The following is a 226,102-nucleotide window of genomic DNA, read 5'->3' on the forward strand; positions in this document are numbered from 1 at the left end:
TGGCCCCTGTGCAATACAGGACCCAGCCCTTAAACCTACCAACTCAATGAACCGTCCAACTTTATGGGGTCAGTTCACGAGACGGGGTTTTTCGGGCAGTGTCCACGCCGAAACAGGGCCCACCGAGGCGGCCTGACCTGAGACGGTATCAAGGTGGCGTGAAGCAAGCACGCCCGCCCCGCCCTGAACGCCCGGCGCGGCGCCGCCAACCGCGAGCCAGACGAAGCCAACCGGACGGCTCGCGGCGTGGGGTGCCGGAGATTGGTCGTTGCAGGGCGAGAGAAGGTTCACTCGCGGAGAGGAAAATCAGGCCGAGTAACGCTCGGCGAATTCGGAAATGCGCTGCACGACCGCCCTGGACGTGGTGATGCCGCGCGCCTTTGCCTTCTCGGCGGCCTCGGCGCGGGAGCGGCCGGGGATATGCACGCCATAGCGCCGCCGCAGCCGGTCGAACTGGTCCTTCATGCGCTGCTCGAATTCCGGGTCGAGCAGCTTGGGTTCGATGGCGAGAACGAAAAGGCCGGTGCCGGGGCTGTCCGGCCCGCCGGTGAACCAGGGCGCGTCGAGCGACCAGTTGGCGCCCGAAATGCCGGCCGCCAGCACCTCGACCATCAAGGCGATGTTGGCGCCGCGCTGGCCGCCGAAGGCAAGCATGGCGCCCTTCATCGCCGCCGCCGGATCGGTGGTCGGGTTGCCGCTGGCATCCAGCGCCCAGCCTTCGGGGATCGTCTTGCCGTCCTCGGCCGCCTTGCGGATGTTGACGAAGGCGGTCGCGCTCGACGACTGGTCGATAACCAGCGGCGGCCCGTCGGCGGCGGGCGATGCAAAGGACATCGGATTGGTGCAATAGACCGGCTTGACCGAACCTGAACCGGCAAGCACCGCCGGCCCGTTGGTGGCGGCGAAGGACACCAGCCCCTGTTCGGCGAGCCGCCCGGTGAAATAGCCGAGCGCGCCGCATGTATAGGCATTCTTTTGCGAGAAGATCGAGACGCCGAACAGTTTTGCTGCCTTGACCAGATCGTCGATCGTGCGGTCGAAGCCGGTATGGGCAAGTCCGCCGCGCGCATCCGAAAGATAGACGGCGAGCGCCGGTCGGGTGATCGCCGGATCGGCGTTGCCGTCGATGCGGCCGGCTTCGAGCGCTTCCAGATAATCGATGAAATGCGACAGCCCCACCGTCGACAGGCCTTCGGCCTCCGCGGCGATGATCGAGGCGGTGAGCGACTGCGCCGCTTCTTCGTTGGCGCCGGCGCCGAGCGCCGCCATCCGGCATAGGCCTGTTGCCTGGTCGAGAGTGAGTTGCATCAGGGCTGCTCCTGAGTGAGTAGGAAAGTAGGGAGTAGTCAGTAGGGGAAAACCAGCAAGCAGCCCACTGCTCACCACTCACTATTCACGACTCACTTACCCGATCTTGACCGGAATCCGAGCCTCGATCCGACTGAAGACGAAGACCAGGATGCCGGTGATCGTCATATAGATCAGCGCCAAGAGCAGCAAAGGCTCATAGGTCAGGTAGGTGTCCTGGCGCACCTTGGAGGAGACGGCGAAGATATCGATGACGCTGATCGTCGCCACCAGCGGGGTCGACTTCAGCTGCAGCACGGTCTCTCCGGTCAGCGTCGGCAGCGCCCGGTAGAAGGCCTGCGGCAACCAGATGCGCCGGAAGATTTTCCAACGGCTCATGCCGAACGCGCGGGCGGCCTCCAACTGTCCGCGCGGCACGCCGGCGAAGGCGCCGCGCATCACTTCACCCTCATAGCCGGCGAAAGACAAGGTCAGCGCCACCACGCCATACGGCCAGGCCTGCCGGAGATACGGCCAAAGCCAAGATTCACGGATCCACGGATATTGCGGAAAGATCGAGCCGAGGCCGTAATAGAGCAGCCAGAGCTGCAGGAGCAGCGGCGTTCCCCGGACGATGGTGCAGAAGACCTTCGCCGGTGCCGAGAACCAGATCGGTCCGCCTGCCTGGGCGAGCCCGAGCGGCACGGCCAGCGCAAAGCCCAGCGCGCAGGTGACGGCGAGGATCCAAAGCGCCCGCCATATGCCCATCAGGCCCATTTCCCAATATTGCGGCAGCCAGTCCCAGCGCATGAAGAAGGCGGCGCAAAGCACCAGCGCCAGCGCGATCAGGATCAGCACGATGCGGTGCGGTTTGAGCCAGATCGAGGCGCGCGCCGCCATGTTGATCGCGGAGGCTTCGGCCGACATCAGCGCGCCTCCCTGACGGAGGGCATGCCGCGCCGCGACCAGGCCTCGACGCGGCCGATGATCAGGTTGGAGAACAGCGAGAGCGCGAGATAGAGCGCGCCGGCCGCAAGGTAGAAAAGAAGGTAGGCCTTGGTTACGCCGGCCGCCTGGCGCGTTGCAAGGGTGAGTTCGAAGAAACCGACGACGGCAAGCAGCGCGGTGTCCTTGGTGGCGATGAGCCACAGATTCGCCAGGCCGGGGATGGCGAAGGGCAGCATCGCCGGCAGCGTGATGCGTCGCAGCATCAGGCCTGGCGACATGCCGTAGGCGCGGGCGGCCTCGATCTGGCCTTGCGGGATGGCGAGGATGGCGCCGCGGATGACTTCGGTCGAATAGGCGCCCTGGACGAAACCCAGCACGAAAATGCCGGCCGCGAGCCCGCTGATGTCGACACGGCTGTAGCCCATCGCCGTCAGCACCTGGTTGATGAGGTCGGTGCCGGCGTAATAGAGCAGCAGGATCAGCACCAGTTCCGGCACGGCGCGCACGACGGTCGTGTAGACCGCGAGCAGATCGCGCGTCACCGGGCCGCCATAGAGCTTGCCGAAGGCGCCGGCGGTGCCGATCATGAGGCCGAGGCAGGTGGCGCCGATGGCGATCTCGACCGAATGCAGCAGGCCGACCAGCAGCGTGCCGCCCCAGCCGGGCGCCACGGGCGACAGGAGTTCCATGAAGCCGGCCGCGGAGGCCGGAAGAAAGACGTCGATCAGCTTCGCCCCCGGATTGCTGGCAAGCCACCGAGGGCAAGGTCGGCGGCGCGCATGCGTGGCAAGGTCGGGCATGGCGCGGACGCCATGCCCTCACTCATTGCAAGAGGACTCAGTTCGACTGCGTGGCGCCGCCATAGATGTCGAAGTCGAAATACTTCTTCGAGATCTCGTCATATTTGCCGTTGGCGCGGATCGCCTTGATGCCGGCGTTGAATTTTTCCTTGAGCGCGGTGTCTTCCTTGCGGATACCGGCGCCGACGCCCGGTCCAAGCACCTCATCGTCCGGGGCCACCATGCCCTTCAGGTCGCAGCAGGCCTTGCCCTGGTCCGACTTCAGGAACTCGCCGAGCGCGATCGAGTCGGCCTGCACCGCGTCGATACGGCCGGCGGCCAGATCCTGGTTGGCTTCGTCCTGGGTCTGGTATTCCTTGATCTCCTGTGCGCCGGTGAAATGCTTCTTGGCGTACACGGCATGCACGGTCGAGACCTGGACGCCGATCACCTTGCCCTTGAGATCGTCCGGCGTGGAGCCGAACTTCTGGTCCTTCGGTCCGATGATCGCGGTCGGGGTGTTGTAGTACTTGTCCGAGAAGTCGATCGTCTTCTTGCGCTCGTCGGTGATCGACATGGAAGAGACGATGGCGTCGATCTTCTTGGTGGTCAGCGCCGGGATGATGCCATCCCAGGCAACCGGCGTGATGACGCAGTCGAGTTTCTCTTCGGCGCAGACGGCGTCGACGAAGTCGATCTCCCAGCCAACCCATTTGCCCGAGGCGTCGGGCGAGGTGAAGGGCGGGTAGGGTTCGGCGGCGACGCCGATCTTGACCTGCTCGGCCTTGGCCACGCCACCCATCGCCGCGACGCCGAGAAGCAGTGCGGCGGCGAATGTCTTGACAACAGTCTTCATTTCAGGACTCCCAGTTTGTTGTTGTTCCCGGTTTTTCGCTCCGCTTGATGCCGGCACCTAGCCGACATTGCGGAGGAATTGCTTGAGCCTTTCGGATTTTGGCGCGCCGAACAATTGTTCCGGCGGACCCTCTTCCTCGACCAGCCCGTTGTAGAGATAGACGACATGCGTCGCGACCTCGCGGGCGAACTTCATTTCATGCGTCACCAGCACCATGGTGCGCCCCTCGCGCGCCAGGTCGCCGATGACTTTCAGCACCTCGCCGACCAGTTCGGGATCGAGCGCGGACGTCGGTTCGTCGAACAGCATGACGCGCGGATTGATCGCCAGCGCGCGGGCGATCGCGGCCCGCTGCTGCTGGCCGCCGGACAGGAAGGCCGGATAGACGTCGCGCTTTTCCGCCAGCCCGACTCGGGCAAGCAGCTTCTCGGCCTGGGCGATCGCTTCGTCGCGCTTGACGCCTAGCACATGCACCGGAACCTCGATGACGTTCTCGATCAGCGTCATATGGCTCCACAGGTTGAAATTCTGGAAGACCATGCCGAGCCTCGAGCGGATACGCTCGATCTGCCTGCGGTCGGCCGGAACGGTATGGCCGTGGCTGTCCGCCTTGAGCCTGATCTCCTCGCCATTGACCCGGATGATGCCGCTGGTCGGGTTCTCCAGGCAGTTGATGCAGCGCAGCAGGGTCGACTTGCCGGAACCGGAGCCGCCGATGATGGCAACCACCTCGCCGTCGCGCGCCGACAGCGAAACGCCCTTCAGCACGTGCAACTGGCCGAATTTCTTATGCAGGTTTTCGACATGGATGGCTTCGGCGGCGCCGTTCTGCGCCTTGCCGGACTGGACTGCGGCAGCGTCCGCCACGCTCACCGGGCGACCTTTCCATGGCCGAAGGTAGGTCGTCGAACGTCCATCCGGCTAATCAACATACGCTGTCCTGCCCGCTCCAGATTTCAGCATGGACCCGACAGCGCGAGCCCGTCAATCCCGCTCATTACGGCACTTGCGGCCTTGTTGCGCAAGTGTATAAATAGCCTTTCATGAAATTTTCACGATTTTTTTCATCTTAAAAGGGCATCGATGAGCGCTTTCGGATCACAGTCCATGGCAGCGCCGCTGCGGCGCGTGCTGATGCGGTCGGCGGCCAACGCCATGCGCGACGCCGACAGGGCTGCCTGGCACTATGGCCCGGGATTCAACCCGGCGAAGGCCGCTTCGCAGCATGCGCTCCTTGCCGAGCTGGTGGCGGCTTCCGGCGCCGAAATCGAATGGATCGAGGACACGGCCGATGGCCTTTCGGATTCGGTGTTCACGCATGACCCGTCGCTGATGACCGACCGCGGCGCGCTGATCCTGTCCATGGGCAAGCCATTGCGCGCCCGGGAGCCCTCGCTGCATGAGGAAACCTACAAGCGACTGGGCATTCCGGTCCTCGGCCGGGTCGAGGCGCCTGGTCAGGTCGAAGGCGGTGACTGCGTATGGGTGGATGCCCGCACGCTGGCGATCGGGCGCGGTGTGCGCTCCAACCAGGAAGGTATCCAGCAGGTTTCCAACCTGCTGACGCCGCTGGGCGTTTCCGTCTACGGCTTCGATCTGCCGCTGTGGCAGGGCGAAGAGGCGTGCCTGCATCTGATGTCGGTGATCAGCCCGCTGGCCGACGACCTTGCCCTGGTCTATTCACCGCTTCTGCCAGCCCCATTCTATCAGATGCTGAAGGCGCGCGGCATCCGGCTGGTCGAAGGCGACGCCGAAGAGTTCGCCGCTTCCAACGGCCTCAGCCTGAACGTGCTGCCGACCAGCCCGCACAAGGTCATCGCCGTTGCAGGTTTTCCCAAGACCAAGGCCGCGATGGAAGCCGCCGGCTGCACGGTTGAGATATTCGAGGCGGACGCGCTCTGCATCGCCTGCGAAGGCGGGCCGACATGCTTGACGCGGCCGATCCTGCGCCAATGAATGCGCGCCGCAAGTTCCGCCGCGAGGGCGAGGAGCGGCGGCGGCAGGACCTGATCGATGCGACGCTCGACAGCGTGGCGGAACATGGCCTTCAGGGCGCCACCTTGCGTACCATCGCCTTGCGCGCCGGCGTCACCGCCGGACTGATCCGGCACTATTTCCCCGGCAAGGAAGAATTGCTGCAGGAAGCCTATACGGCGCTGGTCGGCCGTATGACCGAACAGGCGAAAGCGGCATTGGTCATGGAAGACGCCTCGCCGCGCCAACGCCTCGCGGCTTTCGTCACCGCCAACCTCAATGCGCCGATCATCGACCAGCGGGTGTTTTCGCTCTGGGCAACCTTCCTTGGCCGCGCCAATGCGGATCCGACGCTCGCCCGTGCCCACCGCGAAGGCTACCTTGGCTTTCGCAACGAGGTGGAAGCGGTCGTGGCCGAAGTGCTCGCCGCCGACCGGCGCAAGCCGGATGCAGGCAAGCTGCGCCACCATGCCATTGCGATCAATGCGATCATCGACGGGCTCTGGATCGAAGGCTGCCTGGCCGGCGAGATGTTCTCGCCCGGTGAGTTGGCGGCGATCGGCATCAAGGCCGTCGAGGCCGAACTCGGCCTCGCGGCGCTGGAGCAATTCCAGGAAAAATGAGAAGCGGTTGGGTTCGGCCACTTCGCCGTAACTTTCCGTCCGTAATTGCGTAAGAAACAAAAGGAAGGAAATGCGATGACTACCATCGGCGAAGCGCTCATCACCCTGCTCGAAGCGCATGGCGTCGACACCGTCTTCGGCATTCCAGGCGTGCATACGGTCGAGCTCTATCGCGGCCTGGCGCGCTCGAGGATCCGCCACGTCACGCCGCGCCACGAGCAGGGGGCTGGCTTCATGGCCGATGGTTATGCGCGCGCCGGCGGCCGGCCGGGCGTCGCCTTCGTCATCACCGGACCAGGGCTGACCAACACCATCACCGCCATGGGCCAGGCGCGCGCCGATTCGGTGCCGATGCTGGTGATCTCCGGCGTCAACGCAACCGATACGCTGGGCAAGGGGTTGGGCTTCCTGCATGAGCTGCCGGATCAGCGCGGCATGATGGAAAAGGTCGCGCTGTTTTCCGAGCGTGTCACCGAGGCCGGGCAACTGCCGGGCGCTCTCGCCCGCGCCTTCACCGTTTTCTCCTCCTCACGTCCGGGTCCGGTCCATATCGAGATCCCCACCGACGTCATGGTGAAGCCCGCCGACGATATCGCGGCAGCGCTGAGCAACGCGGCGCCGCCCGCCCCGGACGCGGCGGCGGTCGCCGAAGCGGCAAAGCTCATCAAGGCGGCGCGCCGGCCGCTGATCCTCGCCGGTGGCGGGGCAAGGAAGGCCGACGCTGGGCTGCGGCGCCTGGCCGAGACGCTTGGCGCGCCGGTCGTCGAGACCGCCAATGCGCGTGGCCTGCTGCATGGTCATCCGCTCTGCGTGCCGGCCAGCCCAAGTCTGAAGGCAGTGCGCGCGCTGATGGCGGATGCCGACCTGGTGATCGCCGCCGGTACCGAATTCGGCCCGACCGACTATGATGGCTATGGCGACGGCGGCTTCGTGCTGCCGAAGAACCTGATCCGTATCGATATCGGTGCCGACCAGATCGCGCGCCGGCCGGTGACGGTCGGCATCCAGGCGGATTGCGCCGAAGGGATCGAGGCTCTGCTTGCGGCGATCGGGCCGGGTCATCCTCAGGCGAAGGATGGCGAAGCTCGCGCGGCCGCCGCGCGGAAGGCAGCGCTAGCCGAACTGAAGCCCGAGTATCTGGCGCAGGTTCACGCCGTGGAAACGATCCGCGACGCGCTGCCGGGCGCCATCATCGTCGGCGACTCGACCCAGCCGATCTATGCCGCAAACCTCTATTACGACCACGATCGTCCGGGCGGCTGGTTCAACGCAGCGACGGGCTTCGGCGCGCTGGGCTACGGTCCGCCGGCGGCGATCGGCGCGGCACTTGCGGTGCCCGAGGCGCCGGTGGTGTGCCTCACCGGCGACGGCGGCTTCCAGTTCACCTTGCCGGAGATCGGCGCCGCGCTCGATGCTGAAACGCCCGTGATCTTCGTCGTCTGGAACAACCGCGGCTATCGCGAGATCGAGACCTCGATGCTCGATGTCGGCGTCGAGCCGGTCGGCGTCTCACCGGCTCCGCCGGATTTCTGCAAGCTCGCCGAGGCCTACGGCATCGAGGCCGAGCGGCTGGCCGGGACCGGTGGTCTTGCCGAGGCGCTGAGGCGCGCCCGGGCGGCAGGCGAGCCGCGCGTCATCGAAATCACCGTCGACTGAAGACTCGCGCGTCTGCCGGTAGGCCCATTCCGGCGCCGGCAGATTGATGTCGCCTGCCAAGTTCCGACGCATGCAAAGACGCTGCGCCTGCCATGTCGATATTTCAATTGAGTGACGACGCGAAAGGCGCGACGTTCGAGCCTGGGGCGGCATAACCCAAGATATAATCAAAAAAATGACAGGAGCGGTCGAAGGATGACGGAAACGCTTAATGGCAGGCATGTCGTGGTGACGGGCGGTACTGGGGCGCTCGGCGGCGCGGTTGTCGGCAGATTGCTGGAGCAAGGCGCGATCTGCCACGTGCCCAATGCCCACGCGGCAGCCCCGCCGCATTTTCCTTACGCAGCCCATGCCAGCGTGCATCTGGCGCATAATGTCGACCTGTCGGATTCGGCCAAGGTCGAGGCTTTCTACCACCAGGTGCCCGCGCTCTGGGCCTCGATCCACCTTGCCGGCGGCTTCACCATGGCGCCGGTGGAAAAGATCGAGTCGGCCTCCTTTGCCGAGATGATGGAGACCAACGCCCGCACGGCCTTCCTGTGCAGCCGCGCCGCGGTGCGCTCGATGCTGGAGTCCAATACGGCCGGCCGCATCGTCAATGTCACCGCGCGCGCCGGTCTCGACCCGAGGCGCGGCTCCGGCATGGTCGCCTATGCCGCGAGCAAGGCGGCGGTCGCGGCGATGACGGTGGCCATGGCCGAAGAGCTGAAGCACAAGAGCATCCTGGTCAACGCCGTGGCGCCCTCGACGCTCGACACGCCCGCCAATCGCGCCGACATGCCCGATGCCGATTTCGCCAAATGGGTCAGTCTCGAAGCCGCGGCGGAAGCGATCGCCTATCTCGCCTCGCCCGCCAACCAGGCCATGAGCGGCACGCTGGTTCCGCTGTACGGCCGCGCCTGAACTCGATATCCCGACAAAAGAAAAACCCGCCGGATCGCTCCGGCGGGTTTTTGCAGTTCGTCAGTTGAAGAGGCCTGGCTTAGTTGCCCTGCTTCTTCAGCGCCGCGCCCAGGATATCGCCCAGCGAGGCGCCGGAGTCGGTCGAGCCGTACTGGGCGACCGCTTCCTTCTCCTCGGCGATTTCCAGCGCCTTGATCGAGACCTGCAGCTTGCGGGTCTTCTTGTCGAAGGCGATGACGCGGGCATCGACCTTCTGGCCGACGGTGAAGCGCTCGGGGCGCTGCTCGTCGCGGTCGCGCGAAAGGTCCGAACGCTTGATGAAGGTCTCGATGCCGCTGTCGACCAGCCGCACGTCCAGACCGCCATCCTTCACGCCGATGACCTCGCAGGTGACGACGGCGTTCTTGCGCAGTTCGCCGCTGTTGGCCGCTTCGCCGACAGTGTCACGGGCCAGCTGCTTGATGCCGAGCGAGATGCGCTCCTTCTCGATGTCGACGTCGAGCACCTGCGCCTTGACCATGTCGCCGCGATTGTACTCTTCGATGACCTGCTCGCCCGGACGGGTCCAGTCGAGGTCGGAAAGGTGCACCATGCCGTCCACGTCGCCTTCCAGGCCGATGAACAGGCCGAACTCGGTCTTGTTCTTGACCTCGCCCTCGACCTGGCTGCCGACCGGATGGCTCGAGGCGAAAGCCTGCCACGGGTTTTCCAGCGTCTGCTTGAGGCCGAGCGAGATGCGGCGCTTGGCCGGATCGACCTCGAGCACCACCACGTCGACTTCCTGCGTCGTCGACAGGATCTTGCCGGGGTGCACGTTCTTTTTCGTCCACGACATTTCCGAAACGTGGATGAGGCCCTCGATGCCCGGCTCCAGCTCGACGAACGCGCCGTAGTCGGTGATGTTGGTGACGGTGCCCTTGATCTTCTTGCCGATCGGGAACTTGGTGCCGATATCCGACCACGGATCCGACTCGAGCTGCTTCATGCCGAGCGAGATGCGGTGGGTTTCCTGGTTGATGCGGATGATCTGCACCTTGACCGTCTGGCCGATGTTGAGGATCTCGGTCGGATGGTTGACGCGGCGCCATGCCATGTCGGTGACATGCAGCAGGCCGTCGATGCCGCCGAGGTCGACGAACGCACCGTAGTCGGTGATGTTCTTGACCACGCCTTCGACCACCTGGCCTTCCTCGAGATTCTGCACGATTTCCGAACGCTGTTCGGCGCGGCTCTCCTCGAGCACGGTGCGGCGCGACACCACGATGTTGCCGCGGCGGCGATCCATCTTGAGGATCTCGAAGGGCTGCGGGTTGTGCATCAGCGGGGTGACGTCGCGGATCGGGCGGATATCGACCTGGCTGCGCGGCAGGAACGCCACGGCGCCGTCGAGGTCGACGGTGAAGCCGCCCTTGACCTGGTTGAAGATGACGCCTTCGACGCGCTCACCCTTGGTGAACTTCTCTTCGAGACGCACCCAGCTCTCCTCGCGGCGAGCCTTCTCGCGCGACAGCATGGCTTCGCCAAGCGCGTTTTCGATGCGCTCGACATAGACTTCGACGGTGTCGCCGACCTTGAGGGAGGACTCCTTGCCCTTGGCGCCGAATTCCTTCAGCGGCACGCGGCCTTCGACCTTGAGGCCGACATCGATGATGGCCATGTCCTTTTCGATCGCGGTGATCGTGCCCCGGACAACCTGGCCCTCGCCGGAATGGCCGGCGGTGAATGATTCTTCGAGCATGCTCGCGAAATCGTCGCGAGACGGATTAGCAGCTGACATTGTTTCTCCTGGAATGCTCCGCGCGCTGGCGGAGCGGGCGCCGTAGGTTAGCGTTGCGTGAGCCTGCCGGCGTTCCGGGCTGAAGAGCCCTTGGCCGCTGTTCAGGCGGCAAGTCCGGCGCATGAAGAATGCTGGCAGGCTGGTTCGTGCCCGATATGGGTATTTTCGCCGCCAACGGCAATCGAAAAACCTGATCAAGCCTTGTTTCTCTTGGCAAGGACGTCGTCAACGATCGCCATCGCCGCCAGAAACGCGGCTTCTATAGCCATTTCGCTGGTATCAAGCAAGTGCGCGTCTCCCGCCGGCTTCAGCGGCGAGTCGGCGCGGCCCATGTCGCGCTCGTCGCGGCGCTCGATATCGGCAAGGATGGTGGCGAAATCGGCGCTGCCGCCCATGCTTTCGATCTCGGCCAGCCGGCGCTTCGCCCGCACCTCGGCGCTCGCCGTGACATAGAGCTTGATATCGGCGTCCGGGCACACGACGGTGCCGATGTCTCGGCCGTCGAGCACCGCGCCCGGCGGCGCCTTGGCGAAGGCCCGCTGCTTCTCGACCAGGATGCGCCGCACCGTGGGAATGACAGCGACCTTGGAGGCGGCTTCGCCCACCGCATGCGCGGACAGCACGGCGCGGTCGAGGTTCGACAGGTTGACCTGCCGGGCTGCGGTTTCGGCCGCCGAGACATTGTCGAGCGGCAGGCCGAGTTCCAGCAGCTTGTGGGCCACCGCGCGATAGGTGAGGCCGGTGTCGAGCAGGTTCAGCCGATAGTGGTCGGCAAGGCGGCGAGCGAGCGTGCCCTTGCCGGCGCCCGCAGGGCCGTCGATGGCGATGGTGAAGGTGTGGGTCATTGGCTGCTCGCCATGAATAGAGGGCGCAAGGAACAAGGCGATCGCCGTCCCGCCAGCATTTCTGTTTGGCCCCAACCCATCGACAATCACTCGATCTCCGCGCCCAGCCCCTTCATCAATCCCATGAACTCCGGAAAGCTCGTCGCGATCATGTTCGCGTCGTCGATCGTCACCGGCTTCTCGGTCGCCAGTCCCATCACAAGAAAGCTCATGGCGATGCGGTGGTCGAGATCGGTCTTCACCGCCGTATCCTGGCCGTTCGGATGCGCGCCGAGCCCCTTGCCGCCCGGCTTGCCGCGCACGGCGAGCGAAGCCTCGTCCTCGGTGCAGTCGACGCCGTTGAGCTTCAGCCCATTGGCCACCGCCGACAGCCGGTCGGATTCCTTGACGCGCAATTCCTCCAGCCCCTGCATCAGCGTCTCGCCCTCGGCGAAGCTCGCGGCCACGGCCAGCACCGGATATTCGTCGATCATCGACGGCGCCCGCTCCGGCGGCACGGTGACGCCTTTCAGTTCGGAATAGCGCACGCGCAGGTCCGCCACGTCCTCGCCGCCGGCATTGCGCGGGTTGAGGATGTCGATCTTGCCGCCCATCTCCTGCAGGGTCAGAAGCAGACCGGTGCGGGTCGGGTTCATCAGCACGTTCTCGATCGTGATGTCGGAGCCCGGCACGATGAGCGCGGCGACCAGCGGGAAGCCGGCCGAGGACGGGTCGCCCGGCACCGCGATGGTCTGCCCGGTGAGCTTGCCCTGGCCTTCGATGAAGATATGGCGCACGCCGCGCTCGTCGGTCTCGACGCTCAAATTGGCGCCGAAGCCCTTCAGCATCTTTTCGGTGTGGTCGCGCGTCATCACCGGTTCGATCACCGTGGTGATGCCGGGCGTGTTCAAGCCGGCAAGCAGCACCGCCGACTTCACCTGCGCGGACGCCATCGGCACGCGATAGGTGATGGGCGCGGCGTGTTTCGGGCCGCGCAGCGCGATCGGCATGCGGTCGCCAGGCGCTGCCTTCAGCACCTGCACGCCCATCTGGCGCAGCGGGTCGAGCACGCGGCCCATCGGCCGGCCGGAAAGCGAGGCGTCGCCGATGAAGGTGGTCTCCATGTCATAGGTGCCGACCAGCCCCATGGTGAGGCGCGAGCCGGTGCCGGCATTGCCGAAATCGAGCGGGCCTTCCGGCTGCAGCAGCGCGCCGTTGCCGGTGCCGCGGATCACCCATTCGGCGCCCTTCTTTTCGACATGCGCGCCCATTGCCTTCATGGCGGCGCCCGTGCGCATCACGTCCTCGCCTTCGAGCAGGCCGGTGATGCGGGTCTCGCCGGAGGCGAGGCCGCCGAACATGAAGGAGCGGTGCGAAATAGATTTGTCGCCCGGCACGCGCGCTGTGCCGGCAAGGGCAGGGGATTTGCGGGCCGTGGCTGGCTTAGCGGCGGCGGAGTGAGACATCCTTGTCTTCCAAATGAAATGCCGGCTGGCCGGCTCGGTTCGTCATGGTGCGGCGGTCTCGTATCACGGTGCGTTGCAATGGTCATCCCCTTGTGCGAGGCCTTCGAATACGAGCATTTTACAATGCCGGCTTTTGGCTTTGACAGCGCTCAAAACTGCGGTTATGGGGACCACTCTTTTATTGACGAGGCCTACTGTGGCAAAAGCTGAACTTGGCACCAAGCGTGTCGACCCCGAAACGGGTCGGAAATTCTACGATCTCAACAAGGACCCGATCGTCTCGCCCTATACCGGCAAGAGCTATCCACGCTCCTATTTCGACGAAGGCAAGATTTCCGCGGTCGAGGAAGATGAGGAAGTCGCCGAGAAGGAAGTGGACGCCGACGAAGAGGAAGGCGCCGAAGTCGTCTCGCTCGAGGAGGCCGATGACGAGGCCAAGGGTGGCGGCGACGATCTTCCCGATCTTGGCGATGATGAAGAAGATGTCGATCTCGGCGACGATGAGGACGACACCTTCCTTGCCGACGAAGAGGAAGAGGACGATGACGTCGCCGATATGATCGGCGTCGGCGACGACGATGACGAAGTCTGATTTCGTTTGCCGGCCATTTTGGCCTGTGACGAAAAAGCGGCTTTTCAAGGCTTGATCTTGACCGAAGGCGGCGCTAGAAGCCGCCAGTACTACACGACGGCGCGGTTCCCGACCGCGCCGGATCTCTTCGCCGGAAACGGCGCCGGCTGACTGCCGGGAGTGGGGCCATAGCTCAGTTGGGAGAGCGCTTGAATGGCATTCAAGAGGTCGTCGGTTCGATTCCGATTGGCTCCACCAAACAGTCCTCTAAGCACCTGTATCGCTTAGATATTAGCAAATTCAACGTCTTACGTCTCCCGCGTGCATCACTTTGGTGATACAGTTTGGAGCATGAAAGACGTGTCCGACGCTCGCCTCCTAAACCGCAACGGCGTTTGGTATTACAGACGCTCAGTGCCCAAGCATCTTGTGGCCGCGATGGGCAAATCGGTAATTGTCCACTCGCTGCACACGACCGAGAAAAAGAAAGCCAAGAAGCTACGCGAAATCGAGGACGTGACATGGAGCGCCAAATTCGCGTCGCTTGAAGCGGGGACAACGCAGCCTGCCCTTCAGTCTCCGAAGGCGTCGCTCGGCGAGCAGGAATTGCTTGAACTCGTTCGAGACTATGTTGCGAAAAATTCGAGCCAATTCGAAGAGCGACAGACCGCGATCCCCGCCTCCAGTGCAGAGCGGAAAAATGCGGTCGAAAGCATCGAACGCGATATCTCGAGCTTGCGCGACCCTGACGATCTCCGTGCCGATGAATGGATCGGTGCGATTGGCAGCAAATTGCTTGCTGAGGCCGGGCAGGAACCCAAGTCCGTGTCCAGCACGACCAACACCCGTTTTGCTGAGGTGGTACGGCGCGGGCTGCTCGAATTGAGCCGTCGTAAGTTGGCACACTACCAGGATGATTTCGGCGAGAGCTTTTTTGACAAAGCGTTCGATCCTGCCCGGTCCAAGCCGCTTCGTTTCGAAGAACTGGCTGACCAATATCAAACGTTGCAGCTCGATGAGGCGGAAGCCAATGGCATGTCGGCCAAATGGCAGGACAAAGTTCGAGCCCAAGTCGCACTCGTCCGGGCGCTGATCGGGGACGATACGCCCGTCTCCGCCATCGACTATGATTGTTGCCTCCGCGCCCGGAGTCTGTTGGCACGGACGCCGAGCAACCGCACCAAGCATTACCCTGGCCTCCCACTCGAAGCTGCGATTAAGAAGGGTGCCGATGAGGGGAAGCCATTGATGGCACCTGTTACGCAAGCGACGTACTTGGACACGTTGCGGAATATCCTGCGGTTGGCCGAACTAAAGCGGCTTTTGCCGCATAATCCTGCCGAGACCTTGCGCCCGCTGAAACGCGATGCCGAAAGGGCGGAAGACAAGCGAGCGCCTCTTACGCCGGATCAGATTAAAACGTTCTTCGCTAGTTCTTTCTACAAAAGCTGCGCCCCGAATGCTCCAGTCCCATATGCCAAGTCAGATCGCGAATGGCGCTACTGGCTGCCATTACTCTCTCTCTTCACAGGCGCGAGACCGAACGAAATTTGCCAAATGCTGCCGGGCGACGTGAAATGCTCGGGTAAAGGGACTTGGTATCTCGACCTGATTGTCTCATCCGATGACGAGGATGAGGGGATCGAGCAGCCCGCAAAGACCTTGAAAACTCCCACAAGCCGGCGGAAAATTCCGCTTCATTCAGAACTGGTCGCCCTGGGTTTTGTCGAGTTCGCCAAAGGCAAACAGAAGACCAAGGCTAAGCGCCTCCTCAACGACCTAAAAAAAGATAAATACGGAAACTGGGCGTCCTATTCACTGAAGCGCTTCCGAGACACCTTCCTTAAGGAAGCGATCACTCTTGGTCCAAAGCAAACATTCTACAGTTTCCGGCACTCATTCCGCGATGCTTTACGCCGAAGCCACGCTGGCCCCGATGCGCTGAAGGCGCTTGGTGGATGGAGCCAAGGCACCGTGACAAGCGATAACTACGGCGACAAATCCGATCCCGATCTGCATGTCGAGGCGATGGGCAAAGTTTCTTATCCTGGCCTTGACCTGAGCTATCTGCGCCCGACAAACGAAATTACGGAATAACTTCAGGCAATTAGCGAGCCTGCCAAATTCGAGCGCCTTCTCGGCCTCGGACGTAAACTCCGACCAGTTTGAGACCGCATTGTTGCAGGGCGAAGGATCGCGCCTTACGGTTCCGGGAACAGCAACAAGACCCCCAGGACGATCAATGGAAACCCTGCCTCAGATCCTGAGGACGGCCGACGCCGCACGTTATGTCGGCATTTCGCCCTCGACACTTTCCAAAATGCGGATGCGCGGCGAGGGGCCCCCTTATGCCAAGATCGGCAAGCGCATCGTCGTTTATGACAAGGGCGATCTTGCTCATTGGCTGGCCTCAATGCGCCGCTTGTCGACGGTTCGTTGAAGACAATTACACAACTGTGACAGGCGCGAATAGGCACTAACAATGAGCGCAAATCAGACGCCTCTCGGTGATAGCCGTCAGCGCTGGGTTCCTCTCGGCCGACCGGATCTGGTTTCCATCGAGGAATTGGCAGCGATCCTCGGCGTGTCGGTTCGCACGGTCCGGCGTTACCAGACGGCCGGATTGACCCCCGCGCGCATTCGGCGGTCTCGGCAAATGATGTATCGCCGATTGGACATTGAGAACTGGATCGAGACGATTGGTAGGAGCCGCTCGTGACGAGCTCAAACGACCTTGCCAGTCGGGGGAAGGCGAAGGTTCACTGTCACGCTCTAATTCAGCGTATCCGTGCGGCGCATTCAGCGGGCAAACGCAAGAAGGCCGCGTACCTTTCTGGCATCTACCTTAGGTCCTTGGACGCCCGTTATCTGGCAACCCTGCGGGCAAACGCTGCTCTCAAGAAAAACCGTCGAGTAGCCCCCGAAAAATTGCTGTCCATTGCACAATCGCTGGATGCTTGGGCGGGGACCCAGGAAAAGGTCATTCTCCGACTGAAGCCAAAGGACAACGGGCATGCGCGCAAACTGATGGACTATGGTATCGAGAACAGAGCCCTCCAATATCTAGTACGCCCGCTAATCGGGGCCCAATCCGATCTTCATCCTCGCCAATATGGAACACGGGGAAGCCACGCGTCGATCAAGCGCGTCGCGGCGCTTCTCGAACAAGGTTACGTCTGGGCAATAGAAACAGACATCAAAGATTGCTATCCGAGCTTCTATGGGGAGAAACTACACAGCTTCCTTCCCATACCGAAGAGGGTGACAGAGAACGTGGTCTGCTCTGCCTCCCATAACCTCTCTCTTGACCAACATTCCACCTTTGGTCCTGCAACCGGCCCTTGCGAGGACAAAATCCTCATTGAGACGCTGTTTGCAGATGCCCAGCTGGGCATTCCACAAGGGTCGGCCACATCCGCCCTCATCCTTGACCATGTTCTTGCGCCCGTCTTTCACCAGCTTCCGAAGCCGGGAGAGATAGTCGGCTATGCGGACAATATTTTGGTCATGGGAAAAAGCGAAAGTGATGTGGTGTCGATGACGTTAGCCTTGTGGGCGGCTCTCGAAGCCAACCCGGCTGGGCATTTCCGACCAAAGGAGCCGAAGTGCTTTGAGCCTGGGCAAGCGATAGACTTCCTCGGTCATCGCCTCACACTTATCGACGGCATAGCGCGAATTGAGCCAACGCCTAGAAATCTGGAAAGGTTCGACGCATTTCTGAAACACGAACTGTCAAAAATCGTTCAGACATCGTCGGAGACCCTCCGCACCCAACGAATAAAGAAACTCCGCAGGCGTGTCGGTTCTTGGACAGCGGCGTTCAAACTCTGGGATCAGGCAGCGCAGAACGCGAAAGCCTCCTTAGTCAAGATTGCGAAGCTGTCCTGAGACCAGGCGAGGGACAGGCCAGAGGACACCGCAAGGGCGAAGCTTCAACGGGGGTTCCCTATCGTGGTCGAATGCTGAAAGCTGGCCGATTTCATTGAGTTAATCCGTGCCTCACTTTCAGACATTTGACGTGCGTCTAACGGCGTAAGAACATTGCTATCTGGAAATCGGCAAATGCTACAAGTGTGCTGTCGCCGAAGTCTCTGCCGGAGACATTTTGTCCCTCGCTCCTTCGGGGTGAACTCCCCAGCCATGACGTGATCCGATGATCTCTTGCCAGCCGTCAGATAGTTGCACCGGGAAAATGGCGAGGGTTCTTGGCTCTGAGCACCAGGCCTGGTTCTCGAAATGATCATCGACTAGGGCATCACAATTTAGGCAGCCGTTGCTCAAACGGTTCCGTCCGATACCAGGTATAAATCGAGACTTGACCGCCCCCACTGGTTCATTCGGAGGAAGCTTCTGAACGATTTCCATAACAATTTCATCTGGCAAGTCGAGAAGCGTTCGTTGAGACGAGTATGGCCCTACGGTTAATTCAATTGACTTGATTGCCCAGGTTGGCGCACGGCACCACCGGCACCAGAGTTTCCGTGACTGAACGGTGACTGTTGCCGGCATGTCAGCCTCGATCCCGTAGCGAAAGCGGCGCTCGAATGCGGCCTGCAGAAACGATGCAATCGGCATCTGCTGGCGCCAGTTCTTCGGATGATCGATGTTTCGATTGCTCTGCCAAGTTCCGTCAGGGATCCTGGCTTCAAAGCCGGCCTGCTTGTCGCCGGCAATAAAGACAGCTGGGAGATCCTTAGAGATCGGAAAGCCCAGTTTCCGGAAAAGCCATAGACCGCGAACTCCGGACCGCCTGTAGCGCTCCTGTCGCCGCATTGTTTCCTCAACGCTCTGTCCCGACCACTGGATTTCGAGTGCGACCTGATGGCTGCCCTTTGTCGCAAGCACATCAGCGATCCACTCCTCGCCAGCCGCGGACGCCCCTCGAACTTCAGTTGAGCAATTCCAACCCGCCTTCTGAGGCGCTTCCACAGCGAGCTTTTTGAGGAGAAGATGCTCTTCCGTCTCCGGGGCACCGCTGCATTGTCCAAGCGCAGCCCTATGCGCGAAGAAGTTCAAACCGAGAGACGATGTTTTCAAAATGACGGAAGCGCCGCAGCAGGCCATTCGCAAGTGACGCGATGTCCTGTTTTCCAACCTTAGCTCGGCCCACTCCTTGCCACCGAAGTCAAAGGCATGGATGCTCTCCCCTTCAGTCACAAGGCAACGGAGCGGCATGGCGCGCGTCAGCTCTGCCTGATCTTGGTCGGCCGCTTCTGTGCGATGACATCTCTTCGCAACTGCTCGATTTCGTCGAGGGTGTTGGCGAGTTTGCTCCAATTCTCCTTCGCAAGCCCAGAAACCGTTGGGGCATGAGATACGCCGCTATAGGCGCAGTTCCTCAAGGCAAGATATTCGTATTGGTTTTCAGCCAGCCATTGACCGTCCTTGGGTTCGGAAAACTCGACTTTCTGGATTGGCTGGACGCGATAGTTAGGTGCAGCTCCGCTGCCTTTGAGGCCAACGCGAACACACGATGGGCCAAAGCGCTTTTCGCAATCGCGCATGTGGACCCACACTTGGCGAAGAAACTCCTCATCCCCCTTCAGTCGCCCGCTCTCCCACAACTCCCTTAACGTTGTCTGGTCAGACATCATGACTTGGGTCCATCTGGTGACGTGAAACTCGTCGCAGAGCGCGTCCGAGCGCTCTCCAGTCGGCTTCGATTTCCGCTACTGGGTCGAGCTTCACCGCGCCTTGCACACGGTTATTAATGCCGCGCTGTCCGGGGTGCGCAAGGGCGAAAATAAGCAAGTTTTTGTAACGTACTGGCTTCCGAGCATCGATCTGAGCACGCCATGTGTTTGGTAGTTCCAACCAACTCATGGCTCCATCGAAAGCACATTTCCCAAGACAGCCAATGGCTTTCAGCCGTGGCATTTTCGATATAACGAACTCAAACACCGGCTTCGAGGCTGCCGCACCCCGATCCGGCGATCCGTTTCCTTCCTGCAGGAAGAAGCAGGCGTTACCGTACAGGACACCGCATTCTTCTGAGCCTTTTCCATCCAATGAAACCCGGCGACCAATCATTGCAAGAAATCGGCATAGATTGGCGTTCGTTCTCAAGCCGATAGTGTAGGGACTATCACCATCGTTGTGACGCCAAGCGGCTTTGGGACCGTGAGTAGCCAAGGCAGCGCGTACCTTCGACGCTGGAGCGAAATCTTGCGCTAGTAGGAGCAAGTCTCCAGTCCAATCTCCGCACAAGGTCTCCGTTGCGAAAAGATGTGGACTACGAATTCCCATCGCGAACGGATTTTCGAAGCCCGAAGGTGGCGGCAATCTACGCAGCCTCTGCGGGATTACTGGTCGCCTGGACATAACTGTTCCCCTCACATCGTGCAAAGCAGAATTGTAGGAGGGGTTTACCAGTAAACAAAGAAAATAATCGCGTAAAAAACTTGAAATAGATCAACAAATTCAATACGTTAATAGCGGGACCTTTGTTTTCCGGCCCTCCCGAAACCAAAGGAGGAAGCCAATGAACGGTCCCGAAACCCTCTCCATCCTGCGGCACGAGCTGGCACAGCAACTGCTTCACCATGAGCCGCCCGTGTCTGATCCCCTCGATATTTCACCCTGGTTGGCCATGGCCCTGCTTCAGAAAGCTATCCGGCGCGGGCACGGGCAGTTCGCATTGCAGGCCGCCGCCACACTTATTCGACAGTCCCACGATGGGTTCTGGCGGCGTTGTGCAGTCATCGCCTTCGAAGACATCGGCGTGGCCGATCTCAATACCGTGAGCCTTGCGGTCGCTGCCCTTGCTGGCAAGACCTTCCGGTCGAAGGTTGGCGGAGAATGGGCGGTCGGAAGTTTCGTCGTGGAGTGCTTAGTGAAGGCGCGGAAATGCCGGAGCGCCGACGATCTGCTCATGCTCGCCGAACGGCACCCAGCGTATGAGCATCTTCGGCTCGGCCTCACGTACGGCACGATCCCGGAACTGCTCGCCTTCGTGAGGAGCAATGCTCCGCTGCCAAAGCGTGCACTGGCCCTATGGTACGCGCTCGGCACAGATCGTTGCCCGTCGCCGCAACTGCGGTCTCGCAAGGGCTTGCCCCAGACCGTCTTCGATGATTTTTGCGAAACGGGCCATCCCCACACGCTGGTTGAGGTCGCGCGGGAAGGATTTCGAAGAACCGGCCAAGTCCTGTGTCCGCTTGTCGTTCTGCTCGCATCACTGAAGCCGGTACAGCCAACCTTGATCGGGGACGATGACTTTCCTGCCGAAACCTTATGCGGCTCCGTCCCGAGTTGGGCGCTTGACCGCTATTCGAGGGAAGGACGACGTGCATTGCAAGGTTTGCTTCGTCGCGACTGCCAGACCACACGCTGGGTCCGTCGTCGCGTTCCGCCGTCGCAGCAGGTCAACTTCCTCGGTGAAATTCTGTTCGCCGTCGAAGGCGGGTGCCTGCGGAACCACTATCGCTGGCCCCTAGCGGACGACCTGCGCCGATCCTGGGAAATTGAGTGTCAGGGACCATTCTGCCTCGACGCGACCGAAATCATCTCACTGGTTCGCGCCGACATCCCGCTTCTGAACGAGGAGCGCCAACATGTCTAACAACGGTCTAACTCGTGATAATCCCCTCTTATCACGACCCAAGATTGATCTCACGGAAGGCCAACAGTTGGATGCGGAGAAACGTCCAGATTGTTGTGTAATTAACTTCACAAGCGAGCTGTCGGAAAAGCTGGCCGGATACGTCGAGCAGGGATTGGCAGAAAACACAAAGCGGGCCTACGCAACCGACTTGGCACATTTCCAAGCGTGGGGCGGCGGCATCCCGGCCAGCGATGCCTCAGTGGCAAATTATTTGGCGGAACATGCAGAAGTCCTGTCGGTCGCCACGCTCTGTCGCCGCCTGGCAACGATCTCAAAGGCGCACACTACGAAGGGGTTACCTAGTCCAACATCGTCCGAAATAGTTAAGGCGACGATTAAGGGCATCAAACGCAGTCGAGGAACGGCTCAAGCAGAAGCCAGGCCACTCCTTCGAGACGAGTTGTTCGCGGTGTTGGAGCATACCGGCGACGACGTAAAGAGTGTTCGAGATCGGGCCTTGCTCTTGATCGGCTTTGCTGGCGGGTTTCGGCGATCCGAATTGGTCGGTCTTGATGTCGAGGACATCGAGCATGCCCGACAGGGCATCGTCGTCTTGTTGCGCCGATCCAAGACGGATCAGGAAGGCAACGGGCGTAAGATCGCCATCCCATTCGGACGAACGCGCTGGTGCCCGGTCACCGCTCTCAATCAATGGCTTTCTGCCGCCGTTACCAATGTTGGGCCAATTTTTCTGGGTATCAATCGCCACGGCCGCATCAGTCGACGGCGACTTTCCCCTGAGGCTGTTTCGCTTGTTGTAAAAGAGCGGGTAGTCCACGCAAACCTCGATCCGTCCAACTACTCTGGCCATTCTCTTCGAGCTGGATTTGTCACCAGCGCGGCCATGGCGGGTGCGAAAACCTATAAGATCAGGCTACAGACCGGGCATGCAAGCGATGCGATGCTTGCTCGTTACATTCGAGACGGTGACCTGTTTAACGACAATGCCGCTTCGCAAGTGCTGTGACAGTTCAGATTTCGGTTTGTGACGGTTCCATTAGGTTGGCCGCGCGGTCGGAAACCGTGAGAATCATCGTTCGCTCGTGTACAGTCAATGACAGACTGATTCCTGTCGGACTTCCGCATGACCTTCAAATCGAACAACCAAAACCCGCTCGGACAACTTGTCGAATTGAAAACCAAGCTGGTACCTGACGACGATCAGGGGTCGGCAAATACCTTGTTGGTAGAATTACGTGCAAATCCGGAAGAGATAGAAGACAAGATTGGAACCATCTCGGTTTCGATCAAAGAGGCGACTTTGGTGCTCACCCTGCATGGGCTGGATATCGTTTCCAAATCCCGCCTCGGACAGCCGACGACAGGCGCTCCGGTGCATCGGGAGCTTCAGCGTGAAACAACGATCACTACCGCCCATTCTACGGCGGACGAGGGCAAGGCGGGGCTGAGTGTCGGCATCTCCACCGAGGGCCCGAAGGCCGAGCTGAAGGTTGGCATCGGATCGTCGGAAAATATGTCCGCCTCCCTGATCCGGCGTGAAACTGAAATCATCAGGGAGGAATTTCACCCAGTACGAGCCATCAGTGGCGACAGGTGGAAAGTCACCATGAAGGATGGTGGCGCCCTGGATGCTACATTCCTTGACGGCGATCCGCTGTGCAGGACGACGTCCGTCAAGGGCGCGAATCTTCTGGGTGTGGAGTCAGAAGTGATTGTGAAGCAGAAACACCTCGATGTGAAACTGGATCGCGATCCCTCATGGCTATCACTCCGATTCCCTCGCACGACGAATCAACAAAAGATCATGAAGGTTCTCATCGCCAAGTCCCTCCACGAGAAATCTGGCACGGGCGATTTTGACGGCGAATTGACTTTCTCGAGATCCTCGGTGTTCGATGAGGAATAGCGACACGTTCCTTACGCAAATCCTGCCCGCGTCAACTTCCGAGGCGCTGGCTCGGATAGCCAAGGCCACCGACGCGAGTTTCAGCGAACAAGTTCAGCTTGCGGGAATTGATCGGCTTAAGGACCTAAAACAGGCCGATCTCAGAAACGTGGATATAAGCTATTCCGATTTGCGCGGCTTCAACCTGACGGGAGCGGACCTCCGAGGGGTTACCGGAATATACTTCCAGAAGGACAACTCAACGATCCTGGACGGGGCCGATCTTGAAGGATCGGTTTTTGCAGCCAAGGCAAGATTGGCCGCCTTGTTCGAGACCGATGAGCGCGCACGGAACGTCCTTAAAAGCGTTAATCGTGCGAGCGTCTCAGGTCAACTTGAATGGGCTGTTAAAAACCTTCAGGCGACCGGCAAATACCACGACATAGCGATCCCCGTGACGGAGGCGCTGCTGTATCGCTCCAGCAATGATTTTTTGCGGGCGGAATTCATGCGGTATCTCGCACCCCGCATTGAGTCGCGGGAGGCATTGAAAGAGATGTTGCTAACGGCCATCTCCGACCACCCCGAAAGTTCGACTATCGTCGGCGGTGCTGTCCAGCTCTTTCGGCGGCATGGCATGTCCCAGGATAGCGGTATTCGACAGACAGCAATTGCGCTTTTAGACAGCTCTGCCGCTGCCATAAAAGCGGCTGCGCTTAGGTTTCTCATGCGAACTCAGCCGACTCTCCACGAATACGAGACGATCAAGGCCAAAGCCATATCTGGAGACGAACAGCTTGGGCCATTGTTCGTCGCAGAAGTAGCCTCTGATATTGGGGAGACCTGCGATTTGGCCACTCGGGATCCGATCACCAATGGCACATTTGCACCAAATGCTATCATCTCTGCCCAAACCCGCTTGTTGATCGCACGCCGTTGGCTCCGAACTGAAGCAGGTCCTGATAAAAACAACCTAGACATACCTATGATCAGGAAGCGGCTGGCAAACCACGAGTTTAGCAACCGGCAGATCGAGCAGCGCGCCGAAAAACTGGATGAGATTTGGAAAGAGCTTTCTGGTTTGGGAATTGAGTTCGTTTGGGCACCCGCATCCGCGGTTTAGCGCTCTACGCGCCCCCCATTCGGGATTAGAAAACGCGGTAGGTTGGGCTACGTCGCAGAGCTATCGCAAGTAGCGCAACTCTGGTCGGAGCGGCGCAGAGAGGGGCAATGGGTATCTACGTTGCGAAGATCAATCCACAAAATTGCCCGAACAGGGTGGCGCAACCGCTTTCCTTGAGCCGGTGGAGACCAAGCTGGTTCCTGGTCCCTAAACCGCGTTTGCCTGTCAGCCAAACTGCCAAAGCCAAGGAATTCGAAAAAGGCGATCTTATCTACGTTTGGGTGCACGAGAACAGTGGTGGGGCAGGTGTGACCGGCCGTGGTCGCATCGCGGAATTTGCAGCTTTGGAAGGCGGGTTCAAAGTTCGGTTGGCCTCGCTCGAACTCGCAATACCGCCCACAGGTTGGAGTGCTCTGAGTTATCACATGGAGGACCTGCCGGCGCTCCAATCATTATTCCGGTACACCTTAAGCCAGACGCTTTGGCTCGATGAGGAAGACGCACGGCCATTTGAAGACCTCCTGCCTTTCAATGGCGATGGCCCCGGAAGGAACCCTGCGTGGACACGGGACGAGCTTATCTTAGCGCTCGATCTCTATTTGAAGAGCCGGCCTTCGCCCCCTGGAAAGGACAGTGCTGAGATCGCCCAACTATCCGAACTGCTCCGGCGTATCGGCCTCACACTCGGGGCATCAGACAGTACGACTTATCGCAACGCGAATGGCGTTTACATGAAGCTCATGAATTTTCGCAGCCTTGATCCGGACTACACTAACGGGGGTCGCGTCGGATTGAAGGCGGCTGGCAAAGGAGACGTTGAGGTCTGGAATGAATTCTCGGGTGACGCAGGCCGGCTTTCTGGGACCGCCGCTGCAATTCGAGCTGCAATCCAGGACGATGAACTTTCCATCACTATCGCCGGCGAGCCCGAGATTGTGGAGGCCATAGAGGGACGAGTTCTAACACGCCTTCATCGATCACGAGAAAGGCGACCAGAATTAGTGGCTGCTAAGAAGAAGTCGGTGATAAGAGAAACAGGTGGCCTTCGTTGCGAGGCTTGCGACACTGACCTTCTAAATACCTACGCCGGCTTTGGGAGCGCTGCGGCTGAAGTTCATCACCTTCGTCCACTACACACCCTTACCCATGCAGCAAAAACGACGCTGAAGGATTTGGCCCTGCTCTGCGCCAATTGCCACAAAGTTGTTCATTCCTCGCGCGAATGGCTGTCAGTCGATCAGGTTAGGGCACTCGTCCGCCCAGGGACTTCAAGCGAGGTCAGCTGAACAATCGATGCGTAATATCTATCTACCAAGCCAAGGTGCAGAAGATTGGCGGCGATTGCTTGCCGACCCCATTAAACACTGGCGTGAAGGCTACTCGGCCATGTGCCTCGCCCATTGCTGGGAGAGTGCAAGCGGACTTCCACACGAAATCGCTCGGCTGTTGACGTGTATAGGTCCATTGCCAGAGCTTCTGGTCGCGCTTCCCGAGCATAAGGTTCCCCTGCCTGGTTCACGGCGAGGCGACAGCCAGAATGATCTGTTCGCTTTGGTAAGAGCCGGAGATCAAACGGTTGCCGTCACTATCGAGGGAAAAGTAGATGAGCCATTCGATCAACCACTGGGGACGTGGTTGGCGAACGCCTCGGACGGGAAGCGGAAGCGGCTTGCTTTCATCTGCGACTTGTTGGGCCTGACGCCGCCTTTGCCCACCAACATCCGCTATCAATTGCTTCACCGTACGGCCTCCGCCGTCATCGAAGCGCGGCGGTTCAAGACTGACGCAGCTGCGATGATTGTCCACTCGTTCTCGCCGACGCGAAAATGGTTCGAAGACTATGCGGCCTTCGTCGCCTTGTTCGGCGCGATTGCGGCACCCGATCAGCTTGTGTGCAGCCATTTCGAAGGCCCGCCACGGCTGTATGTGGGCTGGGCCTCAGGCGAGATCCACCATCTGCCCCAAAACGGTCTGATACCCGCCGTCTAGTCCGCCAGCGCCGTTACGCTGCCCTTCGTCGGTCCTCATTATACCTTTCAACGGCACCGCCCTCAGTGCATCCTTGGCGCAAGCTTGACTTCGGTTTTCTAAGGGCGCTTCAATTCTTGTCGGGGATGATAAGGAGCTGCTCGAAAGTGCGACCAGCTCCCGTTCGATTGGGAGGGGTGGTGACCGATCTAATTGAAGACTTGGCACCTGTTATCACGGGTAAGCTGAAGGAAGTCCTTCGCGCTGATGAAGGGGTTCTCGTATCCTTGCCGGGAGCCTTTAAAGAGGGGCTAATCTGTACGATGTCGCGCTGCCTTATCATCAAGGCAGGCTTCATGACCGGGAATACATTCGGCTCCAACGTGTTTCAGCTGCCATATGCGGCCATTACGAGCGCCGAAGTAAAATTCGGGCTGATGAGCGGTTATTTTGAGATTTCCGCAGGGGGCATGCAGAATACAGCGAAAAGCTATTGGGACAACAGTAAGGGAAGTGGCAACGCAAAGGCTGCGCCGAACAGTATATCTCTTGTTGACAGAAAAATGGCGGCTAAGTTTCGGAGTGCATCCGATTTCATTCTGAGCCGCGCGGCGCAGGCCAGATCGTCGCCGTCAATGGCAGCGGGATCGGTTGCCGACGAAATCCAGAAACTCGTCGCCCTGGTCGATAAGGGCTATCTCACAAGGGAGGAGTTCGATCAACAAAAGCGCACATTGCTGGCTCGAAGTGTATTCGACGCGGAATGAAGAGACGGTGGAGCGCCGCTCCCTATCCGCTTTCGAGAAGGCGAACAGCTGGCGCGCGAAGTCGGATGGGTTAAAAAGGCCCGAAGGAGGGGGCATCCATGAGACCACTAACGTTAGACGTCATCGCACTATCATTCGCCTTGGTAACTCCAGCTTCGGCACAATCGGAGGCGTCTATAGTGGGCGGTATGCGATCTATTGGGGCGAGCTGGAGCCGGATAGTGGAAAATGGAGAAACGTTTGTCACTCAGTGTGTAGAAGGTGGATTCGCTGAAATGCGGCTTGCCCCCGGAACAGCCATCAGGATTGACCTGCAGAAGACTAACTCGGTGCTCAGTCCATATCTTGGGATTGTAAGCATAGTTGGGGAATTTCAGGAAAATACGAGAGACCTTCAAGAGCAGGCGGCAGGACAGGCCCGTTGCTATCCATCGGTTAGCGAAGCTCAGTCAATTTCTCGCTTCTGGGGCAATGGTATGACATATTCCTTCGCGCTAAATTATCAGGTCAACGGGCTGAACCTCCAGCTGACTAACGCTGATTTCCGCTTCATGAACAATGGCGGCAAGGACCTTTTTAGGCGAGTGATCGAAGCGACGGATGCCGACTGGAACGCGGTGCTTAGCGCTCCGCTTCAATAGTCGTTGAAGCCGTGGGACGCGGCCCTGAAATCGGCAAGCATTCTCCTTGCGGGGATTTGCACTGCATGCTGTTACCGCCATATGGGGGGGACAAATAGAATGTCGGTACTTGTAGGGGTCCTAATCATTCTTCTTGGACTGGGCGAGATGGTCATGGGCATCGACGTGATGGCCCAAGCTCAATCATCAATTCACGAGATCCTTGCTGTTGCAGCCTTCGGCTTCGGCTCGGTAACACTTGCTCTAGGGGTGATAAGTTTGCAGCTTCGCAGGCAATGGTAGGCATGATTTTGGTCCCCTTCCGCGAAAACTAAGCGCTTCGTAAGGCCAGACCCGACCGACGTCATGACCTGCTTGACAGCCAGGAGATTGAGATGAGTGGAATACCGCTAGGAGAGTGGAGTGGTGGCAATGCAACTCGCGAACTTCACGAAACAATCAAGCAGTTCACGGAAAGCTCTGACAAACAGGCGAGGGCTATGATTAGGCTCACGTGGGCCATTCTGCTTCTAACAGCGCTCATGTTCGGAGGTCTCATCGTTCAGATTGGTCTCGCTGTGTCGCATTCGCAAGCAGCGGGCTGACGGCCCGGTATGGCACATTGGTGCGAGGTCAAACCCCACGCCAAAGGCCGGCAAAGGCACGCCACCCGCCGATTTTGACCAGCATCCAATCCATCAGCTCACCTTGACCAAGGCCGCCCAGAACGAAATCCCCTCGGTGTATTCGATATCTGGGGCGATTGGCATTATTGAGCTGGAGGGATACCGACGCGCCGAGGTTTCTACCGTCTCCTGCCCAACTGGCACTAGTCACGGCGAGCAGATCAGGGAATGTGACCCCGGATGTCCGGCACCATACCCCAGGCCTTGAAAGCCTGATCGCCGAGATTGAATTCCGGGTCGAAATCGCAAGTGACGAAGTCTGTCAACAGTTCCAGAACCGGACGGGGTTCTGGACGTGTTTGAGCTTAGGATTGGTCACCCGCTTCCCGCGCTCGCCAACATAGAGCATCCAGATATCGTTGGGCGCTTCCTCTCCAACAAAGCCGATACGGTGGCTCTCTGAGCCATCGGCGTATGGAATATCGGGGAAGTTCTCGGGGGTCGCATGCATCCAATCGTGCGGACGAAACGCGCCAACGACGACACCCCGAACAACTGCAAGAACGTAGTCCGCCTTCCGCGCCCGATTTTCCGATGTCCGCCAGCAGTAGCGGACTTGATTGTAGATGGCGTTTCTGTCGGACCGGTCATCAAGCTTGTTGATGTTGATCAGCATGAGCACATGATGAGGGTCGACAGGAAACTCGGGGAGCCCGTATTTGTCGATGAGTTCGATGTGGTTCATCGGGCCGCGATCACTGCTCGCGTGACCGCCCTGGATGTTGGTCAGACCTGGATAGGCGTCAATAATCGCTGCCTCGACTTCGAACACCGCATCGTTAGGAATTTCATGCCTGTGGATGATGTGAATCACCGAGAGGCCGGCATTCTTGATCGCTCGAATGCGATCTAATTTTGCGCCAAGCGTCTCGTCGATATCGTCCGCCACATTGGGATCGCCCGCTGCATGCTCAAAGACGCGATTGTTCCGACCTTTCCCGACATAGAAGGTTTCGCCATTGCGGGGATCGATAAGCCTGTAAACGTAGTTGCCGATCTTCTCGCAGACTTCTTCTGGAAAACGCTGATGCTGTGCCATGATCCCTCCACCAGCTTGCTGTGTGCCAAGACCTCAGCCGTCACGCAAGGGGGAAAGGCCATTGAGGGGATCTTCTGCTGCCAGCCATCACCAGCGGCGGTTGCGAATTGGTCTTTCCCCCGACCGGTGAGCCACTGCCTTTCCTCAATAAGGGAGCGTGCAGCGCCTTGGGCCGCATCGGCTCCCAATCCTTCCGAGAAAGTGGGAATGCCGCTGTATGGCCGCCAAAATGGCCACAAAGGTCTTGGCTGAATTTCGGGCTCATTTCGAAATGGGCGGAGGACAAAGCCGCTCTATCGCCTGAAAAATTGGTGGGGAATTTTGATGGCGACCTTCTTATCGAAACCTGATTTTCACTCTGGATCATGATACATTTCGGTGCTACAAAAACAGCGCGCTGGGAAGAATTAAGACATTGATTTTGCTTTTGTTTTGGGGAGGCTTGTTATTTTCCGATTGGCTCCACCAAACAGTCTGTTGCTCACGCTTGGCGTCGCGCTATTCGCGCTTGCTGCTTGCCAATCGACTCCAGACACACAGCCTGTTGCCGACCCGCAACCCGCTCCGGCCGCTGCTCCCGCTCCGGCCTCGCTGAATTCGGCCGTGCTGGATCAGACAGTCGCGGTCGTTCCGCCTGGTAAGGGCGTTCCGGCCAGATACGCCGCATTCTCCGGCATATGGGCCGGGCAGCTCAACGGCATGTATGACGGCAAGCTGGCGGTGCTGACCGTATCCTCGGGCGGGCAGGTGACGGCCAGCTACGCATGGGGCGACTTGGCCGACAACAAGCCGGGCGTCGCCGACGGCTCCGGCAGGATTTCCGGCAACACGTTGAAGCTCGGGCGGCTGCCGAACGGCGCCGACATCACGGCCACGATGCCGTCGCCAGGAACACTCAACGTTACCTACGCGCTTGCCGGCCAGACCTATACCGGCTCGTTCGCCCGGGTCGGCCAGTGAGCCAAGTCAGCCGCTAAAGCGCGTCGCGCTGAAACGGATTTAGACGACGCGCTTTAGGTCTTTTTTTGATGCATGTCGTTGTCCCAGAACCGCTGCGCACTTCTGGGCGACATGCATTAGGATCAAAGCGGGTCCCGCGTGATCCGCACGCACATCGGCGTTCCGATTTCGATGGCGTGGCCGGTGTCGGTCAGCCGGCCGCTCGTCTCGTCGCGAGCGAAGATCGAGATGCGGTCGGCGTTCTGGTTGGCCGAAAACAGATGCCTGCCCGATGGCGTCAGCGCGAGGTTGCGCGGTGTCGCGCCGCCGCAAGGCGCGAAGTCGACCAGCTCCAATTTCCCAGACAACTGGTCGACGGCGAAGATGGCGACGCTGTCATGGCCTCTGTTGGAGCCGTAGAGAAAGCGGCCGTCGGGCGAGATCTGGATGTCGGCGCAGTGATTATGCGCGCGCGCCTCTCCGGGAACCGCCGGCTTGGTGTCGATGAGTTCAAGCCTGCCTGAAGACGGCTCAAGCGCCAGCGACACCACCGTCGAGTCCAGCTCGTTCATGACGAAGACGAAGCGGCCGTTAGGATGCAGCGCGATGTGACGCGGCCCGGCGCCGGGCGCCAGCGCCGAGGAAGCGAGCTTCATCAGCGTGCCGTCCGGCTCTATCCGGTAGGAGACCAGCTGGTCGATGCCGAGATCGGCGACGATGGCAACGCCGCCCTCAACGGTTTCGGTGACGCTGTGGGCGTGCGATCGCTCCTGCCGGTCGGCGTTGGGGCCGGTGCCGGAATGCGCCACGCTCGCCAGCGGCGCGGTCAGGCCGCCGTCGGCCGCGAAGCCGAACACGACGACCGCCTTGTCGGGGCCGCCGCTTCCCATGCCGTAATTCGCGGCCAGCAGCTTGCCGCCGTCGCGGGTGATCGTGTTGTGCGCGGTGATGCTGCCAAGCGACGGCTGCTTGTTGATATAGGCGAGTGAATTGGTCGCGCGCTCGAAGCGATAGGCCGTGACCGTTCCCTCGCGCCAGGCGAAGACTTCCGAATTGGCATAGATGCGCGCCCCGTCCGGCGTCACCGACAGGAAGGTCGGGTTGTCGACCTCGTCGGTCTCGGCAAGCTTTTGCGCGGCAAGCGTCGCCTCGTCGAAGGCGTAGACACCGAGGCCGACGCCGCGCGCCCCCTGGAAATAAGGAGCCTCGCGGTTGAGGCTGCCGACAAAGACAAGACACGCGCTTTGCATCGATCTTCCTCCCATCGCCGACGCTGCTGCGCTCGTGCCGGCTTTCCAAAAATTTCGCCGATCGTCGCTTGCAAGGCAATCCCATATGTGAAAATATTATTCACAAAAGAAAATTGACGGGAGGAAAAGCGACATGCGTCTCGCCATCCGGCATCGTGCCCGGAACCGCCTTGCAGACCGCGCCGGAAGGTTCCGGAGAGGATCATGAGCGCATTTGCGCCGACCATCGGCGTCGCCTCGACGCATCCTGCCGACATGCCTGAGGCGCATGCCGAAATCCCCGTCTGGAATTCGGAAAACTGGTTCTACGAGGACTGGCAGGCCGGCCACAAAATCCGTTCGCTCCGCCGCACCCTCGCCGAGGGCGAAAGCCATATGTTCAATGCGCTGGTGCTGGACATCCATCCTTACGTGCAGGACCAGATGTTCGCCGAGAAGGAAGGCATTTTCGGCCGGCGGCTGGTGGCGGGCGCCTTCGTCTTTTCGGCCGGGCTCGGCCTGGTCGCCACCAATTGCATCAACGCCTTTTCCTACGGCTATGACAAGCTCAGATTCATCAAGCCGGTCTTCATCGGCGACACCATCTATTCGATCCGAACCAACCTCGACAAAAAGCCGCGCTACCAGGACATGGGCCTGATCCGCGCCAGCTATGAAGTCTTCAAGGGTGAAGGAGAGCTGGTGCTCTACTGCGAGCATCTGCAGACGGTGAAATACAAGAACCCGGCCGATTTCGTCGGCAAGACAGAGAAGTGAACCGTGGCCGCTGAAAACGAACTTCCGCTGACCGGCCTCGTCGTCGTCGACATGAGCCAGTTCCTGTCGGGACCCTATTGCTCGCTGCGCCTGCTCGACCTCGGCGCGCGCGTCATCAAGATCGAGCGGCCCGATAGCGGCGACCTGTCGCGCCGGCTCTATCTCAGCGACACCGAGATCGGTGGCGATTCCACCATTTTCCACGCCATCAACCGTGGCAAGGAGAGCCTGGCCGTCGACCTCAAGAACGAGGCCGATCTTGCGATGTTGCGCGCGCTGATCGCCAGGGCCGACGTGCTCATCCAGAATTTCCGGCCGGGTGTTATCGAGCGGCTCGGCCTCGACTATGAGCATGTGAGAACGATCAACCCCCGGCTCGTCTACGCCTCGATCAGCGGCTATGGCGAGGACGGTCCCTGGGTCAAGCGCCCGGGGCAGGACCTGCTCGCTCAGGCTCGTTCCGGCGTGATGTGGCTGAACGGCGACGAGGAGCAGGGACCGGTGCCGTTCGGCCTGGCGATCGCCGACATGCTGGCGGGCGCTGCCTGCGCGCAAGGCATCCTCGCCAAGCTGGTGCGGCGCGGCATCACCGGTGAGGGTGGCCATGTCGAGACCAGCCTCCTCGAGGCGCTGATCGATTTCCAGTTCGAGGTGCTGACCACGCATCTCAACGACGGCCGCCGTCTGCCGAAGCGCTCGTCCTTCCGCAGCGCCCACGCCTATCTGTCGGCGCCCTACGGCGTCTATCCGGCCAAGGACGGCTATCTGGCGATTGCCATGACGCCGATCCCGAAGATTGCCGACCTGCTCGAACTGCCCGAGCTCGACCCGTTCCGCGACAAACCTGCGACCTGGTTCACCGCCCGCGACGAGATCAAGGCGATCATCGCCAGGCGCATCGCGGAAAAAACCATCGACGAATGGCTGGCCGTGCTGGAGCCCGCCGATGTCTGGTGCGCCAAGGTGCTGACCTGGCCGGAACTGATGGAAAGCGACGGCTTCAAGACGCTCGACATGCTGCAGACCGTGACGCGCGAGGACAACGTCTCGATCCTAACCACCCGCACGCCGCTGCGCGTCGATGGGGCGCGCGCCAAGGTGGATCGCGCCGCCCCACGCATCGGCGAGCACAGCGACAGGATTCGCGCGGAGTTCGGCCTGTGATCCGGCTGAAAGGCATGACCTGGAGCCATCCGCGCGGTTACGATCCGATGGTGGCGTGCTCGGCGCTGTGGAAGGAAAAGACCAGCGTTTCGATCGAATGGGAAAAGCGCACGCTGCAGGATTTCGAATCCTTCCCGGTGGAAGAACTCGCCCGCGCCTATGATCTGATCGTCATCGACCATCCGCATGTCGGCCAGATCACCGCCGAAAAGTGTCTGGCGCCGCTCGATGTGCCGGGACGCGAGGCGGAACGCAAGGCACTCGCCGCCGGAAGCGTCGGCCAATCCTACCCGAGTTACATCTGGCAGGGTCGGCAATGGGCGTTTCCGATCGATGCCGCGACCCAGGTTCAGGCCTGGCGGCCGGATCTGATCGAAGCCGCGCCGGCGATCTGGACCGAAGTGCTGGCGCTTGCCGAGCAGGGCCGCGTTCTCTTGCCGCTCCGGCCGCCGCATTCGCTGATGTGCTTCTACACATTGGCCGCCGATCTTGGCCGGCCGTGCATCGTCGACGGTTCGGTCGACCTTATCGATGGCGAGACCGGCGAAACCGCCTTCGAGATGCTGCGCGAGATCGCGGCGCTCGTCGATCCCGCATGCCTGACCATGGACCCGATCGCGGTGTTTGAAAGGATGGCGGAAGCCAATTCCCGCATCGCCTGCGCGCCACTGATCTACGGTTATGTTCCCTATGCGGTGGCGGGTTTCCGACCGCACAGTCTTGCCTTCGCCGACATGCCGGTCGCCGGCGGCAACGGCCCGATCGGCTCGGCGCTTGGCGGAACCGGTATTGCCGTCTCGGCCTTTTCCGCCGCGCGCGAGGCGGCGATCGACTTCGCCTACTGGATCGCCAGCGGCGACGTGCAGCGCGGGCCTTACGCAGCCGCCGGCGGCCAGCCTGGCCATGCCGCGGCCTGGGAGGACGATGCCGTCAACGCCGCGACCGGCGACTTCTATCGCGACACGCGTGCGACGCTCGAAGGCGCCTGGGTCCGCCCGCGCCATGACGGCTACATGGCGTTCCAACAGCAGGGTTCAGACCGCCTCAATGAAGGCCTTGCCGGCGGGCAGGACGCCGGCCAAGTCGTCGCCGACATCAATCGCCTGTTCAGGGAAAGTTTCGCGCCGGCCGCCGCCGGCTAGTTTCTGGTGCACCAAGGGAGGAAAAAATGACCAGCCTGATACGCGGCCTGCTCGCTGCAACCGCCATAGTCTCGATCCCGTTCGCCGCCCATGCCGCCGACGTGAAGTCGGTGATCGACGGCCTGCCTGCCGATCTCAAGGCGCAATATGACGGCGCGCCGCAGAAAGTGCTGCCCTCGGCCTGGGATAATTTCACGCCGCCGGCCAAGCCGTGGAAATGGTGCCACTCGGAAAGCTACCAGGGCAATCCGTGGCGCGTGTCGGTCACCAAGGAGCTGAAGCGGCTGGTCGAGGGCCTGATCGCCGACGGCACGGTATCGAGCTTCGAAGTTTCGGATTCGAACAACGACCCGAGCCAGCAGATCAACCAGATCCGCGCCTTCATCGACAAGAAATGTTCGATCATCACCTCGATCCCGGGCTCGGCGACGGCGCTCGACGATGCCGTGGATGCCGCCGCCAAGGCTGGCATCCCCTTCATCACCGCGGCTGGCTCCATCACCAGCCCCAACGCCATCAATGTCGATTCCAACTATGCCCGCTGGGGCTATGACATGATGACGGCGATCGGCAAGGCAAAGCCCGACGCCAGCGTGCTGGTGGTGGAGGGCATCGCCGGTCATCCGATCGTGGTCCAGGAAAAGCAGGGCGCCGACAAGGCGCTTGGCGAGAACAAGGGCCTCAAGGTCGCGCGCACCGTCAACGGCAACTGGACGGCCAACGTCACCAAGACGGTGGTGCTGCAGGCCATCGCCACCAATCCGGCGCCGATCGACGCGGTGTGGACGACCGGCTCCGAAAGCCGCGTCGTGGCCGAAGCCTTCGCCGAAGCCGGCCGGCCGGCGCCGCTGATCACCGGCTCGATCACCGGCGACGCGCTCGGCTACTGGAAGGCCAATCCCGACAAATACCGCTTCGAGGGCCATGCCGTGCTGCCGGGCTGGACGGCGCAGACGCTGTTTCGCGTCGGCGAGCGCATGCTCGACGGGCAGAAGCCGAAGCTCAACACGCTGCTGATCCCGATCCCGCCGGTGCATGCCGCCGAACTCGACAAATGGTACAAGGACTGCATGACGCCGGATGCCGTTTCGGTCTTCCCGGTGCCGCCGACCGACCCGATGCCCGAGGACGTGCTCGACGCCTATTTCACCAATCCCGCGCCGACCAAGGGCTGGGATTATTCCAAGGTGCCGGACGCCTGCGCCAAGTGATGTTTTGCGAAGCCGGCTCTCGCTAGAGCAATTCCAGGAAAAGTGTGAAACGGTTTTCCGTCCGGAATTGCGTCAAAACGAAAAGATAGAGCGGTTTGCCGTTTCCATGAAACGGTGAAACGCTCTAAGGGCCGGCTTCTCTGTTTTTGGAAAGAGACATGCTCGAAGTCCAAGGCGTTTCCAAGCGCTATGGCGAAACCGTCGCGCTGGCCGAGGCGTCGATCGCCTTCCGTCCAGGTACGATCCATACGATCCTCGGCGAGAATGGCTCGGGCAAGAGCACGCTGGTGAAACTGTTGTCCGGCATCGTGCAGCCGGATAGGGGTGCGATCCTGCTAGACGGCAAGGCGTTTTCCGGCACACAGCCCGCCGTCTTCCAGGCCGCCGGCTTTGCTACCGTCTTCCAGGAGGTGCTGGTCGCGCCCGATCGTTCGGTGACCGACAACATCCTACTCGGCCTTGACGGCCTTTGGCGACGAGGCGTGCCGCGTGGCGACCGCCGCGCCCGGGCGCAAGCCGCGCTCGGCCGCTTCGCGGTGACGCCGATCGATCTCGACCGGCCATGCGGCGAGCTGCCGCTTGCCGCGCGACAGCTTGTCGTGCTTGCCCGCGCCGTCATCCGCAACCCGCATGTCCTGATCCTCGACGAGGTGACGGCGGCGCTCGACTTCGCCGACCGCGAGTCGGTCTTCGCGCTGATGCGCGCCGTGGCTGGGGCGGGCTCGCTGATCCTGTTCGTCACGCACCGCATGGACGAGGTGATGGCTTTGTCCGACCGCATATCGATCCTGCGCGCCGGCCGCGTGGTGAAGACTGAGGAGCGCGGTGTTTCGACGCCGGCCGAGCTTCTGGCGGCGATGGCGCCGCAGACGGCCGCGGAGCTGGCGCATGGCTGATGCAAAGGCCCTCCGTGTGCGGGAGCTCGTCATCGCTCCCGGTGTCGATCCGATCAGTCTGACGATCGCGGCGGGCGAGATTGTCGGTCTTGCCGGCCTCGACGGCCATGGCCAGGAACGCTTCCTGCGCGCGCTGGCCGGGCTCGAGCGGCCAGTCGCCGGCGAGATCGCAGTCGACGGCAAGGCGGGGTCGATCACCAGCTTCCGCAAAGCCGTCGCCGGCGGCATCGTCTATCTGCCGCGCGACCGCCGTTCGACCGGCATTTTCCCGACCCAGTCGGTGCTCGACAACTTCGCCATCTCCACCGTGTCGAACGACCGCCGCTTCGGCTTCTTGAACTTCGCGGCACGCCGTCGTCGCTATGAGACCTACAGGCAGAAACTCAGCATCGTCGCGCCGCGTCCGGATGCGGCCATAACGACGCTGTCCGGCGGCAACCAGCAGAAGGTGCTGCTCGCCCGCGCCTTGGCCCTGGAGCCGAACTTCCTTCTGCTCAACGATCCGACGCGTGGCGTCGATGTGGCGACCCGCCACGTTCTTTACGACGTCTTCCGCGGCCTCGCCGCCGAGGGCATGGCCCTGGTGATCCTGTCCAGCGAGATCGAGGAGATATTGCTTCTCTGCCACCGCGTGCTGGTGTTCCGCGAGCAGCGCGTGTCGGCCGAGTTCGCGGGCGCGGAGATGACCACCGACACCGTGATCGCCGCCATGTTCGGGCGCGCCGCATGAGCCGGGTCCTTCGCAAGCTCCGTGGCGTCGGCTTTGCCGTGGTGATGCTCGTCGTCCTGCTCGTGCTCAACGTCACGCTCAACCCGGCGCGCTTTCAGCCTTCGTCCTGGGGCACGCTGCTGGGGCTGGCCGCACCGCTGATCGGCGCGGCCGTCGCCTCCGCCCCGGTCATCCTGGCGGGACGCGGCGGCATCGATATCTCCGTCGGTCCGCTCATGGGCTTCGTCAATGCTTTGGTCATCCAGGTGCTGTTCCTCAATCTCGGCATCTCGTCACCGTGGATCATTGTTCCCGCGGCTCTGCTGGTTGGCGCGGCGGTCGGCGCCGCAAACGGTGTGCTCGCCACGATCCTGCGCATTCAACCGATCGTGGCGACGCTCGGCACCTATCTCATCCTCACCGGCGTCACGCTCACCATCCTGCCGGCGCCGATCGGCCCCGCGCCGGACTGGCTGAAGGCGATGGCCGGGCCGCTCTCGATCCTACCGCTGGCGCTGATCGGCCTGTGCTGGCTCCTGGTGCGCCGCACGCCCTATTACGACCTGCTGATGGCCGTCGGCAGCGACGACCGCGCCGCCTATACCGCCGGCGTGCCGGTGACCAAGGTGCGGCTCATCGCCTATGTCCTGACCGGGATCTTCGCCGCCGCGGCTGGGCTGATGCTCACCGCGCTGATCGGCTCGGCCGACCCCAATATCGGCCCGACCTACACACTGATTGCGATTGCCGCGGTGGCGCTCGGCGGCGTCAGCCTCGCCGGCGGGCGCGGCGGGCTTGGCGGTGCCGCGATCGGCGCCATCGACATCTTCCTGCTGCAGAGCCTGCTCACAACCTTCAACGTTTCAACCTATGTGCTGCAGATCGCCTATGGCCTGATCCTCGTTATCGCCGTGGTGTTGACGGCGGTGCAGGAACGGCTGTCGAGGCGGAAAGGCTGACCGGGATGATAAGCAACTGGTTCCAGTCCACCAATGCCCGCATCGCCGGTGCCTTCCTGATGGCGCTGCTGCTGCAGATCGTCGGCACGCTGCTCATCCCCGGCTATTCGGCGCCCTTCGCCATCCGCGCGCTGCTGGTCATCGCCTCGCTGCTGGCGGTGGCTTCGATCGGCCAGACGCTGGTCGTCATCCTCGGCGGCATCGATCTGTCCATCCCCTTCGTCATCGGCTTCGCCAATGTCGTGGCGGCGCAGCTTTACGGCCAGGGCTGGAACTTCGCCCTGGTCTGCGTTGTCGTCGGTGTCCTTGCCGTCGCCATCGGCGCGCTGAACGGGCTGATCTCGCGCGGGCTCAACATCCATCCGCTGATCGTCACGCTCGGCATCGGCATGATCGTCCAGGGCGCCGTGCTGTTGTGGACCGGCGGTTTTCCATCCGGCTCGGCGCCGCAGGCCGTGTCCAGCTTCGTCTCGATCGGCGGCTCGGTCGGTCCCTTGCCCGTGCCCTTGCTGGTGCCTTGCCTCGTGGTACTGACGGCGCTGATCGTGCTGGTGCTTGCCCGCACGCCCTACGGGCGCCGGCTCTACGCGGTCGGCAGCAACCCGGAGGCAGCGCCCCTGGCGCTGATCGATCCGTTGCGCATGTGGGTCGTCACCTATGCGGCCAGCGCCTTCTTCGCGGCTGTCGCCGGCGTGTTGCTGCTCGGCTTCACCGGCTCGGCCTATGGCGATGTCGGCCAGCCCTATCTCTTCCAAACGATCGCCGCCGTCGTGGTCGGCGGCGCGGCGCTTGTCGGCGGCCGCGGCAGCTATCTCGGCACCATCGCCGGCGTCCTGGTGCTGACCGAAATCAACACGCTGCTGATCGGTCTCGGCTTCCGGCCGTCGACGGTGCAGGCCGCGCTCGGCCTGGTCATCCTGCTTCTGGTCTCGCTCTACGGCCGCGAGCGCCACGTTCGCACGACGGTTTAGATCGAGCGGCAAGCTGTTTGATTCCTGGTCGCCCTCGTAAAATGTCGCACTTGGGCGACTTAGCGTACGACACCTTGGGGTTACAGAGGCTGGTCCAGCCGTCAGTTGATCGCAGAGAAGCATCGTTCTGGAATTGTCCAGCCCGATGCGCTATATGACTATCTACATGGTCAGGAGTGTGACATGAATGCGATCAATCTCGCCGATGCCAAGGCCCACCTCAGCGAACTGGTCGACCGGGTCGAGGCGGGCGATTCGATCGACATCACTCGTCGCGGCAAGCCGGTCGCACGACTCACTGCCGTAGTCGGGCCGCGCAAACCGATCGATATCGCGCTGCTTCGCTCGCTGACGGCAGCGATGTCGGCCCAGTCGCAGGGCGCCGCCGATCTCGTCCGGTCGATGCGGGATGGCGATCGCTACTGATGCTCTATCTCGACACGTCGCTTATCGTGGCGGCTCTCTCGAACGAAACGATGACGCCGCGTGTGCAGGCTTGGCTGACGGAACAGGAGCCGGCGCAGCTTCTCATTAGCGACTGGACCGTCACCGAGATGTCGTCCGCCATGGCGATCAAGCTACGCACAGGGCAAATCAGCCTGGAACAGCGCGCCGCCGCGCTTGCCGTGTTTAATAGGCTTGTCGCGGAGAGCTTTACCGTCCTGGGCGTGACGGGCGGGCAGTTCCGGGCGGCAGCGAGGTTTGCCGATCGGCACGATCTTGGACTTCGAGCAGGGGACGCGCTGCATCTCGCCATCGCATCGGAGCATGGCGCCACGATATATACGCTTGATCAGCGGCTCGCCGACGCCGGGCCAGAACTCGGTGTGCCGGCGCAAATGCTCGCTGACAGCGATTAGTTTGCAGGCGAGCTCTTTTTTTGCCTATCCAAGCCGCCACAACTGGCGCGCATTGCCCGAAAGCAGGCGGGCTCGCTCCGCCTCGCTCGTGCCGGCAAGCAGTGCATGGGTGGCGGCAACCCAGGTCGTCAGCCCGCCGCCCAGCGTGCAGACCGGCCAGTCGCTGCCCCAGATCACCCGATCCCAGCCGAAGCAATGGATCGTGTGCTCGACATAGGGCCGGAGCGTCTCGACCGTCCACGTCGCCGGGTCGGCATAGGCGACGACGCCGGAGATCTTGGCCGTGACGTTCGGCCGCTTGGCGATTGCTTCCATATGCTCGCGCCACGGATGCTCGGCATTGCCCTTGATGTCGGGCACGCCGCAATGGTCGAGGACGAACTGGACGTCGGGCGCGAGGTCGGCAAGCGCTAATGCCTTCGGGATCTGATGCGGCAGCACCACAAGGTCGAAGGTCAGGCCGGTGCCGGCCAGCCGCTTGATGTTCCGGCGAAACAGCGGCCCTTCCGAGAGATCGTCGAGCACGACGTGCAACACGCGGCGGAAACCCTTGACGAAGGGCTCGGCCTTGACCGTTTCCAGATAGGCCTCGAAACCGGCCTCCTCGGGCCGGCAGGAGGCAATCGCGCCCTTGAGTAGGCTATCCGCCTGGCCGGCGATCGACTTCACATAAGCTGTCTCGGCGGCGATGTCGGCAGGATTGACATCGACCTCCATATGCAGGACGCCTTCGATGCCTGAGCGCCGCGCGTCGGCGGCATATTCCTCATAGGAAAAATCGCGGTTGAGCGCCGGCGCGCCGGCCAGCCACGGATAGCGGAGCGCGCTCTGGTCGATGAGATGCAGATGCGTGTCGATGATCATGGCGATATATCCTCCGTGGCCCGGAGAATGATCCCGAAAAGTTGCAGACTTTTCGGATAAGATCATGCTCCAAAAAAACAAGGCGTTAGAGCGGGATGACCGGCTGCTTTTGAGTTCATCCCACTCTAAGACACTATCCCGCCGAAAAATCCATTATTCAAATAAGAAATTACTGCGACTGCGGCACATCGGATCCGGCGAGCTGCGAGAGCCTGGCGGCGGCGCCCTGCAGATGCCGAATCGTCAGCGTGATATCCGGCGCCGTCGGCGCGTTGACCAGGGTGATGTAGGGGATGGTCAGTGCCGCGATGGCTCTGCCGTCGGGGCCCAGTACCGGCGTCGAAAGATTATAGACGCCGGCGGTCTGCAGCGAGGCCATCATTTCGTAGCCGCGGTCGCGCACCTGATCGAGGCGGGCGAAGAACTCCGGCGTCAGGTTGAACTGTTCGGTGCTCTGCAGATGCTCGGCGATCATCATCTTGCGCTCTTCGGGTGAGCGGAAGGCGAGCAGCACATGGCCGGAACCGGTGTCGAACAGGCTGATATGCGAGCCGACGCGGATCGAAATGCCCCAATAGCGGGGCGCTTCCTGCTGCGCGATGACCACGGCCGCGCCGCGGTCGAACACCACCAATTGGTTGGCCTGCCATGAGGTTTCGGCCAGTTCCCGCATGATCGGCGTCGCGTAGGACACCAGCCTGCGCACAGGGGCGTGCAGCTGCGCCAGCCCGAACAGCTTGAGCGTCAGCGAATACCGGTCGCCGTCGATCTTGGTGACATAGCCGCGCCGCACCAGCCGGTCGAGCATCCGGTAGAACTCGTTCGGGCTGCGGTCGAGCCGCTTGGCGATCTCCGCCTGCGTCAGCCCGCCATCCACGCTCGACAAGAGCTCGAGGATGTCCAGGCCCTTGTCGAGCGCCGGCGCGCGGTAGCGGTCCCCATCTTCTTCCTCTGCCACCTGCCCCTCCAGTGAATTTCGATCTGCATATATGCATGAACTTCATTCCGCTGGAAGCATAATCATCTTGACCCGGGAATGAAAATGCTATTTGCATATGAATGAAGCTTAAGCGATCGGTCACGCACTCGGCGGGCCGTCGCTGCGAGCCCATGGGAGGAGAACATGACGAGACTGGTTCTAGGCATTTCCGCCGGCCTGGTTGGCCTGCTGCTGAGCGGCACGGCGTTTTCGGCCGATCTGCCCGGTAAATTTCCGGGCGTGACGATCGACGTGAAGCTGATCGGCGGCCAGCAATATGAAAAGCTCTACGAGCGCATCCCCGAATGGGAGAAGGCGACCGGCGCCAAGGTCAACATCCTGACCAAGAAGAACGGCTTCGACATCGACAAGGAATTGAAGTCCGACATCGCCTCGGGCAGCACCAACTGGTGCGTCGGCTGGAACCATTCGTCCTTCGCGCCGCAGTATACGGGCCTTTACACCGACCTCAGCAAGCTCTTGCCGAAGGAAGAGATCGACGCTTTCGTGCCGTCGACGATCAAGGCCGCGACCATCGACGGCAAGCTGGAAATGCTGCCGCGCGCGCAGTTCGACGTCTCGGCGCTCTACTACCAGAAGAGCCTCTACGAGAACGCCGACAACAAGACCAAGTTCAAGGCCAAATACGGCTATGACCTTGCGCCGCCGGACACCTGGAAGGAAGTCACCGACCAGGCCGAGTTCTTCGCCAACCCGCCCAATTTCTACGGCACGCAGTTCGCCGGCAAGGAAGAGGCGATCAACGGCCGCTTCTACGAGATGGTGGTCGCCGAGGGCGGCGAATATCTCGACAAGGACGGCAAGCCCGTCTTCAACTCCGAGGCCGGCATCCGCGCGCTCGACTGGTTCGTCAACCTTTACAAGGCCAAGGCCGTGCCGGCCGGCACGACCAACTATCTCTGGGACGATCTCGGCCAGGGCTTTGCCTCGGGCACCGTGGCGATCAACCTCGACTGGCCGGGCTGGGCCGGTTTCTTCAACGATCCGAAGTCCTCGAAGGTCGCCGGCAATGTCGGCGTGAAAGTCGCGCCCAAGGGGTCGTCCGGCAAGCGCACCGGCTGGTCCGGGTTCCACGGCTTCTCGGTGACCGAGAACTGCGCCAACAAGGAAGCCGCCGCCTCCCTGGTCTGGTGGCTGACCAACGAGGACAGCCAGAAGCTGGAAGCCGCCGCCGGCCCGCTGCCGACCCGCACCGCGGTTTGGGACTGGGACTTGAAGCAGGCTGAAAACGATCCTTACAAGAAGGAGGTTCTCTCCGCCTTCCAGGAGGAAGCCAAGCACGCCTTCGCCGTGCCGCAGACGCCGGAATGGATCGAGATCTCGAACGCCGTCTACCCCGAGTTGCAGGCGGCGATCCTCGGCGACAAGACGTCCAAGCAGGCCCTGGACGAGGCGGCCGCCAAGGCGACGCAGATCCTCCAGGACGCCGGCAAGCTCTAGGCATCGCGCTCGCAAATCGCCTCCCCGGCAAACCGGGGAGGCTGCAGCCTTTGTGGCTGCTCAAATCTCCCCCAGGCTTCGGCCGGGCTGGCTCAGTCGTTTCTTTCACAGGGTCCCGATGAAGGGCTTCAAGCCATCCGCGCCGTTCCTGTTGCTGCTCCCGGCCATCGTCGTGCTGGCGGCGGTCGTGGTGCTGCCGTTGATCCTATCGCTCTATTCCAGCTTCACGCCGTTCCGCCTGACGCGGCCCGAGACGTTCTTCGTCTTCGTCGGCCTTCGCAACTATCTCTCGATCCTGTCCAATGCGGATTTCTGGTGGGCTTTCGGCCGCACCGTGCTCCTGCTCACCATCGCGCTGAACCTTGAAATGCTGCTCGGCCTCGGCTTGGCGATGCTGGTGGAGAAGGCGACGCGCGGCCAGCGCATCCTGCGCACGCTGATGATGTTCCCCATGATGTTCTCGCCGATCCTGGTCGGCTTCCAGTTCAAATTCATGTTCAACGACAATATCGGGCTGGTGAACAACGCGCTGCAGTCGCTGGGCATCACGCAGGACGCCATCCCGTGGCTGATCGAAGGCCATCTCGCCTTCATCGCCATCTCGATCGCCGAGATCTGGTCGTCGACCTCGATCTTCGCCATCCTGATCCTGGCCGGCCTGCTCGCCATGCCCAAGGAACCGATCGAGGCGGCGCGCGTCGACGGTTGCACGCCCTGGCAGACCTTCCGCTATGTCACCTGGCCGTTCGTCATGCCCTTCGCCTATATCGCCATGACCATCCGCTCGCTCGACGTCGCGCGCGCCTATGACATCGTCAAGATCATGACCGACGGCGGCCCGGCCGGCCGCACCGAGCTGTTGTGGACGCTGGTCGGGCGCACCGCCTACAGCGACGCCCGCATGGGTCTCGCCAACGCCATGGCCTATTTCTCGATCCTGCTGTCGATCGCCTTCACCGTCTATTTCTACAACAAGCTCGCCGCGGCGCGCGCGCAGATCGGCGCGGAGTGGTGACGATGGACGAGAACGCCTCTGCCCGCCTCACGCGCCGCGCGCTGACCGTCGCGCACCGTGTCGGCCTGTTCCTCGCCATGCTGCTCATCTGCCTGCCGGGCATCTGGATCGTGCTGTCGTCGCTCAGGCCCACGGTCGAGATCATGGCCAAGCCGCCGGTCTGGATCCCGCAAGAACTCTCCTTCGATGCCTACGTCGCGATGTTCAGCGGCATCGGCAAGGGCGGCATCCCGGTGCTGGACTATTTCCGCAACTCGCTGATCATCTCGGTCACCTCGACGGTGATCGCGGTGGCCATCGGCATGGCCGGCGGCTACGCCTTCGCGCGCTACCGGTTCCGCGGCAAGTCGGGCATGTTCCTCGGCCTGATGCTGACGCGCACCGTGCCCGGCATCGCGCTCTCGCTTCCCCTGTTCTTCCTCTATGTGCGGCTGGGCATCATCGACACCCATATCGGCATGATCCTGGCTTATGTCGCGCTCAACGTGCCCTTCACGATCTGGCTGATCGACGGCTTCTTCCGCCAGGTGCCGAAAGACCTCGCCGAAGCCGCGCAGATCGACGGCTGCACGCGCTGGCAGGCGTTCTGGCAGGTCGAATTCCCGCTGGCGCGTCCAGGCATCGCCTCGGCCGCGATCTTCGCCTTCCTCACCTGCTGGAACGAGTTCGCTTTGGCTTCGCAGCTTACCCGTTCCGTCAATTCCAAGACGCTGCCCGTCGGGCTCCTCGACTACACGGCCGAGTTCACCATCGACTGGCGCGGCATGTGCGCGCTGGCCGTGGTGATGATCATCCCGGCGCTGACCCTCACTTACATCGTCCAGAAACACCTCGTCGGCGGCCTCACCTCCGGCGCGGTAAAAGGTTGACTTCATGGCAACGGTTTCGCTGAAAAAGCTCACCAAGCGCTACGGCAACATGGAGATCGTGCACGGCATCGATCTCGACATCGCCGACCGCGAATTCATCGCGCTGGTCGGTCCGTCCGGCTGTGGCAAGTCGACGACCTTGCGCATGATCGCCGGCCTCGAGGACATCAGCGGCGGCACGATCGACATCGGCGGCCGCGTGGTCAACGACCTGCCGCCGCGCTCGCGCAACATCTCCATGGTGTTCCAGTCCTATGCGCTCTACCCGCATATGACGGTGCGCGAGAACCTCGGCTTCTCCTTGAAGATCGCGGGTGCGGCCAAGGACGACATGGACCGGCGTGTGGCGGAAGCCTCCGCCATCCTCGGCCTCGACGAACTGCTCGAGCGCCGTCCCTCGCAGCTCTCCGGCGGCCAGCGCCAGCGCGTCGCCATGGGCCGTGCCATCGTGCGCGATCCCGATGTCTTCCTGTTCGACGAGCCGCTCTCCAACCTCGATGCCAAGCTGCGCACGCAGATGCGCACCGAGATCAAGAAGCTGCACGCCAAGGTCAAGTCGACGGTCATCTACGTCACCCACGACCAGGTCGAGGCGATGACGCTTGCCGATCGCATCGTCATAATGCGCTCTGGTTACATCGAGCAGGTCGGCACACCGGACGAGGTGTTCAGCCGACCCGCGACCCACTTCGTCGCCGGCTTCATCGGCTCGCCGCCGATGAACCTGCACGAGGCGGCGGTGAGCGATGGCAAGCTTGTTTTCAGCGGCGGCGCCAGCCTGCCGCTGCCCGGCCAGTTCAAGTCGAAGACGGCGGCCGGCGACAAGGTCGTGTTCGGCATTCGTCCGGACGACTTCTATCCGACCGGTCACGGCCTCAGCTCCGGCGGCGAAACAGAAGTCCACCGCGTCGAGCTGCCGGTCAGCATCACCGAACCGCTCGGCAACGAAACGCTGGTCTTCGCCGAGTTCAACGGCGCCGACTGGGTGTCGCGCATGCTCAATCCGAAACCGTTGAAAGCGGGCGACCGGATCGGCATGAGCTTCGATCTGAGCCGCGCGCATCTGTTCTCCGCTGAAACCGGCAAATCGCTGAGGAACTAACATGGCGAAAATCGAGAAAATCGAACTGCGCATGGTCGACCTCGTGCCGAAGGTGAAGCGCACGGACGCGATCCAGAGCTTCGTCAGCCAGGAGACGCCGATCGTCACCATTACGGATGCCGACGGCGCGTCGGGCACCGGCTACAGTTATACGATCGGCACCGGCGGCTCCTCGGTGATGCGGCTTCTGGCCGACCATCTGGCGCCGCGCCTGATCGGCCGCGACGCCGACCAGATCGAGGCGATCTGGCACGATCTCGAATTCGCCACCCACGCCACCACCATCGGCGCCATCACCGCTATAGCGCTGGCCGCGATCGACACGGCGCTTTGGGATCTGCGGGCGAGAAAACAGAACCTGCCGCTCTGGAAGCTTGCCGGCGGCGCCAAGGACCGCTGCCCGCTCTACACCACCGAGGGGGGCTGGCTGCATATCGAGACGGCCGCACTTGTCGACGACGCGCTTGCCGCGAAGGCAAGAGGCTTCACCGGCTCGAAGGTCAAGATCGGCAAGCCGCACGGCTCCGAGGACGTCGCGCGGCTCTCGGCCGTGCGCAAGGCGGTCGGCGACGGCTACGAGATCATGACCGACTGCAACCAGGGCTTTTCCGTCGACGAAGCGATCCGCCGCGCCGAACGGCTGCGCGAGCTCGACCTCGCCTGGATCGAGGAGCCGCTGCCGGCCGACGACATCGACGGCCATGTGCGGCTGTCGAATTCGACGCCGACGCCGATCGCCGTCGGCGAATCGCTCTATTCCATCAGGCACTTTCGCGAGTACATGCAGAAGGGCGGCTGCAACATCGTCCAGGTCGATGTCGGCCGCATCGGCGGCATCACCCCTTGGCTGAAAGTGGCCCATGCGGCCGAGGCCTTCGATATGCCGGTCTGCCCGCATTTCCTGATGGAGTTGCATGTCAGTCTGGTCTGCGCCATCCAGAACGGCAAATATGTCGAGTATATTCCGCAGCTCGATGAGTTGACGGGCGCCAAGATGCGCATCGAGGACGGTCATGCGCTGGCGCCCAGCGAGCCCGGCATCGGCATCGACTGGGACTGGGACGCCGTGAAGGCAAGAAGCATCGCCGAATTCACCACGGCGATCGTGAAATAGGGAGGCGGACATGCAGCGCATGGGAATGGTGCTGGGCTTGAAGCCCGAAAAGGTCGAGGAATATGTCCGCCTTCACGCTGCTGTCTGGCCTGATGTTCTCGCCATGATCTCGGCCTGCAACATCAAGAACTATTCGATCTATTTGAAGCGGCCGGAGAACTTGCTTTTCTCCTATTTCGAATATCACGGCACCGACTACGCCGCCGACATGGCCAAGATGGCGGCCGATCCGAAGACGCAGGAATGGTGGGCGGTCTGCATGCCTTGCCAGGAGCCGTTGCCGACCCGCAAGGAAGGCGAGTGGTGGGCGTCGATGGACGAGGTCTTCCATCATGACTGATGCCTTCGATCCGGCATCGCTGGCGCAGTCCTGGCCGAAACCGTCGAAGCCGCGTCCGATCGTCACCTTCGGCGCCGGCTCGATCGTCGGCGACGCGCATTTTCCCGCCTACCGCAAGGGCGGCTTCCCGATATCCGGCCTCTACGATCCGGACCAGGCCAAGGCGCGGAAGCTCGCCGAGACATGGGGCGTGACGGCGTTCCGCTCGGTCGAGGAAGCAGCGGCGGTGAAGGACGCGATCTTCGATCTCGCCACGCCGCCGGGCCGGCATGCCGAGGTGCTGAAGGCCCTGCCGGACGACGCGGTGGCGCTGATCCAGAAGCCGATGGGCAACTATCTCGGCGAGGCGACCGAGATCCTCGAAATCTGCCGCGCCAAGCAACTGAAGGCCGCCGTGAACTTCCAGCTTCGCTTCGCGCCGATGATGCTGGCGCTGAAGGACGCCATCGCCCGTGGATGGCTGGGCGAGGTCGTCGATTTCGACGCGCTTCTGGCGCTCGACACGCCCTGGCAGCTGTGGGAATTCCTGCTCAAGGCGCCGCGCGTCGAGATCGCCATGCATTCGATCCATTATCTCGACCTGATCCGCCAGCTTCTCGGCAATCCGCTGGGCGTGCACGCCAAGACGCTCGGTCATCCCAACCACAAGGTCGCGCAGACCCGCACCAGCGCCATCCTCGACTATGGCGACACGGTGCGTTGCGGACTTTCCATCAATCACGACCACAAATTCGGCCGCCGCTACCAGGCCTGCGAGTTCCGCATCTGCGGCACCGAAGGCGCGGCTTACGTCAAGCTCGGCCTCAATCTCGACTATCCGCGCGGCGAGCCCGATATTCTGGAAATCCATCCCAAGGGCGGGTCGGATTGGGTCAGCGTGCCGCTCGCCGGCGAATGGTTCCCCGATGCCTTTGTCGGCCGCATGGCCAATATCCAGCGTTTTGCTTCCGGCGAGGACGCCGAGCTTGTCAGCTCCGTCGAGGACGCCTGGCACACCATGGCATTGGTTGAGGCCGCCTACAAATCCAGTGCCGCGCCGGCGACGCCGCTGGCCGCAAAGCCGTAAGGCGGGACATGGAACAGACCACTTATTTCGAGGATTACGAGATCGGCTCGTCGCGCCTCACCAGCGGCCGCACCATCACCGAGACCGATTTCGTCGTCCATGCCGGCCACACCGGCGATTTCTTTCCGCATCACATGGACGCCGAGTTCATGAAGACGACGCCCTTCGGCCAACGCATTGCCCATGGCACGCTGGTCTTCTCGGTCGGCGTCGGCCTGACGGCAAGCGTCATCAATCCCGCCGCCTTCTCCTACGGCTACGACCGGCTGCGCTTCATCAAGCCGGTTTTCATCGGCGACACGATCCGCACGCGCACCACCATCGCCGCCAAGGAGGACGACACGAAACGGCCAAACGCCGGACGTGTCATCGAGCGTGTCGAGGTTTTGAACCAGCGCGACGAGGTCGTGCTGGCGGCGGATCACATCTACATCGTCGAGCGACGGCCCGGCTGAAGACGGAGACAAAAGAACATGGCTGATATCACAGGCAAGGTCGTGGTCGTCACGGCGGCCGCGCAGGGCATTGGACGGGCAAGCGTTCTGGCTTTCGCAAAGGCCGGCGCCATCGTCCACGCCACCGACATCAACGAGGCGGCCCTAGCCGACCTCGCAAAGACGCCCGGCATTACCGCGCGAAAACTCGATGTGCTGAACGACGACGCGGTGAAGGCGGCTTTCGCCGAGATCGGCCGCGTCGACGTGCTGTTCAACTGCGCCGGCTTCGTCCATGCCGGCTCGATCCTCGAGATGAAGGACGAGGATCTCGACTTCGCCTTCAATCTCAACGTGCGCGCCATGATCCGCACCATCCGCGCCGTGCTGCCCGGCATGCTGGGACGCGGCGATGGCTCGATCATCAACATGGCGTCGGTGGCGGGCGCCCCGAAGGGCGTGCCGAACCGTTTTGCTTATGGCGTGACCAAGGCCGCGGTCATCGGTCTGACAAAATCGATTGCCGCCGATTATGTCGCCAAGGGCATACGCTGCAACGCCATTTGCCCGGGTACCGTCGAGAGCCCCTCGCTTCAGGGCCGCATGCAGGCGCAGGGCGACTATGAGGCGGCCCGCGCCGCCTTCATCGCCCGCCAGCCGATGGGCAGGATCGGCACGCCCGACGAGATCGCCGACCTTGCGGTCTACCTGGCCGGTGCGACCTACACGAGCGGGCAGGCTTATAACATCGACGGCGGCTGGTCGATCTGAGGCCGTTCCGGCAGCCAGCGGCGGCGGCAATCCAGCTACGAGGCAGCCCAGTTAAGAGGCAGGCATGACCAAGATCACGGACCTCAGAACCTTCGACCTTCGCTTTCCGACATCGCAAAGCCTCGACGGCTCCGATGCGATGAATCCGGATCCGGATTACTCGGCAGCCTATGTCATCCTCGACACCGATGTCCCATCGCTGAAGGGCCATGGACTCACCTTCACCATCGGCCGCGGCAATGAGATCTGCTGCGCAGCGATCGAAGCGCTGCGCCATCGCGTCGTTGGGCTCGATCTTGACTGGGTGAAAGAGGACCCCGGCCGTTTTTGGCACCATGTGACCGGCGACAGCCAGCTGCGCTGGATCGGCCCGGACAAGGGCGCCATGCATCTCGCCGTCGGCGCTGTGGTGAACGCGGTGTGGGATCTCTGGGCCAAGGAAGCCGGCAAGCCGGTCTGGCGCCTTGTCGCCGAGATGAGCCCGGAAGAGATCGTGCGCATCGTCGATTTCCGCTATCTCACCGACGCGATCACACCGGCAGAGGCGCTGGAGATCCTGAAGAAGGCCGAGGCCGGCAAGGCCGGGCGCATCGCCGCGCTCGAGCGCGAGGGATATGCCTGCTACACCACCTCGGCCGGCTGGCTCGGCTATTCCGACGGCAAGCTCAGGCGTCTTTGCCAGGAAGCGGTCGACGATGGGTTCAATCACATCAAGCTGAAGGTCGGCCGCGACCGCGCCGACGACATCCGCCGTCTCAGGATCGCCCGCGAGGTGATCGGGCCGGACCGCTATCTGATGATCGACGCCAACCAGGTCTGGGAGGTCGACCAGGCGATCGACTGGCTGAAGGACCTGGCCTTCGCCAAGCCCTTCTTCATCGAGGAGCCGACCAGCCCCGACGACGTCGCCGGTCACGCGAAGATCCGCAAAGCTATCGCGCCGATCAAGGTCGCGACCGGCGAGATGTGCCAGAACCGCATCATGTTCAAGCAGTTCATCGCCGGCGGCGCGATCGACGTCGTGCAGATCGATTCCTGCCGCATGGGCGGGCTGAACGAGGTGCTGGCGGTGCTGCTGATCGCCGCCAAGTTCGGCCTGCCGGTCTGGCCGCATGCCGGCGGCGTCGGCCTTTGCGAATATGTCCAGCATCTGTCGATGATCGACTATGTCGCCGTGTCAGGCAGCAAGGACGGGCGGGTCATCGAATATGTCGACCATCTGCACGAGCATTTCCTGGAACCCTGCGTGATCCGCGATGCCGCCTATATGCCGCCGGCTGCGCCCGGTTTCTCGATCGAGATGAAGGCTCAGTCGATCGAGGATTACCTGCATCGCGCCTGAAGCATCGGCGCAGCAAACCGTGCCGCGGCACGCGACCGGACCGCCGCGAATCGGCTATGCCTGTCGCATGCAGGAAACATCCCTCTACGAGCCGGTGAAGCGGTTCCTCGAGAGCATGGATTTCGCCGTCAAGGGCGAGATCGGCGGCTGCGACGTGGTCGGCGTCCGCGCGAGCGAGCCGCCGGTTGTCGTCATTTGCGAATTGAAGCTGCAGTTCAACCTCGAGCTTGTTTTGCAAGCCGTCGACCGCGCGGCGGCCTGTGACGAGGTCTGGCTGGCTGCTTTGATGTCGGCGCGCGGCAAGGGCAGGGAGCACGACCGCCGCTTCCGCGCGCTGTGCCGCCGTCTCGGCTTCGGCCTGTTGGGCGTCGGCAAGAAGGGCGAGGTCGAGCTGCTTCTCAGTCCCGCCGCCCTGCCGCCGCGCCGCGATCCCAGGCGGCGCTCGCGCCTGGTCGAGGAACATCACCGCCGCAAGGGCGATCCGTCCATCGGCGGCAGCACGCGCAAGAAGCCGATCATGACCGCTTACCGTCAGGAGGCGCTGGCCTGCGCCGCCGCCATGGCCGACGGCCCGAAACGGCCGCGCGACCTCAAGGTGCTTTCGCCGCGCGCCGCGAGCATCCTGCAGCATAATTACTATGGCTGGTTCGCCCGCGCCGAGCGCGGCATCTATGCACTGACAGAAGCCGGCCTTGCCGCGATCACACCCGCGGCGGTGGTCTTATAAGCTATTGGGTGACGAAAAATTCGCTGGCTTACCACTCGGCGCCCGGCTTACCATTCGGCGAACGAACCGTCCTTGTGGCGCCAGACCGGGTTGCGCCAGCGATGCCCTTCCTTGGCGCGCTCCTTCACATAATCCTCGTCGATCTCGACGCCCAGGCCCGGGCCGTCGGGAATGGCGACATAGCCATCCTCGTAACGGAAGACATCCTTGTTTGCGGCATAGTCGAGCAGGTCGTTGCCGGCATTGTAGTGGATGCCCAGGCTCTGCTCCTGGATGAAGCAATTGTAGCTCACGGCGTCGAGCTGCAGGCAGGCGGCCAGCGCGATGGGCCCAAGCGGACAGTGCGGCGCCACCGCCACGTCATAGGCTTCCGCCATCGCCGCGATCTTGCGGCATTCGGTGATGCCGCCGGCATGCGACAGGTCCGGCTGGATGATGTCGACGACAGCTTCCTCGAACACCGATTTGAAATCCCAGCGGCTGTAGAGCCGTTCGCCGAGCGCGATCGGCGTCGAGCCGAGCGCGGCGATCTCCTTCAGCGCCTCGCGGTTTTCGCTCAGCACCGGCTCCTCGATGAACATCAGCCGGTAGGGCTCCAGTTCCTTGACCAGGATACGCGCCATCGGCCGGTGCACGCGGCCGTGGAAATCGACGGCGATGCCGATATCGGGGCCCACCGCCTCGCGCACCATGGCAACCCGCTCGACGGCGGCATCGATCCTGTCATGGCTGTCGACGATCTGCAGTTCCTCGGTGCCGTTCATCTTGAGCGCCTGGAAACCGCGCGCCACGACATCCCTGGCGCCGGCCGCAACCTCGGCCGGCCGGTCGCCGCCGATCCAGGAATAGACCTTTATCGTCTCGCGCAGCTTGCCGCCGAGCAATTCATGCACCGGCACGCCGAGCGCCTTGCCCTTGATGTCCCATAGCGCCTGGTCGATGCCGGCGATGGCGCTCATCAGGATCGGCCCGCCGCGATAGAAGCCGCCGCGATACATCACCGTCCAATGATCCTCGATCAGACGCGGATCCTTGCCGATCAGATAGTCGGCCAGTTCCTTGACCGCCGCTTCGACCGTCAGCGCCTTGCCTTCGACCACCGGCTCGCCCCAGCCGCTGATGCCGGCATCGGTCTCGATCTTGAGGAACAGCCAGCGCGGCGGAACGATATAGGTGGTCAGAGCGGTGATCTTCATGCGGTCGGCCGGTCTCAGTTGTTTTTCAGTTTCTTGGCGCTGACGAGGTCGCGCGCGGCGAGATCGAGTATCTTGTTGGCCGCGTTTCGCGCAGCGACGGCGTCGCGCATCCGCAGCGCCTCGACCACCTCGCCGTGAGCCGCCGCCGCTTCTCTGCGCCTGACCGGCGAGATCGTCGCCGTGGCTTCCAGCGAAAACAGCAGCGCCGTGTCGATCAGCTTGCCGATCTGGCGGAAGATCGGGTTGTGGCTCGCGCCATAGACGATCTGGTGGAAGACGATGTCGGAGCGCGAGAATTGCGTCAGGTCCTCGCCGGCGCCGGCCATGCCTTGCCAGGCTGCTTCCAGGTCGGCGATCTCCTGCAACGTCGCGCGCGTTGCCGCGAGTTCGGCGACCAGCGGCTCGATGGCGCGGCGGGTTTCGAGGATCGCGTCGAACAATTTGTCGTCCAGCGCATGCGGCGCATGCCAGGCCAGCACCTGCGGATCGATGATGTTCCATTTGTCCTGGTCGCAGACGACCGTGCCGACGCGTGGCCGGGACAGCACCAGCCCCTTGGCCGCCAGCACCTTCAGGGCTTCGCGTATGACGGTACGGCTGACGCCATATTCGATGCCGAGATCGTTCTCGGTCGGCAGCGACGATCCGGCCGGATAGCGGCCCGAGAAAATGTCGGAGGCGAGCGCTCTTGTCACATCCGGCATGACGCGCGGGCGACGCGCCGTCTCGCGTTCCTCCGTCGCCTCGTCAGCCTTCTTCGGTGTCTCGTTCACCTCAGCCCCTCCTCCAAGGCAGCGAACCCTGGTTTGCGCGCGCTCGGCCCGGCCTTAGCGGATACCGGTGATTTGCGCCAGCGCCACTGAGCGGACTATTTAAATCATTTATCATACCAGATCAATTGACGTGTATGATGAAATTGATTAATGACGGGAGGCCCGGGCTCGGCGCCCGGCCGTTCGCTGGGAGGTAAACATGCGACTTTTGAAAACCGCGCTCGTCGCGGGCGCTCTCGCGGTCTTGTCGGTCACGACAATCGCGTCTGCCTATGCGCAGGACACCAAGATCGGCTTCATCGTCAAACAGCCCGAGGAACCCTGGTTCCAGGACGAATGGAAATTCGCTGACCAGGCTGCCAAGGAAAAGGGCTTCACTCTCGTCAAGATCGGTGCCGAAGACGGCGAGAAGCTGATGTCGGCGATCGACAATCTCGGCGCCCAGGGCGCGCAAGGCTTCGTCGTCTGCACGCCTGATGTGAAGCTCGGCCCGGGCATCGTCGCCAAGGCGGCCGCCAACAATCTGAAGCTGATGACGGTGGACGATCGCCTCGTCGGCGCCGACGGCAAGCCGCTGGAAGACGTGCCGCATATGGGCATCTCCGCCACCAAGATCGGCGAGGCGGTGGGTCAGGCCATCCTCGACGAGATGAAGGCGCGGGGCTGGAAGATGGACGAGGTCGGCGCGATCCGCGTTTCCTATGACCAGCTGCCGACTGCCGTCGACCGCGTCGAGGGTGCGATCTCGGTGCTGAAGGCTGCCGGCTTCAAGGCGGAAAACATTTTCGACGCACCGCAGGCCAAGACCGACACGGAAGCCGCGCTCAATGCCGCGACCGTGGTGCTCAATGCCCATGCCGACATCAAGAAGTGGATTGCCTTCGGCCTCAATGACGAGGCGGTGCTGGGCGCCGTGCGCGCTTCCGAAAGCGTCGGCATTCCGGCCGACGGCATGATCGGCGTCGGCATCGGCGGCGCGGAATCGGCGATCAACGAGTTCAAGAAACCGGCCGCGACCGGCTTCGTCGGCACGGTGATCATCTCGCCGAAGCGCCATGGTTACGAGACGGCGCTCAACATGTATGACTGGATCGCCAACAACAAGGAGCCGGCAAAGCTTACGCTGACCTCCGGCGCGCTGGCCAAGCGCGACGACTATCAGAAGGTGCGCAAGGACCTCGGCATCGAATAGCCTTCCCTGTACAAACAGGCGGCGGCTTGATGCTGCCGCCCGTTTGGCATGCTCAAGGATCTAGGCCGTGTCCTTTCTCCAATTTTCCAACATCAGCAAGACCTATCCGGGCGTCAGGGCTCTGTCCGGCGTGTCGTTCGGCGTCGAAAAGGGCGCCGTGCACGGATTGATGGGCGAGAACGGCGCCGGCAAATCCACCCTCATCAAGATCCTGTCCGGCGACCAGCATGCCGATGCCGGCGAGATAAGCATCGACGGCAAGGTCCAGGCCTATGCCTCGACCAGGAATGCCTTCGACAACGGCGTCATCGTCATCCATCAGGAATTGCAGCTGGTGCCCGAGCTGACCGTCGCCGAAAATCTCAGCCTCGGCCGGTTTCCGGCGAGCGGAGGCGTCATCGCCCGCCGCCGCATGCTCGACGATGTCGGCGCCAAGCTGAAGTCGGCCGGCATCGACATCGACATGCGCCGCAAGGTCAAGACGCTCTCGATCGGCGAACGCCAGATGGTCGAGATCGCAAAGGCCGTGATGCTCGACGCCCGCGTCATCGCGCTCGACGAGCCGACCTCGTCGCTGTCCTCGCGCGAAAGCGAGATCCTGTTTAAGCTGATCGACCGGCTGCGCGGCGAGGGCAAGGTCATCATCTATGTCTCGCACCGCCTCGACGAGGTGTTCCGCCTCTGCGACAGCCTGACGGTGCTGCGCGACGGCAAGCTCGCCGCGCAGCACGCATCGCTGAAAGATGTGACGCGCGATCAGGTCGTTGCCGAGATGGTCGGTCGCGAGATTTCCGACATTTGGGGTTTTCGGCCGCGAAAGCCGGGAAAGGTTCGCCTCAAGGCCGATAATCTGAGCGGCGCCAGATTGCGGACGCCGGCAAGCTTCGAAGCTCGCGCCGGCGAGATCGTCGGCTTCTTCGGCCTGATCGGCGCCGGACGCTCGGAGCTGATGCGGCTGGTCTTCGGCGCCGATCCGCGCTCGGGCGGCACGATCGCCGTCGACGGCAAGGTGATTGCCGCCGCCAGCCCGCATGACGCGATCCGCGCCGGCATTGTGCTCTGCTCCGAGGACCGCAAGCATGACGGCATCATCCAGGGCCGCTCGATCGAGGAAAACATCAACATCTCGTCCAGGCGCCATCACACGCGCTTCGGGGTGCTCAGCCGCGCCAGCGAGATCGCGACGGCCGAAACCTTCATCAAGAAGCTCAAGGTGCGCACGCCTTCGCGCAGGCAGGACATCGTCAACCTGTCCGGCGGCAACCAGCAGAAGGTCATCCTTGGCCGCTGGCTGTCCGAGCAGGGCATACGCGTTTTGATCGTCGACGAGCCGACGCGCGGCATCGATGTCGGCGCCAAGTCGGAGATCTACGAGCTGCTCTACCAACTCGCCGAGGACGGCATGGCGATCGTCGTCGTCTCCTCCGAGCTGCCGGAAGTGATGGGCATCTGCGACCGCATCCTGGTGATGTGCGGCGGGCGCATCAGCGCCGAGCTCACGCGCGACCAGTTCGCCGAAAAGGCAATCCTGGCCGCGGCCCTTCCAGACAAGAAAACCCCCGACGCGATCGCATCCTGAGGACATTCGCCATGACCGACCGGTTGAAGAAGATACTGCTCGGCGAGCAGGGCCTCGTCGTGATCTTCATCGTCGCCTTCGCGCTGGTGTCGCTGCTGGTGCCGAACTTCCTCACCGACCGCAACATGCTGGGCCTGCTGCAATCGGTGGTCACCGTCGGCATCGTCGCCTGCACGATGATGTTCTGCCTCGCCGCGCGCGACTTCGATCTGTCGGTCGGCTCCATCGTCGCCTTTGCCGGCATGGTCGCGGTGATGGCCTCGAACGCCACAGGTTCGATCCTGCTTGGCCTTATCGCGGCGATCGCCTGCGGCGCCGTCGTCGGCTGGGTCAACGGCGTCGTCATCGCCAAATTCCGCATCAATGCTCTGATCACCACCTTGGCCACCATGCAGATCGTGCGCGGTTTTGCGCTGATCTCGTCGGACGGCCGCGCCGTCGGCATCAACAGCCCGGACTTCTACCAGCTTGCCTTGTCGAAGCTGCTCGGCATACCGACGCCGATCTGGGTGCTGGCGGTGCTCTTCGCCATTTTCGGCTTCGTGCTCAACAGCACCGTCTTCGGCAAGAACACGCTGGCCATCGGCGGCAATCCGGAAGCCTCGCGCCTTGCCGGCGTCAATGTCGACAGGACGCGCATCTGGATATTCACGCTGCAGGGCGTGGTCTGCGGCATCGCCGGCATCCTGCTTGCCTCGCGCATCACCTCGGGCCAGCCCAACGCCGCGGTCGGCCTCGAATTGTCGGTGATCTCGGCCTGCGTGCTCGGCGGCGTCTCGCTTGCGGGCGGCAGGGCCACGATGTCGGGCGTCATCGTCGGCGTGCTGATCATGGGCATCGCCGAGAACGCGATGAACCTGCTCAACATCCCGGCCTTCTACCAATATATCGTCAGGGGCGTGATCCTGCTTCTGGCGGTCCTGCTCGACAATCTGCGCTCGTCGGCATTGGGCCGGCGCTGAGCCGGCATGTCGATGTCGGGCCGACAGGGCTGAAGAGACTCGTTTCCGGCCAGACCTTCACGGGCTGGGATCGCCATGGCCGTCTTCGACTGGAGTGACGACGATGACTGAACGCCTTTCAGGCAAACGCATCTTTCTCACCGGCGCCGCCCAGGGCATCGGGCTCGCCATCGCCGAAGCCTGCCTGGCCGAGGGGGCGGGTTTGTTCATGATCGATCGCGACGGCGAGCTCCTGGACAAAGCCGCCTCCGGCCTGTCGGCGCCGCGCGGGCGTCTCGGACACTGCCGGGCCGATATAACCGATGCCTCGGCGGTCGCGTCGGCTGTCGCCCGCGCGGGCGAGGAAATCGGCCCGGTCAACGCGCTGATCAACAATGCGGGGATGAATGTCTTCTCGACGCCGCTCGACGCCAGCGAAGAGGAATGGAACCGCAATTTCGACGTCAACGTCAAAGGCGCGTGGAATTGCAGCAAGGCGGCCTTGCCGGGCATGCTGGCAAGCGGCGGCGGGGCGATTCTCAACATCGCCTCCACGCACGCCTTCACCATCATCCCGCATACCTTCCCCTATCCCGTCGCCAAGCACGCGCTGCTCGGCCTGACCAGGTCGCTGGCGCTCGAATATGCCGGCCAGGGCGTGCGCGTGAACGCGCTGGCGCCGGGCTATGTCGAGACGCAGAAGGCCCTCGACTACTGGAACAGTTTCGACGATCCGGAGGCCGCGCGCGCCAAGACGCTGGCGCTGCATCCGGGTGGGCGCATCGCCACACCGCAGGAGATCGCCATGGCGGCGATCTTTCTGGTCTCGGAGGAATGCCCCTTCATCAACGCCGCCTGCCTCGTCGCGGATGGAGGACTGAGCGTGCTTCACCATCCCTGAAACAAGCCATGAACCATTGATATGCCGCGGGAACTCAAAACCACCGCGACCCGGCATCAGGGCTGACGATGGCCCGCATCGAGCTCGCCGACGACCGCCTCCGCTATGTCATGCAGTGCGACGAGGGATCCGCCATGTCGAAGGTCGCTGAAATCTGTCCACGAGAGGCTGAGGTCACCTAGGACCCTTCAAGCTCCGCTCCAGGTCGTTGCGTATCAGCCCATGCCGGCGCGCATCCGCGCCTGAGACGGCGGGGCTGAATGGCGCATATCCGCGCCGTTCAGCCCAGCTCATTTCGACTGTTGACTCATCTTTCCGCCTGTGCAGAAATTGGTTGGACCATTGAACCATTTTAGGCTCGGCTGGCGTGACCGATTTCCTGCCTCCCATCCAGACCACGGCCCGCGACGACGCGGTTCTGAAGGCGTTGGCGGGTTTCGTTCGGCAGGAGGCTCTTGGCCCCGGTGAAAAACTCCCGACGGAGCGCATCCTGGCCGAACGCCTCAAGGTCAGCCGCAACACGGTGCGCGAGGCGCTGACGCGCTGGGAAGGCCTCGGTCTCGTCGAACGGCGGCAAGGCTCGGGCACTTATCTCAAGGCCGCCGTCTCGCCCGACATGCTGCACATGCCGCTGACATTGGCCGGCGGCAATGATTTCGCCGGCCTGATGCGCACGCTGGAGATTCGCCGCGCGCTGGAGGCCGAGGCGGCGGCGCTTTGCGCCATTCGCGCCGGCAAGGCCGAGATCGCCGAGATCGAGCGCAAGCTCGACGTCATGGAAGAGGCTTTCCGCACCCGCGCCGGCATGTCCTCGGAAGAGGATTGGGAATTCCACCAGGCTGTCTACCGCGCCTCGGGCAATCCGCTCTTCGAGCAGATCATCAGTGCCATGCACGAGCTGTTCCACCGCTTCTGGGAGCATCCGCTCGGCGTGCGCGACTTCGGCCATGCCAGTTTCCCCTATCACCGCACCATCTTCGAGCGCATCGCGGCGCATGATCCCGAGGGCGCCCGCGCCGAGGCGCTGAAGCTCATCGCCACCGTCGAGGACGATCTGAAACGCGGTGCCGCCAACCTCAAGCTTTCGGACCGCAGATGAACGAGCAGCCCAACACTTTCGACCCGGCCTCGATGGCCAGCGACTATCTCGGCGAGGCGGCGACGCTGCTGGCGCATGACGATCCGTTCCCGGGCGGCGCCGTGGTGCCGCCGATCTACCAGACCTCGCTGTTCACCTTCGCCAGTTACGCCGACATGGCCGACACCTTCGCCGGCAGGAGAAAGCAGCCGATCTATTCGCGCGGCGACAATCCGACGGTGATGGAGTTCGAGGCGCGTGTCGCCGCCTTGGAAGGCGCCGAGGCGGCGCGCGGCTTTTCCAGCGGCATGGCGGCCATCAGCGCCACGCTGCTCGCCTTTGTCGGCGCCGGCGAGCGCATCGTTGCCGTGCGCAACTGCTATGGCGACGCTTACCGGCTGTTCGAGCGGCTGTTCCCGCGCTTGCAAATCAAGGTCGACTATGTCGACGGCGCCGACCCCGACGCGGTTGCCGCGGCACTTCCCGGCGCCAAGCTGCTCTACCTAGAAAGTCCGACCTCGATGCTGTTCGAGCTGCAGGACCTGGAGCATCTGACGCGGCTGGCGAAGGAGCAGGGCATCGTCACCACCATCGACAATTCCTGGGCCACCCCCGTCTTCCAGAAGCCGATTTCGCATGGCGTCGACCTGGTGCTGCATTCGGCCTCGAAATATCTGGGCGGCCACAGCGACACCGTCGCCGGCGTGGTGGCCGGCTCAGCCGCCCATATCAAACATATCAACGAACAGACCTATTCGCAGCTCGGCGGCAAGCTGTCGCCCTTCGAAGGCTGGCTCTTGCTGCGCGGCCTGCGCACGCTGCCGCTGCGCCTGCCGCACCACATGAAGAGCGGGCTTGTCATCGCCGAGCGGCTGAAGGCGCACGGCAACGTCGAGCGCGTCAACCACCCCGCCTACTCCAACCATCCCGGCAAGAAGACTTTAGCCGGCTATGCCGGACTGTTCTCCTTCGAGGTCACCGAGGATGTCGACATCCCTGCCTTCGTCGATGCGCTGAAGTTCTTCCGCATTGGCGTCAGCTGGGGCGGCCATGAAAGCCTGGTCGTGCCGGCCAAGGCCTCGCTCGAGCAGACGCCGGGCATCAATTCGATGGCGCGCTTCGGCGTCAGCCCCCGAACCATCCGCTTCAATGTCGGATTGGAAAATGTCGAGGACCTCTGGGCCGACATCGCCCAAGCCTTCGACAAGTCAAAAAAATAACGGATCAAAAAATGGGAGTCCTGAACATGAAAAGACTGACCTTCATGCTCGCCGCCGTCGCCGGCCTGGCGATTTCCGCCAGCGGCGCGCTGGCCGACACCACCATCAAGCTGGTCGAGGTCATCACCAGCCCGCCGCGCACCGAATTCCTGAAGAAGCAGATCGCCGAATTCGAGACCGCAAATCCGGGCATCAAGGTCGAGGTGGTCTCGCTGCCCTGGGGCCAGGCCTTCGAGAAGTTCCTCACCATGGTGCAGGCCGGCGACACGCCCGACGTCGTCGAGATGCCGGAACGCTGGATGGGCCTCTATGCCAACAATGCCCAGCTCGAGGATCTCGGCCCTTACATGGCCAAGTGGGACGACGCCAAGACGCTCGGCGACCGCGCCAAGCAGTTCGGCTCGACCGTCAACAACACCCAGTTCATGATCCCCTACGGCTACTATGTGAACGCGCTGTTCTGGAACAAGAAGCTGTTCAAGGAAGCTGGTCTCGACGGCCCGCCGGCAACGCTCGATGAGTTCGTCGCTGATTCCAGGAAGATCTCGGCCATCCCCGGCAAATATGGCTACTGCCTGCGCGGTGGTCCCGGCGCCTTCAACGGCATGCACATGTTCATGAACATCGCCGACGGCAAGGGCGGCTACTTCACCGACGACGGTGTCTCGACCATCAACGACGAAGGCTCGGTCAAGGGCCTGCAGATGCTGGCCGACATGTACAAGAACGGTCTGGCGCCGAAAGATTCCGTGAGCTGGGGCTTCAACGAAACGGTGACCGGCTTCTATTCCGGCACCTGCGCCATGCTCAACCAGGATCCGGACGCGCTGCTCGGCATCGCCGACAAGATGAGCGCCGACGACTTCGCGGTTGCGCCGTTGCCGGTCGGCCCGAGCGGCAAATCCTATCCGACGCTGGGCTATGCCGGCTGGGCGATGTTCGCCAATTCCCAGCACAAGGACGAAGCCTGGAAGCTGATGGCGACGCTTTTGTCGCCGAAGGACAATCTGGAATGGGCCAAGGAAGTTGGCGTCGTGCCGATCCACAACGGCGCCGACCAGGACGCGCACTTCAAGACCGAGCAGTTCAAGGGCTGGTTCACCGAACTCAGCGACAGCTCCAAATATGAAATGGTGACGCCGCCGACGCATCTGGAAAACCTCGGCAACTTCGTCGATCAGGTGGCGATCAAGAATTTTCAGGAAGTGCTGCTCGGCCAGAAGCCGGCCAAGGACGTGGCCGATGAATGGGCCAAGTTCCTGACCAAGGAACAGCAGGACTGGCTGGCGAAAAACAAGAAGTAAGGCGCAGGCCTTTTTCCTTCGCCCCGTTTACGGGGAGAAGGTGTCACGAAGTGACGGATGAGGGGCGGCGCCAGCATTTCATAAGTTCGCGCCGCCCCTCATCTGCCTGCCCGTCCTTCGCAGCAGCTGCGCCGCTGCTACGGAGGGTGAACCGGCATCTTCCCCTCGTTCACGGGAGAAGGACGCTGTCGCCGTCCCCGGCACCCAATCACCACCGTAGAGCCAGAACGTATGACCTACGCAGTGTCCGAGATCCGATCCGCCGCCCCGCCGCGCAAGCGGCGGTTCAGCAAGGCCGCGATCGAGCCGTGGCTTTATCTTTCGCCTTCTATCGTCCTGCTGGTCCTGGTGCTGCTGGTGCCGTTGGTCATTGGCATCTCCTACTCTTTTCGCAAATTCTCGGCCTTCAAGTCGCAATATGTCGGCCTTGCCCAATATCAGGCGATGCTCTCCGACCAGGTGCTCGGTCAGGCGCTGATCAACACGCTGTGGTGGACGGTCGCCAGCCTGTTCTTCCAGTTCTTTCTGGGCTTGGGTCTCGCATTGCTGCTCGACAAGCCGTTCTACGGCCGCAAGGTGGTGCAGGCCGTGGTCTTCCTGCCCTGGGCCGTGCCGTCTTTCCTCTCCGGCCTCACCTGGGCCTGGCTGTTCAACCCGATCATCGGGCCGCTGCCGCACTGGCTTTTCGCCCTTGGCCTCAAGGCCGAGCCGACCAATGTGCTGTCGGATCCAGCCACCGCCATGTGGGGCCCGATCGTCGCCAACATCTGGTTCGGCATCCCGTTCTTCGCCATAACGCTGCTTGCCGCGCTGAAATCGATCCCCTCCGAATTGCATGAGGCTGCAGCCATCGACGGCGCCTCGCCCTGGCAGCGCTTCACCAAGGTAACGCTGCCCTTCCTGGCGCCGACCATCGTCATCACGGTCATGCTGCGCACCATCTGGATCGCCACCTTCGCCGACCTGATCTTCGTCATGACCGAAGGCGGGCCGGCCGGCTCGACCAGCACCGTGCCGGTCTACATCTATGTCAGCGCCTTCAAGTCGCTCGACAAGGGCTATGCCTCGGCGGTGGCGGTGCTGCTTCTGGTGCTGCTCATTGCCTACGCCATCGGGCTGATCGCTATCCGCCGCACCCTGGTGAGGCACGTCTGATGATCGCCGGTCGCTCCACTTCCTCGCGCATTTTCGGCGGCATCGGGCTCTACGCTGCGGTCGCGGCTTACGTGATCTTCGCGCTGTTCCCGATCTTCTGGACGCTGAAGATCTCGGTGACGCCGGAGCGCCTGCTCTATTCGGAAGGCATCACCTTCTGGCCGTCGCAGACGACCTTCCAGAACTTCGTCACCGTGCTCGAAGCCTCCGACTTTCCACGCTATTTCCTCAACAGCGTCATCGTCTCGGTGTCGACGGCCGCCTTTGTCACCATCATCGCCACGCTCGCCGGCTACGCCATGTCGCGCTTCACCTTCCGCGGCAAGGCGACGCTGGCGATCCTGTTGCTGCTTACCCAGACCTTCCCGCTGGTCATGGTCATTCCGCCGATCTACCGGATCATGGGCGATCTCGGCCTGACCAACAGCCTGATCGGACTGATCATCATCTACACGGCCTTCAACACCGCCTTCGCCACCTTCCTCATGCAGTCCTTCTTCGACGGCATCCCGAGGGATCTTGAGGAGGCGGCGATGATCGACGGCTGCACCCGGGCTCAGGCGATGCGCCGGGTGATCGTGCCGCTGACCTTGCCGGGAATGGGCGCCACGCTGGGTTTCGTCTTCACGGCCGCCTGGAGCGAGTTGCTGTTCGCGCTGATGCTGATCTCCAGCGACGAGCAGAAGACCTTCGCCGTCGGCCTGCTCACCTTCATCGGCAAATTCGCCGTCGACTGGGGGCAGATGATGGCGGCCTCGATCCTGGCGCTGATTCCGGTCTGCGTCTTCTTCGCCTTCCTGCAACGCTATCTCGTCACCGGCCTCACCGCCGGCGCTGTCAAAGGATAAAAGATGGCTTCCGTCACGCTGCAAAACGTCGAGAAGGATTACGGCGCGCTGCGCATCCTGCACGGCGTTGATCTCGAGATCGCCGATGGCGAGTTCGTCGTGCTGGTCGGCCCGTCCGGCTGCGGCAAGTCCACGCTGCTGCGCATGATCGCCGGCCTGGAGGAAGTTACCGGCGGCGAGATCCATATCGGCGAGCGGCTGGTCAACGACGTCGCGCCCAAGGACCGGGACATCGCCATGGTGTTCCAGTCCTACGCGCTCTACCCGCATATGGATGTCTCTTCCAACATGGGCTTCAGCCTGCTTTTGAAAAAGGCCGAGAAGACGACGATCGACGGCAGGGTAGGGGCCGCCGCAAGACGCCTAGGCCTCGACAATTTCCTTGGCCGACTGCCGCGCCAGCTCTCCGGCGGCCAGCGCCAGCGCGTCGCCATGGGCCGCGCCATCGTGCGCGACCCCAAAGTGTTCCTGTTCGACGAGCCGCTCTCCAACCTCGACGCCAAATTGCGCGTCCATATGCGTGCTGAGATCAAGGCGCTGCACCAGCAGCTCAAGACCACGTCGGTCTATGTCACCCACGACCAGGTCGAGGCCATGACCATGGCCGACCGCATCGTCGTCATGCATGACGGCTATGTGCAGCAGGTCGGCCGCCCGCTGGAGCTTTACGACCGTCCGGTCAACACCTTCGTGGCCGGCTTCATCGGCTCGCCGGGCATGAACTTCTTGCCGGCGAAGGTCGCCAGGGGCGGCAAGGTCGATGCTGTGCTCGCCGACGGCCAGAAGCTTGGATTGCCGGACGGTCTGCCGCTGCAGGACGGCGATGCGCTCACCATCGGCCTGCGGCCCGAGCATATCAGACTGGTCGACGATGGTGCGCTGAAGGCCGAGGTCGAGGTGGTCGAGCCGCTCGGCCTGTCGACGCAGTTCTATGTCCGGCTAGCCAACCAGCAGATCTGCGTCTTCGTCATGGGACGCAGCGATGTCAGGCCGGGCGACACCATCCGCCTCGCTGCCGATCGGGCGGCGCTGCACCTCTTCGATCCAAAGAGCGGCGTTCGGATCGGCTAGCTGGCCAACAGCGACGCGTCATTGGATGGCTTCGCCAGCAACGCACCGGCGGCAGATGTGGGTGTTCAACTCGGGTACGATCGTTGCGCTGGTGATGGCGACAATTTGATCGCTCAAGGGTCGGCGCCTTCGAGAATATCGACAGGTGAATTGCGGATTTTGATTGCTAGACTCCTGCTGATTCGTCTCGACAGGAAAAGGCATGAGCAAGGCCCTCGGCACATTCGCACTGATCACGGTTTTGAGCGCTTTGCTGATGGCGCTGTCATTGGCCGTGGCGAGGCACGGCTACCCCTATGGCGCGTATGGCGTGAAGCGTCTCGACGGCATCGCCGACGCCGGCTCGTTCCTGGCGATCGCCGCCATCTATTTCTTCGGCGCCATGCTGATGATGATCTTGCCGATCCGCGCCGCCGGCATCGTGCTGACCCATGCAGCCGATGCGATCTTCTGGGCGACGATCATGCTCTTCGCGACGATCGTCGGCTCGCTGGTTGCCAGATGGGCCTTCGGCCAGCACGAGGTGCTTTGGGCGCTGTTCAACTGGCGCTTCCTGTTCGTCGCGGCGATCGTGGCGGCGCATCTCACCATGAACGAGCTTCGCCGCAACATCCTGCTCAGAAGCCTGTTCTTCGTCGCCTTCGGCGCGGTCACGCTCGCCTGCCTGTTCTGGTCATTCTCGACCTGAGTCCTAGCTTTCTCGCATATGGCTGGTAGACCTCCTGCCAGGCAATGGCTATATCATTTGTCTGACAATTGACCCGGTCGAAGGCCGCCGCGACCAAAACCCAAGGAAAAACAAGATGACCGTACTGCGTAAAAACCTGATCGACGGCGAGTGGCTTGGCGAGGCCGGCTCTCCCAACATCAACCCTTCGAACACCAACGACGTCGTCGGCGAATACGCTTCGGCCGGGCCGGAGGAGGCCAAGCAGGCCATCGCGGCCGCCAAGGCGGCCTTTCCGGCCTGGTCGCGCTCAGGCCCGCTGGCCCGCCATGCGGTGCTGAAGAAAACCTCCGACGAGATCATGGCGCGCAAGGACGAGATCGGCCGCTCGCTGGCCCGCGAGGAGGGCAAGACGCTGGCTGAGGGCGTCGGCGAGACGATCCGGGCGGCGCAGCTCTTCGACTTCTTCGCCGGCGAGACGCTGCGTCTGTCGGGCGAGATGGTGCCGAGCGTCAGGCCCAGTGTCGGCGTCGAGATGACCCGCGAAGGCGTCGGCGTCGTCGGCATCATCACGCCGTGGAATTTCCCGATCGCCATCCCCGCCTGGAAGATCGCGCCGGCGCTGGCCTACGGCAATACCATCGTCTTCAAGCCGGCCGAGTTGGTGCCTGAAAGCGCCTGGACCATCGTCGACATCCTGCATCGTGCCGAGCTGCCCAAGGGCGTGCTCAACCTCGTCATGGGCAAGGGCTCGGTGGTCGGCCAGGCGATGCTCGACAGCCCCGACGTCAACGCCATCTCCTTCACCGGCTCGGTCGGCACCGGCAAGCGCGTCGCTGCCGCAAGCGTCGAGCACATGCGCAAGTTCCAGCTCGAAATGGGCGGCAAGAATCCGCTCGTCGTGCTCGATGACGCCGATCTGGCCGTCGCCGTCGATTGCGCCGTCAACGGCGCCTATTTCTCGACCGGACAGCGCTGCACGGCCTCCTCGCGCCTGATCGTCACCGAGGCCATCCACGACCGCTTCGTCGACGCGATCAAGGAGCGGCTGGACAAGCTCGTCATCGGCGACGCGCTCGATGCCAAAACCCAGATCGGTCCGGTCGTCGACCAGACGCAGCTCAAGCAGGACGAGGATTATATCGCCGTCGGCCGCCAGGAAGGCGCCGAGCTTGCCTTCGGCGGCGACCGGCTGGAGCGCGAGACGCCGGGCTTCTATCTGCAACCGGCGCTGTTTGTTGGCTCCACCAATGCGATGCGCATCTCGCGCGAGGAGATTTTTGGTCCTGTCGCCAACGTCATTCGAGTCAACGATTATGACGAAGCCCTGGCCGTCGCCAACGACACGCCGTTCGGCCTCACCTCCGGCATCTGCACCACCAGCCTGAAGCACGCGACCCATTTCAAGCGCAACTCCGAAGCCGGCATGGTGATGGTCAATCTGCCGACGGCGGGCGTCGACTTCCACGTGCCGTTCGGCGGCCGCAAGGGTTCGAGCTACGGCCCGCGCGAGCAGGGCCGCTACGCCATGGAGTTCTACACCACGGTTAAGACCGCCTATACATTCGCCGGCTAAGAGGGATCGATGGCGTCAGCCCTGGACGACATGACATGGCTCAACCCGCCGCCGCGCCACACGGTCGGCGACGGCACGCTCACCGTTCGGACGGGCAAGGAGACCGACTTCTGGCGCGAGACCTTCTACGGCTTCTGGCGCGACAACGGGCATTTCCTCTACCGCCCGGTAGAGGGTGATTTCAGCGCCGAGGTCACCGTCCAGGGCGACTACAAGGTGCTCTACGATCAGGCGGGGCTGATGCTGCGCCTCAGCGAAACGCACTGGATCAAGGCCGGCATCGAATACACCGACGGGCTGGCCTACTTCTCCGTCGTCGTCACCAACGACACCTCCGACTGGTCGCTGGTCGCCATTGCCGCCGGCAAGGACGGCGTCCGGATCCGCCTGACCCGTCACGCCGAGGCGATCCGCATCCAGTATCTGGACGTCTCGGACGGTCACTGGAAGCCGGTGCGGTTGGCCTATTTCCCGATCTCGAAATCGGTCGATGTCGGCATGATGTGCTGCTCGCCGCAGCGCGAGGGTTTCGAGGTCACCTTTTCGGACTTCACCATCCGGCCGCCGATTTCGCGGAACCTGCACGACTGACGCGGCGCTACCCGTTCATCCGGTGCTGGAAGAATTGCAGGAATAATTCGCGCTCCGTGGTGATGTCCAGCTTCTCATAGATGCGGCGGCGATGGTTCTTCACCGTGCCGACGGTGATGCCGAGCCGCTCGGCGATGTTGGCGGTCGGATGGCCGGCGAGGATCAGCTGCACCAGCTCGCGCTCGCGCAGCGATAGCTCCGGCCACAGGTTTTCCGGAATGCTCGGCTTCTGCTGCGGCGAGGCGCCGGGACCGCTCGGCGCCGAGGTACGTGAAAAGTCCGAGCCGCGCGCCTTGATATCCAGCGCATGCAGCGCCTCGAACACCGGCAGCCGCTCCGTGAGCAGAGCGATCTCGCCGTCCTTGAACGATACGGTCGAGCGGTCGAGGAATATGCCCAGGCACCAGTCGCCGCCGTCGGCGAGCAGGATGCCGACCTCGTCGCAGATTTCCGACTGCGCCAGGAAACCGGCAATGTATTGGCCGCGCTTGGCTTCCTCGTCGGCCAGCCCCTTGAGCGGCATGATGCCGAGCCGGCGCTCGCGCCGCCACGAGGCATAGAAGGGATCGAAGACGTAGTAGTTGTCGAGATAGCGCCGCACCATCTCGTCCGAGAAGCGCCGATGCTTGACGAATTCCGGGGTCCTAGTCGCCGAATAGCGCGTCACCGTCACAAGGTCATGCGCGATGTCGGCGCCGATCAGATCGATCAGGCAGTCGACATGCCGGTCGGTGCCGGTGGCGGCGATCGCCTTGGCCAGCGGCGCCCAGATATTGCCCATGCGCATGCCCTTTTCTCGGCGAACCGCGCCGCGCGGTCATTGTGTCTTTAGGCATATGGCGCGATCCGGCTCCGGGAATCTAGCCTGTGGTCATTCTCGGCAAGGGAAAGCGACCCGTGGACCAGATCACCACCAATCCAATCGTCATCGGCATCGACGCTGGCGGCACCATGACCGACACGATCCTTGTGGATCAGGACGGCCACTTCAAGATCGGCAAGTCGGCGACGACGCCGAAGAACGAGGCTGAAGGCTTCCTCGCTTCGGCCGAGGATGCGGCGGACGCCTGGGGTATCTCGCTGCAGGATCTGTTCTCCGGCGTCAACGTGGTGCTCTATTCCGGCACCGGCATGCTCAACACGCTGTTGTCGCGCACCGGCCGCAGGCTCGGGCTGATTACCACCAAGGGCCTTGAGGACATGATCCTGATGGGCCGCGGCCTGCAGGCCTGGGCGGATTATTCCTATGCCGACCGCCTGCACGCGGTCACCCACCATCATCCCGATCCTCTGGTGCCGCGCCGCCGCACGCATGGCGTGACGGAGCGCGTCGACCAGTTCGGCGACGTCATCCTGCCGCTCTACGAGCACGAGGTGCATGCCGCCGCCAAGAAGCTCATCGCCGACAAGGTCGAGGCGATCTGCATCATGACCGTCTTCTCGCACGTCAATCCGGCGCATGAGAAGCGCATCGCCGAAATCTGCCGCCAGGAGATCGCCGCCGCCGGCGCCGACATCCTCGTCTACACCAGCCACGAGGTGCGCCCGGTGATCCGCGAGCAGTCGCGGCTGAACTCGGTGCTTATCGAGGCCTACGCCACCTCGCGCGGCCGCAAGCAGTTGAAGGGCATCGAGGACATCTCGAAGAAATACGGCTTCAAATACGGCGTGCAGACGCTGCTCTCCTTCGGTGGCCTGACCTCGATCAACCATCCGCGCCTGCACGAAACGATGATCTCCGGGCCGATCGGCGGCATCCTGGGCGCCGCCTATGTCGGCAAGCTGATCGGCAACGACTCGCTGATCTGCTCGGACATGGGCGGCACGTCCTTCGACATGGGCGTCATCACGCGCGGCCAGACACGTATCGAGAACGAGCCGCTGATGGACCGCTTCAAGCTCAACGTGCCGACGTTGCATCTCGACACGATCGGCGCCGGCGCTGGCATGATCCTCAAGGTCGATCCGCTGACCAAGAAGGTCTCGCTCGGGCCGGAAAGCGCCGGCTCCGATCCCGGGCCGATCTGCTTTGCCAAGGGCGGCGCCGAGCCGACCATCGCCGATTGCGATGCCATCCTCGGCCGCCTGAACCCCCACTACTTCCTTGGCGGCAAGGTCGTGCTGCAGGTCGAGAAGGCGAGGAAAGCGTTCGAGGAAAAATGCGCGCGGGTGCTCGGCGTCGGCGTCGAGGAGGCGGCCGAGGGCATGATCGACATGCTGGAGGCCGACGCGAACAACGCGCTGCGTCGCGTCATTTCTGGCCAAGGCATCCATCCTTCGGAATTCACGCTTTTGTCCTATGGCGGCTCGGGGCCGCTGCATCTGGCCGGCTGCTCCAGGGGCATCGGCTTCAAGGACATCATCACCTTCCAGTTCGCCGCCGCCTTCTCGGCCTTCGGCTGCACCACAGCCGATTTCATGCGCCGCCATTCGGTATCGACCCAGATCGACATCGGCGCGCGGGCAAGCGATGACGAGCTGGTCGCCTTCGGCAAGAAGGTCACCAACGTCTGGGACGACCTGACCAAGGCCGCGGTCGACGAAATGGTGGCCGACGGCCACGCGCTCCCCAAGATCAAGACCGTGCCGTTCCTGATGATGCGTTACACCGGCCAGTTGGAAGACGTCGAGGTGATGGCGCCGCTGTCGGCGATTCACTCCGCCGACGACATGCGCAGGATCGTCGCCGAGTTCGAGGCGGTCTACGCCAAGGTCAACCATCGCGTCTCGCGCTATGGCGAGGCCGGCTTCTCGATCACCGAGCTCGGGTTGATCGCCACCGCCGACAAGGTGAAGCCAACTTTGGTCAAGCGTCCGCTCGGCAAGTCGGATCCGGCGTCTGCCCATAAGGGCGTGCGCGAGGCCTATATCGGCGGCCGCTGGCACAAGGCCAATCTCTACGAGATGGACCTGCTGCAACCCGGTCACGAGGTCATCGGCCCGGCCATCATCGAACATCCGGCGACGACGCTCGTCGTTCATCCGCAGGACCGCGTCCATGTCGATGAATGGACGCTGCTCCACTACACCCACGCTTGAGAAGGGCGAACGCCATGCTGGACAAACCCGCCTCTGCGCTGCGCATCCGCGAACGGCTGATCGAATCCGAACGGCTGATGGAAGAGACCGGCTGCTATGACGGCATCACCGAGCTTCAGCTGCGCAACCAGGACCCGCTGAAATTCGAGACGCTGCACACGAAGCTGCGCGCCTACTGCGTCTCGGCACGCGAAATGGCGCGCCGCATCTCCGCCTCGCCCGGCGTGCGTGAGGTCGGCGAGATGGTCGTCGCCATCTACACGCCGGAAGGTGACGCGATCGCGCTCTCCAACGGCATCATGGTGCATGTGCACACGATGAGCCGCTTCATCAAATGGATGATCCGCAACGGCTACGAGGAAAATCCGCAGATCCGCGACGGCGACATCTTCGCCAACAACGACGCTTTCATCGGCACCGTGCAGGTGCCGGACGTGATGGACGTCGTGCCGATCTTCCATTCCGGCAAGCTCGTCGGCTGGGCCGGCGCCGTCTGCCACGAGCTCGAAGCCGGCGGCATCACGCCAGGCGGCGACGTGGCGTTGGCGCAGGAGCGCTTTACCGAAGGCCTGTTCGTCTGCGCCGAAAAGGTCGGCCAGAACGACGAATTGCGGCGCGACTACGTCATCCGCTGCGAGCGCAATCTCAGGATGCCGATCTACTGGGTGCTCGACGAGAAGGCCAAGGTCGCCTCCTGCATCGACATGCGCGAAAGCGTCAAGGCGCTGATCGACGAGATCGGCCTCGACTACTGGATGCAGGTGTCGAAGGAGTTCATCGAGGAAGGCCGCCGCGCCCAGCTCGCCCGCACGCGCCAGCTCACGGTGCCCGGCATCTACCGCGGCCACACTTTTTACGGCCACGTCACCAAGGGCAAGCCCGGCTACCAGCCGCTTGGCGATCCCGACTGGCTCTACAACATCCCGGTCGAGATGGAGATCACCAGCGACGGCAAGATCAAGATGGACTTCGAGGGCACGCAGCCCTGGGGCTATCATTCGATGAACTGCACGCCGGCCGGCATGGATGGCGGCATGTTCGTGACGCTGACGCAGCACATGAACTTCGAGGGCCTTGTCAATGACGGCGCATGGATGGCGACCGAGCTGAAGCTGCCGCACGGCACCTGGACCAACCCCGACAACGAGATGGTGGCGACCGCCACCTCCTGGGCGCTGTTGCTGCCCGCCTATGGCGTCTTCCAGCGGCTCTTGTCGCGCTCCTTCATCGCGCGCGGCTTCGTCGAGGAAGCCTTTGTCGGCCAGGTCAACAGCCCGATGATCGAGATGGGCGGCACCAGCCAGTACGGCACGCCCTTCGGCATGGCGCATTTCGAATGCGCCGCCGCTGGCTCGGGCGCCTTGGCCATCAAGGACGGGCTGGACACAGCCTATGTCGGCTGGAATCCGGAATCCGACATGGGCAACATCGAGATCTGGGAACAGAACATGCCGATGCTCTATATCGGCAGGTCGATCGTTCCCAATTCCGGCGGCGCCGGCAAATATCGCGGCGGCTGTTCCTTCCTGTCGACCTGGCTGGTTTCCAAGACCGATCATCTCAGGCTGGTGACCTCCGAGCATTCCTCGCGCGTCTTCGACAATGGTGGGCTGTGCGGCGGCTATCCGGCGCCGACCTGCCAGAAGCATCGCGCGGTGCGGGATTCGAACATCTTCGAGCTGGCCGAAAATGGCGCGCCGCTGGCGCACCACACCGGCACCAATCCCTACCGCTCGGAGCTGGAACTGCGGCTGGAAGGCGAGCATGTGACGCTTGAAGGGCCGTACATCACTGCGCCGCACAAGACCGGTGACGTCTTCACCCACTCCTATAATGGCGGCGGCGGTTACGGCGACGTGCTGGAGCGCGATCCCGTCAAGACCGCCTGGGACGTCGAGAACGGCTTCCTCACCAGGGAAGCGGCCGAAGGCATCTTCGGCATCGTGCTCGACGAGGACGAGGAGGGTTTCCCGGTGGCCAATCTGGAAGCCACCAAGCGCCATCGCGCCGAAATGCGGGCAAAGCGCCTGGCGCACGCCAGGCCGGTTTCGGAATGGGTGGCCGAGGAGCGCGAGCGCGTGAAAGCGGCCGGTTTCGCGCCCGAGGTGAAGAAGATGTATGCCAGCGCCATCAGGCTCTCGCCGCGCTTCACCAAGGACTTTTCGACCTTCTGGGATGTCGATGCCAAATCGACCTTCGGCGTGGAGTAAGGACCATGACCTCATACAGCAAGGAAGTCATCGCCGATCTGGTTGCCGGCACGCTGCCGTGGCCGCAGACGCGCCGCATCATGAGCGCCTACAAGGACGACGACCGTTTCTTCAAATATGTCGCGGTGCTGCAAGATCGCGTCGGCTGGAAGGATCCGATCCTGCTCCCGGTCGGCGACCATCTTTTCATCTGCCAGAGCGGCGACGAACGGGTGACGAAATGCGAATGCGGCCACTCCTTCGGCGACTACCGCAGGAACTGGAAACTGAAGGCCGCGATCATCGTGCGCGACACAGAGGAGACGCTGCGCGAGATCTACCCCAACAGCGACCTGCCGGATCCGGATTGGATGGAAATCCGCGAATTCATCTGCCCCGAATGCGGCACGCTGCATGAGGTGGAGGCGGCTGCGCCCGGCTATCCGATCGTGCATGATTTCGAGCCGGACCTCGAAGGCTTTTATCGCGATTGGCTGGGCAAGCCGCTGGAGTCGTCAACGAGAGCAATTCCAGGAAACGTGTGAAGCGGTTTTCCGTCCGGAATTGCGTCAACAGAGTGGGAGGCTGATGCCGCAGATGGGTCGCGTCGCAGGCAAGGTGGCGCTCGTAACCGGGGCCGGTCTCGGCCTCGGGCGGGCGTCTTCGCTCCTTCTGGCATCGGAAGGCGCGAAGTTGGTCGTCAGCGACATCGACGAGAGGCTCGCCGGCGATACGGCGTCGGAGATCGTCAAGGCTGGCGGCGAGGCGCTGGCGTTGCGCCATGACGTGTCGAAGCCCGAAGACTGGCCCGCCGTCATGGCGGCGATCGAGCAGCGCTTCGGCCGGCTCGACGTGCTGGTCAACAATGCCGGCATCGCCATTGCCCGGAATATCGAGGACACGACTTTAGCCGAATGGCGGCGCACCATGGCGATCAACCTGGACGGCGTCTTCCTCGGCTGCCAGGCAGGCATCAAGCTGATGAAGAAATCCGGTGGCGGATCGATCGTCAATCTCTCCTCCATAGACGGCATCATCGGTGAAGCGGATCTTGCCGCCTACTGCGCCTCCAAGGGTGGCGTGCGCACCCTGACCAAGGCGGTCGCCGTGCATTGCGCCGAGCAGCGCTACGGCATCCGCTGCAACTCGATCCATCCCGGCTATATCTGGACGCCGCAGACGGAAAACTACCTGCGCGATCTGGGCACGCTCGAGCAGGAGAAGGCCAAGGCGCTGTCCCGCCATCCGATCGGCTTCCTCGGCGAGCCCAACGACATCGCCTTCATGGTCCTCTATCTCGCCTCGGATGAATCGAAATTCGTCACCGGCTCCGAAATGGTGGTCGACGGAGGCTATCTTGCAGTGTGAACGCGGAGACCGCTTGCGATGACCAACCTCACCGGCCGCGGCGCCATCGTCACAGGCGGCTTTTCGGGCATGGGTTTTGCCATCGCCACGGCGCTCGCCAAAGCAGGCGCCAATGTCGCCGTCGGTTCCTATGTGGCGCCTCCGCAGCCGGGCAGGGCGGACGCCGCCTATTATCCCGGCGCCGACGAGATAGAGCGCGTGAAGTCGGCGCTGGCCACGCACGGCACCAAGGTGCATGCCGCCCATCTCGACGTGCGCGACAGCGCGCTCACCAACCTTTTCTTCGCCGAAGCCCAGGCGGCCATCGGCCCGGCCGATATCCTGGTCAACGCCGCCGGCACCACGGCAGAGCAGCCGGTCTGCGGCCATTCCGACGAGCTGTGGGACAAGATCGTCGACACCAATCTCACCGGCGCATTCCGCGCGACGCGCGCCGTCCTGCCCGGCATGATCGAGCGCGGCTGGGGCCGCATCGTCAACGTCGGCTCGACGGCGGCTTCCGTCGGCTGGAAGGACAATCCCGCCTATTGCGCCTCCAAGGCCGGCCTGCTTGGGCTCACCCGTTGCGTCGCGCTCGAAGGCGCTGCGCATGGCGTCACCTGCGTGATGATCAGTCCGACCTGGGTTGAGACCGAGCTGATGCGCCGCAATGTGGCGCAGGTCGTCGAGCGCGAAGGCAAGGGCCGCAGCGCCGAGGAATTGATGGACGAATTCAGGAAAGGCAACCCCCAGGGGCGCATGATGCAGCCGGAAGAGATTGCAGCACTTGCGGTCTTCCTCTGCACGGACCTGGCCAAGGGGATTACCATGGAAAACATCCAGATCACTGGCGGCGCATTGTGGTAGCGTCGGACGAGGGAGTGGATCCCGGCTCTCATGGGAGAAGGCCGGCGTAGAAGAAGGGCTATCAACCAGCTAGGGGAACTGACATGAGAATGAAAACTGCCTTGCAAGGGGTCGGTCTCGGCCTCGCGCTGATGTGTGCCGCGACGACGGCCGGCCAAAGCGCCGATCTCGGCGCCAAGGACGAGCCGATCAAGCTCGCGATGTTGGAATGGACGGGCGCGCATGTTTCGACCCACATCGCCGGGCAGCTTCTGGAGAAGCTCGGCTATCACGTCGAATACGTCACCGCCGGCAACTTCCCGCAATTCTCGGGGTTGGCCGACGGCTCGCTCAGCGCCTCGGTCGAGATCTGGCTCAACAATGTCGGCGACATCTATCCGAAGGTGCTGGCGGAGAAGAAAATCGAGGACATCGGCAAGCTCGACCTGAAGACGCAGGAAGGCTGGATCTACCCCAAATTCATGGAGAAGGTCTGCCCGGGCCTGCCGGACTGGAATGCGCTGAACAAGCCAGAATGCGTGCAGGCGCTGGCGACGCCCGAGACAGCGCCCAACGGCCGCTTCCTTGATTATCCAGCCGATTGGGGTTCGCGCGCGGCCACCATCCTAGCCGACAACAACATGCCTTACACCGCGGTGCCATCCGGTTCCGAAGGCGCGCTGGTCGCCGAGTTGGAAGCGGCCGAGGCGGCCAAGACGCCGCTGATCATGATGTTCTGGGGCCCGCACTACGCGCTGGCCGAGAGCGATGTGGGTTGGGTGACGATGCCGCCCTGCAAGGAGCAGACCAACGAGCACTGCATCACGCCTCCGGACGTCGACAAGATCGTCTGGTCGGGTTTCGGCGCCAAATGGCCCGCGGCCTACGCCTTCCTGAAAGCCTTCAAGATGGATGCGACCGAACAGCAGAAGATGATGCTGGCCGTCGACAAGCAGGGCAAGGACCTCGACGCCGTCGTCAAGGAATGGATCGACAAGAACGAGACGGTGTGGAAACCTTGGCTCGACGCCGCCAAGGGATAATTCGCCGATGTGCCTGACAAAGGCCAAGGGCAACAAGGGCCCGGTTTCCGCAATGCGCGGAGCCGGGCGGACGATCGGCACGGGTCGATAGGAATGGACACTGCCGCCCGCCCGGTCAAGCTTGCCTGCCGCAACGTCTGGAAGGTCTATGGCCGGCGCCCGGGCTACTATTTCGACTCGCGCGGCTATGTCATCGATCCCGACGCGCTGGCCGAGCGCTTGCGTGCGGAGGCGCATCTGCCGGCCGTGGTCGACGCCAGTTTCGAAGTGGCGACCGGCGAGATATTCGTCATCATGGGCCTGTCCGGCTCCGGCAAGTCGACCCTGGTGCGCTGCCTGTCGCGCCTGGTCGAGCCGAGCGCCGGCGAAATCCTGCTCGACGGCAGGAACCTGCTCGCCGCCAGCGGCAAGGAGCTCATCGAATTGCGCCGCCACGCCATGGGCATGGTGTTCCAGAATTTCGGCCTGCTGCCGCATCTGAGCGTATTGGGCAATGTCGCCTTCCCGCTGAAGATCCAGGGCAAGTCGGCGAAGGAGCGGGAGGCCCGCGCCCGCGAGATGATCGCGCTGGTCGGGCTCGAAGGCCGCGAGGCGTCCCTCCCGCACCAGCTCTCCGGCGGCCAGCAGCAGCGCGTCGGCATCGCCCGCTCGCTCGCGGTGGGCCCGGAGCTCTGGTTCCTCGACGAGCCGTTCTCGGCGCTCGATCCGCTGATCCGCAAGCAGATGCAGGATGAGTTCCTGCGCCTGCAGCGCATGCTGAAGAAGACCATCATCTTCATCACCCACGACATCGCCGAGGCCTTCCGCCTGGCCGACCGGCTGGCGATCATGCGGGCGGGCAAGATCGTGCAGATCGGCCGACCGGCCGACATCGTGCTCAATCCGGCCGACGATTATGTCGCGCAGTTCACCGAGGACATGCCGCTGCTGCGCGTCATCACGGCCGGCGACATTGCCGCGCCGGCCAATGGCGCCGCGCTGCCGGAACGGAGCATCGCCGCCGACACCAGCCTCGAGGCGCTTATTCCGCAGCTCGCCTCCGGCGTGGCGGCCTTCGCGGTGCCCGGCGCCGGCGACGGCCCGCCGGCGGTGCTCAGCGCCGGCGCGGTGCTTGCCGTGCTGGAGCGCGAGCAGGCAAGACGTACGCGCTCATGACGGCCCCGGCCGCGATCGCACCACCCCCGCAAAGGATCGCCATCGCGCCGGCCCTTGTCCCCTGGTGCGGCCTGGCCGTGCTGACGGTGCTTTGCCTGCTGCTGAAAACCGAGCTTCCCTGGCTGGTCAGTTTCCCCAAGGAATGGACGCTGCCGCTAGCCACTTACATCAACGCCGTGACCGACGTTGTCGTCGCCGTCATCCAGCCCGGGTTCCGGACGCTCTCCGCCTTGCTCGATGCGCCGATGCGCGGCGCGCGGTTGGCGCTCGCCTGGTTGCCCTGGCCGGCGGTGATGCTGGCTGTCGCCGCGCTGGCGCTGAAATCGAGCGGCGAGCGGCTGGCGCTCTTCGCGCTCGCCACGCTCGCCTATATCCTGCTTGCCGGCTACTGGCCGCAGAGCATGAACACGCTGGCGCTGGTGCTGCTTGCCGTGCCGATCTCGACCGTGCTCGGCTTCCTGCTTGGCGTTCTCGGCTACGCTCGCCCGCGCTGGCGTCCTGCGCTGCTCGGCGCGCTCGACCTGATGCAGACGGTGCCGGCTTTCGCCTACCTCATCCCGCTGCTGCTTCTGTTCGGCTTCGGCCCGGTGGTGGGCCTGATCGCCTCGGCAATCTACGCGACGCCGCCGATGGTCCGCAACACCATGCTCGGCCTCGACCGCGTGCCGGCGGCAATCAGCGAGGCCGGCCTGATGAGCGGCTGCACGCGCCGCCAGCAATTCTGGCAGGTCGAGGTGCCGACGGCACTGCCGCAGCTTCTCGTCGGCTTCAACCAAACGACGATGGCGGCACTGTCGATGGTCATCGTCGCCGCCATCATCGGCGGCTTCGAGGATATCGGCTGGGAGGTCCTGTCTTCCATGCGCAAGGCCGAGTTCGGCCAGAGCATCCTCTCCGGCCTGGTGATCGCGCTGCTCGCCATCCTCATCGACCGTCTCACCATCGGCTTCGCCAAGGCGCCGGAGACCGGGCCGACGCGGGCCATGCGCTGGATGACGCCGCGCCGGCTGGCTGTGTCGCTGGCGGTCGCGCTGGCTCTGGCCGTGGTCATCCGGCTTGCCGCGCCCGATGCGACGCTCCTGCCGGAAACCGGGCTGCGCATGCAGATGGGCGCCGTCAACCAGTGGCTGCTGGGACTCGTGCGCGACTATGCCTGGTTCTTCAACGGCGTGCGCAATGCCGTGCTCTATTGCCTGCTTTTGCCGATGCGCGTCGGCATTTCGGGCGCGACGACGCCTGCAATATGGGGCTTCGCCCTGCCGCCGTCGGTACTGGCCGTCTATGTGGTTTTGATGGCGGCCTTGGCTGGGTTGGCCCTGCGCCGTTTCGGCTGGCGGGCAGCGTTCGCCGTGGTCGCCGCCGGCCTTGTTCTCTACACCGGCTTTCTCGATCTGCCCTGGCCTGTCTTCATCCTTGCCGTCGCCTTGCTTGCCGGTCAGGTGGCGGGCTATCGCCTCGGTATCTTCGCGCTGGCCGGCTTCGGGCTGATCCTGGTCAACGGCCTGTGGCCGCAACTGGTGCAGTCGCTCTATCTCTGCACGCTGGCAGTCCTTCTTTGCCTTCTGGTCGGTGGCGCCCTCGGCACATGGGCGGCGCACAGCGACCGCGTCTCGCGCATCCTGAAGCCGATCTGCGACGCGCTGCAGACCATGCCGCAATTCGTCTTCCTCATCCCGGCGCTGATGTTCTTCAAGGTCGGCGAGTTCACGGCGCTGATCGCCATCATGCTCTACGCCATCGTGCCGCCGATCCGCTATGTCGAGCATGGATTGCGGCATGTGCGTGCCGATGTCGTCGAGGCGGTCGAGCAGATGGGCGCGACGCCGATGCAGACGCTGCTGCAGGCCAAGCTGCCGCTGGCGCTTCCCGTCGTCATGCTCGGCCTCAACCAGACGATCATGGCGGCGCTCTCGATGTTGGCCATCGCTGCCCTCGTCGGCACGCGCGATCTTGGCCAGGCGGTCTATGTCGCGCTCGGCAAGGCCGATGCCGGCATGGGCCTCATCGCCGGCCTGTCGATCGCTTTCCTGGCGATCCTGGCCGACCGGCTCATCCAGGCCGCGGTCGCGCGTTCGGCCGTTATTTCCCGCTGATCAGATGGGCGCCGGCATGCGGCCGCTGGCATGCCTCTCGTCCTCGGCGGGAATGGCCACTCTGCGGCGCCGGAAAGCCGGCAACGGGGTCAGGCTGAACAGGCCATAATAGACGATGAAGGATGCCATGAAGTAGGGGCCGAGCATCTCAACCTCGAAGAAGGAGCGGATCAGCATCAGGCCGATCGCGCCGGCAAGCACCACTGAATCGGCGCTCCAGTCGCCGAACACCACTTTCGACACGTGGCCGTAGAAAGAACGCAGGATGACCAGCGCCAGCAAGGTGACGCCGATAAAGCCGATTTCGACCAGTGTCTCGACATAGGTGTTGTGGAAGTGGAAGCCGGAGCGGGTCGAGATGTAGAATTCCGCCCACAGCCGCTCCGGATCGGCAAATCCCTGCACCCAATAGGCGGCATAGCCATAGCCGAGCAGCGGATGCTGCTGCGCCGCCTCCCAGCCCTGCTCCCAGAGATAGGTGCGGCCGGTGAGCGTCGAATCCTTGCCGAAGATGCCGAGCACGACATCCAGCAGGCCGAGGTTGAGCGCCGCGACCACCCCTGTCACCAGCGCGCCGGCGCCGACGATAAACAGCACGCGGCGATAGCGCAGCGACAGCACCTTGGTCATGCTGAGCAGCGCCACGATGCCGATCACCGCCGGCAGCGAGGCCACCGACGTTGCCGAATGGGCGATGGCCAGCATGTAGACCGATAACAGCATGATCGGCGCGGTCCAGACGAAGCCCACCCAGTTGCGCCGGTAGAAGGCCAGGAACGCAAGGCAGAAGAAGATGCCGAGCGATGAGAAGAAGCCGATCTGGTTCTTGGAGCCGAAGGCGCCGACGAAATTGACCGTGCCGTCGATCGTGTCGAGCGCGTAAGCGCCGACTTTCAGGGAATAGAGCAGAACGAAGAAGATGCCGATCAGCGAGCCTACCACCAGCGTGCGCACGTTGATGGTGCGCGCCGCGACATAGGCGCAGACGATGTGCGAGGAATATTGCACCGCCGCGCGCGCGCTGATGCCCGCTGCCTGGGACCAGAACACCGAGAAGCAGACATAGGCCGCAAGCAGAATGGGCAGCCAGGCGCTGGAGAGCTTCCAGGTGAAGCGCCGGTAATCGACGAACAGCAGCGGCAGCCAGACGGCGTAGTAGGCGAGGATCAGGATCTGGCCGAAATTGGGCGAGTAGGCGAAGGCGAGCATGGAAACCGCGACGGCGAAAGTGCCGTAGGTCTCGTTGCGATCGGGATCGATCAGAATGGATTTCGGAATCTTCATGCCGGATTTTGTCCGTTGAGCCCTTCTTGTGCGACGAACCGCTACGCCACGGCCCGGGCGCGCTGCATCTGCCGCTGCAGGAAGCGCCGCACCGGCTCGTCATAGATGCGCGTGGCGATGTCGGCGATGACGACGACCGAGGCCGCCATCACGATGCCGAACCAGGGATGATGCGCGAACGGATCGATCGAGAAGGCCTTGCCGGCCCCGGCGATGATCATCAGCATCGGCGTATGAATGATGTAGATCGGGTAGGAAATCCGCCCGAGCCAGCCATAGAAGCTTGATAGAAGCGGCGCGGTCGGCGCCACCGCGCCGGTCATCACCATGAGCGGGAAGACGATGACGATGGCGGCGAGATCGTAGACGACGCGCGCGCCGCCGGCCGGAGCGATTGCGAAGACGGCAAGCGTGAGCAGGATCGCGCCTTCGACCCAGAAGCCGCGCCGCAGGAAGCCGAGGCTGCCCTGCCAGCGCGCCATCGATCGGCAGAGCAGCACGCCCAGGAAGAACGAGAAGGTTACGCGCGGCAGGCCGCTGAGGATGGTCTTGCCGGTCATGCCGAAATCGAGCGTGCCGGCGAAGATCGAGGCGACGACGAGCAGCACGAGGCTGGCGCCGACGATCCCCGTCAGCACCCGCCGCGAAAGGAGCGCGAAGACCGCGACATAGGCGATGTTGACGATGAGCTCGAAGAACAGCGACCACGAAGCGGGATTGAGCGGAAAGATCGTGTGATAGGCGTCGCTGACCAGCGGGATGAAGAGCATGCCGGTCGTCAGTTGCATGCCGATCTCGGACAGCGGCATGTATTCGGCCGGCATGAGCCTGTTCTTGACCAGCAGGTAGAAGAAGCCGAGCAGCGTGCCGGCGAGATAGAGCGGATAGAGCCGGATCAGGCGGATGGCCACGAAGGAGCCGAAGCCCATGCCGTTCTCGATCTTGCGGTCATAGGCATGCGCGATGACGAATCCGCTGAGCAGGAAGAACAGATCGACCGCGAGATAGCTCGACGGCAGCACCTTGCCGTCGGCCAGGAACGGCGAGAAGTGGTAGAGCATGACGCTGATCGCTGCCACGCCGCGGATGGCGTCGAGATTCAGATAGACGTGACGCTGGGCTGCGGGCTGCATGTTATGCCTTCAAGCGGTCCAAAACAGATCGCCCGCCCGCGCCGCAACGCGAACGAGCCTGGCTTGTCCCTCCCGCCTCCGGTTCCCGGCTCGCTTCGGGCAAGCCTCGGTCCGGCGGCGCTACTGGCTGGCCGTCGGCGCCAGCTTCACCTTGATCACGTCGCCCGGCAGGACAGGCGTGTCTTCCTTGGCTTCGATCTCGCTCGTCTTGCCGTCGGCAACCCGCACCAGCGAATAGAGCAGGGCCGGCTCCTCATCGCCGGTGATGCTGGCCGCCGTCGCGGGGTCCGACGCCTGCGCGATCAGGCCCTTCTGCATGCCGGCCTTCAACGTCGCCTCGTTCAGGTCGGCCTCGGCCTGCTGCCGGTTGGCGGTGAGGGTGGAATTCAGCGAGTTCCTGGCGTCGATGGCGTCCTGCTCGGCCTTGCTGATCGACTGCTTGGCGGTGAGGATGGCCGTCTCATAGTCCAGGATCTTGCCCTGCAGGTCGGTGACCGACTGCTGCGAGGAAAGCAGGCGCGCATTGGCAACCAGGCCCTTCTGCGCCAGCGGACCGATGCTTTCGGCCTGCTTCTCGGCCAGATCGACCTGCTTCTGCTGGTTGGCGATCTTCTTTTGCAGCGATTCGATTTCCGACTGCAGAACACCCTTCAAATCGTCGAGCGCATCGAGCTTCAGCTTCAGCGATTTCTGGTCGGAGACCAGGATTGCCGTTTCGTCGGCGACGATGGTCGCCAGTTTCGGATCACCCCCCTCGATTTCCTTGGGCACCTCGAAAGTCGTCTTGCCTGCGAGGTCGGCATCGATCCTGGCGCGTTTGACGAGCAGGCGGATGCGCTGGTCGTCATAGATATCGAAGCTGCCCTTGGCGGTAACCAGATCCTTGCCGAGCTGCGGGCCGTAATCGGCGTTGCGCCTTATGCCGCCGGCAATGCTGACTGCCTTGAGCACCGTCAGATCGGGCACGAAGGGAAACTGGCCGGGGTTCTGGACTTCGCCGGAAATGTAGAACGGCCGGAACTGCGCCATCTCGACCGAGGCTTCCGGCTTGTCGGGCAGCGCCAGCTTGCGCTGCAACGCCAGCCCGATCGCCGAAGCGACCTCCGCCGTCGTCTTGCCGGCGGCCTGCATGTCGCCGACGAACGGCACCGAGAGCGTCCCGCTCGGGCCGACCGAATATTCGCCATTGAGGGCTGACCAGTCGCGGAACGTGCCGTCGACCGTCTGCCATTCGGCGACGCGGATGTTGAGCTTGTCCTGTGGGCCAAGCTGATAATCGCCGGCGGCGGCCAACTGCGGCATGGCGAGCGACGCCGCAACAAGCAACGCGCCCGCGAAGCGGGCCGTCGTCTTGGACCGGAGACTGCAGGCGTAAGACAGTCCGAAGGGGTTTTTTGTCAAATACGTTTCCGATTCGCTTTGGCCCCATCCGCCCGATGAGATCACTGCCGGATGCCTGCCCCGAATCTGGCGGAGCAGGCCCGTCGGTCAATAGCTGCCGCGTGACATCCACACGGCAGGAACGGTCTTGAAGATGATGCGAATATCCTCGGACAAAGACCAGTTCTCGACATAGTGGCGATCGAAGGCGACGCGCGTGTCGTAGGATACGTCGTTGCGGCCGCTGACCTGCCACAACCCGGTCAAGCCCGGACGCGACTTCAAGTAATAGACCGCGGCACTGCCGTAGATCTCCAATTCGTCGCGCACGACCGGGCGCGGGCCGACAAGGCTCATGTCGCCCTGCAGGATGTTGAGGATCTGCGGCAGTTCATCGAGGCTGAGCTTGCGAAGCACCTGCCCGACGCGGGTGACGCGTGGATCGTTCTTCAGTTTGCGTGTCGCGATCCATTCGGCGTTGGCATCGGGATTGGCCGCCAGATACGCAGCGAGCACGCGCTCGCCATCCGGCACCATGGTGCGGAATTTGAGGCAGGAGAAAATCCTGCCGCCGCGGCCGATGCGCTTGTGGCCATAGAAGATCGGACCGTTGTCCGAAAGCTTGACCAGCAGCGCGACCATTAGGAAAAGCGGGCTGAGCAGGATCAGCCCGGCCAGGGAACCGACGATATCGAAACTGCGTTTGAGCAGACCGCCGATGGGGGGTGGAAAATCAACGCCGACCTGCGCAAAACCCGCATTAGCCGACTTGGCGACGTCCCTCATGCAGAAGCTCCATACGTTGAACGGATGGTTTACGACAAGATATCAAAAAAATGCTGCAGCGCAACACACAATTTCCCATCGGACTGAAATGCTCACGTCATGAATTGACTAAATAATAAACCTGCCCTGCCCAAATTTTCACCTTTGTGGCACGTTTATGACAAGGTGAGAGCGAACCAGGAAAATGTAGTCCGCCTTTTAGGCCATTTTTGGACAGTGCATTCTTTGCTGCAGAAGAAACGCGGTTGCGCGCCGTCGGAAGCACTCGCCATGGTAAGTTATTCAGATAAAATACTAATCAAAGTGGCGAGTTTTACTGAAGCGGCAGGCGGCTAATTGAATAGCTGCCGGAGCCAGAGTGTGCGACGCAGCATGGCAGAGTCGATCTCGTAAAATCGTTGGAAACCATACCTGCACGGCCTTGCTCCGGCCGACCCGCCTTAATAGAGTCGCAAATTGTTCCTGTCATAGTCTGCATGGGTAAGGAAGGTCGGAAGCAACCGGCCGGATAGGGCAGCCAGAAAAAGCTCTTTGGCGCAACGGGGAGTTACGCGGGTGGGTAAGTCGCAGCTTCTGCATGCTCGTCTCGGTTGAGAGGCCGGCGAACATGTCTCTGCCAAAATTCGTCGTCGGGATGATCTTCGCGCTCGCGATCGTCATCGGCTGGTCTTATTTCGATGGCGCGTCGGCGGGCACCATCCTCCTTCGCGCCGTCGTCTGTGCCGTCATCATCCAGGCCGGCTATTTCCTCCTCGTCTTTGCCATGATTGGCGGAACCACGCCGACATCGGCCGACAAGGCCCGCGAGGCTGACCGCGGCACGATCCTGAACAAGGTCGCCGACGGCGAAAAGCTAAGCGCCAGACGCAGCCTCCACTGAACGTTCGACCGGCGCCGGGACCAGTCCCGTCTCGACCGATGACGCGCCTTCGCGCTCGGCCTGCTCGCCGGACAGCATCCTGGCAAGGCGGCTGCCGGCCTTTGCCTTCAGCCGCCGATATTGTCCGACCTCGACGATGCGTCCGTTCTCGATGGCCACCACCCAGTCGGCGAAGGCAATCATCGACGGCCGGTGCGCGATGGTCAAAATCGTCATTTGGCCGCGCAGCGCCTCGATCGATTGGGCGATCAGCGACTGATTCTGCCAGTCGAGCGCGCTCGTCGCCTCGTCGAGGATGAGCAGCGAAGGCTTGCGCAGCAGCGCCCGCGCCAAGGCGATGCGCTGCCGCTCCCCGCCGGAAAGCCGGACGCCGCGGTCGCCCACCACCGTCTCCAGCCGCAATGCCAGGCGCTCCACGAAATCGGCCGCATGGGCGTTGCGCAAGGTCGCCCATAGTTCTTCGTCGTTGGCCGCGGGCGCGGCAAGGCGCAAATTGGCGGCGATCGTGTCATGCAGCAGGAACACGTCCTGCGGCACATAGGCGACCCGATCGCGCCAGGCCCTGCGATTTTGCGCCGTGATCTCCACGCCGTCGGCCAGGATGCGTCCCGCGGTCGGTTCGAGCAGGCCGAGCAGCATGTCGGCGATCGTGCTCTTGCCGGAACCGGAAGGGCCGATCAGCGCCGTCACCTTGCCGGCCGGCAGGCCGAAGGTGATATCGCTGACCACCGGCTTGCCGTCGCCCTCGCCATAGGCGAATGCCACATCGCGGATGTTGAGGCCGGTCTCGAGAGACAGTCTTGCCCCTTGTTCGGCCATGCTTTCTTCCGGCTCGCGCTCGGCATCGAAGCGGGCCTGGAGGCTTTTCATCGAAGCATAGGCCGGCAGGTTGATCAGCACCTGCTGGGTCTGGAGCTGCATATCCATGAAGCGCGGCGCGACCCGCATGAAGACCAGGAGCAGCACGACGATCTCGGCCAGCGACAGGTGGAAACGGACCAGCGCGACATAGATGAAGAGGCTGAGCCCGATCACGCTCGTAACCTGGAACAGGGCGGTGCCGAGCGAACTGTTGCGGACGAAGGCGATGTTGTCGGTCTTCATCTTGTCCAGCGTCGCGCCGAGCTCGGCAAAATAGCTTGCCTCGACATTCAGGCTCTTGGCGACCTTGATGCCGCCGAGGAACTCGGAGACCGTGCGGTACTGATCCTGGCGATTGCCGGTCAGGGTGCGGCCATAGGCGCTGGCGCGCGCCCTGAACGGCTGCAGCGCAACCAGTAGCACCAGGCCGATGAAAATGGCGAAGGACGTCATCACCGGCGAGATGAACAGCGAGACCACGAGATAGCCGGTGAGAAGCAGCGTCGCCTGGGTCAGCATCAGCAGCGAGAAGGCGGCCACCTGCACTCGGTCGACATCGCCGTTCAGCGCATGGTCGAGATCGGAGCCGCGGATGCGGGTGAAAACGCCCCAGCGCGCCTTGCCGACGCTCTCGAACAGGTTCATGCGCACGCGGTTGACGAAGTCGTAGAGCAGCCGAGCCATGTAGACCGACTTGAAGCGGTTGAACGTCGCTTGCAGCGCCACCAGCACGACGAGCAGGCAGAGCACGGTCGCGAGCGACAGCGTTCCGCCGGGCACCAGCCAATGCAAGGCCTCCGGCACCCGCACCGCATAGTCCTGGTCGGGCTTGCCGATCAGGCGCAGCAGCGGAACGAGCAGCAGGATCGAGATGCCTTCGGTGAGACTGCCCAGGATCAGGAAGGCAAGCGCCGTCGCCGTGCGCCGTCCGCCGACATGCGCCATCATGGCGCCGAAACCGGCGATGTCCCGGAAAAGCGACAGGCGGAACTTCGAGGACCAGCCCATGCCCTGGCTCACCTTGTTCCGGACGCCAGGTCGGTTTCGATCGCGGCGACCGCTTCGTCGATCCGGGCGAGTCCGGCCGGCACTTCGAGGCGGCTGACGCCGACCCGTCCGGCGACCTGCGCGCATTGGCTAAGATGCGCGGCGGCAAGATCGCCGGGCAGCGCCTGCCGGCCGAACCGCGTGACATAGGAGAATTTGATGATCGCTGGCAACGCGGCGGCGCCGATCAATGGCGAGATCGCCGCCCGCCCGCCGCGCTCGAGCACATAGATGCGCGATACCGGCACCGCCTCGGCGGCAAATCCGTCATGCAGCCGATGCTGCGCCTTGTCGATCTGTGGATGCACCTGCGGACGCACCTCCGCCTGCTCGAGGCGAATGGCGCCGGCCGCGTCCGCCGAGAGCTTGAGCTGCGGAAATCCGGGCAGGATCATCGGCCGGTCAGGATCGGACAAATCCAGCGCCACGACGTCGTCGGTGAGCAGGCGGTGGCCGGCGCGGATCATCGCGCCCGCCGTCGTCGACTTGCCGGCGCCCTTGTCGCCCATGAAGATCACGCTCCTGCCGCCGACGGCAATGGCGCTGGCATGCAGGACGAGCAGCCCGCGCCGATGCAGGGCAAGCGCCATCACCGGCCCGAGCAGCGGAAAGGCGAGCAGCGGGTCGTCGATCCCCGGCGCCGGATCGACATCGATCCGGCTGGCGTCGCTGATCATGAAGGTGCCGACCGCCTGCCAGGAAAGATATTGGCGCGTCGCCTCGAACCGGAACGCCGTGGCGCCCAGCGATGCGCTGTCGGGAAAGTCAACCGGCCTGATAGCGATATCGAGGTCGGGTGTCGCCGGCGCCGTCGGTTCCAGTTCCGGCAAGGCCACTTCCGAGCTGACGATCAGCCCGTAGGCCTTGTAGAAATGGCGGACGCGTCCGCTCGGCGCCGTCGTCTCGGTGGCTGGCTCGGGCCGCGCAAGACCGTGATGGCGTTTCGTTGAATCGCCATCACGGTCTAACTCTTTGTTAGGGCATGATCTTTCTCCGAAAACCGGTTCCCACTTTTCGGGATCATGCTCTAGGGAAGCGATCGGAAGATTCATGCGGGGCTTCCTTGGATTTGCCGCAGCCATAGCGACAGCGAAACCGAGCGCCAGACATGCTGGACGTCGGGCAGCGTCGCCTGCTCGGGCTGGCGCAGCATGCGCTCATAAACCGCGTTCACTTCAGGCAGGTTGACATAGGGCGCGATCCGCTCGCTGTCCGATATCAAAAGCTTGTCCAGAAGCTCGCGGTGGTTGCCGAGCATGCCCTTGACCAGGTTGGCGGTAAAATCGATCTTGTCGCGCCGCCATTGCACCGCCGGCGGCAGAACGCCTTGCATCGCTCGGCGCAGCACATGGCGGCCAAAACCGTCCTTGAGCTTTTCCTCGCCGGGCAGCGCCAGGCAGAATTCGACGAGCGGCTTGTCCCAGAACGGATAGCGCGGCTCGACGCCGAAATTGGCGGCGGCCTTGTCGAGCACTTCGAAGGCGTGCGGCACCAGCCCGGTGGACAGAAGCCAGCGATGCGTCAGCGCTTCGCTGGCGCTCACGGTGGCGGGCATGTAGCCGCTGCGATGAAAGCGCTCGGCAAGATCGGTGCGCCTGGCAAGGTCCGGATTGACCAGGCCCGCCCAGGCGCGCGGCGCCGATGCCGGCCTCTGCCGCACCTTGCCGACAAGGCATCGGGCCATCGATCGCATCCGGGCGATCCGCCAGGCCGGTCCGTAGATGGTCAGGAACTTGAAATAGAGGGAGAGCATGCCCTCGCCATAGGTGTTCGCAGCGCTGTGCAATTCGCGCCACAACTCGAGCCACCGGCCGGCATTGGCGAGTTCGTGAAGGTGTCCATGGCCCTGCGAGACGACCTCGTCGCCGCCATGTCCATCGAGAAGCACTTTGACGCCCTTTGCGCCCGCCGTCCGGTAAAGGTCGCGCGTCAAGGACAGGCCGGGCGCCAGGAACGTGCCCTCCTGCTCCTCCAGGATGCGCTCGAACTCGGCGAAGGGCGCGTAATTGCTCACCGCAATCAACGTGGCGTCGAGCGGATTGCCGTCGAGCACCGCATCGATGAACGGCTTCTCGTCCATCGACGAGCCCTTGTCGAAAACCAGCGAGAAGGTCTTGAGCCTCGGGTTGCGCTGCGCGGCCGCCCTGAGGCCCGCGAGACAGGCGATCGAGGAGGAATCGAGCCCGCCGCTCAGCATGGCGCCGACGGCCGGCGTGCCGCGCATCCGGTTCTCCACCGATTGCGCGAAGAGATGCCTGAATTCCTCGGCCGCGTCCGAGCGCGGCGGCCGTTGCGATGGCTCGATCTGCCAGTAGCGCCGCAGCACCACCTGGCGGCCTGCGACCGTGATGCCGTGCCGTGCCGGCAGGCGGAAGATCTCGGCGTAGGGCGTGGCCTGCGGATCGTCCGGCAGGCCGGCGAGGAAGCCGGAAATCTGGTGCTCGCTGAGGCGCCTGCCAATGCCGTCCAGCGCAAGGATCGGCCCGATCTCCGAGGCGAACGCGAAGCGCCTGCCGGTCGAGTGATAGTAGAAAGGTTTGACGCCGAAATGGTCGCGCGCGCAAAACAGCGCCTGGCGCTCGCCGTCCCATATGGCGAAGGCGAAATCGCCCTGCAGATAGCTCGGACAGGCCTCGCCCCATTTTAGGTAGGCGCGCATGATGAGCACCGCGTCGGCGATCGACCGGTCGCGCATGCCAAGCCGCGCCAGAAGCTCGTCGCGATTGTCCAGCCGGCAGTCCGCGGTGATGGCGAGCTTGCCGCCGGCCATCGTCAGCGGGCCGGGACCATCCTCGCCGGTCGTGTCGAGCCAGGCGTGGCCGAGCGCCACGCTGCCCTCCGTCCACCACGAGTTGCCGTCGCGGGCGCGGTGGCGCATGCGCGAAAGCATCTGCTGGATATCGCCGGCCCCGGCGGGCCGGTCATTGTCGTTGAGCACGATTCCGGCGACGCCGCTCATCGCTCACGACCCATGGTCGACCAGATGGGCAAATCCTTTGATCGAGCCGCCAAGCACGATGTGGTTGCCGCTCATCAGCCAGGCATGCGCCTTGAGCTCGCTGCCCGTTCCTTTCTCGATGCCGATGCTGATCTTCGAGGCGCTGCCCTGGCGGGCGAGCAGATACTGTCCAGCCAGCGCCTGGGTAAGGCAGCTGGCGCCTGGCACGAGCCGCGCCGCGGCCGCGACGCCCCATGCGACACGCCGCAGGTCGGCGATGCTGGCATCGCGTCCGGCGTCCAGCCGCGTCACCAGGCTGCGGACACGGTTGTAGGAAGACAGCGTCAGCGCAAGCCGTACCGCGCTCACCACCGTCAGGCAGCGCGCCAGAAACAGCATTTCCTGGCCGCTCAGCGAGCGGAGCCTAGACCAATTCCTCACTGTAGAGCCTCGCAAGCCCTGCTTCGCTCAACCCCTTGAGCAAGCCCTCGACATCGGCCTTGCAGCGTTCGGCGTCGACATTGTAGCGCGCAAGCACGGCGCTGCGGATATCGAGGACCGTTCGCGGCTCCTGGATCTGCTCCCAGATGAAGGCGCCGACGCCGTTCAGGCTGTAATAGACATTGGATTTCAGGTGGAGCAGCGCCAGTCCGGCGCCGAATTCACAAGCCACCGCCTCGTTGGTCGCGACGACGCGGTCATCGTCCGAAGGGTTCCAGTGCATCCTAAAACCTCGTTGCTGGCCCGCCGCGCCGTCAGACGTTGCTGTGGATCGGTTGCCGTCGATCCCCGGCAGGAAGCCGGGGGACAAAAGCCCCCCGGGCTCACCTGTTGGAGAACACCCGGAGCCCCAACTTCGACTCCCGGATGTCTGTAAGCTTTAGGAGAAAGTCAGCTCGCCGATCGGCGTGTGCGCGGGAAAGCTCGCGTCGAGCGCCGTCGTGCCAGCACCGCCCTGCGTGATCGTTTCAATCGAACCATGAACCGTCAGGCTGGGGGTTTCGTACTCATGCTTTTCAACATTCTGTTCCATTTTACTCTCCAATTAAGGACTGGAAGCGGCTGCAGGCTGCCGCCAGCATATCGCTATGCTGCAATGCGATTGCTGCACGGCACCATCCATGAGTCAAGCCTGATTTACCAAGCATTAATCAATTCTTGGTTGCGCTCGCCTTCGTTGGTAATCAAGGTGTAGGCGCCGTCATCCTAAACCTCAGCCGTCCACGAATTCAACCGTAGGTCTTTGCCGTTTAAATAAGCATCTGATTTAATTATGATAATTTGCTAGGCGAGAAATTCATTTCGCAAATGCGAAGAATTTGCTGCAAGAAATCGCCACGTTCCGGCTCGCGTTGGCATATCCGGTTTTGTCTTCAAAAGTGATTGAGCGTGCAGCGGTTTTAAACGCTGTGGTTGCAGTCGCGAGCCGGCCTCTGCCCGCTTTTGGGCGATCTCGTCAATTTTCTCGATGCTTTTCTTCGCAGGTGCGGTATAAACCGCGCGGGCGGCATTTTGCGGAGAACGACATCGGGCATGGCGATGCAGGATGGCTCCTATGAAAGGCTGCGCGCCGCCGGCTGCGCTGACGAAGTCGCCTATGTGCAGGCCTGCCTGAGGCTGTTTTTCGCGCCAGGCGTCGACATCACGGGCGGCCGGGCCGACATGCCCGCGCCGACAATCTCGTCGGCCCCGGCAATCTCAGCGACCCCAACAATCTTGGCAGCCCCAACAATCTCGGCTGCCCCAACAATCTCGGCGGCCAATGTCGCCGACATCGCCAGGCTGAACAAGGTCGCCGTCTTCCTGCTCAAGGCGCTCGCGCATACGCCCGGGAATGCCGCGCCAGCGGAGTTGCCTGCCTGGCTCGACGGCTACCGCCGGCGCACCATGTCGATGAATGCCGCCTGCATCGGCGATTCGATGGCCATCGATCGCGTGCTGCGCGAAAGCCAGGTCGATTTCGTCTTCCTCAAGGGGCCGCTGCAGCAGCATCTGCTCTATGGCGACCATTTCATGAAGCCATCCGGCGATGTCGACATACTGGTTTCGCCGACCGGTTTCGCCAGGGCCCGCGATGCGTTGCGCACGATCGGCTATGAGGTTGCCGGCAAGTCGCGCTCGGTCTGGTGGGTGCGCTTCCTCGGCGAGCAGCATATGGTTCGCGAAGACGGCACGAGGGCCTCGACCGTCGACCTCCACCACCGGCTCCAGCAGCCGGGGTCGCCCAGCCCCCGCGACATCGACGGCTTCCTGCGCCGCAAGCGCGAAGTCGCGGTCGCCGGCGCCGCCATGCCGATCATCTCGGCGGCCGACACCTTGCTTTTGTCCGCGATCAGCGTCGCCAAGGCCTTTTTCAACCGCGAGCCCTGCGCCGGCTATGTCTGCGACGTCAGGGCCAGCGCCAGCCGTCTGAGCGAAGCCGAGCAGCGGATGGTTCTCGACCACGCCGCCGAGCAGGGCCTGGCGGACACGCTGCTCTTGGGGTTGCGTGCCGCGGACGTGCTGCTCGGCGCCGCTGGCACGCTGCTTTCGGATCGCGCCGCCCGCATTCTGGCGCGCATCGACAACGCCGATCTCTTCCACATGGTGGTCGCGCCCTGGCTCGCGTCGCTGCGCTGGCCGCAGCGCCGCCATGTACTGTGGGAGCTCTGCGGCCGCGAGCCGGTCCGTTACCTGGCTGAAGCCGGCTGGGCTGCCTCCGCCGACCTCAGCCGGCGCATCTTCGAGCGCCCGGCCACGATTGAGCCGGCGCGGAGCGAAATGATCAAAATCGTGGGCGGGGCGGCCACTCATGCAAGCGAAAGGTGAGCCCATGCCCGTGACGACGCCTGTGACGAGCCCGATGGCGACCTTGGGGGTCTGCGTCATCATCGCCGCCCGCAATGCGGCGCGCACGATCCCCGCCGCCATCGCTTCGGCGCTGCGCGAGAGGGAAGTCGCCGAAGTCGTCGTGGTCGACGACGCTTCCACCGACGACACCCGCGACGTGGCTTTGGCCGCCGACGACGGCAGCGGCCGGCTTGCCGTCATCCGCCTCGACGTCAATCGCGGTCCTTCCGCCGCGCGCAACGCCGCTATCCGGGCTTCAAGATCGCCTTTCATCAGCATTCTCGACGCCGACGATTTCTTCCTCGAAGGCCGCTTCCGCCGGCTTTTCGCCAGCACCGACTGGGATTTCGCGGCCGACAACATCATGCTGATCCGCGACGATGCCGCGACAGACTTTGCCAAGGTCGCCGCGCCGCCTTTCGCGGCCGATCCGGAATTTCTCGATTTCGAGCGCTTCATCGACGGCAACATCTCGCGCCGCCGCGTCCTGCGCGGCGAGCTCGGTTTCCTGAAGCCGGTAATCAGCAGGGCTTTTCTCGAACGGCATAGGCTGGCTTACGATGAAAGCTTGCGTCTTGGCGAAGATTACGAACTCTATGCGCGCGCTGTCGCCCGCGGGGCGCGCTTCAAGGTCATCAAGTCCTGCGGCTATGGCGCGATCGTCCGCGCCGATTCGCTGAGCGGTCGCCATCGAACGCAGGATCTGAAGCGTCTTGCCGATGCCGACCTGGCGCTGCTGGCGCTCGACAACCTTCCGGAGCGCTCGAAGGCCGCCTTGCGGCGCCACGAGCGCCATGTCCGCGACAAATACCGGTTGCGCAATTTCCTCGACGTCAAAGCCGAGCGTGGGCTGGCGTCGGCCGCGGCTTATGCCTTCGCCAGCCAGTCGAATCTGATCCCGATCGTGCGCGGCGTCGCCACCGACAAACTCGACGCGCTGTTCCGCCGCGCCGGGATTGCTGCAAAGCAACAAATACCGCCGACGCGCTTCCTGATGGCGGCGACGAGCGCCGCGAACGAATGATCCCGCATCACGCCGCAAGCCGTCATCCCTCAAAAAATCCGCATTCGCAAAACTATGATGTTGCCTAGTCGCCGCGGTAGTGGCAGTCTATGCTGCAATGCAGCAATTTCGAAAGGCCGACAGGATGGCTTCGATTTTTGGCTTCAGATCCCGGGATCCGGCTCGCGACCGCCAGACCGATCTCCAGCGTTTCGATCGGCTGGCGAAGCTGTTCGACCAGATCGCTGCCGAGATCGAGGCGGAGAAGGCCGGGCTGGAGAATCGCTACAGGTCGACGGCCGCCAACGCGGCCTTTCTGGTCGAGGCGATGGAGAATGGTTCGGCGTCGACCAGCAAGGGCTCGGATGTCAGCGCGATGACGAATTCGATCCTGAACTGCGAGCGGCGCATTGCGGAGCTCGTTCGCCAAAAAGGCCTGGTGAAGGAACTGCGTCATTCGCTCGACGCGATCGTCGAGGATGGTGCCGATCGGTCTGCACCGCAGTCCGCGGCAAGAGGCTGACGGCGCCTTCGGGTGTCGTCATCGGTACGAGACATTAGAGGAGTTCAAGAGGGCGAAGGATCGGAAGCGGCTCGCTCGCGCGGGCCAAGGAAGACTTTGGGTTGGGCGGACAACACAAGGTGAGTTTGTTATGAACGCAGATCCCAGCAACACCTCCACCATGGCGGTGTGCGACAAGTCGCATACGCCCGGGAATGGATTAAACAGCCTGCGGCTCGGCGTGGTCGGCGCCTTGTTCGCTATCGCAGCGACCCTTGCGGCGAGTCCGCATCCGGCGCACGCGCAAGGGACGCAACAGGAACTGCAAAGCGCGCCGTCCTTCGTCGACAATTTCTCGAATTTCGACCGGTCCCGCTGGTTCGTCTCGGACGGCTGGACCAATGGCGCCCATCAGAATTGCACCTGGTCGAAGGATCTCGTGCGGCTTTCCGATGGCGTGCTGTCGCTGGGCTTCGAAAAGCGCAAGCTGAAGGATCGCGATTTCGCCTGCGCCGAGATCCAGACCAAGCAGCGCTACGGCTACGGTGTCTACGAGGCGCGCATGAAGACCGGCACCGGCTCAGGCCTCAACGCCGCCTTCTTCTCCTATATCGGTCCGCAGGACAAACAGCCCTGGGACGAGATCGACTTCGAGGTCCTCACCAAGGATCCGTCGAAGGTGCAGGTCAACAGCTACATCCAGGGCAAGCCGAAGAACGGCAAGCTGGTCGACGTCGAAGGCGGCGCCGACAAGGGTTTCAACGACTACGGCTTCGTATGGGAGAAGGACCGGCTGCGCTGGTATGTCAACGGCAAGCTCGTCCATGAAGTGACCAACCCCGACGAGTTGCCGACGCATTCGCAGAAAATCTTCTTCAGCCTCTGGGGCAGCGACAAGCTGACCAACTGGATGGGCGCCTTCGTCGATCCCGGCAGCAAGGTGACCATGGAGGTCAAGCGCGTCGCTTTCACCGCTTTGGGCCAACCATGCCAGTTTCCTGAATCGCTGGCATGCAGCATAAGTAATTCCAACTAGGCATGATCCCGAAAGTGGGAACTGGTTTGCAGATTAAGATCATGCCGAACCAACTGGGCCGTTAGGCCTGAGGGACATCTGAACCGGCCGGACCACCTTTTGTGGCCCGGCCTTTGACAGGAATAGAACCAAATGAATTTGACGGTGTTTGGGATTGGCTATGTCGGCCTCGTCCAGGCCGCTGTGCTTGCCGAGGTCGGTCACGAGGTGGTGTGCGTCGACATCGACGAGAAGAAGGTGGAGCGGCTCAACCAGGGCCTGATCCCGATTTTCGAACCGGGCCTGGAGGCCCTCGTCAAGGAAAACCGCGCGGCCGGCCGCATCCGCTTCACCACGGACGCGGCAGCGGCGGTCAGGCATGGCCAGATCCAGATGATCGCGGTCGGCACGCCGCCGGGCGAGGATGGCTCGGCCGATCTGAAATATGTGCTCGCCGTCGCCGAGACCATCGGTCGTGAGATGGACAGCGCCAAGATCGTCGTCGGCAAATCGACCGTGCCGGTCGGCACTTGCGAAAAGGTGAAGGCCAGGATCGCCGAAACGCTGAAGAAACGCGGTCGCGAGGATCTCGGCTTCGACGTCGCCTCGAACCCCGAATTCCTCAAGGAGGGCTCGGCGGTCGCCGACTGCATGAAGCCGGACCGCATCATCGTCGGCACGTCCAGCGAGGACACCGAGATGGTGATGCGCGAGCTCTACGCGCCGTTCAACCGCAACCACGAGAAGATGATCGTGATGGACGTGCGCAGCGCCGAATTCACCAAATACGCCGCCAACTGCATGCTGGCGACCAAGATCAGCTTCATGAACGAGATGGCCAATCTCGCCGAGCAGCTGGGCGCCGACATCGAGGAGGTGCGCAAGGGCATCGGCTCGGATCCGCGCATCGGCTACCACTTCATCTATCCCGGCCTCGGCTATGGCGGCTCCTGCTTCCCGAAGGACGTGCGCGCGCTGATCAAGACCGCCGAGGGCGTCAAGTTCGACGCCAAGCTGCTGCGCGCCGTCGAGGAGCGCAACAATGCGCAAAAGTCGGTCCTGTTCGACAAGGTCAACCACTATTTCAAGGGCGCGCTCAGGGGCAAGACATTCGCCGTCTGGGGGCTGGCCTTCAAGCCCAACACCGACGACATGCGCGAGGCGCCGTCGCGCACGCTGATGGAAGCGCTGTGGGCGGCCGGCGCCAAGGTCCAAGCCTACGATCCCGAGGCGATGCAGGAATGCCAGGCGATCTACGGCCTGCGCGACGACCTGCTCTTGTGCGGCACCAAGGAGGCGGCGCTGCGCGGCGCCGACGCGCTGTTGATCTGCACCGAATGGAAGAGCTTCCGCGCGCCGTCCTTCGACGCGCTCAAGGATGCGCTGACGACGCCGGTCATCTTCGACGGCCGCAACCTCTACGATCCCAAGGTGATCGCGCGCTACGGCATCGAATATTTCTCGATCGGCAGGATGGCGGCATGACGATGGCCGCTTGTCTCGAGGACGATCGCCGCCGCGAACGACAACGGCGCCGACAATGACCATGCGCGTAGAGCAGGAGGGTTCGATCTGATGGTGCTCGACGTTCGGCCCGAACAAATCGCCAGCGAGCATTTCGATCTCGTCGTCATCGGATCCGGCTTCGGGTCGTCCTTCTTCCTGCACGAATTCCTGAAGCGGCGCAAAGCCCGCGTCCTGGTGCTGGAATGGGGCCGCCACAACACGCATGAGTGGCAGCTCAGCCAGAACGCCAACACCGACATAGACGATGAAACCACCTACGATACTGACAATCCCGACAAGCCGTGGAACTACACGATCGGTCTTGGGGGCGGCACCAATTGCTGGTTCGCGCAGACGCCGCGTTTCCATCCCAACGACTTCAAGCTGAAGAGCACCTACGGCGTCGGCAATGACTGGCCGATCAGCTATGACGACCTCGAGCCGTTCTATGGCGATGCCGAGGAGGTCATGTCGATCTCCGGCGATCCCGACATGGCGCGGATGCTGCCGCGCTCGCGGCCGTTTCCGCAGCCGCCGCATCGCATGTCGACACCCGACCGCATGATGAAGGCGGCGCAGCCGGATCAGCATTTCGTCATGCCGACCGCCCGGGCGCGCGTGGCGACCTCGCAACGCGCCTCATGCTGCGCCAATCTCAGATGCTGGCTGTGTCCGGCGGACGCCAAGTTCACCGTCAACAACGGGCTGATGCATGTGTTCCAGCATCCGGACGTCTCGGTCTGTCTCGGCGCCGAGGTGCGCCGGTTCGATCATGCCGGCGGTGCGGTCCGCTCCGTCACCTTCGTCCGCAAGGGCAAGGAATATTCGGTCGGCGGCGATCTCTTCATCCTCGGCGCCAATGCCATACAGAGCCCGGCGATCATGTTGCGCTCCGGACTTGGCGGCGAGTTCGTCGGCTTGGGCTTGCACGAATCCTATGGCTGGAATTACGAAGCCTATCTCGGCGGCGTCGACAATTTCGACGGCTCGACCATCACCACCGGCCTCAATTTCAGTCTCTATGACGGGCCGCACCGGGCCGAGCATGCGGCGGCGCTCGTCTATTTCGAGAACCGCTGGCAGCATGGCATGCGTGCCGAGAAGGGAAGGCTGCGGCAGGTGCTGCCGCTGGTCATCGTCACCGAGAACCTGCTCGACCCGGAAAACCGCGTTGTGCTCGACAAGGACGAGAACGCCTTCGTGACCTTCAGGGGCGCGTCGGACTACGCCACCAAGGGCATGGCGAAAGCGCTGGAAAGATTGCCGGAACTGCTCAAGCCGCTGCCGGTCGAACAGATTTTCGATCGCGGCATAAGGCCGACCGAATCGCATGTGCAGGGCACGCTGCGCATGGGCACGGGCCCGGTCGATTCCGTGGTCGACCGCGACATGATCCACCACCAGTTCAGGAACCTCGTGGTCGTCGGCACCAGCACCTATCCGAGCTGTTCCTGCGCCAATCCAAGCCTGACCGCGGCTGCCCTGTCCTTGCGGGCGGCGGGTAAGCTGGCGGCATGAGGGAGGGGTCGATGAAGATCACGCGCCGCACCGCGCTGGCCATCGTCGCCGGCGGCATTGCCTCCACCGGCATCGCGGCCGCTGCCATCTCGTCCTTATCGGACGAGGATCTGGTTCGCGTCACGCTCGAAAAATATTTCGGGCCGCTCAACATGCGCATCGAGCACCTGCAGCAATTCGTGCTCGAATTCCAGAACCGCAACCCCTGGATATTCCCGAGCGCCAAGGTAGCCGATGTGGTGACGCTGGCGGAAACGGTGAAGCTCGGCAAGGCGCGCGAGCTGCTGCCTCAGGACAAGCGGCGCGACCTCCGCCATTTCGACCGCTGGGTCATCGCCGAGTTCCACATGCTGACCGATTATGCCTGGCGCAGTTCGCCCGACGATCCGATCCGCTTCACCGGCTGGCATCCATGCACCAATCCCTTCGCCAATCTCGATCTGCAGAATGCGTAAGGCAGGCGGAACAGAAGACAGTATGAGGTCACCAATGGCTGCACCGCGGAAACCGACGGTCACCGTCATCGTTCCTACCTTCAACCGGGAAAAGTTCCTGCCCGAATCCATCGCCAGCCTGCTCCAGCAGACCGTGGCGCCGGATCAGATCCTGATCGTAGACGACGGCTCGACGGATAACACCAGCGCGGTGGCGGCCTCTTTCCCCGCGCCGGTGGAATATTACCGCAAGGAGAATGGCGGCAAATCGACGGCGCTGAATTTCGCCCTGAAGCACTGCACGGGAGATTTCGTCTGGATATTCGACGACGACGACGTCGCGCACCCGACGGCGCTCGAGCGGTTTCTCGCCGCCTTCGATCGGGAGCCGGCCGCCGATTTCGCTTTCGGTGAATATGCGCGTTTCCAGCAGTCGGCTCAGATCCAAGAGCAGAATTACGAGATCGTCGCGTTCGGCCACGTCAGCCAGGACAATTTCTTTCCGTCCCACCTCGAATATTGCCACGTCCACCAACCGGGCCTGCTGGTGCGCCGCAAATGCTACGACAAGGTTGGAGGCTTCAATGAAACCCTTGTCCGGTCGCAGGACTACGAGATGATGCTGAGGCTTGCACGCCGGTTCAAGGGCATCAGGGTCGACGGCCTCATGTTCTTCCAGCGCCAGCACGACATGGTCCGCGGCAGCACCAAGGTGGTGATTTCCTATACCGACCGGATCAAGGCCTGGGGCTCGTACGACCGGGTGATCATGGAAGAAGTCTACAAGTCGGTCGATCTGCATGAGTATCTCGACCGCTCGGAGCAGGCCTTGCCGAAGACGGCCGATCTCGAGATGCAGGCATTGCTGCAGCGTTCGAGCATCATGGCCAGGAAGGGTCTATGGCACCACGCGGCCGAAGACATCCGCCGCTACGCCCTGCTTGCCGAACGAGCCGGAAAGACCTCGCTCAGCGACAAGGAACGCGCCATCGTGCGGCGTACATTCGAAGCCTACGATACGGGCCTGGCATCCGCCCCCGCCGACGAATTCGTCTCGGCGGTGAAGGCATGGAAGTCGGGAGCGCTGAAGGCCGACATCGTCAGGGAATACATGCATTCGTTTCCTCACTACCTGGCGCAGGACTTGAAGGCGGGAAAGGTGATCCCGGCATCGAAGTTGTTGCGGGAGTACTCGACGCTATCGCTTTCCGCCTCGGTCAGCCGCCTGTGTCAGGCAATGACTTCGAAGCTTCCATTGGCGCGCGGCGCAAGCTGATCAGCGCGCATGCTCATCCGCCGGTCCGGATTAGGAGTCGAATGATGAAAGTGCTTTTTGCAAGCGGCAACGGGTACATTCCCGAGTTCACCGGCGGCGTGCAATCCAACACCCACCATCTGGTCGAGCAGCTGATCGAGCACGGCCACCAGGCATCGGTCCTCGCCTCGCTGTTCGGCGACGGCATGTTCGGCCTCAAGGCGCGCGCCAAGATGAAGCTGTTGCGGCAGCCCGCGGTTGTCGACAATTTCCCCGGCTATCCGGTGATGCGCGCCTGGTACCCCTGGGAGGCGGCCGGCTTCGCCGTCGGGAAAACCAGACCCGATGTCGCCGTCGTGCAGTGCCACAAGTCGGTCCTGCTCGGAAAGGCGCTTCTGGCGGAGGGAGTGCCGCTGGTCGTCTATCTCCACAATGTCGAGTTTCACGAACTCGCCGGCGATCCGCGCGAACTCGGTTCGGCTATATACATCGCCAATTCGGAGTTCACGGCGCGCACCTACAAGGAAAAATTCGGCATCGAGTCCATCGTGCTTCCGCCGACCATCAACGACGCGCTCTACTGCACGCACACGACCGGCGAATTCGTCACCATGATCAATCCCTATGAGGAAAAGGGTTTCGATCTGGCGGTCAAGATTGCGGCCGCCTGTCCGGAGATTCCCTTCCTGTTCGTGGAAAGCTGGAAGCTGGACGACGACCACCGCGCCCGCGTCGAGAAGACCATCGCGCCGCTCTCGAACGTTACGCTCGAAAACCGCACCAACGACATGAAGACGGTCTATGGCCGCACCAGGATCCTGCTTGCCCCGAGCAAATGGGAGGAAGCCTGGGGCCGCGTCGCATCCGAGGCGCATTGCAGCGGCATCCCGGTCGTCGGATCGAAGCGTGGCGGCCTGCCCGAAGCCATCGGGCCCGGCGGCGTGTTGCTCGACTACGATGCTCCGGTCGCCGACTGGGCCGCGGCGGTCCGGCGCCTGTGGAACGACCGCCCGGAATACGAACGGCTTTCGGCCGCGGCCATCGCCTTCTCCAAACGCCCGGAGCTCGACCCCGCGCGGCAATTGGTTGTGTTTCTCGATCTTCTCGAAAGGGCGGCCCGGCAGGGCGTCCGCCGCGCCGCCTAATTTCTTATGCCGGGCGCTTCACCCGGTTCTTCAGCGCCTGGTAGCCGCGCTCGCCGAGCAGCGCGCGCGCCGTCGCCTTCACGGCCTGCTTTCGCCCGTCGAGTGAATTGATTTGTCTCAGCCGCGCCGGCAGGTTGCGCGCCGCCTGCTGCAGCGCCGGCAGTGACATCGGATCGGGCAGGCTCACCATGTTGGTTTCGACGCACAGCACCGGCTTGCCGGAGAGCTTGGCGATCCTCTGCGCCTGCTCGTGCTCGCTCTCGATGAACAGGATGGCGTCCGACTTGCGGTAGAACTCGGCCTTGAAGCTGCCATGCGCGCCGAGCCGCTGCCGCTCTGCCTTGTTCGGCAGATCGAGCATGATGAGATGATCGTATTTGATGTCGCGGCTGGCGAGCCATGCCTCGGTCAGCTTGCGGTATTTTTCCAGCCTGCTTGTCACCAGCCAGCCGATCTTGCGGGTCGGCCCAAGCAGCGGCCGCGCCTCGGCCAGGAATTTCTCGTAGGCTGGGCCGTCGTCGTTTTCTTCCTCGGTCGGATCGAGGCAAAGCACGCCGTCAATGTCGACGCAGCATTGCTCGAGGAAGACATGGTGCATGAAATTCCACTGGAACATCCTGGGATGCGGCACGGCCTCGAAGACCATGTCGGTTTCCTCGTGCTGCAGCGACAGGCCGAACACGGCGGCGAAGATGAAATCGCCCTCGATGCCGCTGGCCGCGACCTTTTCGCGCGCATCGCGCATGGCGGTGCCGCCGATGATGCTGTCGTCGATCACCAGGATCTTGCGCATCTCGGAAGCCTGCCGGTCGAGGCCCGCCCAGCGTTTCGTGATCCCGGACGTGTAGATCCTGCCCGCCAGGAAACTGTCGAGATCGGTCATTGGGATGTTCGCGATCAGGCTGACCATGGTGCCGGCGAGGATGCCGCTCCTCGGCACGCCGACAACCAGGTCGATGTCGCGCGGCAGCCGGTGCAGGTTGCGCACGATCGCGTCGTTCATGTCTGAAATCGATCGGTAGTTCATGCGGTTATCCCTGTCCTGAAGTCAGCATTTCGCGAGCAGGCCGGGCTCATTTGGCCCCGCTTGGGGCTGCGAGGACCCCTCGTGCCGGGATCAGCCGCAAGGCCTCGCGAAGCGCTTCGCGGCCGGCGCTGAAGGCAAGCGCGACGACAATGGTGGCGAGATAGGAGAGCGCCGCGCCGGCGGCCAGCGCAACGACGGGCGGCGCCTGCAGCATCGGTTTGGCGAGCCAGACCAGGCCGAACGCCAGATGCGCGCCAAGCACGAAAGGCAATGCCGCGTGAAGCACATGGCTGGCCTTCAGCGGTCCGCGCCTGCCGACATAGAGCCACAGGAAGGGCGTGCGCATATATTCGCTGATCGCGTAGGCGACCGCGACGCCCAGCGCCCCATAGGGCAGGCCGATGGCGAAGGCCAGCACCGAGGTCACGGCGGTGACGATGCCCCAACGCATGAAGTCGCCTGAGCGGCCCTGGCTTACGAACAGCCATCCCGCGGGGTTGTTGAGCGGCTGCAGCAATCCGGCAAAGCCTAGCGCCAAGAAGATCGGCGCGCTCCCCCGCCACTGCTCGCCGAGCACGAAGGGAATGAGCGTGTCCGACATGGCGGTGGCGAAGGCGACACCCGGTAGCGCGACCAGAAGGATAAGCGGCATGACACGCAGATAGGCGCTGCGGTAGCGGTCCGGCTCGTCCTTCAATCGCGACAATGCCGGCACCATCACCTTCGACAGCGGGTTGGTGATCTGGCTGAGCGGGAAGAGCAAGAGCTTGTAGGCGCGGTCGTAAAGGCCGAGCTGTGCCTCGCCCCAGTATTTGCCGATCAGCACATTGTCGAGGTTGCGGGCGAAGAAATTGGCGAAGTTGAAGCCGGTGATGCCGGCGCCGAAATTGATCAGCGCGCCGATGCCTTCGACCTTGCGCGGCAGGCCGGGACGCCAGCGCGAAAAATACCAGTAGCACAAGGTCGGCAGCACCGCGCTCGCCAGCGTGCCGGCGAACAGCGCCCAATAGGAGCGATCGATGAAGGTCCAGGCGATCGAGACGACGACACCGACGATGGCGCTGGCGATGTCGATGATGGCCAGCCGCGTGAACTCCATGCGGCGCGTCAACAGCGCCACATGCTGGGCTCCCAGGCCATAGGCTATGATCTGCAGGCCGAAGGCGGCAACGAGGCCTGTCACGCGCGGCTCGCCATAGAAGGCGGCGACCAGCGGCGCCGAGGCCGCAAGCACGCAGGCCAGCAGCGCGCTCACCGCCACGTTGATCCAGAACAGGTAGTTGACCTCATCGTGACGGATACCGCTCTTCTGGATCGTCGCCTGGGTCAGGCCGAAATCCTGGAACAGCGCGATGAAGGCAAGCACCGGCGCACACATCGCCACGACGCCGAAATCCTGCGGCGACAACAAGCGCGACAGCACGATGACGGAAATGATCTGCGTCGCCACCCGCACGCCTTGCGCGATCGCGGTGACGACCGCGCCGCGTCCGACCGATTTGCGCAGAGAGCCCTCAGGCGGATCGAATGCACTGGTTTCCAAATTCAGGATCCCTGATCTTGCATCGGTCCGACATCGTCGCGACCGGCGCCCGCCGCCATGCATAAGCTACCGCAAGATGTTTTTGCAGTGCAACAAAAAATCTGCGGGCGCTTGCTACGCCGCACCAAAATTGTTGCGATGCAGCAAAAGCTGTACTAGCATCCCCGATGGGTGGGCCAACAGCGGTCGAGTTACATGCTGCATGTCTTGTACCTTGTGCATGACGTATCCGACCCGGCGGTGCGCCGGAGGGTTCAGATGCTCAAGGCAGGCGGCGCCAGGGTCACCTTGGCGGGCTTCCGCCGCACCACCGGTCCGGTCGCCGAAATCGAGGGTGTCGAGCCTGTCGACCTTGGCGCGACGCGCGACGGTCGATTCGCGCAGCGCATCGCCGCGGTCGCCAAGGCAGCCGTGTCGATCGGAGCGAAATTGGGCGCCGTGTCCAGGCCCAATCTCATCATCGCGCGCAACCTCGAAATGCTGGCGCTGGCCCGCCGCGCCAATGGCGCGCTCGGAGCGAGCGTGCCGATCGTCTATGAATGCCTCGATATCCACCGTCTGGTGCTGCGCGACGACTTCGTCGGCAGGACGCTACGTGGCGCCGAACGTCATCTCGCCCGCGACGTGAAGCTTCTGGTGACGAGCTCGCCGGCCTTCATCGCCAATTATTTCGAGCCGTTCGGGCAGATCGGCGCGCCTGTCGAGCTGATCGAGAACAAATATTTCGAGGCGGCATCCGTTGTCGCCGCGCATTCTTCCGACGACGACGGCCCGGCGACACCGCCTTGGCGCATCGGCTGGTTCGGCGCGCTGCGCTGTCGCCGCTCGCTGGAACTGCTGGCCGATTTCACCCGCCGCCAGGCGGGGCGTTTCGAAGTGGTGCTGAGAGGCCGCCCGGCGCTGTCCGAATTCCCGGATTTTCACGGTTTCGTCGAGGCAGAGCCCTGGCTTTCGTTCGAGGGGCCTTACCGCAATCCGGAGGACATGGCGACAATCTATGGGCAGGTGCATTTCTCCTGGGCGATCGATTTCTTCGAAGCCGGCCAGAATTCCGAATGGCTGCTTCCCAACCGCCTCTATGAGGGCTGCCGCTTCGGCGCCGTGCCGATCTCGATGGCGGACACCGAAACCGGCAGGTTCCTGAAACGGCAAGACATCGGCGTGCTCCTGCCCGAAGCGACGCCCGAAGGCATCGAGGCGATGCTGAGCCGGATGGATCAGGATCGATATCGCGGCCTGAAGTCGCGCGTGTTGGCGCGCAACCCCAGAACCTGGAGCTACGACCGCAGCGATTGCGCGGCCTTCGTCGACAAGCTGCGCGGCCTTGCCGCAATGCCTTCAAATTTTGCGACGACGGAGGCGGTGGCGTGATGGCAGGGGACTCACAAGAGCCGATGACGCAGGCCACCACATCGATCCTGATCGTCATTCCATGCCTCAACGAGGCAGCCCATATCGGCGGCCTGCTCGACCAGTTGCGGCCCGCTGCGGCGCGGCTCGGCGGCCGCATCGTCGTCGCCGACGGCGGCAGCACCGACGGCACGCAAGCCATCGTCGAAAAGATCGTGGCGAAGGACGCCCGGATTGTCCTGCTCGCCAATCCGAAGCGCCTCCAGAGCGCTGCCATCAATCTCGCGGTGGCGACCCTTGGTGAAGGCGCCGACTACCTCATCCGCATCGACGCGCATGGCGGCTATCCGGATGATTACTGCGAGCGGCTGGTCGAGGAAGCCCTTGCCACCGGCGCCGATTCGGTCGTCGTTTCGATGCTGACCGCCGGCACCGGCGCCGTGCAGAAGGCGGTCGCTGCTGCGCAGAATTCCAAGCTCGGCACCGGTGGCTCGAAGCACCGGCACATGTCCGAGGGCGAATGGGTCGATCACGGCCACCACGCGCTGATCCGCATCGCCGCTTTCAGGCATGTCGGCGGCTACGACGAGAGCTTCAGCCACAACGAGGACGCCGAGCTCGACTACCGCCTGCGCCAGGCCGGCTACCGCATCTGGATGAGCGGCAGGACGCAGATGGTCTACTATCCGCGCTCGACGCTGAAGAGCCTCTATTTCCAGTATCTCGGCTATGGCCGCGGCCGCGCCAGGAACGTCCTGAAGCATCGCGTGGTGCCGAAGGTTCGTCAGATGATCCCGCTGCTGGTGGCGCCCGTGGTGCTGCTCGTCCTGTTTTCCTTCGTCCACTGGACCGCCGCGGTGCCTTTCCTTTTGTGGATGGCCGTGTGCCTCGGTTACGGGCTGGTGACGGCGCTACGCCAGCGCAACGCCAGCATCGCGCTGGCCGGGGTCTCGGCGATGGTCATGCATTTCGGCTGGTCCGTCGGCTTCTGGCAGCAGCTTCTGGCGTCGCGCTCGCAGCGCGAGGTGGCGTGATGGCCAGCCGCTCGATCGACATCTGCATCTGCACCTTCCGCCGGCCGGAGCTGGCCGACACGCTGCGCTCCGTCGCCGCGCTGGAGAAGCCCGAGGGCGCGGTGATCGGCGTCGTCATTGCCGACAATGACGACGAGCCCAGCGCGCAGAGGCTGGTGAAGGCATTGGCCGAGGAACTGAAGCTGCCGGTCCGCTACCGCCACGCGCCGGCGCGCAACATCTCGATCGCCCGCAACGCCTGCCTCGACGCCAGCGTGTCGGATTTCGCCGCTTTTATCGACGACGACGAGACGGCGTCTCCCGGCTGGCTGGTCGAATTGATGGCGGCGGCCGACGCCACGGGCGCCACGGCGGTGCTCGGACCGGTGCGGGCGCATTATCGCCAGGACGCGCCGGACTGGATGCAAAAGGGCGACTTCCATTCCACCTTGCCGGTTTGGGTGCGGGGCGAGATCCGTACCGGCTACACCTGCAACGTTCTGCTCAAAATGACCGATGCGAGCCTGCGCGGCCGGCGCTTCAGCCTGGCGCGCGGCCAGACCGGCGGCGAGGATACCGAGTTCTTCGATGCCATGGTCAAGGCCGGCGGCCGCATCGCCTTTGCACCCGAGGCTTTCGTCGACGAGGTCGTGCCGCGCGCCAGGGCCGCGTTCGACTGGCTGCGCCGCCGCCGCTTCCGCTTCGGCCAGACGCATGGCCACCTGATCGGTCGCGGCGCCGGCGGCGTGCGCCGCGCCGGCCAGGTCGGGCTGGCTTCGGCCAAGGCCGCCTATTGCTTCGGCATGGCCATTTTGACCGCGATCAGCCCGGTTCGACGGAACCGCAGCGTGCTGCGCGGCATTATGCACGTTGGCGTCATCAGCGGTTTGGTCGGCGTCCGCGAAATCCGCCAGTACGGCCTCACTTCGCCAGAACAAGGAAACAAGCGTGCAGCCTGACGTCAGCTTCGTCATCGCCGCCTATAACGCGGAGGCCACTCTCGACCGCGCCATCGCCGGCGCGATCGCGCAACTTGGGGTGACAGTCGAGGTCATCGTCGTCGACGACCAGTCGCGCGACGGCACGCTGGATGTGGCGCGCGCTTATCCGCAAGATATCGTCAAGGTGGTGGCGCTGCCCGCCAATCGTGGTCCCGGCGGCGCCCGCAATGCCGGCCTCGACCTGGCGCGCGGCCGCTGGGTGGCAGTGCTCGATTCCGATGACGCGGTCCTTCCCGACCGCCTGGCCACGATGATCTCGCGCGCCGAAGCGGCGGGTGCGCAAATTGCGGTCGACAATATGCAGGTCGTGCGCGAGGACGGCACGCCCGACGACATCATGTTCCCGGCCGGCTATCTCGAGGGCCTGCGCGAAATCTCGCTGGCCGACTACATCGCCGGCAATCTGGTCTTCGAATCGCGTTTCAATCTCGGCTATCTGAAGCCGATCTTCCAGCGCCGCTTCCTCGACGACAACAGGCTGCGCTACGACGAGAAGCTGCGCATCGGCGAGGACTACATCCTCCTGGCGAGTGCGCTGGCCAGCGGCGGCCGCTGCGTGGTTGAGCCGACAGTCGGCTATGTCTACCACATCCGCACCGGCTCGATCTCGCGCGTGCTCGAATTGCATCACGTCGAGGCGATGACGCGCGCCGACGCCGCCTTCGCGGCGGCATATCCCATGGACAGCAGCGCAAAGGTGGCCTTCGCCAGGCGTGGCCGCAGCCTGCGCAAGGCGGCGTCGTTCCTGTCCCTGGTTCAGCATATCAAGGCACGCGCCCCGCTCAAGGCGATCGGCGCGGCGCTGAGGGATCCGGCTGCGATCGGGCATATGTCGATGCCGATAGCGGTCCGGCTCAGAAGGGTTGCGGCGCAAGTTCGCCGTGGGGGTGGGGAGATGAAGCATGCGGGCGATTTGATAGCCGGCGATAGGTAGAAATCTTTTCTCTCAGAAGGAAGAGCAGATGCAGAAAGTCAGGAAGGCAGTCATCCCGGTGGCGGGGCTCGGAACGCGGTTCCTGCCGGCGACCAAGTCGATGCCGAAGGAGATGCTGCCCGTCGTCGACAAGCCAGTCGTGCAATATGCCGTCGACGAGGCGTTCGAGGCCGGCATCGAGCACATCGTCTTCGTCACCGGCCGTAACAAGGCGGTCATCGAGGACTATTTCGACCTGCATCCTGAACTGATCGGCACGCTGGAGCAGACCGGCAAAAAGGCGCAGTTGCAATCGCTGGAAAGCCTGCTGCCGGAGGCCGGCGCCACCTCCTTCATCCGCCAGCAGTCGCCGCAAGGTCTCGGCCACGCCGTCTGGTGCGCGCGCGACGTGATCGGCAATGAGCCCTTCGCGCTGCTGCTCCCCGACATGGTGTCCTTCGGCGCGCGCGGTTGCCTTGCCGAGACGGTCGATCTTTATCAGCGGACCGGCGGCAATGTGATCGCTGTCGAGCGCTGCGATCCCTCCGAAACCGGAAAATACGGCATTGTCGGCCGCGGCGCCGACGTGGCATCCGGCTTCGAAGTGACGGCGATGGTCGAAAAACCCGCGCCGGCCAATGCGCCGTCGAATTTCTACATCAACGGCCGTTACGTTTTGCAGCCGGAGATCTTTGCGCTACTCGGCAACCAGCAGCGCGGCGCCGGCAACGAGATCCAGCTCACCGACGCCATGGTGCGGCTGGCCCAAAGCCAGCCTTTCTACGCGCGGCCTTTCGATGGCCGCATGTTCGACTGCGGCTCCAAGGAAGGCTTCATCGAGGCCACCATCGCCTTCGCCCTGGCGCGCGACGACATGAAGGGGCCTGTCCTCGAGATGCTGCAGCAATTCGTCCGGTCGCATGAGCGCCGGGAAGTAGCCGCATAATGCCCATCTTTCGGGTGCATATGCGAACCCGCGATGGCGCGACAGCCACTCAAGCGCCAGGGCCTTCCGGCCCGGCGCATCCTGGCAACGACGTTGCGCGGTCTTTTCTGGTCACGACGCCGATCTACCAAGGCCGATAGCGCCTGCAACCTGGAATTGGACCGAAGATGAACTATGCCAACTTCCCTCTCGACAAGAGGATGCCGTTGCCCAGCACCGATCCGGAAAAGGGTGAAGACTTCATCGACATCGAGCGTCTGCTTGGCATGGCCGCCCGACAGGTCAAGGTGGTAGCGGTCTGCGCCATCATCGGCCTATTCCTGGGCGTGATCTATCTGCAGACCACACCCAAGCAATATATGTCGGTGGCGAGTGTCCTGATCGACGAGGGCCTGAACAAGGTCGTCGACGATATCTCGGCGGCGTCGCAAACCATGCAGACCGACGCTTCGCTGCTCAGCCAGATCGAGATCCTGACGTCCGCGCGCCTTGCATCGGTGGTGGTCGACAAGCTGAAGCTCGACCAGAACGAAGCGTTCATGAACCCGCCGCAATCGGCTCTGGCCAAGGGCATCGGTTTCTTGCGCGGCGCGGTCGGCTATTTCCGCGGCAGTTCGGCCGATGACATCCCCGGCATGCAGAATGTCGACGAAGCGACGCGCCAGGCCATGATCAAGACGGCACGCCACGATTATGCCGTGCTGAAGCTGCAGAGCGAGGTACTGGCGCAGCGCAACGGCCGCAGCTACGTCATTTCCATCGGCTACCAGGCGCCCGATCCTGCCTTGGCCACGGCCATCACCAAGGCCTATGCCGACGCCTATCTGGCCGACCAGCTCAATGCCAGCTTCGACGCTACCGAGCGCGCGGCCTTGTGGCTGCAGGGCCGGCTCACGGAGTTGCGCGAAAGCTCTCAGCAGGCAGCGATGGCCGTCGAGAAGTTCAGGGCCGAACATGGATTGTCCGCCAACAGCGACGGCCAGCTCTTGAGCGACAAGCAGCTCGCCGATCTCAACGCACAGCTCATCGTCGCCCAGGCCGATACCGCCAGAGCCAGCGCCCGCTACCAGCAATACAAGGTGATCGTCGACAGCGGCTCCGAAAGCGCCTTCAACGATTCGGCCATCGGCGCCGACCAGCCGAGCAGCTCGGTCATCATCGCTCTCAAGACCCGCTATCTGGCCGTCGCCAAGCGCCTGCAGGACGTCGAGACGAATTTCGGCAAGGATCACCCGCAGGCGATCGCGTTGGCCAAGGAAAAGGCCGATGTCTCGGCGCAGATCTTCGGCCAGCTGAAGCAGCTCACCGAAAGCTACCGCAACGATTTCGAGGTGGCGCAGGCGCGCGAGACGGCTTTGCGCGACAAGATTTCCACCGCCGCCGGCAAGAGCTCGATCGACAACCAGTCGCAGGTGAAGCTCAAGGAGCTCGACCAGCAGGCCCAGGCGCTGACCACGCTCTATCAGACCTTCCTCAGCCGCTATGAAGAAGCTTCGCAGCAGCAGTCCTTCCCGGTCGGCAAGGTCCGCATCATTTCCGACGCGACGATGCCCCTCGCGGCTTCCAGCCCGCGCACCTTGCGTGTGCTGGCGCTCTCGCTGGTGCTCGGCCTGATGCTTGGCGCCGGCTTCGGCGGCCTCAACGAGTTCAACGAGCGTTTCTTCAGGACGGGCGAGGACATTCGCGACCGCGTCGGCCTGAAATTCCTCGGTTATCTGCCGACGATCGGCGGCGGCAAGGCCAAGGATAGCAAAGCCGACGACCTGCCGGCCGACGGCAAGGTGGCCAGTCTCTCCGCGGCTGAGAGACGGGCGCGCATGCGCGTCAGCATCGACGCCCCGGCCTCGATGTTCGCCGAGACGCTGCGCAACGCCAAGATCGCCTTCGACGTGGTGATGGAAGACCGCGGCAGCCGGGTGATCGGCGTCATTTCGGTGCTGCCCGGCGAAGGCAAGTCGACGGTCGCCGCGAACCTTGCCGGCCTGCTCGCCGCCAACGGCGCCAAGACCCTGCTCATCGACGGCGACTTGCGCAATCCTGGCTTGAGCCGCAGCCTCGGAATGGAGGCCGAGCAAGGCCTGATGGAAGCGGTGGTCAACGGCCAGACCTGGCAGTCGGTCGGCAAGGTCGACCGCCAGACCAAGCTCGCGATCATTCCCGCCGTGCTGCGCGGCCAGTTCTCGCACACCAGTGAGCTTCTGGGCTCGGCCGGCATGCGGCGCTTCATCGACAACGCCAAGGAGACGTTCGAGTACATCATCGTCGACCTGCCGCCGCTCGGCCCCGTCGTCGACGCCAAGGCTTTCGCGCCGCTGGTCGACGGTTTCGTGCTGGTCACCGAATGGGGCCGCACGCCGCGCAACATGGTGCGCTCGATGCTGGAATCCGAGCCCTATATGGCCAACAAGGTGATCGGCGCGGTGCTCAACAAGGTCGATTTGAAGAAGCTGGCCAAATACGGCTCGCTCGGTGGCTCGGAAAGGTTCTTCGACCGCTATTCGACCTATTATCTGGACAAGTCGGAATCGCGCGCCAAACAGGCTGCGTGACGCGCCGTCTTCAATCTCTTGAAGACAGCAGCCGGCCGTATTTGCCGACGATCCTGAGCGCGGTCAGCCGCCCGGTTTGGAAGGCGCCGGTGTCGATGTCGAGCCGCCGCCCGTCAAGTGTCGGAACCTCCACGACCGTGTGTCCGTGCACCACCCAGCGGTCGAGACGGTGCGCAGCCTCGAAGAACTCCTCGCGGATGTTGAGGAGGTCGCCCTCGTCCTGCGCCTCGAGCGCGATGCCGGGCCGGATACCGGCATGCACGAAGACGAATTCGTCGGAGCAGACCATTATGGGCAGCGTGCGCAGGAAGTCGACATGGCCGGCGGGAATGGCCTCGCGTATATGCGCGTCCGTCCGTTCGCTGGAACTGTAGAGGCTTGCCAGGCGGTCCGGATCGACGCCGTAGGAGAACAACGTCTCGCGCCCGCCATAGCCGAGCCAGGTCTCACGCGAGAGATGACCGTCCAGATAGAGGAGCAGCGCGACCTCGTGGTTTCCCACCAGGCAGACGCGCAGGAACCCTCTCGGCGGCGGCGCCATCAGATGTTCGACCACGCGCCGCGAGTGCGGCCCGCGGTCGATATAGTCGCCCAGCATGATGATGATCTTGCGGCCGCGGAAGCGCTGCGCGTCGAGCTGGATTTTTTCTTCCAGCGCGCGCAGCTCGTCGAGGCAACCATGCACGTCGCCGATCGCGTAGACGACCGTGTCACGCATGTCCATGACGAGGCGCTCGCGTGGCGCGGGTCGAGGGCGTCTCGATCGTTGGAAAAGATTCACGGATTGAGGCTCGGCTATTTGCACTGATCTGCGCCTCGATATCATGCCGAATGCAAACAATTCCACACCGGCGCGCGATCGGCAGTCGCGTCGTCAGGCGGTCTTCAACCGATAGCGGAACAGCGTGTGGTCCAAGAGCCGCCGGATCCGCGGCTCGGCCTCGGCCGCGATCAGCCAGCTCACCGCGATCATGGCGGAGCCGACAACGGGAATAGCGGCCAGATAGGGCACGCCGGCGCGCGTCAGGGCGCCGAGCATCGCCGCGCCGACGACATCGTGGATGAGATAGAGCGGATAGGTCATCAGTCCGATCCGCCGCCAGCCGCGCCAGGACAGGTCTAGGCGCAGCGACCACGCCATCAGCCCCACCGCCGCGAGGAAGACGACGATCGGCGCCGTGTAAGGCATCGCGGCTTCCACCTTGACGCTGTGCACATCGACCGAGCTCGCGATCTGCAATGCGCCCCCGAACAGGAACAGCGCCGCGAAGGCAAGCCGCGGCAGGCTTATCGCCTTGAAGCGCATCAGCCACAGGAGCACGCCGACGGCGAAGAACGCGCCGTGATGCACCAGAGCCAGCTGCAGCCAGCGCGTCTCGGCGAGATCGGTCCAGCCGAAGGCGAAATAGGCGCACCAGAACAATGTGCTGGCGAGGCCGATGACGATGGCCACTATCTCCATCAGGTCGAATCGGCCGAACCGCAGCAGGACCCAGACGATGGCATAGAACGCAATCTCGATACCGAGCGTCCAGTAGACGCTGTCCACCCAGGGTTCGAAGGGCACGAACAGCCCGGTGCGGACGAGGCGGATCACGGCGTCCGTCGGCCAGGAGAGGCCGACAGCGAGCAGGACGATGGCGGAGATCGGCGCGCAGATCCAGACCGCCGGCATCAGCCGCCGGAAGCGCGCCTCGAAGAATTTCAGCGGCGTGGAATTCTCGGCGCTGAAGGCGATGACGAAACCGCTGATGACGAAGAACACCTGCACGCCGACCCAGCCGGAACCGGCGAAGGCCATTTCGGGATGCGGCGGGATGCCGCCGGTGGCGCGCGCCGAAACGCCGTCGGGGAAGGCCCAGACCCAGAAGCCATAATGATAGAACATCACCATGACGGCAGCCAGGAAACGCAGGATGTCGACACCGCCGAATGTCGTCTTGTGCTGAGCCATGCCGTGCCTTCGGTATGGCCCCCCACGCAAACTTTAAAGTCTATTGCTGCGCTGCACAACAAGCGATTGCAGTGCGGGACAAATTCGTGAATTCTTCCTTAACGCGGCCGTCTGCTTGGCGACTACACCCCGATGCCGCGGCCCTTCAGCGCCGCTGTGATCTCGTCGAGAATGGCGGGATCGTCGATGGTCGCCGGCATTGTCCATTCCTCCTTGTCGGCGATCTTCTGCATCGTGCCGCGCAGGATCTTGCCGGAGCGGGTCTTGGGCAGCCGCTTGATCGTCACCACCGTCTTGAAGGCGGCAACCGGGCCGATCCGCTCGCGCACCAGCCCCACCACCTCGCTTTCGATCGCGCCGCTATCGCGCGACACGCCGGCATTGAGCACGACGAAGCCGAGCGGCACCTGGCCCTTCATGGCATCGGCAATGCCGATGACCGCGCATTCGGCGACATCGGGATGGGCCGCCAGCACCTCTTCCATGGCGCCCGTCGAGAGCCGGTGGCCGGCGACGTTGATGATGTCGTCGGTGCGGGCCATCACATAGAGATAGCCGTCCCCGTCCATCATGCCGGCGTCGGCCGTCTTGTAGTAGCCGGGGAACTCTTCGAGATAGGCCTGGCGGAAGCGGGCGTCGGCGTTCCACAGCGTCGGCAGGCAGCCGGCGGGCAATGGCAGCTTGACCACGACATTGCCGAGCGTGCCGCGCGGCACTTCGTGGCCGGCATCGTCGAGGATGCGGATGTCGTAGCCCGGCATCGGCACGCCGGGCGAGCCGTATTTCACCGGCAACAGCCCGAGCCCCGCCGGGTTGATCGTCATCGGCGAGCCGGTCTCGGTCTGCCACCAATGGTCGATCACCGGACGGTCGAGCTTCTGCTCGGCCCATTTGATGGTTTCGGGGTCGGCGCGCTCGCCGGCCAGGAACAGGGTGCGGAATTTCGACAGATCGTATTTCGGCACGAACTCGCCCTTGGGATCCTGCCCTTTGATGGCGCGGAAGGCGGTCGGCGCGGTGAACAGCGCCACCACGCCATGCTCTGCGATCACCCGCCAGTAGGTGCCGGCGTCCGGCGTGCCGATCGGCTTGCCTTCGAACAGCACGCTTGTGCAGCCATGCAGAAGCGGCCCGTAGACGATATAGGAATGACCGACCACCCAGCCGACGTCGGAGGCAGCCCAGAACACTTCGCCGGGCTTCACGCCGAACTCGTTGTCCATGGTCCATTTCAGCGCGACCATGTGACCGCCATTGTCGCGCACAATGCCTTTCGGCTGGCCTGTCGTGCCGGAGGTGTAGATGATGTAAAGCGGGTCGGCAGCCAGCACCGGCACGCAGTCGACATTGGCGCCGGCCGCACGTTCACGCGCCACCGCGTCCGCATAGTCGAAGTCGTAATTGTCCTTCATCTCGCAGCGCAACTGCTCGCGCTGCAGGATCAGGCAGGCGTCGGGCTTGTGCTTCGACATCTCGATCGCCTTGTCGAGCAGCGGCTTGTAGGCGACCACGCGTCCCGGCTCCAGCCCGCAGGACGCGGTGATGATCAGCTTCGGCTTGGCGTCGTCGATACGGGTGGCGAGCTCATGCGAGGCGAAGCCGCCGAACACCACGGAATGCACGGCGCCCAGCCTCGCGCAGGCGAGCATGGCAATGGCCGCTTCCGCCACCATCGGCATGTAGATGATGACGCGGTCGCCCTTGCCGATGCCGCGATGCCTCAGCACCGAGGCCAGCGCGACGACCTCGCGCTTCAATTCGGCATAGGTGAATTTCCGGATCGTGCCGGTGATGGCGCTGTCATGGATCAGCGCCAGCTGGTCGGCGCGTCCGCCGGCGACATGGCGGTCGATTGCGTTGTAGCAGGTGTTGCAGGTGGCGCCGATGAACCAGCGGCCATAGACGCCTTCCGCCGGATCGAAGACCTTTTTGGCTGGTGTGTACCAGTCGATCGCCTTCGCCGCCTCGGCCCAGAACCCTATGGGATCGCTTTTCCAGCCCTCATAGACTTCGCGGTAGCGTGAGGCCATATGGTCTTCCTCCCCAGGAATAGCTTTCATCAACCGGCAAATAGCCTAAGCCGGTTCCACCGGCCATGTCTTCCTGCATTTTGGTCCACTCCGCTCTCGCCTTGCCGGCCAATATGCGGCAGCATCGGGTTTCGGCCGAAGGAGAGGGAGATGAGAGATTTGCCTGCCGTGGCGCTCCCTGTGCGTCGTGTTTGCCGGCGCGCCGGCACACGGCCGCGCGGCGCACCATCGGCTTCTCGCTGGATGCTGCAGGGTTAGGACGGCAGGCCGATGAAGGTGCTGCACGAGGACAAGGCCGTGCCTGGTTCGCGCACCTGCCCGACATCCTGCAGCCTGTCGGAGATCTATGAGTTCGCACCCAAGGGCAAGCCGGTGGCGATTGCCGCGCTGGTCCAGCGCTTCAGCCAGGGCTTCGAAGGCCGCGACCGCCGCTTCATGGCGGTGACGGGCCAACTGCCCTGATCGCCTGGTCCTGGTCGCTCAGACAAGGGCCAAACGGTTCTTCCGCCTTCTCGCGAGAGCGCCGTTTATGCCTGGTCTGCGATATCAGCCGGCTTAGAGCGGAAGCGCCGCCAGCATCAGCCCGACGCCGCCGGCGATCAGGATGGCCGCCGCAAGCGCCTTCCGATGGCGCTCGAACGCCGTCGGAGCCCGTTCCCAATTGTAACGCATGCACATCACTCCCCAAAGCCCGGCGGACTCATAGCTTACGCAACGGCAGGAAGGCAAGACCCGCTAATATTCGCCCCGCGACGGGCAAAGCTGCCGAGCTATCGTCCCCTTCGCCACCCCACAGCGATGGACAGCCTTGCTGTGCCGCGCTAATTGCTCTTCAGCGAAGGGAGCGGGCGGATGGCGGAAATCGGCTCTGAAACGGTGCTGCGCATGGCGGACGATGCGTCCGTGCAGCATGTCGGCGATGGCGCCGTCGTGCTTCTGGCGCGCAGCGGCCAGCTTTACACCTGCAACGACACGACCGAGGCTTTCCTCGACAAGGTGAACGGTGCGCGCAACCTCGACCAGATCGTCGACCTGCTGTCGGACGAGTTCGAGGTCGACAAGGCAACGCTCGACCAGGACATGGCCGAATTGGCCACCGAACTGGTGGCCGAAGGCATCCTCGCCGACCCGGGCGCGTGATGGCCGACGGCCTTGCCCTGCGCGTCCTGTTCCGCGTCCATTTGTGGCTCAGCGCCCGGCTGATGCCGGTGCTGGTCGGGCGGCGCGATTTCGAAGGTGTGTTGACACTGGCGCCGCTGCAGTCGCCGGCGCCCTATCGTGACTTGCCCTGGACCTACATCGTCCACCGCGTCAAGCGAACGGTGCGGCGTCCCTGGCTGATGCGCGACCGCAGGTGCCTTCGGGAAGGCCTGCTCGGTTTTCGCTTTCTGCGCATGGCCGGCCTTGATCCGGAGCTGCGTTTCGGCGTCGATGCCAAGTCGATGAACGAGCCTCGCCTGTCGGCGCATTGCTGGGTCTGCCTCGACGGCAAGCCGGTGGTCAGCGACAGCCAGCCCGGCATGGTGGAGATCTACCGCCACCCGGCCAGGATGAAGGCGCCAGCCGCTTGAGCGACCAGACTTTCCGATACGACCTCAACGGTCAGGTCCTGGGCATCACCGCCGCGCGTGCCGATCTGTGGCCGAGCTTCGACCTGATGCTCGGCGCCCTGCGTGTGGACGAGCCTGTCCAGCCCGGCTTTCGCGTCGACATCGTCGAAACGCTTGAGCTGCGGGAGAACCCCGAAGGAAAGCTGGCTTTCGACGGCGAAGTGCCGGTGGACGGCCATTGCCGCATGATCGACGCCGGAAGTGTCTTCCATCTCGTCTTCCCGGGCCAGCAGACCGTGTCGATCCACGACGGCGAGGGCCAGGCCGAAATCCGTCTTCATCCGGACAGCAAGATCAAGTGGACCCTGCTGATGATGGTGCTGGACGCGGCGCTCGACGCGGACGGCCAGCATATGCTGCACACCGCGGGCCTCACCTTGCCTGGAAAGGACGGCCTGGTTCTCATTCATGCGCCAAGCGGCACAGGCAAGTCGACCACATCGCTCGCGCTTGCGTCGCGGGGCTTCGGCCTCTGCTCGGACGACGTGATGATCCTCAACGCAAGCGGGCGGGGCATCACCGCCTGGGGCATGCCGCGCAGGGTGAAGGTCCACCGCAACACGGCGGCGATACTGCCCTTCGTGGCGCCTTGCCTGGGCGAAAAATGGGACACCGAGGGCGAGCAGTCCGTTTCGCTGGACCGCCTCGGCGAAATCATCCGCGTCGAGGATGTGCGCGCCAGACCCGTCGCCGCGCTCCTGCATCTTGCGCGTTCGGCAGGCACCGAGACCCGGCTGCTGCCGATGGCCAGGACCGACGCCATGGTGGCTTTGGCCACGGACAATGTGCGGACCGGCATGACCGGCCTGCTGTCGCTACAGAAAAGGCGCATGGCGATGATCGCCGCCCTGGTGAAGGCGGTGCCGACCTTCACGCTCGAAGTCGGGGCAAGTCCCGCCGATGCGGCCGCGTTGATCCAGGCTGCCCTTGAGGCGTGTTAGAGCAATTCCAGGAAAAGTGTGGGCGGCTTTGCGTCCGGGAATTGCGACAAAACAAAAGCCTGGAGCACGATCCCGAAAAGTGGGAACCGGCTCTCGGAGAAGATCATGCTCCAACAAAGAGTTAGCCCTTCGCGCCGAAACGCCGGATGTGGAAGGATCGCTGTTCCCGCCGGGCCTGGCGGGATTTCGACTGCCATCGCAACAACAGCCTGGACAGCTTGTTGTAGCCCAGATGGACGACGCGCGCGTCGGCGCAGTCGAACTCCACCAGCCCCCATCGGCATTTCGCCGCTTCGCCGCTGGGTGGTCCCAGGCGACGGATCGGCTGGGCCAGCCGGACCGGTCTTCCATTTGCCAGGACACTGACCGGAACACTCGATCCGACGATCCGGCACAGTCGGGCGACATGGTCGCTTGACGATTGCGTGCCGACGATCAACGGGCCCTGTTCGATCTGCGCCCAGACATATGCCCCATCCGGCTGGGGCAATCCGGCAAGCCCGCCACGGCAAAACTCGGGCGCAATATCCGCCGCGAGCGCAGCCATAGCATCGGCCAGGGCCCGGTTCACCGTTGCGGCCGAATGCCAGTCCTCCGCTGCAAAGCCAACCTGCGCGAGGATGTCACCCTCGTCGAAGCCGGACGTCATCTTGTGCAAGGTCACGCCGCCATGGGCTTCATGCATCTGGTCGATAACCAGCCGGTGAATCGGATGCGGGCCGCGATAGTGCGGCAGAAGCGCGGGATGCAGGTTGAGGCCGCCGTTTGGAAACAGCTCCAGCACGGTTCGCGGGATCAGCTTGCCATATCCGAAACAGATCAGAAGATCGGCGCCGAGCACGTCGAGCTCCCGCCCGAGCGTATCCCAGTCGTAGGGCGGGCTGAATTCGATCAGCCGGGGCATGGCGTGTCTGGAATGGGATATCAACGCAAACCGTCGCCGCAGGCGACGGCGCAGGACACTGAAGCTGAAGCGTTTGCCGGCACGTGGGCCCGGCACGACCACGGCGGCGATGCCGTGGCCGCCATTTGCCCAGCGCGCAAGCATGGGCGCGGTGACGGGAGAAACCTCGGTGACGAACACGGCCGAGAGCGGTTTCTCCATCCCAGGCTCAGGCTGGATATGGTCGCGGCCGTGCCAGCCTCTGCACCCAGCGGAAGGCATCGCGGCTGAGGCGCGAGCGCAGCTTTTCGCGGGAATTGACCCGAAGCAGCACGTTGCCGGTGATGAGCCATTTCGCCAGCCGTATCGAGAGGTCAGGCTTTATGCGGTTGGCAAGCTCGATCGCGCGTGGCGCGCCAAAAAGGCGCCCGGTGACGTTGAGGACCGTGGCCAGCTCGAGCTCGATGCCGGTCATGCGGGCGGCCTCGAGCAGCCGCCTTTCCTCCTCCGGCGATTTCAGGCCCCGCACGCCTTGCAGCACGTCGACGCAGAGCTGCAGCCGGTGGAATTTGTGGCCGCCGGCGGCATGGACGATGGCGATGGTGAGCAGCGCGGCCGGCGTGTCGGTTTCGCCGTCGTCGATCGCCTGCAATTCCCGAAATCCCAGCGACAGGCGCCGGCGCATACCGGTGTCGTGCACCAGATCGCCATGCAACTCGATCAGCAGGCTGGAGTTCTCTTTCTCCAGCCATTTGAACTCCTGCAATTCATGCGACTCGGCCTCGTCGCTGCCGAGCTCGAAGCCGCATTCGCCGATGGTCTTGTTGGCTTCCTCGATGCTGGCGGGGTCGACGAGAATGTCGATGTCGGTGAAGGGACGGTCCGCAACCTGGCGATAAAGCTTGCGTGCGAAAACCGGTCCCTTGACGATCCGGGCCGGCACGCCTTTCGCTGCCAATGCCTTCATGATGCGGTCGCCATGGTACTGCAACAACATCGACTGACCGGTCGCCATCGTCGCTTCATCGCGCAACTCCGACAATTTCCGCTGCAAGGCTGTGTCCTGCGGCAGTTGGGCGTCGCCGATTTCCCTCAGTTTGCGCAGCATGATCGGCAGCACGCCATGAAACTCCGCATTGGCGAGCAGCGCCAGCAGGGTTTTGGCCGCAAGGCCATTGCCCGCGGCGGCCGGTGCCTCGGGGTCGGCGAAGGTCAGCAGCAGTTTCTCATCGGCAGGCGCAAGAGAAGGCAGCATCAATCTGGTCGAGATTCGTCCATGGAAGACAGATATGGCGAACATGGTTGCAGAAAAGCATCAGGGATGCCAGCAGCGCGAGGGCAAACCCCGCGCATGAATTGACAGTGCGAATAGCTTTGCCGCATTCTCACAAGCTGGAGTCGGAGGGCACGAAAATGACCAAGAAGCAATATCGAGCACCGGTGCTGCGCAAGGTGGGCAAGCTGTCCGCTGTCGTCGCTGGCCCGTCAAAGGTGGTCTAGGCCATCAATCCGCAGCTTCAGCTCGGCTGAAACCGCTTACATCCCCCAGCGCAGCGTCGCCGTGTGAACCGGCGCGTCCCAAAGTGCTGACGTTTCGTCATCAAGCATGGTCAGCGTGATCGAGCATCCCGCCATGTCGAGCGACGTCACATAGGACCCGACCAGCGAGCGGACAACCGTCACGCCCTGTTTCTCGAACATTCTGCGGGCGCTGTTGTACATCACATATAGCTCCATCGACGGCGTGCCGCCGAAGCCGTTGACGAACAGCAGCGCCGGCCCCTTGGCGCGATCGCCGAGGTCGCCGGCAATCGCGGCACAGACCTCTTCGGCGATGGCATCGGCGCTCTTCAAGGCGTCGCGCCGCCGGCCTGGCTCACCGTGGATGCCGACGCCGAATTCCATCTCGCCGTCGCCGATCTCGAAGGTCGGCTTGCCGGCAGCGGGCACCGTGCCGCTGGTCAGCGCCACGCCCATCGAGCGCGTCGCGGCGTTGACGCGGTCGCCCAGCGCCTTGAGCGCGGGCAGCGGCATGCCTTGCTCGGCCGCCGCGCCGACGATCTTTTCCACCACCAGCGTGCCGGCGACGCCGCGCCGCCCGGTCGTGTAGGACGAGTTCTCGACCGCGACGTCGTCATTGGTCACCACCTGCAGCACGCCGTCCGCCATCTCGGCCGCCATGTCGAAATTCATCACGTCGCCTTCGTAGTTCTTGACGATGAACAGGCAGCCGGCGCCGGTGTCGACGGCCTCAACGGCCGCGAGCATCTGGTCGGGCGTCGGTGAGGTGAAGACCTGGCCGGGGCAGGCGGCGTCGAGCATGCCATGGCCGACAAAGCCGCCATGCAGCGGCTCGTGGCCGGAGCCACCGCCCGAGATCAACGCCACCTTGCCTGGCTTCAGTTCCCTGCGGCGGATGAATTTGTGCTCCTCGCCGAGCACGAGGATGTCGGCATGGGCCGCCGCAAAGCCATCGAGGCTCTCGGTCAGGACCGTGTCCACCGAATTGATGAATTTCTTCATGGCAGTCCTCCCGGCGGTCTTTAGTTTACGCAATTCCGAACGGAAAACCGCCACACACTTTTCCTGGAATTGCTTTTGCTCAGCCGCTGCTCTTGCCGGCGATGCTGGTAATTTTCTGGATGAATTCGTTGATCGCCCGGTCGAGCGCGGCGTTCTGCCTGTCGTCGCCGAAATCCGGCACGATGAGCGAGACATGACGTGTCTTGCGCGGACCGGAAGCCGCGGGCACCTTGCCGGGATGCGCCTGGTGATAGGCGGCCATGAACTGGTCGCGCTCGGCCTGGCTGAAGTGGCAGACGGAAAAGATGGACGGCAGATGCTTTGACGGGATCGGGATCGAATAGGCCGGGCTGGAAATCTGCGTGACGAAGCTGCGGTGCTTGCCGAGCGCATCGGCAAGGCGCTGGCGCATGCCCGAAGGTCGCTGGTCGATGACCTGCGACAGGATCGTCTTGTAGGCGCGGATCGCCTCTTCCGAGCCTGTTTCCGGTATCTTCTCGGTCCTGGCCATGCCGCGCCTACACCGGCACGTCCGCGATGGCCGCCTTGGCCATGGCGAGTTGCGCGGGAGCGACCGACAGGTCGCGCAGGCCGGCCTCGAGCAGCGTTGGGATGGCTGCCGGATCGCCGCCCGCGTCGCCGCACAGGCTGACCGGGATACCTCTTTCCCGCCCGAAGGCGGTGACCGCAGCGATCAGCCGCAGCACCGCCGGGTGACGGACGGAGTTGAGATGCGCCACGGCTACGTTGTCCCGCGCGGCCGCCATCACATACTGCGTCAGATCGTTGGAGCCGATCGAGAAGAAGGCGACATCGGCGAAGGCTTCTGGCGCCAGTGCGACGGACGGCACCTCGACCATGATGCCGAGCGGCGGAAGCTTGTGCGCCACGCCCTGCGCGGCAAGCGCGGCTTGCTCCGCGGCAAACAGCGCGGCGGCTTGGCTGTACTCGTCGGGCGTGGCGATCATCGGGAACATCACCTTCAGATTGCCGTGGATGGCGGCGCGCAGCAATGCCCGTATCTGTACGCGGAAGATATCGCGCCGCGCCAGCGACAGCCTTATGCCGCGCAAGCCGAGAAACGGGTTGGTTTCCTCGACCGTGAAACCCGGTATCGGCTTGTCGCCGCCGGCATCGACGGTGCGGATGGTCACCGGCTTGTCGCCGGCCCAGTCCAGCACCTTGCGGTAGGCACGGTATTGCATCTCCTCGTCCGGCAATGTCTTTCCGAACAGGAATTCGGTCCGCATCAGGCCGACGCCGTCGCAGCTTGCGATATCGATGCCGTCGACGTCGGACGGGTAAGCGATGTTGACCTGGACACGCACGGTGGTGCCGGCCTTGGTCACCGCCGGCTCCGTCAGGAATGTCCGCGCCGCGCCCTGCCGGTCGGCGAAGGCGGAGGCGGATTGCCGGAAGGCTTCGATCTCGGCCGGCGACGGCGAGAAAACGATCCCGCCGCGCTCGGCATCGAGCAGCGTCGCGCCGGTGAGCGGTCCATCCGGGATGTCGAGACCGACGACCATCGGCACGCCGCGTGAGCGTGCCAGCATGGCGACATGGCTGGCGGTGCTGCCGCGCTTGAGCGCAATGCCGCCGCCTTTGCTCCAATCGGTTTCGAGAAAACGCGTCGGCGCGATGTCCTCGCCATAGAGGATCGCGCCCGGGGGCGTCGCGGCCTCGCCGTCCTCGCTCAGCGCGCGCAGCACCTGGTCGCGGATGTCGCGCAGGTCCGCCGCGCGGGCGCGGAAATAGTCCTGGTCCGACGCTTCGTAGCCGGCAACCTCGCCGTCCAGCGCCGCGCGCCAGGCGGCGTCCGCCGCCTGCCCGGAACCGATCGCCGCGAAGGCCGGACCGCTCAGCGCGTCGTCCTCCAGCATGGCGATGTGGAATTCGAGGATGCCCGCGGCGTCGGCATCGGCGGTTTCGATCAGCGCCGCCAGCCGGCCGACGGCCTTGCCGATCGCCACTTCCAGCGCAGCCCTCTCTTCCGCCGCGCTCGCCTTGGCTTCGTAGCCGGCCGGAGGCTGGTCGAGATCGAACAGCGGGCCTTCGGCGTAACCGGGGGAGGCGGGGATGCCGTCAATCCGCATGGCTCGCGTTCCTTGCGAGCACATCGACATGCAGATACGTCTCAAGCGGATCTGGCATGATCCGCGTCCTCGTCGAAGTCACGCTGCACCAGATCGACCAGCGCTTTCACCGCCTGGGCCGCGCCGTCACCCGTGGCGCGGATGTGCAGCATGGTCCCTTTCGGCGCCTTGGCCGCCATCACCTTGACGATGCTCTTGGCGTCGAACCAGGGACCGTTTGCAGCCACCGCCACTTCCACCTCGGCCGCGAACGACTTCGCGAGCTTGGTGAACTTCACCGAAGGGCGCGCGTGCAGGCCCACGGCGTGGGTGATCAGGACCGTTGCTTCGGCGGATGCGGACATTCAGTCGGTTCCCGTTCGTTCACGACGGCGACAATTCATGCGCCGTCGCCACCACTTCCTTGAGCGAGGCGCCGCCAGAGGATTCGGTCGCCGCCATCACCGCGCCTTCGACGATCGGCGCGTTGCAGACGACTATTCTGTGGGAGCGCGGCTCGCCGGTCATCTCGACCGCCATCTCCGAATTGGTCTCGGCGCCGCCGAGATCGACAAGTATGGCGACGCCCGCTTCCGACCAGGCTTTGTCGATCGCATCCATGATCGCCTCGACGCTGGTGCCGAGCCCGCCATGGCCGTTTCCACCGCACCATGCAAGCGGCACTTCGTCGCCTACCATCTGGCGCACCATGTCGGCCGTGCCCTCGGCGACCAGGGGGGAATGCGACACGATGACGATCCCGACATTGCTCATCAAATACCCTCTATCGCTTCCGCGACTGCGCGCACCAGCAGCGCGGTCGAGCGCGCTCCGGCGTCCATATGCCCGATCGAGCGCTCTCCCAGGAAGGAAGCGCGTCCGCGCAGGGCCTTCATCGGCACCGTGGCTTCCGCCGCCTTGTCGGCCGCATCGACGATTTCCGTGGCCGTCTTGCCTTGCGTCAGCGCCTCATACACCGGTTGAAGCACGTCGAGCATGGTTTTTTGTCCCGGCTGCGATTTGCCGCGCGCCGCGACCGCCTCGATCGCCTTGCCCAGCGCCGCGGCCAGCCCGTTTCGATCGGGTGCTGCCGGAATGTCCTTGCCGAGCGCCATGAACAACGTGCCGAACAGCGGCCCGGAGGCGCCGCCGACGGTCATCACCAGCTTGGTGCCGACCGCCTTCAGCGCCTCGGGCAGCGGCTTGGCCGAAAAGGCGTCCGCCTCGGCGCGCACGGCCTCGAAGCCGCGCTTCATGTTCAGCCCGTGGTCGCCGTCGCCGATCGCCTGGTCGAGCGCGGTCAGTTCCTCGGCATGCGCCGCGATCGTATCGGCCGCCGCCGCGATCAGTCTGGAGAAATCGGCTGCGGCCATTTTCTGTCCTTCATGCCGGGGCAAACAGCGCCGCCACGGCAGCGAAGACTTCGGCCACCGCGAAGGCGCCGGGATCCGCAACGTCGAGCTGCCTGCCGATATAGGCGGAACGGCCGGCCTTCGCCTTCCGCATCGCGGCGGTTGCCTCGGCGCCTTGCCGCGCCGCTTTTGCCGCCGCTTCCAGTCCGGTCGCGTCGAGAGCCCGCAGCGCCGGCTCCAGCGCATCGACCATGGTGCGGTCGCCGACCTTGGCGCCGCCATAGAAGGTCATCCGGTCGAGTCCGGCGAGCAAGGCTTTGCTGACCGACGCGCCGGCGCCGAGAGACTGCGACGCGGCGGTGAAGAAGATCGACAACAGCACGCCGCTGGAACCGCCCATCGACGTGCCCAGCGTATCGCCGATCGCGGCGGCGGTCGCGGCGCGATCGGCAAGCGGCAGCGTCTCGATGCGCTCGAGGATGCTGCGCGCCCCGGTCGCCACGGTCGAGCCGGTGTCGCCATCACCTGCCTTGGCGTCGAGCGCGTTGAGCGGCTCTTCCAGCGAGATCAGCCTTTGGCAGACGGCTCTGATCAGCCGCTCGGCGGCCGCATCGCGGCTGGAGGCCTTGGTGGTTGCGCCGATAGCAGGTCTTGCCATCGCCACGACGACCGGCGCGCGAACCGGCTTCGCCGGCAGCCAGGCTTGCGGGCCGACGGGCGCCAGCAGCGCCGCCTCGCGCTCGGCGTCCAGCTTGATCAGCGACAGCGAGAAGCCGTTCATGTTGAGCGCCGTCATCAGATGGCCGGGGCCGATCGTCAGCGCCACGGCCTTGGCGAGCGGCGAGGCGAGCACCGCATTGGCGATCAAGGACATTTCGAGCGGCGGCACCGAGCCGAGATTGTTGATCAGCAAGGCATAGCGGCTGCCGGCATCCAGCCGCGCGGCGAGGCGCTCCGCCATGACGGTGACGAATGCGCCGGCGCTCTGCAGGGCGATGCGCTCGACGCCCGGCTCGCCATGGATGCCGAGGCCGAGCTCGCCGTCCTCGGCGCCGAAGCGCTCCTCATGCGCCTGTCCGGGGATCGAGCATGAGGACAGCGAGATGCCGAGCGAAAAAATGTCCTTCGCCGCCGCGCGCGCCGCGGCCGCGACCGACGCCAGGTCACGGCCGCTTTCGGAAAGATGCCCGGCGATCTTGTGCACGAACAGCGTGCCGGCGACCCCGCGCGGCTGCGCGATCTCGGGCAGCGCGATATCGTCGCCGACGATCGCCATCTCGACCGTCAGACCCTCGGCGCGCGCCTTCTCCGCGGCCAGTCCGAAATTGAGCCGGTCGCCGGTGTAGTTCTTGACGATCAGCAGGCAGCCGGCGGGGCCGGTCGTGGCGCGGATCGCCGCCAGCACCGCCTCGACGCTCGGCGAGGCGAAGATCTCGCCGGAGACGGCCGCCGTCAGCATGCCGGCGCCGACGAAGCCGGCATGCGAGGGTTCATGCCCGGCGCCACCACCGGAAACGATCGCCACCTTCGTCTTGTCCCAGTCGGCGCGCAGCACGACCTTAATCTCGGGATAGCCGTCGAGGCGGGCGAGCGCGCCCGATCCCGCCGTGGCGAGGAAGCCGTCGAGCGCTTCGGTGACGATCGTGTCCTTGCGGTTGAAAAAGTGCTTCATGGGTTTCGTCCAGTCCGTATCTGCGGTCGTCGATAGGTGTGCCAATAAGGCGCGAGGCGGCTACATCAGTCCCCGCTACATCAATCTTTGCCCGTCCAAGCCGAAATAGAGCGGCGCCATGTAGCGGATCGTCACCTTGTCCCCCTTTGCGAGCGGCGTGTCGGGATCGGTCAGCGTCACCAGCTTCTTCGCTCCCACGGTCACATGCAGATGGTTCTGGTCGCCGAGATGCTCGACCCAGTCGACCACGCCGTCGGCATGGCCATTCATCGCCTTCTCGATCGCGAGATGCTCGGTGCGGGCGCCGATCGTCGCCGTTCCGGTCGGCGCGCCGCCGTCGGGCAGCAGCCCGGCCGGCAGGAGGTTGATCGCCGGCTGGCCGAGGCGCGCCGCGACATGAAGGTTTGCCGGCTCCGAATAGATCGCGCGCGGCGTGCCGATCTGCACCAGCACGCCGTCGGCGAGGATGCCGATGCGGTCGGCCATGGTCATCGCCTCGATCTGGTCGTGCGTGACATAGAGCATGGTGGCGCCGAGCTCGGACTGGATCCGCTTCAACTCGAGCCTGAGATCGGCGCGCAGCTTGGCATCGAGCGAGGACAGCGGCTCGTCCATCAGGTAGATCGCCGGCTTGCGCACCAGGGCGCGGCCGATGGCGACGCGTTGCATCTCGCCGCCCGACAGTTTCGTCGAGCGGTTGTCGAGCTTGTGGTCGATGCGCACCATGCGCGCCACTTCCTCGACGCGGCGCCGCACCGCCTCCTCCGGAAACCGCCGCGCCGGCGAGCGCAGCGGGAAGGCGAGGTTGTCGAACACCGAAAGATGCGGATAGAGCGAATATTGCTGGAAGACGAAGGCGGTGTCGCGCTCGGCCGGCGACAGCGCGGTCGCGTCATGGCCGCCGATATGGATCGTGCCGCTGTCCGGCCGCTCCAGCCCGGCGACCAGCCTCAGCGTCGTCGTCTTGCCGGCGCCGGTCGGACCGAGCAGCACGACGAATTCGCCGTCCTTGATGGCAAGGTCGAGATCGTTGATCGCGACGGTGTCGCCGAAGCTCTTGGTCACGCCCTTGATGTGGACATCAGCCATGGCGCGCCTCCGCTGCTTGATCATGCATGGCGGTCCTGACCGCACGTCCGGAGCCCTTTTCGAACAGCGACAGCCGGGCGCTGCTCAAGGCCAGTCCGACCTGTTCGCCGGGGCTGAGATGGATGCCGGCCGGCACCCGCGCCTTGATGATGCCGTCGGCCGTCTCGACCGCGACGATCTGCGTGGTGCCGAGATATTCGGTGCCGTAGATGGCGCCGCGCAGCTTCGAGGCATCGTCGAAGCGGATGTGCTCGGGCCGGATACCGAGCGCCATGTCGGCCGGGGCGATATCCTCGCGCACTTCCGGCACCGCCACCTTGGCGCCCTGCACGACGATCTCCTTCGCGCCCCTGGCAAGCCCGCCGCCGAATTTCAGGAAATTCATCGGCGGCGAGCCGATGAAATCGGCGACGAACATCGTCGTCGGCCGGTCGTAGATCTCGCGCGGCGTGCCGAACTGCTCGATGACGCCGTGGTTCATCACCGCGATCTTGTCGGCCATGGACATGGCTTCCATCTGGTCGTGCGTGACATAGACGGTCGTGGCGTGGATGCGGTTGTGCAGCTCGCGCAGCTCATGCACCATCAGGTCGCGGAACTCGGTATCGAGCGTGCCGAGCGGCTCGTCCATCAGGAAGCATTTCGGCCGCCGCACGATGGCGCGGCCGAGCGCGACGCGCTGGCGGTCGCCGCCGGCGAGGCCGGAGACCGACTTGTCCAGCAGATGGTCGATACGCAGCAGCTTGGCGGTCTCCTCGACGCGGCTGCGGATCTCGGCCGACGCCATGCCCTGCGCCAGCAACGGAAAGCCGATATTCCGGCGCACGTTCATATGCGGGTAGAGCGCGAAGAGCTGGAAGACGAAGGCGATGTCGCGCTCGCGCGCCCGGCGCATACTGACGTCCTCGCCGCCGAGCAGGATCTTGCCGCCGGTCGGCAGCTCGAGGCCGGCGATCATGCGCAGCGTCGTCGTCTTGCCGCAGCCGGACGGGCCGAGCATGACGAAGAACTCGCCGTCCTCGACCACGAAATTGGAATCCTGCACGGCGACGAATGCGCCGAAGGCTTTCCTCAGGTTTTGAACACGGATCTCGGCCATCGTTATTCCGGGAATTTCGAGACGATGATGAACATGACCGTACCGGCAAGCATGGTGATGAAGGAATAGGTGTAGAGCGACAGCGCGAAGGGCTGGAACAGCATCAGGAAGCCGATCGCGATGATCGCTGTCGCGATGTTTTCCATCAGGCCGCGCCTTGCCCAGCGGGGCCAAGAGGAGCGCTTGGAGACAACGGTGCGGCTCATGCGTTCCTCCCTTTCTTCTCGTTCAAGGGGAGAGATGGTTGCCAGGTGATTCCCCCACTCCGTCGCTGCTTCGCAGCGCCACCTCTCCCCCTCCGGAGGGAGAGGAAGGGAGCCTGGCTGAATGAAGTTCGCGCCCTTCCTCTACCCCGTCGATCGGGCGAGAGGTGTCGGGCGAAGCTCGACGGAGTGGGGGTCGACTTATTCCCACACCGCTCATTTGCGCACCGCGCCGAAGGTGATGCCGCGCAGGAGCTGCTTGCGCAGCAGAATGGTGAAGACGAGGATCGGCACCAGGAAGATGGTCGTGCCCGCCGCCACCGCCGGCCAGTCCTGGCCGCCCTCGCCGATGATGGTCGGGATGAAGGGCGGCGCTGTCTGCGCCGTGCCGGAGGTCAAGAGCGCTGCGAATGCATATTCGTTCCAGGCAAAGATCAGGCAGAAGATGGCGGTCGCGGCGATGCCGGTGGTCGCCTGCGGCAGCACGGTGCGCCAGAAGGCTTGCAGCCGCGTATAGCCGTCGATCATCGCGGCCTCCTCGTATTCGCGCGGGATCTCGTCGATGAAGCCCTTGAGCAGCCAGACCGCCAAAGAGACGTTGACCGCGGTGTAGAGCAGGATCATGCCGAGCGCGGTGTCGGAGAGGCCGAGTTCGCGATACATCAAGTAGATCGGGATCGCCACCGCGATCGGCGGCATGAAGCGCGTCGACAGGATGAAGAACAGAAGGTCGTCGGCCAAAGGCACCTTGAAGCGTGAGAAGCCATAGGCCGAGAGCGTGCCGAGGAACACCGCGCAGAAGGTCGAGCCGAAGGCGATGATCAGCGAGTTGACGAAGCGCGGCAGGAAGTTCGACGGCCCGGCGATCACCATGTTGCGCTTGCGCACCGTCTCGTCGCAGAAGCCGGTCGCCGGCCCGAGCGAGTTGATGTATTCCGGCGTCTGCCGGGTGCGGGTCGTGAACAGGTTGCAATAGCCCTCGATGCTCGGCTGGAAGACAATCTTCGGCGGGTAGGCGATCGAATCCGGCGGCGTCTTGAAGCTGGTGGCGAAGATCCACAACAGCGGCACGATCGAGATCAGCGCATAGGCTATGATGATCGTGCCGGCGATCAGCTTCGCGTTCGACGAGGGTGCTACGACGGAATGGGCGGTGGTCAGGCTCATCTCTGCTTCACCTTGTTGAGCGCCTTGACGTAGATGTTGGCCAGCCCGAACACGGCGACGAACAGGATGATGGCGAAGGCCGAGGAATAGCCGGTGCGCCAGCTCTCGAAGGCCTGCCGCTTCAGCGTGATCGAGGCGACTTCCGTGGTCGAGCCCGGTCCGCCGCCGGTCAGCAGGTTGACCATGTCGAACATCTTGAAGTTCTCGATGCCGCGGAACAACACGGCCAGCATGATGAAGGGCAGCGCCATCGGCAGGGTGATCGACCAGAACTGGCGCCAGTTGGAGGCGCGGTCGACCTCGGCCGCTTCATAGATGTATTCGGGAATGGAGCGCAGGCCGGCGAGGCAGATCAGCATGACGTAAGGCGTCCACATCCACGTGTCGACGATGATGATTGCCCACGGCGCCAGTTCGACATTGGACAGCATCTGGACATTCGTCGGCGGAATACCGGTGACGAAGGAGATGACATAGGAGAACAGCCCGATCTGCGGCTCGTAGAGGAAGCGCCAGAAATTGCCGACCACAGCCGGCGACAACATCATCGGCACCAGGATGATGGTGGTCCAGAAGGCGTGGCCACGGAACTTGCGGTCGATCAGCCAGGCCAGCGTGAAGCCGATGACGGTCTGCAAGAGGATCGTCCAGAACACGAAATGCGCCGTCGTCTGCATGGCGATCCAGATGTCCTGGTCGCCAAGGATGCGCTGGTAATTTGCGAGCCCGAGGTTCTTCACCACCTCGTTGGGGCGGTTGGCGCGATAATTGGTGAAGGAGAGATAGATCGCCCAGAACAGCGGGAAGATGTTGATGGCCAACAGCAAAAGGATCGTCGGCGAGATGAACAGCCAGGCGAGGCCCTTGTCGCTGATGCCCCGGATCTTCTTGGCCAACGGCTCAGGCGTCGCCCGGGCAACGTTGTCCGCAGTCCGATTGAGCATGGTAAGTCCTGCTTCGGTCACGGGTAAGTCTCGGCTATGGAATTTATCTGAACTGCGTCCCGTGCCAAGGGCGGCACGGGACGCGTCGATGTTGCTCGGGAGGAGCGGTTACATCTTGCCGTCGTCCTGGAACACCTGCGTCCAGTCCTTGACCAGACCGTCAAGCGCGTCCTTGGCCGAGCCCTGGCCGGCCACGACATAGTCATGGAAGCGCTTCTGCGAGGCCTGCAGCAACGGCGCGTAGCTGGGTTCGGCCCAGAAATCCTTCACGATGGCCATCGAGTCGAGGAAGGCCTGCGCATAGGGCTGGCTGGACGGGAATTTCGGGTCCTTGACCACCGAGTTCAGGCAGGAATAGCCGCCGAGCGACCACCACTTGGCCTGCACGTCCTTGTTGGCGAACCACTTGATGTATTTCAGCGCCGATTCCTGCTTGTCGGAGTAGGAAACCACCGAGATACCCTGGCCGCCGAGTTGCGCGAACTGGTCGCCGTCGGGACCCTTCGGATTGACGAAATAGCCGATCTTGTCGCCGCCGACATTCTCGTCCTTCTGCAGGCCGGGCCAGGTGAAGGCGAAGTTCATATGCATCGCCACCTGTCCGGATTTGAAGGCGTCGACGCCTTCGCCCATGTAGCTGTTGGAGGCGCCGGGCGGCGTGCAGCAATCATACAGCGCCTTGTAGAATTCCAGTCCCTTCACCGATTTCTCGGAATTGACGAAGCCTTCCATCTCGTAGGGCTTCTTCGGGTTCTCATACTGGAAGCCGTAGCTGTAGAGCACGTCCATGGCGCCCATGGTGATGCCTTCCGAGCCGCGCTCTGTGTAGATAGAGGCGCCATAGACGGTCTTGCCGTCGATCTGCCGCTTCTGGAAAAATTCGGCGATCTGCTTCAGCTGGTCGAAGGTGGTCGGCGGGGCGAGGTCCCAGCCATACTTTTCCTTGAATTCCTTCTGCAGCTCGGGCTTGGAGAACCAGTCCTTGCGATAGGTCCAGCCGACGACGTCGCCCATGGCCGGCAGCGCCCAGTAGTTCGGCGTGTTCTTCGGCCATTCGGAATAGCCGACCACGGTTGCCGGCACGAAATCGTCCATGCTGATCTTCTCCTTGTCGAAGAAGTCGTTCAGCTTGACGTAATGGCCGTTCTCGGCGGCGCCGCCGATCCACTGGCTGTCGCCAATGATCAGATCGCAGAGCTTGCCATGCGAGTTGAGCTCGTTGAGGAAGCGGTCGGCGTAATTGGTCCACGGCACGAACTCGAACTTCATGCCGATGCCGGTTTCCTTGGTGAAGTCCTTGGACAGTTCCACGAGCGCGTTGGCCGGATCCCAGGCCGCCCAGCACAGCGTCAGGTCTTCCGCATGCGCGACGTTCGAGACGGCTGTCGACGCAAAGATCGCCGAGGCCAGTCCCAACGCCAGTTTCAAGGTCGATTTCATGCCTTACCTCCCATTTGCGAAACGCGTCCGGATGACGGTTTCAAGAGCCCCTCAACCCTCGCTCCTCCGAGGGCCTGAACACGGCGCGCTATGCGTCGCTATGGTGCGCGATGCGCCGCCGATGTTTAGTAATTTGTTTAGTGATGCCATTTTTACTAAACAACGCAAGCGAATTCGTTGCTGCGCCGCAGCATGGCGAAACGGGTGATTGAAATCGTTGGGAAATGGTCGCCGGACGCTGCACCCGCCGCGGTCAGCCGGCCCGGTCGGCGGGGCCAGGGCTTGCCGTTATCGGCCGGATCGGCGGCGCCGGCGGTAAGAGCGCGCGTATGTCGGCGAAGGGGAAGGTCGGCTCGAAGCGGAAGGCCTCGGCCCGTGCGCCGGCGGCGCCGTTGCACTGGCCGGCGCGAAACTCGTTCTGGAGGCGTGCCCTGTGCACATAGTGCTCCGGACCTTGCGACTGGTGCGCGCGGATCGCCTTCGCCTTGATCTCCCAGTGATGCGAGATCTCGACATAATGCGTCGGCGAAAAGCCGGTGCCGCCGAGAGTATCGGCATGCAGCACAGGGACGGCGAAGGATGCGGCCATGCGCACGCCATCGGACAGGGCGCGATGGTCGCCGTGATAGTCGTAGGGCGCATGGGTGATCGCGAGGTCGGGTTTCACCTCGCCGATCAGCGTCTTCAGCACCGAAATCAACGCTGCATCGGCAATGAGCGCGCCGTCGGGAAAGTCGAGGAAACGCGGTTCGACGCCGAACAGGCCCGCCGCCTTGGCCGCTTCCTCGCGCCGCAGGCGGGCAAGCGCCTTCGGGTCGCCCTTGCCGCCCTTGGCCCCATCGGTGGCTATCGCAAAAGCCAGCTCTGCGCCTTGCGCCGCATAGGCGGCCAGCGTACCGAACATGAATATCTCGATGTCGTCGGGATGTGCCCCCAGCGCCAGTATCTTCACGTCTTCTCTCCCGGAAATGGTATGCCGAACGGAATCCTGCTCGCCCTGATCGCCTATGCAAGCTATTCGTTCAGCGACGGGGTCATCAAGAGCCTGGGCGGGCAGTTCACCGTCTTCGAGATCGGCTTCTTCTCGACCTTGTTTGCCGGCTGCTTTCTGTTCTTCACCAAGCCCAATGACGAACGCTGGCGCGATTTCTGGCGCACCAAAAGGCCGTGGGCGGTGCAGGCGCGCGCCTTGGCGGGCATCGCGTCGGGTGTGCTCAGCGTTTATTCCTTCACCACCATTCCGCTGGCGGAAGTCTACGCGCTGATCTTCCTGGCGCCGCTGCTGGTCACCATCCTGTCGACGGTCATCCTGAAGGAAAAGGTCGGTCCCTGGCGGTGGCTGGCCGTGGTCGCCGGCTTCGCCGGCGTCATGCTGGTGGTGCGGCCGGGCTTTCGTGAATTGCATCTCGGCCATCTCGCCGCCTTCGCCAACGCCTTCCTCGCCGCTACCAGCGTCATCCTGATGCGCTCGCTCGCCCAGCAGGAAAAGCGCACGACCATCCTCGGCGCGCTGGTCGGCTATGGCCTTGTCTTCAACGGCGTCGGCGCGGCCGCGACGTCGTTCTCGCTCCCCAATCTCGGGCAATTGGTCTGGCTGATGCTGGCCGGTGTCTTCACCGCCGGCGGACAACTGCTGCAACTGCTTGCGGTCAAATACGCGCCCGCGAACCGCATCGCGCCGACGCATTACTCGCAGATCGTCTGGGCGGTCATCCTCGGCGCGCTGTTCTTCCAGGAATATCCCGACTGGCTGTCATTGGTCGGCCTGGCGGTGGTCGGCGCCTCCGGCCTTCTGACGATGGTGCGCGAAGAGGTGAGGCTCGGCACCGTGCGCTGGAACCCGTTTTCGCGCACCAGGCTTTGACCGCGCACCGGTCTGGCAAGTTGCATGGCCACCGCGACCGCTGATATGCGGGCCAGATGACGACGAAACCCCTGCCGGAGCTTCCGGTCACTGCCGTGCTGCCGGCGCTCGGCGAAGCGCTCTCGCAGCGCAGCAGCGCCGTGCTGGTGGCGCCGCCCGGCGCCGGCAAGACGACGCTGGTGCCGCTGGCGCTGCTCGACGCGCCCTGGCTGGGCAAAGGCCGGATCGTGCTGCTCGAACCGCGCCGGCTGGCCGCCCGCGCCGCTGCCCGCCGCATGGCCGAGCTGCTCGGCGAGGAACCCGGCGGCACGGTCGGCTATGCCATGCGCATGGAGAACCGCACGTCGGCGCGGACAAAAATCCTGGTCGTCACCGAAGGCGTGCTCTCCCGCATGATTCTCGACGACCCGGAACTGCCCGGCGTTTCGGCGGTAATCTTCGACGAATTCCATGAGCGCTCGCTCGACGGCGATTTCGGCCTGGCGCTGGCGCTCGACGTGCAGGGCGCGCTGCGGCCTGACCTGCGTCTGCTGGTCATGTCGGCGACGCTCGACGGCGCCCGCGTCGCGAGGCTTCTGGCGCAGGCACCGGTGATCGAAAGCGAGGGCCGCGCATATCCGGTCGAGGTCCGCTACGACGAACGGCCGGCCGGCCTGGCGATCGAGGACGCCATGGCCAAGGCCGTGCGCGCGGCCCTGGCCGGCGAGCAGGGCAGCGTGCTCGCCTTCCTGCCCGGACAGCGCGAGATCGAGCGCACCGCCGAGCGGCTTCAGGGCAATGTCGCCGCCGACACCGACATCGTTCCGCTCTACGGCCAGCTCGACAACCGGGCGCAGGATCAGGCGATCAGACCGGCGCCGGCCGGCCGCCGCAAGGTGGTGCTGGCGACCTCGATCGCCGAGACCTCGATCACCATCGACGGCGTGCGTGTCGTCATCGATTCCGGCCTGTCGCGCCTGCCGCGCTACGAGCCGGCGAGCGGCCTGACCAGGCTTGAGACGGTGCGCGTCAGCAAGGCTTCGGCCGACCAGCGCGCCGGCCGCGCCGGCCGCACTCAAGCCGGCGTGGCGGTTCGCCTGTGGCGGGCCGAGCAGACCGCGTCGCTTCCCGCCTTCTCGCCGCCGGAAATCCTCGAGGCCGATCTGTCCGGACTGCTGCTCGACTGCGCCGCCTTCGGCGTCGCCGATCCGTCCAGCCTTTCGTTCCTCGATCCGCCGCCGGCCCCGGCGCTCAGCGAGGCGAGGGTGCTGCTGAAGGCGCTTCATGCCATCGACGATGCCGGCCGGCTGACGAAGGCGGGTGCTGCCATGCGCAAGCTGGCATTGCCGGTGCGGTTGGCGCATATGGTGGCCGAAGCGGTGAGAGGCGGTCATGCGCAGGAAGCGGCGACACTTGCCGTATTGCTGACCGAGCGCGGATTGGGCGGCGACAGCGCCGATCTCGAACGCCGCCTGATCCGCTTTCGTGGCGAGAAATCGCCGCGCGCCAACGCCGCCAGGCAGCTCGCCGAGCGTTTGGCCAGACAGGCCGGCGGCGGGCAGGGTGGCGAGGCGGGCTCCGCCGGCTCGCTCCTGATCCATGCCTGGCCGGATCGGGTGGCGAGGGCGCGCGGCGAGCGCGGCCGCTTCGTGCTCGCCAACGGCTCGGGCGCCATGGTCGAAGCCGCCGATCCGCTCGCCAATGAGACCTGGCTGGTGGTCGCCGACCTGCAGGGCAAGGCGCAGAACGCCCGCATCACCGCCGCCGCGCCGGTCGTCGAAGCCGATATCCGCGCCGCTCTTGCCGATCGCATCGAGACGAAGCGCGAGACGACCTTCGACCGCGAGCGCCGCGCCGTGCGTGTGCGCGAGACCGCGCGGCTCGGCGCCATCACCTTGTCCGAGCGTATGCTGCCGGCGCCGTCGGGCGCCGCTGCCGATCAGGCTATCCTCGACGCTTTACGGGAGCACGGTCTGGCTCTGCTCGATTGGGGCAAGGATGCCGAGACGTTGCGGCAGCGGCTCGGCTGGCTGCATCGCGGCCTTGGAGCGCCCTGGCCCGACATTTCGGATGAAGCGCTGGTCGAGGGCCTCGACGATTGGCTCCTGCCGTTTCTCGCCGGCGACGCCTCTTTCGCGGCCATCAAGCCGGCGACTTTGTCGTCGGCACTCATGGCCTTGGTCCCGCACGACCTGCAGCGCAAGGTCGACGCGCTGGCGCCGACCCATTTCGAGGCGCCGTCCGGCAGCCACGTGCCGATCCGCTATGACGGCGAGTGGCCGGTGCTTTCGATCCGCGTGCAGGAACTGTTCGGCCTCGATCGTCATCCGGCGATCGCAAACGGAACCGTTCCGCTGACGCTCGAATTGCTGTCGCCGGCACACCGCCCGATGCAGACGACGCGCGATCTCCTCGGCTTCTGGCGCGGCTCCTGGGCGGATGTGCGCGCCGATATGCGCGGTCGCTATCCAAAGCATGTCTGGCCGGAAAACCCGCTGCTGGCCGCCGCCACCAGCCGTGCCAAGCCCCGCGGAACGTAGGCTGCCCAGAAGTTTTGGCGAGCCTCGCGTTAGCGGACGGCATATGTTGGCGATTGGCGCAAACGCCCATCACTTCGTCATCCACGGGCGGAGCAAGGAGCGAAGCGACGCGCGCAGACCCGAGGATCCATTCCGCGACGTCGACGCGTTGCCACGGTTCAGAATTCCCTCCGCTGCTCTCTACGATCGAGGTAACGGAATGGATCTTCGGGTCTGCGCTCCGCTTCGCGTCGCTCCGCCCGTGGATGACGAAGTCGCGACGGCCCCGGCCAACCACCAAGCGCTCATGATGGTGAACCGAAACACCGGCTGCCAATCGCTCAAGTCGCCTTTACAGCGCTACTAGCGCTTACCCTCCCGCGGTTATAATCGTAAGTCGATGATCAACATCCTGCGCGCGCCCGATTCCCAGCAAAGCCAGCGGCTGCGGCTCAACACGCTCATCCGCCTGCGCTGGCTGGCCATCGTCGGCCAGAGCCTGACCGTGCTGGTCGTCGCCTATGGCCTAAAATTCCCGCTGCCGGTGTCGATGTGCTTCGCGCTGATCGCCTGTTCGGCCTGGATGAATCTGTGGCTCACCTTCCGCTATCCGGCGGCGCACCGCCTGACCCCGCTTTCGGCCTTCGCGATTCTCACCTTCGACGGCATCCAGCTCACCGGCCTGCTCTACATGACCGGCGGCCTGACCAACCCGTTTTGCGTGCTGCTTTCGGTCCCGGTCGTCATCTCGGCCGCTTCGCTGCCGCTGCCCATGACCGCGGTGCTGGGCGCGCTGGTCATGATAGCCGCCACGTTGCTGGTGTTCTTCCACCTGCCACTGCCCTGGTATGAGGACGCGCCGTTGCCGATGCCGTTCATCTATGTCGCCGGCATGTGGATGGCGGTGTTCGCCTCGATCGCCTTCACCGCCATCTATGCCTTCCGCGTCGCGGCGGAGGCGCGCCTCCTCGCCAACGCGCTGGCCGCCACCGAACTGGTGCTGCAGCGCGAGCAGCATCTGTCGGCGCTGGACGGGCTGGCGGCGGCGGCCGCGCACGAACTCGGCACGCCCTTGGCGACCATCACCGTCGTCGCCAAGGAGATGGAAAAGGCGCTCGGCAAGGACCCGAAATACGGCGAGGACGTGAAGCTCCTGCGCTCCCAGAGCGAGCGTTGCCGCGAGATCCTGAAGCGGCTGACCAGCCTTTCGTCGGAAGGCGAAGCGCATCTGTCGCGCATGCCGCTCACCTCGCTGGTCGAGGAGGTGACGGCGCCGCATCGCGATTTCGGCATCTCGATCCGGCTGCGGCCCGGCGAGTGTATCGGCCCCGAGCCCGTCGGCCAGCGCAGCCCCGGCGTCATCTACGGGCTCGGCAACCTGGTCGAGAATGCCGTCGATTTCGCCCGCAAGTCGGTCACTGTCGGCTGGAGTTGGGACAATGACAAGGTCATCTTCTCGATCACCGATGACGGGCCGGGCTTTCCGGCCGAGATCATCGACCGCATCGGCGAGCCCTATATGTCGACGCGCCAGGGCACGGAGGCCGGCGGCGGCCTGGGGCTAGGGCTGTTCATCGCCAAGACCTTGCTGGAACGATCGGGCGCCACCATCGATTTCCGCAATTCGAGCGGGCTCGGCGAAGGCGCGGTGGTGCAGATCGCATGGCCGCGCGGCGTCTTCCTCAACCAGGACCAGGCGTCGGCCACCATGTTCGACAATGCCTAAAGCAATTCCAGGAAAAGTGCGCAGCGGTTGGGCTCGGCGACTTCGCCGTAGTTTTCCGTCCGGAATTGCGAAACGGTGAAAAGCCCTGCAATTACTGCATGGCAGCTCTGTTGCCGGCTGTAAAAATTGGACATTGCCCTTGCGGGACTGTATCTGCGTAAAAGTAAGGCATGCCGCCCAAAACCGTGCAGCTTTTTTGGCAAACGGCGTGCCTGGAAACAAGGACTTAAGGCGCATTGGCTAGAATTCGTTCCGGGGCGAGGTGGTTCAAGTCAGTAGGATGCCGATAAGATGAGCGGAGACGAAACGACTGTTGCAATGGTGGAGGGCGAGGACACCTCGCTGCTCATCGTCGAGGACGACAAGCCGTTCCTCACTCGGCTCGCCCGGGCGATGGAGACCCGGGGCTTCGTGGTCGAGACGGCGGAGAGCGTGGAGGAGGCGGTCGCCAAGGCGCGCGCCCATCCGCCGGCCTATGCGGTGGTCGACATGCGGCTCGGCGACGGCAATGGCCTCGATGTCGTTGCCGCCATTCGCGAGAGACGCGACGACGCCCGCGCGATCATCCTGACCGGCTACGGCAACATCGCCACCGCGGTGACAGCGGTGAAGCTCGGCGCCATCGACTACCTCTCCAAGCCCGCCGATGCCGACGACGTCTTCGCCGCGCTTACCCGTACCTCAGGCGAGCGCGCGGCGCCGCCGGAAAACCCGATGTCGGCCGACCGCGTGCGCTGGGAGCACATCCAGCGCGTCTACGAAATGTGCGACCGCAACGTGTCCGAGACGGCGCGCCGGCTGAACATGCATCGGCGCACCCTGCAGCGTATCCTCGCGAAGCGGGCTCCGCGCTAGGCAAGCGTCGTCATGCACGGGCGGAGCGGGAGCGAAGCGGACGCGGAGACCCGAGGATCCATGCCGTGACCTTGGCCGGAGGATGCAGTGGAGCAGAATTCTGCGCCGTCGGCACCGCTCCTCAGGTCTGCGCTGCGTCGCTTCGCTCCTTGCTTCGCCCGTGGATGACGAAGAGACGTACGTTCGGCCAATTTTCGAAGCATCGGCTGCGGTGTCGCCCGTAAGCCTTGCATCGCCACTGACGTTGCGCATCATTGGACCACAGATTCCCGGCCAACAGGCTAGGTTAGCGAGGCACCATGCAAGACGAACGGCCGAAATCGATCCTGCGTGAATTCCTCGACGGCGAGGCCGCTGGCGGCATCATCCTGATGGTGGCGGCAGCCCTTGCGCTGATCGTCGCCAACTCGCCTTTGGCCACAACCTATTTCGCCGTCCTGCACGCCTATCTCGGACCGCTCAGCGTCTCGCACTGGATCAATGACGGGCTGATGGCGGTGTTCTTCCTGCTGGTCGGGCTGGAGATCAAGCGCGAGATGCTGGATGGTCAGCTCTCGACCTGGCCGCGCCGGGTGCTGCCCGGCATCGCCGCCGCCGGCGGCATGCTGGTTCCGGCGCTGGTCTACGTCGCCGTCAATCGCGACAACGCGGCCGCGCTTTCCGGCTGGGCGATCCCCACCGCCACCGACATCGCCTTCGCGCTCGGCGTGCTTTCGCTGCTCGGCAGCCGGGTGCCCGCCTCGCTGAAGGTCTTCCTCACCGCTCTCGCCATCATCGACGATCTCGGCGCCGTCATCATCATCGCGCTGTTCTACACCAGCGGCCTGTCGCTCGCCTATCTGGCGGCCGCCTTCGTCGTCATCGCCTTGCTGGTCATGCTCAACCGCATGCGGGCCATGAAGCTCTGGCCGTATCTGCTGCTCGGCGCGCTGCTGTGGGTGCTGGTGCTGAAGTCGGGCGTGCACGCCACGCTTGCCGGCGTTGCGCTGGCGCTCACCATCCCGCTTGAGCGTTCTCCGGGCATCAGCCACGATCTCGAGCATTCGCCGCTGCACCGGCTGGAACACGGCCTGCACAAGCTGGTGCCCTTCTTCGTCATCCCGATCTTCGGCTTCGCCAATGCCGGCGTCTCGCTCGGCGGCCTGAGCTTTGCGGCCCTTGTCGAGCCGCTGACGCTCGGCGTCGCCGCCGGCCTGGTTCTCGGCAAGCTGGTCGGCGTCTTCGGCTCCTCGGCGCTCGCGATCCGCTTCGGCCTCGCCGACCTGCCGGTCAATGCCGGCTGGCTGCACATGCTGGGCATTTCGCTGCTTTGCGGCATCGGCTTCACCATGAGCCTGTTTATCGGCCTGCTCGCCTTCGCCAGCGACCCGGCGCTTCAGGATGCGGTGAAGGTCGGCATTCTAGCAGGCTCGCTGCTTGCCGCGCTGCTGGGCGCCGCCGTCCTGCTCATGGCGCCGGCGGCGAGTGGGGTGGACGAGGACGTGGACTAATGCATGTCGCGCAAAAGTGTGCAGCGGTTTTGCGATAACGACATGCATCAAGCAACGACCTAAAGCGCGTCGCCTGAAGCCGCTTCAGCGCGACGCGCTTTAGGTCTAGCCGCGACGCGATTTCCTCGCCCTCGCGCAAGCGGAGGAGAGGTGGCCCGGCGCAGCCGGGACGGAGCGGGGCGCGCCCGTCGCGAACGCCAGAACCGGTGGAAGATCAGCAGCGGGAAGCCTTCGGGAGATCGAGACAACCTCCGAGCGCCGCCAACCCCTCTCCGTCCCGGCTGCGCCGGGTCACCTCTCCCTACTCCCGCCACTCCCGTGCGGCGAGGAACAGGCGCTACTCGCTCTCGCCATCAAGCGCCGGCACCGCGACGCCGGCAAGCTCAGCCGCCAGCAGCCGGGCGGCGCCCGCGCGGGCCATCCGCAGCATCAGCGCCTTGCGGGTCGCAGCCGCCATGCGGTGCTCGGGCGCATCGCGCAGGATCTCCGCGCCGTAGCCGTCGGAAAGGATGAAGCCGCATTCCTCGGGAAAGATGTCCTGTGGAACGCCGGGATGGGTGGCGAAGAAGAAGCGGTCGGAATGCAGACGGTAGTCGGGCCATTTGCGGTCGACCCGGAAATCCTCGATCGAGGATTTGATCTCGATGATCCAGATGTCGCCCTGCCTGGTCAGCGCGACGAGATCGGCGCGGCGGCCTGTCGCCAAGGAAAGCTCCGGCAGCACATGCGTGCCCATTTCGGTCAGCAGCCGCTGCACGCCGCGCCGCACCAGCATGGCGCGCTCCGACTGGCGGCCGTCGATCAAAGGGTTGAGGGGAATCGGGGAAACAATGGGCATGGATGGCACCATGCCAGATTTTGTTCACGGTTTGAACCCATCTCGTAGGGGCGATTATCTGGTTGACAAACCCGGCGACGAATCGGGGGCGCGCTGATATGAATCGCGCATGGATTTTCTTAAGCCGATTCAGGACAATTGGGCCGTAGTGACCGCCGCGCCTTGGGCATTTGTTACCTTCATCTTGCTTGGGCTCTTGCTAGGTCGCTTTTGGCAAAATGGTGTGGTTTCTACGCTGACGGGCCGACTTGCTCTCCGAGATGACCGCATTGCCGAATACGAACGAAAGCTGGGAGCTGCATCGCCCGATGAAGCTCGGGATAAGATGGAAGCCTTGGAGCGGCGTCTGCAAGCTCTTGAGCCTAGAAGTCTGTCTAAGGATCAACTGGACAAGATGGAGAACTTCTTGGCGAGACGCCCGGGTATGGTTGATATAGTCAAGGATATGGGCAGCCCCCAAGCCTCTCGGCTTCATTCGCAGTTGGAGAAAGTTTTCATACAAAGCGGTTGGCAAATCAGATCGCCAGCAGCAATGGGGGTTACCAGACCAGAGAGCGGCATTCTTTTCACAACTCGCACAGGCGACCAGATTTCTGAGGAGGCAAAATGTGCGATGGATGCCTTTGCGGCTGCTGGTTTGCCTTTTGAACGGAGGCGCGATCCTGCCCCTCCTAGCGAACAGCTAGACCCGGCTATGTTTCCGCCTTTGACAATTCTGGTCACGGACCTCTAACCGAATCCGCTCTAAACCAACACGCGACACAGCCCAGCCACCGGACAAATGCTGGCTCCTTACCGTGAGTCCCCCGCTCGAAAATCATCCGCCAGAAGCCTAGCCAAGTGGTCGCGGCTCAGGCTCAATGCCTCTTTCAGGAACCACAGGAAGTTGCGCGGGCCGTCGGTCGGCAAGCCGGTTTCCTCGGCCTGGGTGATAACCGCGCGCTGGCGCTCGATCCGCTGTTCAATCTCGCGGATATGCTGCTCGACCCGTTCGATGTCTTCCTGCATGCCCATGGCCCAGCAATCTCATTGTGCGGTTGTCAAAATAGCACCAAACCGGAAATGGTCGGAGTTCAAAGCCAAGCGGGAGGCTCAAGAAAAGTTTAGTTCTTGCTAATCAAATCCCCTGGCAGCAATCTCACCGTGGAGGAATTCCCATGACCCGCGATCAGATGCTCGCCCACCTCCGGTCCGCTGACGCCGTCGCGCGCGAGGCGGCGGCGCATGGGCATCATCCGTTCGGTTGCGTGCTTGTCGGGCCGGACGATCGTGTCTTGATGCGGCAGGGCAATCTCGACACGGTGCGCCATGCCGAGACGGAGCTCGCCCGCCGCGCCGCGGCGGCCTATGAGCCGGAGTTCCTGTGGCAATGCACGCTGGTCTCGACCGGCGAACCCTGCGCGATGTGCGCCGGCACCATGTATTGGGCGAATATCGGGCGGCTGGTCTACGGCTTCGAGGAGACCGATCTCCTGGTGCTCACCGGCGATCACGCGGAGAATCCGACGATGAACCTCGCTTCGCGCACCGTATTCGCCTCTGGCCAGAAAAAGATCGCGGTCTTCGGCCCCTTTGCCGAAATCGCGGACGAGTTGCTCGCCCCGCACCGCGATTTCTGGAGGCGCTGACAGGCCTCGGACCTCAGGCCGCTCCCGCCATGTCATCCAGGATCGGGCAGTCCGGCCGCTCATCGCCGTGGCAGGCGTGGATCAGTGTCTGCAGCGTCGAGCGCATCGACTGCAATTCGCGCAGCTTCTCCTCGATCGCCCTGACATGGGCGGCGGCGATCTCGCGCACGTCGTGGCTGGCGCGGCCGCGGTCCTGATAGAGCGCCATCAGCTGCCTGCAATCGTCGATTGAGAAGCCGAGATTGCGCGCACGGCGCAGGAAGGCGAGCCGATGGATATCGTCGCCGGAGTAATCGCGATAGCCGTTCTCGGCCCGCGCCGGACGGATCAGGCCGATCTCCTCATAGTAGCGGATGGTCTTGGCCGGCAGGCCGGAACGCTCGGCGGCATCACCGACATTCATGGCGCTCTCCTCGAACCCAGGCGGCTCTATGAGCCGCCTCATTGATTTTGTTTCACAATCCTGTGAGGCCTGTTGCGGAAATGCCGCAGTTCGGCACTTACCCGCCTGCAAGGTCTTGCATATAGGCAGTGCGCGCTTGGCAAGCAAAAGAAATGCCAGCATGAATGATGACAACAAAGCGGCCGACTCGTGCCGCTGGCATCCAGGCGGGGTATCGGACCTTTTCATGCGCTTGAAGTCATTTGCAATCCTTGCCGCTCTTGCGCTGTCGACCGCGATCAGCGGGTGCAGCACCATCGGTGGGCAAATGTTCACCAACAACTATGGCGCGATGACCGATGCCGGCTATCAGCTGCCGCGCATCCCGATCGAGAAGGTCCCCGCCAGGTACCACCGCCAGGAAGTGCGGTACGACTCGCCGGAGAAGCCGGGCACCATCATCGTCGATACGCAGAACAAGTTCCTCTATTTCATCGAGGGCGACGGCATGGCGATGCGCTATGGCATCGGCGTCGGCCGCGAGGGTTTTGAATGGCACGGCACAGCCCATATCGCGCTGAAGCGCGAATGGCCGACCTGGACGCCGCCCTCGCAGATGATCAAGCGCCAGCCCGAGCTCGCCAAATTCGCCGGCGGCATGGAGCCGGGCCTGAAGAACCCGCTCGGCGCGCGCGCCATGTATCTCTTCAACAAGGGCGGCGACATGGGCTACCGCCTGCATGGCAGCCCGGAATGGTTCTCGATCGGCAAGGCGATGTCGTCGGGCTGCATCCGGCTGATGAACCAGGACATTATCGACCTCTACGACCGCACGTCGGTCGGCGCCAAGGTCATCGTGATGTGATCACGAAGGCCGAGGCCAAAAGCTTTCGCAAGCGGACCGTCTAGGCAACAACAAGACGTCCAAAAACAGAAAACCGGGCTGTTGGGGCCCGGTTTTTTGTTTTTGCGTCTTGGGTCGGAAGTCGCCTCGCCGCACTACGCGGCCGGCGAATTGGATTCTCAGGCGACCTGCTCGACCTGCTGGACTTCCGGAACAAAGTGGCGAAGCAGGTTCTGGATGCCGTGCTTCAGCGTTGCCGTCGACGACGGGCAGCCGGCGCAGGCGCCCTTCATGTGCAGGAACACGGTGCCGTTCTCGAAGCCGCGGAAGGTGATGTCGCCGCCGTCCTGGGCAACGGCCGGGCGCACGCGCGTGTCGAGCAGTTCCTTGATGGTCAGCACCAACTCTTCGTCGGCCTTGTCGTAGAACTCGCCGGTCTCGCCGGCTTGGCTCGCCGGAGCGGTCGTGACCATGACCGGCGCACCGGACATGAAATGCTCCATGATGGCACCGAGGATCGCCGGCTTCAGGTGCTGCCAGTCCGGACCGTCCTTGGTCACGGTGATGAAATCATAGCCGAAGAAGACGCCGGTGACGCCCGGGATCTCGAACAGACGGCCGGCCAGCGGCGAGGCCTCCGCCGCCGCTTCGGCGTTGCGGAAATCGGCTGTGCCTTCGCCCAGCACTTCCTTGCCCGGCAGGAATTTCAGCGTCGCCGGGTTCGGCGTCGATTCGGTCTGGATGAACATGGGTATCTCCAGGCCCTTCCCGGGCCGATAGTTTGGAATAATTCTAAATAGGCTCTATCGGCTGGACATTCAAGCGAAACGCGTCGCCCGAACAGCTGGCTGGCGGAATGTTTTTACCGGGTCCGTCACGGCTTTTGAAGTGGTTGCAGTGATCAGGTCGGCGGAGGCCTGGGATTGAGGTGGCTTAAGCTAAGCTGTCGATCTCTTCGTCGGACAGATTCTGCGGCACCACCGTGACTGGAATGGGGAAGGCCGCTCCCCGGCCGGCAACCGCGCTGACCAGCGGTCCAGGGCCTTCCTTGCCGGCGCCGGCTGCCAGCACCAGGATGGCGATGTCCTGGTCTTCCTCGATCAGCTTGTGGATTTCTTCCGTGGGCTTGCCTTCGCGCACGACCAGCTCCGGTTCGATGCCGAGCTTCTGGCGCACCTTGTTCGCATAGCCGTCGAGCGCCGCGCGCGCCGTCGCATTCGCTTCCTCGCGCATGATCTTCTCGACCCCCAGCCAATGCTGAAAATCGTCCGGCACAATGACATAGAGCAGCACCAGCACGCCGCTGGTGCTTTGCGCCCGCTTCGAGGCATAGGCGACTGCGCGCTCGCATTCCGGCGTATCGTCGATGATCGTCAGGAATTTCCTGCGATGGCCGGCTTCGCGGCTGAGGCGTTTGGAGACCATGTCTATCTGCTCGGTATGGTTCGGCCGCAATCTGCCACTGCGGCCGACCGGCGGCAAGCCGCCGGCTGGCGCGGCAATGGTCCTAAGGGACCAACTCGTCGGTCAGTCCTGCAACAGGCCGATAATGTCACGCACCGTCTTCATCGTGCCCTCGGCGATGGCGCGGGCGCGGTCGCCGCCATCCTTGAGCACCGCGTCGACATAGACGCGGTCGCCCTCGATGCGGCGCATCTCGGAAGCGATCGGCGCCAGCTTCTCCACGGCAAGGTCGGCCAGAGCCGGCTTGAACACGGAGAATTGCTGACCGCCATATTCCTTCAGCACGTCTTCCTTCGAGATCTCCGCGAGACCGGCATAGATGCCGACGAGGTTTTCGGCCTCGGGCCGGCTTTCCAGCCCGTCGATCTCGCTCGGCAAGGCCTCCGGGTCGGTCTTGGCCTTGCGGATCTTCTTCGAGATGGTGTCGGCATCGTCGGTCAAATTGATGCGCGAGAGATCCGACGGATCCGACTTCGACATCTTCTTCGAGCCGTCGCGCAGGCTCATGATGCGCGCCGCCGGACCACCGATCACCGGCTCGGTGATCGGGAAGTAACCGTTCACCGTCTCTTCGCCGACCTGCATTTCGACGCCGACGCCGAGCGCGGCGATCTTCTCGGAGAAGTCGTTGTTGAATTTCTGCGCGATATCGCGGGTGAGCTCCAGATGCTGCTTCTGGTCCTCGCCCACCGGCACATGGGTGGCGCGATAGAGCAGGATGTCGGCAGCCATCAGGCTCGGATAGGCGAGCAGGCCGAGCGAGGCGTTCTCGCGGTCCTTGCCGGCCTTGTCCTTGAACTGCGTCATCCGGTACATCCAGCCGATGCGCGCCACGCAGTTGAAGATCCAGGCAAGCTCGGCGTGTTGCATGACCCGCGACTGGTTGAAGACGATGTGCTTCTTCGGGTCGATGCCGGAGGCCAGGAACGCCGCGGTGATCGACCGCGTCTGGTCGCCCAGGTCCTGATGCACCAGCTGCGCCGTCAGCGAATGCAGGTCGACGACGCAGTAGATGCAGTCGGACTGTTCCTGGAGAGCGACGAATTTCTTGATGGCGCCGAGATAGTTGCCGAGATGCAGGTTGCCGGTCGGCTGGACGCCCGAAAAGACGAGTGGCTTGAAGGCGGACATGAATTCCTCATGGCTTGTGGAGGGCCGTATAAGCGTGATTCCAAAAAGTTGCAGACGTTTTGGAGCCAATCACATGGCTGGAAACCGCGCGCGGCGAAAGTCTTGCGACGGCGCGCTTATGGACGAAGCCGGCCGCGCGATCAAGAGGCGCGGACCGAGCTGGCATGGCTCATCGGTACGTTGACATTGCCACGCATAAGCTACATCTTTCTAACTACATAAAGGAATGTAGCGATGACTATCAACATCAACAACAAGGAAGCCGACAGGCTGACGCGCGCTTTCGCCAAAGCTGAAGGGGTAGGCATCACCGAGGCAATCGTGATTGCCATGCGCGAGGCCCTGGAGCGGCGGCGCAATCGCGAGACGCCACTGGAAACGGCGGCGCGACTGCGAGCCGAGTTTGGAATCAAGCTTAGCGAACAAGCGCGCAAACCGTTGCCGCAGTCCGTTTATGATGAACTTTCCGGCGACGACTGATGTTTGTCGACGCAGCAGCCATCGTCGCGATCCTGAGCAACGAGACGGAAGCCGAGCGATGCGCGCAGGCCGTCATGGAGGCATCGGCACCGTTCACGTCGGCGATAGCCGTTTGGGAGGCCGCGATGGCGCTCGCGCGACCAGAAAAGCTGGCGATTCCGGTCGCAAGAAGCGCGGAGATTGTAGATCGCTTTCTAGAAGAGCGGGCCATTGCCTTGCGCGAGCTTCCGCCTGCGCCCGAGGCGACATCTCTATCCATCGAGGCCGCTTCGCGGTTTCGCAACAATGCTGTCCGCCTAAACATGGCGGACTGCTTCCACTACGCTTGCGCGCGATACTACGGCGTTCCGATGCTTTCCACGGCCAATGAATTCCGGCTCACGGATCTGGAGACTGTTCCCTGACGGGTGGTGGCGCCTTGGGTGAACGACGTTTCACATTGCGCCGGACCATGCCGAAATCGGCGCCGCCGGTGCCGAAGGCGGCGATGAAGTAGAGCGCGGCGCCCCCGGCGACCAGGCCAAGCACCGTCGTCGCCTTCACCACGAGCGGCGAGCCAGGCCCAATCTGTGTGGCAAAGTGGCGCTCCGCGAAGTAAAGCGCCACGGCCATGATTACGGCGGAGAGCACCAGCCGGGGAATACGTCTCAAGAGCGGCACGTCGCGGCCCCAATGGCCGCGCTTGATCAGCATGCCGAGCAGCATCAGCGCGTTGACCCAGCCGGCAACGGCCGAGGCCACCGCGATGCCAGGCGCGCCCATCGACGGGAACAAGCTCAGCGCCGTGGCGACATTCACGCCGACCGAGATGGCGGCAAAAATCATCGGTGTCCGGGTGTCCTCGCGCGCGAAATAGCCGGGCGTGAACGCCTTGATCAAAACGAAGGCGGGCAGGCCGAGGCCGAAGATCGCCAGGATCGAGGCGACGATCGGCGTCGAGTGGTTGGCGGCGAAGGCGCCGCGCTCATAGACCAGCCGCACGATCGGTTCCGACATCACCCAGAGCGCCGCTGCCGCCGGCAAGGTCATGAACAAGGTGAACTCGACCGAGCGGTTCTGCAGATTGGCGGCCTCGATCAGATTGCCCGATTTCAGCGCCCGCGACAGTTCCGGCAACAGCACGATGGCGACGGCCACGCCGACGACGCCGAGCGGCAGCTGGTAGATGCGATCGGCATAGGCGAGCGACGACACCGCGCTGTTCTGCGCCGAGGCGATCGCCGTGCCGATCAGCTGGTTGATCTGGGTGATGCCGCCGGTGATCGCCGCCGGCAGCGCCAGGATCAGCAACCTCTTGACGTTGGGCGTCATCTTCGGCCAGCGGAAGCCGATCGAGATGCCGGCATTGCGCACCGCTATCCAGACGATGGCAAGCTGCACAATGCCTGCCGCCAGCACGCCCCAGGACAAGCCGAAACCGACATCATGCGCGTCCAGCCCGTGATACCAGGCATAGGCGAGCACGCCGATCAGGATGATGTTGAGGAAGGCGGGCGCGATCGCCGCCGCGAAATAGCGGCGCAGCGAGTTCAGCATGCCGGCCATCATGGCGCCGAGCGACATGCAGATCAGGTACGGGAACATGATCGTCGCAAGCCGGACGGTCGTCTCGAACTTGCCTGGAATGTCGGCAAAGCCCGGCGCCACCAGATAGCGCACGATCAGCGGCATCGCCAGTTCCATCGCGATTGTCAGTGCCAAAAGCGCCGAAAACAGCACACCGAACACTTCCTCCGAAAAGCGCTTGGCGCCTTCGGTGCCATGCTGCTCGATCTCCTTGGCGAACAGCGGCACGAAAGCGGCGTTGAAGGCGCCCTCGGCAAACAGCCGGCGGAAGGTGTTGGGGAACTGGAAGGCGGCGTTGAAGGCGTCGGCGACCGGTCCGGTGCCGAGTGCCGCCGCCATCAGCATCTCACGGCCGAAACCCAGCGCGCGGCTCATCAGCGTGCCGGAAGCGACGGTGGCGAATTTCTTGACTAGGCTCATGCTGGGGACGACTGCCAGAAAAATTGCGTCAAATGGATGGTCACTCGGCCGCTGCCTTGGCCTTGCCGTTGCGTTCGGACGAATTGCCTTCGAGCGTATCGATCAGCCGCTTGTGGATGGTGGCGGTGCGCGTCGGGCTGTCGATCTTCAGTCCGGTCAGGTCGGTGACGTAAAACGTGTCGATGACCTTCTCGCCGAAGGTGGTGATATGCGCCGAGGCGATGTCGAGCGACAGGTCCGACAGCGTCCCGGTGATCTCGGACAGCAGGCCCGGCCGGTCCAGCCCCTCGACCTCGACCACCGAAAAGCGGTTCGACAGCGTGTTTCGGATCTCGGCGCGGGGCGGAATCCTGAAAGCCTTGGCGCCGCGCTTCGGCTTGGTGCGCTTCTCGATCATCTCGGGCAGCCAGCTCTTGCCGGACAGCACGTCCTCGATCAGCCGGCCGACCCGCTCGGCGCGCCGGCGCTCGTCCTCGTCGAGGTCGAACTCCCTCGAGATCAGGATCGAGTCCAGCGCCCGCCCGTCCGAGGTGGTGAAGATCTGCGCGTCGACGATGTTGCCGCCGGCCGCGGCACATGCCCCGGCGATGATCGAAAGCAGGCGCGGATGGTCCGGCGCCAGCACGGTGATCTCGGTCACCGCTTCGAACTCATGCGTCTTGACCATGGTGGCGAGCTTCTTGCCTGCCGCATCCGCCTCGCGGACGAACTCGGCGTGCCGCAACTGGTCGGGCAGATCGACGGTAAGCAGATAGTTCTCGTAGTGCAGGGCGACGTAGCGTTTGCGCTCCTTCGCCGGCCATGCCGCCAGCGCCTCGGCCAGCCGCTCGCGCGCCGCCGTCGTGCGCTCGGCGCGCGATACCTCGGAAAAGCCGCCGGTCAAAAGCAGCTCCGTCTCGAAATAGAGTGTGCGCAGCAGCTGGCCTTTCCAGCCATTCCACACGCCCGGCCCGACGCCCCTGATGTCGCAGACGGTGAGGATCAAAAGCAGCTTCAGCCGCTCGACCGACTGTACGATGGAGGCGAAATCCTCGATCGTCTTGCGGTCGTTGAGGTCGCGCGTCTGCGCCGTCATCGACATCACCAGATGGTTCTCTACCAGCCAGGCGACGGTCTCGGTGTCGGCCGCCGACAATCCCATATGCGGACAAATGCGCCGCGCGATCCTGGCCCCGGCTTCCGAATGGTCCTCCGGCCGGCCCTTGGCGATGTCGTGCAAAAGCACGGCGACATAGAGCGCCTCACGGCTCTTCTTCAGTCCCGGCATCAGCGTATGCGACAGCGGATGCACCTTCGCGCCGTCGCCGCGCTCGATCTCGGCCAGCACGCCGATGCAGCGGATCAGATGCTCGTCCACCGTATAGTGGTGGTACATCGAGAACTGCATCATGGCGACGATCTTGCCGAAGTCCGGGATCAGCCTGCCGAGCAGCCCGGCCTCGTTCATGCGCCTGAGATTGAGCTCGGCATTGCGGTCCGACGTCAGTATGTCGAGGAACAGCCGGTTGGCTTCCTCGTCGCGCCGGAGCGACTTGTTGACGAGCCCGAGCGAGCGGGTGAGCAGCTTCAGCGCGTCGGGGTGGAACTCCAGCCCGTGCTTGTCTGCGAACCAGAACAGCCTGAGCAGGTTGACCGGATCGCGCTCGAACACGCTGTCGTCGGCGATGTTGATGCGGTGGTTGTCGACGATGAAGTCGGAGGTGCCGGCAAGCTTGCGCTTGCGCCGCGAGAAGGTGAGGAAGATGCGGTTGAAGCCCGGCACGTGCTTGGCCTGCTCTTCCTCGAGCGCCGCGCAGAAGATGCGGGTCAGGTCACCGACATCCTTGGCGACGAGGAAATAGTGCTTCATGAAGCGCTCGACCGCCGACAGGCCGGGATGCGTCGTATAGCCCAGACGCTCGGCGATCTCGCGCTGGATGTCGAAATGCAGCCGCTCCTCCGCCTTGCCGGTGAGGAAATGCATGTGGCAGCGCACCGCCCACAAGAAATCCTCGGCCTTCTGGAATTCGCGATATTCGGCCTCGGTGAAGACGCCCTTTTCGACCAGCTCCTCGCCGGTGCGCACGCGATAGAAATATTTGCCGATCCAAAACAGCGTCTGTAGGTCGCGCAGGCCGCCCTTGCCGTCCTTGACATTGGGTTCGACCAGGTAGCGGCTTTCGCCGGCCTTGGCGTGGCGCTCGTCGCGCTCGGCAAGCTTGGCCTGCACATATTCCGGCCCAGTGGTGCGCACCACTTCGTGGTCGAAGCGGGTGAGCAGCTCGTCATAGAGCTTGTGTTCGCCCCACAGGAATCGCGCTTCCAGGATCGAGGTGCGGATGGTGATGTCGCTGCGCGAGAGCCTGAGGCACTCGTCGATGTTGCGGGTGGCGTGGCCGACCTTCAGCCCCATGTCCCACAGCATGTAGAGCATGTATTCGACGATCTGCTCGCCCCATGGGGTCTGCTTGTAGGGCAGCAGGAAAAGCAGGTCTATGTCGGATCCCGGCGCCAGCGTGCCGCGGCCGTAGCCGCCGACGGCAACGACCGCCATGCGCTCGGCCGCGGACCGGTTCTTGACCCGGTAGACATGGGTGGCGGCGAAATCATAGAGCGCCCGGATCAGTTCATCCATCAGATGCGAGAGCCGCTCGGCGCAGGCATTGCCGCCGCCATCCTGCTTGAGCATGGCTTCGGCGATCTTTCGCCCTTCCGCCATCCTGGCCTTGAGTAGCTGGAGGACGGCCGTGCGAACAGCCGGTCCTGGACCGTCGCCGGCGCTCGCCGCCGTCAGCGCGGTCAAGTCGCGGCGCAGCGCGTCGCCATCGATGATTTCGTCGAGTTTCAGGGAGATCTTTGCCATTCGGCGGCGTCTATAGCCTGTTTTCGCGGCGCTGTGTATGGGGCCGGCCGCCGCGTTTTCAGCGGTGAGCAATAGCCAGGATACGCGGCTGCAAGACCAAAGCCGCAAAAATCCAAACCGGCCCTTGACCTTCCAGTTACTGGAAGCACTACCTCCGCCTCAAGTTCGAGATTCAGAGGCCTGGCCATGACCCATTCCGACCATCACCGCCATCATGCGCATGGCGGCTGCTGTTGCTCCGCGAAGGATGCCGCGCCCGGCGCCGAAGCGGTGGTTCGCGATCCTGTCTGCGGCATGACGGTCGACCCGGCGGCCGGCAAGCCGACGGCCGAGCATGGCGGCCGGACGTTTCATTTCTGCGGCGAACGCTGCCGCACGAAATTCCAGGCCGAGCCGGAAGCATATCTTTCCGCCACCGACCCCGTCTGCGGCATGAATGTCGACCGCGCGAGCGCGAAGCACTTCGTTCGCCACGAAGGGCAGGGCTTCTATTTCTGCTCCGCCAGCTGCAAGGGCAAGTTCGAAGCCGAGCCGGCAAAATACCTCGCCGGCCGGCCCGAGCCCCAGCCGATGCCGAAGGGCACGCAGTACACCTGCCCGATGCATCCCGAGATCGTCCGCGACAAGCCCGGCTCCTGCCCGATCTGCGGCATGGCGCTGGAGCCGATGGGCGTGCCGACCGGCGAGGAAGGCCCGAATCCCGAGCTCGTCGACTTCACCCGCCGGTTCTGGCTCAGCGCGGCGCTCTCCGTGCCCCTCCTGACCATCGCCATGGCGCCGATGCTGGGCTTCAGCTTCGAAAACCTCGTCGACGGCCGCGCCAAGACCTGGGTCGAGCTGGCGCTGGCGAGCCCGGTGGTGTTGTGGGCGGCGTTTCCGTTCTTCCATCGCGGCTGGGAGTCGATCCTGAACCGCAGCCCCAATATGTGGACGCTGATTTCGCTGGGCGTCGGTGCTGCCTATCTCTTCAGCCTGGTCGCTACGCTGTTCCCGGATGTCTTCCCGCATCAGTTCCGCGGCCATGACGGCGCCGTGCCGGTCTATTTCGAGGCCGCCGCCGTGATTGTCGCGCTGGTGTTTTTGGGGCAGGTGCTGGAACTCAGGGCCCGCGAGCGCACCGGCTCGGCCATTCGCGCGCTGCTCGACCTCGCGCCGAAGACCGCGCGGCTGATCGGCGCCGACGGCTCCGAGACGGACGTGCCGCTCGACAGCGTCAAGGCCGGAGACAAGCTGCGCATCCGCCCCGGCGACGCCGTGCCGGTCGACGGCACGGTGCTGGAGGGACGCTCGGCCATCGACGAATCCATGATTACGGGCGAACCGCTACCGGTCGAAAAAACGGAAGGCGACGCGCTCACCGGCGGCACGCTGAACAAGAACGGTTCGCTGGTCATGCGCGCCGAGAAGGTCGGCGCCGAGACCACGCTGTCGCGCATTGTCGAGCTGGTCGCCAAGGCGCAGCGCTCGCGCGCGCCGATCCAGGGTCTCGCCGACCGCGTGTCCTTCTATTTCGTCCCGGCCGTCGTGCTGGTGGCGGTCCTTGCCTTCATCGCTTGGGCGATCCTCGGTCCCGAACCGAGCTTGATCTTCGCCATCGTCTCGGCGGTGTCGGTGCTGATCATCGCCTGTCCCTGCGCGCTCGGCCTTGCGACACCGATGTCGATCATGACCGCGACCGGGCGCGGCGCGCATGCCGGCGTGCTGATCAAGGAAGCGGCGGCGTTGGAGCGTTTTGCCTCGGTCGATACGCTGATCGTCGACAAGACCGGCACGCTGACCGAGGGCAAGCCGCGGCTTACCGATGTCGTTGCGGCCGACGGCATCGACGAGAACGAGCTGCTGGGCCTCGCCGCCGCGCTCGAAAAGGGCTCCGAGCATCCGCTGGCCGACGCGATCGTCGAGGGCGCCGCGGCGCGCGGCCTGAAGCTGGCCGACGCGGTCGATTTCGAAGCCATCACCGGCAAGGGCGTTTCGGGCACGGTTTCGGGCAGGAAGGTCGCGCTCGGAAATGCGGCAATGATGGCGGACCTCGGCGTCGAAACGCCGGCGGCCAATACCGAAGCGATGCAGGCCGAAGGCAAAACGGCGATGTTCGTCGCCGTCGACGGCAGGTTCGCCGGCATCGTCGCCGTCGCCGATCCCGTAAAGGCGACGACGGCCGAGGCGATCAAGGCGCTGCATGACAAGGGCCTGCGCATCATCATGGCCACTGGCGACAACGAGCGCACGGCAAAAGCGATCGCCGGCAGGCTCGGCATCGACGAGGTCCGCGCCGGGCTGCTGCCGGACGAGAAGGGCGCGCTGGTCGAGGAATTGCGTGCCAAGGGTGCCGCCGTCGCCATGGCCGGCGACGGCGTCAATGACGCGCCGGCGCTGGCCAGCGCCGATGTCGGTATCGCCATGGGCACCGGCGCCGATGTCGCGGTCGAAAGCGCCGGCATCACGCTGGTCAAGGGCGACCTCAACGGCATTGTGAGGGCACGTACGCTGGCTCAGGCGACGATCGGCAATATCCGCCAGAACCTGTTTTTCGCCTTCCTCTACAACGTGCTTGGCGTGCCGGTGGCGGCCGGCGTCCTTTACCCGCTCACCGGCATGCTGCTGTCGCCGATGCTCGCGGCGGCGGCGATGAGCCTGTCGTCGGTGTCGGTCATCGCCAATGCCTTGCGGCTGAGAACATTGAAACTGTGAGCAAAGCCCCCAGATACGCTATCCAACAGAAGGAGACCTGAATGACCTTGGCCAAGAAAATCGTGCTGCTGCTGATGGCCGCAGGAATGCTGCTTGCCGTCTTCCTCGAGAGCGTGCCGGCTTCGTCGGAAGAGATGAAGCATGACATGTCCAAGATGGCGATGGGTGCCCAGAGCCCGGCCACCGTCGGCTACGAGGCGGCGATGAAGAAGATGCACAAGGACATGATGATCAAATACACCGGCAATGCCGATGTCGATTTCGTCCGCGGCATGATCCCGCATCATCAGGGCGCCATCGACATGGCCAAGGTCGTGATCGCCAACGGCAAGGATCCGGAAATCCGCAAGCTCGCCGAAGGCGTAGTCACGGCGCAGGAAGCCGAGATCAAGGAGATGCAGGACTGGCTCGCCAAGCATCCGGCGAAGTAGCCGCTGCGGGAAATCCGGGCAGCCAGGTATCCAGGCGGCCACAAGCCTTCGGTCTGGATTTCCGGCCACGGCTGTGCTGCGATCCGGCTTCACGCGGAGAAAGCCATGCCCCCATCAATCAACCGCTCGTCGATCAGAACCCTGAAGCTGCCGTCCGGCGAAGCCGTTCCGGTGCTCGGCCAAGGCACATGGAAAATGGGCGAGGATCGACGGCGCCGCGCCGATGAGGTGGCGGCGTTGAAGCTTGGGCTCGATCTCGGCATCACGCTGATCGACACCGCCGAAATGTATGCCAGCGGCGGCGCCGAGGAAGTGGTGGCTGAGGCCATCGTCGGGCGCCGCGACGAGACCTTCCTGGTCTCCAAGGTGCTGCCCTCCAACGCCTCGCGCGCCGGCGTGAAGCGCGCCTGCGAGAACAGCCTGAAGCGGCTCGCCACCGACCGCATCGATCTCTATCTGCTGCATTGGCCGGGCAGCGTGCCGCTTTCGGAAACCGTGGAGGCGTTCGAGGCGCTGAAAACGGAAGGCAAGATCCGCCACTGGGGCGTCAGCAATTTCGACACCGACGAGATGGAGGAACTGGTCGGCTTGGATCATGGCGGCGACGTCCAGACCAATCAGGTGCTCTACAATCTGTCGCGGCGCGGCCCCGAATTCGATCTGGCCCCCTGGTGCGCGGAGCGCGGCATACCGCTGATGGCCTATTCGCCGGTCGAGCAGGGCGCGCTGGCTCACAATACCCGGCTGGAAGCCGTCGCTGCCCGCCACAACGCCACCGCCGCGCAGATCGCGCTTGCCTGGGTGATGGTGCAGGACGGCGTCATCGCCATCCCGAAGGCCGGTCGCCAGGAGCACGTGCGCCAGAACGCCGCCGCGCTCGACATCAAGCTGACGCCGCAGGATTTCGCCGATTTCGACCGCGCCTTCCCGCCGCCGACGCGTAAGCGTGGGCTGGAAATGATCTAGTTCCCTTGAACAGGCATTTTGATCGGTCACCTCTGTTTGCGTTCGCAGACGGCATACCTTGGAGATTGGCCGAAACGCCCATCGCGATCGTCATTCTAGGGCGGAGCAGGAGCGAGGCTCCGTCGCGGAAGACCCTAGAATCCATGCCGGTACCTCAGCCGAAGAATGCAGCGGAGTAGAAGTTCTGCACGGTGAGCGGCGCTCTCACGTCACGGAATGGATTCTATGGTCTGCGCCGCGTCGCTTCGCTCCTTGCTCCGCCATAGAATGACGAGGCTGGGACGGTGTCAACCAAACCCCGGCGTTTGCTGATTTCACGCAAATCAACGGAAAATCTTGCACCAGGGCAAACGGCAACCCTTCAAAATCCCTGGGAGGATCCGCCCTAGACCTTGGCCGGCATCCCAAGCCGCGTGCGCAGCCGCCGCAATGCCCTTGAAAACACATCGAGGTCATTGGCGGCGCGGGCCAGCGTGAGCGCGCCCTGAATGGCGGCGACGGCTTCCTCGGCCAACTCGCTGGCCTCGCCCGGCCGGTGCCCGGATCGCGCCAGTGCATCGGCGAGATGCGTGACCCATCGGCCGAAATAGTCTCTTATCTGGCCGGCGAACAGGTCGCGCGATTCATCCAGCGCGAAGGCGCCGATGAGACAAACCCGGCGCCCCGAGCGGAAATAGCTGTCCGTCGCCGCGAGCATCCGTTCGACCCCGGCCAGCGGGTCGGCGCTGTCGCGCAACGGCGCGAAGACATTGTCCTCGAACCAGCCGTCGATATGGGCAATGACAGCCCTCGCCATCTCCTCCTTGCCGCCGGGGAAGAAGTGGTAGAGGCTTCCCTTGCCGAGCCCCGTCGCCTCGCCGATCAAGGACAGGCTGGTGCCCTCGTAGCCATGCTCGCGGAAAACTTCCGCAACGACCCCCAGCAGATGATCGTGGTCTGGCGTGATGCGCCGCATCCACTCGCCCCCTAGAGCCGGATGATTTCAGGTCGAATCAACCTGGAATCATCCGGCTCTACATCAAAGAGATAGAGCATGATGTCGCCCGAAAACCGCTTCACACTTTTCGGCATCATGCTCTAGAGCCCGAGTTCCGAAAGGCCGGGATGCTCATCCGGCCGGCGGCCGAGCGGCCAATGATACTTCCGCTCGCTTTCGGTGATCGGCAGATCGTTGATGCTCGCCACGCGCCGGCGCATCAGCCCGGCTTCGTCGAACTCCCAATTCTCGTTGCCGTAGGAGCGGAACCAATGCCCGCTGTCGTCGCGCCATTCATAGGCGAAGCGCACCGCGATGCGGTTTTCGTTCCAGGTCCAGACCTCCTTGATCAGGCGATAGTCCAGCTCGCGCGACCATTTGCGCTTGAGGAAATCGACGATTTCGCCGCGGCCGGAGACGAACTCGGCCCGGTTCCGCCAGATGCTGTCCTCGGTGTAGGCGAGCGAGACCCGCTCAGGATCGTGGCTGTTCCAGGCGTCCTCGGCAAGGCGCGCCTTTTGCGCCGCTGTCTCGGCCGTGAATGGCGGCAATGGCGGACGGCTCATGAGATCTCCTGTCGGTTTCGATCGTCGATAACCGACATTGTACCGATCGGTACAATGAGTCAATGGCCAGAGTGACGAGCGGGACAGGTGCTATTGCTTTCCCACCAGCCCCTTCAGCCGGTAGAGCGCCTCCAGCGCCTCGCGCGGCGTCATCTCGTCGGGATTGATGGCGCCGAGCGCGTCGTCGAGCGCATCGCTTTTCGCCGGTTTCGGGGCTTCGCGCTTCACCGCCACAGAAAACAGCGGCAGGTCGTCGACGAGCCGATTTGTCTTGCCCGAGACTTCGCCCTCTTCGAGTTGGTGCAGCACTTCCTTGGCGCGGGCGACGACCGCTTCCGGCAGGCCGGCCAGCCGTGCCACCTGCACGCCGTAGGAACGGTCGGCCGCGCCCTTGCCGACCTCGTGCAGGAAGACGACATCGCCTTCCCATTCCTTGACCCGCATGGTGACGTTGTGAAGCCGGAGCAATTTGCCGGCCAGCGCCGTCATCTCGTGGAAATGCGTGGCGAAGATCGCCCGGCAGCGGTTCTTCTCATGCAGATATTCCACCGCCGCCCAGGCGATCGACAGTCCGTCGAAGGTCGCGGTGCCGCGACCGATCTCGTCGAGGATAACCAGCGCCCGCTCGCCCGCCTGGTTGAGGATCGCCGCCGTCTCGACCATCTCGACCATGAAGGTCGAACGTCCCCGCGCCAGATCGTCCGAGGCGCCGACGCGCGAGAACAGCCGGTCGACGACGCCGATATGGGCGCTTTGCGCCGGTACGAAGGAGCCGGTCTGGGCGAGGATGGCGATCAGCGCATTCTGCCTGAGGAACGTCGATTTGCCGCCCATATTGGGGCCGGTAAGCAGCCAGATCGCGCCGGCCTTGGCGCCGCCCTCGGGCGAGAGGTCGCAATCGTTGGCGACGAATGGCCCGTCGCCCGAGCGCCTGAGCGCCTGTTCGACCACCGGATGTCGCCCGCCGGCAATGTCGAAGGCGAGGCTGGCATCGACCGTGGGCCTGCACCAGTCTTCGCTTTCGGAGAGCAGCGCCAGCGCCGCCGACACGTCGAGCACGGCCAGCGCCTCGGCGCCGGCGCGGATCTTGTCAGCCTCGCTCACCACCTCGGCCGTCAGCCGGTCGAATGTCGCGAGCTCGATGCTCAGCGCCTTGTCGGCGGCATTGGCGATCTTCGATTCCAGCTCCGCCAGTTCGGTCGTGGTGAAGCGCATGGCGTTGGCCATGGTCTGGCGATGGATGAAGCGCGACTTGGCGGCGTCGCTGCCGGTCATGATCGCGTGATGGTTGGCGGTGACCTCGATGTAGTAGCCGAGCACATTGTTGTGCCGGATCTTCAGCGAGCGGATGCCGGTCTCCTCGATCAGCGACCGCTCCAACCCGGCGATCACTTTTCGCGATTCGTCGCGCAACGCCCGCATCTCGTCGAGCTCGGCATTGTAGCTCGACCGCACGAAGCCGCCGTCGCGCTTGATCAGCGGCAGCTCGTCGTCGAGCGCTTCGCTGAGGTGACGGGCGAGCGCCTCGGGCAAGGCGTGGATCGAGGCAAGCGCGGCGGTGAGCTCGGCGGGCAGGGCGGCTGCCGCGAACAATTCGGCGATCGCGCCAGCCGCCTCGAAGCCGGCGCGCAGGGCGCCGAGATCGCGCGGGCCGCCGCGGTTGAGCGCCAGGCGGGAGAGCGCTCGCGGCATGTCGGCGACGCTTTTCAGGCTCGCCCGCAAACCCTGGCAAAGCCGCGTCTCGGAGCGGAAAAAGGAGACCGAATCCAGTCGCGCCGCGATCGTCGCCGGATCGGTCAGCGGCGCCATCAGCCGGTCGGCCAGCAATCGCGCGCCGCCGCCGGTCACGGTGCGGTCGATCGCCTTGAAAAGCGAGCCGTCGCGGCTGCCCGACAGCGTGCGCAGCAATTCCAGATTGGCGCGCGTCGCCGGATCGATGAACAGCGTCGAGCCCTGCTCCTCGCGCTCGGGTCGCGACAGCGGCGGCCGCTCGGCCTTCTGCGTTTTTTCGACATAGGCTATGGCGCCCGAGATCGCCGACAGCTCGGCGCGCGAAAACGTGCCGAAACTGTCCGGCGTCGCGACCTCGAAGAAGCGCGCGATGCGGCTTGTGGCCGAAGCCGAATCGAACAGCGAAGGCGGCTGCGGGCTGGCGACCCGGCCCAGCACGTCGAACACCGGCCTGAGCTCCGGATCGTGGAAAACCGGCTCGGCGACGATCAGCTCGCGCGGGTCGACGCGGAAGATGTCGGCAAGCAGTCGCTCGGCGCTCGTCTCGGCGACGCGGAAGGCGCCGGTCGAAATGTCGATCCAGGCCAGCGCGAAACTCGCCTGACTGGCCGCGCCGCCCCCCTTGACGCGGCCGAGCGCCATCAGGAAGCTCGATTCCGAGGGCGCCAGCAGCTTGTCCTCGGTGATGGTGCCGGGCGTGACCAGCCGCACCACGTCGCGGCGCACCACCGATTTGGAGCCGCGTTTCTTGGCTTCGGCCGGGTCCTCGATCTGCTCGCAGACGGCAACGCGAAAACCTTGTGCTATCAGCTTCTGCAGATAGTCGTCCGCCGCATGCACCGGCACGCCGCACATCGGGATGTCGTGGCCCTGGTGCTTGCCGCGCTTGGTCAAAACGATGCCCAGCGCCTGGCTCGCCTTCTCCGCGTCGTCGAAGAACAGCTCGTAGAAATCGCCCATGCGGTAGAACAGCAGCGAATCCGGGTTCGCAGCCTTGATCTCGATGAATTGCTCCATCATCGGCGTGACGCCGCTCGTGGCGGGCGCAGGCGTCGTCGTCTCCTGGGCGTCGGTATCAGCGGGCATGTGCATATTCATGCGGCAACGCTAGCAGAAGTGGCAGCCCGGTTTAATGCCGGCGACGCGAAAAGCAGGGGAAGACTGGCGGCGGTCTGCTGTGACGCGCCTGGTTGCGCCGGGCCGGCCTGGCACTCTATGGTTCCCTTGGGGAAAGGGCGGCGGGGGACTCGTGGATCAGGACAAGCAGGAGACTTTCGACGAGATGGTCGGCCCGGTCGGCTCGGCCGCCGAGCGCCTCTGGCTGCTGGCGACGCGGCGCGCCCATCGAACCGCGAACAAGCTCAGGGTTTCGGCGCGCAAGCGCTTTCCCTATATTCTGCCGGCGCGCGGTCCCTTGTCCGATCTCGACGGCGGCATCGAGATGTCGGCTCACATATTCAGCCGCGACCCGCTGGTGCTCTATATCCCGATCGGCGGACCCCGTCCCCTGCATCCGCTGGCAGCCATCGGCCGGCGCCTTGCCGCGCGGCGCGCCACCTTTCTGCTGATGCCGATGTGGACGATGGAGAGGCCTGCCGTCGTCGCCCAGATGGGCCGTGATCTTGCCTGGTATGCGGCGCGTTTTCGTCTTCATGAGGTGATCTTCCTCTGCAACAACGAGGAAGAGCGCCGCCTCATCGCCGCGGTCGGCGGCAAAGCCATGTTCTCCAATCACAATCTGATGATATCGGAAGATGTCTTCAGGCCGCTGCCGGATGTGCCGGTCGAGTTCGATGCCGTCTACAATGGCCGCATCTCGCCGATGAAACGCCACTATCTTGCCTTCGAGGTCGATCGGCTGGTCCACGTCACCTATTCGATCGGCGAATTGACGCCGCCCGCCGCCCGCGCCTTCATTCGCCGCCTCCAGGCGCAATCGCCGCGCCATCGCATCGCCAACCCGATTGTGGATGGTCTGCCCGGCCGGCTGACCTCCGCCGAGGTCAACCGGGTCTACAACCAGGCCGCCGTCGGGCTGTGCCTGTCCGCCGTGGAAGGGGCGATGTATTCCAGCATGGAATATCTGATGGCCGGGTTGCCGATCGTCAGCACGCCGAGCCTGGGCGGGCGCGACGTCTATTTCGATCCGGACTATTGCCTGATCGTCGATCCGGAGCCGACGGCCGTTCGCCGCGCCGTCGAGCGGCTTCGGGATCGCGCCATGCCGCGCGAGGAAATCCGCGGCAGGACGCTGGAAAAGGTTCGCGCCCAGCGGCAGGAACTCACCGCGTTCCTGTCGGCGCTTCTGCGGCGCAAGGGCAGCAGCGCTCCCCCGCTGGAGACGTGGCCGTTCTCAGGCACCGAGGGCTTGATGCGCTGGGCCACCGTGCGGGAAATTGCCGCGCTCGTCGGCGAACCGGACCGCGCCTGACCGCTTGGCCGTTTACAGCGCTGCCGTGTAGCCTTAATCCCAAGACACATAAACACGCACCTGCCTCAAGGGTGCGCGAAGGCGAGGAAATCAAAAGCATCATGGCCAGGAAAACCGAAAGCAGCGGCCCCTCCGTCAGTCCAGAGGAGGCGCTGGAATTCCACGCCATGGGACGGCCCGGCAAGCTGGAGATCGTCGCCACCAAGCCGATGGCCACGCAACGCGATCTGAGCCTCGCCTATTCGCCTGGCGTCGCCGTTCCCGTGCGTGCCATCGCCGAGGATCCGAGCCGCGCCTTCGATTATACGACGCGCGGCAATATGGTCGCCGTCATCTCGAACGGCACCGCCATTCTCGGTCTCGGCAATCTCGGCGCGCTGGCCTCGAAGCCGGTCATGGAAGGCAAGGCGGTGCTGTTCAAGCGTTTCGCCGATGTCGATTCCATCGATCTTGAAGTGGCGACCGAGGATGCCGACGAGTTCATCAACTGCGTGCGCTTCCTCGGCCCTTCTTTCGGCGGCATCAACCTCGAGGACATCAAGGCGCCGGAATGCTTCATCATCGAGCAGCGGCTGCGCGAGCTGATGGATATCCCCGTCTTCCATGACGACCAGCACGGCACTGCCATCATCTCGGCCGCCGGGCTGATCAACGCGCTGGAGATCACCGGCCGCGACATGAAGACCACGAAGATGGTCTGCAACGGCGCGGGTGCCGCCGGCATCGCCTGTATCGAACTGATGAAGGCGATGGGTTTTGCGCCGGAAAACATCATCCTGTGCGACACCAAGGGCGTGGTCTTCCAGGGCCGCACCGAAGGCATGAACCAGTGGAAGTCGGCGCACGCGGTCAAGACCGAGGCGCGCAGCCTGGCCGAGGCGCTGGACGGCGCCGACGTCTTCCTCGGCCTGTCCGCCAAGGGAGCGCTCACCACCGCCATGGTGCAGTCGATGGCCAAGAACCCGATCATCTTCGCCATGGCCAATCCCGACCCGGAGATCACGCCGGAGGAAGTGGCCGAGATCCGCACCGATGCCATCATGGCCACCGGCCGTTCGGACTACCCCAACCAGGTCAACAATGTGCTGGGCTTCCCCTATATCTTCCGGGGAGCGCTCGATGTGCGCGCCACCACCATCAACGACGAGATGAAGATCGCGGCCGCCAGGGCGCTTGCCGAGTTGGCGCGCCAGGACGTGCCGGACGATGTCGCCGCCGCCTATCAGGGCAACCGTCCGAAATTCGGCCCCAACTACATCATCCCGGTGCCGTTCGATCCGCGCCTGATCTCGGCGATCCCGCTGGCGGTGGCGAAGGCGGCAATGGAATCCGGCGTCGCCCGCAAGCCGATCCTCGATCTCGACCGCTATGCGCAGGAACTGTCCGCCCGCCGCGATCCGATTGCATCCACCTTGCAGCGCATCTACGACCGCGTGCGCCGCCAGCCCAAGCGCATCGTCTTCGCCGAGGGCGAGGAGGAGCAGGTGATGCGCGCCGCCGTCTCCTATGTGAACCAGAGGCTCGGCACGGCGATCCTGCTCGGCCGCGACGACGTCATCAAGGACAATGCCCGCAATGCCGGCATCGACCTGAACAAGCCGGGCCTGGAGATCATCAATGCCAGGCTGTCGCGCCGCAACGGCATCTACACCGACTATCTCTACGAGCGCATGCAGCGGAAGGGCTTTCTGTTCCGCGACTGCCAGCGGCTGATCAACAACGACCGCAACCATTTCGCCGCCTGCATGGTGGCGTTGGGCGATGCCGACGGCATCGTCACCGGCGTCACCCGCAACTATTCGACCGCGCTCGACGACGTGCGCCGCATCATCGACGCCAAGCCCGGCCACCGCGTCATCGGCGTGTCGATCGTGCTGGCGCGGGGCAGGACGGTGCTGGTCGCCGACACCGCCGTGCACGACATGCCGAACGCCGAACAGATCGCCGACATCGCCGAGGAGGCGGCCGGCTTCGCCCGCCGCATGGGCTACGAGCCGAGGCTCGCCATGCTTGCCTATTCCACCTTCGGCCATCCGCAGGGAGAACGTTCCGAGCGCGTGCAGGAGGCGGTGCGCATCCTCGACAAGCGCCGCGTCGATTTCGAATATGACGGCGAGATGGCAGCGGACGTCGCGCTGAACCCGCGCGCCATGGCGCAATATCCGTTCATCCGGCTGACCGGCCCGGCCAATGTGCTGATCATGCCGGCATTCCACTCGGCCTCGATCTCGACCAAGATGCTGCAGGAACTCGGCGGCTCGACCGTCATCGGCCCGCTGCTGGTGGGCTTGAACAAGCCGGTCCAGATCGTGTCGTTGAACGCCAAGGACTCGGACATCGTCAACATGGCGGCGATCGCCGCCTATACGGCGGGGAACTGACACGGCAGCAGCTCGACCGTTTCTTTATCTGAGCCAAAGCAAAAGGCCCGCGGCGATGCCGCGGGCCTTTCCTTTGTGATCTTTGCGTTCGATCAGAAGTTGCGCTGGAAACGGACGATACCGCCCCAGCTGTTTTCCTTGTCGGCTTTGGTGAAGTTGTAGTCGTCGGCCTGACCGAACTTGCCGTCGTGGTAGTAGTTGACTTCGGTCGTGACCGTGAAGCCCGGAACGAGCGTGTAGGCCACGTTTGCCGCGACGGCGAAGTTCTTGGCGTCGTCGGCCGAGACCTGGAGGTTGAAGGCGGTCTTCGGGTTGAACTTGTAAGTGCCGCCGCCCCAGACGGCCCAGTTGCCGCCCCAGGGCTTGTAGAAGCCGCGCCCGCTACCGTGCTCGACCAGATTGTCGTCGGTGCCGTAGCCGCCCATGACGAACAGCGACAGCTCCTTGGTGACGTTGACGTCCAGGCGAACCTTGCCGGCCACTTCCTCGTAGTTGCTGTCATAGGCGACGACGCCGGTGATCGCACCCCAGTCGCCCTTGTACTTCAGGCCGCCGACGACATGCGGGACATAGCTGTCGATCAAGCCGAGGATGCCGCCAGTGTCCGCACCCTCTTCGAGCGAGACCACGCCCGAGAAGCCGCTGCCGGCGTCGAAATAGTAGCTGACGACGTTGGTGACCTTGATGCCGTATGGGATGATCGTGTCCTGCACGACGTTGCCGGCATAGCCGATGAACTGGTCGTAAGGCGTCTCATCCACGCCGACGCGCAGGCCGCCGAGCTGGACCCAACCGAATTCCAGGTTCACCGCCGACGCGCCGTTCTTGAAGTTGAAGCGGGTCTCGGTATAGGTCTTCAACGTGCCGAGCTCGGTTTCCTGGCCGGTCCAGGTCCTCAGCGCGAAACGGGCGTTCTTGTTCCAGCTGTTCTGCGAGTCGCCGTCCATGACGTCGGTCGTCTTGCGGCCGTCGAGGGTGCCGGGATCGCCGAAGCCGGCGTCATAGCGGATGTAGCCGCCGACGCGCAGGCAGGTCTCGGTGCCGGGGATGTAGAAGTAGCCGGCGCCATAGACGTCGCAGATCTTGACGTATTCGGCCGGTTCCGGCTCGGCAACGGTCACCGTGTCGGCGGCGCGCGCGCCCGAAACTGCGATCAGCGCCGCAGCGGAGCCGAGAAGAAGGCTCTTGATGTTCATTTTCTTGAATCTCCAGTCAAAGGTTCAAGACAGGCCTGACATGCCGTTCGGCTTTTGCCACCCCCGTCCCCATCGTTGAAAAAGTCGCGCACCGGCGCCGCTTCTTCACCTTGGACATGGCTTAATCGGTCGTCACGTACAACAGAGATTGTGTCTGAAAGGCGGCTTTTTGAATCTTGTGAAGGTCTTGTTGCCCAAATATCACGTCATATATTTGTAAAAATGGAACATATTGCACAATCTATACAATCGAAACGCGAAGAAGGACGCGGAAACGTGCCAAATGTGCCAATATTACATTTTTGTGACGAAAGATTTGCCGGCTAAAAGGAGCAGGCGAACGCGGAAAAAAGACTCCGGGTCAGGACAGTCCGCGGGCTGCGCGTACCACGTCCTCGACCATGTCATCCCTCAACATCTCGATGGGAACGCGGCCATTCAACTCCGGCGACGGCCGGCTCAGCCAAAACCAGGCAAGCCTCGGATTGGCGATCGCCGAAAGCACCTCGCTGATCCCCGGGACCGGCCTGCCGTCGATGAACTGGGCCAAGGGGAAGACATGCTTGCGGCCGCCCTTGCGCAAGGCAACGACCTCACCGCGTCTTTGCCAGCGATGCAGCGTGGAGCGCGGGATACGGAGCCTCTCTTCCAGATAGGTCGAGCCGGCGACCTCGCCGGCCCAATCCTCGATCAGCATGGATTGGAGGTCCGCGGCTCGCTTGGCGATCGGCTGGGGCGTCGGCCTCCCTGTCTCCGGCTTCGGCGGCGAGCGCTCGAAGGCGCGGTCGGATATGGCCGCGCCGTCGCTCGTTTCCTTCCCCGTCATCACACGGAGAAAGTCGGAGGCAAGGTCGGTCCACTCGCCGTTGAAGGAGCCGATGGCAAGGCGCTGCGCCGGCGGCAGGAAGGGGAGGGCGGCAGCCACATGGCCCGCGATCTTGCTTGCCGAAGTCAGCGCCTCGGCGTCCAGCATGACGCCATGCTGCATCAGCGCCTGTCGCACGGCTTCGGCCATAAGGCCTGCCAATGCCTCTTGTGAAATCCCGTCGGACGGGTTCTGGAATCTGGTCATGAATCTATCTTGCGGCCCGCGCTCCTCCCCAGGCGCCGGCGGTTGCTGAAAATTCTATCGCGGACAATAAAATATGCGACGGCAACGGGCCTCGCGGCCCGGCAACTTGCTGGTTTGCATCTTCACACCCCTGGTTTGGCGTGCCGAAATGTCAGTCGCGGAACGCCTATTTTGCATCTTAGAAGTCCAACGTGACAGGTCCGCGACAGGCGGCCCTGTTTGGAGGCAGCCGGCGATGACGCAACGGCATCTCTTCCCACGCAATTGCGGGACCGAAAGCCGCCACTGCTTTGTCAGGGTGTTCACAAGCGGATCATCGTTTCGCGGGAGCGATGATCTGCTCTATCTCTTTGTTTCGGCACGATTTTCGACGGAAGGCTACAGCGAACACCAAGCCCGTCTGCAGGCCGATTAGAGAAGCCCGGCTTGCTCGGCCTCGCGGCGCAGGTTCTGGCGCGGGCGCGGGCCGATCTGCTGGATCACCAGCCCGGCCGCCAGCGAGCCGAGGTCGCCGCAGTCCTTGAGGCTGCGGCCGGTCGTGTAGCCGTAGAGGAAGCCCGCGGCATAGAGGTCGCCAGCTCCGGTCGTGTCGACCAGTTCCTTGATCTTCGTCGCCTGGATGGTGACGGTCTCGTCGCCGCGCACGATCACCGAGCCTTTTTCCGAACGGGTGACGGCGGCTATTCTGCAATCCTTGCGGATGGCGGCGAGCGCCTCCTCGAAGGAGGCGGTCTGGTAGAGCGACTTGATCTCATGGCTGTTGGCAAAGACGATGTCGACGGTGCCCGAACGCATCAGCTCGAGGAATTCGTCGCGGTAGCGGTCGACGCAGAAGGAATCCGACAATGTCATCGACACTTCGCGGCCGGCCGCATGCGCCAGCTTCGCCGTCTGGCGGATAGCCTCCTTGGCGCGCGGCGGATCCCACAGATAGCCTTCGAAATAGGTCACCTTGGAGCCGGAGGCCTTGTCGGCCTCGACATCCTCGGGGCCAAGTTCGACGCACGCGCCGAGATAGGTGTTCATCGAACGCTCGCCGTCGGGCGTGACGAAGATCATCGAGCGCGCCGTCGGCGGTTCGCCCTTGAGCGGCCCGGTATCGAAAGCCACGCCCTGGGCATGGATGTCGTGCGTGTAGATTTCGCCCAGCGCGTCGTTCGACACCTTGCCGAAGAAGGCTGCCCGTCCGCCGAGGCTGGCGACGCCGGCCGCCGTGTTGCCGGCGCTGCCGCCGGAAGCTTCGATCGCTGGTCCCATGCGGCTGTAAAGCAATTCGGCGCGCCTAGCGTCGATGAGGTTCATCGCGCCCTTGATGATGCCGTTGGTCTCGAGAAAAGCCTCGTCGCATTGCGCGATGATGTCGACAATGGCATTGCCGATGCAAAGCACGTCATATTCCGGCATCAAAATCTCCGCCAAGGACTGCCCGGCTATCTGGCATGCCGGCCGGGCGCGGGTCTAGCGAGTTGGCGCCGCTTTGCCTACCCTGAAAATCGCCATTGCTTTCCGTGACGCCGCCCCCGGAGCCGATTGTTCGCCGGCTGCGGCAGCGTTCGTATCGAACTGGCCCACAACAGTCACGACCCTGACAGCTATGGTTTCACCGCGATGTAAACATTTCCGCGGCGTCGCGGGTTAGAAGCGGATCGTTCCGGCGACAGGCTGAAGGGCGCGAACCACGAATGTCCGAGAAGACCGAAATGTCCACCGACCTGGCGCTGCTCGGCGTCTTGGCGGTGCTGTGGGGCGCTTCGTATACCTTCATCAAGATCGGCGTCGAGACGATCCCGCCCGTGACCTTCATCGCCGCCCGGACGCTGATCGCCGGGGCTATTCTCTTCGCCATCATCCGCTGGCGCGGCCTCGCCATGCCCGCTGGCGCGCCGACATGGCGCCGGTTCGCCTTCCAGGCCTGCCTCAACAGCGTCGTGCCGTTCACGCTGATCGCCGCCGCCGAGCGCTCGGTCGATGCCGGCCTTGCCACCATCCTCAATTCGACGTCGCCGATCTTCACCTTCCTGCTGACGGCATTGGTCACGCGCCATGAGCCCGTCACGGCGCGCAAGCTGGTCGGTGTCGGCGCCGGCATCGTCGGCATCTGTCTCATCATCGGCACGGAGGCGCTTGGCGGACTTGGCCATGAGCTGTGGGCTCAGCTTGCGATCGTCATTGCGACGATCTCCTATGCCGGGGCGGCGATTTTCGGCCGCGGCTTCAAGGGCCTCGATCCGATGATACCCGCCGCGGGTTCGATGCTTTGCGGCGCCGTGATGCTCGTGCCGCTCAGCCTGATCGTCGACCGGCCCTGGACGCTCGCGCCTTCGGCCGCGTCGATCCTGGCCCTGCTTGGACTGTCGGTCTTTTCGACGGCGCTGGCCTTCGTCATCTATTTCCGGCTGATCCACACGCTGGGCTCGGTCGGCACCACCTCCCAGGCCTATCTGCGCGTGCCGATCGGCGTCGGCATCGGCGCCATCGTCCTCGGCGAAAGCCTCGGGCCGGCGGCCTGGGTCGGCATGGCCTTCGTCGTTGCAGGCGTCGCGGCAATGACGATTCCGGCCAGGCAGGCCAGGCTCGCGCGATAATGCATGTCGCCCAAAAGTGTGAAGCGGTTTTGGGCCAAGCGACATGCTTCGAGACAAAAACCCAAAGCGCGTCGACGCGACGCACTTTGGTTGCGCCAGGGATCGAGCCGGCCTATCTGCGAAGCGTCGTTTCTCGATGAGGCCTGGACCTGCCGTGATCCTAGACGCCGCCCGCGCCGCCGCCAGCCGGCTGTTCTCGCCTGAATTCCGCTCCGTCTTCCTGAAGACGCTGGGGCTGACGCTGCTCGCTTTGGTGGCTCTCTGGCTCGGCCTCGACAGCCTGCTCGAATGGCTGGCCTGGCCCTGGCTGCAAGCGCTGCTGCCAGGTCTGCCGTCCTGGGCCGGATGGCTGGGCGACATCATCGCCGGCATCGTTCTGGCTGTGGGCTTGGCCTTGCTCATCGCGCCGATCACGGCGATCGTCGCCGGCCTCTTCCTCGACGATGTCGCCGAAGTGGTCGAGCGTGCCGACTATCCCAACGATCCGCCCGGCAGGCCCGTGCCCGCGCTGCATTCGCTCGTGCTGGCGATCAAATTCTTCGGCGTGGTGGTCCTCGGCAACATCGTCGCGCTGCTCTTGCTTCTGGTGCCGGGCATCAACATTGCCGCCTTCTTCATCGTCAACGGCTATCTGCTCGGCCGGGAATTCTTCGAGTTCGCCGCCATGCGTTTTCGTGCCGAACCCGAGGCCAAGGCGCTGCGCCGCAAATATGCCGGCACTGTGTTCCTCGCCGGACTGGTCATCGCCCTGTTCCTGGCAGTGCCGCTGCTCAACCTTCTGACGCCGCTTTTCGCGGCCGCCATGATGGTGCATCTGCACAAGACGGTTTCGGCGCGGGAGCCGGTCTAGCCCTGCTCCTTGCCCTCCCGGAACAGCGCCTGCAGCTTGCCGAACGGCATCGCCGCCCGGGTGAAGCCGAAGGTGCCGTCCTGCTGGATCTCGCGGGCCGCCGTCTCCAGCATGCCATAGGCGAAATTGGTCAGCCATGGTCCGAGCGAGATGCGCTTGACGCCGCCCATGGCAAGGTCGGCGATGGTGAAGCCTGGCCGGGCCATCACATTGACCGGCCGGCTCACCGACGAGCAGATCGTGCGCACCATCCCGACGTCGCTAATGCCCGGCGCGTAGAGCACGTCGGCGCCGGCTTTCTCGAAAGCCTGCAGCCGCTTGATGGTATCGTCGAGATCGCTCTTGCCCCACAGGAAATTCTCGGCCCGCGCGGTGAAGACGAAATCGTGCTTGAGCGCGCGGGCAGCCTCGACAGCCGCCGCGACGCGTTCGGTCGCCAGCGCGAAATCGTAGATCGGATTGGCGGCGTCGCCGGTGTGGTCCTCGATCGAGCAGCCGGCGAGGCCCGCGGCTTCGGCCGCGAAGATGGTTTCGGCCGCCTGCTCGGGGCTGTCGCCCTTGCCGCGCTCCAGATCGGCCGAAACCGGCAGGTCTGTCGCCGCAGTCACCTCGCGGCAATGGTGGATCATGGCGTCGAACGTCACCGCGCCGTCCGGCAGGCCGCGCGAGAAGGCAAAGCCGGCGCTGGTCGTCGCCAGCGCCTTGAAACCGAACGAAGCGAGAAGCTTGGTCGTGCCGATATCCCAGGGGTTGGGTATGACGAAGGTGGAGGCATGCAGATCGCGAAAAATCTTGCCCTTGTCCATAGCGGGTCCTCGATTGGGGGTCGTAGGGGGAATTTATCGCGGTCGCTCGAACCGGGCAAATGAATGCGTCTGGCTCAGAAGCGCTCGGCGTTTTCTGCTGACAATTTCTCGAAGGCGCCAGAATCCTTGACGTAGCGCGACGCCTTGGCATCCCAGCGATAAGTGACGGAAATATCGTACGAGACGGCCTTGGGCGCGGGTTCCTCGCAGCTTTCGCCGCTCGGCTTGGTGGCGTCGGTCACCGTCACCTTGATCGCCGAATAGGGTTTGTCGCCAGCATGCGTCTGGAAGGACAGGTCCTGCGTGCGCTTATAGGCGCAGACATTTTCGTCGAACGTGTTGATCTGGTCGATAGGCTCGAAGCGGCCGTCGCGGACCAGGATCAGGATCGTGCCGACATAGCCCTGGTTCGAATTGAAATGCGTGCTCATGGTTATGAGCGCGTCGTCATCCGGGCTGATCGCGAGCTTGCCCGGATCACGAAAATAGGTGCCTTGGTCGGTTCCGACGTTGACGGCGTCGAGCAGCTTCGGCTTGCCCGTGATGTCGTAAAGCGCCAGCACGGCAAACCCTTCGGCGCTGTCCTGCGTCTGGCCGAGGTCGAAAAGCATCGCCAGCCGGTCCTTGCCGCCTGCCTTGACGGCGAGCACGGCGGCATTGGAAAGGCTGATGGTCTCGGGCGGCGAGCCGCCCTCGTCGCCACCGAGGATGTCGCGCACCTCGATCGGCGCGCTGCCCTTGTAGAAACCGTCGTCGCCGGCCTCGAGATCGGGCACGATCATTTCGGCGAGGTCGAAATAGGTAACGTCCCGATGTCCGGGAACGGCGCTGCTCAGTTCCGGAAAGCTGACGGCCTGGGCCGCCGCGGCCGTCCACAGGCACGGCAGCAGCAGGCATGCAAGCATGAAACGGCATAGTTTGGAAATCATGGACCGCGCCCCCTCGGATGCGCTCACGCTAGCACGGCGTTTTGCGGTGCGCAGCCGGGTCCGATCAGCGTATAGGCACGAGTCCGGCCAACTCCCGCATGTCATCGAACAATATGCCGCCGGCCGCCGCCAGGCCGTCGCGATCGGAGAACGGATCGGCGTGGTAGGAGAACACCCGCATGCCGGCGGCGATGCCGGCCTGGGTACCGGCGACGCTGTCCTCGATGACGATGCTGTCGGCCGGCGCGAAGCCCATCGTCTTTGCGGCATGCAGGAAGAGGTCCGGGAACGGCTTGCCGCGCCCGACCATGGTCGAGGAGAACATGGCATGCTCGAACAGCGGCAAAAGCCCGGTCTGCCCAAGCGTGATGTGCATCTTGAAGACCCGCGCCGAGGAGGCGACGCAATAGGCAATGCCGGCCTTGCGCACCGTCTCGATGAAGTCGCGCACATAGGGGATCGCCTCGACGCCATGCGTGAAAAGGTCCGGCAGGCCGGCATTCCAGCGATCGACGAAGTCGGAGCCGAGCCTGACCTCGGTCGTCTCTTCGATCTCCTTCTGCACCGAGGCCATGCTGCGGCCGGAGAAGTTCTTGCGGCAATATTCGAATGTCGTCGTAAAACCGGCGGCGGTCAGCCATTCGGCAAGGCGCCTGTTGGCAAGGTTCTCGGTGTCGACCAAGACCCCGTCGCAGTCGAAAATAACGAGTTTAGGGATTGCCATTCAAGCGGTGCCGGTCGACCCGAAACCGCCAGCGCCCCGCGTCGTGCCGCCGGCCAGCGCGCGCTCCTCGACCGCAACCTGGGTCACGGCGGCGAAGACGATCTGGGCGATGCGCAGGCCGCGCGTCACTGAAAAATCCTCGTCGCCGAGATTGACCAGCAGCACCTTCACCTCACCGCGATAGTCGCTGTCGACGGTGCCGGGCGAGTTGAGGACGGTGAGCCCATGCTTGAAGGCAAGGCCGGAACGTGGCCGCACCTGGCCTTCCATGCCCTCGGGGATTTCCAGGATCAGCCCGGTCGGCACCAGGGCTCGCTTTCCAGGCAGGATGAGCAGCGGCCGGTCTTCCGGCACCGCCGCGCGCAAATCCATGCCGGCGGCGCCCGCGCTCTCATAGGCCGGCAGAGGCAAGCCTTCACCATGCGGAAGCCTGACGAAACCGACGGTGGGGCCGATGACGGAGGAAGAATGGACAGCCGTGCGCATGAGCACACTCCTATCGGCGCGAAAGCCGATTCGGTCAACTCTGACGTAGGGCCTATCAACGGCTTTCTTTCGCGTCTGGTTCCAGGGCCCGTCAGCGCAGTTCCACCGGCACCACGGTCGTCTCCTTGATCTCCTCCATGACGAAGGAGGCCGAGACGTCCGACAGCGCCACCTTGGCGATCAGCCGCTGGTAGAGACGGTCATAGGCTTTCACGTCGGCGACACGGGCGCGCACCACATAGTCGAGATCGCCCGACATGCGGTAGACGCCGGTTATCTCCGGAAAGCCGGTCACCGCCGCGCGGAATTTCTGCAGCCAGTCCGGATCGTGGTTGGAAGTGCGGATCAGGATGAACACAGACAGGCCGAGGCCTAGCTTGTCGGCATCGACCAGCGCGACGCGACCGGTGATGACGCCATCTTCCTCCAGGCGCTTGACGCGCCGCCAGCAGGCATTGCGCGACAGCGCCACCCGCTCTGACAGCTGATCGACCGACAGCGTGCCGTCGCGTTGCAGCTCGGCCAGCAATCTTCGATCGATCTCATCAATTTCCACCGACATGTTGGGATGAATGTCCCATGAAGCCGGCAAAAGCAAGGACAATTTGGGACCGATGAACCAAACCCATGTGGCACGATACTCAGCATTCGGGGCTCATCCCGGCAGGAGGGATCACCATGACGACCAGGCTTGCGGCGCTCTTCACCTCTCACCCGGAGAAGGTCGGCGAGACCTATTTCGGCCACATGGCCTTCGCCGCCTGGTTCTGTTCGCGGCTGTCGATGGCGGCGGGCGCCGCGCTCGTTCACGCTTTCTTGCCATTTCTGTTCGAAACTACGGCGAGCCGAATCGTTCGCGAGCTCTATGAGCGCACGCACAACAGAGGCTCGCATGCGGTCAAGGAGCCGGCGGCTCTGATGGATCTCGCCTGATAGATGGTGGAAAGCGATGTGCCGGTGGGCGGCCTATCTTGGTGAAGCGGTCTTCCTCGAAGACATCATCACCGCGCCCTGCCACTCGCTGATTGCCCAGAGCCACTGCGCCCAGGAAGCCAAGTCGCCGACCAATGGCGACGGCTTTGGACTCGCCTGGTATGGCGACCGGCCCGAGCCCGGCCTTTATCGCGACATCCTGCCGGCCTGGTCCGACCCCAATCTGAAGAGCCTTTGCCGGCAGATAAAATCCGGCCTGTTTCTGGCCCATGTCCGCGCCTCGACCGGCGGCGCCACCAGCCGCATGAACTGCCACCCCTTCATCTCCGGCCGCTGGTCATTCATGCATAACGGCCAGATCGGCGGCTTCGAAAAGATCCGCCGCGCGCTGGAGAATTCGCTTTCCGACGCGGTCTTCGACCAGCGCGAGGGCACTACCGATTCCGAGCTCTTTTTCCTGCTGATGATCGATGAAGGATTGTCCGGCGATCCGCAGGGCGCGGTCTCGCGGGCGACCAGCCGCGTGCTCGAGACGTCGCGCCGGGCCGGCATCGAGCCCTCCCTGAAACTGACGGCGGCCCTTTCCGATGGCCAGGCGCTGTACGCGGTTCGCTATGCCACCGACGACCATGCGCCGACGCTCTATACCGGCGCCTTCGCCAAGCGCGACGGCCACTGCATCGTCTCGGAGCCCTTCGACCGCGACGGTGGCGAGTGGCAGGCGATACCCCCGGCCAGCTTCGTCACCATGACGAGGGACGGTACCGGGATCCGTCCGTTTGCGCCGGAGGCGAATAAGCTGGCGCTGGTCGGCTGACGCAAATCCCAGGCTGCCGCGTTCAGGCAGAGATCAGCAAAACGTAAGCACGGCGTAAGGACGCCAAAGCTCCCTCCTGTCATCTGTGGCGCCCGACGAGCCGCGAATTCATTCGCACGCTCAAAAACGCATCGATAAGAGGATCTCAGGACAATGTGCCGGTGGGCAGCCTATCTCGGCGACGCGATCTTCCTGGAAGACGTCATCGCCGCACCCTCCCATTCCCTGATCGCTCAGAGCCGCCAGGCGCGGGAGGCGAAATCGCCGACCAATGCCGACGGCTTCGGCGTGGCCTGGTATGGCGATCGGCCAGAACCCGGCCTTTACCGCGATGTCCTGCCGGCCTGGTCCGATACCAATCTCAGCAGTCTCGGACGCCAGATAAAATCCGGCCTGTTCCTGGCCCATGTGCGCGCCTCGACGGGCGGCGGCACCGGCCGCGCGAACTGCCACCCCTTCGTCTCGGGCCACTGGTCGTTCATGCACAACGGCCAGATCGGCGGCTTTGAGCGGGTCTGTCGGGTGCTGGAGAATTCGCTCTCGGATGCGCTGTTCGACCAGCTCGAAGGGACCACGGATTCCGAACTCTTTTTCCGCGTGATGCTCGACGAAGGCCTCGCGCAGGATCCGCAAGGCGCGGTGTCCCGCGCCACCAGCCGCGTGCTCGAGGCTGCGCGCCGCGCCGGCATCGAGCCGGTCCTGAAACTGACCGCCGCCTTCAGTGACGGAAGGGCGCTTCACGCCGTTCGCTACGCCACCGACGGCCAGGCTCCGACGCTCTACACCGCCGCCTTCGCCAAGGGCGTTGGTCGTTGCATCGCCTCGGAACCGTTCGATCGCGATGGCCGGACCTGGCACGAGATTCCGCAATCGAGCTTCGTGACGATGACCCGCGACCGCACCAGCATCCGGCCGTTCGCGCCAGCTGCCGCCGCGCTGGCGCTGGCAAGCTGAGGTCTCGGCATACTCTCTGCCGGCGGCTTCCGCCGCCAGCCGGCTACTGATCGAAGCGCGACAGAGCGTAAGGCGCGAGCAACGCATCGCGCTCGTCGTCGAGGATTTCGCGGGCAACGAACAGCCCCACGGCCGGCGCCAGCGTGATGCCGGAATGGGTGACGGCGATGTAGAGGCCGCCGACACCGTCGGCGCGGCTGACGATCGGGAAACCATCGGCCGGCGTCGGACGGTAGCCGATCGTGTGGAAGTCGAGTTCCAGCCCGTCGGCGCCGCGCAGCATCGCTTTCATCGCCTCGAAAAGCGCGTGCGCGTCGGCATGCGGATTCTCGCCCGGCTCGCCGCCGCCGAAGTCAGAGCCGGCGACGATGCGTCCCTCGGCCGTCTGGCGCATATGCAGTTTCTCGGCCAGCACCAGCCCGTTGAGCAGCTTCTTGTAGGGGCGAGAGTGCACGATCAGGCCGGGCGGGGTCCCGATCGGCAGCTTCACGCCCGCCGTCGAGGCGATCGCCGGAGCACCGGCGCCCGCTGCAATCACCACCTCGTCGGCGGCGATGCTCTCGCCCGATACGACGACGCCCGTGACCTTGCCGTTGGACAGCGCCAGCGCATCGACAGTCCCCGTGACGATCCGCGCGCCGCGCCCCTCGACGTCCGCCAGCAGCGCTTTTGTGGTCGCCACAGGCTCGGCCACGCCTTCCTCTGCGACGTAGAGCGCAAACGCCGGAAGCGGCGCCAGGCTGGGCTCGATGCGCGCCGCTTGTTCGCGCCCGACCCGCGCGATGCCATAGCCCCAGGACGAATGCTCGGTCGCGTACGTCTCGAGCTCGTCCGCGGGCAGGTCCCAGCACAGGCCGCCGCACCAGGCGAGCGGCAGGCCGGACAGGTCGTTCGCCAGCCGTTTCCATTCGGCCATGGCGCGGATGCGCAGCCGAAAATAGATTTCCGGATTGCCCCAGCTTGCATTGATCCAGGCAAAGGAATTCGGAGTGGCGACGCCGCCGGCGCCGCTTGTCGAGACGACCGTAACGCGCGCGCCGGCTTTCGTCAGATGCCAGGCGATCGAGGCGCCGATGATACCGGCGCCGACGACGATGACTTGTTTTGCGCTGCTCATGCCGGACCTTTTGAGGAGAATTTCCCGTCATGCCACCATGCCGGCTCGACCTCAAGTGGGAGGCGGCTAGGCACCGCCCACCGCTACCGCCTGCGCGCCGGCAATTAGGTCCTTCAGCTCTTCGCAGCGCCGCATGAGCCGGGAAGAGTCGACTTTCTTCGCGACCGCCAGCGCGGTGCCGAGCTCCAGCTCAGCGCCGGAACGATCGCCGATCTTGATGAGCAGCGCCGCGAGCGACAGCCTGGCGTCGGCGACATTGATCGGCGAGCCGATCTCGTTCCAGCGCCAGCATGCGATCTGCAGCTCCCGGGCAGCTTCGGCGAGGCGCTCTTCCTGCATGAAAAGCTCCGCCTTGGCTTCCGCGGTCAGCGCCTGGATGGAGGCCATCGGCCAGCGTTGCGGCTGGGTCTCCAATTCGGCGATTACCTCTTTCGCCCGCTCGCGCCGATTGATGCGCGCCGCCACTTTGGCCAGCGTGGCAAGGACCATGCCTCGCCGCTGCAACGTCGGCCAGCCATTGCCCACCAAGGACCGTTCGAGAGCGCTGAAAGCGGCCTCCGCCTGTCCTTGCTCGAGTTGCAGCAGCGCAAATCCGGGCTGCGGATCCCAGCCCGCGGCGTGCGACGCGCGGTAGGCGGTTTCGGCTTCCGTGAATTCTCCGGCCGCGAGGTGAATATCGCCCAGCACGCGCAAGGCATCGCCCATCGCCCAGGGCGCGTCGAGGGCGAGCTGGTCGAGCGCCGCGCGCACCAACGCCTCCGCCTCCTTCAGCGTGCCATGAACGCCGAGCACTTCGGCGCGGTGCAGCCGGCACGAGCCCGAAAGGTCTTCCAGCCCATGTCCCCTGCACCAGTCCTCATAGCCGAGCGTCCATTGGTTGGCGCGTGACCAGTCGCCGAAATTCCGGCAGGCCCACAGGATGTTGCAGTAGAGGATGCCGCCGACAACCGGGTCGACGTCGCTGGACAGGCCGAGCGCCGCGGCAAAATCCTGATCCTCCTGCCCGGATTTGGTTTCGCCGAGGCAAAGCTTGAAGAAGCCGCGATAGATCAGTCCGAGGGACTCCACGACCGGATCGTCGAGATGCCTGCCGACCGCGAAGGCTTGCTCGGCGAGCGCAAGCGCCTGCTCCGGCTCGGCTTCCGCGCCCATGATGCGCGCGCCCATCCAGCACCAGAGGCCGTGCTCCCTGCTGTCGTTGGCGGCATCGATCAATTGCGCGGCACGCTTGTGCCAGCCCTTGGCGACGGCAAGTTCGCCTCTCTCGAGATGGATTCTGGCCAGGGTTATTGCCGGCGAAGCCGCGCGCAGGCGCTCGCCGGCGACGCCAAAGGCCGTCACCGCGCGCGCCAGAAGCGGGATCGCTTCGGCCGGCCGCCCCATGCATTCCAATGCCAGCGCCCATTCCTCGAGGTCGGGCGTGAGCAACTCGTCGGCGGCATCCGCTTTTGCGAAGGAAGCCGCGGCCTCGTGCCATTTTCTGACTGCAACGGCCGCTCGTGCCGACAGGATTGATGAACCGGGGCTCGAAGGCCCGTTGCCCGCATCGGCCCGCGCCGGTCCGTTTTCCGAAGCGGTCGCCGGGTCGAGGCAAATCCGGTAGCCGAAGCGGGGCAGGTTGCGCAGTGACGTCTCCATACCGCCCTGGCGAAGGATGCCGCGGGCAAGGCTCGCGACGCGCTGCAGCGAAGCCTCGGTCACCGTCACGCCGGGCCACAGCGTCTCAAGCAATTCGTCCTTGCTCATGGCACGGTCCTGGTGCCGCAGCAAAATGGCGATGAAATCGAAGACGAGGGGCTGCGCCTCGATCTCGTTTCCAGCGAGACGAAGGGCACGGGAGTCTTCATTGAGTTCGAAGTCTCCGAAGCAATAAATTCCCATCGGCAGCAATCCCTGTAACGGCAATAGGCAAAAGATCAGAAGAAGATAAGGGCGGCGTAAGGACTGTTGGCCGCCTGTTCCATAATTCTCCGTCTGTCTGGCGGGCCAAACCGCAGTTTAGCGCAGCGGCCCCCGGCATGTCACCGGCACCGACCTGATCGGGTGCCCGGGGCATTTGAACCCAGATCAAGGAGATTGCAAAATGCAGAAATACATCATCGAACGGGAGATTCCCAAGGTCGGCACCTTCGAGCGCCAGCAGCTTCGCGACGCCTCCAAGGCCTCGAACGCCGTTCTGGCCGAGCTCGGTCCGGACATCCAGTGGGTCGAATCCTTCGTGGCCGACGACAAGACCTTTTGCGTCTATCTCGCCAAGGACGAAGCGATCATCCAGCGCCACGCCAAGATGAGCGGCTTCCCGGCGACGAAGATCACCGAGGTCAAGCGCCTGTTCGATCCGACGACGGCTTACGCCACCGCCTGACCGGGAGGGATCGATCGTGAAGCGCTTTGTGGAAATCGTCCTTGCGGTCGGCGCCTCGGCGCTGTTTTACAGCACTGCGGTCGCCCATGACATGCCCGATCCCGTGCTCAACCGGTCCCGGGAAATGGCGGCCAAGTATCTCGACATCAAGGTCGCCAAGGCGGACGGCTACCAGCAGCTGTTCGAATGCACGACGCATGACGAGCACGGCACGATGGGCGTCCATTTCATCCATCCCGCCCGCGCCGGCGACGGCAAGCTGGTGCTCGGCGAGCCGGACGTGCTGACCTACGAGCCGGAGGCCGATGGCTCGATGCAGCTCGTCGGCATGGAATACATCGTCTTCGAAAAGGACTGGAAGGGGAAAAGCGTACCTGAATTCCTCGGCCGCACCCTGCAACGCAAGACGACGGTGGGCGTCCACCCGGTGGACCCCTACTACGAACTCCACGTCTGGCACTGGCGACACAATCCGGCCGGCATGTTCGCCGACTGGAACCCGTATGTGAGCTGCGAGCACGACCGGTCCTGACCTTTTGTCGGCAAAAGGCCTTTGGGAGGGCCACCGGTGGCCCTCCCTTCACCGTTTTATCGAAAGGAGATATGATCATGACTATCCTTGTGCAGGAGCGTGCGGCCAGTCGCTCCGTACTCCGGCGCGCCTTCGCCGTGGCCATCGATATCTGCCATGCCGGCGGAAGTTTCCTTGCGCGCATCATCCGCATCCGCAGGGATCGCGCCCTGCTGGACGAGCTGCCGGACTACCTGCTGCGCGACATCGGCATCGACCGCTCGGAAATCTCGTCGGTCACCTGGTTCGGCAGCAAGGCCGGTAGCGACGGTCCGTGGATTTGAAGGGCCAGCCTCTTTTTCCCGTGGCGCTTCCCGGGTCGCGACCAGCACTCTGCCCAAAACCGTCGACAGGCCGGGAAAGCGCTGCTAGAAGCCCGCGCCACAGACAGGATTCCACGACTTGGCAGAAGACATCGAACAGGCCGTATCGCGCCGCCGCACCTTCGCGATCATCGCCCACCCCGACGCGGGCAAGACGACGCTCACCGAAAAGCTGCTGCTGTTCGGCGGCGCCATCCAGCTTGCCGGCGAGGTCAAGGCCAAGAAGGATCGCATCCAGACGCGGTCCGACTGGATGAAGATCGAGCGCGAGCGCGGCATCTCCGTCGTCACCTCGGTGATGACCTTCGAATATGAAGGCAATGTCTTCAACCTGCTCGACACGCCCGGCCACGAGGATTTTGCCGACGACACCTACCGCACGCTGTCGGCGGTGGATTCGGCCGTCATGGTCATCGACGCCGCCAAGGGCATCGAGCCGCGCACGCTGAAGCTGTTCGAGGTCTGCCGGCTGCGCGACATCCCGATCATCACCTTCGTCAACAAGATGGACCGCGAAAGCCGTGATCCGTTCGAGATTCTCGACGAGATCGAGCAGAAGCTGGCGCTCGACACGGCGCCCATCACCTGGCCGATCGGCCGCGGCAGGACGTTTTCCGGCACCTATCACCTGGCGCTCAATGCCGTGCGCAGGGGTGATGAGGAAAAGGAGCGCATGCCCGTCAACGGCCCTGATTCCAACCGCGTCGCCGGGCTCTTGCCGGACAATGAGCGCGAAGCCTTCATCGAGGAACTGGAGCTGGCGCGGGAAGCCTGCCGCCCGCTCGACGTGGAAGCCTTCCGCGAAGGTCATCTGACGCCGGTCTATTTCGGCTCGGCGCTGCGCAATTACGGTGTGCGCGATCTGATCGAGGCGCTGGGCGCCTACGGCCCGCCGCCCCGCGCGCAGGAGGCCGATACCCGCACGGTCGAGGCGACGGAGGAGAAGATGACCTCCTTCGTCTTCAAGATCCAGGCCAACATGGACCCCAACCACCGCGACCGCATCGCCTTCGTGCGCGTCTGCTCGGGCACGCTGGAGCGTGGCATGAAGGCCAAGCTTGTGCGCACCGGCAAGCCGATGTCGCTCTCGGCGCCGCAATTCTTCTTCGCCCGCACCCGCGTCACCGCCGACGAGGCTTACGCCGGCGACGTCGTCGGCATTCCCAACCACGGCACGCTGCGCATCGGCGACACGCTGACCGAAGGCGAGGAGATCCTGTTCCGCGGCGTGCCCAATTTCGCGCCGGAAATTTTGCGCCGCGTGCGGCTCGGCGACGCCATGAAGGCGAAAAAGCTCAAGGAAGCGCTGCACCAGATGGCCGAGGAGGGCGTCGTCCAGCTGTTCTCGCCCGAGGACGGCTCGCCGGCCATCGTCGGCGTCGTCGGCGCGCTGCAGCTCGACGTGCTCAAGGAACGGCTCAACATCGAATACACGCTTCCCGTGGATTTCGAGATGTCGCGTTTCTCGATCTGCCGCTGGATTTCGGCCGACGACAAGGCGGAAGTGCAGCGCTTCATCGAGGCGCATCGCGGCGACATCGCCCGCGATCTCGACAACGATCCGGTGTTTCTGGCCCAGCACGCCTTCTCACTGAATTACGAGGCCGAGCGCTGGAAGGCGATCCGCTTCGCCACCGTCAAGGACTATCAGGTCCGCGACAAGGCGGCGTGATTCTAGTGAGTAGTGAAGTAGTTGATTGGTAATTGGAAAGAGCTGGCATCGCTACTCACTACTCACTACTCACTAATTCTCATCCCCTTGCCGCCGCTTCGATCTTGTCGATCTCGATCTTGCCCATCTTCATCATGGCGTCCATGACGCGGCCGGCCTTGGCACGGTCGGGGTCCATAAGCAGGCGCGGCAGCTGTTCCGGCACCACCTGCCAGGAAACGCCGAACTTGTCCTTCAGCCAGCCGCAAGGTCCGGGCTCGCCACCTTCGCTGAGCCTGGTCCAGAAATGGTCGACCTCTTCCTGCGTCTTGCAGTCGATCGATTGCGATATGGCTTCGGTGAAATTGAATTCCGGTCCACCATTGAGTGCCTGGAACGGCACCCCGTCGAGCTCGAACGTGGTCACCAGCACCTTGCCCTCGTCACGATGGCCCTTGGGCCAGCGCATGATGCTCAGCACCTTCGAGTTCTTGAAGATGGAAATGTAATGGTTCATCGCCTCTTCGGCCTGGCCGTCGAACCACAGGCAGGTGGTGATCTTTTGCATGTGCTTGTCCTCCGAATGCTTCTTTTGCGGTTACCGTCAAACGGCTGGCCGCGAGAAATGGTGCCATGCCGTCTGCCAAGGACGGCCGGGCAGGCCGCGATCCGACACAGGCTTGCTGTTTTTCCGCAAGAATCTGGCGCAGTGCAAAATGGTGGTCATGCCGGGTCGTGATCGCTATAACCGCTGCCGACTAAAGTTTGAGCGCCGCCCGCCGCGCATCGGCGCGGCCAGCCAGCAAGGACAGTTCGATGCCTGCCTATCGTTCCCGCACCACCACCCATGGCCGCAACATGGCCGGCGCCCGCGGCCTGTGGCGCGCAACCGGCATGAAGGACAGTGATTTCGGCAAGCCGATCATCGCCGTGGTCAATTCCTTCACCCAGTTCGTGCCGGGCCACGTGCATCTGAAGGACCTCGGCCAGCTTGTCGCGCGCGAGATCGAGAAGGCCGGCGGCGTCGCCAAGGAGTTCAACACCATCGCCGTCGATGACGGCATCGCCATGGGTCACGACGGCATGCTCTATTCGCTGCCGTCGCGCGAGCTGATCGCCGACTCGGTCGAATACATGGTCAACGCGCATTGCGCCGATGCCATGGTCTGCATCTCCAACTGCGACAAGATCACCCCCGGCATGCTGATGGCTTCGCTGCGCCTCAATATCCCGACCGTCTTCGTCTCCGGCGGACCGATGGAGGCCGGCAAGGTGGTGCTGGCCGGCAAGGCGCAGGCGCTCGACCTGGTCGACGCCATGGTCGCGGCCGCCGACGACAAGATCTCCGACGAGGACGTCAAGGTCATCGAACGCTCGGCCTGCCCGACCTGCGGTTCCTGCTCCGGCATGTTCACCGCCAATTCGATGAACTGCCTGACCGAGGCGCTGGGCCTGTCTCTGCCCGGCAACGGTTCGACCTTGGCCACCCATGCCGACCGCAAGCGTCTGTTCGTCGAGGCCGGCCATCTCGTCGTCGATCTCGCCCAGCGCTATTACGAGCAGGACGACGAAACGGCACTGCCGCGCAGCATCGCCTCCAAGGGCGCCTTCGAGAACGCCATGGCGCTCGATATCGCCATGGGTGGTTCGACCAACACGGTTCTGCACATCCTCGCCGCCGCCCATGAGGGCGAGGTCGATTTCACCATGGAGGACATCGATCGGCTGTCGCGCAAGGTGCCTGTGCTTTGCAAGGTCGCGCCAGCCAAGTCCGACGTCCACATGGAGGACGTCCACCGCGCCGGCGGCATCATGGCCATTCTCGGCCAGCTCGACGAGGCCGGTCTGATCAATCGCGACCTGCCGACTGTGCATACGGCGACCCTTGGCGAGGCCCTCGACCATTGGGATATTTCGCGCACCTCTGCCGAAAATGTCCGCGACTTCTTCCTGGCCGCTCCCGGCGGCGTGCCGACCCAGGTCGCCTTCAGCCAGGATCGCCGCTGGGACGAGCTCGACACCGACCGGAAGAAAGGCGTCATCCGCTCGGCCAAGACGCCGTTCTCGAAAGACGGTGGCCTTGCCGTGCTGAAGGGCAATCTGGCGCTCGACGGCTGCATCGTGAAGACCGCCGGCGTCGACGAATCGATCCTGAAGTTCACCGGCCCGGCCCGCGTCTTCGAAAGCCAGGACGCCTCCGTCAAGGCGATCCTCGGCAACGAGATCAAGGCCGGCGACATCGTCGTCATCCGCTATGAGGGACCGCGCGGCGGCCCCGGCATGCAGGAGATGCTCTACCCGACCAGCTACCTGAAGTCGAAGGGCCTCGGCAAAGCCTGCGCCCTGATCACCGACGGCCGCTTCTCCGGTGGCACGTCCGGCCTGTCGATCGGCCACGTTTCGCCGGAAGCCGCCGAAGGCGGCGCGATCGGGCTGGTCCAGGAAGGCGACACGATCGAGATCGACATCCCCAACCGCACGATCCGGCTCGCCATCAGCGACGCCGAGCTTGAAGCGCGCCGCACGGCGATGAATGCGAAAGGCCCGGATGGCTGGAAGCCGGCCGAAAAGCGCAAGCGCAAGGTGACGACCGCGCTGCGCGCCTACGCCGCCTTCGCCACCAGCGCCGACAAGGGCGCTGTGCGGAAAGTGCCGGAGTAATGAACGCCTCTCCTTCTCCCGCAAGGGGAGAAGGAGAGCGCCGCGCTACGGCATCAGCTGATATTCATAAAGTTTCTGGTAGAGCCCGCCTTGCTTGAGCAGGGCCTTGTGCGGGCCGCTTTCCACCACCCTGCCCTTTTCCAGCACCACGATCGTGTCGGCTTGGTGCACGGTGGAAAGCCGATGCGCGATCACGATGGTCGTGCGGCCGACGGTGAGCTGCTGCAGCGCGTCGCGGAACAGCGCTTCCGACTCGGCGTCGAGCGCGCTGGTCGCCTCGTCGAGCAGCAGGATCTCGGCGTTGCGCAGCATGGCGCGCGCGATCGAGATGCGCTGGCGCTGGCCGCCAGACAAAAGCGAACCGTTCTCGCCGACCTCCGTGTCGTAGCCCTTGGTCATGGCGCTGATGAACTCATGCGCGTTGGCGGCCTTGGCGGCGGCGATCACCTCTTCGTCGGTTGCGCCCTCGCGGCCGAGACGGATATTGTGCATGACCGTGCCGGCAAACAGGAACGTGTCCTGGCTGACATAGGCGATCTTTTGCCTGAGCGAATCGAGCGTCGCGAACGAGATATCCTGGCCGTCGAACATCACCTTGCCGGTCTGCGGGTCGTACATGCGCATGATCAGGTTGAGGATCGTCGACTTGCCGCTGCCGGACGGCCCGACCAGCGCCGTCATCTTGCCGGCCTCGAGCGTCAGGTCAAAACCTTCGAACACCGGCGGGCTTTCCGGATAGGCGAAGCTCACATTGTCGAACCGGATTTCGCCCGGGCCGGGTTGCAGCGGAGTGGCGCCGGGTTTCTCGGCCAGCGTCAGCGGCCGGTCGGCGAGCTGGAACATCATGCGCACGCCGACGATGCCGGTCTCAAGCGAGATGCGAACGCGGGCCAGGCGCTTTGCCGGCTCATAGGCCAAGAGCAGCGACGCGATGAAGGCCATGATGTTGCCCGGCATCTGCCCGCCCTGCAGCACCAGGAAGCCGCTGACAAAGACCGCCCCGGCGATCGCCAGGCCGGCAAGCGTTTCCATCACCGGACTGGTGGCGGCCTCTAGCGTCGCGATGTTGTTGGCGCGGTTCTCGACATCGGAGACGGCCTTGTACATGCGTTTGCGCATCGCGCCTTCGAGGTTGAAGGATTTGACGACGCGCACGCCGATCGCCGTCTCCTGCATCACATGCACGATCTGGCCAAGCGACATGAATTCCATGGACGCGATCTTGCGCACGCGTTTCAGGATGCGGTTGACGCCATAGATCGCCACTGGCCCGACGGCAAAGCAGATCAGCGACAGCCATGGCTGTTGCCAAACCATGACCGCGACCAGCACGATCAATGTCACCAGGTCGCGCACATAGGAGGTGACGACGAGATCCAGCACGCTGCGCGCGGCCTGAGCGTTGTTGGTCATGCGGGCGATCAGGTCGGCCGACGAGGTCGAATGGTAGAATTCGATGCCCTGCGCCAGGATGCGATCGTAGATTTTGCGCTGCCGGTCGGCGATGATGGCGTTGCCGACACGGCTCATGCAATAGGCCTGCACGAACGTTGCGAAGCCCTTGAGCAGGAAGATCCCCGCGACGCTCGCCGCTATCATGTTGACACGGTCGAGCCTCTTGAAGACGACGAATTCGTTGGTGATCTCGCGCAGGATCCAGGCGCTGGCGCCAGTCATGGCGGCCACCACCAGCATCGAGACTATGGCTGCGCCATAGCCGAATCTATGCTCGTGGAAGGATTCCCTCACCAGCCTTGCGATGAGGCGCTGGTTTTCCGTGGAACGGAAGAAGCGAAACAACGGCCGATCCTGAGTCTGGCTGCGAGAATTTCGGATTCGCCACGAGGGCGAGAGGCGGCTTATAGAGCGAGTTGCGGCGCGATGGAACCTTTCGGCTGCCGGGGAAAGAAAAGGCTGCGCCAGGCTGTCTTTTCGGCCACGATGATTGCCGATACTTGAAAAGGGTGACGACAGATGGATTTCGACCTCATCGTGCGCGGCGGCACGCTGCCGGACGGCAGGATTGCCGATATCGGCATTGCCGGCGAAACCATCCGGGCGGTCGAGCAGAAACTGCCGGGCTCCGCGCCGACCGAGATCGACGCTCGCGGCAATCTGGTCTCGCCGCCCTTCGTCGATCCGCATTTCCATATGGATGCAACGCTGTCCTACGGCATCCCGCGCATCAACGCTTCCGGAACGCTGCTCGAAGGCATTGCGCTGTGGGGCGAGCTGAAGCCGCTTCTGACGCATGAAGCGGTGCGCGAGCGCGCGCTCGCCTATTGCGACTGGGCGGTGTCGATGGGCCTGCTCGCCATCCGCAGCCATGTCGACGTCTGCGACGACCGGTTGCTCGCGGTGGAAGCGCTGCTCGACGTCAAGAAAACCGTCGCGCCCTATATCGACCTGCAATTGGTCGCCTTTCCGCAGGACGGCCTCTATCGCTCTCCGACGGCGCTGAAGAACACCATCCGCGCGCTCGACAAGGGCGTCGATATCGTCGGCGGCATCCCGCATTTCGAGCGCACCATGGCCGACGGCATGCGCTCGGTCATGGAGCTTTGCGAGATCGCGGCCAAACGCGGCCTGATGGTCGACATGCATTGCGACGAGACCGACGATCCGCTGTCGCGCCATATCGAGCAACTGGCCTATGAAACGCAGCGCCTCGGGTTGCAGGGCAGGGTGGCCGGCTCGCACCTCACCTCCATGCATTCGATGGACAATTACTACGTCTCGAAGCTTTTGCCGCTCATCGCCGAGGCCGGCGTGTCGGCAATCCCCAATCCCCTGATCAACATCATGCTGCAGGGGCGCCACGACACCTTCCCGAAGCGGCGCGGCCTGACCCGGGTCAAGGAGATGCAGGCGCTCGGGATCCGCGTCGGCTGGGGCCAGGATTGCGTGCTCGACCCCTGGTATTCGCTAGGCACGGCCGACATGCTCGACGTCGCCTTCATGGGCCTGCATGTCGCGCAGATGTCGAGCCCGGCCGACATGGCGCGCTGCTTCGACATGGTGACCAACGTCAACGCCGCCATCATGGGACTGGACCATCTGGGCCTCGCGGTCGGCAAGCGGGCGAGCCTTGTCGTGCTCGATGCCGGCAACGCGATCGAAGCCGTTCGCCTGCGCCCCGAGCGCCTCTGCGTCATTGCCAGGGGCAAGGTTGTGGCCGAGCGGACCAGGCAGGAAACGCGGCTGTCGATCGCCGGCCGGCCGGCGCAAGTGAACAGGCGGCACAATGCCGGCTAGCCGATTTCCGCCGCTGGTCTTACCGATTTCCCCGAATTTCCCTCGTCAAACCAGCTGCTTGCGGTTAGGGAGCCGGCATGGCCCTGTCCCTTGCGCGCAATTTCACGATCAGGAACATGTTGCTCGCCGGCATCCTCTTGATGCTGGCCGGCGACTTCATGTTCGCGCTGAACGACGCAATGGGCAAATGGCTGGTCGCGAGCTTCTCCGTCGGACAGGTGGTGCTCATCCGCTCGATCGGCGCCTTCATCGTGCTGGGTCCGATGATCGCCAACCAGGGCACGGCCAGGCTGTTTCACATGGACCGGCCGGTTTTGCAGTTCCTGCGTGTCGTGGCCACCACAACCGATACCGGACTGTTCTATGCCGCGGTCGTCTACCTGCCGCTGGCCGACGTGATGAGCTTCTACATGGCCGGGCCGATCTACGTCGCGGCGCTGTCGCATCTGTTGCTCGGCGAAAAGGTCGGCTGGCGCCGCTGGCTGGCGATCCTGGTCGGCTTCTGCGGCGTGCTGATCATCCTGAAGCCGTCCTCGGCGGCCTTTTCGCTGTCTTCGGCCTTCGCGCTCGTGGGCAGCATCGCCTTCGGCTTCGCCATCATCCTCGGCCGTCTCCTGCGCGGCACCAGCGACACGAGTTTGGTTACCTGGCAGACCATCGGCACGCTGATTGTCGGCGGCCTGCTCACCATCGGCGCCTGGCGCACGCCGTCGGCGCTCGATTTCGGGGCCATGCTTTTGCTCGGCGTCGTCTCTTGCGCCGCGCATCTGATGATCACAAGGGCGCTGAAGCTGGCGCCGGCCTCGACGCTGGCGCCACTGCACTACACGCTGCTCCTGTGGGCGGTGGTCTTCGGCCTCGTGTTCTTCGGCGATGTCCCGGGGCCGCGTATATTGATCGGCGCGGCGATCGTCGTGCTTGCCGGCATGTTCATCTTCCATCGCCAGAAGGTGGTGGAGACCGAGGTGCCGCCCGAGAACGTGCCGAAGGGCGTGAACTAACCCGCGCGTATCGCGGCCAGATGCCTGGAGAATTCCGTTGTCTCCATCAGCGCCTTGCAGCGGGCGAAGCGGCCGTCGGCATAGGCTCGGAAATCGTCGGCCGGATTGTCGTTGGCGAGCTGGATCAGTCCCCAGAGCGTCCAGAGCAGATCGCACATCGCCTTGTAGATGACGATACGTCCGCGCTCCGCCGGCCTCGCTTCGCCACCGAAATAGGCGTGCATCAGTTCCTCGTCCTGACCGACATCGAATTTGCCCTCGACCGAAAGGTCGCCGAGGTCCCACAGCGGATCGTTCATGCCGGAATATTCCCAGTCGACGATCCACATCCGATCGCCCGTATCGAGGAAATTCTCGCACAGCGGGTCGCAATGGCAGGCGGCGAGCGGGATTGCGTGCGCGGCAAGGGCCGCGCGCACAGCTTCCGCCTCGCGCACCACGTCGTGATAGCCGGCGGGCAGCGCCACGTCCTTGGTCGACAAAACCTTGAGATAGTCGTCGATCATCGCGAACAGTTCGAAGCGGAAGGGAAAGACCGCGCCGGAAGAGTGAAGTTTGTGGAAGGCCTGGCCGGCCCGCGCCGGGCTGCCCGGCCGCGCCTTGAATTTTTCGGGCGACATCGTCTCGGCGCCAGCAATGAAACGCGTCGCCATCAGGCCGGACGCCGGATCGGCATGGAGCACTTCGGGACTGACGCCGGCCCTGGCCGCCTCGCGCGCCGCCACCGCCTCGTTGGCGCGGTTGATATATTCTTGCGTGCCCTTGCCGGGAATGCGCAGACACGCTTCGCCGGCCCTGTAGACCATGTTGGTCAGTCCGCCCAAACGCTGCAGCGGCCCGTCATAGCCCGCCAGCGCCGGAATGGCGGCCAACGCGGCGCGCGCCTCGTCCATCGTCATCCCCTTTACCATCACACGATGTTTTATAGCGGAACGGTTCCACAGTTTTTGCCGCTTGGCTACCATTGCGGATACGAATCGGCGGCGGGAGCAGAAATGGCGGACGGCAAGCACAGCGGCTCGCTAAGCGCGGCCTACGCCGCGAAGCGGCCTGAGGAAGTGGCGGCGATCTATGACAGCTGGTCCGAGACCTATGACGCCGACATGTCGGCTGCCGGCTACCGTCACCCGACGATATGCCTGGCGCTGCTTGCCCGGCACCTGCCGCGCGGCGCAGAACCCTTGCTCGACGCCGGCGCCGGCACCGGCCTGATCGGCGAATGGCTGGCCATCACCGGCTATCCGAGGGTCGAGGCGCTCAACATCTCGCAAGGCATGCTGGACAAGGCAGGCGTCAAGGGCGTCTACACGGCGCTGCATCGCCTGGCGATGGGCGACGCTTTGCCCTTCGCCGACGGCGCCTATGCCGGCATTGTTTCGGCGGGCGTCTTCACCTCGGGCCATGTCGGGGTCGAGGGACTGGACGAGCTGATCCGCATCTGCCGCCCAGGCGGCGTCATCGTGCTGACCGTCAAGAACACGCTGTGGCAGGCCGGCTTCGCCGAGCGCATCGCCGGGCTTGAGGCTCAAGGCAGGTTGAAGCGCGTCGAGGAAACGGCGCCCTATGCCTCGATGCCGGGCGAAACCGATACCGTGCCGAGCAGGGGGCTTGTGCTGCGCGTCAGCTGACCCGCTCTGCGTGGATCAGGCCCTTATCCTTGCTCCGGCCGGATCGTACATCGGCTCGAGATGGATTTTTGCCGGCGTGCGTTCCATCGCCACCACCAACTCGTAGTCGCCAGAGGTAAGGAACTCGTCGCCGACGCCGTCGGCATTGCGCACATAGCCGTAGCCGATGTTCTTGCCCACCGTGTAGCCGTGGCCGCCGCTGGTGAGGTAGCCCACCGGTTCGCCATTGCGCAGGATCGTCTCGCGCCCGACCAGCACGATCTCGGGATCGTCCACGGTGAAGCCGGCAAAACGTTTCGTCGGCGCTTTGCCGGCTGCTTTCCCCAGCGCCCTGCGTCCGACGAAGTCGGTGTTCTTGCGAAGCTTCACCGCCCAGCCGAGCCCCGCCTCCAGCGGCGTGTCGTTCGGCGTGATGTCGGAACCCCAGGCGCGGTAGCCTTTCTCCAGTCTGAGCGACTCCAGCGCGCGGTAGCCGACCGGGCGAATGCCATGCGCCTTGCCCGCCGCCATCAGCGCGTCGAAAACCTCGCCGGTGGCGGCGATCGGCGCATGCAGCTCCCAGCCGAGCTCGCCGACATAAGTGACGCGCAGCGCCTTCACGCTATGGCCGGCTATTGCGATCTCGCGCGCATGGCCGAAGGGGAAGGCGGCGTTCGAGACATCGGCCTCCGTCACCGCCGACAGCACGTCGCGGGCGCGCGGCCCCATCAGCGACAGCGTGCCGAAATCTTCCGTGACGTCCTTCAACCTGGCGTCGAGGTCCGAGCCGATATGGTCGCTTATCCAGGACAGATCATGCGTGCGGAAGCCGGTGCCGGTGACGATGTAGAACCGGTCCTCGCCGAGCCGCGACACGGTGAGGTCGGCCTCGATGCCGCCGCGCGTGTTGAGGAGCTGCGTGTAGGTCAGCCGTCCGACCGGCTTGTTGACGTCGTTGGCGCAGATCCAGTCGAGCGCCTTCAGCGCGTCCGCGCCGGTCAGCTCGTATTTGGCGAAGGAGGACTGGTCGAAGATGCCGACCTTCTCGCGCACATGACGGTGTTCGTCGCCGACCGGGCCGAACCAGTTCTGGCGGCCCATCGAATAGACGTCCTCGGCGGCCGCGCCGTCCGGCGCGAACCAGTTCGGCCGCTCCCAGCCGAGCTTGGAGCCGAACACGGCGCGGTGCGTCTTCAGCCGCTCATAGAGTGGCGAGACGATGCGCGGCCGTCCTGTTAGATACTCCTCGTGCGGGAAGCCGATCGTGTAGTGCTTGCCATAAGCTTCCAGCGTGCGGTCGCTGACCCAGTCGCGGTCGCGGTGCAGGCCGGAGAAGCGTCTGATGTCGACCACCCAGAGGTCGAGCGGCGCCTCGCCGTCGACCACCCATTGCGCCAGTACCCAGCCGGCGCCGCCGCCCGACGCGATGCCGAAGGCGTTGAAGCCGGCGCCGACGAACATGTTGGCGCATTCGGGCGCGACGCCCAGGATGAAATTGCCATCCGGCGTGAAACTCTCCGATCCGTTGATCATCTGCTTGACGCCGGCGGTTTGCAGAGCCGGAACACGCGCGATCGCCTGGGTCATATGCTGTTCGAAGTGATCGTAGTCGTCGTCGAACAGGCGGAACTCCCAGTCGTTGGGGACGTCACCCCCTGGGAGATTGGTTGTCCAGGCCTGCGGGTTGGGTTCATAGCCGCCCATCACCAGCCCGCCGACCTCTTCCTTGAAATAGGTGCGGCGGTCGGGGTCGCGGATCGTCGGCGCGTCGTTGGCCAGTCCCTCGATCTTCTCGGTGATGATGTACTGGTGCTTTACCGGCTGCAGCGGCACGTTGATGCCGGCCATCGCGCCGACCTGCCTTGCCCACTGCCCGGCGCAGTTCACCACCTTGCCGCAAGCGATGTCGCCTTTTGAAGTCTTCACCGCCGTGATGCGGCCGTCCTTCATCGCAAAGCCGGTGACGCGCACGTCCTCGAACAGTTTCGCGCCATGCATGCGCGCGCCCTTGGCGAGCGACTGGGCGATGTCGGAGGGGCTTGCCTGCCCGTCGGTCGGCAGCCACGAGGCGCCGACCAGATCGCCGGTCTCCATCAGCGGCCACATGCGCTTCACTTCCGCAGGCGACAGAAGCTGCATGTTCATGCCGAAGCTTTTTGCCGTGGTCGCCAGCCGCTTGAATTCGGTCCAACGGTCGGCGTTCGTCGCCAGCCGCAAACAGCCGGTCATCTTCCAGCCGGTCGCCAGGCCCGTCTCGGCCTCCAGTCCCTTGTAGAGATCGACAGAATATTTGAGCACGCGTGTGATCGAGGCCGAGGAGCGCAACTGCCCGACCAGTCCGGCGGCGTGCCAGGTCGAGCCCGAGGTCAGCTTGCCCTGCTCGAGAAGCACCACATCGGCCTTGTGGTCGCGTGCCAGATGATAGGCGGTGGAGCAGCCGATGATGCCGCCGCCGATGACGACGATTTCGGCATGGCTGGGCAAAGTCATGACTTGGTCCCGTATTTCGTCCAGTAATTCTCAAGCGCCGCGTCGAGCCGGACGAGGTTTTCCTCGGTATAGGCGACATAGTCGATGCCGGGCGCGTCGAGATAAAGCTCGGAGACCATGCTCCACATCGCCTCGCGCAGCAGCGAGGCGCATTGCATGGCGGCATGCGAACGGCGGATTTCGCCGTCCGGCTCCTTCATGAAATAGGCGGTCAGGAAGGCGAAGGATTCGTCGTTGCTCATGCCGGCATTGGACGCGACGCCGGCGAGGTCGAACATCGCCGTGTTGAAGCCGGCATACTCGAAGTCGATCAACCACAGCCGCTTGCCGTCGTCGAGAATATTGGCCGGCAAAAGATCGTTGTGGCCGAAGACGATCGGCAAAAGCTTCTGCGCCCGCTCGAGCTCGTCGGCGAGCGAAAGATAGCGCGGCAACTGATCCTTCTTTCGGCTGCCGCCTTCGTCCAGCGTGCGCGCATAGTCGCGGATGACGTGGAACACCCAGAACATGAAGCCGGCGCCGGAGACGTGGTTCGGCATCTCGCGATGGAAGCCGCGCAGCAGAGCCGCCACGCTGCCGAGATTGGCGCGCACATCCTCTCCGAGGAAAGTCTTGGCTCCAAGAAATTCCGTCACCAGTATGCCGGGCTCGGCATAATGCACGGCCGGCGCGAAGCCCGCCGCATGCGCTGCCCGCGCCGTCATCACCTCGCGCTCGCGAAAGACATGGTGGAACGGGAAGTCCTGGCCGAAGCGCACGACATGGCGCCCGGCCGCATCCGTGACGACAAAATTGGCGTTGCTGAGGCCGCCCGGCAGCGGCTCGATCTCGATGCCGTTCCAGCACGGCAGGGCGCGGATGCGGTCTTCGGCGTTCACGGCTTCGTTCCGGCCTCAGCCGGCCCCGCCCAAAACAAGGATGGCAAAAAATGAAAAAGCCTCGTCGGTGCGAGACGCCAGGATCGGTATCCCGCACCGCACCGACGAGCCCCTTGGCCAGGTATGATATCCCGGCATCCGCCCCCGCGGATTCGATAAAAACTCGCGCCTGGCTGGTTCCAGGCGATCTGGTCACTAGGCTGCGGCTCTGCCATCACCCTCCCGCGGCAGTTCCGAGCCTGTCACAAGGTTAATGTCATGCCAGGGTGGCAGAGCTGTCAATCAAAAGCTGTGACTTTTTTTGGGTGTTTTGCCCGAAAATATAAGCGACTCCTTTCAAAGCGTTGCCAAAGCCTTAAATTCGGTCAAAGTGCCGGGACATCCACATGATCCATTCGAAACGGCATGGCGAAATCCTGCGGCTCCTTAACGAGGAGGGCACGATCACCATAGCCAGCCTTGCCGAACGTCTGGGCGTCTCGCTGGAAACGGTGCGGCGCGACGTCAAGCCGCTGGCCGACGACGGGTCGGTGCTGAAGATGCATGGCGCCGTGGGCCTTGCCTCGATGGTGGGCGAGGCGCCGTTCGAGCGGCGCATGCGCGAAAATGCCGAAGCCAAGCGCCTGATCGCCAGGATGGTCGCGGCCACGATCCGCGATGGCGAGGCGATCATGCTCGACACCGGCACGACCACATCCTTCCTCGCGCGAGAGTTGCTCGGCCATCGCCGGCTGACGGTGGTCACCAATTCCTCCGACATCGCCCGCACGCTGGCGACGGTGAACGGCAATAAGGTCTATATGGCCGGCGGCGAGCTGCGCAGCGATTCAGGCGCGGCTTTCGGCATCTCGGCGATCGAGTTCGTCAGCCGCTTTTCGGTCGATCACGCGGTGATTTCGATCGGCGCGGTCGACGCCGCCGCCGGCCTCACCGACTACGAGCTGGAAGAGGCGGAATTCGCCCGCATGGTGCTGTCGCGCGGCCAGCGCTCGCTGGTCATCACCGACCATACCAAGTTCGGCCGCCAAGGACTGGTCCGGGTCTGCGGCTTCGACGGCTTTTCCGAGCTCGTCACCGACCAGCCGCCGCCACGCGACATAGCCGCCGCGCTGAGCCAGGCCGGCGCCCGGCTCAGTATTGCCGCAGCCTGACGCGCCCAGGAATGAGAGGCTAACCGAACACCAGCGACTGGTGCACCGCAACCCCGGCCATCGCGCCGCCCGACACCGCGAAGGCGATGTTGTGCATCAGGCGCGCGGCGTCTCCAGCCGCGAAGACGCCGGGCACCGATGTCTGCTGCTTGTCGTCCACGACGATCGCCCGGCCAAGCGGGCCTTCGTTGAAGGCGCAGCCCAGCTGCTCGGCGAGCGGACTTGCCATTTCGTTGCGCGGCGCGGTGAACAGCGCCCGCACGCTTGCGCTGCGATTACCATCCAGCCTGACGACCAGACCGTCGGCGCCGTTGTTGTGCACTTCCGCCACTTTAGCCGGCTCGAACCTGATGTTGCGCTTCTCCAATGCCCGCGCCTGGTCCGTGTCCGGTTCGAACAAGCCGTCGGCGAACAGCGTGACGTCGCCCCAGTCGGAAATCAGCTCGGCCTGGTGCAGCGACATCGGTCCGGTCGCCAGCACGCCGAGCGGCCCGCCGGCCACTTCGTAGCCGTGGCAATAGGGGCAATGCAGCACCGTCTTGCCCCACTGCGCGGCAAGTCCTGGAACGTCCGGCAGGATGTCGCGGACACCGGTGGCGAGCACCAGCCGTGTCGCGCCGAAGCCCTCGCCATCGTCCATCCGGACCTCGAAGCCGGCGCCGGCAGCGGCGGCCCGCTCGGCGCGGCCGTCCATCACCTTGACGGTGGGATAGGCAAGCAACTGTGCCCTGGCCTCGTCGAGGATGTCCGACGGCGCCCGCCCGTCCTGGCCGAAGAAGCCATGCGAATGCTCGGCAAAGCGGTTCCGCGGCTGCCCGGCATCGATCACCAGCACCTTGCGCCGCCCGCGCGCCGCATACATGGCGGCGGAGAGGCCGGCAAAGCTGCCGCCGACGACGATCACATCATACTGCATGGCTGGATACTCCAATCAGGTCATAACGGCGGCGGAAGTCGGCCGTCAGGTCGGCCAGCGTGATATGGCTGAGCCGCTCAGTGAGCAGCCTTTCCGCCTCCAGGCGAAAATCGTCGAGCACGGCGATCACCGCCTGCTCGACCAGGCACCCGGGACTTTCCGGCTCGGTGCTGAACGGCAGCAGCGTTTCGCCGAGCGCGGCGCTGATCTCGGCCAGCGAGATCTTGTCCGGCGCGCGGCCGAGCTGCCAGCCGCCGCCATGGCCGCGCGACGAGGTGACGACGCCGGCCTCGCGCAAGCCGGCGATGGTGCGGCGCACGACCACCGGATTGGTGTGGATGAAGCCGGCCAGTTGCTCCGAGGTCAGCGCCCGGTCGGGCGCGTCGGCCATGTGGACGAGGATATGCAGGGTCGAGGACAGTCGGCTGTTGCGTTTCATGTAACTTAGATAGTTACGAATACAGCGGCCGTCAAGTTTTGGACCTTGCCCACTTCCCAGCACCGCATTGGCCGGTGTTTAGTCCGGCCATGGCTTTCACCATCCGCCAATTGCAGTTCTTCGTCGCCGTCGCCGAGCAGGGCACCGTCTCGGGCGCCGCGCAGAACCTGTCGATTTCCCAGTCCTCGGTCACCGAGGCGATCAAGGAATTGGAGAGCGATCTCGGCGTCGAGCTGTTCGAGCGCCATCCGCGCGGCCTCAACATCACCCACAAGGGTCACCAGTTCCTGCGCCACGCGACCAAGATCCTGGCCGATGTCTCCGATGCGCGCCGTTCCTTCTCCAGCGAGCAGGCCGCCGGGGGCGGCCGCCTGCAGCTTGGCGTCACCTCGCTGGTCGCCGGCTATGTGCTCTCCGATCTGCTCGCCCGCTACCGCCGCGCCTATCCCGGCGTCGAGGTGTCGGCCATCGAGGACAATGGCGACTATCTCGAGCACCTTCTGGTCGGTGGCAAGCTCGACATCGCCGTCATGGTGACGTCCAACCTGCGCGACCGCACCGCGCTGCAGTCGGAAATCCTGGAAGTTTCGGCCTACCGGCTGTGGGTTCCGCTCAGCCACAGGCTCGCCAGCGCCGACATCATCTCGATCGGCGATATCGCGTCCGAGCCGCTGATCATGCTCACCGTCGACGAGATAGAGGAGAACACTGGCAAGCTGCTGTCGGCGATCGGCGCCCGGCCGCATGTCGCCTTCCGCACCCGCTCGGTCGAGGCGGTGCGCAGCCTTGTCGCCACCGGCGCCGGCGTGGCGCTGCTGCCCGACCTCGTCTACCGGCCCTGGTCGCTGGAAGGCGACCGCATCGAATCGCGCGACGTTTCCGGCGCGCTGCCAGTGGTCCAAGTCGGCACCGTCTGGCGCCGCGGCTCCGGCCTGCCGCAGGCCGCGCGCGACTTCATCGGCCTCGCGCAGTCGCAGCGGATGGTGCGCCAGCGACTGTGATACCTATCGGTAAAACCGATATCGGCTTTCTGATAAATGAATTTGCGAAACCGGATTTTTCACAGCACCTTCCGTTCAGGGAACAAAGCCGCGCCCTGAGAGCGCTGCCCCTAGCAATGGGAGATCGACGATGAATGCATTCCTGAAGTCGTGCACGGCGCTGACAGTCGCGCTGACTTTTTCCAGTCAGGCCATCGCCCAGGTCAAGGAACTCGGCAAGGGCGAGGGTGAGGTCAACATCGTTGCCTGGCCGGGCTATATCGAGCGCGGCGAGACCGACAAGGGCTATGACTGGGTGACGGCTTTCGAGAAGGAAAGCGGCTGCAAGGTCAACGTCAAGACCGCCAACACCTCGGACGAGATGGTCTCGCTGATGAACGAAGGCGGCTTCGACCTCGTCACCGCTTCGGGCGATGCTTCACTGCGCCTCGTCGCCGGCAAGCGTGTCCAGCCGATCAACACCGATCTGATCCCAAGCTGGAAGACCGTCGACGACCGCCTGAAGGATGCGCCCTGGTTCACCGTCGACAAGGTGCATTACGGCGTTCCCTACCAGTGGGGCCCGAACATCCTGATGTACAGCACCGACGTCTTCAAGGAAGCGCCCAAGAGCTGGAATGTCGTCTTCGAGGAAATGAAGTTGCCCGACGGCAAGTCGAACAAGGGCCGCGTCCAGGCCTATGACGGCCCGATCCACATCGCCGACGCCGCCAACTATTTGATGTTCCACAAGCCGGAACTCGGCATCAAGGATCCCTACGAGTTGAACGAAGACCAGTACAAGGCGGCGCTCGATCTGTTGCGCACGCAGCGCACGCTGGTCGGCCGCTACTGGCACGATGCCGCGATCCAGGTCGACGACTTTCAGAACGAAGGCGTGGTCGCCTCCGGCTCATGGCCCTATCAGGTCAACACGCTGGTCGCCGCCAAGAAGCCGGTCGCCTCGACCGTGCCGGAAGAGGGTGTCACCGGTTGGGCCGACACCACCATGATGGAAGCCGACGCCGCTCATCCGAACTGCGCCTATATGTGGCTCGAGCATTCCTTGTCGCCGAAGGTCCAGGGCGACGTCTCGGCCTGGTTCGGCTCGCTGCCGGTCGTGCCCGCCGCCTGCAAGGGCAACGAACTGCTCGGCGGGGAAGGCTGCAAGACCAACGGCTACGAGAATTTCGACAAGATCAAGTTCTGGAAGACGCCGGTGTCGAAATGCGCCAGCCAGAACGACCAGTGCGTGCCTTACTACCGCTGGGTGTCGGACTATATCGGCGTCATCGGCGGCCGGTGATCTCCTAGTCCTCCCTCCGGGGGTAGGTTCGAGATGCAGTGTCGGGGTGGGGGCGATCCCCACCCGAGGCTAAACCGCGACCTCTCGCGGGGAGGTGGTTCGCCGCGCGAATTTCCCAGACCCGGCTATAGACAGTCCGGCTATAGACAGACAGGCCCATGACCTCTGCCGTTTCCTTCAAACAAGTCTCGCGCCATTTTGGCAACGTGCGCGCCGTCGACGCCGTCGATCTCGACATCGTACCGGGCGAGTTCTTCGCCATGCTGGGGCCGTCAGGGTCCGGCAAGACGACCTGCCTGCGTCTCATCGCCGGCTTCGAGCAGCCGACGGCCGGCTCGATCTCCATCTTCGGCGCCCGCGCCGAGGGCGTGCCGCCCTATCGCCGCAACGTCAACACCGTCTTCCAGGACTATGCGCTGTTCCCGCATCTCAACGTGCTCGACAACGTCGCTTACGGCCTGATGGTCAAGGGCGTCGGCAAGGCCGAGCGGCTGAAGGCGGCGGAGGAAGCGCTGTCGCTGGTGCGCCTGCCGGGCTATGGCGCGCGCCGCCCCGGCCAGCTATCCGGCGGCCAGCGCCAACGTGTCGCGCTTGCCCGCGCGCTGGTCAACCAGCCCAAGGTGCTGCTGCTGGACGAGCCGCTCGGCGCGCTCGACCTCAAGCTGCGCGAGAACATGCAGGAGGAATTGAAATCGCTGCAGAAGGTACTCGGCATCACCTTCGTCTTCGTCACCCACGACCAGGGCGAGGCGCTTTCCATGGCCGACCGCGTCGCCGTCTTCAACGATGGCAGGATCATGCAGGTCGGCACTCCGGAAGATATTTACCAGCGCCCGAACACACGCTTCGTCGCCGATTTCGTCGGCTCGTCCAACGTGCTGCCGCCGGATTTCGTCCAGCGCTATTCCGGCCAGCATCGCTGGGGGAGTCTGCGCCCGGAGTCCATCCGCATCTCCAGCGCGGCCAGCGGCGACGGCGTCGCCGCGCGCCTGGTCGGGGCCAACTACCTCGGCGCCACGACAAGGCTGGCGCTCGACGCCGATGGGTTGCGGCTGCACGCGGTCGTGCCGGCGGGCACGGCGCTGCCGCCGGAAGGCGAGGCTGTGATGCTGACCTTCAACCGCGAGAGCCTGCATCTGATGGACGAGCCGGCATGACCGTGCTCGGGATAGTGGCCAGTCAGGCAGGCGAGGCGCTCTACGGCGCCCCCCTCTGGCCTGCCGGCCATCTCCCCCACAAGGGGGGAGATTGGCTGTTTCGGCGCCCCACGCATCCTTCCGACGTTGGTGACTGGCGAAATCGCAGGCGACGGCTGATCTCCCCCCTTGTGGGGGAGATGTCCGGCAGGACAGAGGGGGGCGCGAAGGATCTCGGCTTCCCCCACAATGCCCTTCAGCACGCGGCGGCCCCATGACCGTCGCCGCTGTTCAGTCCAACCCCACCCCGGCCATCCTGCCCGGCAGCGGCGGCATGCGCGGTGCGCTCTCCGACCTGTTCTGGCGCCGGCCGAAGCTTCTGCTGCTGCTCATGCTCCTGCCACCAGTGCTATGGCTAGGCATTGTCTATATCGGCTCGCTGTTCGCGCTGCTGGCGCAGAGCTTCTTCTCGATCGACGAGTTTTCCGGCCTCATCAACCGCGAGTTCACGCTGAAGACCTATGGCGACCTGTTCCAGGCAGCCAATCTCGACATCATCCTGCGCACGGTGACGATGGCGGCGCTCGTCACGCTTGCCTCGGCAATCATTGCTTTCCCCATCGCCTATTACGCGGCGCGCTATGCGCGCGGCCGCTGGAAGGCGCTGTTCTATCTCGGCGTCATGCTGCCGCTGTGGTCGAGCTATCTGGTCAAGATCTACGCCTGGAAGCTGATCCTGGCCAAGGAAGGCATCCTCACTTGGCTGCTCGCCAAGCTGAACCTGCTCTGGCTGCTCGATGCCTGGCTGTCGCTGCCGATCGTCGGCGGCAACTCGCTGTCGGTCTCCTTCACCGGCACTTTCATTGTCTTCGTCTATGTCTGGCTGCCCTTCATGATCCTGCCGGTGCAGGCCGCGCTCGAACGCGTGCCCGGCAATCTGGTCGAGGCCTCGTCCGATCTCGGCGCCTCACCCGGCCAGACCTTCCGCAACGTGCTGTTCCCGCTGGCGCTGCCCGGCATCGTCGCCGGCTCGATCTTCACCTTCTCGCTGACTTTGGGCGACTACATCATCCCGCAGATCATCGGCACCTCGCGCCTGTTCATCGGCCAGGCCGTTTATTCGCAGCAGGGCACCGCCGGCAACATTCCGTTGGCTGCCGCCTTCACCGTGGTGCCCATCGTCATCATGGGCTTCTATCTCTGGGGCGCCAAGCGCATGGGGGCTTTCGATGCGCTCTGACCGTGGCCAATCCGCTCCGCTCGGCCTGAAGATCGCCGCCGCCTGCGGCCTGCTCTTCCTGCATCTGCCGATCCTCCTGATCTTCATCTATGCCTTCACGACGGAAGAGAAGAGCTTCGTCTGGCCGCCGCCGGGGCTCACCACGCAATGGTTCGCCGTCACCTGGAACCGGCCGGACGTCTGGGACGCGCTGTCGCTCTCTGTCCGCGTCGCCGCCATCTCGACGGCGATCGCGCTGGTGCTCGGCACGCTCTGCGCCGCCGCCGTCTCGCGGACGCGCTTCTTCGGCCGCGAGGCCATCTCGCTGCTGGTCATCCTGCCGATTGCGCTGCCCGGCATCATCACCGGCATTGCGCTGCGCTCGGCCTTTGCGCTGGCCGACATCCCGTTCTCGTTCTGGACGATCGTGCTCGGCCACGCCACCTTCTGCGTGGTCGTCGTCTACAACAACGCCGTCGCCCGCTTCCGCCGCACCTCCGGTTCGATGATCGAGGCCTCGATGGACCTCGGGGCTGACGGTTTCCAGACGTTCCGGCATGTCGTGCTGCCCAACATCGCAACCGCATTGCTCGCCGGCGGCATGCTCGCCTTCGCGCTCTCCTTCGACGAGGTCATCGTCACCACCTTCACCGCCGGCCAGCAGCAGACCGTGCCGATCTGGATGCTGGAGGAACTGATCCGCCCGCGCCAGCGCCCGGTCACCAATGTCGTGGCCATGGTCGTCGTGCTGGTGACGCTGCTGCCGATCCTCTTTGCCTATTACCTGACCCGCGACGGCGACCAGATCGCCGGTTCGGGCAAATAACCGAATTGATTAGGGAGTGACGTCCATGGACACCCAGATGCTGATCGGCTCGAAATTCGAGAAGGGCACCGAGACGGAGGAGCCGATCCTCAATCCGAAGACCGGCGCGACGATCCTCAACTTGCCTGAAGCGAGTCCGGCGCAGATCGAGGCTGCCGTCGCTGCGGCCGAACGAGCGTTCGTCAGTTGGTCGCGCACCACGCCGGCGCAGCGCTCGGGCTATCTGCTCAAGATCGCCGACCGCATCGAGGCCGAGGCGAAGGACTTCGCGGCGCTCGAAGCGCTGAATTGCGGCAAGCCGATCAACGCCGTGCTCAATGACGAGATTCCGGCGATCGTCGACTGCTACCGCTTCTTTGCCGGCGCGGTGCGTTCGATGCCCGGCCAGGTTGCCGGCGAATATATTCCGGGCCACACCTCGATGGTGCGGCGCGACCCGGTCGGCATCGTCGCTTCCATCGCGCCCTGGAACTATCCGCTGATGATGATGGCCTGGAAGCTGGCGCCGGCGATCGGCGGCGGCAACACGGTCGTCTTCAAGCCGTCGGAGCAGACGCCGCTGACGGCGCTGAAGCTGGCGAAGATCCTCGCCAAGGTGCTGCCCGAGGGCGTCGTCAATGTCGTGCTCGGCCGCGGCGACAGCGTCGGCAACACGCTGATCAACCACCCCAAGGTGAACATGATCTCGATCACCGGTGACGTCGCCACCGGCAAGAAGGTGCTGCAGGCGGCCGCCAAGTCGGTCAAGCGCACGCATCTGGAGCTTGGTGGCAAGGCGCCGGTCATCGTCTTCGACGACGCCGATCTCGGCGCGGTGGTCAACGGCCTGCGCGCTTTCGGCTATTACAATGCCGGCCAGGACTGCACCGCCGCTTGCCGCATCTATGCCGGCAAGAAGATCTACGACAAGCTCGTCGCCGACCTCTCTTCCGCCGTCTCGACCATCAAATACAACCAGCCGGACGACACCGAGAACGAGATCGGGCCGCTGATCTCGCGCCGCCAGCGCGACCGCGTGTCGAGCTTCGTCGAGCGCGCTTCGGAACTGAAGCACATCGAGATCACCACCGGCGGCAAGCCGGGCGAGGGCTCCGGCTTCTACTACCAGCCGACCGTCGTCGCCGGCGCGCTGCAGGAAGACGAGATCGTGCGCCGCGAGGTGTTCGGTCCGGTCGTCTCGGTCACTCGCTTCTCCGACGTCGATGAAGCGGTGAACTGGGCGAACGACAGCGACTACGGCCTGGCCTCGTCGGTGTGGACGAAAGACGTCTCGCGCGCCATGGCGACGGCCGCCCGCCTGCAATATGGCTGCACCTGGATCAACACGCACTTCATGCTGACCAACGAGATGCCGCATGGCGGGTTGAAGCAGTCCGGCTACGGCAAGGACATGTCGCTCTACGCGCTGGAGGACTACACCGCCGTCCGCCACGTGATGGTGGCCCACGGCTAGGCGCCTTCTGCCTCTTCCCTTGTGGGAGAGGTCGGATTGCACCGAATTGCGAAGAGCAATTCGGAGGCAGTCCGACCTCGGCGCGACGATCCCTGTGTCGGCGGGATCAGCATAAGAATTAAGCGGCTGTCCTGCCTTCCGTCATCGAAGTCGCGGGCTTGATGTTCTGGTTGACCCGGAAGACGTTGAAGGGGTCATAGGTGCGCTTCACCTGGCTCAGCCGCTCGTAATTTGCGCCATAGCTCGCCTGCACGCGCGCTTCTCCTTCGTCGTCCATCATGAAATTCACGTAACCGCCTTCGCCGTTATGGGGGTGGATGCTCGTCCAGTAGGTCTTGGCCCACCTGGTGAGGTCGGCGGCCTTGCCCGGATCGGGATCGATGGCGGCGATGACCATCGACCAGGTTGCGTCGCGCGCGTTCCATGCGGTCTCGTTCTTGCCGACGCGGCGAACGGCGCCGTCGATCGGGTAAAGATGCATGAGCGACAATTCGCTCGGCGCCGCGGCGGCCTGCGCGATATGGGTGGCGATGGCTTCGTCGGGAAGCGACTTCACGAAATCGCCCTTCCAATACCATTGCAGGCCTTTCGGAAGCAGTGGATCGAACAACGCCTGCAAGGCCGGGAATGGCATCATGCCCATCCAGTTGAAAATCGGCGGCGGCAGATTGTCGAGCAGCGGCGCCATGGCCTTGCGCCCGTCCTCCTCGGTGCCGTTGTAGCAGGAGATGATGGCGCAGGCGCGTTTGCCCCAATATTCGCGCGGGAAGGGATCGGTCGAGGGAACGGTTTTCAGGCCGACAAAGGCGCCAAGATCTTCCGGCGCCTCCGGCAGGTAGTCGCGATAGGTCTGCATGACGGCCAACGCATCCTTGGCCTCCCAGAACACCGGGCCGCCGAAGATCATGTTCACGGGATGGGCCTGGAACAGGAAGCTGGTCACGACGCCGAAATTGCCGCCGCCGCCCCGGAGCGCCCAGAACAGGTCGGGATTCTCGGCTTTGCTGGCTGTCACCACGCTGCCGTCGGCCAGCACCAGATCGGCTTCGACCAGATTGTCGATGGTGAGACCGTATCTGCGCGTGAGATAGCCCGTCCCTCCGCCGAGGGTCAGACCGGCAACGCCCGTGGTCGAGACGATGCCGGCCGGAACAGCCAGCCCGAAAGGATGGGTGGCATGGTCCACGTCACCCGACGTGCAGCCTGGCCCGACCCTCACGGTGCGCGTTTTCGGATCGACATGGACCCCTTTCATCATCGACAGGTCGATGACGAGGCCGTTGTCGCAAATCCCCAGCCCGGCGCCGTTGTGCCCGCCGCCGCGCACGGCGATCAGCAGGTCGTTGTCGCGCGCGTATTTCACGGCGGTGATCACGTCGGCGACATCGGCGCAGCGTGCGATCAGCAGCGGGCGCTTTTCGATCATGCCGTTATAGACCTTGCGGGCCTCGTCGTAGCCGGCATCGTCACGCAGGATCACCTCCCCGCGCAGGCTTTCACGCAGTTTTGCATGGGTTTCGTCGGTCATCGGTTTGCTCCCTTGATTGCGCCCACCGCCATGCGGCGTCGGCGCGACGCATTTGTTGCTTCGTTATGCCGCCTCGACGGGCGGGTGCGTTCGACGGTGCAGGAAGAGCACATTGCACCAATCCGGTGCGCGCCGCTTCGCCCGAAAGGGCCAGCGGGGCATGGCCCGGGAGAGCCATGACATGGCAGCCAACCCGGCCGGGGCCGGCCGTGCCGGGATGCTCGGTCCCTGGCCCTGTCGATCTGATGCTGACGAGCGGCCGCCCGCGTCGCGGCCACTCGCGCCTTCGTGCTCGCCGGCGGCCTCTCAGCCCCGGCTCTTCGACGGTGCAGCTATTCCACGATGCGGAAGATCTGCCACTGGCTGGTGCCCGACACCACATAGGGCTCTAATTCCTTGCCCCATTTGGCGTGCGCGTCGATCTTGGCGATCTTGGCAAAGAACGCTTCCAGTTGGGCCAGGCTTTCGACCTCGTGATGGGACTCGATCGTCGCTTCACGTGCGCCGATCGAGCCCGTCATGAGGCGAAAATTCAAGTCAGCGAGCCCGACCTGCGAGCCGATCTCGCGCTCCCATTTCCGCATCAGCTCGAGTGCGGTCTGCTTCTGGCCGAACTTCGCGTCGATCTGCCATCTGGCGCTGAACATGTTTGCTCTCCCTCATGATTGCGGCCAGGCCGCTGTTTGATTTGTCCGCGACTTGTTATTCGTCCCAGGCCTGCACGACGGTCTGCCGCGCGATCAGGCCGTTCTTCAGCTCCACCATCGCCGCGCAGTACACTTTTGTGCCGTCCGGATAGGCGCAGGCTTGCATGAAGGCGAGGTTGTCCCCCTCGGCGATGGTGGTATCCACCTTGTGGGTCATCGCCCGGCTGCAGATATCGTCCCAGAAGGTGCTGATCGCCGCGCGGCCGCGGATCTCGCGCGGCTTGCTCGGCGGATTGTTCCGGTCGATCACCCGCACCAGCGCATCGTCATTGTAGAAGCTCGACAAGAGCTTGCCGTCACGGCCCTCGATCGCCTTCTTGATCGCGGCGCCATCCACTGTCTTTGTCTTGGTCAACATTTCTTGCCTCCATGGCCCGTCTGATCGGGCGTTCCGTTGCTCGGGACGCAGCCCGGCGTGACCGCCGGGCCGAGGGTCTTTCACTGCGACTTCGCCTTGACGGCGGCGAACAGGTCGTCGGTCTGCTTCTTGAATGTGGCGAGGTCGACCTGGCTGCCGTTGAGCATCGTCGACCAGTGGCGCACGATCGCCGCCATGGCGATGGCCTCCTTGATCTCCTCGTCGCTCGCGCCGTTCGCCTTGGCCGCCAGCGTGTGGAAATAGATGCAGTACTGGCAGGGGATCTGCGAAGCGACCGCCAGGCCCATCAGCTCCTTGGTCTTGCCATTGAGGGCGGTGTTCGGATTGAGCTGCACGCCCTTGATCTCGGCCCACGCGCCGGCCACCGCGACATCGGGCAGCGTCTTGAACATGTCGGGCACCGTGCCGAGCGTGGCCTGGATATCTTTGTAGGCCGCGGTTGCCGAGGCGTCCTCGGCCCGCGCCGGAGTGATGGCCAGCAACGCGCCCGCGGCAAATGCCAGCAATCCGATCTTGCGATTCAATTTCAGCATTTCATCCTCCATTCGCAGTGCCTTCGTGGCTGCATCGCCTAGCCTGCATGGGGAGAATTGATACCTCTTAGGGCGCCCCGACCGCTTCGCCCGAAAGCGCCATGGCTCTCATGGCCCGTCCGGGCCAGCATGTCTGGCCGAGAAGGCCGCCGCCGCCGCCCGCGACGGCAGGTCGAGCTTGAGCAATATGTTGGCGACATGGCGCTTGACCGTGTGCTCGCTGAGGCAGAGTTCGGCGGCGATCGCGGCATTGCTCTTGCCGTCGGCGATCAGGTTCACCACCTCGCTCTCGCGCGCCGTCAGCGCGGCCGGCTCGGCGGGCCTTGCCTTGGGCCGGCAGGCCGGCTCCAGATGCTGCTCCGACGTCGCCAGAACTGCCGGCATGGGCTCGTCCACCTCATCGAGGCTGACGCGGCCGGCATCGACGAAATGCAGGCCGGAACCTATTGCGAGATCGGCGACTAGCCGCGAGGCGAGGATGTCGCCGCGCCCGGCATGCGCGGCGAGCTGCATCGTCACCCGCGCCGTCAGCCCGACCGGCTGGCCGCGCATTTCGATCTCGCCAACATGCACGCCTTGCGCGCTGGCCACGCCGATCTGCTGGGCCGCCTCGCGCAGCGCCGCGGCGCAGCGCACGGCGCGCGCCGGCCCATCGAAGCGCGACATCATCAATTCGCCATGCGTGCCGGCCGTGCGGCCGCCATGGCGGCCGACCAGAAGCCGCCAGGTTTCCTGGAAGCGCTGGCTGCGCTCGCTCCACATGCGGTCGCCGAGCTTGGCCGTGTCGTAGATGCGCGTCCCCAGCAGCGCCGCCAGCACGCGCTCGGTGTCGGCCACCGCCGGTTCTCCGGTCAGGAATTCCTCGATCAGATCGGCCACTCGGTCGACGTCGCCGGTCCAGATCGGGTGGTCGCGCCCAGAGATCTCGACCAGGCGAGCGCCGGGGATCTTCCTGGCCAGGAAGCGGCTGGCATCGGGGTCGACGCGGGCGTCGTTACGGCGATGGATCAGGAATGTCGGCACCCTGATCATCCCGAGTATATCGCGCACGTCGATATCGGCGTTCATGCGGGCAAGCGCTGCGGCCGCCGTCGGACTGGCCGACAGCCGCTCGAACCGGGCCCACCACTGGGTGAAGTGGGTATCGTCCACCCGGCCAGGCGCGAAATTCGGCAAGGTGGCGCCGGTGCCCCACGATGTCTCCGCCGTGTCGATGAAAGCTTCCAGCCGTTCCGGCGGCATCACCCATCTGTGGAAATGCGCATAGGCGCCATAGAGGACGAGCGCGCGCGTCCGCTCCGGATAGGTGGCGGCGAACAGCATCGCCATCGGCGCGCCCTCCGAGGCGCCGAGGATCGCCGCCCGGCCGCTGCCGGCGGCGTCCATCACCGCGCGCACATCGTCCATGCGCGTTTCGAGACTGGGCAGATTGTGGTTGTCGACGCGGTCGGAAAGCCCGGTGCCGCGCTTGTCGAACAGGATCAGGCGCGAGAAGGCCGAGAGCCGTTTCAACAGGCGGCTGTAGCCTTCGTCTTCCCAATGCAGATCGAGATTGGAAATGAAGCCCGGCACGAAGACCAGATCGAACGCGCCCTGGCCGACCACCTGATAGGCGATCCGCACCTCTCCGCTGCGCGCGTATCTGGTCTCGATCGGCCTCACGAGTTCTTCCGCCTGGCCTGACGATTTCCGATCGTCAAACATAGCAGAGCCGACCAGGTAGCGGCAGCTCAAACTTTAGCAAAAAGAAATGTAAGACGGCCGGTCGCTGCGACTATTTCTGGGCAGCGGCGATGTCGGCCGGGAAAGCCTTGAGTCCAAGCTTCGTGTCGGCCTCCGCCGGGCTGATCGGCCGCTTGATCTTGGCCGAGGCGGCGATCACAAGGTCGTCGAAATTCTCCGTGCCGGCGTCCAGCATCTCGAAGAATTGGCGCCGCATCCGAGGCTCCCAGAACTTGTTGATGTGCTCGGCAACGCCGGCAATGCCTTCCTCGCGCGGCTTCGAATGGAAGAAGGTGGCGATCTGGTTGGCCATGCGCACCAGCTTTTCCTTGGTGCTGGCGATGTGGTCTTCGTCATGCGACATGCTTGGCAACTCCGGAAGCCACCCGTTCGGGGTGGGTGAAGATATCGAAATCGTCGCCGCGAACCAGCGCCACCAGCGTCATGCCGGCGGCCTCGGCCGTGCGAATGGCAAGGGCGGTCGGCGCCGAAACCGCCATGATGATCGAAGCGCCGATGGCGGCCGTCTTCTGCACCATCTCCACCGACACGCGCGAGGTCACCACGATGGCGCCGCTCGCGCCGTCGATGCCGGCCTTGGCCAGCGCACCGGCGAGCTTGTCCAGCGCGTTGTGGCGGCCGACATCCTCACGCGCCATCACGATGCCTTTGCCCGGCACATAGAAGCCTGCGGCATGCACAGCGCCGGTTTCGGTGTGCAGCGGCTGCTGCTTCGACAGCAGGCTGACCGAACGGGTAACGTCCTCGGCGTCGAGCGTAAGCTTCGACGAACCGACCGCGTCGACCGAACGCATCGCCTCCTCAATGGATTCGATGCCGCACAAGCCGCAGCCGACCGGCCCGGCCAGCCTGCGCCGCCGCGCCTGGAAGCGCGTGTTGGCCTGATCCTTCAGCCGGATCTGGATATCGATGCCGGCGCCGAGATCCTCGACCTCGATCGCCTCGATCTCTTGGCTGTCGGCAATGATGCCTTCGGTCAGCGAGAAGCCGAGCGCGAAATCCTCGAAATCGGCCGGGCTTGCCATCATCACCGCATGCGTGGTGCCGGCAAAGGAGAACGCCACCGGCGTCTCCTCCGGCACCATGCGGTTCGCGGCCGAGGTGCCGCCGGCGCGATGCGCAAGGCGAGAGATTTGGGAGATAGGAGGGCGGTTCACGAGGCGCCAGCCCCTGGCCTGCCGGCCATTTCGCTCAGGATATGTCGAAGGCCTCTTACGTCAATCGGCAATTGCTCTCCAACGCCTTCCCCCACTCCGTCGCTGCTTCGCAGCGCCACCTCTCCCCCCTCCGGAGGGAGAGGAAAGGAGCCAACTGGGATCGCCGCGCGCCTTTCCTCTCCCCCGTCGATCGGGGGAGAGGTGTCGAGCGAAGCTCGACGGAGTGGGGGTCGATCAGCCGTCAAGATTGAGCTCTGTCCTCGACACACCTACTCCGCCGCCTGCAGCGAGGCGATGCGCCGGCTCTGCTTGGCCTGTTCGTTATAGTCCTTCTGCCAGTCGCTCGGGCCGTTGGACGGCGCCACCTGCACGGCGGTGACCTTGTATTCCGGACAATTGGTCGCCCAGTCCGAGAAGTCGGTGGTGATCACGTTGGCCTGCGTGTCGGGGTGGTGGAAGGTCGTGTAGACGACGCCGGGCGAGACCCGGTCGGTGATCAACGCGCGCAGCGTGGTTTCGCCCGAACGGCTCGCCAGCCGCACCCAGTCGCCTTCGCGCACGCCGCGGACCTCGGCGTCGTGCGGATGGATCTCCAGCCGGTCCTCGGCGTGCCACATCGAATTCTCGGTGCGCCGGGTCTGCGCGCCGACATTGTACTGCGACAGGATACGGCCGGTGGTGAGCAGCAGCGGATAGCGTGGACCTGTGCGCTCGTCGGTCGCCACATATTCGGTGCGGATGAACTTGCCCTTGCCGCGCACGAAGCCGTCGACATGCATGATCGGCGTGCCGAGCGGCGCCTTCTCGTTGCAGGGCCACTGCACCGAGCCGACGCGGTCGAGCAGCTCGAAGGAGACGCCGGCAAAGCTCGGCGTCGTCTTGGCGATCTCGTCCATGATCTGCGACGGATGCGTGTAGTTCCAGTCGAGCCCGATGGCGCGGGCGAGCTCCTGCGTCGCTTCCCAGTCGGCATAGCGCGCCTTCGGCTCGATGACTTTGCGCACCATGTTGATGCGGCGCTCGGCATTGGTGAAGGTGCCGTCCTTCTCGAGGAAGGTCGAGCCCGGCAGGAAGACATGTGCGTAGTTCGCCGTCTCGTTCAGGAAGAGGTCGTGCACGACCACGCATTCCATCGCGGCGAGGCCGCCGGCGACATGCTTGGTGTCCGGATCGGACTGCAGGATGTCCTCGCCCTGGATGTAGATGCCCTTGAACGAACCGTCGACGGCTGCGTCCAGCATGTTGGGGATGCGCAGGCCGGGCTCGTCGTCCAGCTTCACGCCCCACAGGCTTTCATAGATGTCGCGCACCGCCTCGCCGGAGATATGGCGGTAGCCCGGCAATTCATGCGGGAACGAGCCCATGTCGCAGGAGCCCTGTACGTTGTTCTGGCCGCGCAGCGGGTTCACGCCGACGCCTTGCCGGCCGATATTGCCCGTGGCCATGGCGAGGTTGGCGATGGCGATCACCGTGGTGGAGCCCTGGCTGTGCTCCGTCACGCCGAGGCCGTAATAGATCGCGCCATTGCCGCCTTTGGCATACATGCGCGCGGCACCCCGGATCAGTTCCGGATCCACGCCCGATAGCTTGCCGACGGTTTCGGGGCTGTTCTCCGGCAGGGCGACGAAGGATGCCCAGTCCTGGAACTCGGCCCAGTCGCAGCGCTCGCGGATGAAGGCCTCGTCGAACAGGCCTTCGGTGACGACGACATGCGCCAGCGCCGTCAGCACCGCCACGTTGGTGCCGGGCTTCAAAGGCAGGTGGTAGTCGGCCTCGATATGCGCCGACTTGACCATCTCGGTGCGGCGCGGATCGAGCACGATCAGCTTGGCGCCCTGGCGCAGCCGCTTCTTCAGCCGCGAGGCGAACACCGGATGGGCCGAAGCCGGATTGGCACCGATGATGACGGCGACGTCGGTGAATTCGACCGAATCGAAATCCTGCGTGCCGGCGGAGGTGCCGTATGTCTGGCCGAGCCCGTAGCCGGTCGGCGAATGGCAGACGCGGGCGCAGGTGTCGACATTGTTGTTGCGGAAGCCCTGCCGCACCAGCTTCTGGACGAGATAGGTCTCCTCGTTGGTGCAGCGCGACGAGGTGATGCCGCCGATCGCGGTGCGTCCGTACTGATACTGGATGCGGCGGAATTCCTTCGCCGTATGCGCGATCGCCTCTTCCCAGCTCACTTCGCGCCACGGGTCGGAGATCTTCTCGCGGACCATCGGCGACAGGATGCGGTCCTTGTGGGTGGCGTAGCCATAGGCGAAGCGGCCCTTGACGCAGGAATGGCCGTGGTTCGCCTTGCCGTCCTTGTAAGGCATCATGCGGATGACCTCGTCATCCTTCACCTCGGCCTTGAACGAGCAGCCGACGCCGCAATAGGCGCAGGTGGTGACGGCCGAGCGCTCCGGCATGCCCTTTTCGAGCACGGTCTTCTCGCGCAGCGCGTCCGTCGGGCAGGCCTGCACGCAGGCGCCGCAGGAGACGCATTCGGAAGCGATGAAGTCCTCATGCATGCCGGCGACCATGCGCGACTCGAAGCCGCGGCCCTCGATGGTCAGCGCGAAGGTGCCCTGCACCTCTTCGCAGGCGCGCACGCAGCGCGAGCAGACGATGCACTGCGCCGGATCATAGGTGAAATAAGGATTGGATTCGTCGCGGGCGATGTAGTCGACCGCCAGCGAGCCATGGCCAGGCGCAACGCCGTTCTCTTCCTTGACGTGGTTGCGGCCTTCGACGCCGTAGCGGTTCTCGGAGAGCCCAACCGACTTCGCCACCGCGTCGAATTCGCTGGCGCCGGTACCGGCCTTTTCGTTCCAGCCGGTCGGATGGTCGGAGACATAGAGCTCCATGACGCCGCGGCGGATGGCGTCGAGCCGGTCCGACTGCGTGCGCACCACCATGCCTTCGCCGACCGGCGTCGTGCAGGAGGCCGGCGTGCCGCCGCGTCCTTCGATCTCGACCAGGCAGACGCGGCACGAGCCGAAGGAGTCCAGCATGTCGGTGGCGCAGAGCTTCGGGATCTCGACCCCGCCCTCCATCGCCGCGCGCATGATCGACGTGCCTTCCGGCACGGTGATGCTTTGCCCGTCGACGGTCAGCGTGATCTGCTTCGTCGCTTTCGACTCCGGCGTTCCGTAGTCGATCTCTTCGATGAGTGTCGGGAAGTCGGCCTTGATGTTCATCTTCTGCCAGCTCCTATTCAGCCGCCACGCGCGCAGGCGCGGGTTTGAAATCCTCGGGGAAATGCGTGATCGAGCTCATCACCGGGTAGGGCGTGAAGCCGCCCAGCGCGCAGAGCGATCCGAACTTCATCGTGTTGCAGAGGTCGGTGACCAGAGCGAGGTTCTTTTCCGCCTCGATGCCGGCGGCGACCTTGTCGAGAACCTCCACGCCGCGCGTCGAGCCGATGCGGCAGGGCGTGCACTTGCCGCAGCTTTCGATGGCGCAGAATTCCATGGCGAAGCGCGCCTGCTTCAGCATGTCGGCGCTGTCGTCGAACACGGTGATGCCGGCATGGCCGATCAGCCCGTCGCGCTTGGCGAATTCCTCGTAGTCGAAGGGTGTGTCGAACAAGGCGCGCGGGAAATAGGCGCCGAGCGGGCCGCCGACCTGCACCGCCTTGACCGGGCGCCCCGAAGCCGTGCCGCCGCCGATATCGTCGACGATCTCGCCCAGCGTCAGGCCGAAGGCCGTCTCGAACAGGCCGCCATTCTTGACGTTGCCGGCGATCTGGATCGGGATCGTGCCGCGCGAGCGGCCCATGCCGAAATCCTTGTAGTAGGCGGCGCCCTTGTCCATGATTACAGGCACAGAGGCCAGGCTGATCACATTGTTGATCACCGTCGGCTTGCCGAACAGGCCCTGGATGGCCGGCAGCGGCGGCTTGGCGCGCACCACGCCGCGCTTGCCCTCGAGGCTGTTCAAGAGCGAGGTTTCCTCGCCGCAGACATAGGCGCCGGCGCCGACGCGGATCTCCATGTCGAAGGCGTTGGGCGAACCCAGCACGTTGACACCCAGCACGCCCGCCTTGCGGGCGATCGCCACGGCCTTGTTCATCGTCGCCACCGCATGCGGATATTCCGAGCGGATATAGACGAAACCTTTGGTCGCGCCGGTCGCGATGCCGGCGATCGCCATGCCTTCGATCAGCACGAAGGGATCGCCTTCCATGATCATGCGGTCGGCGAAAGTGGCGCTGTCGCCTTCGTCGGCGTTGCAGACGATGTATTTCTGCGCGCCCGCCGTATCCAGCACCGTCTTCCACTTGATGCCGGTCGGGAAGCCCGCGCCGCCGCGGCCGCGCAGGCCGGACTCGGTAACCTGCTTGACGACGTCGGCCGGCGCCATGGCGACCGCGTTCTGCAGCCCGCGCAAGCCGCCCAGCGACTTGTAGGCGTCGAGCGACAGCGGGTCGTTGATGCCGCAGCGTGCGAAGGTCAGCCGCGTCTGCTTGGCGAAGAAGGGGATCTTGTCGGGCGAGCCCAGCCAGCGCTTGTGGTGGCCGCCCTTGAGGAAGCCGCTGTCGAACAGGCTCTTGACGTCGGACGGCTTGACCGGCCCGTAGGCGACGCGGCCCTCGGCCGTGGCCACCTCGACCATCGGCTCCAGGAAATAGGCGCCGCGCGAACCGTTGCGCACGATCTTGGCCTCGACGCCGCGTTCCTTGAGTTCCTTCTCGATCGCTTTGGCGACCTTTTCGGCGCCGAGCGCCAGCGCGCCGGAATCTGCCGGGACATAGATGCGCGGGATCATGAACGCACCTCCGCGACGATCTCTTCGATCTTCTCGTCATCGAGCCGGCCGATGACTTCGCCATCGAGCATCGCCGACGGCGAGCAGGCGCAAAGCCCGAGGCAGTAGACCGGCTCCAGTGTAACCGATCCGTCGCGCGTGGTCTCGTGGAAATCGATCCCGAGCAACTGCTTGACCTTGGCCGCGACGGCATCCGAGCCCATCGACTGGCAGGCTTCCGCCTGGCAAAGCTTCAGCACGTGCCGTCCGGCAGGCTTGGCGCGGAAATCGTGATAGAAGCTGACCACGCCGTGCACCTCGGCCCGGGAGAGGTTCAGCCCGTCGGCGATCACCGGCAGCGCGTCCTTCGGAACGTGCCCGAACTCTTCCTGTATGCTGTGCAGGATCGGCAGCAACGGGCCTTCGAGGCCCTTCATCTCGTCAATGATCGCCGCCGTGCGCGACGCGATCTCGGTACTTGCGGCCTGCATGGTCACGCAGCGCCCTCCCTGGTCGTGGCGGCCGATGTATGTCACCCCAGGATATAGAGCGGTTTCGGGGCAACGACATGCATAGGGCGCAATATCGCTAAGTCCTTACGAAATCAGAGGAAACCTCCGAAATCAATAAAGCGCTCCCGTCGCTTGATAGAAATTTTCTATCAAAATCGGGCAGCTCGCATTGTCTAGCCTAGCGGTGGCGGCGGAAATCGTCCGCCAGCGCCATCGCCTCGTCCAGCAGCGCCTGCACCAGCGGCGTGTGCGGCTCGCGCGGCGCCGCCACCAGCCCGACCGTGTGGCTGGCATCCGGCTCGACGATGGGAATGGCCCGGATGGGCTCGGAAAAGCCGAACGTTTCCGCAAGGTTGAGCGGCATGATCGATGACCATTTGCCTGTACGGATATGCGAGAAGAGCACGATCATCGAATTGGATTCCAGCGTCGGCCGCACCTGCACGCCGGCTTCCGCCAGGTGCTGGTCGATGATGCGCCGGTTCTGCATGTCCGGCGTCAGCAGGCAGAGCGGCAGCTGGCTGATCTCGGCCCACGACACTTTGTCGCGGTCGGAATAGGGGTTCCCGACCGCCGTGATCAGCTGGTAGCGCTCGTCATAGAGCGGCACGCTGGTGACGCGCCCGAGCGGCTCGTTGTCGAGATAGGTGATGCCGGCATCGACGTCGAAATTGCCGAGCAGCGACAGCACTTCGATCGATGTGCGCGACAGGACCGAAAAGGTGACGCCCGGATGCTTTTCGCGGAATGGCGTCGTCAGCCGCGCCACCATGGCCAGCGCCGTCGGGATCGCCGCGATCCGGATGCGCCCGGACAGACCGTGGCGCGCCGCCCGCATCTCCTCGCGCATGGTGCGCGAGTCGCCGACGATGCGGCGCGCCCAGCCCAGCACCTGCTTGCCTTCCGGCGTCAGGCCCTGGAAGCGGGAGCCGCGCAGCACCAGCATCACGCCGAGCTGCCCCTCGAGCTGCTTGATGCCGGCCGACAGCGTCGGCTGCGTGACGCCACACACCTCCGCGGCCCGGCCGAAATGCTCCTCCTTGGCCAAAGCGATGAAGAATTCCAGTTTGTCGATCATCGACGCAAACTATCGAGCGCCGAAAGCCTGCGCCAGATAGGCTGTTGCGATCGGGCACAATCTTGACGTCGACCGACAACCCCGGCGCTTTTATCCAACCAGGTTGAGGATATTGCCGTCGGGGTCCTTGAACCAGGCGACCTTCATGCCGTCGCCGACATGGATGTCGCCTTCAAGCGTCAGGCCCGGCATCTCATAGTGCTCGAAGCTGACGCCTTTCGATTTAAGCGACTTGACGATCGGCTCGATCTGGTCGCCGACCGTCCATGTCACCGCTGTCGCCTTGTTGGTGCCGGCGAACTGCGAATGATAGACGTTGATGAGCGTGTCGCCGCTTTTGTAGACGATCAGTTCGCCGCCCATGTCGTCCACTTGGCTGAGGCCTAGCGTTCCTTCATAGAAAGCCTTGGCCCTTTCCAGGTCCTTCACTGCGAGATTGGCTGTCGCATTGCTGTTTTGGAGCATGACGGTCTCCTTCACAGATTATCGTGATGGCAATCGAGATAGCGCGGATAGTTCGTTTGACCATGGCCGAGGCCCCGGACCTCGACCCCGGTGGCAAATCCGACACCATCCGTCGCTTTCCGGGGCACGCCGGGCGAGCCATTGCGCCACGGCTTGGTTCTGCCGGGAAACTGCACTATCTGGAACGCCAAAGCTCCGAGGAAAGATCATGACCGTTACCAAGGAATCCGTCGTCGAGCGCCTGAAGACGGTGAATGGGCCGGACTTCGCTGGCAACATCGTCGATCTCGGCATGGTCTCGGAAATATTCATCGCCGATTCGAAGGTCTTCTTCTCGATCACCGTTCCCGCCGCCCGCGCCCAGGAGCTGGAGCCGCTGCGCGCCGCCGCCGAACGCGCGGTGAAGGCCATCCCCGGCGTCGCCAGCGCCGTCGTCGCGCTGACGGCGGAGAAGAAGGGCGGCGGCATGGAAGCGCCCGTTCCGCCACGCCCGGCTGCTCCACGGCCCGCCGCTCCGCCGCCAGCGCCGCAGCGACCCGCGCTGCACGCGCCCGCATCGCAGAGCCACGGCAAGCGCGGCGTGCCCGGCATCGACGCCATCATCGCGGTCGCCTCCGGCAAGGGCGGCGTCGGTAAATCGACCACCGCGGTCAATCTGGCGCTCGGCCTTGCCGCCAACGGGCTGAAGGTCGGCGTGCTCGATGCCGACATTTACGGCCCGTCGATGCCCAGGTTGCTCAACATCCACGGCCGGCCGCAGACCGTCGACGGCAAGGTGCTGAAGCCGATGCAGAATTACGGCCTCAAGGTGATGTCGATGGGCTTCCTCGTCGATGAGGAGACGCCGATGATCTGGCGCGGCCCGATGGTGATGTCGGCGTTGACGCAAATGCTGCGCGAGGTCGAGTGGGGCCCGCTCGACGTGCTGGTGGTCGACATGCCGCCCGGCACCGGCGACGCCCAGCTGACCATGGCCCAGCAGGTGCCGCTCGCCGGCGCCGTCATCGTCTCGACGCCGCAGGACCTCGCCCTGATCGACGCCCGCAAGGGCCTCAACATGTTCAAGAAGGTCGACGTGCCGCTGCTCGGCATCGTCGAGAACATGAGCTATTTCCTCGCCCCGGACACCGGCAAGCGCTACGACATTTTCGGCCATGGCGGCGCGCGCCGCGAGGCTGAGCGCCTCGGCGTCACCTTCCTCGGCGAGGTGCCGCTGGAAATGGGCATTCGCGAAAGCTCGGACGCCGGCACCCCGGTCGTCGCCTCCAAGCCGGACGGCGCAGAGGCGAAGATCTATCGCGATATCGCCAGCAAGGTCTGGGAAAGGGTCCAGGAGGAGCGCGGCGCTGCCGAAGCCGCCGTGCCGAGCATCGTGTTCGAATAACCCCCTTTCCCTTGAAGGGAGGGTCAGGCGCCGACCTTCTCGCCGAACGTCGAGAAGAACTGTCCCGCAAGCTTCTTCGATGTCGACTCGATCAGCCGGCTGCCGAGTTGCGCGATCTTGCCCCCGACCTCGGCCTTGGCTGCGTATTTGAGCACTGTCGAGTCCGCCCCGTCGGCGGTCAGCGTCACGTCGGCGCCGCCCTTGGCGAAGCCGGCAATGCCGCCCTTGCCTTCGCCCTGGATGGTATAGGAATGCGGCGGCTTGAGGTTCTTCAGCGTGACTTCGCCGTTGAAGGTCGCCTTGATCGGGCCGATCTTCAGCACCACGGTCGCCGCCATCTCGGTGTTCGAGGTCTTTTCCAAGCTCTGGCAGCCGGGAATCGCCACTTTCAGGATTTCCGGGTCGTTGAGGGCTTCCCACACTTTCCCGATGGGTGCGGCGATCCGCTCCTCGCCTTCGATCACCAAAGCCATCAAGACCTCCCGGATTGCTGATGCTGGTCGGTCGTAGCGCGCGGCCCGAAACAAGTCTATCGCACCAAAGTCCGGGTCCCGGCAGCGCCTGCCTCTTGCCTGCATGGACGCATTGTCCTATCGATTTGTCATACAAATACGGAGACCACCATGGCAGGCGCCCCCACCAGGAAGAAGAAATTTCGCTCGCAGGAGTGGTTCGACAATCCCGACAATCCAGGCATGACGGCGCTCTATCTCGAGCGTTACCTCAATTACGGCCTGACGCGCGCCGAGCTGATGTCGGGCAAGCCGCTGATCGGCATCGCGCAGACCGGTTCCGACCTTTCGCCCTGCAACCGGCATCACATCGAGCTTGCCAAGCGCGTGCGCGAAGGCATCGTCTCGATGGGCGGCATCCCGTTCGAGTTCCCGTGCCATCCGATCCAAGAGACCGGCAAGCGCCCCACCGCCGCGCTCGACCGCAACCTCGCCTATCTCAGCCTCGTCGAGGTGCTCTACGGCTATCCGCTCGATGGCGTCGTGCTCACCATCGGCTGCGACAAGACCACGCCTGCGCTGCTGATGGCTGCTGCGACCGTCAATATTCCGGCGATCGCGCTGTCGGTCGGCCCGATGCTCAATGGCTGGCACAAGGGCAAGCGCACCGGCTCCGGCACCATCGTCTGGGAATCGCGCCAAAGGCTATCAGCCGGCGAGATCGACTATGACGAGTTCATGGACATCGTAGCCTCCTCGGCGCCGTCGACCGGCTATTGCAACACCATGGGCACCGCCACCACCATGAATTCGCTGGCCGAGGCGCTCGGCATGCAACTGCCGGGCTCCGCTGCCATTCCCGCGCCCTATCGCGAGCGCGGCCAGATCGCCTACGAGACCGGCAAGCGCATCGTCGACATGGTGCATGAGGACCTGAAGCCCTCCGACATCATGACGCGCGAGGCCTTCGAGAACGCCATCGTCGTCAACTCGGCCATCGGCGGCTCTACCAACGCGCCGATCCACCTCAACGCCATCGCACGCCATCTTGGCGTGCCGCTCGACAATGACGACTGGCAGAAGATCGGCCTCGACATCCCGCTCCTGGTCAACCTGCAGCCGACGGGCGAGTATCTCGGCGAGGACTATCACCATGCCGGCGGCGTGCCGGCGGTGGTGGCCGAGCTGATGAAGGCCGGGCGCCTGCCGCATCCCGATGCCATGACCGCCAACGGCAAGACCATCGGCGACAATTGCAGCAGCGCCGTCAACGAGAATTCCGACGTTATCCGCAGCGTCGACAAGCCGTTGAAGGCCAATGCCGGCTTCATCAACTTCAAGGGCAATCTGTTCGATTCGGCGATCATGAAGATGAGCGGCATCTCGCCGGAATTCCGCGAGCGCTATCTGTCCAACCCGAACGACCCTGAAGCCTTCGAGGGCAACGCCATGGTCTTCGACGGGCCGGAGGACTATCACGCCCGCATCGACGATCCGGCGCAGGGCATCGACGAGCACACGATCCTGTTCATGCGCGGCGCCGGTCCGGTCGGCTATCCGGGCGGCGCCGAGGTGGTCAACATGCAGCCGCCGGCCTACCTCATCAAGAAGGGCATCCACGCCCTTGCCTGCATCGGTGACGGCCGCCAGTCCGGCACGTCGGGCTCGCCGTCGATCCTCAACGCCTCGCCCGAAGCGGCCATTGGCGGCGGGTTGGCGCTGCTCAAGAGCGGCGACCGCGTCCGCATCGACCTGAAGAAGGGCACGGCCAATATCCTCGTCAGCGACGAGGAGATCGCCAAGCGGCGCACCGCGCTGCAGGCCGATGGCGGCTATCACTATCCCAAGCACCAGACGCCGTGGCAGGAGATCCAGCGCGGCATGGTCGACCAGTTCTCGGCCGGCATGGTGCTGAAGCCGGCGGTGAAGTACCAGGACGTCGCCCATACCAGCGGCGTGCCGCGCGACAATCACTGAATTTCCGGCTTGGTGAAATCAAGGGGCGGCTTGCGAAGCGCAGCCGCCCCTCTTGTGCCCTTGTTTCAGCCGCCCGGTGCATCCAGATAGGCGTCGTACCAGCTGGTTGAGGACACAGGATCATCATGGCCAGGCGGCGCTCTTCCCTCGGCTTTCTCGGCATGTTCGGCCGCTCCGGCGACTTGCGCCAGCTCGACGACGCGTTGCGCGCGGCCGACCTGCATCCGGCTTTGGTGCCGGAAGGGGTAAAGCTTACCATCGTCAATCTGATGAACGACCGCTGGCCCGATGAGCCGCCGGCAGGCGCCTATCAATCCGTGGCGCAGCTCTGCGGCTATTGCGTCGCCGGGCCGCAGGTGTTCGAGCAGGCCAACGGCCGCGAGCCGACATTGGAGGTCGAGCGCCGCATCGAAGCGGCGCTTGAGGCCGGCGACAGTCTCGACGCGCAGATCGTGCTCATGACGCTGCACGCCAAGCTGATCAACGCCGAGGTGGTCGAGCGCTATGGGCTCAGTGTGGAGTGAACCGCTGGGTGGGATGCGTCTGGATTCAGGTCAGGCCGAGTCGAAAAAGGTGTTTTTCGAGAACCGGAGCGGAGCGTACTTACGTACGTGAGCACCGGCCTACGCCAGCCGTAGCTTTAACTTCCGCGCCGCCGCCCATGAGTGCTTCGGCCGGCGAAGGCCGGAAGCACAGGAAGCCGCCATTTGCAGGCCGGCCTCACCTGAATATCAATGCGTCCTAGCCGCCCATCTTGTTGCGCGGCAACTTGATCATCTCGCCGAAGCGGGCGCGCAATTTGTCGTCGAGCAGGCGCGAGACGTGGCGCGGGAAGCGCTCGGCAAGCACGCGCTTCTTCTCCGCGATCGCCCGCGACAGGATGTCGGGCCGGCCCTTTTCGTTCCATTCCTTGGGCGAGAAACGGTCGCCGACGGCGGGATAGAAATATTCGGTCTGCATCAGCTTCAGCGTCTGATCGTTGCCGAGATAGTGTCCGGGACCCTTCATGCAGACATCGGCGATGGTGTCGATCGACAGCGCCTCGTCGGTCACCTCGATGCCGCGCACGCAGCGCAGGCAATGGCCGAGCATGTCGTTGTCGATGATCAGGCTTTCCAGGCAGAAGCCGAGCAGCGAGGCATGCATGCCGGCTGACTCATAGACGAGATTGAGGCCGGCAAGACCGGCCATCACGTCGGTGATGCCTTTTTCATAACCAGACTGGATGTCGGGCAGTTTCGAATCCGTCATGCCGGCGGCCGAACCACCCGGCAGGTCGTAATATTGCGCCATCTGCGCGCAGGCCGCGGTCAGCACCGCCTGTTCGGCCGAGCCGCCGGACATGGCGCCGGTGCGGAGGTCGGAAACGAAGGGCCAGGTGCCGAAGATCGCCGGATGCCCGGGCTTGATGGCATTGACATAGACCAGGCCCATCAGCACTTCCGCCACCGCCTGCACGACAGCTCCGGCAATCGCCGCCGGCGCGGTGGCGCCGGCCTGGCCGGCCGACAGAAGTAGGATCGGAATGCCGCCTTCGACGCAGGCCTCGAGCACGCCGCAGGCGTCCTCGGCGAACTTCATCGGCGGCACGACGAAGCAGTTCGAGTTCGACACGAACGGCCGCGCCCGGAAATTCTCCTCGCCGCCGGCGATCGCATAGAGCATTTCCAGCGCCGGCTTGACGTTCTCGCGCACGGTGAACGAGGTGCCGACATGCTTGGATGTCCCCATCACGCAGGCATAGAGCGTGTTGAAATCCATATCGAGCGGATCGGGAATGTCGCGCGGCACCATGGTGCGCTGGAAGAAATGGATGTTGTCGAGCCCGTCGACGAGACGGGCGGCGTCGTAGAGATCCTGCAGCAGCGATTCGCGGTATTCGCGCTTCTCGACGTCGACCAGATGCACCGCCGCGCCCGCCGTGCCGTAATGCACGCGTTTGCCCTGGATCAGCATGTCGTGCTTCGGATCCTGGCCGTGGAGGGTGAAGTTGCGCGCGGCCTTCTTGATCGTGTCCAGCACCAGCGCGCGCGGCAGCCGGATGCGGCCGTCATCGCCATAGGTGCCGCCGACCCGGGTCAGCGCCTCGATGCAGGACGGGATGGCGTTGGCGAAGCCGACCGTCTCCAGGAGCGTCAGCACCGCTTCGTGGATGCGCTCGCGATCGTTCTGGCTCAATGGCCCGTAGCTGCCGCCCTCGAGGCCTGCCCGCACCGGCCGGATGTCGTCGGCCAAGGGCGCTGCCCGCATTGCACGACGCGCTTCGCGCCCGCCGGAACGCCGCGAACGCTGGTCCGACGACGCTTCCTGCTTCTCGAGAGCCACTGACATGGAAGCACTCCACCTTTTGTCTTAATCTGCGAAGCTGGCGCGGCGGTTGGTCCACCATCGGCCTGCCTCGTCCCCTTCTGGCCCCGACTATGCCGTCGGCATTGGTGCAGCCTATGAGCCAGCCAATCCCGTCGAATATGCCAGATTTCTAAAGCGATAAGGGCGCCCAAACAAAAAGGGCCGGCGCAGCGCCGGCCCTTTTTGGAAGTCTGTGGCGGTCAGGCGGCCGCAGGCCTGCGGCCGGCGGCGGTGGCGAGTTCGCGGATGCCCGGCTCGATATGCTGCAGCGAGATCGAGGAGATGCCCAAGCGCATGAAACGAGAGGGCTTTTCGCTGCGGTCGAAGAACCGGTCGCCGGGTTCGATGATGACGCTGCGCGAAGCGGCGGCTTCGGCCAGGCCACGTGAATCGGTACCGCGCGGCCCTTCCAGCCAGAGCGATGTGCCGCCCGCCGAGTCGGTCGAGCGCCATTCTGGCAGGAAAGCGGAAATCGCATGGACCAGACGCTTGCGCCGTTCGTCGAAGGCGGTGGAAAGCCTGCGCACCAGCGCCTCGTGATGGCCGAGCGACAGGAACAGCGCAACGGCGCGCTGGTTGTTCGCCGGCGGGTGTCTGAGCATGAAGCGGCGCAGCGCGCGAAGCTCGGCGATCAGCCCGGCCGAGGCCACGATGTAGCCAAGCCTGAGACCCGGAGCCAGCGTCTTCGACATCGAGCCGACATAGATGACGCGGCCGGAGCGATCGAGGCTCTTCAGCGCCTGCTGCGGCGCCTCGTCGAGCAGTTGGCTGTCATAGCCGTCCTCGATGATGATCTGGTTGTTGCGGTTGGCGCGCGCCAGAAGATCCTGCCGCCGCTCCGCCGACAATGGCACCATGGTCGGGCAGTGGTGGCTGGGCGTGACGAAGACGAAGCCGGAATCGCTGGGGATCGACGAGGTCACAATGCCCGACTGGTCGACCGGGACCGGCTGGATATCGGCGCCGGCCAGCCGGAAGATCGAGCGGGCATCGGGGTAGCCGGGGTCTTCCATCGCCACTTTCGAGCCCTTGGTCATCAAGAGCGTGGCCAACATATAGAGCGCGTTCTGCGCCCCCAGCGTCACGATGATCTCGTCCGGATTGGCGAAGATGCCGCGCCGCGGCAGAAGCCTGGCCTGGATCTGCTCGATCAGCAGCGGATCGTCGCGGTCCACCATGTCGGATGCCCAGTTTCGGATCTCCAGAACTGCCAGCGCCATGCGGTTGCACTCGCGCCATTCGGCGGTCGGAAACAGCGCCGGATCGAACTGGCCGTAGACGAACGGGTAGGAGGACTTGATCCAGTTGTCGTGCTTGGCCGGCGGCGGCATGTCGCTTGCGGCGATCTGCCGGCGCGCCTTCCAGTCGATCTCGTTCTGCTGGTCCGGCGCCTTCTGGTGCGGCTTGGCGGGGGTGGCCAGCACGTCCGGATTGACGAAATGGCCGCGCCGTTCGCGCGCGACCAGGAAGCCTTGGTCGACCAGCTGCTGGAAGGCGAGCACCACCGTGCCGCGGGCAACCCCAAGTTTTTCCGCGAGAATGCGGCAGGACGGCAGCGGCATCGAGGCGGCGATCTGTCGGTCGAGAATGGCCGCGACGATCGCCTGGCGGATCTGCGCCTGAAGGGTTTGGCCGGATTCAGCCGAAATCCGGAACAGGCCGGACCATATGGCCGTGTCATTGCGCTGTGGCATGGGAAATCTTCCTCGGATGGCCAGCTGTTTTCACTTGGCTGGACCAGTGGAGTGTATGGGTGGCATAAGGGGTTGCGCCAATCAATTTTTCTGATCGCTGGGATTTATGCCAGTGATCTATCAAGCGCGACGCGGAGCGTCGTCGCAACGCGTTAAAGCGCGACGCGCAGCGTCGTCGTGGCACCACCCCAGGCGCGATGGGCAGCATCGTCGCCTCGCGATGCGCAGGATCGTCGCGGCGAAATTCCCGCCTCCTCACCGTCCAATATCACCCCTCATCAAAGCGTGACGAGGTGCGTCATCGGCACCGCTTGAACGAAATGGAAATCGGCTCGATAGAATGACGCGCCGACACGCGCCGGAAACATCCGGCCTGTTAAAATGGTCTAAAAACCCGCCAGGAGCCCGCCAGTGGATCAGTCAAGCTTCGACAAGCAGGTCGCCGCTCTGCGTGAGCAGCGCGCGGCGGCCAGGGGCACCATGCGCGAGGCCTTCGCCGCCGATCCCAAACGCTTCGAGACATTCTCCGCCACCGATGGCGATCTTCTGCTCGACTGGTCGAAATGCGCGGTCGACGCAAGCACGATGACGATGCTGGAAAAGCTCGCGGGCGCGGCCGATCTCGCGGGCCGCCGCGCCGCGATGTTCGAAGGCAAGAAGATCAACATCACCGAGAATCGTGCCGTGCTGCACACCGCGCTGCGCAACCTGACCGGCAAGAGCGTGATCGTCGACGGTCAGGATACCAAGGCCGACGTGATTGCCGTGCTCGACGCCATGGGCGCCTTTGCCGACGCCATCCGCTCCGGCAAGGCGCCTGGCGCCACCGGCAAGAAGATCACCGACATCGTCAACATTGGCATCGGCGGCTCGGACCTCGGCCCGGCGATGGTGACGCTGGCGCTAGCGCCCTACCATGATGGGCCGCGCGCGCATTACGTCTCCAATATCGACGGCGCCCACATCCATGACACGCTGAAGGGCCTGTCTCCCGAAACGACTTTGTTCATCATCGCCTCCAAGACCTTCACCACGGTCGAGACGATGACGAATGCGCAAACGGCGCGCGATTGGGTGCAGAAGGCGCTTGGCAAGGAAGCGGTCGGCAAGCATTTCGCCGCCGTCTCGACCGCCCTCGACCTTGTGGCGAAGTTCGGCATCGAGCAGGACCGCGTCTTCGGCTTCTGGGACTGGGTCGGCGGCCGCTACTCGGTCTGGAGCGCCATCGGCCTGCCGGTGATGATTTCCGTCGGCCCGCGCAATTTCCGCGCTTTCCTCGATGGCGCGCATGAGATGGACGAGCATTTCCGCACCGCGCCGATGCAAAAGAACCTGCCGGTGCTTTTGGGGCTCATCGGCTGGTGGCATCGCGTCGTCTGCAAATATCCGGCCCGTGCCGTCATTCCTTACGACCAGCGCCTGTCGCGCCTGCCGGCCTATCTGCAGCAGCTCGACATGGAATCGAACGGCAAGAGCGTCACGCTGGACGGCACCGCGGTCGCCACGCCGACCGGTCCGCTTGTCTGGGGCGAGCCCGGCACCAACGGCCAGCATGCCTTCTTCCAACTCCTGCATCAGGGCACCGACTTTATCCCGGTCGAGTTCCTCGCCGCCGCC

General features: G+C 63.9%; 211 protein-coding genes and 1 tRNA gene (1 of these 212 cut by a window edge). 120 read left to right on the forward strand and 92 right to left on the reverse strand.

Annotation, left to right across the window (positions count from 1 at the left end; genetic code table 11):
• Positions 1 to 306: 306 nt before the first annotated feature.
• The 5 genes from FJ417_RS03220 to FJ417_RS03240 all read right to left on the reverse strand — a co-directional run bounded on the left by FJ417_RS03220 (position 307) and on the right by FJ417_RS03240 (position 4,743).
• Positions 307 to 1,308, reverse strand: coding sequence for an Ldh family oxidoreductase (locus tag FJ417_RS03220; protein WP_181183143.1), 1,002 nt, complete (start codon positions 1,306 to 1,308; stop codon positions 307 to 309).
• A 96-nt stretch (positions 1,309 to 1,404) separates the two neighbouring features.
• Positions 1,405 to 2,214 carry an ABC transporter permease gene (locus FJ417_RS03225; protein ID WP_140782439.1) on the reverse strand — a complete coding sequence of 270 codons (810 nt, stop codon included), beginning with the start codon at positions 2,212 to 2,214 and terminating at the stop codon, positions 1,405 to 1,407.
• Positions 2,214 to 2,924, reverse strand: a complete 711-nt coding sequence (locus FJ417_RS03230) for an ABC transporter permease subunit (protein ID WP_181175221.1) — start codon at positions 2,922 to 2,924, stop codon at positions 2,214 to 2,216. The genes FJ417_RS03225 and FJ417_RS03230 overlap by 1 nt, the downstream gene beginning before the upstream one ends.
• A 148-nt stretch (positions 2,925 to 3,072) precedes the next feature.
• Positions 3,073 to 3,870, reverse strand: coding sequence for a transporter substrate-binding domain-containing protein (locus tag FJ417_RS03235; protein ID WP_140650605.1), 798 nt, complete (start codon positions 3,868 to 3,870; stop codon positions 3,073 to 3,075).
• Positions 3,871 to 3,927: 57 nt separating this feature from the next.
• A complete protein-coding gene (locus tag FJ417_RS03240; RefSeq protein WP_140644733.1) occupies positions 3,928 to 4,743 on the reverse strand; it encodes an ABC transporter ATP-binding protein in 816 nt (271 codons plus the stop codon).
• 210 nt (positions 4,744 to 4,953) lie between these two features.
• Here FJ417_RS03240 and FJ417_RS03245 point away from each other — a divergent pair, with 210 nt between their 5' ends.
• From FJ417_RS03245 to FJ417_RS03260, 4 genes are all read left to right on the forward strand, one after another.
• Complete coding sequence (locus FJ417_RS03245; protein WP_140644734.1) at positions 4,954 to 5,826, forward strand: dimethylarginine dimethylaminohydrolase family protein; 873 nt, start codon at positions 4,954 to 4,956, stop codon at positions 5,824 to 5,826.
• Positions 5,796 to 6,467: a TetR family transcriptional regulator C-terminal domain-containing protein gene (locus FJ417_RS03250; protein ID WP_140650600.1), complete on the forward strand. Its 672-nt coding sequence runs from the start codon at positions 5,796 to 5,798 to the stop codon at positions 6,465 to 6,467. The genes FJ417_RS03245 and FJ417_RS03250 overlap by 31 nt, the downstream gene beginning before the upstream one ends.
• 75 nt (positions 6,468 to 6,542) lie before the next feature.
• Positions 6,543 to 8,123, forward strand: coding sequence for a 5-guanidino-2-oxopentanoate decarboxylase (locus FJ417_RS03255; protein WP_140782440.1), 1,581 nt, complete (start codon positions 6,543 to 6,545; stop codon positions 8,121 to 8,123).
• A 195-nt stretch (positions 8,124 to 8,318) separates the two neighbouring features.
• Complete coding sequence (locus FJ417_RS03260; protein ID WP_140782441.1) at positions 8,319 to 9,026, forward strand: SDR family NAD(P)-dependent oxidoreductase; 708 nt, start codon at positions 8,319 to 8,321, stop codon at positions 9,024 to 9,026.
• Positions 9,027 to 9,105: 79 nt separating this feature from the next.
• Here FJ417_RS03260 and rpsA read toward each other — a convergent pair whose 3' ends face one another.
• The 3 genes from rpsA to aroA form a co-directional block, all read right to left on the reverse strand.
• Entirely contained in the window at positions 9,106 to 10,803 is a 1,698-nt protein-coding gene (gene rpsA / locus FJ417_RS03265) for a 30S ribosomal protein S1 (protein WP_140782442.1), read from the reverse strand.
• Between the two features lie 194 nt (positions 10,804 to 10,997).
• Positions 10,998 to 11,648, reverse strand: coding sequence for a (d)CMP kinase (gene cmk, locus FJ417_RS03270; protein WP_140782443.1), 651 nt, complete (start codon positions 11,646 to 11,648; stop codon positions 10,998 to 11,000).
• An 86-nt stretch (positions 11,649 to 11,734) separates the two neighbouring features.
• Positions 11,735 to 13,093 (reverse strand): 3-phosphoshikimate 1-carboxyvinyltransferase, encoded by a 1,359-nt coding sequence (gene aroA / locus FJ417_RS03275; RefSeq protein ID WP_140782444.1) that lies wholly within the window; start codon positions 13,091 to 13,093, stop codon positions 11,735 to 11,737.
• 196 nt (positions 13,094 to 13,289) lie between these two features.
• On the opposite strand from aroA, the gene FJ417_RS03280 reads away from it, so the two are divergent.
• From FJ417_RS03280 to FJ417_RS03305, 5 genes are all read left to right on the forward strand, one after another.
• On the forward strand, positions 13,290 to 13,685 hold the full coding sequence (locus FJ417_RS03280; protein WP_140650589.1) for a TIGR02300 family protein: 396 nt from the start codon (positions 13,290 to 13,292) through the stop codon (positions 13,683 to 13,685).
• Positions 13,686 to 13,846: 161 nt separating this feature from the next.
• A tRNA-Ala gene (locus FJ417_RS03285) sits at positions 13,847 to 13,922 on the forward strand.
• 93 nt (positions 13,923 to 14,015) lie between these two features.
• A complete protein-coding gene (locus FJ417_RS03290) occupies positions 14,016 to 15,761 on the forward strand; it encodes a site-specific integrase (protein ID WP_140782445.1) in 1,746 nt (581 codons plus the stop codon).
• Between the two features lie 145 nt (positions 15,762 to 15,906).
• A complete protein-coding gene (locus FJ417_RS03295) occupies positions 15,907 to 16,104 on the forward strand; it encodes a helix-turn-helix domain-containing protein (RefSeq protein ID WP_140782446.1) in 198 nt (65 codons plus the stop codon).
• A gap of 275 nt (positions 16,105 to 16,379) precedes the next feature.
• Positions 16,380 to 17,552, forward strand: coding sequence for a reverse transcriptase domain-containing protein (locus tag FJ417_RS03305; RefSeq protein WP_140782448.1), 1,173 nt, complete (start codon positions 16,380 to 16,382; stop codon positions 17,550 to 17,552).
• Between the two features lie 177 nt (positions 17,553 to 17,729).
• Here the strand turns inward: FJ417_RS03305 and FJ417_RS03310 are convergent, their stop codons facing one another.
• From FJ417_RS03310 to FJ417_RS03320, 3 genes are read right to left on the reverse strand one after another with little or no spacing between them, the layout of a single operon-like run.
• Positions 17,730 to 18,839, reverse strand: coding sequence for a hypothetical protein (locus FJ417_RS03310; RefSeq protein ID WP_140782449.1), 1,110 nt, complete (start codon positions 18,837 to 18,839; stop codon positions 17,730 to 17,732).
• A gap of 8 nt (positions 18,840 to 18,847) precedes the next feature.
• On the reverse strand, positions 18,848 to 19,258 hold the full coding sequence (locus FJ417_RS03315) for a hypothetical protein (RefSeq protein ID WP_181183144.1): 411 nt from the start codon (positions 19,256 to 19,258) through the stop codon (positions 18,848 to 18,850).
• On the reverse strand, positions 19,248 to 19,796 hold the full coding sequence (locus FJ417_RS03320) for a hypothetical protein (RefSeq protein ID WP_140782451.1): 549 nt from the start codon (positions 19,794 to 19,796) through the stop codon (positions 19,248 to 19,250). The genes FJ417_RS03315 and FJ417_RS03320 overlap by 11 nt, the downstream gene beginning before the upstream one ends.
• A 349-nt stretch (positions 19,797 to 20,145) precedes the next feature.
• Here FJ417_RS03320 and FJ417_RS03325 point away from each other — a divergent pair, with 349 nt between their 5' ends.
• The 9 genes from FJ417_RS03325 to FJ417_RS03365 all read left to right on the forward strand — a co-directional run bounded on the left by FJ417_RS03325 (position 20,146) and on the right by FJ417_RS03365 (position 27,894).
• Positions 20,146 to 21,225 carry a hypothetical protein gene (locus tag FJ417_RS03325; RefSeq protein ID WP_140782452.1) on the forward strand — a complete coding sequence of 360 codons (1,080 nt, stop codon included), beginning with the start codon at positions 20,146 to 20,148 and terminating at the stop codon, positions 21,223 to 21,225.
• Positions 21,218 to 22,234 (forward strand): site-specific integrase, encoded by a 1,017-nt coding sequence (locus FJ417_RS03330; RefSeq protein WP_140782453.1) that lies wholly within the window; start codon positions 21,218 to 21,220, stop codon positions 22,232 to 22,234. The genes FJ417_RS03325 and FJ417_RS03330 overlap by 8 nt, the downstream gene beginning before the upstream one ends.
• A 117-nt stretch (positions 22,235 to 22,351) precedes the next feature.
• Positions 22,352 to 23,134 carry a hypothetical protein gene (locus FJ417_RS03335; RefSeq protein WP_140782454.1) on the forward strand — a complete coding sequence of 261 codons (783 nt, stop codon included), beginning with the start codon at positions 22,352 to 22,354 and terminating at the stop codon, positions 23,132 to 23,134.
• Positions 23,124 to 24,236, forward strand: coding sequence for a pentapeptide repeat-containing protein (locus FJ417_RS03340; protein WP_140782455.1), 1,113 nt, complete (start codon positions 23,124 to 23,126; stop codon positions 24,234 to 24,236). The genes FJ417_RS03335 and FJ417_RS03340 overlap by 11 nt, the downstream gene beginning before the upstream one ends.
• A 107-nt stretch (positions 24,237 to 24,343) precedes the next feature.
• Positions 24,344 to 25,522: an HNH endonuclease gene (locus FJ417_RS03345; protein WP_140782456.1), complete on the forward strand. Its 1,179-nt coding sequence runs from the start codon at positions 24,344 to 24,346 to the stop codon at positions 25,520 to 25,522.
• A gap of 7 nt (positions 25,523 to 25,529) precedes the next feature.
• Positions 25,530 to 26,225, forward strand: a complete 696-nt coding sequence (locus tag FJ417_RS03350; protein ID WP_140782457.1) for a hypothetical protein — start codon at positions 25,530 to 25,532, stop codon at positions 26,223 to 26,225.
• A gap of 179 nt (positions 26,226 to 26,404) precedes the next feature.
• Positions 26,405 to 26,971: an SHOCT domain-containing protein gene (locus FJ417_RS03355; protein WP_140782458.1), complete on the forward strand. Its 567-nt coding sequence runs from the start codon at positions 26,405 to 26,407 to the stop codon at positions 26,969 to 26,971.
• 221 nt (positions 26,972 to 27,192) lie between these two features.
• A complete protein-coding gene (locus FJ417_RS03360; RefSeq protein WP_140782459.1) occupies positions 27,193 to 27,612 on the forward strand; it encodes a hypothetical protein in 420 nt (139 codons plus the stop codon).
• 99 nt (positions 27,613 to 27,711) lie between these two features.
• Entirely contained in the window at positions 27,712 to 27,894 is a 183-nt protein-coding gene (locus FJ417_RS03365; protein WP_140782460.1) for a hypothetical protein, read from the forward strand.
• 645 nt (positions 27,895 to 28,539) lie between these two features.
• On the opposite strand, the gene FJ417_RS03370 is transcribed toward FJ417_RS03365, so the two are convergent.
• Positions 28,540 to 29,316, reverse strand: coding sequence for a hypothetical protein (locus tag FJ417_RS03370; RefSeq protein WP_140782461.1), 777 nt, complete (start codon positions 29,314 to 29,316; stop codon positions 28,540 to 28,542).
• A gap of 603 nt (positions 29,317 to 29,919) precedes the next feature.
• Here FJ417_RS03370 and FJ417_RS03375 point away from each other — a divergent pair.
• Positions 29,920 to 30,276 (forward strand): hypothetical protein, encoded by a 357-nt coding sequence (locus tag FJ417_RS03375; RefSeq protein WP_226892034.1) that lies wholly within the window; start codon positions 29,920 to 29,922, stop codon positions 30,274 to 30,276.
• A 122-nt stretch (positions 30,277 to 30,398) separates the two neighbouring features.
• Here FJ417_RS03375 and FJ417_RS03380 read toward each other — a convergent pair whose 3' ends face one another.
• Positions 30,399 to 31,505 carry a lactonase family protein gene (locus FJ417_RS03380; protein WP_140782462.1) on the reverse strand — a complete coding sequence of 369 codons (1,107 nt, stop codon included), beginning with the start codon at positions 31,503 to 31,505 and terminating at the stop codon, positions 30,399 to 30,401.
• A 204-nt stretch (positions 31,506 to 31,709) separates the two neighbouring features.
• Between FJ417_RS03380 and FJ417_RS03385 the strand changes: the two genes are divergently transcribed.
• From FJ417_RS03385 to FJ417_RS03430, 10 genes are all read left to right on the forward strand, one after another.
• On the forward strand, positions 31,710 to 32,261 hold the full coding sequence (locus FJ417_RS03385; RefSeq protein ID WP_140782463.1) for a MaoC family dehydratase: 552 nt from the start codon (positions 31,710 to 31,712) through the stop codon (positions 32,259 to 32,261).
• 3 nt (positions 32,262 to 32,264) lie between these two features.
• Positions 32,265 to 33,425: a CaiB/BaiF CoA-transferase family protein gene (locus FJ417_RS03390; protein ID WP_140782464.1), complete on the forward strand. Its 1,161-nt coding sequence runs from the start codon at positions 32,265 to 32,267 to the stop codon at positions 33,423 to 33,425.
• A gap of 14 nt (positions 33,426 to 33,439) precedes the next feature.
• Positions 33,440 to 34,567 (forward strand): extracellular solute-binding protein, encoded by a 1,128-nt coding sequence (locus tag FJ417_RS03395; protein ID WP_140782602.1) that lies wholly within the window; start codon positions 33,440 to 33,442, stop codon positions 34,565 to 34,567.
• A gap of 26 nt (positions 34,568 to 34,593) precedes the next feature.
• A complete protein-coding gene (locus FJ417_RS03400; RefSeq protein WP_140650577.1) occupies positions 34,594 to 35,778 on the forward strand; it encodes a substrate-binding domain-containing protein in 1,185 nt (394 codons plus the stop codon).
• A 158-nt stretch (positions 35,779 to 35,936) separates the two neighbouring features.
• On the forward strand, positions 35,937 to 36,674 hold the full coding sequence (locus FJ417_RS03405; protein ID WP_140782465.1) for an ATP-binding cassette domain-containing protein: 738 nt from the start codon (positions 35,937 to 35,939) through the stop codon (positions 36,672 to 36,674).
• Positions 36,667 to 37,404, forward strand: coding sequence for an ATP-binding cassette domain-containing protein (locus tag FJ417_RS03410; RefSeq protein WP_140782466.1), 738 nt, complete (start codon positions 36,667 to 36,669; stop codon positions 37,402 to 37,404). The genes FJ417_RS03405 and FJ417_RS03410 overlap by 8 nt, the downstream gene beginning before the upstream one ends.
• Entirely contained in the window at positions 37,401 to 38,342 is a 942-nt protein-coding gene (locus FJ417_RS03415; RefSeq protein ID WP_140782467.1) for an ABC transporter permease, read from the forward strand. The genes FJ417_RS03410 and FJ417_RS03415 overlap by 4 nt, the downstream gene beginning before the upstream one ends.
• Before the next feature lie 5 nt (positions 38,343 to 38,347).
• The gene (locus FJ417_RS03420; RefSeq protein ID WP_140644760.1) at positions 38,348 to 39,313 is read left to right on the forward strand and encodes an ABC transporter permease; all 966 of its coding nucleotides are present in this window, start codon (positions 38,348 to 38,350) and stop codon (positions 39,311 to 39,313) included.
• 183 nt (positions 39,314 to 39,496) lie between these two features.
• Positions 39,497 to 39,739 (forward strand): type II toxin-antitoxin system Phd/YefM family antitoxin, encoded by a 243-nt coding sequence (locus FJ417_RS03425; RefSeq protein ID WP_140650566.1) that lies wholly within the window; start codon positions 39,497 to 39,499, stop codon positions 39,737 to 39,739.
• Positions 39,739 to 40,173, forward strand: coding sequence for a type II toxin-antitoxin system VapC family toxin (locus tag FJ417_RS03430; RefSeq protein ID WP_140650564.1), 435 nt, complete (start codon positions 39,739 to 39,741; stop codon positions 40,171 to 40,173). The genes FJ417_RS03425 and FJ417_RS03430 overlap by 1 nt, the downstream gene beginning before the upstream one ends.
• A gap of 24 nt (positions 40,174 to 40,197) precedes the next feature.
• Here FJ417_RS03430 and FJ417_RS03435 read toward each other — a convergent pair whose 3' ends face one another.
• Complete coding sequence (locus FJ417_RS03435; protein ID WP_140782468.1) at positions 40,198 to 41,037, reverse strand: amidohydrolase; 840 nt, start codon at positions 41,035 to 41,037, stop codon at positions 40,198 to 40,200.
• 169 nt (positions 41,038 to 41,206) lie between these two features.
• The gene (locus tag FJ417_RS03440) at positions 41,207 to 41,995 is read right to left on the reverse strand and encodes an IclR family transcriptional regulator (protein ID WP_140782469.1); all 789 of its coding nucleotides are present in this window, start codon (positions 41,993 to 41,995) and stop codon (positions 41,207 to 41,209) included.
• A gap of 165 nt (positions 41,996 to 42,160) precedes the next feature.
• On the opposite strand from FJ417_RS03440, the gene FJ417_RS03445 reads away from it, so the two are divergent.
• From FJ417_RS03445 to FJ417_RS03495, 11 genes are all read left to right on the forward strand, one after another.
• The gene (locus FJ417_RS03445) at positions 42,161 to 43,477 is read left to right on the forward strand and encodes a sugar ABC transporter substrate-binding protein (RefSeq protein WP_140782470.1); all 1,317 of its coding nucleotides are present in this window, start codon (positions 42,161 to 42,163) and stop codon (positions 43,475 to 43,477) included.
• Positions 43,478 to 43,595: 118 nt separating this feature from the next.
• Positions 43,596 to 44,492 carry a sugar ABC transporter permease gene (locus FJ417_RS03450; RefSeq protein WP_140782471.1) on the forward strand — a complete coding sequence of 299 codons (897 nt, stop codon included), beginning with the start codon at positions 43,596 to 43,598 and terminating at the stop codon, positions 44,490 to 44,492.
• A gap of 2 nt (positions 44,493 to 44,494) precedes the next feature.
• Positions 44,495 to 45,361: a carbohydrate ABC transporter permease gene (locus FJ417_RS03455; RefSeq protein WP_140644767.1), complete on the forward strand. Its 867-nt coding sequence runs from the start codon at positions 44,495 to 44,497 to the stop codon at positions 45,359 to 45,361.
• A 4-nt stretch (positions 45,362 to 45,365) separates the two neighbouring features.
• Positions 45,366 to 46,463 (forward strand): sn-glycerol-3-phosphate ABC transporter ATP-binding protein UgpC, encoded by a 1,098-nt coding sequence (gene ugpC, locus FJ417_RS03460; protein WP_140782472.1) that lies wholly within the window; start codon positions 45,366 to 45,368, stop codon positions 46,461 to 46,463.
• 1 nt (position 46,464) lies between these two features.
• Complete coding sequence (locus FJ417_RS03465) at positions 46,465 to 47,577, forward strand: mandelate racemase/muconate lactonizing enzyme family protein (protein ID WP_140782473.1); 1,113 nt, start codon at positions 46,465 to 46,467, stop codon at positions 47,575 to 47,577.
• Between the two features lie 10 nt (positions 47,578 to 47,587).
• Positions 47,588 to 47,917: an L-rhamnose mutarotase gene (locus tag FJ417_RS03470; protein WP_140644770.1), complete on the forward strand. Its 330-nt coding sequence runs from the start codon at positions 47,588 to 47,590 to the stop codon at positions 47,915 to 47,917.
• Positions 47,910 to 48,983: a Gfo/Idh/MocA family oxidoreductase gene (locus FJ417_RS03475; RefSeq protein ID WP_140782474.1), complete on the forward strand. Its 1,074-nt coding sequence runs from the start codon at positions 47,910 to 47,912 to the stop codon at positions 48,981 to 48,983. Before FJ417_RS03470 ends, FJ417_RS03475 begins: the two co-directional genes overlap by 8 nt.
• Before the next feature lie 8 nt (positions 48,984 to 48,991).
• A complete protein-coding gene (locus FJ417_RS03480) occupies positions 48,992 to 49,438 on the forward strand; it encodes a MaoC/PaaZ C-terminal domain-containing protein (protein WP_140782475.1) in 447 nt (148 codons plus the stop codon).
• A gap of 18 nt (positions 49,439 to 49,456) precedes the next feature.
• Positions 49,457 to 50,188, forward strand: a complete 732-nt coding sequence (locus tag FJ417_RS03485; protein WP_140782476.1) for an SDR family oxidoreductase — start codon at positions 49,457 to 49,459, stop codon at positions 50,186 to 50,188.
• A gap of 64 nt (positions 50,189 to 50,252) precedes the next feature.
• Positions 50,253 to 51,530 carry an L-fuconate dehydratase gene (locus tag FJ417_RS03490; protein ID WP_140782477.1) on the forward strand — a complete coding sequence of 426 codons (1,278 nt, stop codon included), beginning with the start codon at positions 50,253 to 50,255 and terminating at the stop codon, positions 51,528 to 51,530.
• A gap of 67 nt (positions 51,531 to 51,597) precedes the next feature.
• Positions 51,598 to 52,257 carry a DUF2161 family putative PD-(D/E)XK-type phosphodiesterase gene (locus FJ417_RS03495; RefSeq protein WP_140782478.1) on the forward strand — a complete coding sequence of 220 codons (660 nt, stop codon included), beginning with the start codon at positions 51,598 to 51,600 and terminating at the stop codon, positions 52,255 to 52,257.
• A gap of 47 nt (positions 52,258 to 52,304) precedes the next feature.
• Here the strand turns inward: FJ417_RS03495 and dgoD are convergent, their stop codons facing one another.
• Positions 52,305 to 53,453 (reverse strand): galactonate dehydratase, encoded by a 1,149-nt coding sequence (gene dgoD / locus FJ417_RS03500; RefSeq protein WP_140782479.1) that lies wholly within the window; start codon positions 53,451 to 53,453, stop codon positions 52,305 to 52,307.
• 14 nt (positions 53,454 to 53,467) lie between these two features.
• Entirely contained in the window at positions 53,468 to 54,157 is a 690-nt protein-coding gene (locus FJ417_RS03505) for a FadR/GntR family transcriptional regulator (RefSeq protein ID WP_140644844.1), read from the reverse strand.
• A 268-nt stretch (positions 54,158 to 54,425) separates the two neighbouring features.
• Here FJ417_RS03505 and FJ417_RS03510 point away from each other — a divergent pair, with 268 nt between their 5' ends.
• The 13 genes from FJ417_RS03510 (at position 54,426) to FJ417_RS03570 (ending at position 68,349) form a co-directional block, all read left to right on the forward strand.
• On the forward strand, positions 54,426 to 55,418 hold the full coding sequence (locus FJ417_RS03510) for an arabinose ABC transporter substrate-binding protein (protein WP_140702368.1): 993 nt from the start codon (positions 54,426 to 54,428) through the stop codon (positions 55,416 to 55,418).
• A gap of 67 nt (positions 55,419 to 55,485) precedes the next feature.
• Positions 55,486 to 56,997: an L-arabinose ABC transporter ATP-binding protein AraG gene (gene araG / locus FJ417_RS03515; protein WP_140782480.1), complete on the forward strand. Its 1,512-nt coding sequence runs from the start codon at positions 55,486 to 55,488 to the stop codon at positions 56,995 to 56,997.
• A gap of 11 nt (positions 56,998 to 57,008) precedes the next feature.
• Positions 57,009 to 57,959: an L-arabinose ABC transporter permease AraH gene (gene araH, locus FJ417_RS03520; protein WP_042645133.1), complete on the forward strand. Its 951-nt coding sequence runs from the start codon at positions 57,009 to 57,011 to the stop codon at positions 57,957 to 57,959.
• Between the two features lie 103 nt (positions 57,960 to 58,062).
• Positions 58,063 to 58,839 (forward strand): SDR family oxidoreductase, encoded by a 777-nt coding sequence (locus FJ417_RS03525; RefSeq protein ID WP_140782481.1) that lies wholly within the window; start codon positions 58,063 to 58,065, stop codon positions 58,837 to 58,839.
• A 367-nt stretch (positions 58,840 to 59,206) separates the two neighbouring features.
• Positions 59,207 to 59,938 carry a FadR/GntR family transcriptional regulator gene (locus tag FJ417_RS03530; RefSeq protein WP_140782482.1) on the forward strand — a complete coding sequence of 244 codons (732 nt, stop codon included), beginning with the start codon at positions 59,207 to 59,209 and terminating at the stop codon, positions 59,936 to 59,938.
• On the forward strand, positions 59,935 to 61,137 hold the full coding sequence (locus FJ417_RS03535) for a PLP-dependent transferase (protein WP_140782483.1): 1,203 nt from the start codon (positions 59,935 to 59,937) through the stop codon (positions 61,135 to 61,137). The genes FJ417_RS03530 and FJ417_RS03535 overlap by 4 nt, the downstream gene beginning before the upstream one ends.
• A 26-nt stretch (positions 61,138 to 61,163) precedes the next feature.
• Positions 61,164 to 62,441: a sugar ABC transporter substrate-binding protein gene (locus tag FJ417_RS03540; RefSeq protein ID WP_140782484.1), complete on the forward strand. Its 1,278-nt coding sequence runs from the start codon at positions 61,164 to 61,166 to the stop codon at positions 62,439 to 62,441.
• 231 nt (positions 62,442 to 62,672) lie between these two features.
• Positions 62,673 to 63,596, forward strand: coding sequence for a sugar ABC transporter permease (locus tag FJ417_RS03545; RefSeq protein ID WP_140782485.1), 924 nt, complete (start codon positions 62,673 to 62,675; stop codon positions 63,594 to 63,596).
• On the forward strand, positions 63,596 to 64,444 hold the full coding sequence (locus FJ417_RS03550) for a carbohydrate ABC transporter permease (protein WP_140782486.1): 849 nt from the start codon (positions 63,596 to 63,598) through the stop codon (positions 64,442 to 64,444). The genes FJ417_RS03545 and FJ417_RS03550 overlap by 1 nt, the downstream gene beginning before the upstream one ends.
• A gap of 3 nt (positions 64,445 to 64,447) precedes the next feature.
• The gene (gene ugpC / locus FJ417_RS03555; protein WP_140782487.1) at positions 64,448 to 65,515 is read left to right on the forward strand and encodes a sn-glycerol-3-phosphate ABC transporter ATP-binding protein UgpC; all 1,068 of its coding nucleotides are present in this window, start codon (positions 64,448 to 64,450) and stop codon (positions 65,513 to 65,515) included.
• Positions 65,516 to 65,717: 202 nt separating this feature from the next.
• Entirely contained in the window at positions 65,718 to 66,203 is a 486-nt protein-coding gene (locus FJ417_RS03560; RefSeq protein WP_140644786.1) for a hypothetical protein, read from the forward strand.
• A gap of 115 nt (positions 66,204 to 66,318) precedes the next feature.
• Positions 66,319 to 67,758 (forward strand): aldehyde dehydrogenase family protein, encoded by a 1,440-nt coding sequence (locus FJ417_RS03565; RefSeq protein ID WP_140782488.1) that lies wholly within the window; start codon positions 66,319 to 66,321, stop codon positions 67,756 to 67,758.
• Between the two features lie 9 nt (positions 67,759 to 67,767).
• Positions 67,768 to 68,349 (forward strand): DUF1349 domain-containing protein, encoded by a 582-nt coding sequence (locus tag FJ417_RS03570; protein ID WP_140782489.1) that lies wholly within the window; start codon positions 67,768 to 67,770, stop codon positions 68,347 to 68,349.
• Between the two features lie 7 nt (positions 68,350 to 68,356).
• Here FJ417_RS03570 and FJ417_RS03575 read toward each other — a convergent pair whose 3' ends face one another.
• The gene (locus tag FJ417_RS03575; protein ID WP_140782490.1) at positions 68,357 to 69,136 is read right to left on the reverse strand and encodes a LuxR C-terminal-related transcriptional regulator; all 780 of its coding nucleotides are present in this window, start codon (positions 69,134 to 69,136) and stop codon (positions 68,357 to 68,359) included.
• A 110-nt stretch (positions 69,137 to 69,246) separates the two neighbouring features.
• Here FJ417_RS03575 and FJ417_RS03580 point away from each other — a divergent pair, with 110 nt between their 5' ends.
• The 8 genes from FJ417_RS03580 to FJ417_RS03615 all read left to right on the forward strand — a co-directional run bounded on the left by FJ417_RS03580 (position 69,247) and on the right by FJ417_RS03615 (position 80,061).
• Positions 69,247 to 71,388 (forward strand): hydantoinase/oxoprolinase family protein, encoded by a 2,142-nt coding sequence (locus FJ417_RS03580; RefSeq protein ID WP_140782491.1) that lies wholly within the window; start codon positions 69,247 to 69,249, stop codon positions 71,386 to 71,388.
• A gap of 14 nt (positions 71,389 to 71,402) precedes the next feature.
• On the forward strand, positions 71,403 to 73,598 hold the full coding sequence (locus FJ417_RS03585; RefSeq protein ID WP_140782492.1) for a hydantoinase B/oxoprolinase family protein: 2,196 nt from the start codon (positions 71,403 to 71,405) through the stop codon (positions 73,596 to 73,598).
• Positions 73,599 to 73,603: 5 nt separating this feature from the next.
• The gene (locus FJ417_RS03590; RefSeq protein ID WP_140782493.1) at positions 73,604 to 74,122 is read left to right on the forward strand and encodes an acetone carboxylase subunit gamma; all 519 of its coding nucleotides are present in this window, start codon (positions 73,604 to 73,606) and stop codon (positions 74,120 to 74,122) included.
• Between the two features lie 52 nt (positions 74,123 to 74,174).
• Positions 74,175 to 74,945 carry a glucose 1-dehydrogenase gene (locus FJ417_RS03595; protein ID WP_140782494.1) on the forward strand — a complete coding sequence of 257 codons (771 nt, stop codon included), beginning with the start codon at positions 74,175 to 74,177 and terminating at the stop codon, positions 74,943 to 74,945.
• Positions 74,946 to 74,963: 18 nt separating this feature from the next.
• Positions 74,964 to 75,791 carry an SDR family oxidoreductase gene (locus FJ417_RS03600; protein WP_140782495.1) on the forward strand — a complete coding sequence of 276 codons (828 nt, stop codon included), beginning with the start codon at positions 74,964 to 74,966 and terminating at the stop codon, positions 75,789 to 75,791.
• Positions 75,792 to 75,874: 83 nt separating this feature from the next.
• Positions 75,875 to 76,813, forward strand: coding sequence for an ABC transporter substrate-binding protein (locus FJ417_RS03605; RefSeq protein WP_140782496.1), 939 nt, complete (start codon positions 75,875 to 75,877; stop codon positions 76,811 to 76,813).
• A gap of 93 nt (positions 76,814 to 76,906) precedes the next feature.
• Positions 76,907 to 77,968: a betaine/proline/choline family ABC transporter ATP-binding protein gene (locus FJ417_RS03610; protein ID WP_140782497.1), complete on the forward strand. Its 1,062-nt coding sequence runs from the start codon at positions 76,907 to 76,909 to the stop codon at positions 77,966 to 77,968.
• Complete coding sequence (locus FJ417_RS03615) at positions 77,965 to 80,061, forward strand: ABC transporter permease subunit (RefSeq protein WP_140782498.1); 2,097 nt, start codon at positions 77,965 to 77,967, stop codon at positions 80,059 to 80,061. Before FJ417_RS03610 ends, FJ417_RS03615 begins: the two co-directional genes overlap by 4 nt.
• Here the strand turns inward: FJ417_RS03615 and FJ417_RS03620 are convergent, their stop codons facing one another.
• The 4 genes from FJ417_RS03620 to FJ417_RS03635 form a co-directional block, all read right to left on the reverse strand.
• A complete protein-coding gene (locus FJ417_RS03620; protein ID WP_140782499.1) occupies positions 80,062 to 81,345 on the reverse strand; it encodes an O-antigen ligase in 1,284 nt (427 codons plus the stop codon).
• Between the two features lie 41 nt (positions 81,346 to 81,386).
• Entirely contained in the window at positions 81,387 to 82,478 is a 1,092-nt protein-coding gene (locus tag FJ417_RS03625; protein ID WP_140644799.1) for an acyltransferase, read from the reverse strand.
• Positions 82,479 to 82,598: 120 nt separating this feature from the next.
• Positions 82,599 to 83,780 carry a polysaccharide biosynthesis/export family protein gene (locus FJ417_RS03630; protein WP_140644846.1) on the reverse strand — a complete coding sequence of 394 codons (1,182 nt, stop codon included), beginning with the start codon at positions 83,778 to 83,780 and terminating at the stop codon, positions 82,599 to 82,601.
• Positions 83,781 to 83,966: 186 nt separating this feature from the next.
• Positions 83,967 to 84,644, reverse strand: a complete 678-nt coding sequence (locus FJ417_RS03635) for a sugar transferase (RefSeq protein WP_140644800.1) — start codon at positions 84,642 to 84,644, stop codon at positions 83,967 to 83,969.
• 607 nt (positions 84,645 to 85,251) lie between these two features.
• Between FJ417_RS03635 and FJ417_RS03640 the strand changes: the two genes are divergently transcribed.
• Positions 85,252 to 85,524 carry an exopolysaccharide production repressor exox gene (locus FJ417_RS03640; protein WP_140782500.1) on the forward strand — a complete coding sequence of 91 codons (273 nt, stop codon included), beginning with the start codon at positions 85,252 to 85,254 and terminating at the stop codon, positions 85,522 to 85,524.
• On the opposite strand, the gene FJ417_RS03645 is transcribed toward FJ417_RS03640, so the two are convergent.
• The 6 genes from FJ417_RS03645 to FJ417_RS03670 all read right to left on the reverse strand — a co-directional run bounded on the left by FJ417_RS03645 (position 85,498) and on the right by FJ417_RS03670 (position 91,403).
• A complete protein-coding gene (locus tag FJ417_RS03645; protein ID WP_140782501.1) occupies positions 85,498 to 87,393 on the reverse strand; it encodes an ABC transporter ATP-binding protein in 1,896 nt (631 codons plus the stop codon). The genes FJ417_RS03640 and FJ417_RS03645 overlap by 27 nt on opposite strands.
• 8 nt (positions 87,394 to 87,401) lie before the next feature.
• The gene (locus tag FJ417_RS03650) at positions 87,402 to 88,268 is read right to left on the reverse strand and encodes a serine kinase (RefSeq protein ID WP_246687392.1); all 867 of its coding nucleotides are present in this window, start codon (positions 88,266 to 88,268) and stop codon (positions 87,402 to 87,404) included.
• Positions 88,269 to 88,480: 212 nt separating this feature from the next.
• A complete protein-coding gene (locus FJ417_RS03655; protein WP_140782502.1) occupies positions 88,481 to 90,391 on the reverse strand; it encodes a lasso peptide isopeptide bond-forming cyclase in 1,911 nt (636 codons plus the stop codon).
• A gap of 3 nt (positions 90,392 to 90,394) precedes the next feature.
• Positions 90,395 to 90,811, reverse strand: coding sequence for a lasso peptide biosynthesis B2 protein (locus tag FJ417_RS03660; protein ID WP_246672384.1), 417 nt, complete (start codon positions 90,809 to 90,811; stop codon positions 90,395 to 90,397).
• Positions 90,795 to 91,094 (reverse strand): PqqD family protein, encoded by a 300-nt coding sequence (locus tag FJ417_RS03665; RefSeq protein WP_140650463.1) that lies wholly within the window; start codon positions 91,092 to 91,094, stop codon positions 90,795 to 90,797. The genes FJ417_RS03660 and FJ417_RS03665 overlap by 17 nt, the downstream gene beginning before the upstream one ends.
• A gap of 156 nt (positions 91,095 to 91,250) precedes the next feature.
• Positions 91,251 to 91,403: a lasso RiPP family leader peptide-containing protein gene (locus FJ417_RS03670; protein ID WP_127229803.1), complete on the reverse strand. Its 153-nt coding sequence runs from the start codon at positions 91,401 to 91,403 to the stop codon at positions 91,251 to 91,253.
• A 500-nt stretch (positions 91,404 to 91,903) separates the two neighbouring features.
• Here FJ417_RS03670 and FJ417_RS03675 point away from each other — a divergent pair, with 500 nt between their 5' ends.
• The 9 genes from FJ417_RS03675 to FJ417_RS03715 all read left to right on the forward strand — a co-directional run bounded on the left by FJ417_RS03675 (position 91,904) and on the right by FJ417_RS03715 (position 101,577).
• On the forward strand, positions 91,904 to 93,178 hold the full coding sequence (locus FJ417_RS03675; RefSeq protein ID WP_140782503.1) for a nucleotidyltransferase family protein: 1,275 nt from the start codon (positions 91,904 to 91,906) through the stop codon (positions 93,176 to 93,178).
• Between the two features lie 4 nt (positions 93,179 to 93,182).
• Entirely contained in the window at positions 93,183 to 94,223 is a 1,041-nt protein-coding gene (locus FJ417_RS03680; RefSeq protein WP_246687389.1) for a glycosyltransferase family 2 protein, read from the forward strand.
• 124 nt (positions 94,224 to 94,347) lie between these two features.
• Positions 94,348 to 94,725: a hypothetical protein gene (locus tag FJ417_RS03685; protein WP_140782504.1), complete on the forward strand. Its 378-nt coding sequence runs from the start codon at positions 94,348 to 94,350 to the stop codon at positions 94,723 to 94,725.
• Between the two features lie 130 nt (positions 94,726 to 94,855).
• Positions 94,856 to 95,740, forward strand: coding sequence for a glycoside hydrolase family 16 protein (locus FJ417_RS03690; RefSeq protein WP_140782505.1), 885 nt, complete (start codon positions 94,856 to 94,858; stop codon positions 95,738 to 95,740).
• Between the two features lie 132 nt (positions 95,741 to 95,872).
• Positions 95,873 to 97,204 (forward strand): UDP-glucose/GDP-mannose dehydrogenase family protein, encoded by a 1,332-nt coding sequence (locus FJ417_RS03695; protein ID WP_140782506.1) that lies wholly within the window; start codon positions 95,873 to 95,875, stop codon positions 97,202 to 97,204.
• A gap of 90 nt (positions 97,205 to 97,294) precedes the next feature.
• The gene (locus FJ417_RS03700; RefSeq protein ID WP_140782507.1) at positions 97,295 to 98,743 is read left to right on the forward strand and encodes a GMC family oxidoreductase; all 1,449 of its coding nucleotides are present in this window, start codon (positions 97,295 to 97,297) and stop codon (positions 98,741 to 98,743) included.
• Positions 98,744 to 98,754: 11 nt separating this feature from the next.
• Positions 98,755 to 99,198, forward strand: a complete 444-nt coding sequence (locus FJ417_RS03705; protein WP_140644809.1) for a hypothetical protein — start codon at positions 98,755 to 98,757, stop codon at positions 99,196 to 99,198.
• 34 nt (positions 99,199 to 99,232) lie between these two features.
• On the forward strand, positions 99,233 to 100,453 hold the full coding sequence (locus FJ417_RS03710) for a glycosyltransferase family 2 protein (protein WP_181183145.1): 1,221 nt from the start codon (positions 99,233 to 99,235) through the stop codon (positions 100,451 to 100,453).
• Between the two features lie 44 nt (positions 100,454 to 100,497).
• Complete coding sequence (locus FJ417_RS03715) at positions 100,498 to 101,577, forward strand: glycosyltransferase (protein WP_140644811.1); 1,080 nt, start codon at positions 100,498 to 100,500, stop codon at positions 101,575 to 101,577.
• A 4-nt stretch (positions 101,578 to 101,581) separates the two neighbouring features.
• On the opposite strand, the gene FJ417_RS03720 is transcribed toward FJ417_RS03715, so the two are convergent.
• Together FJ417_RS03720 and FJ417_RS03725 are read right to left on the reverse strand one after the other, a co-directional pair.
• Entirely contained in the window at positions 101,582 to 102,604 is a 1,023-nt protein-coding gene (locus tag FJ417_RS03720) for a phosphoribosyltransferase (RefSeq protein WP_140782509.1), read from the reverse strand.
• A gap of 46 nt (positions 102,605 to 102,650) precedes the next feature.
• Positions 102,651 to 104,147 (reverse strand): lipopolysaccharide biosynthesis protein, encoded by a 1,497-nt coding sequence (locus tag FJ417_RS03725; protein WP_140782510.1) that lies wholly within the window; start codon positions 104,145 to 104,147, stop codon positions 102,651 to 102,653.
• Positions 104,148 to 104,342: 195 nt separating this feature from the next.
• On the opposite strand from FJ417_RS03725, the gene FJ417_RS03730 reads away from it, so the two are divergent.
• The 6 genes from FJ417_RS03730 to FJ417_RS03755 all read left to right on the forward strand — a co-directional run bounded on the left by FJ417_RS03730 (position 104,343) and on the right by FJ417_RS03755 (position 111,919).
• On the forward strand, positions 104,343 to 105,518 hold the full coding sequence (locus FJ417_RS03730; RefSeq protein ID WP_140782511.1) for a glycosyl transferase family 1: 1,176 nt from the start codon (positions 104,343 to 104,345) through the stop codon (positions 105,516 to 105,518).
• A 23-nt stretch (positions 105,519 to 105,541) separates the two neighbouring features.
• Complete coding sequence (locus tag FJ417_RS03735) at positions 105,542 to 106,531, forward strand: glycosyltransferase family 2 protein (protein ID WP_140782512.1); 990 nt, start codon at positions 105,542 to 105,544, stop codon at positions 106,529 to 106,531.
• Positions 106,531 to 107,469 carry a glycosyltransferase gene (locus tag FJ417_RS03740; RefSeq protein ID WP_140782513.1) on the forward strand — a complete coding sequence of 313 codons (939 nt, stop codon included), beginning with the start codon at positions 106,531 to 106,533 and terminating at the stop codon, positions 107,467 to 107,469. The genes FJ417_RS03735 and FJ417_RS03740 overlap by 1 nt, the downstream gene beginning before the upstream one ends.
• Positions 107,459 to 108,445, forward strand: coding sequence for a glycosyltransferase family 2 protein (locus tag FJ417_RS03745; protein ID WP_140782514.1), 987 nt, complete (start codon positions 107,459 to 107,461; stop codon positions 108,443 to 108,445). Before FJ417_RS03740 ends, FJ417_RS03745 begins: the two co-directional genes overlap by 11 nt.
• A gap of 28 nt (positions 108,446 to 108,473) precedes the next feature.
• The gene (gene galU, locus FJ417_RS03750) at positions 108,474 to 109,370 is read left to right on the forward strand and encodes a UTP--glucose-1-phosphate uridylyltransferase GalU (RefSeq protein WP_140650430.1); all 897 of its coding nucleotides are present in this window, start codon (positions 108,474 to 108,476) and stop codon (positions 109,368 to 109,370) included.
• A 167-nt stretch (positions 109,371 to 109,537) separates the two neighbouring features.
• Positions 109,538 to 111,919 (forward strand): polysaccharide biosynthesis tyrosine autokinase, encoded by a 2,382-nt coding sequence (locus FJ417_RS03755; protein ID WP_140782515.1) that lies wholly within the window; start codon positions 109,538 to 109,540, stop codon positions 111,917 to 111,919.
• A gap of 10 nt (positions 111,920 to 111,929) precedes the next feature.
• Here FJ417_RS03755 and FJ417_RS03760 read toward each other — a convergent pair whose 3' ends face one another.
• The 3 genes from FJ417_RS03760 to FJ417_RS03770 form a co-directional block, all read right to left on the reverse strand.
• The gene (locus FJ417_RS03760) at positions 111,930 to 112,643 is read right to left on the reverse strand and encodes a metallophosphoesterase (protein ID WP_246687390.1); all 714 of its coding nucleotides are present in this window, start codon (positions 112,641 to 112,643) and stop codon (positions 111,930 to 111,932) included.
• Positions 112,644 to 112,793: 150 nt separating this feature from the next.
• Positions 112,794 to 113,873, reverse strand: coding sequence for an acyltransferase (locus tag FJ417_RS03765; RefSeq protein WP_140782517.1), 1,080 nt, complete (start codon positions 113,871 to 113,873; stop codon positions 112,794 to 112,796).
• Between the two features lie 122 nt (positions 113,874 to 113,995).
• Complete coding sequence (locus FJ417_RS03770; protein WP_140782518.1) at positions 113,996 to 115,903, reverse strand: propionyl-CoA synthetase; 1,908 nt, start codon at positions 115,901 to 115,903, stop codon at positions 113,996 to 113,998.
• Positions 115,904 to 116,173: 270 nt separating this feature from the next.
• Between FJ417_RS03770 and FJ417_RS33450 the strand changes: the two genes are divergently transcribed.
• The 4 genes from FJ417_RS33450 (at position 116,174) to FJ417_RS03790 (ending at position 118,454) form a co-directional block, all read left to right on the forward strand.
• A complete protein-coding gene (locus FJ417_RS33450) occupies positions 116,174 to 116,365 on the forward strand; it encodes a DUF2259 domain-containing protein (RefSeq protein WP_246680622.1) in 192 nt (63 codons plus the stop codon).
• 390 nt (positions 116,366 to 116,755) lie between these two features.
• Positions 116,756 to 117,043: a PqqD family protein gene (locus FJ417_RS03780; protein ID WP_140782519.1), complete on the forward strand. Its 288-nt coding sequence runs from the start codon at positions 116,756 to 116,758 to the stop codon at positions 117,041 to 117,043.
• Positions 117,043 to 117,474, forward strand: coding sequence for a lasso peptide biosynthesis B2 protein (locus tag FJ417_RS03785; RefSeq protein WP_140782520.1), 432 nt, complete (start codon positions 117,043 to 117,045; stop codon positions 117,472 to 117,474). The genes FJ417_RS03780 and FJ417_RS03785 overlap by 1 nt, the downstream gene beginning before the upstream one ends.
• A complete protein-coding gene (locus FJ417_RS03790; protein WP_140782521.1) occupies positions 117,471 to 118,454 on the forward strand; it encodes a serine kinase in 984 nt (327 codons plus the stop codon). The genes FJ417_RS03785 and FJ417_RS03790 overlap by 4 nt, the downstream gene beginning before the upstream one ends.
• 121 nt (positions 118,455 to 118,575) lie before the next feature.
• Here FJ417_RS03790 and FJ417_RS03795 read toward each other — a convergent pair whose 3' ends face one another.
• From FJ417_RS03795 to FJ417_RS03870, 16 genes are all read right to left on the reverse strand, one after another.
• Complete coding sequence (locus FJ417_RS03795; RefSeq protein ID WP_181183146.1) at positions 118,576 to 119,559, reverse strand: formyltransferase family protein; 984 nt, start codon at positions 119,557 to 119,559, stop codon at positions 118,576 to 118,578.
• Positions 119,560 to 119,566: 7 nt separating this feature from the next.
• On the reverse strand, positions 119,567 to 120,592 hold the full coding sequence (locus FJ417_RS03800; RefSeq protein WP_181183147.1) for a nucleotidyltransferase family protein: 1,026 nt from the start codon (positions 120,590 to 120,592) through the stop codon (positions 119,567 to 119,569).
• 281 nt (positions 120,593 to 120,873) lie between these two features.
• Positions 120,874 to 121,860 carry a dihydroxyacetone kinase subunit DhaK gene (dhaK, locus tag FJ417_RS03805; RefSeq protein ID WP_140782523.1) on the reverse strand — a complete coding sequence of 329 codons (987 nt, stop codon included), beginning with the start codon at positions 121,858 to 121,860 and terminating at the stop codon, positions 120,874 to 120,876.
• 79 nt (positions 121,861 to 121,939) lie between these two features.
• Positions 121,940 to 122,371 carry a hypothetical protein gene (locus FJ417_RS03810; RefSeq protein WP_140782524.1) on the reverse strand — a complete coding sequence of 144 codons (432 nt, stop codon included), beginning with the start codon at positions 122,369 to 122,371 and terminating at the stop codon, positions 121,940 to 121,942.
• Positions 122,372 to 122,378: 7 nt separating this feature from the next.
• Positions 122,379 to 123,953, reverse strand: coding sequence for a phosphoenolpyruvate--protein phosphotransferase (gene ptsP, locus FJ417_RS03815; protein ID WP_140782525.1), 1,575 nt, complete (start codon positions 123,951 to 123,953; stop codon positions 122,379 to 122,381).
• Positions 123,954 to 123,994: 41 nt separating this feature from the next.
• Entirely contained in the window at positions 123,995 to 124,297 is a 303-nt protein-coding gene (locus tag FJ417_RS03820; RefSeq protein ID WP_140782526.1) for an HPr family phosphocarrier protein, read from the reverse strand.
• Between the two features lie 19 nt (positions 124,298 to 124,316).
• Entirely contained in the window at positions 124,317 to 124,706 is a 390-nt protein-coding gene (gene dhaM / locus FJ417_RS03825; protein WP_140782527.1) for a dihydroxyacetone kinase phosphoryl donor subunit DhaM, read from the reverse strand.
• A complete protein-coding gene (gene dhaL / locus FJ417_RS03830) occupies positions 124,706 to 125,305 on the reverse strand; it encodes a dihydroxyacetone kinase subunit DhaL (RefSeq protein ID WP_140782528.1) in 600 nt (199 codons plus the stop codon). The genes dhaM and dhaL overlap by 1 nt, the downstream gene beginning before the upstream one ends.
• 10 nt (positions 125,306 to 125,315) lie before the next feature.
• Positions 125,316 to 126,956, reverse strand: a complete 1,641-nt coding sequence (locus FJ417_RS03835; protein ID WP_140782529.1) for a dihydroxyacetone kinase subunit DhaK — start codon at positions 126,954 to 126,956, stop codon at positions 125,316 to 125,318.
• Between the two features lie 75 nt (positions 126,957 to 127,031).
• Positions 127,032 to 128,045: an ABC transporter ATP-binding protein gene (locus tag FJ417_RS03840; RefSeq protein ID WP_140782530.1), complete on the reverse strand. Its 1,014-nt coding sequence runs from the start codon at positions 128,043 to 128,045 to the stop codon at positions 127,032 to 127,034.
• Positions 128,038 to 129,144, reverse strand: a complete 1,107-nt coding sequence (locus FJ417_RS03845) for an ABC transporter ATP-binding protein (protein ID WP_140782531.1) — start codon at positions 129,142 to 129,144, stop codon at positions 128,038 to 128,040. The genes FJ417_RS03840 and FJ417_RS03845 overlap by 8 nt, the downstream gene beginning before the upstream one ends.
• A gap of 2 nt (positions 129,145 to 129,146) precedes the next feature.
• Positions 129,147 to 129,350 carry a hypothetical protein gene (locus FJ417_RS03850; RefSeq protein ID WP_140702469.1) on the reverse strand — a complete coding sequence of 68 codons (204 nt, stop codon included), beginning with the start codon at positions 129,348 to 129,350 and terminating at the stop codon, positions 129,147 to 129,149.
• A 213-nt stretch (positions 129,351 to 129,563) separates the two neighbouring features.
• Positions 129,564 to 130,514 carry a carbohydrate ABC transporter permease gene (locus FJ417_RS03855; protein ID WP_041001244.1) on the reverse strand — a complete coding sequence of 317 codons (951 nt, stop codon included), beginning with the start codon at positions 130,512 to 130,514 and terminating at the stop codon, positions 129,564 to 129,566.
• Complete coding sequence (locus tag FJ417_RS03860) at positions 130,511 to 131,458, reverse strand: sugar ABC transporter permease (RefSeq protein ID WP_140644837.1); 948 nt, start codon at positions 131,456 to 131,458, stop codon at positions 130,511 to 130,513. Before FJ417_RS03860 ends, FJ417_RS03855 begins: the two co-directional genes overlap by 4 nt.
• A 108-nt stretch (positions 131,459 to 131,566) precedes the next feature.
• Positions 131,567 to 132,898 carry an ABC transporter substrate-binding protein gene (locus FJ417_RS03865; RefSeq protein WP_140782532.1) on the reverse strand — a complete coding sequence of 444 codons (1,332 nt, stop codon included), beginning with the start codon at positions 132,896 to 132,898 and terminating at the stop codon, positions 131,567 to 131,569.
• A 253-nt stretch (positions 132,899 to 133,151) separates the two neighbouring features.
• Positions 133,152 to 133,850 (reverse strand): PIG-L deacetylase family protein, encoded by a 699-nt coding sequence (locus FJ417_RS03870; protein WP_140782533.1) that lies wholly within the window; start codon positions 133,848 to 133,850, stop codon positions 133,152 to 133,154.
• Between the two features lie 21 nt (positions 133,851 to 133,871).
• On the opposite strand from FJ417_RS03870, the gene FJ417_RS03875 reads away from it, so the two are divergent.
• The 5 genes from FJ417_RS03875 (at position 133,872) to nhaA (ending at position 141,331) form a co-directional block, all read left to right on the forward strand.
• Entirely contained in the window at positions 133,872 to 134,762 is an 891-nt protein-coding gene (locus tag FJ417_RS03875; protein WP_140782534.1) for a DMT family transporter, read from the forward strand.
• Positions 134,763 to 134,818: 56 nt separating this feature from the next.
• Complete coding sequence (gene hrpB / locus FJ417_RS03880) at positions 134,819 to 137,281, forward strand: ATP-dependent helicase HrpB (protein ID WP_140782535.1); 2,463 nt, start codon at positions 134,819 to 134,821, stop codon at positions 137,279 to 137,281.
• Between the two features lie 379 nt (positions 137,282 to 137,660).
• The gene (locus tag FJ417_RS03885) at positions 137,661 to 138,986 is read left to right on the forward strand and encodes an ActS/PrrB/RegB family redox-sensitive histidine kinase (RefSeq protein ID WP_140782536.1); all 1,326 of its coding nucleotides are present in this window, start codon (positions 137,661 to 137,663) and stop codon (positions 138,984 to 138,986) included.
• 291 nt (positions 138,987 to 139,277) lie between these two features.
• Positions 139,278 to 139,841, forward strand: a complete 564-nt coding sequence (locus FJ417_RS03890; RefSeq protein ID WP_140647361.1) for an ActR/PrrA/RegA family redox response regulator transcription factor — start codon at positions 139,278 to 139,280, stop codon at positions 139,839 to 139,841.
• A 299-nt stretch (positions 139,842 to 140,140) separates the two neighbouring features.
• Entirely contained in the window at positions 140,141 to 141,331 is a 1,191-nt protein-coding gene (nhaA, locus tag FJ417_RS03895) for a Na+/H+ antiporter NhaA (RefSeq protein ID WP_140782537.1), read from the forward strand.
• A 337-nt stretch (positions 141,332 to 141,668) separates the two neighbouring features.
• On the opposite strand, the gene FJ417_RS03900 is transcribed toward nhaA, so the two are convergent.
• Positions 141,669 to 142,169 (reverse strand): MmcB family DNA repair protein, encoded by a 501-nt coding sequence (locus FJ417_RS03900; RefSeq protein WP_181183148.1) that lies wholly within the window; start codon positions 142,167 to 142,169, stop codon positions 141,669 to 141,671.
• 109 nt (positions 142,170 to 142,278) lie between these two features.
• Here FJ417_RS03900 and FJ417_RS03905 point away from each other — a divergent pair, with 109 nt between their 5' ends.
• Positions 142,279 to 142,902, forward strand: a complete 624-nt coding sequence (locus FJ417_RS03905) for a hypothetical protein (RefSeq protein WP_140782539.1) — start codon at positions 142,279 to 142,281, stop codon at positions 142,900 to 142,902.
• 59 nt (positions 142,903 to 142,961) lie between these two features.
• On the opposite strand, the gene FJ417_RS03910 is transcribed toward FJ417_RS03905, so the two are convergent.
• On the reverse strand, positions 142,962 to 143,183 hold the full coding sequence (locus tag FJ417_RS03910) for a hypothetical protein (protein ID WP_140782540.1): 222 nt from the start codon (positions 143,181 to 143,183) through the stop codon (positions 142,962 to 142,964).
• Positions 143,184 to 143,326: 143 nt separating this feature from the next.
• On the opposite strand from FJ417_RS03910, the gene FJ417_RS03915 reads away from it, so the two are divergent.
• Positions 143,327 to 143,797: a nucleoside deaminase gene (locus FJ417_RS03915; protein ID WP_140782541.1), complete on the forward strand. Its 471-nt coding sequence runs from the start codon at positions 143,327 to 143,329 to the stop codon at positions 143,795 to 143,797.
• Between the two features lie 13 nt (positions 143,798 to 143,810).
• Here FJ417_RS03915 and cueR read toward each other — a convergent pair whose 3' ends face one another.
• On the reverse strand, positions 143,811 to 144,200 hold the full coding sequence (cueR, locus tag FJ417_RS03920) for a Cu(I)-responsive transcriptional regulator (protein ID WP_140782542.1): 390 nt from the start codon (positions 144,198 to 144,200) through the stop codon (positions 143,811 to 143,813).
• Positions 144,201 to 144,426: 226 nt separating this feature from the next.
• Between cueR and FJ417_RS03925 the strand changes: the two genes are divergently transcribed.
• Positions 144,427 to 145,044, forward strand: a complete 618-nt coding sequence (locus tag FJ417_RS03925) for a L,D-transpeptidase (protein WP_140650338.1) — start codon at positions 144,427 to 144,429, stop codon at positions 145,042 to 145,044.
• 158 nt (positions 145,045 to 145,202) lie between these two features.
• On the opposite strand, the gene FJ417_RS03930 is transcribed toward FJ417_RS03925, so the two are convergent.
• The 3 genes from FJ417_RS03930 to trpS all read right to left on the reverse strand — a co-directional run bounded on the left by FJ417_RS03930 (position 145,203) and on the right by trpS (position 147,618).
• Positions 145,203 to 145,772, reverse strand: a complete 570-nt coding sequence (locus FJ417_RS03930; protein ID WP_140782543.1) for a NifU family protein — start codon at positions 145,770 to 145,772, stop codon at positions 145,203 to 145,205.
• Between the two features lie 184 nt (positions 145,773 to 145,956).
• Positions 145,957 to 146,448, reverse strand: coding sequence for a universal stress protein (locus FJ417_RS03935; RefSeq protein WP_140647347.1), 492 nt, complete (start codon positions 146,446 to 146,448; stop codon positions 145,957 to 145,959).
• A 102-nt stretch (positions 146,449 to 146,550) separates the two neighbouring features.
• Positions 146,551 to 147,618 carry a tryptophan--tRNA ligase gene (gene trpS / locus FJ417_RS03940; RefSeq protein WP_140782544.1) on the reverse strand — a complete coding sequence of 356 codons (1,068 nt, stop codon included), beginning with the start codon at positions 147,616 to 147,618 and terminating at the stop codon, positions 146,551 to 146,553.
• Between the two features lie 234 nt (positions 147,619 to 147,852).
• On the opposite strand from trpS, the gene FJ417_RS03945 reads away from it, so the two are divergent.
• Both FJ417_RS03945 and FJ417_RS03950 read left to right on the forward strand, forming a co-directional pair.
• The gene (locus FJ417_RS03945) at positions 147,853 to 148,098 is read left to right on the forward strand and encodes a type II toxin-antitoxin system VapB family antitoxin (protein ID WP_095766111.1); all 246 of its coding nucleotides are present in this window, start codon (positions 147,853 to 147,855) and stop codon (positions 148,096 to 148,098) included.
• On the forward strand, positions 148,098 to 148,502 hold the full coding sequence (locus FJ417_RS03950; RefSeq protein WP_140782545.1) for a type II toxin-antitoxin system VapC family toxin: 405 nt from the start codon (positions 148,098 to 148,100) through the stop codon (positions 148,500 to 148,502). Before FJ417_RS03945 ends, FJ417_RS03950 begins: the two co-directional genes overlap by 1 nt.
• On the opposite strand, the gene murJ is transcribed toward FJ417_RS03950, so the two are convergent.
• Positions 148,477 to 150,084, reverse strand: a complete 1,608-nt coding sequence (murJ, locus tag FJ417_RS03955) for a murein biosynthesis integral membrane protein MurJ (RefSeq protein WP_140647344.1) — start codon at positions 150,082 to 150,084, stop codon at positions 148,477 to 148,479. The two genes, FJ417_RS03950 and murJ, sit on opposite strands and share 26 nt — an antisense overlap.
• Before the next feature lie 40 nt (positions 150,085 to 150,124).
• Entirely contained in the window at positions 150,125 to 152,926 is a 2,802-nt protein-coding gene (locus FJ417_RS03960) for a [protein-PII] uridylyltransferase (RefSeq protein WP_140782546.1), read from the reverse strand.
• A gap of 186 nt (positions 152,927 to 153,112) precedes the next feature.
• On the opposite strand from FJ417_RS03960, the gene FJ417_RS03965 reads away from it, so the two are divergent.
• From FJ417_RS03965 to FJ417_RS03975, 3 genes are all read left to right on the forward strand, one after another.
• Complete coding sequence (locus FJ417_RS03965; protein ID WP_140782547.1) at positions 153,113 to 155,617, forward strand: heavy metal translocating P-type ATPase; 2,505 nt, start codon at positions 153,113 to 153,115, stop codon at positions 155,615 to 155,617.
• Positions 155,618 to 155,658: 41 nt separating this feature from the next.
• On the forward strand, positions 155,659 to 156,048 hold the full coding sequence (locus FJ417_RS03970) for a DUF305 domain-containing protein (protein ID WP_140650320.1): 390 nt from the start codon (positions 155,659 to 155,661) through the stop codon (positions 156,046 to 156,048).
• Positions 156,049 to 156,153: 105 nt separating this feature from the next.
• On the forward strand, positions 156,154 to 157,014 hold the full coding sequence (locus FJ417_RS03975) for an aldo/keto reductase (RefSeq protein WP_140782548.1): 861 nt from the start codon (positions 156,154 to 156,156) through the stop codon (positions 157,012 to 157,014).
• 385 nt (positions 157,015 to 157,399) lie between these two features.
• Here the strand turns inward: FJ417_RS03975 and FJ417_RS03980 are convergent, their stop codons facing one another.
• From FJ417_RS03980 to mutS, 3 genes are all read right to left on the reverse strand, one after another.
• Positions 157,400 to 157,969 carry a TetR/AcrR family transcriptional regulator gene (locus FJ417_RS03980; protein WP_140782549.1) on the reverse strand — a complete coding sequence of 190 codons (570 nt, stop codon included), beginning with the start codon at positions 157,967 to 157,969 and terminating at the stop codon, positions 157,400 to 157,402.
• A gap of 122 nt (positions 157,970 to 158,091) precedes the next feature.
• Positions 158,092 to 158,556, reverse strand: a complete 465-nt coding sequence (locus FJ417_RS03985; protein ID WP_140782550.1) for a nuclear transport factor 2 family protein — start codon at positions 158,554 to 158,556, stop codon at positions 158,092 to 158,094.
• A 90-nt stretch (positions 158,557 to 158,646) separates the two neighbouring features.
• Entirely contained in the window at positions 158,647 to 161,385 is a 2,739-nt protein-coding gene (mutS, locus tag FJ417_RS03990) for a DNA mismatch repair protein MutS (protein ID WP_140782551.1), read from the reverse strand.
• A gap of 151 nt (positions 161,386 to 161,536) precedes the next feature.
• On the opposite strand from mutS, the gene FJ417_RS03995 reads away from it, so the two are divergent.
• Together FJ417_RS03995 and FJ417_RS04000 are read left to right on the forward strand one after the other, a co-directional pair.
• Positions 161,537 to 162,718 (forward strand): glycosyltransferase, encoded by a 1,182-nt coding sequence (locus FJ417_RS03995; protein ID WP_140782552.1) that lies wholly within the window; start codon positions 161,537 to 161,539, stop codon positions 162,716 to 162,718.
• A 101-nt stretch (positions 162,719 to 162,819) separates the two neighbouring features.
• A complete protein-coding gene (locus FJ417_RS04000) occupies positions 162,820 to 165,099 on the forward strand; it encodes an NADP-dependent malic enzyme (RefSeq protein ID WP_140647335.1) in 2,280 nt (759 codons plus the stop codon).
• A gap of 92 nt (positions 165,100 to 165,191) precedes the next feature.
• Here FJ417_RS04000 and FJ417_RS04005 read toward each other — a convergent pair whose 3' ends face one another.
• From FJ417_RS04005 to FJ417_RS04015, 3 genes are all read right to left on the reverse strand, one after another.
• Positions 165,192 to 166,295: a porin gene (locus FJ417_RS04005; RefSeq protein WP_140782553.1), complete on the reverse strand. Its 1,104-nt coding sequence runs from the start codon at positions 166,293 to 166,295 to the stop codon at positions 165,192 to 165,194.
• A gap of 361 nt (positions 166,296 to 166,656) precedes the next feature.
• Positions 166,657 to 167,367: an antitoxin Xre/MbcA/ParS toxin-binding domain-containing protein gene (locus FJ417_RS04010; protein WP_140782554.1), complete on the reverse strand. Its 711-nt coding sequence runs from the start codon at positions 167,365 to 167,367 to the stop codon at positions 166,657 to 166,659.
• Positions 167,368 to 167,778: 411 nt separating this feature from the next.
• Positions 167,779 to 168,771, reverse strand: coding sequence for an adenosine kinase (locus FJ417_RS04015; protein WP_140782555.1), 993 nt, complete (start codon positions 168,769 to 168,771; stop codon positions 167,779 to 167,781).
• Positions 168,772 to 169,049: 278 nt separating this feature from the next.
• Here FJ417_RS04015 and FJ417_RS04020 point away from each other — a divergent pair, with 278 nt between their 5' ends.
• Together FJ417_RS04020 and FJ417_RS04025 are read left to right on the forward strand one after the other, a co-directional pair.
• Positions 169,050 to 169,952, forward strand: a complete 903-nt coding sequence (locus FJ417_RS04020; protein ID WP_140782556.1) for an EamA family transporter — start codon at positions 169,050 to 169,052, stop codon at positions 169,950 to 169,952.
• Between the two features lie 154 nt (positions 169,953 to 170,106).
• Complete coding sequence (locus tag FJ417_RS04025; protein WP_140782557.1) at positions 170,107 to 170,802, forward strand: sulfate transporter family protein; 696 nt, start codon at positions 170,107 to 170,109, stop codon at positions 170,800 to 170,802.
• Here the strand turns inward: FJ417_RS04025 and FJ417_RS04030 are convergent.
• The 5 genes from FJ417_RS04030 to FJ417_RS04050 all read right to left on the reverse strand — a co-directional run bounded on the left by FJ417_RS04030 (position 170,799) and on the right by FJ417_RS04050 (position 174,309).
• Positions 170,799 to 171,608 carry an oxaloacetate decarboxylase gene (locus tag FJ417_RS04030; protein WP_140647329.1) on the reverse strand — a complete coding sequence of 270 codons (810 nt, stop codon included), beginning with the start codon at positions 171,606 to 171,608 and terminating at the stop codon, positions 170,799 to 170,801. The genes FJ417_RS04025 and FJ417_RS04030 overlap by 4 nt on opposite strands.
• A 74-nt stretch (positions 171,609 to 171,682) precedes the next feature.
• Positions 171,683 to 172,537: a hypothetical protein gene (locus FJ417_RS04035; RefSeq protein WP_140782558.1), complete on the reverse strand. Its 855-nt coding sequence runs from the start codon at positions 172,535 to 172,537 to the stop codon at positions 171,683 to 171,685.
• A 64-nt stretch (positions 172,538 to 172,601) separates the two neighbouring features.
• Complete coding sequence (locus FJ417_RS04040) at positions 172,602 to 173,261, reverse strand: HAD family phosphatase (RefSeq protein WP_140782559.1); 660 nt, start codon at positions 173,259 to 173,261, stop codon at positions 172,602 to 172,604.
• Complete coding sequence (dut, locus tag FJ417_RS04045; RefSeq protein WP_140702534.1) at positions 173,262 to 173,747, reverse strand: dUTP diphosphatase; 486 nt, start codon at positions 173,745 to 173,747, stop codon at positions 173,262 to 173,264.
• Positions 173,748 to 173,838: 91 nt separating this feature from the next.
• Complete coding sequence (locus tag FJ417_RS04050; protein WP_140647325.1) at positions 173,839 to 174,309, reverse strand: Lrp/AsnC family transcriptional regulator; 471 nt, start codon at positions 174,307 to 174,309, stop codon at positions 173,839 to 173,841.
• Between the two features lie 116 nt (positions 174,310 to 174,425).
• On the opposite strand from FJ417_RS04050, the gene FJ417_RS04055 reads away from it, so the two are divergent.
• The 3 genes from FJ417_RS04055 (at position 174,426) to FJ417_RS04065 (ending at position 176,451) form a co-directional block, all read left to right on the forward strand.
• Positions 174,426 to 174,680, forward strand: coding sequence for a DUF6356 family protein (locus FJ417_RS04055; protein WP_140782560.1), 255 nt, complete (start codon positions 174,426 to 174,428; stop codon positions 174,678 to 174,680).
• A gap of 16 nt (positions 174,681 to 174,696) precedes the next feature.
• Positions 174,697 to 175,497, forward strand: coding sequence for a class II glutamine amidotransferase (locus FJ417_RS04060; RefSeq protein ID WP_140782561.1), 801 nt, complete (start codon positions 174,697 to 174,699; stop codon positions 175,495 to 175,497).
• A gap of 153 nt (positions 175,498 to 175,650) precedes the next feature.
• Positions 175,651 to 176,451 carry a class II glutamine amidotransferase gene (locus tag FJ417_RS04065; protein WP_140782562.1) on the forward strand — a complete coding sequence of 267 codons (801 nt, stop codon included), beginning with the start codon at positions 175,651 to 175,653 and terminating at the stop codon, positions 176,449 to 176,451.
• A 43-nt stretch (positions 176,452 to 176,494) separates the two neighbouring features.
• Here FJ417_RS04065 and FJ417_RS04070 read toward each other — a convergent pair whose 3' ends face one another.
• A complete protein-coding gene (locus FJ417_RS04070; RefSeq protein ID WP_140782563.1) occupies positions 176,495 to 177,568 on the reverse strand; it encodes an FAD-binding oxidoreductase in 1,074 nt (357 codons plus the stop codon).
• 66 nt (positions 177,569 to 177,634) lie between these two features.
• Entirely contained in the window at positions 177,635 to 179,314 is a 1,680-nt protein-coding gene (locus FJ417_RS04075) for a hypothetical protein (protein ID WP_348639919.1), read from the reverse strand.
• Positions 179,315 to 179,651: 337 nt separating this feature from the next.
• Between FJ417_RS04075 and FJ417_RS04080 the strand changes: the two genes are divergently transcribed.
• The 4 genes from FJ417_RS04080 (at position 179,652) to FJ417_RS04095 (ending at position 182,499) form a co-directional block, all read left to right on the forward strand.
• Positions 179,652 to 179,933, forward strand: a complete 282-nt coding sequence (locus tag FJ417_RS04080; protein WP_140650260.1) for a DUF4242 domain-containing protein — start codon at positions 179,652 to 179,654, stop codon at positions 179,931 to 179,933.
• A gap of 16 nt (positions 179,934 to 179,949) precedes the next feature.
• Positions 179,950 to 180,465: a hypothetical protein gene (locus FJ417_RS04085; protein WP_140782565.1), complete on the forward strand. Its 516-nt coding sequence runs from the start codon at positions 179,950 to 179,952 to the stop codon at positions 180,463 to 180,465.
• A 77-nt stretch (positions 180,466 to 180,542) separates the two neighbouring features.
• A complete protein-coding gene (locus FJ417_RS04090) occupies positions 180,543 to 180,788 on the forward strand; it encodes a DUF1127 domain-containing protein (RefSeq protein ID WP_181183149.1) in 246 nt (81 codons plus the stop codon).
• 118 nt (positions 180,789 to 180,906) lie between these two features.
• Positions 180,907 to 182,499, forward strand: a complete 1,593-nt coding sequence (locus FJ417_RS04095) for a peptide chain release factor 3 (protein WP_140650252.1) — start codon at positions 180,907 to 180,909, stop codon at positions 182,497 to 182,499.
• 79 nt (positions 182,500 to 182,578) lie between these two features.
• Here FJ417_RS04095 and FJ417_RS04100 read toward each other — a convergent pair whose 3' ends face one another.
• The gene (locus FJ417_RS04100) at positions 182,579 to 183,046 is read right to left on the reverse strand and encodes a VOC family protein (RefSeq protein ID WP_140782567.1); all 468 of its coding nucleotides are present in this window, start codon (positions 183,044 to 183,046) and stop codon (positions 182,579 to 182,581) included.
• A 248-nt stretch (positions 183,047 to 183,294) separates the two neighbouring features.
• Here FJ417_RS04100 and ilvD point away from each other — a divergent pair, with 248 nt between their 5' ends.
• Entirely contained in the window at positions 183,295 to 185,139 is a 1,845-nt protein-coding gene (gene ilvD, locus FJ417_RS04105; protein WP_140782568.1) for a dihydroxy-acid dehydratase, read from the forward strand.
• A gap of 45 nt (positions 185,140 to 185,184) precedes the next feature.
• On the opposite strand, the gene FJ417_RS04110 is transcribed toward ilvD, so the two are convergent.
• Positions 185,185 to 186,939, reverse strand: a complete 1,755-nt coding sequence (locus tag FJ417_RS04110; RefSeq protein ID WP_140782569.1) for an ABC transporter ATP-binding protein — start codon at positions 186,937 to 186,939, stop codon at positions 185,185 to 185,187.
• Between the two features lie 174 nt (positions 186,940 to 187,113).
• Here FJ417_RS04110 and FJ417_RS04115 point away from each other — a divergent pair, with 174 nt between their 5' ends.
• Positions 187,114 to 188,394 carry an amidohydrolase family protein gene (locus FJ417_RS04115; protein WP_140782570.1) on the forward strand — a complete coding sequence of 427 codons (1,281 nt, stop codon included), beginning with the start codon at positions 187,114 to 187,116 and terminating at the stop codon, positions 188,392 to 188,394.
• A 77-nt stretch (positions 188,395 to 188,471) separates the two neighbouring features.
• On the forward strand, positions 188,472 to 189,395 hold the full coding sequence (locus FJ417_RS04120; RefSeq protein ID WP_140782571.1) for a DMT family transporter: 924 nt from the start codon (positions 188,472 to 188,474) through the stop codon (positions 189,393 to 189,395).
• Here the strand turns inward: FJ417_RS04120 and FJ417_RS04125 are convergent.
• Positions 189,392 to 190,294 carry a phosphotransferase family protein gene (locus tag FJ417_RS04125; RefSeq protein WP_140782572.1) on the reverse strand — a complete coding sequence of 301 codons (903 nt, stop codon included), beginning with the start codon at positions 190,292 to 190,294 and terminating at the stop codon, positions 189,392 to 189,394. The two genes, FJ417_RS04120 and FJ417_RS04125, sit on opposite strands and share 4 nt — an antisense overlap.
• Before the next feature lie 96 nt (positions 190,295 to 190,390).
• Between FJ417_RS04125 and FJ417_RS04130 the strand changes: the two genes are divergently transcribed.
• Positions 190,391 to 191,023 carry a class I SAM-dependent methyltransferase gene (locus FJ417_RS04130; protein ID WP_140782573.1) on the forward strand — a complete coding sequence of 211 codons (633 nt, stop codon included), beginning with the start codon at positions 190,391 to 190,393 and terminating at the stop codon, positions 191,021 to 191,023.
• A gap of 15 nt (positions 191,024 to 191,038) precedes the next feature.
• Here FJ417_RS04130 and FJ417_RS04135 read toward each other — a convergent pair whose 3' ends face one another.
• The gene (locus FJ417_RS04135) at positions 191,039 to 193,492 is read right to left on the reverse strand and encodes an FAD-dependent oxidoreductase (RefSeq protein ID WP_140782574.1); all 2,454 of its coding nucleotides are present in this window, start codon (positions 193,490 to 193,492) and stop codon (positions 191,039 to 191,041) included.
• Complete coding sequence (locus FJ417_RS04140) at positions 193,489 to 194,370, reverse strand: phosphotransferase family protein (RefSeq protein WP_140782575.1); 882 nt, start codon at positions 194,368 to 194,370, stop codon at positions 193,489 to 193,491. Before FJ417_RS04140 ends, FJ417_RS04135 begins: the two co-directional genes overlap by 4 nt.
• 386 nt (positions 194,371 to 194,756) lie before the next feature.
• Between FJ417_RS04140 and FJ417_RS04145 the strand changes: the two genes are divergently transcribed.
• Positions 194,757 to 195,521 (forward strand): DeoR/GlpR family DNA-binding transcription regulator, encoded by a 765-nt coding sequence (locus tag FJ417_RS04145; protein WP_140647059.1) that lies wholly within the window; start codon positions 194,757 to 194,759, stop codon positions 195,519 to 195,521.
• Between the two features lie 19 nt (positions 195,522 to 195,540).
• Here FJ417_RS04145 and FJ417_RS04150 read toward each other — a convergent pair whose 3' ends face one another.
• The gene (locus tag FJ417_RS04150; protein ID WP_140782576.1) at positions 195,541 to 196,437 is read right to left on the reverse strand and encodes an NAD(P)/FAD-dependent oxidoreductase; all 897 of its coding nucleotides are present in this window, start codon (positions 196,435 to 196,437) and stop codon (positions 195,541 to 195,543) included.
• Positions 196,427 to 196,876, reverse strand: coding sequence for an Rrf2 family transcriptional regulator (locus FJ417_RS04155; RefSeq protein WP_140647061.1), 450 nt, complete (start codon positions 196,874 to 196,876; stop codon positions 196,427 to 196,429). Before FJ417_RS04155 ends, FJ417_RS04150 begins: the two co-directional genes overlap by 11 nt.
• Positions 196,877 to 196,965: 89 nt before the next feature.
• Here FJ417_RS04155 and FJ417_RS04160 point away from each other — a divergent pair, with 89 nt between their 5' ends.
• From FJ417_RS04160 to FJ417_RS04190, 6 genes are all read left to right on the forward strand, one after another.
• Positions 196,966 to 197,877: a LysR substrate-binding domain-containing protein gene (locus FJ417_RS04160; protein WP_140782577.1), complete on the forward strand. Its 912-nt coding sequence runs from the start codon at positions 196,966 to 196,968 to the stop codon at positions 197,875 to 197,877.
• A 130-nt stretch (positions 197,878 to 198,007) separates the two neighbouring features.
• Positions 198,008 to 199,162 carry an ABC transporter substrate-binding protein gene (locus tag FJ417_RS04165; protein ID WP_140782578.1) on the forward strand — a complete coding sequence of 385 codons (1,155 nt, stop codon included), beginning with the start codon at positions 198,008 to 198,010 and terminating at the stop codon, positions 199,160 to 199,162.
• A gap of 158 nt (positions 199,163 to 199,320) precedes the next feature.
• Positions 199,321 to 200,319 (forward strand): ABC transporter ATP-binding protein, encoded by a 999-nt coding sequence (locus tag FJ417_RS04170; protein ID WP_140782579.1) that lies wholly within the window; start codon positions 199,321 to 199,323, stop codon positions 200,317 to 200,319.
• A 313-nt stretch (positions 200,320 to 200,632) separates the two neighbouring features.
• Positions 200,633 to 201,538 (forward strand): ABC transporter permease, encoded by a 906-nt coding sequence (locus tag FJ417_RS04180; protein ID WP_181166848.1) that lies wholly within the window; start codon positions 200,633 to 200,635, stop codon positions 201,536 to 201,538.
• A complete protein-coding gene (locus FJ417_RS04185) occupies positions 201,528 to 202,343 on the forward strand; it encodes an ABC transporter permease (RefSeq protein ID WP_140782580.1) in 816 nt (271 codons plus the stop codon). The genes FJ417_RS04180 and FJ417_RS04185 overlap by 11 nt, the downstream gene beginning before the upstream one ends.
• A gap of 25 nt (positions 202,344 to 202,368) precedes the next feature.
• Positions 202,369 to 203,796, forward strand: a complete 1,428-nt coding sequence (locus FJ417_RS04190) for a gamma-aminobutyraldehyde dehydrogenase (RefSeq protein ID WP_140782581.1) — start codon at positions 202,369 to 202,371, stop codon at positions 203,794 to 203,796.
• A gap of 118 nt (positions 203,797 to 203,914) precedes the next feature.
• Here FJ417_RS04190 and FJ417_RS04195 read toward each other — a convergent pair whose 3' ends face one another.
• The 12 genes from FJ417_RS04195 to FJ417_RS04255 form a co-directional block, all read right to left on the reverse strand.
• Positions 203,915 to 205,324 (reverse strand): FAD-binding oxidoreductase, encoded by a 1,410-nt coding sequence (locus FJ417_RS04195; protein WP_140782582.1) that lies wholly within the window; start codon positions 205,322 to 205,324, stop codon positions 203,915 to 203,917.
• A 332-nt stretch (positions 205,325 to 205,656) separates the two neighbouring features.
• Positions 205,657 to 205,971 (reverse strand): hypothetical protein, encoded by a 315-nt coding sequence (locus tag FJ417_RS04200; RefSeq protein ID WP_140647069.1) that lies wholly within the window; start codon positions 205,969 to 205,971, stop codon positions 205,657 to 205,659.
• 55 nt (positions 205,972 to 206,026) lie between these two features.
• A complete protein-coding gene (locus FJ417_RS04205) occupies positions 206,027 to 206,389 on the reverse strand; it encodes a nuclear transport factor 2 family protein (RefSeq protein ID WP_140647070.1) in 363 nt (120 codons plus the stop codon).
• An 80-nt stretch (positions 206,390 to 206,469) separates the two neighbouring features.
• Positions 206,470 to 206,943 carry a carboxymuconolactone decarboxylase family protein gene (locus FJ417_RS04210; RefSeq protein WP_112128489.1) on the reverse strand — a complete coding sequence of 158 codons (474 nt, stop codon included), beginning with the start codon at positions 206,941 to 206,943 and terminating at the stop codon, positions 206,470 to 206,472.
• Positions 206,944 to 207,051: 108 nt separating this feature from the next.
• Complete coding sequence (locus FJ417_RS04215; protein ID WP_140782583.1) at positions 207,052 to 208,605, reverse strand: alpha/beta fold hydrolase; 1,554 nt, start codon at positions 208,603 to 208,605, stop codon at positions 207,052 to 207,054.
• Positions 208,606 to 208,717: 112 nt separating this feature from the next.
• Positions 208,718 to 209,029: a formate dehydrogenase subunit delta gene (locus tag FJ417_RS04220; RefSeq protein ID WP_140782584.1), complete on the reverse strand. Its 312-nt coding sequence runs from the start codon at positions 209,027 to 209,029 to the stop codon at positions 208,718 to 208,720.
• Entirely contained in the window at positions 209,019 to 209,843 is an 825-nt protein-coding gene (gene fdhD, locus FJ417_RS04225; protein WP_140782585.1) for a formate dehydrogenase accessory sulfurtransferase FdhD, read from the reverse strand. The genes FJ417_RS04220 and fdhD overlap by 11 nt, the downstream gene beginning before the upstream one ends.
• Before the next feature lie 269 nt (positions 209,844 to 210,112).
• Positions 210,113 to 213,025 carry a formate dehydrogenase subunit alpha gene (gene fdhF, locus FJ417_RS04235; protein ID WP_140782586.1) on the reverse strand — a complete coding sequence of 971 codons (2,913 nt, stop codon included), beginning with the start codon at positions 213,023 to 213,025 and terminating at the stop codon, positions 210,113 to 210,115.
• A gap of 13 nt (positions 213,026 to 213,038) precedes the next feature.
• Positions 213,039 to 214,595 (reverse strand): NADH-quinone oxidoreductase subunit NuoF, encoded by a 1,557-nt coding sequence (locus tag FJ417_RS04240; RefSeq protein ID WP_140782587.1) that lies wholly within the window; start codon positions 214,593 to 214,595, stop codon positions 213,039 to 213,041.
• A complete protein-coding gene (locus tag FJ417_RS04245) occupies positions 214,592 to 215,071 on the reverse strand; it encodes a formate dehydrogenase subunit gamma (RefSeq protein ID WP_140658339.1) in 480 nt (159 codons plus the stop codon). The genes FJ417_RS04240 and FJ417_RS04245 overlap by 4 nt, the downstream gene beginning before the upstream one ends.
• Before the next feature lie 193 nt (positions 215,072 to 215,264).
• Positions 215,265 to 216,164: a LysR family transcriptional regulator gene (locus tag FJ417_RS04250; protein ID WP_140647077.1), complete on the reverse strand. Its 900-nt coding sequence runs from the start codon at positions 216,162 to 216,164 to the stop codon at positions 215,265 to 215,267.
• 90 nt (positions 216,165 to 216,254) lie between these two features.
• Entirely contained in the window at positions 216,255 to 216,629 is a 375-nt protein-coding gene (locus FJ417_RS04255; RefSeq protein ID WP_140647078.1) for a VOC family protein, read from the reverse strand.
• A gap of 208 nt (positions 216,630 to 216,837) precedes the next feature.
• On the opposite strand from FJ417_RS04255, the gene FJ417_RS04260 reads away from it, so the two are divergent.
• Positions 216,838 to 218,013, forward strand: a complete 1,176-nt coding sequence (locus tag FJ417_RS04260) for an Mrp/NBP35 family ATP-binding protein (RefSeq protein ID WP_140782588.1) — start codon at positions 216,838 to 216,840, stop codon at positions 218,011 to 218,013.
• A gap of 23 nt (positions 218,014 to 218,036) precedes the next feature.
• Here FJ417_RS04260 and FJ417_RS04265 read toward each other — a convergent pair whose 3' ends face one another.
• Complete coding sequence (locus tag FJ417_RS04265; RefSeq protein WP_140658335.1) at positions 218,037 to 218,486, reverse strand: carbon monoxide dehydrogenase subunit G; 450 nt, start codon at positions 218,484 to 218,486, stop codon at positions 218,037 to 218,039.
• 150 nt (positions 218,487 to 218,636) lie between these two features.
• Here FJ417_RS04265 and FJ417_RS04270 point away from each other — a divergent pair, with 150 nt between their 5' ends.
• Together FJ417_RS04270 and FJ417_RS04275 are read left to right on the forward strand one after the other, a co-directional pair.
• Positions 218,637 to 220,442 carry an IlvD/Edd family dehydratase gene (locus tag FJ417_RS04270; RefSeq protein WP_140658333.1) on the forward strand — a complete coding sequence of 602 codons (1,806 nt, stop codon included), beginning with the start codon at positions 218,637 to 218,639 and terminating at the stop codon, positions 220,440 to 220,442.
• Between the two features lie 125 nt (positions 220,443 to 220,567).
• Positions 220,568 to 220,966, forward strand: a complete 399-nt coding sequence (locus FJ417_RS04275; RefSeq protein WP_140782589.1) for a hypothetical protein — start codon at positions 220,568 to 220,570, stop codon at positions 220,964 to 220,966.
• 217 nt (positions 220,967 to 221,183) lie between these two features.
• On the opposite strand, the gene FJ417_RS04280 is transcribed toward FJ417_RS04275, so the two are convergent.
• Together FJ417_RS04280 and FJ417_RS04285 are read right to left on the reverse strand one after the other, a co-directional pair.
• Positions 221,184 to 222,773, reverse strand: a complete 1,590-nt coding sequence (locus tag FJ417_RS04280) for a trimethylamine methyltransferase family protein (RefSeq protein WP_140782590.1) — start codon at positions 222,771 to 222,773, stop codon at positions 221,184 to 221,186.
• Positions 222,774 to 222,991: 218 nt separating this feature from the next.
• A complete protein-coding gene (locus FJ417_RS04285; RefSeq protein WP_140647084.1) occupies positions 222,992 to 224,485 on the reverse strand; it encodes a PLP-dependent aminotransferase family protein in 1,494 nt (497 codons plus the stop codon).
• Positions 224,486 to 224,896: 411 nt separating this feature from the next.
• Between FJ417_RS04285 and pgi the strand changes: the two genes are divergently transcribed.
• On the forward strand, positions 224,897 to 226,102 hold the 5' portion of the coding sequence (gene pgi, locus FJ417_RS04290) for a glucose-6-phosphate isomerase (RefSeq protein WP_140782591.1). 438 nt of this gene lie beyond the right edge of the window; the window shows 1,206 of its 1,644 coding nt (coding positions 1–1,206); the start codon lies at positions 224,897 to 224,899; its stop codon lies off the right edge, out of view.

Source organism: Mesorhizobium sp. B3-1-7 (assembly GCF_006439385.1).
GTDB lineage: Bacteria > Pseudomonadota > Alphaproteobacteria > Rhizobiales > Rhizobiaceae > Mesorhizobium.

Bases quoted from the DNA above. Each gene is read 5' to 3' on its own strand.
- FJ417_RS03220 (WP_181183143.1), bottom strand. From the start codon at position 1,308: ATGCAACTCACTCTCGACCAGGCAACAGGCCTATGCCGGATGGCGGCG.
- FJ417_RS03225 (WP_140782439.1), bottom strand. From the start codon at position 2,214: ATGTCGGCCGAAGCCTCCGCGATCAACATGGCGGCGCGCGCCTCGATC.
- FJ417_RS03230 (WP_181175221.1), bottom strand. From the start codon at position 2,924: ATGGAACTCCTGTCGCCCGTGGCGCCCGGCTGGGGCGGCACGCTGCTG.
- FJ417_RS03235 (WP_140650605.1), bottom strand. From the start codon at position 3,870: ATGAAGACTGTTGTCAAGACATTCGCCGCCGCACTGCTTCTCGGCGTC.
- FJ417_RS03245 (WP_140644734.1), top strand. From the start codon at position 4,954: ATGAGCGCTTTCGGATCACAGTCCATGGCAGCGCCGCTGCGGCGCGTG.
- FJ417_RS03250 (WP_140650600.1), top strand. From the start codon at position 5,796: ATGCTTGACGCGGCCGATCCTGCGCCAATGAATGCGCGCCGCAAGTTC.
- FJ417_RS03255 (WP_140782440.1), top strand. From the start codon at position 6,543: ATGACTACCATCGGCGAAGCGCTCATCACCCTGCTCGAAGCGCATGGC.
- FJ417_RS03260 (WP_140782441.1), top strand. From the start codon at position 8,319: ATGACGGAAACGCTTAATGGCAGGCATGTCGTGGTGACGGGCGGTACT.
- rpsA (WP_140782442.1), bottom strand. From the start codon at position 10,803: ATGTCAGCTGCTAATCCGTCTCGCGACGATTTCGCGAGCATGCTCGAA.
- cmk (WP_140782443.1), bottom strand. From the start codon at position 11,648: ATGACCCACACCTTCACCATCGCCATCGACGGCCCTGCGGGCGCCGGC.
- aroA (WP_140782444.1), bottom strand. From the start codon at position 13,093: ATGTCTCACTCCGCCGCCGCTAAGCCAGCCACGGCCCGCAAATCCCCT.
- FJ417_RS03290 (WP_140782445.1), top strand. From the start codon at position 14,016: ATGAAAGACGTGTCCGACGCTCGCCTCCTAAACCGCAACGGCGTTTGG.
- FJ417_RS03295 (WP_140782446.1), top strand. From the start codon at position 15,907: ATGGAAACCCTGCCTCAGATCCTGAGGACGGCCGACGCCGCACGTTAT.
- FJ417_RS03310 (WP_140782449.1), bottom strand. From the start codon at position 18,839: ATGCCGCTCCGTTGCCTTGTGACTGAAGGGGAGAGCATCCATGCCTTT.
- FJ417_RS03315 (WP_181183144.1), bottom strand. From the start codon at position 19,258: ATGATGTCTGACCAGACAACGTTAAGGGAGTTGTGGGAGAGCGGGCGA.
- FJ417_RS03325 (WP_140782452.1), top strand. From the start codon at position 20,146: ATGAACGGTCCCGAAACCCTCTCCATCCTGCGGCACGAGCTGGCACAG.
- FJ417_RS03330 (WP_140782453.1), top strand. From the start codon at position 21,218: ATGTCTAACAACGGTCTAACTCGTGATAATCCCCTCTTATCACGACCC.
- FJ417_RS03335 (WP_140782454.1), top strand. From the start codon at position 22,352: ATGACCTTCAAATCGAACAACCAAAACCCGCTCGGACAACTTGTCGAA.
- FJ417_RS03340 (WP_140782455.1), top strand. From the start codon at position 23,124: ATGAGGAATAGCGACACGTTCCTTACGCAAATCCTGCCCGCGTCAACT.
- FJ417_RS03345 (WP_140782456.1), top strand. From the start codon at position 24,344: ATGGGTATCTACGTTGCGAAGATCAATCCACAAAATTGCCCGAACAGG.
- FJ417_RS03350 (WP_140782457.1), top strand. From the start codon at position 25,530: ATGCGTAATATCTATCTACCAAGCCAAGGTGCAGAAGATTGGCGGCGA.
- FJ417_RS03365 (WP_140782460.1), top strand. From the start codon at position 27,712: ATGTCGGTACTTGTAGGGGTCCTAATCATTCTTCTTGGACTGGGCGAG.
- FJ417_RS03370 (WP_140782461.1), bottom strand. From the start codon at position 29,316: ATGGCACAGCATCAGCGTTTTCCAGAAGAAGTCTGCGAGAAGATCGGC.
- FJ417_RS03380 (WP_140782462.1), bottom strand. From the start codon at position 31,505: ATGCAAAGCGCGTGTCTTGTCTTTGTCGGCAGCCTCAACCGCGAGGCT.
- FJ417_RS03385 (WP_140782463.1), top strand. From the start codon at position 31,710: ATGAGCGCATTTGCGCCGACCATCGGCGTCGCCTCGACGCATCCTGCC.
- FJ417_RS03395 (WP_140782602.1), top strand. From the start codon at position 33,440: ATGACCTGGAGCCATCCGCGCGGTTACGATCCGATGGTGGCGTGCTCG.
- FJ417_RS03400 (WP_140650577.1), top strand. From the start codon at position 34,594: ATGACCAGCCTGATACGCGGCCTGCTCGCTGCAACCGCCATAGTCTCG.
- FJ417_RS03405 (WP_140782465.1), top strand. From the start codon at position 35,937: ATGCTCGAAGTCCAAGGCGTTTCCAAGCGCTATGGCGAAACCGTCGCG.
- FJ417_RS03410 (WP_140782466.1), top strand. From the start codon at position 36,667: ATGGCTGATGCAAAGGCCCTCCGTGTGCGGGAGCTCGTCATCGCTCCC.
- FJ417_RS03415 (WP_140782467.1), top strand. From the start codon at position 37,401: ATGAGCCGGGTCCTTCGCAAGCTCCGTGGCGTCGGCTTTGCCGTGGTG.
- FJ417_RS03420 (WP_140644760.1), top strand. From the start codon at position 38,348: ATGATAAGCAACTGGTTCCAGTCCACCAATGCCCGCATCGCCGGTGCC.
- FJ417_RS03425 (WP_140650566.1), top strand. From the start codon at position 39,497: ATGAATGCGATCAATCTCGCCGATGCCAAGGCCCACCTCAGCGAACTG.
- FJ417_RS03430 (WP_140650564.1), top strand. From the start codon at position 39,739: ATGCTCTATCTCGACACGTCGCTTATCGTGGCGGCTCTCTCGAACGAA.
- FJ417_RS03435 (WP_140782468.1), bottom strand. From the start codon at position 41,037: ATGATCATCGACACGCATCTGCATCTCATCGACCAGAGCGCGCTCCGC.
- FJ417_RS03445 (WP_140782470.1), top strand. From the start codon at position 42,161: ATGACGAGACTGGTTCTAGGCATTTCCGCCGGCCTGGTTGGCCTGCTG.
- FJ417_RS03450 (WP_140782471.1), top strand. From the start codon at position 43,596: ATGAAGGGCTTCAAGCCATCCGCGCCGTTCCTGTTGCTGCTCCCGGCC.
- FJ417_RS03455 (WP_140644767.1), top strand. From the start codon at position 44,495: ATGGACGAGAACGCCTCTGCCCGCCTCACGCGCCGCGCGCTGACCGTC.
- ugpC (WP_140782472.1), top strand. From the start codon at position 45,366: ATGGCAACGGTTTCGCTGAAAAAGCTCACCAAGCGCTACGGCAACATG.
- FJ417_RS03465 (WP_140782473.1), top strand. From the start codon at position 46,465: ATGGCGAAAATCGAGAAAATCGAACTGCGCATGGTCGACCTCGTGCCG.
- FJ417_RS03470 (WP_140644770.1), top strand. From the start codon at position 47,588: ATGCAGCGCATGGGAATGGTGCTGGGCTTGAAGCCCGAAAAGGTCGAG.
- FJ417_RS03475 (WP_140782474.1), top strand. From the start codon at position 47,910: ATGACTGATGCCTTCGATCCGGCATCGCTGGCGCAGTCCTGGCCGAAA.
- FJ417_RS03480 (WP_140782475.1), top strand. From the start codon at position 48,992: ATGGAACAGACCACTTATTTCGAGGATTACGAGATCGGCTCGTCGCGC.
- FJ417_RS03485 (WP_140782476.1), top strand. From the start codon at position 49,457: ATGGCTGATATCACAGGCAAGGTCGTGGTCGTCACGGCGGCCGCGCAG.
- FJ417_RS03490 (WP_140782477.1), top strand. From the start codon at position 50,253: ATGACCAAGATCACGGACCTCAGAACCTTCGACCTTCGCTTTCCGACA.
- FJ417_RS03495 (WP_140782478.1), top strand. From the start codon at position 51,598: ATGCAGGAAACATCCCTCTACGAGCCGGTGAAGCGGTTCCTCGAGAGC.
- dgoD (WP_140782479.1), bottom strand. From the start codon at position 53,453: ATGAAGATCACCGCTCTGACCACCTATATCGTTCCGCCGCGCTGGCTG.
- FJ417_RS03505 (WP_140644844.1), bottom strand. From the start codon at position 54,157: ATGCCGGATGTGACAAGAGCGCTCGCCTCCGACATTTTCTCGGGCCGC.
- FJ417_RS03510 (WP_140702368.1), top strand. From the start codon at position 54,426: ATGCGACTTTTGAAAACCGCGCTCGTCGCGGGCGCTCTCGCGGTCTTG.
- araH (WP_042645133.1), top strand. From the start codon at position 57,009: ATGACCGACCGGTTGAAGAAGATACTGCTCGGCGAGCAGGGCCTCGTC.
- FJ417_RS03525 (WP_140782481.1), top strand. From the start codon at position 58,063: ATGACTGAACGCCTTTCAGGCAAACGCATCTTTCTCACCGGCGCCGCC.
- FJ417_RS03535 (WP_140782483.1), top strand. From the start codon at position 59,935: ATGAACGAGCAGCCCAACACTTTCGACCCGGCCTCGATGGCCAGCGAC.
- FJ417_RS03540 (WP_140782484.1), top strand. From the start codon at position 61,164: ATGAAAAGACTGACCTTCATGCTCGCCGCCGTCGCCGGCCTGGCGATT.
- FJ417_RS03545 (WP_140782485.1), top strand. From the start codon at position 62,673: ATGACCTACGCAGTGTCCGAGATCCGATCCGCCGCCCCGCCGCGCAAG.
- FJ417_RS03550 (WP_140782486.1), top strand. From the start codon at position 63,596: ATGATCGCCGGTCGCTCCACTTCCTCGCGCATTTTCGGCGGCATCGGG.
- ugpC (WP_140782487.1), top strand. From the start codon at position 64,448: ATGGCTTCCGTCACGCTGCAAAACGTCGAGAAGGATTACGGCGCGCTG.
- FJ417_RS03560 (WP_140644786.1), top strand. From the start codon at position 65,718: ATGAGCAAGGCCCTCGGCACATTCGCACTGATCACGGTTTTGAGCGCT.
- FJ417_RS03565 (WP_140782488.1), top strand. From the start codon at position 66,319: ATGACCGTACTGCGTAAAAACCTGATCGACGGCGAGTGGCTTGGCGAG.
- FJ417_RS03570 (WP_140782489.1), top strand. From the start codon at position 67,768: ATGGCGTCAGCCCTGGACGACATGACATGGCTCAACCCGCCGCCGCGC.
- FJ417_RS03575 (WP_140782490.1), bottom strand. From the start codon at position 69,136: ATGCGCATGGGCAATATCTGGGCGCCGCTGGCCAAGGCGATCGCCGCC.
- FJ417_RS03585 (WP_140782492.1), top strand. From the start codon at position 71,403: ATGCTGGACAAACCCGCCTCTGCGCTGCGCATCCGCGAACGGCTGATC.
- FJ417_RS03590 (WP_140782493.1), top strand. From the start codon at position 73,604: ATGACCTCATACAGCAAGGAAGTCATCGCCGATCTGGTTGCCGGCACG.
- FJ417_RS03595 (WP_140782494.1), top strand. From the start codon at position 74,175: ATGGGTCGCGTCGCAGGCAAGGTGGCGCTCGTAACCGGGGCCGGTCTC.
- FJ417_RS03600 (WP_140782495.1), top strand. From the start codon at position 74,964: ATGACCAACCTCACCGGCCGCGGCGCCATCGTCACAGGCGGCTTTTCG.
- FJ417_RS03605 (WP_140782496.1), top strand. From the start codon at position 75,875: ATGAGAATGAAAACTGCCTTGCAAGGGGTCGGTCTCGGCCTCGCGCTG.
- FJ417_RS03610 (WP_140782497.1), top strand. From the start codon at position 76,907: ATGGACACTGCCGCCCGCCCGGTCAAGCTTGCCTGCCGCAACGTCTGG.
- FJ417_RS03615 (WP_140782498.1), top strand. From the start codon at position 77,965: ATGACGGCCCCGGCCGCGATCGCACCACCCCCGCAAAGGATCGCCATC.
- FJ417_RS03620 (WP_140782499.1), bottom strand. From the start codon at position 81,345: ATGAAGATTCCGAAATCCATTCTGATCGATCCCGATCGCAACGAGACC.
- FJ417_RS03625 (WP_140644799.1), bottom strand. From the start codon at position 82,478: ATGCAGCCCGCAGCCCAGCGTCACGTCTATCTGAATCTCGACGCCATC.
- FJ417_RS03630 (WP_140644846.1), bottom strand. From the start codon at position 83,780: ATGCCGCAGTTGGCCGCCGCCGGCGATTATCAGCTTGGCCCACAGGAC.
- FJ417_RS03635 (WP_140644800.1), bottom strand. From the start codon at position 84,644: ATGAGGGACGTCGCCAAGTCGGCTAATGCGGGTTTTGCGCAGGTCGGC.
- FJ417_RS03640 (WP_140782500.1), top strand. From the start codon at position 85,252: ATGTCTCTGCCAAAATTCGTCGTCGGGATGATCTTCGCGCTCGCGATC.
- FJ417_RS03645 (WP_140782501.1), bottom strand. From the start codon at position 87,393: ATGGGCTGGTCCTCGAAGTTCCGCCTGTCGCTTTTCCGGGACATCGCC.
- FJ417_RS03655 (WP_140782502.1), bottom strand. From the start codon at position 90,391: ATGAGCGGCGTCGCCGGAATCGTGCTCAACGACAATGACCGGCCCGCC.
- FJ417_RS03665 (WP_140650463.1), bottom strand. From the start codon at position 91,094: ATGCACTGGAACCCTTCGGACGATGACCGCGTCGTCGCGACCAACGAG.
- FJ417_RS03670 (WP_127229803.1), bottom strand. From the start codon at position 91,403: ATGGAACAGAATGTTGAAAAGCATGAGTACGAAACCCCCAGCCTGACG.
- FJ417_RS03675 (WP_140782503.1), top strand. From the start codon at position 91,904: ATGGCGATGCAGGATGGCTCCTATGAAAGGCTGCGCGCCGCCGGCTGC.
- FJ417_RS03680 (WP_246687389.1), top strand. From the start codon at position 93,183: ATGCCCGTGACGACGCCTGTGACGAGCCCGATGGCGACCTTGGGGGTC.
- FJ417_RS03685 (WP_140782504.1), top strand. From the start codon at position 94,348: ATGGCTTCGATTTTTGGCTTCAGATCCCGGGATCCGGCTCGCGACCGC.
- FJ417_RS03690 (WP_140782505.1), top strand. From the start codon at position 94,856: ATGAACGCAGATCCCAGCAACACCTCCACCATGGCGGTGTGCGACAAG.
- FJ417_RS03695 (WP_140782506.1), top strand. From the start codon at position 95,873: ATGAATTTGACGGTGTTTGGGATTGGCTATGTCGGCCTCGTCCAGGCC.
- FJ417_RS03700 (WP_140782507.1), top strand. From the start codon at position 97,295: ATGGTGCTCGACGTTCGGCCCGAACAAATCGCCAGCGAGCATTTCGAT.
- FJ417_RS03705 (WP_140644809.1), top strand. From the start codon at position 98,755: ATGAAGATCACGCGCCGCACCGCGCTGGCCATCGTCGCCGGCGGCATT.
- FJ417_RS03710 (WP_181183145.1), top strand. From the start codon at position 99,233: ATGGCTGCACCGCGGAAACCGACGGTCACCGTCATCGTTCCTACCTTC.
- FJ417_RS03715 (WP_140644811.1), top strand. From the start codon at position 100,498: ATGAAAGTGCTTTTTGCAAGCGGCAACGGGTACATTCCCGAGTTCACC.
- FJ417_RS03720 (WP_140782509.1), bottom strand. From the start codon at position 102,604: ATGAACTACCGATCGATTTCAGACATGAACGACGCGATCGTGCGCAAC.
- FJ417_RS03730 (WP_140782511.1), top strand. From the start codon at position 104,343: ATGCTGCATGTCTTGTACCTTGTGCATGACGTATCCGACCCGGCGGTG.
- FJ417_RS03735 (WP_140782512.1), top strand. From the start codon at position 105,542: ATGACGCAGGCCACCACATCGATCCTGATCGTCATTCCATGCCTCAAC.
- FJ417_RS03740 (WP_140782513.1), top strand. From the start codon at position 106,531: ATGGCCAGCCGCTCGATCGACATCTGCATCTGCACCTTCCGCCGGCCG.
- galU (WP_140650430.1), top strand. From the start codon at position 108,474: ATGCAGAAAGTCAGGAAGGCAGTCATCCCGGTGGCGGGGCTCGGAACG.
- FJ417_RS03755 (WP_140782515.1), top strand. From the start codon at position 109,538: ATGAACTATGCCAACTTCCCTCTCGACAAGAGGATGCCGTTGCCCAGC.
- FJ417_RS03760 (WP_246687390.1), bottom strand. From the start codon at position 112,643: ATGGACATGCGTGACACGGTCGTCTACGCGATCGGCGACGTGCATGGT.
- FJ417_RS03765 (WP_140782517.1), bottom strand. From the start codon at position 113,873: ATGGCTCAGCACAAGACGACATTCGGCGGTGTCGACATCCTGCGTTTC.
- FJ417_RS03770 (WP_140782518.1), bottom strand. From the start codon at position 115,903: ATGGCCTCACGCTACCGCGAAGTCTATGAGGGCTGGAAAAGCGATCCC.
- FJ417_RS33450 (WP_246680622.1), top strand. From the start codon at position 116,174: ATGAAGGTGCTGCACGAGGACAAGGCCGTGCCTGGTTCGCGCACCTGC.
- FJ417_RS03780 (WP_140782519.1), top strand. From the start codon at position 116,756: ATGGCGGAAATCGGCTCTGAAACGGTGCTGCGCATGGCGGACGATGCG.
- FJ417_RS03785 (WP_140782520.1), top strand. From the start codon at position 117,043: ATGGCCGACGGCCTTGCCCTGCGCGTCCTGTTCCGCGTCCATTTGTGG.
- FJ417_RS03795 (WP_181183146.1), bottom strand. From the start codon at position 119,559: ATGGAGAAACCGCTCTCGGCCGTGTTCGTCACCGAGGTTTCTCCCGTC.
- FJ417_RS03800 (WP_181183147.1), bottom strand. From the start codon at position 120,592: ATGCTGCCTTCTCTTGCGCCTGCCGATGAGAAACTGCTGCTGACCTTC.
- dhaK (WP_140782523.1), bottom strand. From the start codon at position 121,860: ATGAAGAAATTCATCAATTCGGTGGACACGGTCCTGACCGAGAGCCTC.
- FJ417_RS03810 (WP_140782524.1), bottom strand. From the start codon at position 122,371: ATGGCCAGGACCGAGAAGATACCGGAAACAGGCTCGGAAGAGGCGATC.
- ptsP (WP_140782525.1), bottom strand. From the start codon at position 123,953: ATGCGGATTGACGGCATCCCCGCCTCCCCCGGTTACGCCGAAGGCCCG.
- FJ417_RS03820 (WP_140782526.1), bottom strand. From the start codon at position 124,297: ATGTCCGCATCCGCCGAAGCAACGGTCCTGATCACCCACGCCGTGGGC.
- dhaM (WP_140782527.1), bottom strand. From the start codon at position 124,706: ATGAGCAATGTCGGGATCGTCATCGTGTCGCATTCCCCCCTGGTCGCC.
- dhaL (WP_140782528.1), bottom strand. From the start codon at position 125,305: ATGGCCGCAGCCGATTTCTCCAGACTGATCGCGGCGGCGGCCGATACG.
- FJ417_RS03835 (WP_140782529.1), bottom strand. From the start codon at position 126,956: ATGAAGCACTTTTTCAACCGCAAGGACACGATCGTCACCGAAGCGCTC.
- FJ417_RS03840 (WP_140782530.1), bottom strand. From the start codon at position 128,045: ATGGCTGATGTCCACATCAAGGGCGTGACCAAGAGCTTCGGCGACACC.
- FJ417_RS03845 (WP_140782531.1), bottom strand. From the start codon at position 129,144: ATGGCCGAGATCCGTGTTCAAAACCTGAGGAAAGCCTTCGGCGCATTC.
- FJ417_RS03850 (WP_140702469.1), bottom strand. From the start codon at position 129,350: ATGAGCCGCACCGTTGTCTCCAAGCGCTCCTCTTGGCCCCGCTGGGCA.
- FJ417_RS03855 (WP_041001244.1), bottom strand. From the start codon at position 130,514: ATGAGCCTGACCACCGCCCATTCCGTCGTAGCACCCTCGTCGAACGCG.
- FJ417_RS03860 (WP_140644837.1), bottom strand. From the start codon at position 131,458: ATGCTCAATCGGACTGCGGACAACGTTGCCCGGGCGACGCCTGAGCCG.
- FJ417_RS03865 (WP_140782532.1), bottom strand. From the start codon at position 132,898: ATGAAATCGACCTTGAAACTGGCGTTGGGACTGGCCTCGGCGATCTTT.
- FJ417_RS03875 (WP_140782534.1), top strand. From the start codon at position 133,872: ATGCCGAACGGAATCCTGCTCGCCCTGATCGCCTATGCAAGCTATTCG.
- hrpB (WP_140782535.1), top strand. From the start codon at position 134,819: ATGACGACGAAACCCCTGCCGGAGCTTCCGGTCACTGCCGTGCTGCCG.
- FJ417_RS03885 (WP_140782536.1), top strand. From the start codon at position 137,661: ATGATCAACATCCTGCGCGCGCCCGATTCCCAGCAAAGCCAGCGGCTG.
- FJ417_RS03890 (WP_140647361.1), top strand. From the start codon at position 139,278: ATGAGCGGAGACGAAACGACTGTTGCAATGGTGGAGGGCGAGGACACC.
- nhaA (WP_140782537.1), top strand. From the start codon at position 140,141: ATGCAAGACGAACGGCCGAAATCGATCCTGCGTGAATTCCTCGACGGC.
- FJ417_RS03900 (WP_181183148.1), bottom strand. From the start codon at position 142,169: ATGCCCATTGTTTCCCCGATTCCCCTCAACCCTTTGATCGACGGCCGC.
- FJ417_RS03905 (WP_140782539.1), top strand. From the start codon at position 142,279: ATGGATTTTCTTAAGCCGATTCAGGACAATTGGGCCGTAGTGACCGCC.
- FJ417_RS03910 (WP_140782540.1), bottom strand. From the start codon at position 143,183: ATGGGCATGCAGGAAGACATCGAACGGGTCGAGCAGCATATCCGCGAG.
- FJ417_RS03915 (WP_140782541.1), top strand. From the start codon at position 143,327: ATGACCCGCGATCAGATGCTCGCCCACCTCCGGTCCGCTGACGCCGTC.
- cueR (WP_140782542.1), bottom strand. From the start codon at position 144,200: ATGAATGTCGGTGATGCCGCCGAGCGTTCCGGCCTGCCGGCCAAGACC.
- FJ417_RS03925 (WP_140650338.1), top strand. From the start codon at position 144,427: ATGCGCTTGAAGTCATTTGCAATCCTTGCCGCTCTTGCGCTGTCGACC.
- FJ417_RS03930 (WP_140782543.1), bottom strand. From the start codon at position 145,772: ATGTTCATCCAGACCGAATCGACGCCGAACCCGGCGACGCTGAAATTC.
- FJ417_RS03935 (WP_140647347.1), bottom strand. From the start codon at position 146,448: ATGGTCTCCAAACGCCTCAGCCGCGAAGCCGGCCATCGCAGGAAATTC.
- trpS (WP_140782544.1), bottom strand. From the start codon at position 147,618: ATGTCCGCCTTCAAGCCACTCGTCTTTTCGGGCGTCCAGCCGACCGGC.
- FJ417_RS03945 (WP_095766111.1), top strand. From the start codon at position 147,853: ATGACTATCAACATCAACAACAAGGAAGCCGACAGGCTGACGCGCGCT.
- FJ417_RS03950 (WP_140782545.1), top strand. From the start codon at position 148,098: ATGTTTGTCGACGCAGCAGCCATCGTCGCGATCCTGAGCAACGAGACG.
- murJ (WP_140647344.1), bottom strand. From the start codon at position 150,084: ATGAGCCTAGTCAAGAAATTCGCCACCGTCGCTTCCGGCACGCTGATG.
- FJ417_RS03960 (WP_140782546.1), bottom strand. From the start codon at position 152,926: ATGGCAAAGATCTCCCTGAAACTCGACGAAATCATCGATGGCGACGCG.
- FJ417_RS03965 (WP_140782547.1), top strand. From the start codon at position 153,113: ATGACCCATTCCGACCATCACCGCCATCATGCGCATGGCGGCTGCTGT.
- FJ417_RS03970 (WP_140650320.1), top strand. From the start codon at position 155,659: ATGACCTTGGCCAAGAAAATCGTGCTGCTGCTGATGGCCGCAGGAATG.
- FJ417_RS03975 (WP_140782548.1), top strand. From the start codon at position 156,154: ATGCCCCCATCAATCAACCGCTCGTCGATCAGAACCCTGAAGCTGCCG.
- FJ417_RS03980 (WP_140782549.1), bottom strand. From the start codon at position 157,969: ATGCGGCGCATCACGCCAGACCACGATCATCTGCTGGGGGTCGTTGCG.
- FJ417_RS03985 (WP_140782550.1), bottom strand. From the start codon at position 158,556: ATGAGCCGTCCGCCATTGCCGCCATTCACGGCCGAGACAGCGGCGCAA.
- mutS (WP_140782551.1), bottom strand. From the start codon at position 161,385: ATGAATATGCACATGCCCGCTGATACCGACGCCCAGGAGACGACGACG.
- FJ417_RS04000 (WP_140647335.1), top strand. From the start codon at position 162,820: ATGGCCAGGAAAACCGAAAGCAGCGGCCCCTCCGTCAGTCCAGAGGAG.
- FJ417_RS04005 (WP_140782553.1), bottom strand. From the start codon at position 166,295: ATGAACATCAAGAGCCTTCTTCTCGGCTCCGCTGCGGCGCTGATCGCA.
- FJ417_RS04010 (WP_140782554.1), bottom strand. From the start codon at position 167,367: ATGACCAGATTCCAGAACCCGTCCGACGGGATTTCACAAGAGGCATTG.
- FJ417_RS04015 (WP_140782555.1), bottom strand. From the start codon at position 168,771: ATGCCGGAATATGACGTGCTTTGCATCGGCAATGCCATTGTCGACATC.
- FJ417_RS04020 (WP_140782556.1), top strand. From the start codon at position 169,050: ATGTCCGAGAAGACCGAAATGTCCACCGACCTGGCGCTGCTCGGCGTC.
- FJ417_RS04030 (WP_140647329.1), bottom strand. From the start codon at position 171,608: ATGGACAAGGGCAAGATTTTTCGCGATCTGCATGCCTCCACCTTCGTC.
- FJ417_RS04035 (WP_140782558.1), bottom strand. From the start codon at position 172,537: ATGATTTCCAAACTATGCCGTTTCATGCTTGCATGCCTGCTGCTGCCG.
- FJ417_RS04040 (WP_140782559.1), bottom strand. From the start codon at position 173,261: ATGGCAATCCCTAAACTCGTTATTTTCGACTGCGACGGGGTCTTGGTC.
- dut (WP_140702534.1), bottom strand. From the start codon at position 173,747: ATGCGCACGGCTGTCCATTCTTCCTCCGTCATCGGCCCCACCGTCGGT.
- FJ417_RS04050 (WP_140647325.1), bottom strand. From the start codon at position 174,309: ATGTCGGTGGAAATTGATGAGATCGATCGAAGATTGCTGGCCGAGCTG.
- FJ417_RS04055 (WP_140782560.1), top strand. From the start codon at position 174,426: ATGACGACCAGGCTTGCGGCGCTCTTCACCTCTCACCCGGAGAAGGTC.
- FJ417_RS04060 (WP_140782561.1), top strand. From the start codon at position 174,697: ATGTGCCGGTGGGCGGCCTATCTTGGTGAAGCGGTCTTCCTCGAAGAC.
- FJ417_RS04065 (WP_140782562.1), top strand. From the start codon at position 175,651: ATGTGCCGGTGGGCAGCCTATCTCGGCGACGCGATCTTCCTGGAAGAC.
- FJ417_RS04070 (WP_140782563.1), bottom strand. From the start codon at position 177,568: ATGAGCAGCGCAAAACAAGTCATCGTCGTCGGCGCCGGTATCATCGGC.
- FJ417_RS04075 (WP_348639919.1), bottom strand. From the start codon at position 179,314: ATGAGCAAGGACGAATTGCTTGAGACGCTGTGGCCCGGCGTGACGGTG.
- FJ417_RS04080 (WP_140650260.1), top strand. From the start codon at position 179,652: ATGCAGAAATACATCATCGAACGGGAGATTCCCAAGGTCGGCACCTTC.
- FJ417_RS04090 (WP_181183149.1), top strand. From the start codon at position 180,543: ATGACTATCCTTGTGCAGGAGCGTGCGGCCAGTCGCTCCGTACTCCGG.
- FJ417_RS04100 (WP_140782567.1), bottom strand. From the start codon at position 183,046: ATGCAAAAGATCACCACCTGCCTGTGGTTCGACGGCCAGGCCGAAGAG.
- ilvD (WP_140782568.1), top strand. From the start codon at position 183,295: ATGCCTGCCTATCGTTCCCGCACCACCACCCATGGCCGCAACATGGCC.
- FJ417_RS04115 (WP_140782570.1), top strand. From the start codon at position 187,114: ATGGATTTCGACCTCATCGTGCGCGGCGGCACGCTGCCGGACGGCAGG.
- FJ417_RS04120 (WP_140782571.1), top strand. From the start codon at position 188,472: ATGGCCCTGTCCCTTGCGCGCAATTTCACGATCAGGAACATGTTGCTC.
- FJ417_RS04125 (WP_140782572.1), bottom strand. From the start codon at position 190,294: ATGACGATGGACGAGGCGCGCGCCGCGTTGGCCGCCATTCCGGCGCTG.
- FJ417_RS04130 (WP_140782573.1), top strand. From the start codon at position 190,391: ATGGCGGACGGCAAGCACAGCGGCTCGCTAAGCGCGGCCTACGCCGCG.
- FJ417_RS04135 (WP_140782574.1), bottom strand. From the start codon at position 193,492: ATGACTTTGCCCAGCCATGCCGAAATCGTCGTCATCGGCGGCGGCATC.
- FJ417_RS04145 (WP_140647059.1), top strand. From the start codon at position 194,757: ATGATCCATTCGAAACGGCATGGCGAAATCCTGCGGCTCCTTAACGAG.
- FJ417_RS04150 (WP_140782576.1), bottom strand. From the start codon at position 196,437: ATGCAGTATGATGTGATCGTCGTCGGCGGCAGCTTTGCCGGCCTCTCC.
- FJ417_RS04155 (WP_140647061.1), bottom strand. From the start codon at position 196,876: ATGAAACGCAACAGCCGACTGTCCTCGACCCTGCATATCCTCGTCCAC.
- FJ417_RS04160 (WP_140782577.1), top strand. From the start codon at position 196,966: ATGGCTTTCACCATCCGCCAATTGCAGTTCTTCGTCGCCGTCGCCGAG.
- FJ417_RS04165 (WP_140782578.1), top strand. From the start codon at position 198,008: ATGAATGCATTCCTGAAGTCGTGCACGGCGCTGACAGTCGCGCTGACT.
- FJ417_RS04170 (WP_140782579.1), top strand. From the start codon at position 199,321: ATGACCTCTGCCGTTTCCTTCAAACAAGTCTCGCGCCATTTTGGCAAC.
- FJ417_RS04180 (WP_181166848.1), top strand. From the start codon at position 200,633: ATGCGCGGTGCGCTCTCCGACCTGTTCTGGCGCCGGCCGAAGCTTCTG.
- FJ417_RS04185 (WP_140782580.1), top strand. From the start codon at position 201,528: ATGCGCTCTGACCGTGGCCAATCCGCTCCGCTCGGCCTGAAGATCGCC.
- FJ417_RS04190 (WP_140782581.1), top strand. From the start codon at position 202,369: ATGGACACCCAGATGCTGATCGGCTCGAAATTCGAGAAGGGCACCGAG.
- FJ417_RS04195 (WP_140782582.1), bottom strand. From the start codon at position 205,324: ATGACCGACGAAACCCATGCAAAACTGCGTGAAAGCCTGCGCGGGGAG.
- FJ417_RS04200 (WP_140647069.1), bottom strand. From the start codon at position 205,971: ATGTTCAGCGCCAGATGGCAGATCGACGCGAAGTTCGGCCAGAAGCAG.
- FJ417_RS04205 (WP_140647070.1), bottom strand. From the start codon at position 206,389: ATGTTGACCAAGACAAAGACAGTGGATGGCGCCGCGATCAAGAAGGCG.
- FJ417_RS04210 (WP_112128489.1), bottom strand. From the start codon at position 206,943: ATGCTGAAATTGAATCGCAAGATCGGATTGCTGGCATTTGCCGCGGGC.
- FJ417_RS04220 (WP_140782584.1), bottom strand. From the start codon at position 209,029: ATGTCGCATGACGAAGACCACATCGCCAGCACCAAGGAAAAGCTGGTG.
- fdhF (WP_140782586.1), bottom strand. From the start codon at position 213,025: ATGAACATCAAGGCCGACTTCCCGACACTCATCGAAGAGATCGACTAC.
- FJ417_RS04240 (WP_140782587.1), bottom strand. From the start codon at position 214,595: ATGATCCCGCGCATCTATGTCCCGGCAGATTCCGGCGCGCTGGCGCTC.
- FJ417_RS04250 (WP_140647077.1), bottom strand. From the start codon at position 216,164: ATGATCGACAAACTGGAATTCTTCATCGCTTTGGCCAAGGAGGAGCAT.
- FJ417_RS04255 (WP_140647078.1), bottom strand. From the start codon at position 216,629: ATGCTCCAAAACAGCAATGCGACAGCCAATCTCGCAGTGAAGGACCTG.
- FJ417_RS04260 (WP_140782588.1), top strand. From the start codon at position 216,838: ATGACCGTTACCAAGGAATCCGTCGTCGAGCGCCTGAAGACGGTGAAT.
- FJ417_RS04265 (WP_140658335.1), bottom strand. From the start codon at position 218,486: ATGGCTTTGGTGATCGAAGGCGAGGAGCGGATCGCCGCACCCATCGGG.
- FJ417_RS04270 (WP_140658333.1), top strand. From the start codon at position 218,637: ATGGCAGGCGCCCCCACCAGGAAGAAGAAATTTCGCTCGCAGGAGTGG.
- FJ417_RS04275 (WP_140782589.1), top strand. From the start codon at position 220,568: ATGGCCAGGCGGCGCTCTTCCCTCGGCTTTCTCGGCATGTTCGGCCGC.
- FJ417_RS04280 (WP_140782590.1), bottom strand. From the start codon at position 222,773: ATGTCAGTGGCTCTCGAGAAGCAGGAAGCGTCGTCGGACCAGCGTTCG.
- FJ417_RS04285 (WP_140647084.1), bottom strand. From the start codon at position 224,485: ATGCCACAGCGCAATGACACGGCCATATGGTCCGGCCTGTTCCGGATT.